Genomic DNA, 227,417 nt, shown 5'->3' with positions numbered 1-227,417 from the left:
GGTCGGTGAGGGTCGCCGCGATCCGGGCGGCGGTGGGGTCCGCGGCGCTGCCGTCGGCAGGGGCGGGGGCGGCGTGCAGCAGGTGCAGCAGCAGCGACGCCGTGATCTCGGCCTCCCGCTCCTGGACGGTCGAGTACGCCGCCCGGCGCAGCATCCCGCGCACGAGGGCCGGGTCCAGGTCCGGGAACAGGTGGGCGGCGGTACCCGCGTCGAGCGGCTCGGCGCTGCGGTGGCCGCAGATGATGTGGCTGAGTTCGTGGGCGATGATGTGCGCCCGGTGGGCGCCGGTGCTGGCCTGGTCGTAGAACACCAGGTCCGTCGTGTCGAGGGCGAGCCACAGGCCGCAGACGGCGCCGTCGGAGGGCATCGGACTCAGGACGATCGGCCGTCCACGCTGCACGCTGAGCCGCCGGCACAGCGCCTCGGTCGAGTCGAGTCCGTGCAGCGGCAGCGCGCGCAGCCGGGCGGCGCAGCGGCGGCGCAGCCGCCGGAAGGAGTCGGGTGAGCGGTCGCCGGCCGCCGCGCTGCTCCACATCGTGCCGCCTACTCCTCGGTGGGGTAGTACCTGCGCGTGTCGCACCCGTGCGGTGCCCGCCGGGCCCGGCCGGCACCGCACGCGGTCGGTGCCGCCCGCGGTCGGCGACACCGCCGGTCCCGCGTCGGCGGCGTCCGTCCGAACAGGACTCCGCCGCGGCGCGGACGGTCGTGATTCTAGTGACGGCGCGGGCGGACCGCTACCGTCCGGGCACCCCGCGTAGGGTCCGGGCTGGCTATGCTCGGCGGACCGTCGTCGCGCGAGGTGGTACATGGACCTGGATCCCGGTGAGCTCGACGGCCCGCGGGCGTACCGGCTGCTGACCGGCGCCGTGGTACCCCGCCCGATCGCCTGGGTGAGCACGGTCGACGCGGCCGGCCGCCCGAACCTCGCGCCGTTCTCCTACTTCGCGCCGGTCTGCGCCCGGCCGATGACACTGCTGTTCTGCCCCGTCCTGGGCCCGCCCGGGCGCCCGAAGAAGGACACGCTGCGCAACATCGAGGCGGTCCCGGAGTTCGTGGTCAACATCGCCGGCTTCGGCCAGGTCGGGGCCGTGGACCGCAGCGCCGCGCCAGTGCCGCCGGGGGAGTCGGAGTTCGCCCTCGCCGGGGTCACGCCCGCGCCCTCGCGCCGGGTGCGGCCGCCCCGCGTCGCCGAGGCGGGCGTCGCCTTCGAGTGCCGCCTGCGCCAGATCGTCGCGGTCGAGGCCGGTGCCGGCCCGCCGGACCTCCGGGCCGGCGCTCCCGACCCCCGGATCGACCAGCCGGACCTCCTGGCCGGCGCACCCGACCCCCGGACCGGCCAGCCGGATCTCCGGGCCGCCGGCGCACCGGACCGGTACGTCGCGGGTGGGGCGGGCCCGGCTGCCGGCGGGCCGGACGCCCGCGCGCCCGGCGGGGGCTGGGTCGTCCTCGGGACGGTCGTGGCCATCACCGTGCGGGACGAACTGGTGGACCCCGACACCCGGGAGGTCGACCTGGCCCGGCTCGACCCGGTCGCGCGCGTCGGCGGCGCCGGCTACCTGCGCGCGGCGGCCGCCCCCGCTGGCTAGGCTGGGGCGGTGACCGACCGCACCAGCGCGCTCCGGCCGGCCGTCCCGGCCGACGCCGCCGCCCTGCACGCGCTGGCCGCGGTGACGTTCCCGCTCGCCTGCCCCGCGCACGTCAGCGCCGCGTCGGCGGCGGCGTTCGTCGCCGCCGAGCTGAGCGCCGCGCGCTTCGCCGGCTACCTCGCCGACCCGGAGCGGGAGCTGTTCGTCGCCGAGGCCGCCGGGGCGCTGGCGGGGTACACGATGCTGGTCCACGGCGAGCCGGCCGACGCCGACGCCGCGGCGGCGCTGACCGTGCGCCCGACCGCCGAGCTGAGCAAGTGCTACGTGCACCCCGACCACTTCGGCACGGGCGTCGCCGCCGACCTGGTCGCGGCGAGCGTCGCCGCCGCGGCGCGCCGCGGCGCCGCGGCGGTCTGGCTGGGGGTCAACCAGCAGAACGCGCGCGCGAACCGGTTCTACGACAGGTGCGGGTTCGCCGTCGTCGGGCACAAGCGGTTCCGGGTGGGGGACAACCTGGAGGAGGACTTCGTCCGGGAGCGGGTGCTGACCGCGGGCTGAGTCCGGCGCCGACCAGAATGGTCACGATTTGTGGCGCATTCGGCTCCGGGGCGGGGCGGGGGTCTTCCCTCCGGCGGCGCGACCGGCCATTGTGGCCTGACGTGTCCGCTGTCGACGGGGAGGCGCCCGGTGGGCGACGACGAATCCATCGCGCGGTTCGGCTACCGCCAGGAGTTGCGCCGCACACTCGGCCTCGGGGACCTGCTCGTCTACGGGCTGATCTTCATGGTGCCGATCGCGCCGTTCGGGATCTTCGGCACGGTGTTCAGCGCCTCGGGCGGGATGGTGGCGCTCGCGTACGGGGTCGGGATGCTCGCGATGATCCTCACCGCGAACTCGTACGCCCAGATGGTCCGCGCGTTCCCCATGGCCGGCTCGGTCTACAGCTACGCCGGCCGCGGCATCGCCGCGCCGGTCGGCTTCCTCGCCGGCTGGGCGGTGCTGCTCGACTACGTCCTCGTGCCCTGCCTGCTCTACCTCGTGGCCGGGGTGGCGATGCACGCCGTGCTGCCGGCCGTGCCCACGGTGCTGTGGCTGGTCGGCTTCGTGCTGCTCAACACCGTTGTCAACAGCTTCGGCATCCGGCTCACCGCGGCGGTGACCCGGGTGTTCCTGGTGGCCGAGGTGGTGGTCCTCGCGCTGTTCCTGGCCGTCGGGCTGTGGGCGCTGTCGGTCGGGCGGGGGCGGGGGTTCGACTGGGGGCCGGTGTACGACGCGGCGACGTTCTCCTGGCCGGTCGTGTTCGCGGCGGTGTCCGTGGCGATGCTGTCGTTCCTCGGCTTCGACGGCATCAGCATGCTGGCGGAGGAGAACCGCGGCGGCGCCCGGCAGATCGGCCGCGCGATGACGGCGGCGCTGCTGCTGGCCGGCGCGCTGTTCATCGTGCAGACGTGGGTGGCCTCGCTGCTGGTGCCGGAGCCGGCCGCCCTGCTGGCGGGCGGCGACCCCGACGGGACGGCCTTCTACGACGCGGCGCGGGTCGCCGGCGGCGCCTGGCTGGCGACGCTGACCGCCGTGGCGACCGCGCTCGCCTGGGGCGTGGCCAACGCGCTGGTCGCCCAGGTGGCCACGTCCCGGCTGCTGTACGCGATGGCGCGGGACCGGCAACTGCCCCGGTTCCTGGCCCGGGTGTCGGTGCGGCACGCGGTGCCGACCAACGCGATCGTCGCCGTGGCCGCGGTGTCGCTGGGGCTGGGCGTGTACATGGCGCGGCGCCCGGACGGCGTCGCGCTGCTCTCCTCACTGATCAACTTCGGCGCCGTGCTGGCCTTCGTCGTGCTGCACGTGTCGGTGGTCTGGCACCACCGGCGCGGCGGGCGCCGCCCGCGGTTCCTCACCCAGGTGCTGCTGCCGCTGCTCGGCGCCGGGGTGCTGGTGGCCGTCGCCGTGCACGCCAACGTCCTCGCCCAGCGGGTCGGGCTGGCCTGGCTCGCCGTCGGCGTCGCGGTGCTCGCCGCCATGTACGCCACGGGCCGCCGGCCGCGCCTGCCGGGCCTGTCCGCCGACCGGGAGTCCCGATGACCGATCTGTACGAGTACGCCCCGGCGCCCGGGGCGCTGGCCTACACCTTCGGCGGCGTCGCGCCCGTGGCCCACCTGCGGCCCGGCCAGGCCGTGCGGATCGCCACCGAGGACTGCTTCGGCGGGCGGGTGCGCACGGTCGACGACCTGCCCTCGCGGGTCTGCCGGTTCCCGTACCTCAACCCCGTGTCGGGTCCGTTCCACGTGGCGGGGGCCGTGCCGGGCGACACCCTCGCCCTGCACGTCGTCTCGATCACGCCGACCCGCGACCACGGGATGTCCTCGACGTTCCCGCACTTCGGGGCGCTGACCGGTACCCACGCCACGGCGACGCTGCAGCCGGCACTGGAGGAGCGGGTGTGGCGGTACGAGATCGACGCCGCCGCCGGGACGGTGCGGTACGCGGCCCGCCGGTCCGCGGTCACCGTCGACCTGCCGCTGGCGCCCATGCTCGGTACCGTCGGCGTCGCCCCCGCCGCCGGCGAGGCCCGGATGACGATCGTCCCCGACACCCACGGCGGAAACCTGGACACGCCGCGGATCAGGCCCGGCGCCACCGTGTACCTGCCGGTGTTCGTCGAGGGCGCGCTGTTCGCCATCGGCGACGGGCATGCCCGCCAGGGCGACGGGGAGGCGTGCGGGGTGGCCGTCGAGGCGGCGATGTCCACGGTCCTCCTCGTCGACCTGATCAAGGGCGTACCGACGCCGACGCCGCGGATCGAGTCCGACGCGGAGCTGATGTCCGCGGGCTCCGCCCGCCCGCTGGAGGACGCGTACCGGATGAGCCAGCGCGACCTCGTCGGCTGGGTCGGCGCCCTGACCGGGCTGGAGACGCTGGACGCCTACCAACTGCTGTCCCAGGCCGGGACCGCGCCCGTCGGCAACGTGGTGGACGCGAACTACACGATGCTCGCCGCGGTCGACAAGCGGTTCGTCCCGGGCGGGCCGGCGTACGACGGCGCCCACGCCCGGCTCCGCGCGGCGGCGGAGGCGTACCGGTGACCGGCCCGGCCGCCGCGGCGCGCGCCGAGGGGGCGACCGCCGCCGAGGCGACGGTCGGCTGGGTGGCGGCGGACTGGGCCGCGGCGGACCCGGAGGCCGCGCCGCGGCCGGTGCGCGAGGAGCTGTTCCTGCTCGCCCACGACGAGCACCGGGGCTTCCGGCCCCGGGTCCACCGGCCGGCCCTGGCCCTCGGGCTGGCCGCCGCGTGGATCGTGGACCTCCTGCGCGCGGGCCGGCTCGCCGCCGACGCGAGCCGGGTCAGCCTCAGCGACCCCCGCGGGCTGCCCCCGGTCCGCGACGCGGAGACCGCCGGGGCGCTCGCGGCGATCCGCGGCCACGGGTGGAGCCTGCCGCACCCCGCCGCCCTCCGGGTGCTGGCGCCGGGCCTGTACGAGGCGGTGCGCGACGCCGCGGTGGCCGCCGGCCACCTCACCCGGGCGGACCGGCGCTGGCGGCGCCCCGCGTACCGGCTCGACCACCCGCGGCTCGCCGTCCGCGCCCGCAGCCGCGCCCGCACCGCCGCGACCGGGGGCGACGCCGACCCGGCGGCCCAGGCGCTGTGCGCGCTGGTCGGCGCGCTCGGCATCCAGGACACGCTGTACTTCCACCTGCCGGCCGCCGAGGTCCGGGCCGCGGTCGACGCGGCGACCCGGCGGCTGGCGGCGGCGGACGAGCCGGCCGTGGCGGCGCTCGCCCACGTGGCGGCCGCGGCCCGCCGGGCGGTCGGCGACCTCGCCACCGCCGTCTACCGCTGAGGCACGTGCGGGCCGGACGGGCGACTGTGGATCGTCGCCCGTCGGCGCCGCCGCCGATCCACTACCCTCGGCCTCAGCCGCACCGACGCCGGCCCACCGTGGAGGGAGGTGACGGTGTCGAGACTCGCCCGCGTGCTGCCGGCACCACTGCGGTGCCCCCTTTCCGGCGCCCTGGTGGCGGCCGCGGCACTGTGCACTGTGGCCTGGTGCGTGGTGATCGGTGCCGGCTGGGGACCGCCGCGGCTGGCCGGCTGGACCGTCGCCGCCCCGTCGGCCTGGCTGACGGCCGCGTACTGCTGGCGGGTCGCCGGGAGCAGCGGCCAGGCGCCGGTCGGCCGGCGGTTCTGGCGGCTGGTGGCCGCGTCGATCGGTCTCCAGGGCGTGGCGAGCCTGCTCAGCGTCCGGGACGACCTGCTGTACGCGGCCACGGACGTGACGCCGGTCACCGCCGGTACCGTCAGCGTCCACCTGGCCGGCGTGGCCACGCTGCTGTGGGCGCTGCTGCGGCTGCCCGCCCGGGCCGCCGTGTCGCGGATCGAGCGCCGCCGGTTCCTCATCGACGCGCTGATCGTGGTGCTGACCGTCGGGATGTTCGCGTGGCGGCTGTCGTTCGGCCGGTTCGACTCGTGGAACGACACCCGCGGCACGCTGACCGTGCTGGCCGTGGTGCTGCTGGCGTTCGTGGCGGTGTTCACCTTCGTGAGGCTCGCGCTCGTCGGGGTGGGCGGCGTCGACCGCGGCGCGCTGTACCTGCTGGCGTCCGCGGTGGGGGTCAGCGCCGCCCTGGGGGCCGCCTCGCCGGTCCTGACCCCGGCGCTGGGCCTGCCCTCGGCGGCGGTGACGATCCCGGTCGTCTCGGCCGGGCTCGTGCTGGCCGCCCGGCGGCAGTCCCGCGCCGGGTGCCCGCCCGCGCGGGGTGCCCGGCGCGGGCGCCGGTTCAGCTACCTGCCGTACGCCGCGGTCGCCGCCCTCGACGCGCTGCTGCTGTGGGCGGCCCGCCGGTTCGACGACCCCGACGACGCGCTCCTCGCCGCCGCCGTGGTGACGCTGACGGCGCTGGTGGTGTACCGGCAGATCACCGCCCTGCGCGACAACGCCCGCCTGCTGGCCCGCGTCGACGCCACCGTCCGGCAGCTCCGCGACGCCCAGGCGCAGCTCAGCCACCAGGCGACCCACGACGCGCTGACCGGCCTGGCCAACCGGCGCCTGCTGGAGACGCGGATGGCCGAGGCGCTGCGCGACGCGGTGCCGTGCAGCATGGTCCTCATCGACCTGGACGACTTCAAGGCCGTCAACGACCGGCTCGGCCACGTCATCGGCGACCAGCTCCTGGTCGCGGTGGCCGAGCGGCTGCGCGGCTGCGTCCGCCCGGAGGACACGGTGGCGCGGCTGGGCGGGGACGAGTTCGCCATCCTGCTGGCGGCGCAGACGGTCACCGCCGGCACGAGCGTGCTGGACCGGATCGGCCAGGCGCTGTCGATGCCCGTGCGGATCGACGGGTACGACCTGCTGGTGCGGTGCAGCACCGGCATCGCCGACGTGGAGCCGGGGCTGGACAGCACGGAGGTGCTGCGGCGCGCGGACCTGGCGATGTACGCGGCGAAGGAGGCCGGCAAGGGCCAGTACGCGAGCTACCACCCCGATCTCGACGAGCGCGCCCACTACGACGCCCAGCTCGGCGCCGAGCTGCGGCTGGCGATGGAGCGGGGGGAGTTCCGGCTGCTGTTCCAGCCGGTCGTGCGGCTGCCGGACCGGCACCCGGTGGGGGCGGAGGCGCTCGTCCGCTGGGACCACCCGAGCCGCGGCGTGGTGTCGCCGGACGAGTTCATCCCGGCCGCCGAGCGGACCGGGCTGATCGTGCCGCTGGGCGCCTGGGTGCTGCAGGAGGCGTGCCGGACGGCGGCGGACTGGCTGCACGGGCACGGTGCCACCGGACCGTGGACGGTCAGCGTGAACATCTCGGCCCGGCAACTGCGGGAGGCCCACTTCTCCCGGCGGGTGTCGGCGGCGCTGGCGGCCTCCCGGCTGCCGGCGGAGCGGCTGATGATCGAGCTGACCGAGACGGCGGTCTTCGACAGCCGCGCCGCGGCCCAGACCCTGCGGGAGATCGCCGACCTGGGCGTGGCGATCGCGCTGGACGACTTCGGTACCGGCCACTCGTCGCTGGGCCTGCTGCGCAACATCCCGGTCAGCGTGCTCAAGGTCGACAAGTCGTTCATCGACCACATCACCGAGAGCCCGGCGGAGGCGACGATCGCCACCGCCGTGGTGAGCCTGGCCAACGGGCTGGACCTCGGCGTGGTCGCCGAGGGCGTGGAGAGCGCCGCGCAGGCCCGGCAACTGCACCTGATGGGGTACCAGCTCTCGCAGGGCTACCACTTCGCCCGGCCGATGGCGCCGGAGCGCGTCCGCGACCTGCTCGTCGCGCTCGACGGCCGCCCGGCGGCGGACGGCCCGCTGCTCGAACGCCAGTAGCCGGCCCGCGCCGGCAGCGGGCGCGTGGGGCGGGCGCGCACCGGGAGCGGTCTGCGGCGGTCCGGGGGCGGCGGCCGTCGGAGGTCAGTCGCCGTCCGGGTGCGGGGTCCAGGCGAAGTTCTCCCACCGGTCCGCCGGGTCGGCCCGCTCGCGCTCCTCGTGCAGGGCCGACTGCCGGCCGCGCTCCTGCGCGACCGCCCGGGCGACGGCGGTGTACGACGGCTGGTACGCCCGGGTGGCGGCGGTGACCCGCCGCCGGTACGCCCCGTCGGCGTGCCGCAGCCGGACCGTCAGCCGGGTGCGCAGGAACGGCAGCCGCCAGTGTGGCTGGCGCTGCCGGCGCCGCACCCGGTCCCAGGCGTCGCCGCAGACGCGCAGCTCGTCGAGGAGGACGTCGGCGGCCGTCCGCCACCGCGCGGCCTGGCCGGGCGGGACGCGGATCAGCCCGCCGCCGGGGCCGCTGCGGCAGTACGAGACGTGCCGGTCGGCCAGCCGCAGGTCAGCGGCGTGGAACGCCCCGCCGGTGGCCCCGTCGAGGATCCAGAACAGCCGGGCGGGCGTCATCCCGGTGACGGCGCCCGTCCAGATGAAGTTCACCGCCGTGAACACGCACCGTTCGTCCATATGAGAATTCTGTCAGGGCGGCGGCGCCGGGAACAGTCGCGCGCGCCCCCGTCCTACCCGTGCGGGGACCGCGGCCGGCCCGACCCGCACCCGGCGTCACGCGTCGGAGATGTTGACCATCCACTGGATACCGAACCGGTCGGCGCAGGCGCCGAACACGTCGCCCCACATCTGCTTCTCCAGCGGTACCGAGACGGTGCCGCCCGCGGTCAGCTTCTCCCAGTAGCCGCGCAGCTCGTCCTCGTCGTCGCCGCTGAGGCTGACCGCGATGTTGGTACCGGGGTCGTACGTCATGCCCGGCGGGGTGTCGGAGGCCATCAGGGTGTACCCGCCGGGGGTCTCCAGCATCGCGTGCATGATCTGGTCGGCGCCCTCGGGACCCGGGTACCCGGACTCGCCGAAGGTGTTCAGTCGCAGGGAGCCGCCGAACACGCCCTGGTAGAACTCCATCGCCTGGCGCGCGTCGCCGGCGAAGCTGATGTAGGGGTTCAGTCGAGAGGCCACGGATCCTCCTGGGTCGTCGTCCTTGGGTCGGCACGGGTCTCGCCTCCGCAGACTAGCGGGGGACCGGCCCGGAATCCGCGCTAAGGAATCCTCCGCGCCGGCCGATCACCCCTGTGCCAGCGTCCAGCGGCCCGGGTGTCCGGGCCCCTCACCGAAGGCGGTACCGGGATGTCGGTCAGTGCGACCGGAGCGAACGGGGCGGCGGCGTTCGACATCGGCAGGGCCGGCCAGGCCCCCGACCCGCAGGCCCGCCAGGCGCAGGTCAACGCCCAGGCGGACCTGCTCCAGGCGCTGCGCGGCGCCGCCCAGGGGTCCGTGGTGTTCTCCCACCTGTCGGGCGGTTTCGACGGCTACGCCTGACCCGGGCTCGGGCCCGGTCCCGGATCGGTCCGGCGCGGCGGGTCAGGCGCAGGGGTGGGCGGTGAGGCCCAGGGCCACCGCGAAGTCGTCGGCGGCGCTCGCCGGCAGGGTCAGCAGCGCGTCGTCGCGGCGCGGATCCGCCACGGTCACGTCGGTGCTCAGGCCGACCAGCAGGTTCTCGGCCGCCGCGCCGCACTGACTGCTGTCGCTCTTCTCCGGTGGGAACAGGCCGACCCAGGCGCGCCGGTACGGGCCGCTGAGGTCGGCCACCTGCACGGTTCCCTCCACGTCGCCGACCTCGGTGGTGAAGACGAACGCGCGTGCCGTCGCCCCCGCCGGCAGCCAGGCCCGGCCCTTGGCCGCGATGCTGTCCAGCCGCCAGCGGTACCCGGCCGGCACGGTCACCGCGACCTGTGCCCGGCAGTCGCGCCGGGCCGTCGCGGTACCGCCGCTGCGCGCGCCGGCCCGCACGGCCGCCGCGGGCAGCCGCAGCAGGAGGGTGCCCGGCGCGTACGACGTCAGCCGCACGGCGCTCCGGCGCGGGCACCCGGTACCGGCGGCCGCGGCCAGCCGGAAGCCGAGGGCGGGCGCGGCGGCGGGCCGCACCCCGGCCGCGGCGCCGCCGCCCGGGCCGGCCGCCGCGGCCGGCCGTGACCCGGCGAGCGCCGGCGGAGCCCCGGCGAGCGCCGGCGGAGACCCGGTGACTACCGGCGGCGACCCGGCGAGCAGGAGCGCGGTACCGGCGAGCGCGCGACGGACGGTGCGGGCCATGGCGGACCTCCGATCAGGCTGACCTGTCCATGGTCGCGCGTGCCGCCACCCGCCGGGCCGGACCTCGCCGGACCGCCGACGCAATCACCCGCTGGACCGCACCGCACCGTCACCCGCCCGCGACTCAGTCGTCGGCGCCGTGCCCGCCGTGCCGGCGCCCGCGGTCGTCGCCGCCGTGCCGGCCGCCGTCGTCCCCCGACCGCTGGGAACCCGACGCGTGGGAACCCGACCGGCGGCCGGAGTCCTTGGCCCGCACCCGGGTCACCGCGCCCGTGGCCGCGGCCACGTCGATGTCGTACCGCACCCCGGCCCGCATGACGCGGACCCGCCAGCCGGCGACGCCGTGCTCCCGTTCGGCCTCGACCGAGACGACGCGGCCGCCGCCGACCCGCGCCAGCGCGGCCCGCGCCGCCGCCGCCCGCGCCGGCCCGGAAGCGCCCGGCTTGGAAGCGTCCGGCCCGATGGTGTCCGCCCCGGAGCCGCTCCCCGCCGCGCCGTCGTCGGTACCGCCGGGGCCGGGCCGCGGGCTGCCGGCGCCGGGGCTGTCGTCGGGCGTCGGGTGGTCGTCGACGCTGCCGTCGCCGCGGGTGTCCGGTGCCTGGGCGGCGACCGGGCGGGCTGCCGGCGCCGCCGACCCGGCGGTGACGCCCGCCAGCGCCGCCGCCGCCGCGACCACGCCCGCCGCCGCGCCGCCGAGGAGAATCCTGGTGTTCATCGCGTTACCTGCTCTCTGTGGAGGGGGTTGACGCGGACCACGATGCCGCCGGCCGCCCTAGCGGCGCGTCTGGCGGGGGATAACGGCGGGCTAAGCCGGCGGGCCGAGGGTCAGGAGCACCGCGGCCCCGCCGCGCGGGCCGCGGCCCAGGCGCAGCGCGCCGCCGGCCGCGGCGGCCGCCTGGCGGGCGATGTCCAGTCCCAGGCCGGTCGAGTCGCCGCCGCTGGCGCCGCGGGCGGCCGCGTCCGCCGGCAGCCCGGGACCGTCGTCGGTGACGGTCAGCGCCGCGCCGCCGCCCGCGCGGGCCGCCAGGGCGACGGCGCAGGCGGCCCGGTTGGGGGTGTGGGCGAAGACGTTGCCGAGCAGGGCGTCCAGCGCCGCGGCCAGCGTGTCCGCGGACAGCGCCACCGGCAGCGGCCCGGCCGCGAGGTCCCGGCGCAGCGGTCGGCCGGTGTCCTCGGCCAGCGCCGACCAGAAGTCCACCCGCGCGGCGACGACGGCGGCCGCGTCGCAGCTCCCCGGCCCGGCGCCGCGTCGCCGGGCGTCCTGGATGAGGCCGGTGACGGCCCGGTCGAGGGCGTCGACGCGGGCGGCCACCGCGTCGCCCAGCTCCGCCGGCAGGGACTCGGCCTCCAGCCGCAGCGCCGTCAGCGGCGTACGCAGCCGGTGCGACAGGTCGGCGACCCGCTCCCGCTCCGCGTCCAGCAGCGCGCGGATCCGGTCGGCGAGCCGGTTCAGCGACGTCGCCACCTCGCGGACCTCCGGCGGGCCGGCGGGCGTCGCGCGGGCCGCGAGGTCGCCTCCGGCCAGGCGGTGGGCGGCCGCCGAGGCCGCCGTCAGCGGCCGGCTCAGGGCGCGGGCGAACCCGTTCGCGGCCAGCACCGCCAGCCCCACCAGCAGCACCCCGAGTACGCCGAGCAGCAGCCAGGCCCGGCCGACACCGCTGGTCAGCTCGGCGGGCGGGACGAGCGTGCGCAGGACCGCGGTACCCGACGGGGTGCCGGCGGCGACCACGACCTCCCGGCCGGCGGACGAGGACACCGTACGGCTGCGCCCGCGCTGGGCGAGCCGGACGGCGGTGGTGACGGGGGCGGGGGCACCGGCCGTCGTGCCGTCGGGCAGGTACAGCGTGACCGGCCGCCCGGTACCGGCCAGGGCCAGCTCCGCCGCGGCCGGCGCGCCGGCCGCCACCACCGGGACCAGCGCCCGGAGCTGGGCGTCGGCGTCGGCCACCGCGCGCTCGGCGGCCAGGGTACGGATCAGCAGGCCGAGCGGCACGACGAGCGCCACCAGCACCGCCACCGCCGTACCGGCCAGCAGCAGGGTCAGCCGCGCCCTCACGGGGCCGGTCCGGCGGGCGGCGCCGCCACCTTCACGCCGACGCCCCGGACCGCGTGCAGGTACACCGGCGCCTGCGCCGACTCGCCGAGCTTGCGCCGCAGCCAGGACAGGTGCACGTCGACGGTCTTGTCCGCCCCGCCGTACGGCACCCGCCAGACCTCGGTGAGCAGCTCCCGCTTGCTGACCACGTGGCCCGGCCGGGCCGCCAGGTAGTGCAGCAGGTCGAACTCGCGCGGTGTCAGGTCCAGCGTGCGCCCGTCCAGGCTGGCGGTCCGGCCGGCGACGTCGAGGCGCAGGCCGCCGACGGTGACGGGCGCGTCCCGGCCGCCGTCGTCGGCGCGGCGCAGGACGGCGCGGATCCGCGCGTCGAGCTGCGCGGCCTGGAACGGCTTGACCAGGTAGTCGTCGGCCCCGGCGTCCAGCGCGCGGACGATGTCCGCCTCGTCGTCGCGGGCGGTGGCGACGATCACCGGCACCCGGCTGACCGCGCGCAGCATCCGCAGCAGCTCCACGCCGTCGCGGTCGGGCAGGCCGAGGTCGAGGACCACCAGGTCCGGCGGGGCGGCCAGCGCCGCGTCCAGCCCGCCCATCGCCGTCGCCGCCGAGGCCACCGCGTGGCCGCGCTCGCGCAGGGCGCGCAGGAGGGCCGTCCGGATCGTCGGGTCGTCCTCGACGAGGAGCAGATTCGCCATCGTCACCACGTTATCCCAGCTCAGGAGCGGCGAGTCCGGCCTTAGCGCGCTGTTAGCGTGGCGTTGGGGAGGCCTTGGCGACGGCGGGGCGATAGTGGAGGCATGTCCACGCGCACACTCCGGCGCGGCGGGGCCTGGCTGCTGGCCGCCGGGCTGGCCGCCGCGACCGTCCTGGTCCTGGTGACGCTCGGGCGGGGGCTGGGCGGCGGCGACCAGACCCTCACCGCCGACCAGGCGGCGCGCGAACTGGCCGCCGCCCCGCCGACCGTCCCGCCCGGCCCGCCGCGGGAGGCGGTCGGCCGGCCGGCCGTCGTGCGGGCGCGCGGCGGCACCGTCACCGGCGCCTGCGCGGGCGGCCGGGCCGTGCTGGTGAGCTGGACGCCCGCGCAGGGGTACGCCGTCGACGAGGTGGAGCGCGACGAGGCCAAGGTGCGCTTCGAGGGGCCGGGCGGCCGGTCGGAGGTCCGCCTGCGGTGCGTCGGCGGCGTCATCCGCCCCGAACTGCGCTGACCCGCCCGCACACGGACGACGCCGCCCCGGATCCCGAGGCGGCGTCGTCCGGCGTGCGGGTGGATCAGTGGACGGTGACCGGGGCCGGGGTGCCCTCGCCCTTGTTCTCGTCGTCGAGCAGGTGCGACTTCTCGCGCCGCCGGGGCAGGAACGCGATCGGGACGAAGGTGGCCAGCACCACCGCGAAGCCGATCCAGTAGGTGCCGGCGAACGCCTCAGCGGCGAAGTCCAGGCCGCGCGCGACGACCGACGCGTCGACCGGGAACTTCTGCAGCAGCGACGGGTCCTGCTGCGCGGCGATCGCCAGGCCGGCTTCGGTGATGGGCTTGCCCGACGGGTCGAGCGCGCCCGGGATGGGCGTGGAGTCGTTCAGTTTGCTGGTCAGGATCACCGACATCACCGCGACGCCGATCGAGCTGCCGATCTGCTGGATGATGTTGAGCAGGGTCGAGCCCCGCGCGACGTCGTGGTTCTTCAGCGACTTCAGCGCCGAGGTCATGATCGGCATCATGGTGCCGCCCATGCCCAGGCCCATGACGAACAGGGCGCCGCACAGCACGAGGTAGGACGTGTCGGCGTCGACCTGGGTGAAGACCACGAAGCCCGAGGCGATCAGGGCCAGCGCGAACGGCACCGTCCGGCCGACCGGCACCTTGTCGGCGAGCATTCCGGCGATCGGCATGGTGATCATCGCGCCGATGCCCTGCGGGGCGATGAGCAGGCCCGCCGCCAGCGTCGACTCGCCGCGCACCTGGAGGAAGTAGCTCGGGTACAGCAGGCCCGCCCCCATGAACGCGACGATGAAGACGAACATCGACAGCGCGGCGACGGTCAGCCCGCGGTTGCGGAACAGCCGCAGGTCGAGCAGCGGGTGCCGGGGCTTGAACGAGTACAGGACGAAGGCGACCACCAGCGCCGCCCCGGCCAGCATCGTCGTCCACACCTTGGTGGCCGTGACGGTGCCCGCCTCGGGGATCGACGACACGCCGTACAGGAACAGCGCCAGGCCCGGCGAGAGCATCAACATGCCGAGGAAATCGAACGACTCGGACGGCTCCGGGGTGTCCTTCGGCAGCGCGAGCCACGCGTACACGAGCGCGACGGCACCGATCGGCACGTTGATCAGGAAGATCCAGTGCCAGGTGTAGGAGTCGATGAGCCAGCCGCCGAGGATCGGCCCACCGATGGGGCCGAGCAGCATCGGGATGCCCAGGATCGCCATCAGGCGGCCGATCCGGTCCGGGCCGGCGGCCCGCGTCATGATCGTCATGCCGAGGGGCATGAGCATTCCGCCGCCGAGGCCCTGGAACACCCGGTAGATGATCAGTTGCTGGATCGAGTCGGCGGTGGCGCACATTCCCGAGCCGGCGACGAACAGCAGCAGCGCCAGCATGTACAGGCGCTTGGTGCCGAACCGGTCCGCCGCCCACCCGGTGAGCGGGATGACGGTGGCCAGGGCCAGGGTGTACGCGGTCATCGTCCAGGCGACCTCGGCGTACGTGGCCTCGAAGACGCTCTGGAACGTCGGCAGGGCGACGGTGACGACGGTGATGTCGAGAATCGACATGATCGCGCCGAGGACGATCACCCCGGCGATCTTGAGGACGGCGCCGTCGATCTTGTTGGCCGTCGCGACTGGTGGGTTGTTCACGGGAGATCTCCTGATCGGAGCCGGACGCGCGGCGCCGACATGCGGCCGTGGCAGCGGCCGTCGCGGGTGGCGCCGGGAGTCAGGTCAGGACGGGGGCGAGACCGCCACCGACCCGGCGACTGTACCAACCTGGGCAGGGGGTTGACGCACCCTCGGTGACCTGCATAAACGCGCCGTTTCTCCGGGTGTTTCCGACTCGTCGGCGCGTCGTGAGATCGGCCACAGCGCGCGCGGCGGCGGGAACGCCGCGTCCGGTGCCGAACCGCCGCGGCGCCGCGGTCGGCGCGGTGGCCGGAGTCACACCGTCCCCGCCGGTCTCGGTCGCCGGGGATGCCGGTCGGGGACGGGGACGTCGGCGGCGCGCCGGTGCCGGAGCGCCTCGCCGCCGACCACCTTGATCATTCCGGCGACCGGGATGGCGAGCAGGGCGCCGAGGATGCCGGCCAGCTCGACGGCGAGCAGGATCGCCACCAGCACCGTCAGCGGGCTCAGCCGGACCGTCCGCGCGAAGATCAGCGGCTGGAGCAGGTGGTCCTCGACCTGCTGGTAGGCCACGAAGAAGACGATCAGCACGACGCCCGCCGTGGTCGACTCGGTGAACCCCACCAGCACCGCCGCGAGCGCCCCCAGCGTCGCCCCGATCAGCGGGATCAGGTCCATGACCGCCACGAACACCGCCAGCAGCGCCGCGTACGGCACGCCCAGGATCAGCAGCACGGCGTAGGTCAGGGCGCCGCAGACGAGGCTGATCAGCAGGTTGCCGGTCAGGTAGCCGGTGACCGTGCGGGCGCACCGCCGCCCCACGTCGGCGAGCCGGGCGGCCGGCCCGGCCGGGAACAGCCGGAGGAAGGCGCGGGTGAGCCGCGGCGCCTCCAGCACCATCGCGTACGTCAGGACGACGATCGTCACCGTCCCGACGACGGCGGTCGCCGCGCCCCGGAGCAGCGCCAGCGTCGGGGCACCGAGCCCGGCGAGGTACTGCCGGACCTGCTCGCCGTGGCTGGCCAGGTACTCCCGCACGTGGAACCGCGCGATCGGCCCGGCCAGCGGCCCCCGCCCTGCCTGGGTGTCGCGCACCAGGTCGGGCAGCCGGGCGGCGAGGTCGCCGGCCTCCCGGACGAGGGGGACGACGAAGGCGGCGAGCAGCCCGGCGACGGCCAGCGTGCCGACCAGGAAGACGACCAGCGTGGCGAGCCAGCGGGGACACCAGCCGACGCGGCGCTCCAGCCAGTCGACCGGGGGCCGGAAGGCGACGGCGAGGAAGGCGGCGACCACCATCCAGACCAGGACCCGCTGGGTGGCGTGGATGACGGCCAGGCCGACGAGCGTGGCCAGGACCAGGCCGATGACCGTGAGCGTGACGCGCGCGGGCGACCGCCGCGCGGCGGAATCCTGCATGGACACCTCCTGCCCTAGGCAAAGACCGACAAACCTGGTGATCCCGGTCGGTACTTCGGACGGGCGCGGACGTCACCCGGGCGACCCCGCGGGCGCCGGCTGAGGCGCGTGGCGCCCGCGGGGGAGTCGGAGCGGCCCCGGGCGGTTGAGGGGCGCCCGTGGCGGGTAGGCGCGTGCCATGCGGATCGTGGTGACCGGGGCGAGCGGCAATGTCGGCAGCGCGGTACTGCGGCGCCTGGCGGAGGAGCCCGGGTACGACGTGACCGGCATCGTGCGCCGGCCGCCGCTGGCCGGTGCCGGCGCGCCGTACGACGGGGTGCGCTGGCGGGCGGCCGACCTCAGCAACCCGGCGTCGGTGCCGCAGGTGGCCGGCTGGCTGGACGGCGCCGACGCGGTCGTCCACCTCGCCTGGCGGATCCAGCCCAGCCACGACCGCACCGCCATGCGCCGGACCAACGTCGACGGCACCCGGCACCTGCTCGACGCCATGGCCACCGCCGGGGTGCCGGCGCTGCTGTACGCGTCGTCCGTCGGCGCCTACGCCCCCGGGCCGAAGACCCGGCTGGTCGACGAGAGCTGGCCCGTCACCGGCGTCGCGGGCTCGGCGTACAGCGAGGACAAGGCCACGGTGGAGGCGCTGCTGGACGACGCCGAGCGCGCCGACGGCGACCTGCGGATCGTCCGGTTCCGGCAGGCGCTGGTGTTCCAGCACCGGGCCGGCGCGGAGATCGTGCGGTACTTCCTGGGCGGGCTCGTCCCCACCGGCCTGCTGCGCCCCGGCCGGCTGCCGGTCGTGCCGACCGACCCGCGGCTGCGGGCGCAGGCGGTGCACGCCGACGACCTGGCCGAGGCGTACGCGCTGGCGCTGCGCAGCGACGTGCGGGGCGCGTTCAACATCGCCGCCGAGCCGGTCCTGGACCCGCAGGTCGTCGCGGAGCTGCTGCACGCCCGGACCGTCCCGGTACCGGCGCTGCTGCTGCGGCTGGCCGCCGCGGCCACCTGGCTCACCCGCCTCCAGCCGACCGACCCCGGCTGGGTGGACATGGCGGTCGCCAGCCCGCTCATGGACCCCGCCCGCGCGCACCTGGAACTCGGCTGGAAGCCGCGCCGCACGGCGACGGAGGCGCTGGCCGAACTCCTGGCCGGCATGGCCGCCCGCTCCGCCGCGCCCACCCCGGCCCTGCACGCCTGACCGGCCGCCCTGCGCGCCCGAGCCCACCCGCCGCCGCGCCCGTCCGCCCGACCCTGCCCGGCCGCGCAGACGGCGCGGGCGCGGGCCGACCGCCCGCGCCCGCGGCACCGGTCACGGCCGCAGCAGGACCTTCACCACGCCGTCGGACTTGGCCTGGAAGTCGGCGTACGCCTGCGGGGCGTCGCCCAGCGGGATTCGGTGCGTGGCGAACGTGTCCACGCCCAGCGGGTCGTCGTCGGTCAGCAGCGGCAGGATCGAGGGGACCCACCGGCGGACGTTGGCCTGGCCCATCCGCAGCGTGACCTGCTTGTCGAACAGGGTCAGCATCGGCAGCGGGTCCGTCTGGCCGCCGTACACCCCGACGATCGACACGGTGCCGCCGCGCCGCACGGCGTCGATCGCCAGCAGCAGGGCGCTCATCCGGTCCACGCCGACCCTGCGCATCAGCGGCTCGGCCATGGCGTCGGGCAGCAGGCCGGTCACCGTCTGGGCCAGGGCGCTCGCGGGCGAGCCGTGCGCCTCCATGCCGACCGCGTCGATGACGCCGTCGGGTCCGCGGCCCTGGGTCCGGTCGCGCAGGACGGCCGCCACGTCGTCGTTGGCGGTGAGGTTGATGACGTCGATGCCCAGGGCGCGGACGCGGGCGAGGCGCTCGGGGACCAGGTCCACGCCGATCACGTCGATGCCCTGGTAGGCGGCGATCCGGGCGGCCATGTCGCCGATCGGGCCCAGCCCGATGACGGCGAGGCTGCCGCCCGGGCGGACCCCGGCGTACTCCACGGCCTGCCACGCGGTGGGCAGCACGTCGGACAGGTACACGTACCGGTCGTCGGGCCCCTCGGCCGGGATCGTGATCGGGTTGTAGTCGGCGTGCAGGACCCGCAGGTACTCGGCCTGCCCCCCGGCGACCTGCCCGTACAGCCTGGTGTAGCCGTACAGCGCCGCGCCCATGCCCTGCTCGCGCACCTGCGTGGTCTCGCACTGGGTCTGGAGGCCGCCCCGGCACATGAGGCAGTGGCCGCACGCGATCTGGAAGGGGATCACCACGCGGTCCCCGATCTTGAGCTGGTGGACGGCCGCGCCGACCTCGACGACCTCGCCCATCGGCTCGTGGCCGAGGATGTCGCCCTCGGTCATGAAGGTCCCCAGGACCTCGTACAGGTGCAGGTCGGAGCCGCAGATGCCGGTGGAGGTGATCCTGATGACGGCGTCCGTCGGCTCCTTGATGAGGGGGTCCGGCACCGTGTCGACCCGGACGTCCCGCTTGCCGTGCCACGTAACCGCTCGCATGCTGCGCTCCTCGCGTCGTGGGGTCCTCCTCCCTGCCCTCATACCCGCGATCCGGCGGGTACAACAGGCGTTGTTTCCCCGGCGGTACCTCGGGTAGCCCAGGGACCATGGACCACACCCTGGACGCACTCGTGGACGGATACGCCTGGCTGCCGGCGCTGCGCCGCCGACAGGGCAGCGACATCGTGGAGACGCGGGTACTCGGCCGGCGCGCCGTGGCGCTCTCCGGGCCCGGCGCGGCGGAGTTCTTCGTCGACGACCGGGACATCGTCCGGGAGGGCGTGGTGCCCGCGCCGGTCCGGGCGACCCTGTTCGGCTTCGACTCGGTACACGGCCTCGACGGGCCCGCGCACCGGCACCGCAAGCGGCTGTTCCTGGCCGTGCTGCCGCCGGAGCGGGTGGACGCCCTGGTCGCCGCCGCCGGCACCGCCTGGGACCGGCGGGTCGCCGCGTGGACCGCCGACCGGACCGTCAGCCTCCACGAGGAGGCCGCCGCCGCCCTGACCGACGCGGTCTGCGACTGGGCGGGGGTCCCGGTGGGCGACCACACCGCCGACGACCTCGTCGCCATGATCGACGGCTTCGCCACGCTCGGCCCGCGGCACTGGCGCGCCCGGCGGGCCCGCCGCCGCCAGGAGGCGCGGCTGGCCGGGCTGGTGGCCGAGGTGCGCGTCGGCGTCCACCAGGCCGCGGCCGGTACCGCGCTCGCCGCCGTCGCCCACCACCGCGAGCCCGACGGCAGCCTGCTGGACCAGCACACCGCGGCGGTCGAGCTGCTCAACGTCCTGCGGCCGACGGTCGCCACCGCGTGGCTGGTCATGTTCGCCGGGCACGCCCTGCACCGCTGGCCGCGCCTGCGCGACCGGCTGGCCGAGGACCCGGGGTACGCGACGGCGTTCGCGCACGAGGTCCGGCGCTTCTACCCGTTCGCCCCGTACGTCGGCGGGCGGGCGGCGCGCGAGCTGCACTGGCACGGCCAGCGGATCCGGCCCGGGACGCTGGTCCTGCTGGACATCTTCGGCCAGAACCACGACCCGGTGCTGTGGCCGGCGCCGTACGAGTTCCGGCCCGAGCGGTTCGCGGCCCGCGGGCCGGGTGACTTCGACCTGGTCGCGCAGGGGGCCGGCGACCCGGAGACGGGGCACCGCTGCCCGGGCGAGCCGGCGGTCGTGCGGCTGCTGGCGATGTTCGCCCGCCGCCTGGCGACCCTGGAGTACGCCGTGCCGGGCAACGACCTGGACATCTCCCTGCGCCGGATCCCGGCCCGGGTGGCCGACGGGATGACGATCCGCCCGGTACCGGCGCGGGTCGCCGCGGCCGGCGTCACCGGGTCCGACGCGACGGCCTGAGGCGGCGGGACGCGACCGCCTGAGGCGCCGGGACGCGACCGCCTGAGGCGGCGGGACGCGACAGCCTCAGGCGCCGGTCTCGCCGTGCGGCGCGGCGACGGCCTTGGACTCGGGGGAGTTGCGTTCGCGCAGGTAGATGCTGGCCACGATGAGGACCCCGACCGCGAGGAACTCCGACTGCCAGTTCTGCATCGACTGGAACCAGAACTCGGGGTGCCCGGCGAACGCGCCCACCCCGATCGGCGGCTCGCCCCGCAGCGCCTGCTCCCCGTTGTACGCCGCCGTACCGCCGAGCAGGTGCCCGACGAAGGAGAGCCCGAACATCCCGAACAGCGCCGCCGACAGGCTGTGCGCGTACAGCCGGCGCCACAGCCCGCCGCGCCGGACCGGCCACGGCGAGTCCGCGCGGACCTCGTGGGCGTCCTCGCGCGGCCGGTCGGGCGGATCGGACTCCGCGGAGCCCCGCTGGACGAGCCAGGCGGTGAGCAGCACGTACGAGCCCATCTGGAGGAACTCCGACTCCCAGTTCTCGAACGTCGCCTCCGCGAACGCCCCCGAGGCCAGGTAGTCCCCCAGCGACTGCGCGGCGCGCCCGTGGTCGAGCAGTTCGGCGTTCTCGGTCTGCCAGCCGAAGTACGCCTGCAGGACCAGGAACGCCGCGAAGGCGCCGAAGGTCACCAGCGATAGGGAGTGGAGCCAGACCCAGCGTCGCATACGTGCCATCCTCCCCGCCCGGCCGCGGTTTCACGCCGCTTCGCCCGGGTACCTTCCCCGCCAGGGAGGTGGTGACACCGTGGCACCCCAGCAGGCGTGGAGCGCCAAGCGCGAGCGGCAGTACGCGCACATCAAGAGCAGTGTGCGCAGGCGCGGCGGGTCGGTGGACACCGCCGAGGAGATCGCCGCGCGCACCGTCAACAAGGAGCGGGCGCGCGCGGGTGAGGCGCAGCGCAGTTCCCCGCTGTCGACGTCGGACATCTCCTCGGGCCGCCGCGGCGGGCTGCGGTCGCACCGGGGCGCGGGCGGCCGGACGAAGGCCCAGCTCTACAACGAGGCGAGGAAGAAGAACATCCGCGGCCGGTCGACGATGACCAAGGCGGAGCTGGAGCGTGCGGTCGGCCGGTGAGCCGCCGCCCGCGCGCCCGGCGTGCCGACCGCGGGCGCCGTCGGGCGCGTGCGCGGTGGGCGGCCGTCCCAGGCCGGTGGCGGCCGGCCAGCGGACCGCTCCGCTGGCCGGCCCGACGGCGACGCGAAGGGGGTTGCGTCGGCGGCCGACCCCGATGGAGTGCCCCCACGGTGGTACGTGCGCCGGGGCTCCATCCCAGCACGGCCGGGCCGCCGGCACACCCGCCGCGCCGTTTCCTTACTCATGTTGGTCAATCTCCTGCGCCGGACAACCGGCCGCGACCTTGACGTCGGCCGGGGCGCGCAGTTAACGTAGCGGTTAATTAGCTAGTTGGTTAAGTGCGGCGGCAGGGTGAGGGCGACGGTGGCGGAGGACAGGTTGAGCCCGGTCTTCTCGGCCCTGGCGGACCCGACGCGCCGGGCGATCCTCGCCCGGCTCGCGGACGGCGACGCCACGGTGGGGGAGCTGGCCGAGCCCTTCGCCATCAGCCTCCCGGCGATCTCCCGGCACCTGAAGGTGCTGGAGCACGCCGGCCTGATCACCCGCAGCCGCAGCGCCCAGTGGCGCACCAGCTCGCTGGAGGCGGCCCCCCTCGCGGAGGCCACCGCCTGGATGGAGCGGTACCGCCGCTTCTGGGACGCCAACCTCGACCGCCTCGACGCCCACCTGCGCCGGGTCCAGCAGGCAGCCCGCGCCCACGAGAACCACGAAGGGAAACCGTCATGAACGAACTTGTCGTCACCCGCCTCTTCGACGCCCCGGTCGCACTGGTCTACCGGGCCTTCGTCGACGCCGACCAGCTTGCGCAGTGGTTCGGCCCGGTCGGCTACTCGGTGCCGCGCGACAGCGTCGAGGTCGACGCCCGCCCCGGCGGCGCGTACCGCTTCACCATGGTCAGCGACGCGGACCCGGCCGAGTCCTCGCCGATCTCGGCCACCTTCACCGAGGTCGAGGAGAACCGGCTGCTCGTCGGCGTCGAGAAGGTCACCGGCCTGCCCGGTACGGAGGGGGAGGTCACGCTGACGATGCGCGTCGAGTTCCACGACGAGGGCGGCAAGACCCGGCTCGTCATCCGGCAGGGGCCGTTCACGCCGGAACTGGCGGAGATGACCCGGCAGGGCTGGGAGAGCTCCTTCACCAAGCTGGACCGGGCACTGGCCGCCGCCTGAGCGCCGCCGCGCCCACCGCCACCCCGCCGCCGGGCGGCGCCCTATGCGCCCGCGCGGTGGGCGCGCAGGGTGTCCGCCCAGCGGGCCAGCGAGTCCAGCATCGCCGCCAGGGAGTCCTCGGCCGGCTCCGGCGCGGTGAACACGCCGTCGGACACCGCCTTGCCGGCGAACGGGATCGACACCATCTCCGGCAGCGGCACCAGGTGCATCCCGCTCAGGACCGGCCGCAGCAGTTGCAGGGCGCGGGTACCGGCGGCGATCCCGCCGTAGCTGAGCAGGCCGACCGGCTTGTTCTGCCACTCCTGCCAGAGGTAGTCCAGCGCGTTCTTCAGCGGCGCGGTGTAGCCGTAGTTGTACTCCGGCATCACGAACACGAACGCCTCGGCCGCGTCGACCTTGGCGCTCCAGTCCCGGGTGTGCTGGTGGGTGTACCGCCGCAGCCGCGGGTGGTGCGGCTCGTCCATCATCGGCAGGTTCCACTGCGCCAGGTCGACGAGTTCGACGTCGAACGCGCCGTGCTTCTCGGCGCGCGCGGCGCACCACTGGCCGATCGGCAGGCCGATCCGGCCGGGTCGGGTACTGGCGACGATGATCTGAAGCGAGGTCATGGATCTCCGTTTCGCATCGGTCCCACCAGTGGGCGGGGAGGGCCGTGACGCTGGGCGACCAGGCGGTCGCACCTTACACTCGAACCGTGGCTGACCAGGCAGAACTACCGCCCGACGCCGGGGAGACCGACCCGCGGGAACCCCGGCCGGGCGCCCCCGCGGCGGTACCCGCGGAGCCCGTTGCGGTACCCGCGGAGTTCACAGCGGCGCCCGCGGCGGCGCCCCCGGATCCCGCGGCGACACCCGCGCTGCCGGAGCCCGCGGGCGCGCCCGCGGAGTCCGTCGCCGCGCCCCCGGCGCCGGCCGCGGCGCCCGCGCCCGTGCGGCACTGGCGCAGCGGCTGGCGGCCGTGGGCGCTCGGCCTCGCGGTCGTGGCGGCGGCCGGCGCCGCCGCCGCAGCCGTCCTGAACGGTACCGCCGCGCCGACGCCGGTGGCGACTCCGCCACTCCCGGCGGCCCCGCCGGTGGCGTTCGAGCCGACCGTCGCCCCCGTCCCGCCGGCCGCCCGGGCGGCCTCGGACCTGCCCACCGTCACCTACCTCGGACGCCTGCCCGCCGGCCTGCCCCGCGACCCCGCACCGATGTCGCCGACGCTGCTCACCACGGTGGTCCGCCCGCAGAAGACGCTGGCCGTCTACGACCGGCCCGGCGGCCGGGCGCGGGTGTTCCTGCCCAGGGCCATCCACGGCGTCCCGGTACACGTGCCCCTGGTCCGCCGGCAGACCGGCTGGATCGGTGTCCTGCTGCCCTCGGGGAACCGGACGATCGGCTGGCTGCCGCCCGGCGGCTGGGACACCACCACGGTCCGCGACCAGCTCGTCATCCGCCGCAAGGCGCACACCCTGACCTGGCTGCGCGACGGGAAGGCCCGCCGGACGTGGACCGTCAGCGTCGGCTCCGGCCAGTCGCCGACCCCGCTGGGCCGCTCCTTCGTCTTCGGCCGCTCCGCGCTGCCCGGCGAGGTGTACGCCGGCCTAGACGTGCTGGCCCTCGGCGCGGTGCCCGACGACCCGGACTCGGTGCCGGCCGGCCTGCGCGGCGCGCACATCGGCATCCATAGCTGGTACCAGAACACGTTCGGCGGCAACACCTCCGACGGCTGCGTCCAGGTGCCGCAGGCCGGGCAGCGGCTCCTGCTGGCCAATGTCACCAAGGGCAGCGGCGTCCTCGTACTACCGTAAGCGTCGATGGGTTGTCCACGGCCGAACAGGCGTGGCTCGATGGCTCGCCGTCCATTAACGTCTGCCCGTGGAGCATCCTTCCGCGCTCCACACGGGAGGATGCGCGACACGAGGAGGACCCCTTTTGCGACGCGCGTTCACGGTGGCCACGGCCGCCGTCCTCACCCTGACCCTCGCCGCCCCGGCGGACGCCCGCGCCGCGGGTGCCGGCCCGGGCAGTGCGGGCATCGGCGACAGCTACTACCCCCTGTACGGCAACGGCGGCTACGACGCCGCCCACTACGACGTCCGCCTGCGCTACCACCACGACCAGGGCCGGCTCACCGGCACGACGACGATGCTGGCCACGGCCACGCAGGACCTCAACCGGTTCAACCTGGACTTCGCGCTCGACGTGCAGTCGGTGCGGGTCAACGACCGCCCGGCGGCCTTTGTCCGGGAGCAGGGGCGGGAGCTGATCGTCACCCCGGCCAAGGAGATCAGGTCCGGCGAGCGGCTCAACGTCGTCGTCACGTACGACGACCGGCCGGCCACGAAGGTCGTCGACGGGCACGTCGGCTGGAAGGCGACCCGCGACGGCGTGACCATGCTCGGCGAGCCCGAGGCCGCCCTGTGGTGGTTCCCGAGCAACGACCACCCGACCGACAAGGCCACGTTCGACGTGTCCGTGCAGGTGCCCGAGCGGCTGGCGGCGCTCAGCAACGGGCTCCAGAACGGCCCGCCGACGCAGCCCATCGCCGGCTGGAAGCGGTGGAGCTGGCGCAACGACCTGCCGACGGCGACGTACCTGCAGTTCCTGATGATCGGGGACTACGAGATCGTCACCGACGAGATCAACGGCCTGCCGTCGATCAACGCGTACCACAAGGACCTCGGCCCGGCGCTGCCCGCGGCGAAGGCCAGCATCGAGCGGACCGCCGAGATCGTGGAGTGGGAGTCGAGCCTGCTGGGTCCGTACCCGTTCCACACCCTCGGCGGGATCGCCGGCCCCTCCGACGGCTTCCGGTCGGCGCTGGAGGTCCAGGGCCGCCCCTACTACGGGCCGGGCTTCTGGTCGCGGGGCAGCAACACGTCCGTGGTCGTGCACGAGCTGGCGCACCAGTGGTTCGGCGACTCGGTCTCGGTCAAGGACTGGCGCGACATCTGGCTGAACGAGGGCTGGGCCACCTACCTGGAGTGGCTGTGGTCGGAGCGCAACGGCGAGGGCACCGCGCAGGAGCTGTCCGACTACGCGTACGTCAAGGAGCCGGTGGACTCGGCGTTCTGGCAGGTCATGCCGGGCGACCCGGGCGCGTCGGACCTGTTCCACCGCGCGGTGTACAACCGCGGCGCCATGACCGTGCACCAGCTCCGGCTGGCGCTGGGGGACGAGAAGTTCTTCCACTTCGTCCAGGAGTGGCAGAAGACGCACAAGTACGGCGTCGGCACGATCACGGAGTTCCAGCAGGCGGCCAGCGTGGCCGCGGGCCGGGACCTCGGGCCGATGTTCCGCACCTGGCTGTTCACCAAGGGCCGGCCGGCCGCGCCGCAGGCGCACCGGGCGACCCCGGCCGAGCCGCGTAGCTGGCAGCGGATCGCCGAGGCGCACGAGCAGGTCCACCAGCACGAGGACCTCGGGCGCACGCACCACGGGCACGACCACCACGGGCACGACCACCACGGCCACGCCCACGGGCACGCGGGTCACCAGCACTGAGTGACGCCGTTCGGGGTGCTCCGCCGGTCCGCCGCCGGAGCACCCCGGGCGGTCAGTCGCGGGCGCGCAGGGCGTCGCGGATGTCGGTGAGGAGCAGGACCTCCTCGCTCGGGGCGTCGGGCTCGGGCTCGACGCCCTTCTTGCGCCGCTCGGCGAGCTTGTTCAGCGGCATCACGACGAAGAAGTACAGCGCGATGGCGGTCAGCAGGAACGTGACCAGCCCGTTGACGAACAGCGTGTACTCGAAGTCGACCCCGCGGACGCTCCAGACCGATTTTTCGATCTTGTCCTTGCCCATGATCAGCAGCGTGAGAAGTCGGATCAGCGGTTCCAGGAAAGCCTTGGTCAGCGAGCCGACCAGGCCGGTGAACGCGGTACCGATGACGACGCCGACGGCCAGGTCGACGACGTTGCCGCGCAGGATGAAATCTTTGAAGCCCTTCAGCATGGGTACAGGCTAGGGCCACCCCCCGGGGGACGCGCCGCAGGTCAGGTGTCGACCCGGCCCGCGGTCAGCGCCTCGTCCACCGTCGGGTACGTGGGCAGCACCTCGGCGAGCCCACTCACCTCCAGGATCCGCTGCACCCCGCGCTGCGGCGCCGCCAGACGGATCTCGCCGCCGGCCGCGTCGCACGCGTTCTTCGCCCGGACGAAGACGGACAGCCCCGTGGAGTCACAGAACGACGTGTCGCCCAGGTCGAAGACGAGCCGGGTACGACCGGCGTCCACGAGCTGGGTGACGTGGTCCTGGAGCTTCGGTGCGGTGGCCATGTCCAACTCGCCCGCCACCGCGATCACCGCGGCATCGTCCCGGACCTCAGACTGCACTGTCAACGACATCATTACCTCCTGCCGAGAGAAACCTACTCCACCCGCGAACCGGCGTCAGGTGGATGTCCCCCCGTCGGCTGTCACCGACCCGACACCCGTCGCCCTTGACCCCTTCTATTCACCGAGTGAATAGTAGGGCCATGTCCACGCCACACGTCCTGCTCGGCCTGCTCAGCGCCGGTCCGCTGCACGGCTACGACCTCAAGCGGGCGCACGACCAGCGCCTGCCCAGGGCCAGGCCGCTCGCGTACGGGCAGGTGTACGCCACCCTCGCCCGCCTGGCCCGCGACGGGCTGGTCACCGCGACCGGCACCGACCGCGCCGCCGGCCCCGACCGCACCGCCTACGCCGTCAGCGACGCCGGCCGGGCGGCGCTGGACGCCTGGCTCGGCGAGATCGAGCCGCCCGCGCCGCACGTGGCCAGCGCCATGCTCGCCAAGGTCGTCATCGCGCTGCTCGCCGCCGACACCGCCCGCGCCCGCGACTACCTCGCCCGCCAGCGCGCCGCGCACGCCGCCCGGCTGCGCGACCTGACCGCCGTCAAGACCGCCCCCGACGCCACCCTCGGCGACCTCGTCGCCGCCGACCACGCGATCCTCCACCTCGACGCGGACCTGCGCTGGATGCAGAACACCGCCGGCCGCGTCGCCGACCTGCACACCGAGGTGCACCGATGAACCCCACCCTCCTGTCCGCCCGCGCCCTCCACCACTCCTACGGCCACACCCCCGCCCTGCGCGGCGTCGACCTCGACATCGCGCAGGGCGAGATCGTCGCGGTGACCGGCCCCAGCGGCTGCGGGAAGTCGACCCTCCTGCACTGCCTGGCAGGCCTCATCCGCCCGGACAGCGGCCAGGTCCGCTACCGCGACACCCGCCTGGACGACCGCTCCGAGGCGGCGCGGTCCCGGCTGCGGCGCACGGAATTCGGCGTGCTGTTCCAGTTCGGGCAGCTCGTCGCCGAACTGCCCGGCGCCGAGAACGTCGCGCTGCCGCTACTGCTGGCCGGCGCGTCCCGCCGGTCGGCCGCCGCGGCGGCACGGTCCTGGCTGGAGCGCCTGGGCGTCGCCGCGGCGGCGGACCGGCTGCCCGGCGAGATGTCCGGCGGCGAGCAGCAGCGGTGCGCCCTCGCCCGCGCGCTGGTGACCGACCCGGCGGTGGTGTTCGCCGACGAGCCGACCGGCGCGCTGGACTCGCTCGCCGGGGAGAAGGTCCTCACCGAGCTGGTGCGGATCGCCCGCGAGCGCGGTACGGCGGTCGTCCTGGTGACCCACGACAGCCAGGTCGCCGCGTACGCCGGCCGGGAGATCGCGCTGCGCGACGGCGCCGCCGACCCGCTGACGCTGCCCGTCGGCGGTGCGGCGTGAGGGCCGGCACCCTGGTGCGGCTGGCGTGCGCCGGTACCCGCGCCGACCGCGCCCGGGTCACCGTGACCGCCCTGAGCGCGGCCCTCGCGGCGGCGGTCCTGCTGGCGGCGGCGAACGTGGCCGCCATCGGCCCGCTGGGCGGCCGGTCCGACAGCGACCGCTGGGCCAGGCACTACGCCACCGAGTTGCTGCGCGAGCCCGGCCTGCGCCCGGGGGTGATCCTCGCGCTGCTGCTGCTCGCGGTTCCCGTCCTCGCCCTGGCCGGGCAGGCCGTGCGACTGGGGGCGCCGGAGCGCGACCGCCGGCTGGCCGGACTGCGGCTGGCCGGCGCCACGCCCGGGGACGTGACCCGCGTAGCGGCCGCCGAGGCAGGGCTGGCCGCCGCCGTCGGCACGCTCCTAGGCGCGGCGGCGTACGGCGTCGCCCACGCGACCGTGGACGCCCGTGCCGAGGTCACCTACCTCCTGCCGCCGGGCGTCGCCGGGACGGTATGGGCGACGACGCCGTCGGGAGGCCGACCGGTAACGATCGTGGCGGGCGAGGTGGTGACCGCCGGATTTCCGCCACCGGAGGTGCTCTGGCTGCCGACGGACGTGTGGCCGGCGTGGTGGGCGGTGTGCGCGGTCGTCGTCGGGGTGCCGCTGGTCGCGTCGGCCGCGACAGCGCTGCTGCTGCGTCGCGTAGCCGCCTCGCCGTGGGGCGTGCGCCGGCGGACCCGCACCGGCCGCCCGCGGCACTGGCCGGTGGCCGGCCTCCTCGGCGCGGTGGCCTTGTTCGGCGGTCTCCTGTCACTCGCTCGCCGGGGAGCGGTCCTCCCGGAGTGGCTGGTCCTGGGTCTGGCGCTGGCGGTGCTGCTCCTGGTGGTCGCCTCGGTCGTCTCCGCCGCGGCGGTGGTGTCGTACCAGCTCGGGCGGTGGTGGAGCCGGTGGGCGCGCCGCCCCGCCGTCCTCCTGGCCGGGCGCCGGCTGCTCGCCGACCCGTGGGCGAACAGCCGCACCTTCACTGCGCTGCTGGCCGCCGGCCTGGTCGCCGGAATCTCGGTCGGGCAGCGGGAGTTGTTCCTCCTGCGCGAACGCGCCGAGATGGCCGACGCCGCCGCCCAGGGGTCCCCGGGCTCGGGGCGGGACACTTTCTACCTGCCGAGCATGGATCTCGTGGACACGACGATCGGCATCGGCGCGGCCATCGCGCTGGCCGGGCTGCTCGTGGCGGTCGTCGAGGACCTGGTGACCCGGCGCCGCGCGCACGCCTGCCTGGTGGCCTCCGGGGTGCCGGCCAGGGTCCTGGGCGCGTCGGTGCTGCTGCGCACGCTCGGCCCGCTGACGCCGGTCGTGGTACTGGCGGTGGCCGCCGGGTTCGGGTTGCAGCGGCCGTTCGCCTCCGGCTACGACATCAACGGTCACGCCGTGGCGGTGCCGGTCCCCTGGTGGGGACTGGCCACGGCGGTGGCCCTGCTCGTGGGGGGCGCGGCCGCGGCCGTCGGCGCCGGGCTGGTGCTGCTCCGCCGGACCACCGGACTGCACGAACTGCGCGTCGGCTGATGGCGGACCGTGGAGGCCACTGCGGATGGGCCGGTGTGGGCTGTCGGCATCGGACGGCCCACGCCGGTCGGGTGACCCGCCGCGCAGAACTGGCGGTCACCCGATGACGATCAGGGGATTTACCGCAGGTAGGCCGGTGCCGTAACGTTGTGAATACCTACCAACTCCGGGGAGTTACTCCACTTTCCCTCAACAGGGGCCGTGCGGCGGCCCCGACGCGGTACGCCCGGCCGGGGACGGCCGCGACGGGAGTGGCGGACCGACGACCCGGTGAGCAGGTCCGGGGGGTGATGGTAATGGCAGTCCTCACCGTGATCCGACTGAGCGAGGCGGCGCTGATCTGGGCCGACCGTCCACTGGGCGGATCCGTGAGTCGTCAGCTCGACACCGCGTTGCAGAACCTGCTCGACGAGGGGGTTTCGCCACTGGTCATCGACCTCGTCCGCGTGCCGGCGATCGACGCCGCCGTGGTCGAGGTCCTGGCGCAGGCCGCGGACGACGCGGGGGAGCTCGACATGGCGCTGCACCTGCGCCTGCCGGGCGGTCGCCGGGCGGTGGTCCGCGACGAGGTCGAACTGCGGCACGCCCTCACCCAGGCCTACCCCCGCGCCGCCTGACCGCCGCGGCGGCCTCCGCGGGTCCGCCGACCGCACCGCCCGCGCCGGCTCGTCCCCGGCGCGGGCGGTGCGGCCGGGGTCAGGCCAGGCCGAGGCGGGAGAGGGTCCACGCGGACATGAACGCCTCCTCGCGCCAGGCGTCGTACCGGCCCGACGGACCGCCGTGTCCGGCGCCCATCTCGGTCTTGAGCAGGTAGTCGCCGCCGGGGGCGGTCGCCCGCAGGCGGGCGATCCACTTGGTGGGCTCGGTGTACAGGACGCGGGTGTCGTTCAGGCCGCTCATCGCCAGGATCGCCGGGTAGCGCTGGGCGGCGACGTTCTCGTACGGCGAGTACGACCTCATGTACGCGTAGACCTCCGGGTCGTCCAGCGGGTTGCCCCACTCCTCCCACTCGGTGACCGTGAGCGGCAGGGTCGGGTCCAGCATCGAGGTCAGCGGGTCGACGAACGGCACCTGCGCGAGGATGCCGGCGAACTCCGCCGGGGCGAGGTTGGCCACGGCGCCCATCAGCAGGCCGCCGGCCGAGCCGCCCCGGGCGACCAGCCGGGCGGCGGACGTCCAGCCCGAGGACGTCAGGTGCCGGGCGCACGCCACGAAGTCGGTGAAGGTGTTCTTCTTCGCCAGCAGCTTGCCCTCGGTGTACCAGTGCCGGCCCATCTCGCCGCCGCCCCGCACGTGCGCCACCGCCCAGACCACCCCGCGGTCGAGCAGCGACAGCCGGGGGATGGAGAACCACGGGTCCATCGACGCCTCGTACGAGCCGTAGCCGTACAGGACCGCGGGGGCCGAGCCGTCGCGCGGGGTGTCCCGGCGGCAGACGAGCGAGATCGGTACCCGGGTGCCGTCGTCGGCGACCGCCCACTCCCGGTGCTGGGTGTACGCCGCCGGGTCGAAGTCGCCCAGGACCGGGGTGCGCTTGCGCAGGACCAGCTCCCGGTCGGCGAGCCGGTAGTCGTACACCGACTGCGGCGTCGTCAGCGAGGCGTAGCTGAGCCGGACGCTGTCGGTGCGGTACTCGGGGTTGCCGCTCAGGTGCACGCTGTACAGCGGCTCGGGGAAGGTGATGTCCCAGCCGTCGTCGGCGCCCGCGGGCAGCACGCGCAGGCCGGTCAGGCCCTCGGCGCGCAGCGAGACGACCAGGTGGTCGTGGAAGGCGTCGACCGCCTCCAGCCGCACGCCGGGGGTGTGCGGGAGGAGGGTGGTCCACGGGCCGGGGGCGGCGGCCGGGGTGGCGGCCAGCGCGAAGTCCTCGGCGCCGTCGTTGTGCAGGAGCAGGAACCGGTCGCCGTGGTGCTCGACCGTGTACTCCACGCCGTGCCGGCGGGGCGCCACGACGACCGGCGGCGCGGCCGGGGCGTGCGCGGGGACGGCCAGCACCTCGCTGGTCAGCTTGCTGTGCAGGTCGATGAGGACGTACTCGTGGGACCGGGTGAGGCTGACGCCGGCCCAGAACCGCTCGTCGGACTCCTCGTGCACGAGCACGTCGCGGTCCTGTGTGGTGCCGATCTCGTGCCGCCACACCCGGTACGGGCGCCACTGCGCGTCCACGGTCAGGTAGAACAGGGTGCCGCCGTCGGCCGACCACGCCGAGCCGTACGCGGCGTCGGGGATCTCGTCGGGGAGCATCTCGCCGGTGTCCAGGTCCTTGACCCGCAGGGTGAACCGCTCGTTGCCGACGTGGTCGGTGGAGTAGGCGAGCCGGCGGCCGTCGGGGCTGACGTCGTACGTGCCGAGGGCGAAGAACTCGTGGCCGGCGGCGAGCGCGTTGCCGTCGAGCAGGACCTCCTCGCCGTCGAGCGGGCCGCCGTCGGTGGCGGGCGGGTCCGCCTCGCCGGCCCGGACCACGCGTCGGCAGTGGATGCCGTACTGCCGGCCCTCCTCGGTGCGGCTGTAGTACCACCAGGCGCCGATGCGGGTGGGCACCGACAGGTCGGTCTCCCGGGTGCGGTCCTTGATCTCCTGGAACAGGGTCTCGGCCAGCGGCGCCAGGTGGGCGGTCGCCGCCTCGGTGTGGGCGTTCTCCGCCTCCAGGTACGCCCGGGTCTCGGGGCGGTCCCTGGCCGCGAGCCAGGCGTAGTCGTCGGTCACCGTGTCGCCGTGGTGGGTGCGGGTGGCGGGTTCGCGGTGCGCGACCGGCGGCGCGGCGGCGTCTCGTGTGGTGGTCACCCTGTGCACGTTACCCGCTACCGCGGCGGCGTCGGGAGCCGTCGCGGGCGGGTGGCCGGGGGCGGCCGCGGCATCGGCGCCCCCGGCCGGACCTCAGCGGACGGACAGCGAGTCGCCCGCGAAGCCGACGCAGCGGTACTCGCCCCAGACGCCGTTGCCGACGCCGGTGGCGCCGATGGTCTCGCAGCGGTCGCCGAAGTCCAGCGTCGTCAGGTACACCCAGTTGGTGCGGGGCTGGTAGGGCCTGGGGGCGACCAGCAGGTCGTCGCCGGTGAAGCCGCTGCGGACCTCGTACGTGCGCCAGAAGTTGGCCGTCCGGCCGTTGGCCCCGGCCTCGGCGGCCTTGCCGAAGTCGAAGGTGCCGAGCGGGTCGAGCGGGCGCGGGCCGGCGTGGGCGCCCGCGGCCGGGGCCACGGCGGCCGCGGCGGCGAGGGCGGCGGCGGCGAGGCCGCGCGCGAGGGTGGCGGTCATGTGGGTCCCCTTTGGTGTGCGACGGCGCCCGGCCGTTCCCCTTCGGGACCGGGCGTGCCGTGACCGTACGGTGCTCCTGAGTGGACTCTGCGTGACCTGGGTCACTCGTGAGGATGTCTCGGCTCTTTGGTGGATCGGGACCTCGGCCGTCCGTCCGACGTATACCCTGGGCGCATGCGGCGAGTCGAGTTCGCGGAGTACGGCCCACCCGGGGTGCTGACCGTCGTGGCCCGCCCCACCCCGGTGCCCGGCCCCGGCGAGGTGCTGGTGGCGGTGCGGTCGGCGGGGCTGCAGCCGTACGACGTGAAACTGCGCCGCGGCGACCTGCGCGGCCAGGTGGACCTCGCCCTGCCCTACTGCGGCGGCAGCGAGCTGGCCGGCGTGGTGGTCGCCGCCGGTCCCGGGGTCGCCGCCTTCGCGGCCGGCGACGAGGTCCTCGGCTTCGTCGCCGACGGCGCCCTGGCCACCCACTCCGTGGTGCCGGCCGACCGGCTGGTCCGCCGCCCGCCGGAGCTGGCGTGGGCCGCCGCCGGGGCGCTGTCCGCCTCGGGCCAGACCGCGGACCTCGCCCTGGCGGCGCTCGCGGTCGCGGCCGGCGAGACGGTCCTGGTGCACGCCGCGGCCGGCGGCGTGGGCAGCATGGCGGTCCAGCTCGCGGCGGCCCGCGGCGCCCGGGTGGTCGGGACGGCGAGCCCGCGCAACCACGACTACCTGCGCGGGCTCGGCGCGACGCCGGTGACGTACGGGCCGGGGCTGGTCGACCGGGTGCGCGCCGCGGCGCCCGCCGGGGTCGACGCCGCGCTGGACGCCGCCGGGCGCGACGCCCTGGTGCCGTCGCTGGAGCTGGTCGCGGACCCGGCCCGGGTGCTGACGATCGCCGACTGGGCGGGCGCGGCCGCGCTCGGCGTGCGGACCCTGCAGGGCACCCGCACCGCCGGCCGGCTGGCCGACCTCGTCGGCCTCTGCGTCGCCGGCCGGCTGCGGGTCGAGGTCGCCCGCACCTTCCCGCTGGCCGAGGCCGTCGCCGCGCACGCCCTGCTGGAAACGGGCCACGTGCGCGGAAAAGTGGTGCTTGTCTGATTACCGGCAGGTAATCCCGGCGCCACTTTCCTGCTACGCCCCGCCGGCCGGCCGATGAGATGGCCGACTTGTCTTATGAGGGGGAGTGCCAGCTTGCGCGCGGGTCAGGGCCGAGCTGCCGTCGCGGACGGCGGATTCACGCTGATCGAGGTCCTGGTGGCCCTCGGTCTCATCGGCGTGGTCATGGCCTCCGTCGCCGTGTTCCTCACCGGCGCCATGAGCACCACCCACCGCCAGGCCGGCCGGCAGGCCGCCGCCCAGGTGGCCGCCGGGGCCGTCGAGGCCGCCCAGGCCGCGGGCGGTGCCGCGATGGTCGCCAACCGGCCCGCGCCGCGGCCCCATCTCGTCAACGACGTGCCGTACACCGTCACCTACGGGACCCCCGCCCCGTGCTGGCAGACGACGGCCAGCGGCGCCTGCGCGGCCGCCAGCCCCGCCGCGGGCGTGCGGGCCGCCCAGCTCGTCAGCCTCACCGTCACCGTCACCTGGCCGAGCACCGAGTGCGGCACCGGGGGTACCTGCACCGAGACCGCCACCGCGCTGCTCGGCGCGACCCCCAGCGACCCGGAGTTCCCGTCGTGACCGCGCTCCCGCCCGACCGGCGCGACGACGCCGGGGTCACCCTGGTCGAGGTGCTCGTCGGCCTGGGCCTGATGGCCGTCGTGATGGTCGTCTTCACCAGCGGCATCGTCGCGGCGATGCGGGTCGCCCGCGGCAACGAGGCGATCGCCGACGCGCAGGCCCAGGTCAGCCGGGCCTTCACCCGGTTGGACACCGAGCTGCGGTACGCGGCGCAGGCCAAGAGCCCCAACGCCGAGGTCGACGGGGTGCAGCGGCCGCGGCTGGAGTACGTGGTGAACGCCGCCGGCACCGGCCAGTGCTACCGCGTGTGGCTCGACGGCGGCACCCTGTACCGGCAGAGCTGGTCGGCCTCCGGCACGCCGCCGCCCCCGGCCCCGCAGGTGCTGGCGGTCAACGTGGGGCGGATCGAGGACGAACCGGTGTTCGAGGTCGTCGAGTCCGAGACCGAGGGAATGCCGGCGACGGTCCGGCTGGCGCTGGCGGTGACGGCCGGCGGGGCCGCGCACCAGAGCGTGCGGCAACTCCGCCAGGACTTCTACCTGCCCAACACCCTCACCCAGGCCCCGGCCGCCGAGGACGGCGCGCCGGGCCGCGCGAACCTGGACACCTGCGAAGACCTCCTGGGGTTCTCATGATGCGGATGCTGCGGACCCTGCGGTGGCGCGACGACGCCGGCTCGATGCCGATGGCGCTGCTGCTCACGCTGGTGGCCACCTCACTCAGTACGGTCGCGCTGCCGACCGTGGTCACCCAGACGGTGTCGACCCGGACGACGATCAACCGCGCGCACGCCCTCCAGGCCGCCCGGACCGGGCTGGAGGTCGGCATCGCGCATGTGCGCGCCGCCCGGACCGGGGAGGTCGGCGTGCGCGCGGCGCTGCCCTGCAACGAGATCGCCGGCCAGCCCGGGGGCGAGGCGCGGACCAGCTACGCGGTGCGCTTCCGGTACTACCTCACCGAGCCGACCGCCTCGCCCGCGCCCGCCGCCGTGGGCTGCACGCAGGGCTCCGGCCCGGTCGGCGCGGCGACGCCGCCGTACGTCGAGCTTACCGCCACCGGCAGCACCCTGGAGGCGACGCCGACCCAGCGCCGGCTGCGCGCTGTGTACGACCTGCGGCTGGCGCCGGCCGCGCCCACCGCCGCCCCGACCACGGCCGCGCCGACCACCACCGCGCCGGCCCCGACCACCGGCCCGACCTACGGCCCGGAGGGCGAGACCACCCCGCACGCCCGCAAGATCCACTCCTGGGCCGCCAGCTCGAACTCCAGCGTCTGCATCGACGCCGGCTCGTCCTCGCCGCCCGTCGGCACCCTGGTCAAGTTCCGCACCTGCGACTTCGTGGCGACCAAGGACCGGGCCTTCAAGCAGTTCTTCTTCTACCGGCAGAACCTCCAGATCGCGACGGTCGGCTCGATCCTGGCCAACAGGCCGCTCTGCCTCGACGCCGGGGCCAGCCCGGCCGTCAACACGGCGCTCACCCTCCAGACCTGCGTGACGCCGACGCCGGCCCGCCAGCGGTGGTACCACAACAACGTCTACAACATCGAGATGGGCAGCGACAGCGGCAGCGGCCTGAGCGGCCTGTGCGTCAACGTGCAGAGCCCCGGCACCTCCGGCACCGGCGTCGTCCTGGGCGGCGGGTCCAACTGCAACAGCGCGACGTACAACACGAGGCAGACGTTCGGCATCTCGCCGTCGGTCGGGCCGGGCCAGGCCGGCGCGCGGCCCGTCGACTGCACCGACGAGGCCGGGTACCCCTGCGACATCACCCAGGTGTTCCTGCACGCCGGCCCCGGCCGGTGCCTGGACAAGTACACCTCGATCATGGGCAACATGGAGTGCGTGCAGCACCCGGACCCGGCCAAGCTGCGCTGGAACCAGCTCTGGCGCTTCCCGCGCGCCCCCGACGGCACGGCGGGCTTCGCGGCGCCGATCTACACCGTCGACACCTCGGGCAGGAAGTGGTGCCTGACCTCGGCCGGCTCCAGCAGGTTCCCGACACAGGCGGCCTGCGACCCGCGGAACCCGGCCGCGAACCAGCGGTTCACCCGGTACACCAACACCGGCAACTACAACACCATGTACCGCGTCGTGGACTCCAGCGGCCGCTGCATGACCCACCCGACCGACTACACCGGCAGTTCGGACACGAGCATGGTGTTCATCTGGTCCGGGGCGGTCTACAACTACAAGATCCGGTTCGACTCGTGCCTGAGCAAGTCGCAGGACCCGTACGACAGGGAGACGTACAACCAGCCGTCGTGGGTCAAGTGCCAGAAGTGGAACGCCCCGGCCGTCCTGCCGACCAGCCTGCCCACCGCGGCCCCCTCGACGCCGGCCACCACGGGCGCGCCGGCCACCACCGCGCCGACCACGGCGGCGCCGACGGCCCCGGGCGGGTCGGACGGCACCGCGCCGGGGGCGTACCCCACGGCGCCGCTGCGCGACCTCATCGAGGTCCCGGCCACCGACTAGCGCGGGCGGCCCGGGTCAGTGGATCGTCAGCAGGGCCCGCAGGCCGGTGATGTCCAGCGTGCGCAGCAGGCTGTCCCCGACGTTCGTCAGGACCAGCACCGACCGGGCGGCGGCGGCCTCCCGGTTGAGCAGCATCAGCGTGCCCAGCCCGAGCGAGTCGCAGAACGTCACGCCGCCCAGGTCCAGGACCACCCGGTGCGGCGCGTCGGCGAGCGCGGCCCTGACGGCGTCGGACAGCTCGCCGGTCGACAGCATGTCGATCTCCCCGGCCACGGTCAGCTCCGGCGCGCCGGAGGCGTCGCGCCGGACGTCGATCCGCAGGCGGGAACCGTTCATCCCCCCACGGTAGCCGGGGCGCCGGCTTCCCGCCGGGCGGCGGTTCCCGGCCGGGCCGCTGCGACGGTCCTCAGGTAGCGCTGTCAGAATGGCCCAACTGTGAGTGAGACCGCTGCCGCGGGGCGGCCGTACCCGGCTGACGCGCCCGCCTCCCAGGAACTGTTCGACCGCGCCCGCGCCCTGGTGCCGGGCGGGGTCAACTCGCCGGTGCGCGCCTTCGCGGCCGTCGGCGGGACGCCCCGCTTCATGGTGCGCGGGGCCGGCCCGTGGCTGTACGACGCGGACGGGCGTCGATATGTCGACTTCGTGAACTCGTGGGGGCCGCTGCTGCACGGCCACGCCCACCCCGAGGTCGTCGCCGCCGTCCAGGCCGCCGCCGCCGCGGGGACCAGCTTCGGTACGCCCACGGCCGGCGAGGTCGCGCTCGCGGCCGAGATCGTCGACCGGACGCCGGTCGACCGGGTGCGGCTGGTGTCCTCGGGTACCGAGGCGACGATGTCGGCGATCCGGCTCGCCCGCGGCTGCACGGGGCGGACCAGGATCGTGAAGTTCGCTGGCTGCTACCACGGGCACGTGGACGCGCTGCTGGCCGCGGCCGGCTCCGGCGTCGCCACGCTCGGGCTCCCCGACACCCCCGGCGTCACCGGGGCGGCGGCCGCGGAGACGGTCGTGCTGCCCTACAACGACCTCGCGGCGGTGGCCGAGGCGTTCGCCGCTCACGGCGAGACCATCGCGGCCGTGATCACCGAGGCCGCCCCCGGCAACATGGGCGTCGTGGCACCCGCCGCCGGCTTCAACGAGGGCCTGGCCCGGATCGCCCACGCCCACGGCGCACTGCTCGTCGTCGACGAGGTGATGACCGGCTTCCGGGTCGCCCGCGGCGGCTGGAGCGAGCGGGAACCGGTCGACGCCGACCTGTGGACGTTCGGCAAGGTCATGGGCGGGGGCCTGCCCGCGGCGGCGTTCGGCGGGCGGGCGGAGCTGATGGACCGGCTCGCCCCCGCCGGCCCGGTCTACCAGGCCGGCACCCTGTCCGGGAACCCGGTGGCCTGCGCCGCCGGCCTGGCGACGCTGCGGCTGGCCGACGCCGCCTGCTACGCGACGCTGGACCGGCTCGCCGCCCACGTCGGCGGCCGGGTCGCCGAGGAGCTGGCCAGGGCGGGCGTGCCGCACCGGATCTCCACCGCCGGCAACATGTTCTCCGTCTTCTTCACCGAGGAACCCGTCACCGACTACGCCGGGGCCAGGCGGCAGCGGGCCGACGCGTACGCCGCCTTCTTCCACGCCATGCTCGCCCGCGGCGTGTACCTGCCGCCGAGCGCCTTCGAGGCGTGGTTCGTCTCCACCGCGCTCGCCGCCCCCGGCGCGCTGGACGTCCTCGACGCGGCGCTGCCGCACGCCGCCCGGGCCGCCGCGGAGGTGTGCGCGTGAACACCCTGGTGCACGTCCTGCGACACGGCGAGGTGTACAACCCGGACAAGGTCCTGTACGGCCGGCTGCCCGGGTACCACCTGTCGGAGCTGGGCGTCCAGATGGCCAAGGCGGCGGCGGAGTACCTGGGCGGGCGCGACGTCACCCACGTCGTGGCCAGCCCCCTGGAGCGCGCCCAGCAGACCGCCGCGCCGTTCGCCGCCGCGTTCGGCAGCGAGGTCGGCGCCGACGAGCGGCTGATCGAGAGCGCGAACTGGTTCGAGGGCAAGCGCGTCTCGGTCGGCGACGGCGCGCTGCGCGACCCGCGCAACTGGTGGGTGCTGCGCAACCCCCGGACGCCGAGCTGGGGCGAGCCGTACACCCAGATCGCGGCCCGGATGCGGCGGGCGCTGCTGGCCGCCCGCGACGCCGCGCGCGGCCACGAGGCCGTCTGCGTCTCGCACCAGCTCCCCATCGAGATCCTGCGCCGCGCCATGCAGCGGCGGCGCCTGTGGCACGACCCGCGCCGCCGGCAGTGCGGCCTGGCGTCGCTGACCACGTTCCACTTCGCCGGGGACCGGCTGGTCGACGTCTCGTACGCCGAGCCGGCCGCGCACCTCGTCGCGATGTCGGCGGCGCCCTCGGCCAAGGGCGCCTGACGTGCCGCGCCCGGCGGCCCTCGCCCTCGCGCTCGCGCTGGGGGCGGCCGCCGGGCTGGTCGGCTGCGGCCGGGCGGCCGAGGCCCGCTGCGCGACCGACCAGGCGGGCTGGGTGCGCTGCCCGGCCGCCGCCCGCGCGGCGGCCCCCTCGCCCGGCGGGACGCTGCTCGACGGCCGGCCCGTCGACGCCGCCGCGTGGGCCGGCCGGGTCGTCGTCGTCAACTTCTGGGGCTCCTGGTGCGCGCCCTGCCGGGCGGAGGCCGACGACCTGGAGTCGACGTACCGGGCCGTCAGGGCCGACGGCGCGGCGTTCCTCGGCGTCAACACCCGCGACGAGCGGGACAAGGCGGTCGCGTTCGAGCGGGGCCGCGCCAGCTACCCGAGCGTGTTCGACCCGGCCGGCCGGGTGGCGCTGGGCTACGACCTCCCCCCCAACGCCGTCCCCGCCACCGTCGTCCTGGACCGGCGCGGCCGGATCGCCCGGGTGATCCGCAAGGCGGTCCAGCGCGCGACCCTGGAGCCGGTCGTCCGCGAGGTCCTCGCCGAACCGGACGCCGCCTGATGGGGGAGCGCTTCGCCGCCGCGGTCCAGGGCGGGCCGGTCCTGCTGGCCGTCGCCGCGGCGGCGCTCGCCGGCCTGGTCAGCTTCCTGTCGCCCTGCATCCTGCCGCTGGTCCCCGGCTACCTGTCGTACGTGACCGGGCTGGCCGGCGCCGACCTCGACGCGGCGCCGCGCCGCGGCCGGGTCCTGCTCGGCACCAGCCTGTTCGTGGTGGGCTTCGCGGCGGTCTTCGTACCGCTGGCGGTCCTGTTCAGCACGCTCGGGCGGCTGCTGGCCGACCACCAGCGGGCCCTGGAGGCCGGCGTCGGCCTGCTGGTCATCGGCCTCGGCCTCGCCTTCCTCGGGCTCGTGCCGGGGCTCGGCGGGCAGCGGCGGCTGCGGCTGCCGGCGGCGGGCCTGCTCGGCGCGCCGGTGTTCGGCGCCGTCTTCGCGCTGTCCTGGACCCCGTGCGTCGGGCCGACCCTCGGCGCGGTCCTCGGCCTGGCGGCGACCTCCGGCCAGGCGGGGCGGGCGGTCGTGCTGGCCGTCGCGTACACCCTCGGGCTCGGCCTGCCGTTCGTGGTCTTCGGGCTCGGGTTCCGCCGGCTGCTCGGCCTGGTCGCCGGGGTCCGCCGGCACTCCCGCTGGGTCACCCGGGTCGGCGGGGCGCTGCTGGTGGCCGTCGGGCTGGCGCTGGTCAGCGGCGGCTGGGCGGCGTTCGTGATCTGGCTGCGCGGGGCGGTCGGCGTCGGCCAGGTGGGCCTGTGACCGCCTTCCTGCGCAACTCCTGGCGCCAGCTCACCAGTATGCGGACCGCCCTGGTCCTGCTGTTCCTGCTCGCCGTGGCCGCCGTGCCCGGGTCGGTGCTGCCGCAGAAGGGCGTCAAGGTCGAGGACGTCGAGGCGTACGCCCGCGCGCACCCGGACCTGGCGCCCTGGGTGGACCGCCTCTGGGGCTTCGAGGTGTTCACCTCGCCGTGGTTCGCCGCGATCTACCTGCTGCTGTTCACCTCCCTGGTCGGCTGCATCCTGCCGCGGGCGCGGGCGCACTGGCGCGCGGTGTGGGCCCGGCCGCCCGCGGTACCGCGGAACCTGGACCGGCTGCCGCAGCACGCCGCGCCCGCCGACGCGGCCGGGGACGCCGCGGCCGCGGCGGCGGCGGCCGCCGCGCGGCTGCGCCGCGGGCGCTGGCGGGTGGCCGCCCGCGCGGAGGGCGAGGGCGCCTGGGGCGTGAGCGCCGAGAAGGGCCACCTGAAGGAGACCGGGAACCTGCTGTTCCACACGGCCCTCATCGCGGTGCTCCTCGGCGTCGCGGTCGGCTCCTGGTACGGCTGGTCCGGCAACCGGCTCGTCGTCGCCGGGCCGGACTACGCGTTCTGCAACACCGTGCAGCAGTACGACGAGTTCACGGCCGGCCCGCGGGTCGACCCGGCCGCCCTGCCGCCGTTCTGCATCGAACTGACCGACTTCCACGCCCGCTTCCTGCCCAGCGGACAGCCGGCCGCCTTCCGCGCCCGGGTCGCCGTCGACGGCGACGGCCGGCCGCGCCGGGAGGTACCGGTGGCGGTCAACAACCCGCTGCGACTGGACGGCGCCAACGCCTACCTGCTCGGGCACGGCTTCGCGCCGGTCCTGCGGTACACCGACCGGTTCGGGCGCGCGCAGACCACGGCGGTGCCGTTCCTGCCCGTCGACGACCTGTCCACCGGCGAGGGCGCGGCGAAGTTCCCCGACGCCAACGTCGACCCGCGCACCGGGGCCCGCGACCCGCGGCTCCAGGTCGCCTTCGAGGGCCTGTTCCTGCCGACCGTGCCCGACGCGCCGCCGTTCACCCGGTCGGCGTTCCCGGAGGAGCGGGCGCCGGGCGTGCTGCTGTGGGCGTACCGGGGGAACCTCGGCGAGGACGCCGGCATCCCCGGCTCGGTGTACCGGCTGGACCAGGCGGCGGTCGCCGCGGGTGCCCTGAAGCAGGTGGGCGAGCCGAAGCTGCTGCGGCGGGGCGAGACGTGGACCCTCGACGACCGGACGACGGTCGAGTTCCTCGGCACCCGGCGCTGGGTGACGGTCTCGGTGCGGCACGACCCCGGCCAGGTGCCGGTGCTGGCCGGCGTGGCGGTGGTGCTGGTGGGCCTGACCGGGTCGCTGTTCGGCCGGCGGCGGCGGGTGTTCCTGCGGTTCACGCCGGCCGCGGGCGGCGGCTGCCAGGTGCGCGCGGGCGGCCTGCCCCGCACGGACTACCCTGGCTTCGCCGACGAGTTCTCGCAGGTCGTCGCGGGTGCGGTCGGCGCGCCCGCGCAGGTGCGTGACCGGGGAGGTACCGACTGATGGCCGCACTGTCCGACCAACTGCTGGTGGCGACGATTCTCGCCTACCTGGCGGCGATGATCGCCCACGCGACGGAGTACGCGTTCGGCCACCGCAGCGTGGTGGGCCGCGCGGCGACCCGCGTGCCGCAGCTCGCCGCGGTCGGCGGCGGCGCGCCGCCCGCCCCGGAGTCCACGCCGGACCACCCGCCCGTCCCGGCGACCGCCGGGTCCGGCGGCGGGTCGGCAGGCGGCGGGGCGCCCGCGGGGTCGGGCGCGATTCCCGCCGCCCAGGCGGAGCGGTGGGCCGGCCACGCCGCCGTGCTGGCCACGGTCCTCGGCGCGCTCGCCCACCTCGGGGTGCTGGTCACCCGCGGCCTGGCGGCCGGGCGGATGCCGTGGGGCAACATGTACGAGTTCGCCGTCGCGATCACCTTCGTCGGCGTCGTCGCCTGGCTGGTGACGCTGGCCCGCCGGCCCGAGCTGCGGCACCTGGGGCTGTTCGTCGCGCTCGCCGACGTGCTCCTGCTCGGCGCCACCGGCATGACCGCGTACACCGAGGCCAAGCCGCTGGTGCCGGCGCTGCAGTCCGCCTGGTACCTGGTGCACGTGTCCAGCATCATCGTCGCCTCCGGGCTGCTGCTGCTCGGCGTGGTACCGGCGGCGATGTACCTGATCCGCGACGGGTACGAGGCGGGCCGCCGCTCCTTCCCGTACAGCCTCGGCGCCCGGGTCCCCGCCGCGGCGGCGCTGGAGCGGCTGACGTTCCGGCTGCACGCCTTCGCGTTCCCGCTGTGGACCTTCGCCGTCGCCGCGGGCGCGATCTGGGCCGAGTCGGCGTGGGGCCGGTACTGGGGCTGGGACCCGAAGGAGACCTGGGCCTTCATCTCCTGGGTCGTCTACGCCGGGTACCTGCACGCCCGCGCCACCCCGTACGTGCGCCGCCGCACCGCGGCGTGGATCGCCGTGATCGGCTTCGCCACCATGCTGTTCAACCTCTACGGCGTCAACCTGTTCTTCGACGGCCTGCACTCCTACGCCGACGCCGACTGACCGCGGCCGCTCCCCGGGGGCCGGCCCGCCGCGCGGACGGGCGGACCGCGGTGACAACCGGCGGCCGTCGCGCGCGCGTCCTACTGGGTACGCGGGATCACGGCCGCGGGCGCGGGTGTCAGGACCACGGGGGAGGTCGTCGGGTGAAGCCGGCCGAGGAGTTGCGGTTCCGACAACTGGTGCTGGGCCGCTCGGAGGCGCTGCTGCGCAGCGCGTACCTGCTGGTCGGCGACCGGGGCCGCGCCGAGGACCTGGTGCAGACCGCGCTCGCCAAGACCTACGCGGCCTGGCCGCGGATCCGCGACGCCGGGGCGCTGGAGGCGTACGTGCGCCGGGTCATGGTCACCACGGCGACGTCGTGGTGGCGCGGCCTGCGGTTCCGGGAGCACCCGGTGGCCGAGGCGCCGGCCCGGCCGGTACCCGACGCCGCGGACGCCGTCGCCGAGCGCGACGCGATGTGGCGGCAGCTCGCGGCGCTGCCCGTCAAGCAGCGGGCGGTGCTGGTGCTGCGGTACTACGAGGGACTGTCCGAAGCGGAGATCGCCGAGGTGCTGGAGGTGTCGCGGGGCACCGTCAAGAGCCACACGTCGCGCGCGATGTCCGCGCTGCGCCGCCGGATGACCGAGCCCTGCCCGGAGGTGGCGGCGTGAGCGTCTTCGGGGGGCCGCGCCGCCCGCGGCCGGCGGGCGCGGGCCTGCCCGGCGACGAGCCGTGGGTGGCCGGCGCGGTGGCCGTGGCACTGGCGGAGCGGGCCGCCCGCTGGCGCGGGCCGCTGCCGGTGGAGGCGGTCGTCGGCGCGGGCCGGCGGCGGGTCCGGCGCCGGCGCCTGCTCCGGGGCGGGGTGCTCCTGCTCTGCGCGGCGGCGGCGGCCGCCCTCTGCCTGACCACCCGCTGAGCCCGACCACCCGCGGAGGACGCGGCGGGCGTGCGGGAGGATGGCGTCATGGCCCGTGGTTTCCCGTACGCCGACCTGCCCGAGTTCCTGCGCGCCCTGGAGCGGGCCGGCGAACTGCACCGGGTCCGGGTCCCGGTCGACCCGACGCTGGAGATGAGCGAGATCGTCACCCGCACCGTCCGGGCGGGCGGGCCGGCGCTGCTGTTCGAGCAGCCCACCCGCGGCGACATGCCGGTGGCGGTCAACCTGTTCGGCACCGCGCGGCGGACGGCGCTGGCGCTGGGCGTGGAGTCGCTGGACGAGATCGGCGCGCGGATCGGCGCCCTGGTCCGCCCGGAGCTGCCCGTCGGCTGGTCCGGGATCCGCGAGGGCCTCGGCAAGGTCCTGCAACTCAAGGCCGTACCCCCGCGCAGGGTCAAGACCGCGGCCTGCCAGGAGGTCGTGTACCGCGGCGACGACGTCGACCTGGGCCGCCTGCCCGGCCTCCAGGTGTGGCCCGGCGACGGCGGCATCTTCCACAACTTCGGCCTGACCCACACCAAGCACCCGGAGACCGGTAAGCGGAACCTGGGCCTGTACCGCCTCCAGCAGCACTCCCGCACCACCCTCGGGATGCACTGGCAGATCCACAAGGACTCCACCGCGCACCACGCCGTCGCCGAGCGGCTCGGCCAGCGGCTGCCCGTCGCCGTCGCCATCGGCGCCGACCCGGTCGTCTCGTACGCGGCCACGGCGCCGCTGCCGGGCGACATCGACGAGTACCTGTTCGCCGGTTTCCTGCGCGGCGAGCGCGTCGAGATGGTCGACTGCCTGACCGTGCCGCTGCAGGTGCCGGCGTCGGCGCAGATCGTCCTGGAGGGGTACCTGGAGCCGGGCGAGCGGCAGCCGGAGGGGCCGTTCGGCGACCACACCGGCTTCTACACGCCGGTCGAGCCGTTCCCGGTGCTGCACGTGCAGGCGATGACCACCCGCCGCCGGCCGATCTACCACTCGATCGTCACCTCGGCCCCGCCGCAGGAGGACCACGGCCTCGGCAAGGCCACCGAGCGGATCTTCCTGCCGTTGCTCAAGCTCCTCATCCCGGACATCGTGGACTACGACCTGCCGGCCGCGGGGGTGTTCCACAACTGCGTGATCGTGTCGATCCGCAAGCGGTACCCCAAGCACGCGCAGAAGGTGATGAACGCGATCTGGGGCGCGCACCTGCTGTCGCTGTCGAAGCTGGTCGTCGTGGTCGACGAGGACTGCGACGTGCACGACTACGCGCAGGTCGCCTTCCGCGCCTTCGGCAACGTCGACTACGCCCGCGACCTGCTGCTCACCGAGGGGCCGGTGGACCACCTCGACCACGCCTCGTACCAGCAGTTCTGGGGCGGCAAGGCCGGCGTGGACGCCACCCGCAAGCTGCCCGCCGAGGGGTACCACCGGGGCTGGCCGGAGGAGATGAGCATGTCGCCCGAGGTGGTCTCGCTGGTCGACAAGCGCTGGCGGGAGTACGGCCTGTAGCGCCCCGGCGTCGGCGGCCACCCCGCGGGCGCCCGCGCGCCGCCACCGGGGAAGACTGGCGGAGTGACAGCGGTGAAGGCGTTCCTGCGGCTGGTGGCCATCGAGCACTCGGTGTTCGCGCTGCCGTTCGCGTACCTGGCGGCCCTGACCGCCATGCGGCCCGGCGTGCGCTGGGGGGTGTTGGTGCTGGTCACGGCGGCGATGGTGGGCGGGCGTACGTTCGCCATGGCGGCGAACCGGATCATCGACCGGCACGTGGACGCCCGCAACCCGCGGACCGCCGGCCGAGAGCTGGTGACCGGGGCGGTCAGCGTCCGCACCGCCTGGACGGGGGCCGCGGTGTCGCTGGCGGTGCTGCTCGGCGCCGCGGCCGCGCTGAACCCGCTGTGCCTGGCGCTGGCGCCGCTGGCCGTCGCGCCGCTGGTCGTCTACCCGTACGGCAAGCGGTTCACCGACTGGCCGCACGCCATCCTGGCGCTGGCGCAGTTCGTGGCGCCGGTCGGCGCGTGGCTGGCGGTCACCGGCACGTTCGCGGGCACCGGCCCGGCGTGGGTGCTGGGGGCGGCCGTCGGGCTGTGGATCGGCGGCTTCGACCTGATCTACGCCTGCCAGGACGCCGAGGTCGACCGCCGGATCGGGGTCCGCAGCGTCCCGGCCCGGTACGGCGTGCCGTTCGCGCTGCGCGCCTCCGCCGCGGTCCACGTGCTGACCTTCGGGCTGTTCGTCTGGTTCGGGGCGCTGGCCGGTCTCGGCCGGGTCTGGTGGATCGGGCTGGTCCTGGCGGCGGGCGCGTTCGTGTACCAGCACGTCGTCGTCACGCCCGCGGACCTGTCCCGGGTCAACCGCGCCTTCTTCACCGCCAATGGTTTTGTCGGTATCGCCCTGTTTTTGTGCGCCCTGTTGGACATGCTGATCCGGCGCTGACTCAGCGCGCTCAGGAGCCCGACAGCCGCGCCGATCCCTCCCTCGCTGCGACGGACGAGGGCGGGGGACCGATGACTGCGGTACGGATCTGCGGGGTCGTCGGCACGGCCGTTCTCGCCGTACTGGCCGCCGCGCCGCCGGCCGCGGCGGCGGCCGCCGAGGTCACCGCCCGCGGGCCGCTGCAGGTCACCGTCGGCGACGCGTTCGACGGCGGCCACGCACGGGAGCAGGCCACCGTGCGGATCGACGGCGCGGACGTGCCGGTACCCCGGTCGGCGGTCGCGGGCGTGCCCGGCCGCAGCCTCGTGGAGGTCACGGTCCGCACCGGCGGCGGGCGGACCGGCGCGGCGCTGGCCGGGGCGCTCGCCGCCGGTGCGGCGCGGGTCACCGGCGTCCGGGTCGTGCGGGCCGCCGCCGCGGCGGCGGCCCCCGGCGCCCACCAGATCACCCTCGTGCCGATGTACTGGGCGACCGCCGCGGTCCCGGCCGGCGAGCCGACGTCCGCGGAGCTGGCGGCCGCGGTCGGCGACGTCGATGCCTACTACGACGAGGTCACCGACGGGGCCCTGCGGGTCAACGCGTACCGCACCCTGCCCTGGACGAAGATCACCATGCCGGACGGCGCCACCTGCAACACCCAGACCGGCCGCGCCCAGACCGAGGCGCTGCGGCTGGCCGGCACGATGACGCAGAGCCCGGCGCACCACCTCGTGGCGTACTTCCCGCCCGCGGCCGGGTGCGGGTGGGCCGGCCTGGCCACCGTCGGCGCCGGCTGGGGCTCGTACGGGATGATCTGGCTGAACAGCTACGCCGACGTCCGGGTCTTCGCCCACGAACTGGGCCACAACCTCGGTCTGCACCACTCCGGCGGGCTGCGCTGCACCGCCGGGGGCCTACCCGTCACGCAGTCGGACTCGTGCACCGTCGCCGCCTACGACGACCCGTGGGACATCATGGGCAGCTCGCCGTACGGCCGGGTCGGCCACCTGTCCACGGCCCGGCTCGCCCAGCTCGGCGTGCTGCCGCCGGCCGCGCAGGAGTACGTGACGGCCGGCGCGCAGGTGCGGCTGGCGCCGGTCGGCGCCGCGACGGGCGTCCGCCACGTGGTCGTGCCGGTCGGCGACCTGACCTACCACCTGGAGTACCGCACCCCGACCGGCCTCGACGACTGGACCGACGACCGCCAGTACCTGGGCGGGGGCGGCGGCCACGGCGCGGCGTACCCCGGCGGCGGGCTGGTGGTGCGCCGGACCGACGCCGCGCTGCCCAGCCCGGAGGACGAGATGTACGCCGTCCTCGACTTCCACCCGCTGTGGAGCGCCGACGTGCGCGGACTGGGCGCCGGGGAGTTCTGGGTGTCCGCCGACGGCGCCGTCGGCTTCCGCGTCGACGCCGCCGACCCCACGGGCGCGACCATCTCCGTGCTCCGTCCGCAGGACGTGAGCGCGCCGACCGCCACCGTCCTCCACCCGAGCGCGAACGCGCAGCTCAGCAGCGACTTCACCGTCTCCTGGGCCGCCTCGGACGCCGGCTCGGGCATCGCCCGGGTGGCCGTCGAGATCGACGGGGTGGCCGCCGCGGCGGTCGTGCGCAGCGGCGCGGCGATCGCCTCGTCCCTCGACCTTGTCGACGTCGCCCACGGCGCCCACACCCTGCGGCTGCGGGTCCGCGACGGCGCCGGCAACGAGACCCTCGGCGCGGCGGTGCCGATCGTGGTGGACAGCACCCCGCCGACACTCACGCCCGCACCCCTGCCGGGCCTGGCCCGCGGCCCGGTGACGACCACCGCGGTACCGGTCGCGGTCGGCTGGGGGGTCACCGACAGCGGCGGCATCTGCCAGCAGACCCTGACCCGGATCCCCGGCGTCAGCTCGTGGCCGGCCACGACCGCGCGGTCGGTCGGCGGCACCGTGCGGCCCGGCGAGGCGACCCGCTGGTCGCTGGCCGCGTACGACTGCCGCTGGAACGTCAACGTCGTCGCCGGCCCCGCCGCGACCGCGACGCTGGACGCCCAGCACACCCGCGACAGCCGGTACTCCCGGGGCTGGACCACGGCGGCCGGCTCCGGCTACGTCGGCGGGGGCGAGCAGCTCAGCCGCACGGTCGGCGCGGCGTTCAGCTACCCGGTCAGCACCCGCTCGGTGGGCTGGGTCGCGGCGAAGGGGCCGACCCGCGGCAGAGCGGCCGTCTACGTCGACGGCGTGAAGGCCGCGACGGTGGACCTGTACGCGGCCCGCCTCACCCCGCGCCAGCAGGTCTTCGTCCACACCTGGCCGGCCGCCGGCAGGCACACCGTCCGCATCGTCAACGTCTCCCCGGCCGGCCGCCCGCTGGTGGGCGTGGACGCCGTCGCGCGCCTGTCCTGAGCCGCGCCCGCGGCGGGTGCGAGGATGGGCGGGTGGATCAACGGCGGCCGTGGGTGGTCGGCGTCTCCGGGGCCTCCGGGACGCCGTACGCCGCCGCGGTGCTGCGCGGCCTGCTCGACGCGGGCGCGCCCGTGGACCTGGTGGTCTCGCGGGCGGCGCGCCTGACGATCCTCGACGAGACCGGTGCCGCCTTCCGCGACGCCCACTGGGCCGGGGACCTGGCCGCGTGGCTGGGCCGGCCGGCGGGCGGCGACCTGCGGTACTGGCCGGCGGGCGACCTGGCGGCCGGCCCGAGCAGCGGTTCGTACCCGGCCCGCGGGATGATCGTCGTACCGGCGAGCACCGCCGCCTGCGCGGGCATCGCCATCGGGCTGTCCAAGGACCTGCTCCAGCGCGCGGCGGAGGTCAACCTCAAGGAGCGGCGCCCGGTGGTCGTGGTACCGCGCGAGACGCCGGTGACGCGGGGGCACCTGGAGCACCTGATCACCCTGCACGACGCGGGCGCGGTGGTGCTGCCGGCCAGCCCCGGCTTCTACGGCGCGGGTGCGCAGGCCACGGCGGCGCAGCTCGTCGACTTCGTGGCGGGGAAGGTGCTCGACGCGGCCGGCGTCCCGCACGACCTGTTCCGGCGCTGGTCCGGCACGCTGGGTGCGGCACGGGACTAGCGGCCGGACACCGCGTCCGTGCGGGGGGCGTGTGGGTCGGCAGAGTGCTCAGTAGGTGCTGTTGGCGCTGAAGTCGCCGTCCAGCGCGTCGAAGTCGGCCTCGCCCTCCAGGAGCGCGCGCACCTCGGATTCCCGGAACCGGCGGTGTCCGCCCGGTGTGCGGATGCTGCCGATCCTGCCGGCGGCCGCCCACCGCGTCACCGTCTTCGGGTCGACGCGGAACAACGCGGCCACTTCGCCAGGCGTCAGCAGACGATCTCCCGTGTCCACGGTCCCCTCCTCGCGTCGATGAGGTCTGCTCAGGTGAGTTACGCCCGTTCGGGTGATGACACGGGCCGTCCATAGGGATGTACGCCCATTAGAGCACCGGGATTAGGCAATGTCCGACAAACGAGGAAAACGACTATCTTGTACTATCGATGTGTAAGATTTGCGAGCATTATTCGGCTATGTATCGGCGACGGGTCCGCCGCGCCCGCCCGCTAGGGTCTCGTCCGTGGACGCCATCGACCGGACGCTCATCGAGCTCCTCCGCGACAACGCCCGGCTCTCCTACGCCGAACTCGCCCGCCAGGTCGGCCTCTCGCCGCCCTCGGTCCACGACCGCCTCGGCAAGCTGGAGTCCACCGGCGTCATCAAGGCGTACCGCGCGGACGTCGACCCCGAGGCGATCGGCCTGGGCGTCACCGCCATGATCATGATTGTCCAGGAGCCGGGGCACGAGATCGAGGACATGACGATCCGGTTCCGCCAGCAGCCCGAGATCGAGTCCTGCTACTTCATGGCTGGGCACGAGAGCTTCCTGCTCATCGCACGACTGGGCACGATCGCCGAGCTGGAGCAGTTGATCGGCCGGATCAACCGGGTGCCGGGGGTCGCCTCGACCCGCACGACGATCGCGCTGTCCACGAAGTGGGAGCAGCGCCCCCAGCCGCACCGCAAGCCGCCGGCCGCCGCCACTCCCGGCTGAGGCCCGCGGCTGCGGCTGCGGCTGCGGGGTGCGCTCAGGCGGCGTACTGGCTGCGGCGGCGCGCCGGCAGGTCCGTGCGGGCGCCCGTGATGTCGACCAGCGCCTGGTCGCCCGGGCGGACCTTCGTCTCGGTCGGCGCCACGCCCGCCGTCGACAGCATCTTCATGGTCTGGTGGCGCTGCTTGGGCAGGACCAGCGTCGCCACGGCCCCCGACTCGCCCGCCCGCGCGGTGCGGCCCGCCCGGTGCAGGTAGTCCTTGGAGTCCCGCGGCGGGTCCACGTGCAGGACCAGGGAGACGCCGTCGACGTGGATGCCGCGGGCGGCGACGTCGGTGGCCACCAGCACGCTCGTGCGGCCCTCCCGGAACTCGGCGAGCGTCCGGGTGCGGACCCGCTGGGTCTTGCCGCCGTGCAGCGCGCCGGCCGAGACGCCGACCTCGCCGAGCTGCTCCACCAGCCGGTCGACGCCGGCCTGGGTGCGCGCGAACAGGATCGTCCGCCCGGGCCGGGCCGCGATCGACGCGGTGATCGTGAACTTCTCCCGGGGCGGGATCACGAGCACGTGGTGGTCCATGGTGTCGACGGCCGCGGTGGACGGGTCCACCGAATGCGTCACCGGGTCGACGAGGAAGCGGTTGACGAGGGCGTCCACGTCCTTGTCCAGCGTCGCCGAGAACAGCAGCCGCTGGCCGACCGCCGGGGTCTTCTCCAGCAGCGCCGTCACCTCGGGCAGGAAGCCCATGTCGGCCATCTGGTCTGCCTCGTCCAGGACGGTGACCTCGATCCGGTCGAGGTGGCAGGCGCCGCGCTCGACCAGGTCGCCGAGGCGGCCGGGCGTGGCGACCATCAGGTGTACGCCGTGCTCCAGCGCCTCAAGCTGCCGGTCGTAGGGCACCCCGCCGATGGCCGTGCTCAGGTAGACCCCGAGCTGCCGGGCCAGCGGCCGCAGCGCGTCGGCGACCTGGAAGGCCAGCTCGCGGGTCGGTACGAGGACCAGGCCGAACGGCCGGTTCGGCAGCGAGCGCCCGAACCTCGCCATGCGCGCCAGCAGCGGCAGCCCGAAGGCCATCGTCTTGCCGGAGCCGGTCTGCCCGCGGCCGAGCACGTCGCGGCCGACGAGCGCGTCGGGGATGGTCGCCGCCTGGATCGGGAAGGGCGTGTCGATGCCCTCCGCGGCCAGCGCGCGGACCAGGCGGGCGGGCAGGCCCAGGGCGGCGAAGTCGGCCGGGACCTCGGCGGGGGCGCGGGTGGCCGCGTCACCGCACTGGGTCTCGGTCGGCTCCAGGAGAGTAGGGAACGCGCGGGCGGCAGCGAACGACGACAAGGGAACCTCTCGGAGGTGGGCGCGCCCGGCGCTGGTCGGCGGCAGCCGCCGCGAGCGGGGCGCGGGCAGCCGCCTCCCGGTCGGCGGCCCGCGCGCCGCGGCGCCGGGTGGGCGACCGTGGCGCGGCCACCAGAGACGGTTCCGCACACGAACAACCTGTCGAGTGTACGGGCCGAACCCGCCGTCCGCCTAACCGTTGATCACGGCGTGCACCAGGGCCGACACCTGGCTGCCGGCCACCAGGCCGACAATCAGCCCAACGACGATCATCGCGCCCAGCATGGAGAGGCCCACGACGACGACCTTGCGGGTCTCCTTCTCCGGCGTCGGCAGGTCGAGCTGGCCGTGGGCGAGGATGTGGCCGGTCAGCGAGCCGGTGTTCTCCACCGCGGGGTTGCCGAAGACCGGCAGGCGCGGGTTCACGCCGGTACTGCCGCCGTACATCGTGCCGCGGCCGCGCGGGCGCGGCGGCGGGGGCGGTCCCATCGTGGGCAGCGGCGGCGGGAACGGCGGCGCCGGCATCGGGCCGGGACCCGGCGGCACCGGCGCGGGGCCGGGCGGGATCGGCGAGGGCGGGGGCGCCGGGATCGGCGAGGGCGGCGGCGCCGGGATCGGACCGGGCGGTGGCGCCGGTACCGGCCGGGGAGTCGGCGCGGGACCCGGCGGCACCGGCTTCGGCGGGGTCGGCGACGGGGCCGGGCCGGGATCGGGGACGGGCTCCGGGTGCACCGGCTCGGGCCGCTCGGGCCGCTCGGGCGGCCCGGTGGGCTCTGGCTCGGCGGGCGTCGGCGGCTGCGCCGGCTCGGGCGGTCCGACGGGCTTGCGGGGTTCGGCGGGCTTGCGCGGTTCCGCCGGCTTGCGTGGTTCGGCGGGCTTGGGTGGTTCGGCGGGCTTGGGGGGTACTACAGCCCTGGGCGGTTCCGCGGGCTCGGCCGCGGCCGTGGCCCGGCCCGGCGCGGCCTTCCCGGCCGCCTTGCGCTTTCCGGCGGCGCGGCGCGCCGCGGCGGCCGGTGGCGGCGCGGCGGCCGGGGCCGGCGCGGGAGACCCGGCGGACTGACGGGGCGCGCCCGCCTTGCGGGACCGGGCGGCCTTGCCGGACTTGGCGGTCTTGCGGGTGTCCGTGGCGCCGCCTGCCTCGGCGGCCCGGCCGCGGGGCGCGTCGGTCCCCGGCCGGACCGGGTCCGTCGGGTGTGGCGGGACCTTCGACGCGGGCGGCGTGGCGAGGGTCGTCGCGCCCCCCTGCCCGGTGCCGTCCTGCTGCTCCATGCGCCCTCCCAAGGCCGCCGGCCATCCGGCGTGGACCGCCGGGTGTCTGGTCATTCTTACCGTGTCACGCCGACCGGCCGGCGTGACGGGTCAAGGCCGGATATTCGCTCCTGCGGACCCCGGGGCGGCCGGCGTGCCGCCTCCTCCGGCGTGCGGAACGGGCGTCCGGCTCCCGACCGGTGTCGGCGTGCCGCCCGGGTTGGTGCCGCCACCGGGACTACCGGGGTTGCCGCCCCCGGGGTTACCGGTGCCGCCCCCCGGTTTGTCGCCGCCCGGCTTGCCGGGGCCGCCCCCGCCGGGTTTGTCGCCGTCCGGCGACGGGGTGGGCTTGGCCGTCGGCGCGGCGGTGGGCGGCCTGGGCTTCCACGGCCGGGGCCGCCCGGCGGCGGCGGTCGGCACCCCGGCGAAGATCCGCGTCGCGGCGAAGAACGAGGACCACGACACGGGCGCGACCGACACCTGCTGACCCGGCTGCGGAGCGTGGATCATGAGGCCGCCGCCGAGGTACAGGGCGACGTGGTGGATCGCCGCCGGATCGGTCGTCAGGTTGAAGAACAGCAGGTCGCCGGGGAGCAGGGCCATGGGGTCGGCGCGCTTGCCGGCCGTGGCGGCGTACTGCTGGGCGGCCACCCGGGGCAGGCCGTAGCCGGCGGCGCGGTACGCCATCATGATCAGCCCCGAGCAGTCGAAGGTGTCGGGTCCCTCGCTGTTGAGCAGGTACGGCTTGCCGAGCTGCCGGCGCGCGTACGCCAGCGCCACCCGCGCCTGCCGGTGGGCCACCAGGCCGCGCGCGTCCCGGTGCCGGTCCCGGCCGATGACCTCGTTGCGGCGCGCGCGTTCCCGTTCGACCGGGACGAGCTGGCGCGCGTGGGTGCGGCGCAGCGCCGCCAGGGCGGCTCCGGCGCGCGCGAGGCCGGCGGTCAGCGCCCGGTGGCGCCCGGTCGCGTCCCGCAGGCGGGTGCGGGCGCCGGTGAGCGCGGCCTCGGCCGCCGCCGCGGTGCGCACCGTCCGGGCGAGCTGGCCGCTGGCGGCGAGCGACTCCGGCGCCTGGCCGCGCGGTCCACTCAGGGCGGTCACCCGGGCCAGGTCGGAGCCGAGGATGCGGGAGGGCAGGCCGGCGGCGCTGCGGTACGCCTCGTAGGCGGCGAGCTGGCCCGTGCGGCGGGCCTCCTCGCGGGCGTGCCGCGCCTCGCGGACGGTGGTGGTGAGGGTGGCCACCTCCTGGGCCGCCTGGTCCCGGTCGACGGCGGCCTGGGTGAGCTGCTGGCCGTAGCGCTGCACCGCGGCCTCGGCCGCCGCCAGCCTGCCGGCCAGCGCGCCGAGCGCGCCCGGCGCGCTGGTTCCGGCGCCGATACCGCCGGCGGCGGGGCCCAGCGGCGCGGCGGCGACCGGCCGGCTCCCGGTGTCGGGGATGCGGTCCGGCGGGGTGACCGGCGCGGCGGCGGCCGGCGCGGCGAGCAGGACGCCGACGAGCGCGACCGCGCCGACCAGCTCCGGCCAGTTGCGCGGCCCCAGTCGCCGTGCCGCCCTCGGCGTACCCACTGCGCGTCTCCCTCCGTGGAGCGTCCGGCACCGCTGCGCTGTGACCGCTGGGGCCACGCCGTCGCGTGCCGGTTTCCTGTCCGCCTGTACCCCGTGTCGCGCCGCCGTCCACGCGGGCGCCGCCGAACGGCGGATTTGTGCACCAGCGTCCCAGGCCGCCCGGTCTCCCGGGCTCACCCGCGGCGGACGGTGCCCGAGCAGGCAGACCCGTGTCGGATATTGACACTATGGGGAAAAAGCAGGTCCCCCGTCCACAGCCGACGCCTCTTTGTCCGGAATCCACAGGCATTTTCCGGCCCCGAACGGCGCAGCGGCCCGCCCGGGACGGCGCGGCGGCCCCGTCGTACCCGGGACGTAGGCTCGTACCCGGCGGTCCCGGCGACCGCTCCGCCGGGCCGCCCGCCCCGCGGCAGGGACGGACCCCGGAGGCGACCGATGACGGCCACGACCGCGCGCAGCACCGGCATCGACCCCGGCCGGCGGCGGGAGATCGAGGCGAAGGTGTACGCCGGGGAGCGCCTCGACCGCGCCGACGGCGAGGCCCTCTACGCCTCCGACGACCTGGCCTGGCTCGGCCGCCTCGCCCACCACAAGCGGGTGGCCGACAACGGCGAGCGGGTGGTGTTCAACGTCAACCGCCACCTGAACCTCACCAACGTCTGCGCGGCGAGCTGCGCCTACTGCTCCTTCCAGCGCAAGCCGGGGGAGAAGGACGCGTACACCATGCGCATCGCGCAGGCCGTCGAGAAGGCCCGCGAGATGGAGGGCGAGGGCCTGACCGAGCTGCACATCGTCAACGGCCTGCACCCCACCCTGCCGTGGCGGTACTACCCGAAGGTGCTGCGGGAGCTGAAGGCCGTCCTGCCGGACGTGACCCTCAAGGCGTTCACCGCCACCGAGGTCCAGTGGTTCGAGAAGATCAGCGGCCTGTCGGCGGACGAGATCCTCGACGAGTTGATCGACGCCGGCCTCGGCTCGCTCACCGGCGGCGGCGCCGAGATCTTCGACTGGGAGGTCCGGCAGCACATCGTCGACCACGCCTGCCACTGGGAGGACTGGTCCCGGATCCACCGGCTGGCGCACGGCAAGGGCCTGCGCACCCCCGCGACCATGCTGTACGGGCACATCGAGGAGCCGCGGCACCGCGTCGACCACGTCATGCGCCTGCGCGAGCTGCAGGACGAGACCGGGGGCTTCGTCACCTTCATCCCGCTGCGGTACCAGCACGACTTCCACGACGCCCGCGACGGCAAGGTCCGCAACCGGATCCAGGCCCGCACGACGATGGCCTCGCCGGCCGAGTCGCTGAAGACGTTCGCCGTCTCCCGGCTGATGTTCGACAACGTGCCGCACGTCAAGTGCTTCTGGGTCATGCACGGCCTGTCGGTGGCCCAGCTCTCGCTGAACTTCGGCGTCGACGACCTGGACGGCTCGGTGGTGGAGTACAAGATCACGCACGACGCGGACGAGTACGGCACCCCGGCGACCATGCACCGCGACGACCTGCTGACCCTCATCTGGGACGCCGGCTTCCAGCCGGTCGAGCGCAACACCCGCTACGAGGTGGTCCGGGAGTACGACCGACCGGTACCGCTGGCGCAGCGCCGGGCCGAGCCGCAGCAGGTGTGGGAGTGACCGAGTCCTTCCCGCGGCGCGACGCCCACCGGCGGATCGTCGCGCTGACCGACCTGTTGGGGATGCAGCTCGCCGGGGTCGTCGCCGGGGCGGCCGCGCTGGCGCTGTTCGATGGGCTGTTCGCCGTGGCCGGGCTGGGCGAGTTCGGGCGGGTCAACGGCTGGTTGGCGGTGATCCTGCCGGTGATGCTGGCGGTCGAGGAGTTCCGCGCGTGGTACGGCTGGGGTCGGGTGTGGGCCGCCGCGGGGGCGGTGGTCGCCGCCGGCGCCGCGGGGCTGCTCGCCGCCGGCCTGGTCGCCTGGCCGCCGCTGGCCGGCGGGGTGCTGGGCGCGACGGTCACGACGGCGCTGTTCGCGCCGCTGTGGTTCTACGGCGTGCGGGCCGCGAGCGCCCGCGCAGAACGGAGCGCGGATCGATGAAGGCCCCCGTCACGTACACGCTGGCCCGCCTCGGCCTGCTCGTCGCGGTCACCGCGGCGCTGCTGCCGCTGGGGCTGAACCTGTTCGTCACGCTGCTGATCGCGGTCGCGGTCTCGGCGGTCCTGTCGTACTTCCTGCTCCGCAGGCTGCGCGACCGCGTGGCCGCCGACCTGGCCGCGGGCGTCGAGCGGCGGCGGGCGCAGAAGGCGCAGTTGCGCGCGGCGCTCGCGGGCGAGGACGAGCCGGCACGGCCGCGGACCTGATCAGGACGGGTGTCGCGGGCCGTTGGCAATCTAGCGACGCACATCTATATTGAGGCTCCTAGACTCAGGGAGTGAGTTCGCTCACAGTGCCGCCCTGACCACCCCAGGAGGTACCACCTCATGCCCACGCCCGCCCGTACCTGGCGTCGCGCCGGTCTCGCGCTGACGCTCGCCCTCGGCGGTCTGGCGGCCGGCGTCGCACCGGTCTCCGCCGGACCGGTCCACGTCCCCCGCTCCGCGCAGTCCTACGTCGTCGGCGGCGCGCAGACCCTCGCCGACCGCGACGCCGTCGCCGCCACCGGCGCCGCGATCGACTCCATCGAGCACGGCCAGATCTACGTCTCCGCCACGCTGACCGAGGCGGCCGCCATCCGGCGCCTCGGCCTGGCCGTCAGCCCGGTCGCCCCGCCCGCCGAGCAGGGCCTGGACGCGCTCCTGGCCGGCTTCCCGGCGAACATGCAGAAGTACCACGACTACGACGAGATGACGAAGGAGATCAACGACCTCGTCGCCGCGCACCCGCAGATCGCCGCCAAGTCCAGCATCGGCAAGTCGCACGAGGGCCGGGACCTACCGCTGATCAAGATCTCGGACAAGGTCGCCGACGACGAGGCCGAGCCGGAGGTGCTGATCACCTCGCACCACCACGCGCGCGAGCACCTGACCGTCGAGATGGCGCTGTACCTGATGCACCTGCTCGTCGACAACTACGGCAAGGACGAGCGGGTCACCCGGATCGTCGACTCCCGCGAGATCTGGGTCGTCCCGAACATCAACCCCGACGGCGGCGCCCACGACATCGCCGGCTCCCGCCTCGCGATGTGGCGCAAGACGCGCCAGCCGAACAGCGACAAGACGTACGGCATCGACCCCAACCGCAACTACGGCTACAAGTGGGGCTGCTGCAACGGCTCGTCCGGCACCCCCAGCTCGGACACGTACCGCGGTACCGCCGCGTTCTCCTCCACCGAGGTCAGCCGGGTCCGCGACTTCGTCAACAGCCGGGTGGTCGGCGGCAAGCAGCAGATCAAGGCGAACCTCGACTGGCACTCGTACAGCGAGCTGATCCTCTGGCCCTACGGGTACACGAACAAGGCCGTCGAGCCGGGGCTCACCCAGGACGACGCCAGCACGTTCCAGACCTGGGGCAAGAAGATGGCCGAGAGCAACGGCTACACGCCGAAGCAGGCCTCGGGGCTGTACATCACCGACGGGTCGAGCCTGGACTGGCTGTGGGCCGAGCACAAGATCTTCGGCTACACCTTCGAGATGTACCCCAAGGGCGCCAGCCCCGGCTTCTACCCGCCGGACACCGTGATCGAGAAGGAGACGACGCGGAACAAGGAGGCGTCGCTGTTCTTCATGGAGACCGCGGACTGCCCGTACAAGCTGATCGGCAAGCAGGACCAGTACTGCAAGTGACGCCCGCGACGCGGCGGCGGCCGGTGGACGGCGCCGCCGCCGCGTGCGGTCGGTCGGGCGACCCGGCTCAGGCCGGCGGCTGGTCCATGTGGACGACGGCGAACGCGCCGCCCTGCGGGTCGGCCAGGATCGCGAACCGGCCGCCCGGGAAGTCGGTGCCCGGCACGATCACGGAGGCGCCCACCGCGGTGGCCCGCGCCGCGGTGCCGTCCACGTCCCGGGCGGCGAAGTGCACCAGCCAGTGCGGCGGCGCGGCCGGCCCGCCCTGCTGGTCCATGAGGCCGGCGACGGAGGTGTCGGCCGCCTTGAACTCGACGTAGGTGCCGTCGGGCTGGGCGTGCTCGTGCGCGGTCCAGCCGAAGACGTCCCGGTAGAACGTCCTCGCGCCGGCCGGGTCGGTGGTGGTCAGCTCGGTCCAGCAGTAGGCGCCCTCGGACTCCGCCAGCTCGAAGCCCCGGTGCTCCGCCGGCTGCCAGACGCCGAACACGGCGCCCGCCGGGTCGCCGTAGAAGGCCATCCGGCCGTGGGGCGCGACATCCATCGGCGCCATGATGACAGTGCCGCCCGCGGCCTCGACCCGCTTGGAGACGGCGTCGGCGTCGTCGGTGCCGATGTACGTCGACCAGGCGACCGGCTGGTCCTCCTGCTCGATCTGCATGGCGCCGGCCACCCGCTTGCCGTCCTTGCGGAACGTCGTGTAGCCCATCACCGGGTCGGTCTCGGCCTCCCAGCCGAACACCTGGCCGTAGAAGCGGGTGGCCGCCTCGATGTCCGAGGTGCCCAGGTCGGTCCAGATCGGCTTCGTGGGGGTACTGCTCATCGGTGGTGACTCCTGTCCCGTGTCGGTGCCGGCGTCCGCGCCTGCTGCTCGGCGCGTGCCGGCCGGTGGGCGTGCGTCGTCTCGGTACGTGCGTTACTTCGGTGGCGCGGGTCGTGTGGTGGCGCGGGTCGTGTGGTGGCGCGGGTCGTCGTCTGGACCCTTCCGCATCGTGGCATCCTCCTGTGACACCCGTCCCCGGATCCGCCCCGCGTCAGCCCGCGCCGACGTCCGTCTCGCCCGCCCGCGTCGCCCCGGCCGTCGCCGACATGACCTGGGGAAGTGCCCCGAGTGGGGCCCCGCGCTCATCCCCGCAGGGCCGCGGGCAGGGGTGTCGTGTGCAGGACGGACAGGCGGGACACGGCGCGGGTGAGCACGACGTAGAGGCGGTGCAGGCCGCGGGGCTCCGCGGCGACGATGGCGGCGGGCTCGGCGACGATCACGTGGTCGTACTCCAGCCCCTTGGCGACCGTGGCCGGGACCACCGCCAGCGGCCCGTCGGCCGCGCCGGCCGCGACGCTCTCCCCGGCGTCGGCCAGCGCCGCCCGCAGCGCGGCGACGAGGGTGTCCGGGGCGATCACCCCGATCGACCCCGGCTGCCGGCCCGCGCGCCGGACCTCGGCGACGACCGCGGCGGCCAGGTCCTCGACGGCCGTGATCGTCAGCTCGCCGTCGCGGCGCAGCGACACCCCCGCCGGTACGTCGACGTCCAGGGCGGGCAGAAGGCGGTTGGCGAGCGCGACCACCACCTCGGGCACCCGGAAGCCGGTGGTCAGCGGTACCACCCGGGCGCCGGGCCTGCCGAGGTGCGCCATCGTGTCGGCCCAGGTGCGGGCGGCCCACGGCGTGGTGCCCTGGGCGAGGTCGCCGAGGACGGTGACCGAGCCGTGCGGGGTGCGCCGGGCGATCGCCCGGCACTGCATCGGGGAGAGGTCCTGCGCCTCGTCGAGGATGACGTGGCCGAGCGTGGGCGGGCGCGTGACCAGGCCGGCGACCTCGTCCAGCAGGACGGCGTCGGCGCTGCTCCAGCGGGCGGACTTCGGCGTCCGCGGCGGCTTCGACCAGGTGAGGGCCGCCTGCTCCGACCCGGTCAGGATCCCGTCAGCGGCCGCCGCGAGAGCCGCCGGGTCGGACAGGAGCCGGTGCAGCACGGCCTCCGGGGTCAGCGGCGGCCAGCAGTGGTCCAGGAACGCGGTGACCGGCGCGGTCCGGCCCATCCGGCGCTGCCACGGCTCGCCCGGCGACTCGCCGCTGCGGGACTCGGCCTGCCGCTGCAGGAGCGCCACCACTCGGGCGCGGACCCGCTCGCGGCCCAGGGCGTACGGCAGGTCCTCGCGGCGGACCTCGGCGACGACGCGGGCCAGGACGCCCTCGTCGACGCGCCAGCGGTAGGCGCCGTCGGAGACCTGGATCGGCCCCGCGGGCGGGGCCACGCCCGCCCACACGGCCCGGCGCAGGACCTGCGCCATCCGCGCGTCGTGCTTGATCACCTGCACCTCGGCGGGGTCGGTGCCGCGGACCGGTACGCGGGTGAGGAGGTCGTCGGCGGTCGCCTGGGTGACCTCCAGTTCGCCCAGCGCGGGCAGGACGGCCGCGATGTAGCCGAGGAACGCGTCGTTCGGCCCGACGATCAGGACACCCGCGCGGCGCAGGCGCTCGCGGTGGGCGTACAGCAGGTACGCGGCCCGGTGCAGGCCGACGGCGGTCTTGCCGGTGCCCGGCGCGCCCTGGACGCAGATGCTGGTCTCCAGCGGGGCGCGGACCAGCTCGTCCTGCTCGGGCTGGATGGTGGCGACGATGTCCCGCATCGGCCCGACCCGCGGCCGCTCGATCTCCTCGGTCAACAGCCGACTGGCGGTGCCCAGCTCCTCACCGCGGTCCAGCCGCTCGTCCTCGAACCCGGTCAACTCCCCCTCGTGGAAACCAAACCGCCGACGCACGGTGACACCCTGCCGCTCGGCGGCGCTGGCCCGGTAGAAGGCGCGGGACAACGGCGCCCGCCAGTCCAGCACCATCGGCTCGCCGGCCTCGTCGCTGACGTGCCGCCGGCCGATGTGGAACCGGCCGGCCACGGTCTCGCCGTGGTCGGTGCCGGCGTCGTCGACCACGGCGGCGCCGTCGAGGTCCAGGCGTCCGAAGAACAGCGGGGTGCGGGGGTCGTCGGCGAGTTCGGCGACGCGCCGGGCCAGGGCGATGCCGAGGGTCTCGGCGGCGAACGGGTCGCCGGCGATGAGGTGGCCGGCGTCGTACATCTGCTCGGCCCGCCCGCGCATGGCGTGCAGGGCGGCGCGGGCGGCGGCGAGGTGGGCGCGCTCGGCAGCCAGTTCGGTATCGAGGTCGGCTGGGCTGGCGGCCGATTCAGTCATGTGGGCGCTCCCGGTCGGTGTGTCCTGACCCGGGCCGCCCGGCCACCTGATGGCGGTACCGGCAGTGCCCGGCGCGGGCGTCCCACGCCCACGCACAGCTGACCAGCCTAGATGCCGCACGCGGGAGCAGGCCACCGATATTCGCAGCCGCGACGGTGCGGATCTGGCGGTCAGCGTGCGGTTCGGCAGGCGTCCTGCGCTGCCTCGGGAAACTGCCGGCCAGGGCTTGACACGTGACCAAATGGTCACCTATTTTGTGGGAGATGGACGATGACCGTGTCTTCAAGGCGCTGGCCGACCGGACGCGGCGTTTCCTGCTGGACCTGCTGTACGCCCGCGACGGCCGCACCCTCACCGAGCTGGAGTCCGAGGTCTCGATGACCAGGTTCGGCGTCGCCAAGCACCTGAAGGTCCTGGAGGAGGCCGACCTGGTCGTCGTGCGGCGGTCCGGGCGGGAGAAGTTGCACTACCTCAACCCGGTACCGATCCGGCTGATCCACGACAGGTGGATCGACAAGTACGCGGCGCCCCGGCTGGCGGCGCTGACCGAGCTGAAACGCGAACTGGAGCAGCGAGATGACCACTGACGTGCAGGTACACCGCATCTACATCAAGGCCGAGGCCGCCCGCATCTGGGAGGCGATCACCTCTCCGGACTGGACGGTCCGGTACGGCTACGGCGGCTACGCCGACTACGCGCTGTCCGCCGGCGGCGCCTACCGGCACCGCGCGGACGAGAAGATGCAGCAGGAGGGCAGGGCCGCCGGCTACGACATCCCCGAGGTGATCGTCGACGGCGAGGTGCTGGAGTGCGACCCGCCCCGCCGCCTGGTCCAGACGTGGCGGATGTTGATGGACCCGGGAACGGCCGCCGAGCCGTACACCACTCTGACGTACGAGATCCAGGAGCAGGGCGACGGCCTGTGCCGGCTCACCCTGACCCACGAGGCCACCGGCGCGCCGGCCACCGCGGCGATGACGCTCGGCGACGGCGACGCCCAGGCGGGCGGCGGCGGCTGGCCGTGGGTGCTCAGCGACCTCAAGTCGCTGCTGGAGACCGGTCACGCGTTCAGCCGCTGACCGCCCGGTCCGGCGCGCCGCGGGCGACGGGGCGACCGACCGCCGCGCCAGGGAAGCCGGCGCGGCGGTCGGCGCCCGGTCAGCCGTGCCGGCCGGCCGGCGGCGGGGCGGGCGCGTCGGCCGCGACGCCGCCCGGGGCCAGGCCGCCGCAGACCACGGCGGCCAGGGCCACGCCCAGCGCGTACGTCTCGCGCCGGGTCAGGTCCGGGTGGCCGGGGTGGTCGCGCCGGCCGGTGAACAGCGACGTGTACGCCCGCAGCACCGTCACCCCGGCCAGGCTCACCGCCCCCGCCAGCGGAAGCGTCCACCACGGCGAGACCGCGGTGCCGGCGTGCACCGCCAGCTCCGCGCCGACGAAGCCGGCCAGCGCCGGGAAGCCGGCCCCGGCCAGTCCGCACACGAGGAACGCCCAGGCCAGGCGCGGGGTCCGGGCCAGATTGCCCAGCGGCGTACCCAGGTGCAGCGGGCCGCGGCGGGCCTCCAGCGCCGCCGTCGTCATCAGCAGGCCGGCGCCGCCCAGCATGGTCGCCCCCCAGCCCAGGGCCACCCCGGCGGCTCCGGCGGTACCCCAGGCGGCGACCTCCAGGGCCGCCTGCGCGGCGAGCAGGTACGCCAGGCAGCGCCAGACGGAGCGCTGGACGACCGCCAGCAGCCCCGCGCCGAGCGCGCCGCAGGCGCCGACGGCGGCGGCCGCCCCGGCCGGCACGGGGGCGCGCGCCAGCAGCGACAGCCCGACCGGGACCGTGGTCAGGAACGCGACCAGCAGCCCGGGCGGGGTGCGGCCGACGCACACCGGCAGCCACGCGTGGGCCGGCGGCGCGCCCACCCGGACCAGGACGCCCGCGGCGAGCAGGACGGCGCCCGCCCGGGGCGCCCCGACCGCGGTGACCAGGGCGCCCAGCGCGACGGCGGCGACGCTCAACCCGTGGTACAGGCCGAACAGGCGCCGTCGGCCCGCCGCCCCCGGCGGCGTGTCGAGCCACGACCACAGCAGCCCCGCGCCGGCCGCCCACAGGGCGACGGCGAGGCCCGGCTGGTCGGTGGCGGTACCGGCCGCCGCCGTCGCCGCCAGCAGCAGGATCCGGCGCTGGACCGGCGGCGGGTGGGTGGCGACCGGGGCGAGGGCGGTGGCGAGCAGGGTGCCGACGGCGGCCGTCAGCGCCCACGCCGGGCCGGGGCCGCCGGGCGCGGCGAGTACCGTCACCGGGCCGGCGCGGCCCAGCGGGTCGAGCAGGGCCAGTGGCCAGCCGACGGCGGCGACGACCGTCGCCGCCGTGGCCGCGGCGACCGCGACGGCGCGGGCCGCCGCCGGGGCGGCGGTGCGGCCGGCGTGGCGCGCGCCGACCAGCAGCAGCGCGGCGCCGAGGCAGGGCGTCAGGGCGAGGATCATCGCGTACCTCCCGAACCGGCGTGGACCCGGGGCGCCGCCGGGGCGGGGGGACCGGCGAGGCGGGCGGCCCAGCGGTCCTCGCAGGCGTCCCACGCGCGCACGGCGCGCGCCACCGGGGCCAGGACGCGGGCCGCGAGCAGCCCGTCCAGGTGTCCGCGTTCGAGCGCGTGCCGGTACAGCCAGCGCTGCGCGCCCGGCGGGACGAGCCGGGCCAGGTGGTCCCCGGTGGCCGGCAGCGGGCGGCCCAGGGCGCGCTCGCGGTGCTGGTGGTCGTGCAGCAGGCTCGGCGCCCGCAGGATCTGGCCGCTGCGCAGCAGCGCGTGCGCGACCAGGTGCAGGACCGCGAGCCGGTGCAGGCCGAGGCCGACCTCGGCGACGACGAGGCCGAGCTGCGCCATCGAGGCGTACGCGAGGCTGGACTTGACGTCGGTCTGCGCGCGGCCGACGAGGGTGGCGTGGGCCGCGGTGAGCAGTCCGACGAGGACCGTCGCGGCGGCCAGCCACGCGTGGCCGGGCCAGCCGGCGCAGGTGCGCAGCAGCAGGTACGGGCCGAGGCTCACCGAGAGCGCGCCGTAGCAGATCGCGCTGGAGGGCGTAGGCCCCTCCATCGCCCGGGGGAGCCAGCCGCCCAGGGGGAACAGGGCGCTCTTGCCCAGCGCGGCCCACAGCAGCGCGGCGCCGACCACCGCGGCCGCCGCCCCCGGCGGCGCCGGGAGGGTGGCGACGCGGCCGGCCCCGCCGGTGAACGCCGTACCGGTGCCGGCGTGGTGCAGCCAGGCCAGCGCGCAGAGCAGGCCCACGTCGCACAGCCGGTAGGTGGCGAAGGCGCGCAGGCCGTTCGCGGGCGGCGCCGGCCGTTCGTGGAAGAAGCCGATGAGCAGCGCGGAGGCCAGGCCGGCCAGCTCCCACCCGGCGATCGCGGTCTCCAGCGTGCCGGCCAGGAACACCGTCTGCACGCCGCCGCCGAACAGCGCCAGCAGCAGGTAGAAGCGCCGGTGGCCCGGTTCGGCGTGCAGGTACCGCCGGGAGAACGCCGACACCAGCGCCAGCAGCGCCGGGGCGAGGACGGCGAACGGCGCGGCCAGCGCGTCGTCGACCAGCCCGCCGCGCAGCGTGAGCCCGTCCAGGCGCAGCCAGGTCGCGGCCGTGCCGGCCGGGCCGCGCAGCGCGGCCGGCAGCAGGAGCGTCGCCGCGAGGGCCGAGCCGGCGAACGCCGCCGTCACCACGCCCGCGCTGACCCGCTCGGACCACCGGGCCCCGCACCACGCCGGTACGGCCAGCGCGCCGCACGCGGCCAGCGGCAGGAGGGCGGCGGCCAGCAGCAGGAGCGCGGTCACCGGAGCACCTCCGCGGGTGCGTCGGGGCAGCCGGCGAGGACGTGGGCGCAGCCCAGGTGGTCGCGCCGCCCGGTGTACACCTCGACGGAGCGGCCGGCCAGCGGCAGCGGGGCCGCCGGTGGCCGGTGCGGCGCGAACCGGCCGCCGTCGTACCAGGACAGCGCGTCGCCGTCCGGCTGCCAGGCGGCGAGCTGGATCCACCGGTGCCGGACGAGCCGGTCCAGGGCCGGGTTGGCGGCGATCACCGCGGCGAGCGCGGCCGGGGCCGCCTCCACGACGAGCAGCAGCCGGACGGGCTCGTGGATCTCGACCATCTGCCACGGCAGGCCGGTGCGCAAGTCGGAGGCGTGGCCGTCCATCACCCCCAGCAGTCCGGTGATGTTGTGCGGCAGCTTGGTGCCGCAGCCGTAGCCGACCGGGTCGACGTGGCTGAAGTAGTACTCCAGGTTGATGCCGGCGCAGACCGGGCCGACGGCGGCGAGCAGGCCGGCCAGGATCTCGGCGCCGGGGTCGGCGGTGGGGTCGTAGGAGACGAGGAACGCGCGCCGGTCCAGGTACAGGCCGCGGGTGCGCCAGCGCCGGCCGACGACGCAGACCGCGTTGGTGGCGTGCCCGTACTCGGGCCGGGGCTGGCCGAGGTCGACGGTGTGCGTCTCCACGTGCGCGAGCGCCCGGTCGACGGGCAGGTCCGGCGGCGCCGTGGCGAACCGGCGGCAGCGCTCGTGCGCCGCGAGCCGGCAGGCCTGCGCGAGCGCGGCCTGCGCCGCGCGCAGGGCGGGCCTGGTGCGCGCCGGCACCAGGTCCTCGTCGTAGTAGGTGACCGAGTCGTCGCAGGTGTTGTGGTACGCGCCGACGAACCAGACGTGCGCCGGCAGCGCGGTGCCGCGCGCGGCGAGCGCCGCCCGGACCTCGGGGTCGTTGGCCATGGCGGCCAGGGCGCGGGCGTTGGGGCCGCCGCGGCCGCCGCCGGTGGCGCCGCAGTCGTGCGCGGCCTCGTGCGGGTTGTTCAGGCTCGCCGAGCCGTGTCCGACGAGCAGGACCACCGGGGCCGGTCCGGCGCCGAGGCCCGTGGTGCGCAGCGCGGCGGCGACGATGTCGGTCATCTCGGCGACGGTGAAGCCGCGGCGCAGCCCGGCGTCCTCGGCCGGCCGGTGGTGCAGGTCCAGCCGGGTCGGCGGCCCGCCGGGGTGGTCCAGGCGGCGCAGCCAGCGGTCGAAGCGGCGCGGGAACAGGGTGCGCCCGACCCACGGTACGGCGTGGGCCAGGCCGAGGCCGAGGCTCAGCGCCGCGCCGCGGGCCAGGGTCCGGGTCCCGACGTCGTACCCGCGCCGCGCCGCGCCCCCGCGGTGGCGCTTCGCCCGCGGGGCGCGCGCCTCCTCGACCACCAGGTGGCGGGGCGTGAGGACGACCGGGCACAGCGGCCGCGGGCGGACGTCGTCGACGCCCTGGTAGGACATCGGCACGCCGAAGAAGCCCGCGTACCCGAACGTCTCCACCGACGGGCAGTGCTCCTCCAGGTGCCGGCGCAGCGACTCCTCCCGCTCGTCGATGCAGAACACCACCTGGAAGGCAGGCGGCCGCGACAGCGGGGCGGCGTACCGGCCGTGGGCGTGCAGCCCGTCGAGGACACCCACCCGGTGCCGGCGCTCGTAGGCCAGGTGCAGCAGGCGGCGCCGGAGCACCTCGTCGGCGGCGGCGACGGTCCTCAGCCACGCGGCCGCGGGCGCGGGCGCGCAGAGGGCGTCCACGTCGACGGGCAGGAGCTGGGCCAGCCGGTACGCCTCGTAGGCCAGTTCCCGGCGCGCGGCGCGGGCGGGCGGCGGCCCGGCGTCCAGCAGGTCCAGGTCGGCGACGGTCGCCGCCGGGCCGAGGTGCGCGCGGACGGCGGCGCGGGTGGCCAGCAGGTCCAGCGTGAGCTGGACGGCGAGGTGGTCGGCCAGCCGGGCGGGCGGCGCGGCCACGGGCGCCCGGTGCGGCGCGTGCTCCAGGTGGTGGACCATGCCGGCCCAGCCGCGCAGGGACAGCAGCGTCGCCTCGATCGCCGCCCCCCAGGCCGGCTCGGGTACCCGCAGCGCGGTCAGCGCCCATGCGACGGTGCGCGCCGCCGACCAGCCCGCCTGCGCGGCCAGGACCGCCGGCAGGTCGCGCAGCCACGGCTCGGGCGGGCCGCCGCGCCGGCCGTACAGGCTGCGGAACGCCGCCAGGATGCCCTCCTCCCGGCCGGGCATCGCCCAGTAGGCGACGCCCTGGTCGAGGTACGCCGCCGCGAACCGGATGAGCAGCGGGTGCGTGTCGGTGTCGGTGTCGTGGCCGGTCCGGGCCAGTAGCAGGTCGCGGGGCCGGGCGGCGGGCGGCGGGGCCGCGGGACCGGCCGGGGCGGCCCTGCGCAGCGCCGTCCACAGGTCGGCCAGCAGGTGGCGGACGGCGTCCGCCCCGGCCTGCGGGCGGCGCCGCGCGGCGGCGGCGCGCAGGTACCGCGCGCGCTCCGGCGGCAGGTCCGCGGGCAGGGCGGCCAGGGCCGGGGTCTCGGCGAGCAGCCAGTCCAGCGCCGCGCCGCGCGGGATGTCCAGGTGCGTCCCCAGCCGGGCCCGCAGGTACGCCCGCCAGGTGGGGCCGCCGGGCGGCGCCGGTGGCCCGGCGGGGGCGTCGGCGACGACGGCGTCGAGGTCAGCGGGGGTGATCCGGCCCTCGGCGAGCAGCGCGGCGTAGGCGGACTCGGCGAGGTACGGCTCGGTGCCGAACAGCCGGGCCGCGTGCTCGACGGCCTCCTCGAACGGCCGGTCCTCGAAGGCGTGCAGGGTGTTGTGGTGGACGAACGCCGACAGCGGCGCCTGGGCGGGCAGCAGCCGCGCCGCCCGCGCGATCAGCGCCGGCACCCCCTCCCCGGGGCCGGCGGCGGTACCCGGCTGGGCCGGCGCGGCGGTCACCGCCGGCTCCGGCGGTGGGTCGCCTCGGGGTGGTCGGAGACCGGGCGCAGGGTGTCCAACCCCTGCACCGTGAGCGTCGTGTGCGGCCACTCCTGGGCCATGGTCGACAGTCGGGACAGGAACGTGTGGTCCACCACCGCCGCGTCCCGGACGTCGATCACCAGCTCGTCGATCTTCGGTCCGGTCGCGTCGCCCTGGGCGCTGCGGACCGCCGCGCGGACCGGCAGCAGGCTGGCGAACGTCGCCGCCGCCGGCAGCGCCACCCGCAGCCGGTTCTCCTCGCGGACGGCCTGCGGGCGGGGCCGCAGCAGCGCCCGGACCGGTACGCCGCGCACGAGGTGCAGGACCAGCTTCAGCGCCAGGCCGGCGGCCACGCCGATCAGCAGGTCCGTGGCGAGGGTGACCACCAGCGTGGTCAGGAACAGGGCGAGCTGGTCCGGTCCGACCTTGCTGACGTGCCGGAACTCCCGGGGCGAGGCCAGCCGGCTGCCCGTGTAGATGAGCATCGCCGCCAGGGCGGCCAGGGGGATGGTCTGGAGCAGGCCGGGCGCCAGCGCGACGAACGCCAGCAGCAGCGCGCCGTGGAAGAAGTTCGCCCACCGGGACGTCGCCCCGGCGTCGATGTTGGCCCGGCTCCGGACGATCTCCGAGATCATCGGCAGGCCGCCGATCAGCGAGGACACCAGGTTGCCGCCGCCGAGGGCGACCAGGTCGCGGTCGTAGTTGGAGGTCCGCTTGTGCGGGTCCATCGCGTCGACCGCCAGCACCGTCAGGGTCGACTCGATGCTGCCGATGAGGGCGAACATGATCACGTACTTGATCGAGGTGAGGCTGGTGACCACCGAGAAGTCCGGGAACGCGACGGCGTCCACGATGCTGCCGGGCAGCCGCACCAGGTACTCGGGGCCGAGGTGGTGGACCCCGCCGAGCATCCGGTAGTCGTGCGGCGCGGACAGGTGCAGCCACAGCCCGACCGGTACCGCGACCGCCAGGACGACCAGCGGCGCCGGGACCCTGCGCACCCAGCGGGCGCGGACCAGCGGCAGCCCGAACAGGATCGCCAGCGACAGCAGCCCCAGCAGCAGGATCTGCGGGTTGGCGCGGGCGACGCTGGACGGGATCTCGGCGAGCAGCTCCAGCGGCTCGGTACCGTGCGGCTTCACGCCGAGCAGCACGTGGGCCTGCTTGGCGATGATGATGACGCCGATCGCGGCGAGCATCCCGTGGACGACCGACGGGGACATGGCCACGCCGACGCTGGCGGTCCGCAGCAGCCCGAGCAGGATCTGGAGTACGGCGGCGACGACGCCCACGGCCAGGGCCCGGCGGTACCCGACGGCGAGGTCGCCGCCGCCGAGTTCGGTGACCGCCCCGACCGCGATGACGATGAGGCCGGCGGCGGGTCCCTTGATGGTGAGGCGGGCGCTGCCCAGCAGGGTGACCAGGACGCCGCCGACGATGGCGGTCAGCACCCCGGCGACCGGCGGGAACCCGCTGGCCATGGCGATGCCCAGGCACAGCGGCAGGGCGATGAGGAAGACGAGGAAGCCCGCCCGCAGGTCGGCGGCCAGGGAGGTCGGCGCGGGCGTGGGCGTGGCGGGGGACGGGGGCGCGGACGGGCGCGGAAGCGGCACGGCAGGTCCTTCGGCGGTGGGGGATCCGCCCCGCGCGGTGGTTGCGGCGCGCGGGTGCGGTGCGGATGGCGGGGTGCGGGCTAGCGCCCGCCTCGCTCCCGCGGCGGGGCGCGCGCGCCCCGGATCTCCCGGTCCGTGTGGTCCCCCCGGGCGTACGCCGACGGCGCGGGGGTGGAGGCGGGCGCGCGCCGGCCGGACTGGTCGGCGGGGCACCAGCAGTCGTCGACGGCGTCGGCGAGGTGGGTGCACCGGTCGCCGGCCTGCGTCGTCGGGGCGGCCGCGGTGTCGCAGGTGCGGGCGGGTGCGCGGGCCGCGGTGTGGCCGCCCTGTCCGGCGGCGGCGGCGACCGCGGCGGCGGTGTGGCCGGCGGCGGTGTGGTGGTGGGCCGCGCAGGGCGGGAGGCCGCCGAAGACCAGCGTGGCGAGCAGGCACGCGAGCGTGGCGATGTGCGGCACGCGTCCCTCCCCCGTCACGGTGGGTGCGCGGGGCAGCGACGGTCCGTGCACGCCCCGTTGACCGCACTTCGATGTGTGTCGATACGCTAGCGACGGGTGCGGGCCGTGTCCATAGTAGATAGCCGTGGCGGAGTGTTCACCCTCCGCACAGGCGGACCGCTAGAGCATGGACATGTGGACGTGGTCGGTGTGGTCGCTGTCGCCGCTGTAGCCGGCCCAGCCGGTGGCCGGGAACCAGATCTGGCGGTACCAGATCACGTAGAGGATCCCCAGGCGGTCGGCGTTGCGGACGAGGAACGCGGTCAGGTTGTTGCCGTACATCTTCTCGTCCTGGTTGGCGGCCGGCCGGAAGCCGCGGCGCAGCAGCGACCAGTCGCAGGCGCGGCCCTTCGGGTGCTCGAACGGACCGCCGGGGCGGTAGCAGCCGACGAAGCGGTTGAACCCCGCCCGCTTGGTCTCCCGGTACGCGTGCAGTGTCCGGGCCGTCACGCAGCCGCCGGTCGTCGGGTCGTCCAGGTCGCAGGACTGGGGCGGGAAGGTACCGTCCGCGGCCCGCGGGGCCGCCTTGGCGACGGGCGAGCGCGCGCTGACCAGGCCGCCGGTCAGGCCGCGGCCGCCGACCAGCGCCAGGGCCTTCTCCGCCTCGCGCTTCTGCTTGTCCATGATCGTGAGCTGCCGCTGCTCCTCCTGGGCCTCGGCGGCCAGCGCCTGGTGGGCGCGGTTCAGCTCGGTGATGGCCTGGTTCAGCTCGTGCAGCTTGGTGTCGTTGATCGTGTTCAGCTCGCCGAGGCGGGTGGCCCGGCTGACGAACGTGCCGGCGTCCGCGTTCTCCAGCAGCGTCGCGGCCATCCCCAGCCGGCCGATCCGGTACGAGCCGGCGGCCATCTTCGAGACCTGCGGCAGGAGCGCGTCGTGGCGCTTCTGGGCCGCCGCCACCTGCGCCGCCAGCGCCTCCTGCCGGCGCTTCGAGGACTCGGCGTTGGCCTTGGCGACCGACCAGCCCCGGCCGACCTGGTCCAGGACGTCGCGCAGCAGGGGGGAGTTCTCCTCGCCGCTGGGCTTGGGCGCCGTCGCCGTCGGGGTCGCCTTCGGCGTGGGCGAGGGCGGGGGAGCGGCCGCGGCCGGCGCCCCGGCGACGACGGTCAGGAGCGCGGCGAGGCCGGCGGACAGGCGGGTGCGGACCAACGAAGTACCTTCCCGGGACAAGGCGAGGCAGTGGTGCGTCGGGCTGCGGCGGTGGGGCGGGGGACGATCGCCGATCGGTGACCGTACCGCAACCCGGCTACCGACCGGTCGGGTGCATTCTGTCAGGCGTGTCGCCCCCGGGCGAACCGCCACCGCGACCGGTGGGCGCGGCACCCCCCCGGCGCGCCACTGTCGGTGGACAACCGGCCGCCCGGGACTCCCGATCGGCGCCGGAACGCGCTAGGTTCCGCCCCGACGGTTGTGACGCATCGGAAGGGATCACTATGACAACCCTGCGGCTGGGCGACAAGGCCCCGGACTTCAGCGCATCGAGCACCGAGGGCACGATCGACTTCCACGACTGGAAGGGCGACGCCTGGGCCGTGCTGTTCTCACACCCGAGGGACTTCACGCCCGTGTGTACGACGGAACTGGGCCGGGTGGCCGGGCTCAAGCCCGAATTCGACCGGCGCGGGGTCAAGGTGGCCGGCGTCTCGGTGGACTCGCTGGAGGAGCACCGCGCCTGGGCGGGGGACATCGAGGACGTCACCGGGCACGCCCTGAACTTCCCGCTGATCGCCGACCCGGACCGGAAGGTCGCGCACCTGTACGACATGATCCACCCGAACGCCGACGACACGCTGACGGTGCGCTCGGTGTTCGTGATCGGGCCGGACAACACGATCAAGCTGACGCTGACCTACCCGGCCTCGACCGGCCGCAACTTCGACGAGGTCCTCCGCGTGATCGACTCGCTCCAGCTCACGGCCGGGTACGCCGTGGCCACCCCGGCGGACTGGCGCGACGGCGAGGACTGCATCGTCGTGCCGGCGCTGTCCGACGAGGAGGCGCGGGCGCGCTTCCCGAAGGGTTTCGAGGCCCGCAAGCCCTACCTGCGGGTGACGCCCCAGCCGAACCGCTGACCGTCCGCGGCGGACCGTCGCCGGCCCGCCGCGCGGCCCGCCAGCGCGCCGGGCCGGCCCGCCCGGTCAGCGGGCGGTGTCGGCCAGGCCGGCGTCGCGGGCCAGGAGGGCGGCCTGCACCCGGTCGGCCACGCCCAGCTTGGCGAACACCGCCGAGAGCTGGTTGCGGACCGTCTTCTCGCTCAGGCCCAGCGCGTGCGCGATGCGGGCGTTGGACGCCCCGGCGGCCAGCCGCCGGAGGATGTCGCGCTCCCGGGACGTCAGCCGGTCGAACGGCGCGGGCGGCCCGGCCGGCCCGGTCAGCAGCGCCGGCCCCAGCCCCGGACCCAGGACGCTGCCGCCGGCCGCGACCGTCCGCAGGGCCTCGACCACCAGGTCCGGGTCGGCGTCCTTGACGACGTACCCGTGCACGCCCGTCCGCAGGGCCCGCGCGGCCACCCCGGCGTCGCGGGTCATCGTCAGGATCAGCACCCGCACCCCGGGGACCAGCTTCAGCAGCCGGCCCGCGGCCTCGATCCCGTCGCCGTCGGGCAGCGCCAGGTCCATCGCCACCACGTGCGGCCGGCAGCCGGTGGCCTCGCGCAGCGCGTCGGCGACCGTGGACGCCTCCGCGACCTGCGCCACCCACGGCTCCAGGTGCAGCAGCGCACCCAGCCCCCGGCGGAACACCGGGTGGTCGTCAACCACCAGGACGCGCAGGTCGCTCAGCACAGCTCCGCCCCTCCCACGCCGACCGCCGCCCGGGCGACCGGCAGCGTCGGCGCCGGGCCGGCCGCGGTCGCCCCGCCCGGCAGCCGGACGGTGATCGTGGTGCCCCCGGGGCCGGTGGCCACCGTGCAGTCCCCGCCCAGCTCCACCGCCCGCTCCCGCATCGACCCGAGCCCGACCCCCGACCCCTGCGCCGCGCGGGCGCCCGCGGCGCCCTCGACCGCCACGCCGGCCGGGATGCCGACGCCGTCGTCGGCCACCGTCAGCTCCAGCATCCGCCCCCGCCGGACCGCGACGCGGCAGGTCCGCGCGCGGGCGTGTCTGGCCACGTTGTGCAGTGCCTCGGCGACGATCCGGTAGGCGGCCACCTCGATCGCGGCCGGCAGCTCGCCCTCGGCGCCCGAGACGTCCAGCGACACCCCGAGGGCAGGCGAGTCGAAGCGCGCGACCTGGTCGCGCAGCGCCGCCGCCAGGCCCCGGTCCAGGGCCGGCGGGCGCAGCCCGTCCACCAGTTGCCGGACCTCGGCGCTGGCCAGCCGCAGGTCGTCGGCGAGCGCCGCCAGCAGTCCGGCCACCCGGTCCGGGTCGGCGGTCAGCCGGCTCGCCGCCCGCACCTGCATGGCCATGCCGGTCAGGGTCGGGCCGAGGCCGTCGTGCAGCTCGCGCCGCAGGCGCCGCCGCTCCTCCTCGCGGGCGGCGATCAGGCGCTCGCGGGAGCGCTGCAGGTCGCGGGTGAGCCGGGTGGACTCCGCGGCCACCGCCGCCTGCGTCGCCACGTCGGCGAGCAGGCGCCGCTCCCGCCGCCCGAACCGGGCGCCCGGGCTGCGGGTGGCCACCAGCAGCCGGCCGACGTACTCGCCGTGGGCCACCATCGGGAACGCCTCGACGTGCGGGCAGCAGGTGCCGTACTCGACCGGGGCGGCGGTCCCGGTCAGCTCGACGGCGACGTAGCCGACCTGCAGCGACCGGCCGATCGCGTCGGTGAGCATCGGCAGCAGGGCGGTCGGCTCGACGGTCCGGCCCAGGACGTCGCCGAGGCAGGCGATCACGCGGTACGGGTCGTCGCGGTCGCCGTAGACGAGCCGGTCGACGCCGTGCTGGACCCGCCGCCGCACCGGTCCGAAGCAGATCGCCACCGCCACGGTCGCCAGCAGGTTGGACTGGCCGGCGGCGGCCGGCGACCACGCGCGCAGGAGCAGTTCGCGCAGGACGTACACCAGCGCCAGGAAGCCGGTCACCACCAGGAAGCTCATGATCAGCCAGACCAGGGTCCGGTTGATCGCCTGGTCGAGCGCGTACAGCCGGTACCGCAGCACCGCCACGGTCATCGCCAGCGGCAGCGCGACCGCCGCGCAGACGCCGGCCCACCGCACGGTGGCGATGTTCAGCGCGATCCCGGCGAGCAGGACCAGCCCGCCGGCCAGCAGGCAGGCGAGCTGCCGGCGGCGCTCGTCGCGCGCGCCCCGCCAGCGCAGGCCGATGCTCGCGACGGCCACCAGCAGCAGCGCCAGGCAGGCGGCGGTGGCGTACCGGGCGACGGCCAGCGCGGCCCGCGCCCGGTCGGTGAGCACCGGCTCGTCGCCGGTCAGCAGGTCGAACGGGTGGTCCAGCGCGGCCACCGCGAGCGCGGCCGCCGACACCGCGGCCGCGCCGGCCAGCAGCGGCGGCAGCGCCCGCCAGCGCGGCGAGGGCAGCCGGCCGGCGGGGAACACGAGCAGGGTCAGGCCGATCGCCGCGTACGGCGGGAACCACAGCCACTGGCTCAGCCAGGCCGCGGGCGCCCACGCGTTGCCGCACAGGGCGACGACCTCGGCGCCGGCCAGCGCGCCGGTGGCGACCATGCCGCGGCCGACGCGGTGGCCGGGGTGCCGCCGCACGACGACGAGGCCGAACGGCAGGAACGCCAGTGCCAGCGCCGTCCACTGCCAGATGTCCTCGGGCACCCCGCGCCCGCCGCCGCCAGCCAACCCGGCCGCGACGAGACCGGCGGCCAGGACGCCGCCGGCCGCCGCCCGCACCCCGAGGGCCATGGCCGTCAGTGCCGGAACAGGCGGCAGAAGAAGTTGCAGCGGTGGCCGGCGGCCAGCGCCAGGACGGGACCGCCCCCGGGCACCGCCGTCGGCGCGGTCGGCGGTTCGGGTTCGGCGAACAGGCCGATCAGGTCGGGCACCTCGGCCCGCTGGATCCCGGCGCCGAGCACCCCGCTGATCCGGCGCCGCAGGGCGGCCGGGTGCCCCGCGTACCGCCGGTCCGGGACCAGCAGGTCCCCGCCGGCACCCACCCGGGCCCGCGTCGCCCGGGCGTCGTAGAAGTCCACCCGCCCGCGCAGCTCGGGCCGGGCGGTCATCGCCACGCGCAGGTCGTCCTCGCTGCTGAACGTGCGCGCCCAGCGGTCGTTGCCGCTGATCGCGATCACTGGCCACTCCAGGCTCATGGCTACCTCCTGATGTCCCCGGCGGCGGGCCGCCGGCCGGGAGATGTCCCCTGCCCTCAGCTTGCCGCCGCGCGGCGGCCCGGCGCAGCCGCTCGGGCGGACCTCCCGCCCGGCCGGGACAGGTGTCCCTGTCGGCCGGGGCGCCCGCGGCGGGAACGTGGGTGCATCGACAGCACGAGAGGCAGGGGGGTGAGCCGGATGAACGCCACCGAGATGTTCACCGCGGCGCGGGTCGAGGCGCTGTTCGCCAGCAGCCTGGGGACGGGCGTGCCGGCCAGCCGGCGGCAGGCCGACGACGCGATCCGCGCCGCGGTCCGGGTGCACGGCGGGCTGCGCGGCTGCCTGGCCGAGATGGCCACGTCGTACGGCGAGCACCCCGAGACGGCCGCGCGCCGCTCGGCGTGGGCCCGCAGCCTGGTCGAGCGCCTGTACGCGGACCGGCCCCTCCCCGTGCACTGCACCCGCGGCGCAGGCCGCCCGTAGACGCGGCGCAGCCCTGTGCTGTGCTGGTGAAATGTCCGGTTCCATCAGGGGGGATGGGGATGTCCATGAAGCACATCAGTTCACGGCGGGCCGGGGTACGCCTGGTCGCCGTCGTCGCCGCCGCCGCCGTGTCGGCGTTCGGCGGTGTGGCCGCTGCCGAGGCCGCGCCGCGCAAGTCGACCCGGACGGCGACGATGGCGGACGTGGCGGGGGCGCCGCCGGCCGGGTTCGCGTCGTGGGCGGCCCTGGCCGCCGCGCAGACGGACCTGTACCGCCAGGCGACCAGGCTGCAGCGGGCCACCGGCGGCCAGGCCGGCTTCACCGGCATCGAGCTGGCCGTCAGCGAGCGCCGGATCAACCTGTTCTGGCACGGCGGCATGTCCCGGTCCACGGCGGCGAAGGTGGCCGCGCTGGCGCCGCGCGCCGAGGTGCGGTCGGCCCGGTACTCGGCCCGGCAGCTCCGGGCCGCGGCCACGAAGCTGACCCGGGCGGGCACCGTGGACGGTGCCCGCGTCGTCCGGCTGGCCGCGGCGACCGACGGCTCCGCCCTGGAGGTCGGCGTCAGCGGCGCCGTCACCGGGGCCCGGGCCGCCAGCGCGACCCGCACCGCCGGGGTGGCCCTGCGGGTCGGCACCGGCAGGGCCGCCGACCCCGCGTACCACCGCCTCGACGACTCGCCGCCGTTCTGGGGCGGTTCGCGGGTGCACAACGCCACCCGCGGCGGCCGCTGCACCGCCGGCTTCGGCATCCGCAGCCGCTCCAGCGGGGCCACGGGCCTGCTGTTCGCCGCGCACTGCGGGGAGAACGGCGACCGGTTCACCACGCCCACCGGGCGGCACATCGGCTACGCCACCGCGAAGGTGGCCAGCGCCGACACGATGGTGATCCCGGTCAGCGCGGGCGGCCGGATCTACGTCGGCGGCACGACGTCGTCCGCGTCGTTCCCGGTCACCGGCGCCGGCTACAGCTTCGCGGGGCAGTGGATCTGCACGTCGGGTTCGTTCTCGGGCACCCGCTGCGCCATCCAGGTGGTGCGGACCAACGAGTGGGTCAACATCACCGGGATCGGCTGGGTGTACCCGCTGGTCCGGGCGGAGCAGTACTACCGCCAGAACGCGGTCGGGCAGGGCGACAGCGGCGGCCCGGCGTTCGCCGACGAGGGCAACCGGGCGCGCGCGCTCGGTACCAACACGGCGATCGACGGCGGCACCCAGGTCGCCTGCACCGGCGAGGGGAACCGGATCTGCGCCTGGCGGATGTGGTACGCCGACGTGCCCAACGCGCTCGTCCGGCACAACTCCACCATCATCACCGGCTAGTACCGGCACCGGTGTGCCGCGGGCGGCGGATCCCTGACCGGGATCCGCCGCCCGCGCGCGTCCGGCCCGCACCGGCCGGCGGCGCGTGCGTCGGGGGCGGCGCGGGGCTACCCGGGCCGCGGGGCGGCTAGGCCGGGCGCAGTGCCGTGATCCGGCGGGGACCCACGCTGTACAGCGCACCGGCGTCGGCGGTCAGCGCGCCCAGCGGGCCGGGCAGGGCAGGGGCCGCCGGGCCGCCGTCGGCGGCGCGCAGGGACACCAGCTCGTCGGGTCCGCTGCCGTCGAGGCGGGTGGCGTGCAGGTGGGCGGCGGTCGCCAGCAGGCCCGTGACCCGCCCGCCGCCGTCCCACCGCCAGCACACCGCGCCGCGGGCCAGGTCCACCGCCAGGACCCCGGCCTCGGTGGCCAGGTACCCCGTGCTCCCCCGGCGGGCGGTGCCGACGACCACCACCTCGCCCAGCGGCAGCTCCCAGCCGGCGGCGCCCGTGCCGGCGTCGAGGCGGACCAGGGTCCGGGTGAAGTCCGGGTCGTGCCGCAGCGCCACCAGGTACCCGCCCAGGTCCCAGCCCGGGACCGGGGCGAACGCGCCGGGGTGCCGCCAGCGCGCGGCGCCGGTGGCCAGGTCCCGCAGGGAAAGCTGCGGCACGTCGTCGGTGGACTGGTACAGCAGCCGGGCCGGGCCGTCGGGGTCCACCGCGGCGACCGGGTAGTGGTCCGGCACCAGCCGCGAATCGCCGCCGTCGGCCAGACGGCACGTCCACGCCTCGTGGTAGTTCGCCTTGAGGGTCATGAGGTGGACCGCGACCCGGTCGCCGCGGACGCCCAGCGCGCCGGTGTGCCTGTCGGCCGGCAGCCGCCACCGCTGCGCGCCGTCGGCCCCCGCCAGCGATCGCAGGGCGACGTTGCGCGCCCCGGCGGGGCCGACCGGGCGCCGCTGGTGCAGGGCGAGCACGCCGTCGGCGGTCGCGGCGAGGTCGGTGGAGTGCAGGTCGTCGACCGGGTGCCGCCACAGGTCCGCCCCGGTGTCGGCGCGCAGGGCGCGGACCGCGGTGCCCTGGGCCAGGTACAGCCGGCCGCCGCCGACCACCGGCGCCGACCGGACCGGGTCCGGGCCGCGCGCCACGGACCAGAGCTGCCGGTCCGACCACGCGCGGTCGCGGTCCGCGACCGGCCGGCCTCCGCCCCGGCCGGCACGGGCGCTGCCGCCGGGCACCGCCCACGCCGCGCGGGGGCCGGCCGCGCCGAGCGCCCAGGCCGCGGCCGCGCCCGCCAGGACGGCCCGGCGGCCGAACGGTCCGGGGCCGGGCGGACCGGCGGTGCGGGGGCCGGGCGGTTCACGGTCGGTCATCTGCGGCTCCCGCCTGCCGGTGGCGCGCCGCGGCGGCGCACCATGGTGGACACCCGCGATGGTGTCGTGACCCGGCGGTGGTCACAACCCCCCACTTTCCGTCCCCGCGGTCCCGCCCCGGCCGCCCGCGCCCGCGCCGGGCGACCGGTACCGCCGCCGACCTGCGGAAACCGGCGTCAATGCGGCGCAAAGGCCCTCGATCACCCTGGCGGCGGCGCCCGCCGCGGGCCGGTTACCGTGGGGGAATGGGTGGGGTGCGACGGCCGCGGGTGGGGCACATTCAGTTTCTCAACTGCCTGCCGCTGTACTGGGGGCTGATGCGCTCGGGCGCGCTGCTCGACGTGGAGCTGTCCAAGGACAGCCCGGACCGGCTCAACGCCGCGCTCGTCGCCGGTGACCTCGACATCGGCCCGATCTCGCTGGTCGAGTACCTGCGCCACGCCGACGACCTGCTGCTGCTGCCCGACCTCGCGGTGGGCAGCGACGGGCCGGTGCAGTCGGTGAACCTGGTCACCACCAGGCCGCTGGCCGCGCTGGACGGCGGGCGGGTCGCGCTGGGCTCCACGTCGCGCACCGGTGTCCTGCTGGCCCGGATGGTCCTCGGCCAGCGGTACGGCGTGACCCCGCGCTACTTCCGCTGCCCGCCGGCCCTGACCCAGATGATGCTGGAGGCCGACGCGGGCGTCCTGATCGGCGACGTGGCGCTGCGCGCCCGGCTGCACCCCCCGGCGGGCCTGGAGGTCGTCGACCTCGGCGCCCAGTGGCGCGACTGGACCGGCCTGCCCATGGTCTTCGCGGTGTGGGCGGTGCGGCGGGAGTTCGCGCAGGCGCACCCGGGGATGGTCAAGGAGGTGCACGAGGCGTTCCTGCGCTCGCGCGACCTGTGCCTGGCCGAACTGGACACCGTCGCCGCCGCCGCGGCGCGCTGGGAGGAGCTGTCGCCCGCGACGCTGGCGGCGTACTTCCGGGTGATCGACTTCGCGCTCGGCCCGCGGCAGGTCGCCGGCCTGTGCGAGTTCGCCCGCCGCGCCGCCGCGCTGGGCGAGGCGCCGCCGCTGCCGCCCGAGGGCCCGTCCTTCTTCGCCGGCTGAGCCGACCCGGCGCGCCCCGGACCGACCCGGCGCGACCCGGACCGGCGCGGTCCCGGCCGGTACCCGGTCCCGGCCGGCGGGGCGGTCAGGCGCGCAGGGCGGCGCCGACCTTCTTGCAGAGGCCGGCGCCGTAGTCGTGACCCAGCTCGGCCGGGTAGCGGGTGACGACGCCGACGCTCCAGCGGTCGCCGATGGCCAGGCAGTTGACCTCGTACAGGCCGGTGTCCTCCCGGACCACCCAGCCGTTCTTGATCGCGATGCCGGCGCGGGTGCGCCCGGTGAACGCGTCCCGGACGCCGAAGTCGCCCACGCCGCGGACCGCGCGCATCTCGTCGAGCAGCCACCCGGTCCACGTCGGGCCGGCCGCGCGCCCCCCGGCGATGCAGCCGCCCAGCCGGGCGATGTCCCGGGCGGAGAGCTGCACCACGCTCCAGTCGCCGCTGGGCTCCCCGTCGGTCAGGCCGCACAGGCGCATCATCCGCCGGCCGGACTCCAGGTTGCCGACGGCCTCGTACAGCGCGATCGCGGCCTCGTTGTCGCTGTCGCGGATCATCCGGCTGAGCTGTTCCATCCGGGCCGCGGTCGGCGTCTCGCCCGCGGCGGCGCGGCGCCGCAGGTAGTCGGCGGCGATCCACGCCTTCATCAGGGAGGCGGTGCGGTTCGTCGTGGACAGGCCCGTCGAGCCGAACACCCGCCCGCTGCGGCGGTCGAGCATGGCCCACTCGGCGACCCCGGCGGACCGCAGCGCCAGCCGCACCGGCCGGACCGCCAGCGGCGCCGCGGCGCGGCTGGGTTTCGGCGCCGGGGTGCCGGCGGGGGCGCTGACGCCGGTGCCGGCGCCGGCACCGACCCACGCCGGCCTGCCGGCCACGGCCGACGGCCGCAGGTAGCTGACGGCTACGCCGCCGGCCACGGCCAGCGCGAGCAGGACGGCGCCGATGCGCAGCACCCGGGGCTTCCGGGTGGCCGCCGACGCCTGGGGGAGGCGCGTCATGGGGGCTGTTCTCCGAGGGGGACGTGCGTCGCGGCGGGGTATGCCGCGCGAGGGGTGGTGCGGGGGTGTGCGAAGTCTAGAGCCGCCGTCGATGAGTTGGCCGGGGGCCCGGCAGGGTTCGGGCGGTCGGCCGGCGAGGTCCGACCGAGTGGCCCCCCGGGGTACCCGACTGTGACACCGCTTGGCGCCCGTGGCCCGTAGCTGTAACACTGGGGGGGTGTACGGGAATGATTTCGGGCCGCCCGACGAGGGCGTTGATCAGGTCAAAGACCCTGATCGGGACACCGCGCACGCCGACGCCGCCGCCGCGGCGCTGGGCGAGGGCCTGCTGGGCGAGGTGGCGGCCGCCGAGGCGGCGCTGGCCGAGGCCGCCGGCCGTACCGTCGGGCGGGCCGCCGCCGACGCCGACGAGGCCGCGCTCCAGGCGTACTTCGACGCCGTCATCGCCGCCGACCAGAAGATCGAACCCCGTGACTGGATGCCGGAGAAGTACCGGCGGACCCTGATCCGGCAGATCGCCCAGCACGCGCACTCCGAGATCATCGGGATGCAGCCGGAGGGCAACTGGATCTCCCGGGCGCCCTCGCTCCAGCGCAAGGCGATCCTGCTGGCCAAGGTCCAGGACGAGGCCGGCCACGGGCTGTACCTGTACGCCGCCGCCGAGACGCTGGGCATCACCCGCGAGGAGCTGGTGGAGATGCTGGTCAGCGGCCGGCAGAAGTACAGCTCGATCTTCAACTACCCGACCCTGACCTGGGCCGACGTCGGCGCGGTCGGCTGGCTGGTGGACGGCGCCGCCATCGTCAACCAGGTGCCGCTGTGCCGCTGCTCGTACGGCCCGTACGCCCGGGCGATGATCCGGGTGTGCAAGGAGGAGTCGTTCCACCAGCGGCAGGGGTACGAGGTCCTGCACGTCCTCGGCCACGGCACGCCGGGGCAGCGGGCGATGGCCCAGGACGCGGTGGACCGCTGGTGGTACCCGTCGCTGGCGATGTTCGGGCCGCCGGACGCCGACTCCACCCACTCGGCCCAGTCCATGGCCTGGAAGATCAAGCGGTTCAGCAACGACGAACTGCGCCAGCGCTTCGTCGACATGTGCGTCGACCAGGCGCGGTCGCTGAACCTGACCCTGCCCGACCCCGACCTGCGGTGGAACGCGCAGCGCCGGGCGTACGACTACACCCAGCCCGACTACGACGAGCTGATGCGGGTCATCTCGGGCGACGGACCGTGCAACCGGCAGCGGATGGCGTTCCGGCGGCAGGCGCACGCCGACGGCGCGTGGGTCCGGGAGGCGGCCGCGGCCTACGCGGCGAAGCGGGCCAGCGACAGAGAGGCGGTACCGGCGTGACCGGCCAGACCCCCACCCCGGCCGAGCCGCTGTGGGAGGTGTTCGTGCGGCCCCGCCGCGGGCTGTCGCACGGGCACGTCGGCAGCCTGCACGCCCCCGACGCGGAGCTGGCCCTGCGGCACGCCCGCGACCTGTACACCCGCCGGCAGGAGGGGGTCTCCATCTGGGTCGTGCCCGCCGCGGCGCTCACCGCCTCCAGCCCGGACGAGAAGGACGCCTTCTTCGACCCGGCGGCCGACAAGGTGTACCGGCACCCCACCTTCTACGACGTGCCCGAGGGGGTGGCCCACCTGTGAGCCGCCCCGGCCTGTTCGACTACCTGCTCGCCCTCGGCGACGACGCCCTGGTCACCGCCCAGCGGCTGGGCGAGTGGTACGCGTCCTCGCCGGCCATGGAGGAGGACATCGCGCTGGCCAACATCGCGTTGGACCAGCTCGGCGCCGCCCGGCTGCTGCTGTCCTACGCCGCCGAGGTGCCCGACACGGCCCTGCCAGCGCGGACCGGCGGCCCCCTGCCGGTCGCCGCGCGGCCGCTGGACGAGGACGCGCTGGCGTACCGGCGCGACGACCGCCAGTTCCGCAACGCGCTGCTGACCGAGCTGCCGCACGGCGACTTCGCCCACGTCGTCACCCGGCTGCTGTTGCTGGCCGCGTACCAGGTGCCGCTGTACGACCGGCTCGCCGCCGCCGACGACCCGCGACTGGCGGCCATCGCGGCCAAGACCCGCAAGGAGGTGGCGTACCACCTCGACCACGCCGCCACCTGGGTGCGCCGGCTCGGCGACGGCACGGCCGAGTCGCACGGCCGCGCGCAGGCGGCGGTGGACGCGCTGTGGCCGTACACGCACGAGCTGTTCGCGCCGCTGGCCGGCGGCCCGATCGACCCGGCGACGCTGCGGGCGGACTGGGAGCGCACGGTCACCGCCGTCCTCGCCGAGGCGACCCTCGCCCGCCCCGCCGACGGCTGGGCGCCGGGCGGCGGGCGCGACGGCCTGCACACCGAGCACCTGAGCTACCTGCTCGCCGAGATGCAGTCCCTGCACCGCGCGCACCCGGGCGCCCGCTGGTGACCGCGGCGACGGCGGCGGCGACGCAGCGGGCGTGGGCGGCGGCGGGCGCCGTCGCCGACCCCGAGCTGCGCGTGGTCACCATCGCCGACCTCGGCATCCTGCGCCACGTCGCCGTGGACGCCGACGGCGTCACGGTGACGATCACCCCGACGTACACCGGCTGCCCGGCGATGGACGCGATCCGCGCCGACATCCGGCGGGCGCTCGCCGCCGCCGGCTACCCGCGGGCGCGGGTCGAGACGGTGCTCGACCCCGCCTGGTCCACCGACGACATGACGGCCGCGGCGCGGGACAAGCTCGCCGCCGCGGGCGTCGCGCCGCCGGCCGCCCGGGGCGCCGGCCCGGTGCCGCTGACGCTGGCCGCCCGCTGCCCGCGCTGCGGCTCGCCGGACACCGAGGTGCTGAGCCGCTTCGGCTCGACCGCCTGCAAGGCGCTGCACCGGTGCCGGGCGTGCGCCGAGCCGTTCGACCACTTCAAGCCCCTGTGAGCACCCGCGAAGCCCCTGTGACCACCCGCGACCGAGGAGGCTGGCGTTGTCCAGCGTGACCGTCCGCAAGCCGACCCGCCGCCGGCCGGTCTTCCACGCGCTGCCGGTGACGGCGATCGACCAGCTCACCGACGAGGCACTGGCGATCACCATGGCCGTACCGGCGGAGCTGCGCGGGGACTTCGCGTTCACCGCGGGGCAGCACCTGACGGTCCGCCGGGTGGACGAGTCCGGCGAGGAGGTGCGGCGGTCGTACTCGATCTGCTCGACGCCGCGCGCGCTCGCCGCCGGGGGGACGGTGCGGATCGGCGTGAAGGCGATCCCCGGGGGCTCGTTCTCGGCCTGGGCCGCCGCCCACCTGCGGGTCGGCCAGACGATCGACGTGCTGCCGCCGCTGGGCCACTTCACCACCGAGTTCGACCCGGGCCGGGCCCGCCGGTACGCCGGGATCGTCGCCGGGTCCGGGATCACGCCGGTCCTGTCGCTGGCCGCCACCGCCCTGGAGACCGAGCCGGACAGCACGGTGACGCTGCTGTACGGCAACCGGTACGCGCGCAGCGTGATGTTCGCCGAGGAGCTGGCCGACCTCAAGGACCGGTACCCGGCCCGCCTGCACGTGCTGCACGTGCTCTCCCGGGAGGCGCAGGAGGCCGCCCTGCTCTCGGGCCGGCTGGACCGCGACCGGCTGGCCCGGCTGTTCGCCACGCTGGTGCCGCCCGCCGGGATCGACGAGTGGTTCCTGTGCGGGCCGTTCGAGATGGTCGAGACGGCGCACGCGCTGCTGCGGGAGCGAGGCGTGCCGGCCGAGCGGGTGCACAGCGAACTGTTCTTCGTCGCCTCCGCGTCCGCCGCCCCGGCCCCGGTCGTGGACGCGGCGGCCGGCGACACCGAGGTGACCCTGCTGCTGGACGGGCGCGCGTCGACGTTCCCGATGGCGCGCGGCGAGCGGGTGCTGGACGCGGCGCTGCGGGTGCGCGCCGAGCTGCCGTACGCCTGCAAGGGCGGCGTGTGCTCCACCTGCCGCGCCAAGGTCACCGTCGGGAAGGTGGAGATGGCGCACAACTACGCGCTGGAGCCCGACGAGCTGGCCCGCGGGTACGTCCTGACCTGCCAGTCGACGCCGCTGACCGACGCGCTGACGGTCGACTTCGACGCCTGAGGCGCGCCCTGACCGGTATCCACCGACACCTCGTGTCCGCCTGGCCCGGAACGTCCTGACCTGCTACGCGTCGACCCCGGCGGCGAGGGCGGCCGGGGCCGAACGGCCGCTGGACGGCGCCGATGATCTCATCGAATATGGTGCACGGACGGCCGGTGATCCTGGGGGTGGAGCGTTGCGTGACCGCATGTCCGGCGCCGTGGCGCCCGAGCACGCGCCGCCGCCGGTCCAGCCGACCCGGTCGGGTCGCGCCTGGCGCCGGCAGACCGGCCGGGCGCCGGACGGCGCCGTCGTCGCCGTCAGCGGGGTCGGCGCGCTGTCCGGGGACTGGTTCTGGTCGCTGCGGGCGACCTCCCCGCGGGCGTCGGTCGGCCTCACCGTCGGCGCCGCCGGCTACCTGGGCCTGCGGGCGGCCGAGTTCCCCACCCCGGTCGAGGCGGTCACCTACCGGGGGCGGGAGCTGGCGCTGCGCTCCGGCGGTACCGCCGCCGAACCGCGCTGGCTCGCCGGCCTGCGCGGCGCCCGGCACGACCTCATGTGCGCCGGCCCGGGCGCGCCGCCGCGGCTGGCCGACCTCGTCGCGCTGCTCGCCGACCTGGACCCCGCCGACGCCCCGGGCGGGCTGGTCCTGCGGACGCGCGGCGACACCCGGCTCTGGGGGGTGTGCGGCCGGCAGTACGTGGCCGGCGTCGGCACGCTCACCGTCTACCCGCGCGCCGAGGCCGCGGGACTCGTGCCCGCGACGCCCGGCAAGGCGGTCGCGCACGGGCGCCTCTGGACCACGACCGCCGGCTTCGCGCCCGGTACCGGCGGCTACTTCGTGCACGCCGGGCCGACAGCCGTGGCGATGGTCCGCGACGAGCGCGGGATCGAGGCCGACGCCTCCGATGCCAGCGTCGCCGACCTGCTCGAATCCCTGCGCGTGGACTGGGCCGGGGCGCCGTCGTGACCGGCGTCCTGACCGCGGCGCTCGCGCTGTCCTGGGTGGCCATCGGGCTGCTGGCCGCCGGCTACGCCGCGCTCACGGTCCAGGTGCGGGAGCTGCGCGGGCCGGGCGGCCCCGCCGGGCTGGCCGGCCCGGCGCGGGTCCACGAACTGGCCGCCCCGCGGGCGCGGACCGTGGTCCTCGTGGTGGCGCAGAGCTGCGGCACCTGCCGCACCGTGTTCCCCGCGTGGGGCAACGCCGCCCGGCTGCTGCGCGCCCGCGGCCTGCACACCGCGGTCCTCAGCGCCGACGGGTCCGCGCACTGGGAGCTGGACCCCGAGGACCGGCTGGTCCTCCAGTCCCAGTTGTCGGCGCCGCTGCTGCTGGCCTACCAGCCGGCGCTGGCCGTGGTCGACCACCACGGCGCGGTCCGGTCGACCGAGCCCGTCGGGTCCGTCCGGCGGCTGGAGGAGCTGTGTGCGGCGCTCGCCGCGGACGGGACGGCGGTACCCGGTGAGCGCTGACTTCTTCGTCGACATCCCGACCTTCACCCCGGGCCAGCTCGGCGCCGGGCCGGCCGCCGGGCGGCCCCCCTCCGCCGGCCCGCCCGACTCCGCCGGCCCGCCCGACTCCGGCGGTCCGGCCGGGACCGGCGGGCGGCCCGAGCCCGGGGGGTGGCCGCGGGCGGGCGGGTTCGCGCGGCGGACGTTCCTGCGGACCGCCCTGGCCGGCGTCGGGGCGCTGGCGCTGTCCGGGCTGACCTGGCTCGGGGAGCGGCTGCCGGCGTCGGCCGCGCCGCCGGCCCGCGACTCGCTGCACCCCCAGCGCTGCATGGACGTCGACGTCCCCGGCGACACCCCGTGCTGGGGCCGGGAGCTGATCTCGGCCAGCTACTGCGCCGAGGACGGCCAGCACCGCACCGACACCGTGCGGACCGCCGGGGCGACGTACGCGCACGGGTGGGAGCCGACGTGCGGCGGGTACGCCGGCTGGTTCTGGCGCAGCCAGGGCCGGACGATCAACTGCTGGGACGGGTACGTCCGGGTGCGCGACGCGCACAGCGGCCGGGCGCACTACGCGACGACGAGCTGCCGGCAGGAGCTGGCGTGAGGGGGTACCGCCCGCTGCCGGTGACGCTGGCCGTGGCCGGCGCGGCCGGCGGGGCGGCGGCCGCCGCACTCGGCGCGGGCGGGCCGGCTGCCGCGGTCGTGGCCGCCGTGGGCCTCTGCGTCGTCGCCGGGCACTCGGTGTCCGGGTCGGTGTGAAGCCACAACTCAGCCGCGTTGCTGGCCTCGTCGGTCTGGCGGGGTGACCGGAGTGCCGCGTACTTCCGCCGCGGGCTGGTCCTCGGCGGGGCCGCGACCGGGGTGCTCGCCCTGCTGCCCGCCGCGGTGGCGCAGGCGGTGCTGCCGGCCGGGTGGCGGTGGGCGCTGTACGCGCTGCTGGTCCTCGTGTGCGCGGCCTGCGACGGCGGCCTGGTGCGCTGGCGGCTGCCGCAGAACGCCCGGCAGGTACCCAGCTCGATCATCGTGGACGCCGGTGGGGCGGGGGCGCTGCGGTTCGGCTTCGAGATGGGTACCGGGCTGCGGACGTACCTGCCCGGCCACCTGCCGTACGTGGCGCTCGGCGGCGCGCTGCTCGTGGCGCCCTGGTGGCTCGCGCCGGTGCTCGGGGCGGCCTTCGGCGCCGCCCGCACCGTGATGGTGTGGGCCGTGCTGGCCGGCGGCGACGCGACCGCCTGGGACGCCGCCCACCGGCGCCGCCGGCACCTGCTGGCGGCCGTGGGCTGGGCGGCCGCGGCGGTGTGCCTGGCGGTCGCCGCCGCGGCGACGCCGTGCTGAGCCGCTCGGGGACCCCACCAGCAGCTCACCGGCGAGTCCACCGCGTCGCCCGAAACTGAACCGCCACTCCGGCACCCCGCGCCCGCGGGAGCTGCGCCCGGCGCGCGGGGACCGTCGATCCTCACCTGGCCGAAGTCCGTTCAGGCGGTGCTGCCCCGGACGAGAGCCTCCGCTGCGAGGTGGCAGGCGGCGGGGTGGCGGCGTGCGCCCGGGGGGAGCATGATGGCGGCGCGGGCCGCGGGGCGGCCTGCGTGATCCTGTCCACGGGGGTGGCACATGGCGAGTCCTTTCACGACCTTGTCCCGGCGCGCGTTGCTGGGGGGCGCCGCGCTGGGCGCCTTCAGCGTCGTCGGCGCCCCGCCCGCGCGGGCGCGCCGTCGCCGCGCGGGTGAGCTGCCGGCGGTCCGGTGGCGCGCTCCGCTCCCCGGCGCCTTCGACGTGCACGCCGGCACGGTCTACCGCAGCACCCCGGGCAAGCTCCACGCCCACGCGGCCGCCGACGGCGCGGTGCGGTGGGAGGTGCCGTCGCACGTACAGGCGAAGGAGGCCGCCCACCTCGTCGCGGCCGGGCCGCGGGCCGTCGCCGCCGTCGCCCGGTACCGCAAGGCCGGGTCACCGGCGTACGACGCGCACGCGGAGACCGTCGACGGCGGCGGCCGGCCCCTGGGCGCCGTGCGCTCGTGCAGCGGTGTGCCCTACTGGTTCGACTCGACCCTGGTCCGGGCGGTGCAGGCCAGCAACTCCAGCTACCACTGGGTGGCGGCGCACGCCGAGGACGGCAGCCCGCTGTGGTCCACCTCGGACGGCGGCAGCCGTCGGGCGTGGTTGGCGACCCGGCCGCTGGCCGGACAGGTCTCCGCCCGCGCACTGCTCGTCCGCGACCGCACCGAGGACCGGCCCGCCAGCGCGTCGCTGGTGGACGTCCGGACCTGTGCCCCTTCCTGGACGCTGGAGGGAGTCCTGAGCGGGGGGGAGTGGGGGTACGACTCGGGCGGCCACCTCGTCCTGCCTACCGAGGCGGACGGTGCCGGGGTCGGGGCCGGGGTGCGCCGCCTGGACGCCGCCACGGGGGGCACGGTCTGGAGCGTGCCGGCGGACCTGCTCCAGGAGGCGGTGCCCTACCGCGACTCGGTCCTGGTCGGCGGCGCCGTCGGCACGGTCCGCAGCCTCGACGCGGCGACCGGCGCGCCGCGCTGGCAGGTGGACGTCGCCCGGGGCTTCGAGCGGATGCGGCTGGCGGTCAGCGGCGGCACCCTGCTCGTCAGGTACAACGCGACCGTGTACCCGCTGGACGCGGCGACCGGCGCGCCGCGCGGCGGGGCGTGGCCCGGGTACGTCACGCGGCTGACGGCCGACGCCACCGGCGTGTACGCGGCGGTGGACGACGAGCTGCTCGCCTTCGACCCGCTGCCCTAGGCGCCGGCGGCGAGGCGGCGGCGGGCGGTGTCGACCCGGACGGTGACCCCCGCGGCGTCCAGGTGCTCCAGCAGCGGGATCGCCACCCGGCGGGTCGTGCCCCAGGCGCGACGGGCGTCGCTGGCCGTGAACGCGGCGGGCAGCCCGGCCAGCGCCGCCGCCGCGCGGCCGGCGGCGTCCGGCCCCAGCACCACGTTGCCGGGCAGCCGCAGGAGCAGGCCGGCGCGGGCGGCGGCGGCGAGTTCCCGGCTGCCCAGGCCCAGCGCGGCGAGGCGGTCGTTGTCCGGCGCCGCGAACGGCGTCGCCGCCAGGGGCGCCAGCAGGGTCGCCACGGCCTCCCGCACGCGCGGCGGCAGCGCGGTGCCGGGCGCGGTGATCCGCCCCTCGCGCAGCGCCAGCGGCGGCGCCACGAGCGCGGCCGCCAGCGCCGGGTCGGGTAGGGCCAGGGCGGTCGTCGCCGCCTCGACCGGCATCGCCGGGTGCAGCGGGTGCGCGGCGGCGTAGGCGGCGACGGCGGCGGCGAGCCGGTCGCGCAGGCCGGCCCAGGTGCCGGCGTCGGCGTGCCAGTCGGCGGCGACCGGCGTACCGGGCGGAGCCACCCCCATCGCCCGCATGGTCGGGGCGCGCAGGAGGCCGTGCAGCGCGAGCAGCGCCGCGCCGTCCGGCGGGCTGCCGGCGGCCCCGAGCGCCGCGGCCCGGTCGGCGGCCCGGTGCCGGCGGTCCAGGGCGCGCGGCCGGACGTCCAGGACCGTCACGCCGACGACCGCGCCGGTGCCCGGGTCCCGCCACAGCGCCCGGTCCCCGGTGCGCAGCGGCAGGGGCCGGGAGAGCCGCAGCCGCGCGAGGCCGTCGCCAACGGGCCGCCAGCGCGCCGGTACCGCGGCGGCGCCGATGTGCAGCACCCCCTCCCGCGGCGGCGCCCCGGCCGGGTCGTGTCGCACGTCGACCTCGGCGGTGGGCAGCCAGGCGCCGGGGGTGAGCAGGGCCGCGCCGCGGTGCACGTCGGCGCGGTCCACGCCGCGCAGGTTGACGGCGACCCGGGCGGTACCCGCGACCTCCTCGCGCGCGCGGCCGAGGGCGTGCAGGCCGCGGACCCGCACGGGGGTGCCGTCGTCGCGCAGCAGCACGTCGCCCACCCGCAGCCGGCCGGCCTGGAGGGTGCCGGTGACGACGGTGCCGGCCCCGTCGATCGTGAAGCCGCGGTCCACCCAGAGCCGGACGTCGGCGCCGGGGTCGGCGGGCGGCAGGGCCGCGGTCGCGCGGTGCAGGGCCGCGCGCAGCTCGGGCAGGCCGGTACCGGTCCGGGCGCTGACCGGTACCGCCTCGATGCCGGCCAGGGTCGTTTCGGCGAGCGCCCGGCGCGCCTCGGCCAGCGCCGCCGTCGGGTCGGCGAGGTCGGCGCGGGTCACGGCGAGCAGGCCGTGCTGGACGCGCAGCGCGTCCAGGGCGCGTAGGTGCTCGTACGACTGGGCGCGCATCCCCTCGTCGGCGGCGACGACGAACAGGACGGCCGGGACCGGGCCGACGCCCGCGAGCATCGTGGCGACGAAGCGCCGGTGTCCGGGTACGTCCACGAAGGCGGTCGGCGGGCCGGCGGCCGGCGCGGTCCAGGCGAAGCCGAGGTCGATGGTGAGCCCGCGGCGCCGCTCCTCGGCGAGCCGGTCGGGGTGGGTACCGGTCAGCGCCTCGACCAGCGTCGACTTGCCGTGGTCGACGTGGCCGGCGGTGGCGACGAGGTACATCAGCGGGCGGCCAGCCGCGCGGCCAGCGCCGCGTCGTCGGCGGGGTCGACGGTGCGCAGGTCCAGCAGCAGCCGCCCGCCGGCCACCCGCCCGAGTACCGCCGGGGTGCCGGTGCGCAGGCCGGCGGCCGCGGCGGCGGGCAGCGCGAGCGCCACGCTGGGCAGGTCGACGCCGGGCGCCCCGCCCCCGCCGACCGTGGCGGTGCTGTCCACGACGGCCGGCGCGCCGCCGGCCGCGCGGGCGACGGCCTCCGCCCGGCGGCGCAGCCCGGCCAGGTCGGCGCGGAGGGCGGCGGTGACCGGCGGCTCCGGCCCGGTGAGCGTCGCCTCCAGGGCCGCGGCGGTGAGCTTGTCGATCCGCAGCGCGCGGGCCAGGGGGTGCCGGCGCAGCGCGCCGACCAGCTCCGGGTCCCCGAGCAGCAGGCCACACTGCGGGCCGCCGAGCAGCTTGTCGCCGCTGGCCGTCACCAGGGCGGCGCCCGCGCGCAGGGACGTGCGGGCGTCGGGCTCGTCGGGCAGCAGCGGCTCGGGTACCAGCAGGCCGGACCCGATGTCGTGGACCACCGGCGGGCCGAGCGTGGCCAGCGCCGCCACCGGCGCCTCGGCGACGAACCCGGTGAGCCGGAAGTTGGACGGGTGGACCTTGAGGATCAGCGCGGTGTCCGGGCCGACCGCCTCGGCGTAGTCGGCGAGGTGGGTGCGGTTGGTGGTACCGACCTCGCGCAGGCGCGCGCCCGCCGCGGCCAGCAGCGCCGGCAGCCGGAAGCCGTCGCCGATCTCGACCAGCTCGCCGCGGCTGACCAGGATCTCCCGGCCGCCGGCCAGGGCGGCGGCGACCAGCGTCAGCGCCGCCGCGTTGTTGTTCACCACGTGGGCGCCGACGGCGCCGCCGACGGCCGCGGCGAGCGCGTCGACCGCCGTGCGGGCGCGGGGGGCGCGGCGGCCGTCAACCAGGTCCAGCTCGATGTCGACGGTCCTGCCCGCCAGCCGCACCGCGTCGAGGGCGGCGGGGGACAGCGGCGCCCGGCCGAGGTTGGTGTGGACCAGGACGCCGGTCGCGTTGATCACCGCTCGCAGGCCGGTGGCGGCCGGCGGCAGCGCGGCCAGCGCGGCGTCGGCCAGGTCACCGGGGTCGAGCCGGCCGGCGCGGGCGAGCGCCGCCGCCGCGGCCACGGCGTCCTTGACCCGGTGCCGGCCGAGGCGGACCGCCGCGGCCACCAGCCGCGGGTCGGCCAGGACCGTGTCGGTGCGGGGGATCCGGCGTCGCCTGTCCACTCTTGCCTCCCGTGCGGCGGAACCGTCCGTGCGGCGGCTCCCGTGCGGGCGGACCCCCGGATGGCGGAGGTGGACGGGAATCGAACCCGCCGACGACGCGTCGCGCCGCCCACTGGTGTTGAAGACCAGGAGGGCCACCAGGCACCCACACACCTCCGCGCACACCCTAACCCGGCCGCCGCCCGCCGGGGGCGCCATGGGTCGGCGTCGATGGCGGTCCGTGGCTAGGCTGGGCGGATGGTGCGACTGACGGGGTACGCGGCCGGTGGCGGGTGCAGTTGCAAGCTGCCGGCGGGCGAGTTGGAGGCGATGCTCGCCGGGCTCGCCGGCCAGACCGACGAGCGGCTGCTGGTGGGGCTGGCGCACGGGGACGACGCGGCCGTGGTCCAGCCGCCCGGCGGCGGTCCGGCCGTGGTCGCCACCGCGGACTTCTTCGCGCCGGTGGTCGACGACCCGTACGACTTCGGGCGGATCGCCGCGACCAACGCGATCTCCGACGTGTACGCCGTCGGCGGGGAGCCGCTGGTGGCGCTGAACCTGCTGAGCTGGCCGCGGGAGCTGCTGCCGATGGACGTGGCGGCCGAGGTCCTGCGCGGGGGCGCGGCCGTGGCGGCGGCGGCCGGGTGCCTGCTGGCGGGCGGGCACAGCATCGACGACCGGGAGCCCAAGTACGGCCTCGCCGTCACCGGCACCGCCGACCCGGCCCAGCTCATCACGCTGGACGCCGGCCGCGCCGGGCTCCCGCTGTCGCTGACCAAGCCGCTGGGCGTCGGCGTGCTGAACTCGCGCCACAAGGCGACCGGCGAGGTGTTCCCGGCGGCGGTCGAGGCGATGACCACGCTGAACCGCGACGCCGCCCGGGCCGCCCGCGCCGCCGGCATCCGGTGCGGCACCGACGTGACCGGGTTCGGCCTCCTGGGGCACCTGTACAAGCTGTGCCGGGCCAGCGGGCTCGGCGCCGACCTGGACGTCGCCGCGGTACCGCTGCTGGCGGGGGCCGCCGAGGCGGTCCGCGACGGGTACGTCTCCGGGGGGACCCGGCGGAACCTCGACTGGGTGGCGCCGCACCTGGACGCCGGTACCGCCGCCGAGGACGCCGTGCTGCTGCTCGCCGACGCGCAGACCTCCGGCGGGCTCCTCGTCGCCGGGGAGGTCCCCGGCGCGCCGGTCGTCGGCGTCCTGCGGGCGGCCACGGCGGACGCGGCGACCCTGCGCCTCCGCTGACGAGCGGACGACCACGCAGGACGCCGTACGCGATCACCAGGACCTTCGGCCCTTCCGGCAGTCGTCCGGGTGACCACGGCGCGGGCCGTCCGGCGCCGGCGGCCCGCGCTCCCTACGCTGCGGTCAGTCGAGCTTTCGGAGGTGGCGTGGTGCGGTGGCGCAGGCGGTTCGGTGTGGCGGGGCTGGTCCTGGGGGTGGTCGCCGCGCTCGGCGGGCCGGCACCGGCGTCGGCGAGCGTGGACCGGGCGCGGCTGCGCGCGCTGATGGGCGCCGAGCGCGACGCCGGGATGCCCGGCCTGTTCGCCGAGGCGGCCGACGGCGGGGACCGGGCGGCGCTCGCCGTGGGCGTCGCCGACCTGGCCCGCCGCACCCCGATGCGCCCGGACCTGCGCCACCGGGTCGGCAGCATCACCAAGACCTTCGTCGCGGTGGCCGTGCTCCAGCTCGTGGCCGAGGGCCGGATCGGGCTGGACACGCCGGTCGGCCGCTACCTGGACGCGGACGTGTTCCCGCCCGTCGGCCCCGACGGCCTGCCGGACTCCCGGCGGGAGCGGATCACGGTCCGGCACCTGCTCCAGCACACCAGCGGGCTGGGCGAGTACGGGGCGCTGCTGGCCACCGCCGCCGTGGGGGACTGGGCGCGCCGGACCACGTTCGCCCCGGCCGCGCTGTTCGGGCTGGGGCTGGCGCTGCCGGTCACGCACGCGCCGGGTGCGCGCTGGTCGTACTCCAACACCAACTACATCGGCCTGGGCCTGATCGTGGAGAAAGTCACCGGGCGCACCCTGGAGCGGGAGATCCAGCGGCGGATCATCGACCGGCTCGGACTGCGCGACACCTACCGCCCGGGGACCGAGACCGTCATCCGCGGGCCGCACGCGCGGGCCTACGAGCCGGACGCCCGGGGCGTGCCGCGGGACGTGAGCCGGTCCAACGTCACGATCGCGGGCGCCGCCGGGGACCTGGTCTCCACCGCCGCCGACCTGAACCGGTTCTTCCGGGCGCTGTTCGACGGGCGGCTGCTGGCCCCGGCGCAGTGGACGGCGATGCGCACGACGGTACCGGTGCCCGGCGCGCCCGGCGTCGCCTACGGGCTGGGGCTGATGCACCTGCGGCTGCCGTGCGGGACGGCCGTGCTGGACGTGTGGGGCCACAACGGCTACGTGATCGGCTACGCCACCCACTCGTACCACGTGGCGGGCACCGACCGGCAGCTCACCGTCGGCGAGAACGCGCCGGTGCTGACCGAGGCGCTGGCCCGGGCGCAGGCGAACGTGCTGTACGGCGGCCTGTGCCCGACGGCCCCGACCGCGCGCGCCGGGGTCGGCGGCTTTCCCGCCCTCCCGCCGACCCTGCGGTAGCCCGAGTCAGCCCGGCGGCGGGATCGCGCGGTACGCCGGGCGCAGGATGTCCACCAGCGGGATGTGCCGGACGCGGACCGGCGGCGCCTCCAGGACGCGCAGCAGCAGCTCCGGGGGCGCCGCCGACGCGACCGTCACCCGCTCGCGCAGCCGGGCGACCGACACCGGGCCGCCATAGAAGGCGTCCACGTCGACCGGCGGCTCCGGCACGGCGGCGCCGGCCGGCCCCGGGCCGGGGTCGCCCGGGTGGGGGCCGGCCGGGTCGGTCCCGCCGGGGGCCGGCTCGCCGCGGAGCGCGGCCAGCAGCGTGTCCCGGTCCCGGCCGCGCCAGGCGAGGACGAGGAACGGGTCGTCGTCGAAGGCTTCGGCGAGCAGGTACAGGACCGCCGACAGGTGCTTGCACGGCCACCCGGGGTCGGGGCAGGAGCAGGCCATCTCCAGCGCGTCGGGGAACAGCGGCGCCCCGGCCGCGGCGAAGACGTCGACGATCTCGTGCGGCATCTCGCCGGCCAGCAGGGCGGCCCGGTACCCGGCGCGGGCGGCCAGCGCGTCGCGCAGCGCCGCCCACACCCGGTCGCCGTACGCCTCGATGCGGATCGCCACGTGGTAGGGCTGCGGCCGGGAGCCCTGCACCCGCCCCTCGACCAGTCCGGGGCCGACGGTGAAGTCGCGCACCTGGCCCTGCCGCGCGTACGCCCGCCCGCGGGCCAGCCGACCCCCGTCGCACAGCGACTCCAGCAGGTCCACGAACCGCCGCGACCACCACTGCGCGCCGAGCGACCCGCGCTGCCCGCGCGCCCGGATCCCGCCGTCCACCTTGATCGGCCGCCCCGCCGCGAACCACCCGTCCGGCCCGACCGGCATCACGCCACCGCCGCCGGGTCCAGGCGCAGCAGGTCGCGCAGGTCGTCGGTGGACAGTTCGGTCAGCCAGTCCTCGCCCGCCCCGACGACCCGCTCGGCCAGCGCGCGCTTCGACCGGATCAGCGCGTCGACGCGCTCCTCCAGCGTGCCCACGCAGACGAACTTGCGGACCTGCACGTTGCGCCGCTGGCCGATGCGGAACGCCCGGTCGGTGGCCTGGTCCTCGACGGCCGGGTTCCACCAGCGGTCGACGTGCAGGACGTGGTTGGCGGCGGTCAGGTTGAGCCCGGTACCGGCGGCCTTCAGCGACAGCAGGAAGATCATCGGCTCGTCGTCGGTCTGGAACCGGTGCACCAGTGCGTCCCGCTGCGCCTTGGGCAGCCCGCCGTGCAGCCAGAGGACGGGCCGGCCGAGCTGCGCCTCCAGGTACGGCCGCAGCATCGTGCCGAACGCCGCGTACTGCGTGAAGACCAGCGCCTTGTCGCCCTCGGCGACGATCTCGGCCGCCAACTCCTCCAGCCGGGCCAGCTTGCCCGAGCGCCCCGGCAGCCGGGAGCCGTCGCCGAGCAGGTGGGCGGGGTGGTTGCACACCTGCTTGAGCTTGGTCATCGCGGCCAGTACGTTGCCCCGGCGCTCCATGCCCGCCGACGCCGCGATCACGCCCATCATGTCGTTGACCACCGCCTGGTACAGCGTCGCCTGCTCCGGGGTGAGCCGGCACCACTCGGTCACCTCGACCTTCTCCGGCAGGTCGGTGATGATCGTCCGGTCGGTCTTGAGCCGGCGCAGCATGAGCGGGCCGGTGGCGCGGCGCAGCGCCGCGGCGGCGTCGTCGGCGTCGGCGGCCCCGGTCTCGATCGGCCGCTGGTACCGCTCGCGGAACGACGCGGCCGGCCCGAGCAGGCCGGGGTTGCAGAACTCCATCAGCGACCACAGCTCGGCCAGGTGGTTCTCCACCGGCGTGCCGGTGAGCGCCAGCCGGGTCCGGGCCGGGATCGCCCGCACCGCGCGCGCCTGCCGGGTGCCGCTGTTCTTGATCGCCTGGGCCTCGTCGCAGACCACCCGGTCCCACGGCTGCGCGCGCAGCTCGTCCAGGTCGCGCAGCGCCGTGCCGTACGTCGTGATCACCAGGTCGTGGTCGGCGACGGCGGCGGCCAGCGCGTCGCCGCGCAGCCGCCCGCCGCCGTGGTGCACGTGCACCCGCAGGTCCGGGGCGAACCGCGCCGCCTCCCGCTCCCAGTTGCTGACCAGCGACATCGGGCACACCATCAGCGTCGGGCCGGCCCGGCCGGCCTCCCGCTGGTGCAGCAGCAGCGCCAGCGTGGTGACCGTCTTGCCCAGGCCCATGTCGTCGGCGAGGATCCCGCCCAGTCCGGCGCGGGCGAGGAAGGCCAGCCAGGACAGCCCCCGCTGCTGGTACGGCCGCAGCGACCCGGCCAGGGCGGCCGGCGTCGGGGTGGGCCGCAGGCGCTGGTCGGCGGCGCCGGAGAGCAGGTCGCCGAGGACGCCGTCGGCGTCCACGTGGGTGATCGGCAGGATGTCCTCGCCGCCGGCCACCTCGCGCAGCGCCTCGGCCACGGTCAGCGTCCCGGACCGGCGGCGGCGCAGCAGCGCCAGGGCCGCCGAGAGCTGCCGGTCGTCCAGCTCGACCCACTGCCCGCGGACCCGGATCAGCGGCACCTTCTGCGCCGCCAGGGCCGTCAGCGCCGCCTCGTCGACCGCGGCGTCGCCGATCGCCAGGGACAGCGAGAAGTCCACCAGCTCGGTCCGGCCGACCCCGGCCGACCCGACCGCGCCGGGGCCGTCGGGGCGGCTGCGCGCGGTCAGCCGCACGCCCAGGCTCGTCCGCCCGGCCCACGCCGGGAGCTGGACGCCGAACCCGGCCGCCCGCAGCAGCGGGGCGCTGTCGCGCAGGAACTCGTGCGCGCCCGCGGTGTCGGTGCTCCACGACTGCGGCGCGGCGTCGCGCAGGGCCGCGTGCAGCGCGGGGAACAGCCGGCTCGCCCGGCCCAGGCCGGCCAGCAGGACCTCGTCCGGGCGCTCCGGCAGGCCGGGCGGCCGGGCGCCGGCCCACACGTCACCGGCCGGGACGTACAGGCTCGGGTCGTCCACCGACTGCAACGCCCACTCGACCCGCCAGATCTCCTGGTCGGAAGAGTTGTCCACAGGGTTGTCCACAGGCTCGACGGCCGTCGGCCCCAGGGGTTCGACCAGCCGGAAGCAGACCCGGGTGCCCGTCTCCGAGGCGTGCGCGGCGTCGTACCAGCGGCGCAGCGGCCGGGCCAGCGCGTCCGCCTCGGCGGCGGTCAGCGCCACCGTCGCGTCGGCGGCGGTCAGGGCCCACAGCCAGCGGTCGGCGGCGTCGGTCCGCGGGCCGGGCCGGGCGCCGCGCAGCAGCCGGTCGGGCAGGAGCCGCCGGGCGGCGGCGTCGACGAGCGCCGCCAGCACCCCGTCCAGCGCCTCACCCACCCCCGGAGGGGCGCCGTCGGGGGCGGCGAGCGCGCGGCAGGCGGCGGGCATGGCGGCGAGCAGTTCGGTGTGCGCCTCGACGTCGGCGCCGGTGCGGACCGGGCGCCAGCGCGCGGCGCGGCCGTCCCCCTCCGCGACGAGTTGGGGCAGCAGGCGGCCGCGGTGGACGAGGGCGCAGGCGTAGCCGGCGACGACGGCCAGGTACCGCACCGACCCCCCGGGCCGCCACGGCGCCGCGGACCCGTCGGCGCCGGCCTCGTCGAGGTCGGCGAGCAGGCGCAGGGCCTCGTCGGCGGTGAGGGCGACGGTGGGCACCTGCCACCTCGCCAGCCGCGGGCGCCGGCCGACGGGCGGGCGGCCGCTGTCCGGGGAGGGGGCCGGGGCGCTCCGGTGGCCGGGGAGCAGGGCGAGGTGGTGGCCGGGCTCGCCGCGGCCGAGGGCGGCGGCGAGCGCGGGGGCCGCCACGGCGTACGGGTGGGGCCGGGGACCGCGGCGGCGCGCCGCCGACCGGGCGGCGGGCGGCCCGGAGTTCCGCGGACTGGAGTCCGGCGGCCCGGAGTCGGGCGGCCCGGAGTCCGGCCGGGCGGGGTCCGGGGGCGGCGGGGCCTCGGCCCACAGCGTGAGGCGGTCGTCGACCCACGCGCCGTGCACCGTCAGCACCCGTAGCCCTCCCGCCCCGCGCCCGCCGGGATTCTACCGAGCGGGCGGGGCGGTCAGCGTTCGGTGATGTCGTCCAGGGCGCGCAGGTCGGCGGGGGTCGGGATCCACGCCCCGGCGGCGACGTTCGCGCGCACCTGCGCCGGGGTCGTCGCGCCCGCGATCACGGAGGTCACGGCCGGCTGGGCGGCCAGCCAGCCGATGGCGACGTCGAGCAGGCTCAGGTCGCGCGCGGCGGCGAACTTCTCCAGCGCCTCGATCACGTCCCACGGCGCGGCGGCGAACCGGGCCGCGTACCGCGGGCGGCCCAGCCGGCTGCCGGGCGGCGGCGCCTCGTACCGCTGGTACTTGCCGGTGAGCAGCCCGCTGGCCAGCGGGAAGTACGGCAGGAAGCCGAGCCCGTGGTGCGTGCAGGCCGGGATCAGCTCGGCCTCGACGTCGCGGCGCAGCAGGTTGTAGTGGTCCTGGGCGCTGACGAAGGGGGTGCTGCCGCGGGTCCGGGCGGTCCAGGCGGCGTCGGCGACCTGCCAGGCGGCGAAGTTGGAGTGCCCGACGTACCGGACCTTGCCGGCGCGCACGAGGTCGTCGAGGGCCGCCAGCGTCTCCTCGACCGGCGTCGCCTGGTCCGGTTCGTGGAGCTGGTACAGGTCGAGGTGCTCCACGCCCAGCCGGCGCAGCGAACCCTCCACCGCCCGCAGCACGTAGCCCCGCGCCCCGCGGGCGCCCCGGTCGGCGCCGTTGAGGCCGCCCACGTTCATGCCGAACTTCGTGGCGATCACCACGTCGTCCCGGTGCCCGCGCAGCGCGGCGCCGAGCAGCTCCTCCGACCGGCCGGGCGGGTCGCCGTACAGGTCCGCGGTGTCGAAGAAGGTGATGCCGGCGTCGAGGGCGGCGTGCACCACCTCGGTCACCCCGGCCTGGTCGAGCCCGGCGCCGAAGGCGTTGCAGCCGACGCCGACGACGGACACCACCAGCCCGGACCGGCCCAGCCGGCGGTACCGCATGTCGCCGCCGGCCGGCCGCGGCAGGTCGGGGGAGGGGTGCTGCCGGCTCTCCGCGGCGAGCTGGTCGCCGATGCTGCTCGTCACTCCGCCACCTCCAGGCTCACCGGTGAGCATAGGCGCCCCGGCGGCGGCGCCGGCCGTTTCCGGGACCGGCCAACGGCCGTCGGGAGGGCCCGGTCCGGGTCTATCGTCTTTGGTGGCGAAAGGGATGAGACGTGCTGAGGCTGTCGGACATCGGGGTGGGGCGCCGGATCGGACTGATCTTCGGCGCGGCGGCGCTGACCGTGGCCGGCGTCGCGCTGATCGGAATGCAGAGCCGGAACGCGCTGGTCGGGACGGCCGACCGCCTGCACACCCTGGAGCAGGCCAGGGGTCTGCTCAACCACCTGGACACCCGCGAGGCCGAGCTGAAGGTCAACGCGTACCGCGCGGCGCTGGAGTCCGACCTGGGCGACATCGCCGCCGACATGCCCGACGACGTGGCCAGCGTCGAGGAGACGCTCGCCGCGCTGGACGCCCTGCCGCTGCCGGCCGCGCTGCGCGCGCAGGTCGACGGCGTCCGGCCGGCCGTGGCGGCGTTCAGCGACTTCGTCCGCGGGTTCGTCGCGACGGCGCAGCGGGACCAGGCCGCGGCCCGGCGGCTGGAGCCCGAGGTGGCCGCGCGCAACGACGTGGTCGACGGCGAGCTGGAGAAGATCCACGAGTGGGTGGACGGCGCGGTGGCGCAGGCTCAGGCGGAGATGGCGCGGACGGTCTCCGGTACCCGCACGGTCACCGTCGTGGCCATCCTGCTGGGGGCGGCGCTGCTGCTGGCGCTGTGCGTACCGACGGGCCGGTCGCTGCTGCGCGGGCTGCGCCGGGTCGGCGACGTCCTGGAGGCGGTGGCCGACGGCGACCTGACCCGCCGCGCCGACCTGGACACCCGCGACGAACTGGGCCGGATGGCCCGCTCGCTGGACCGCGCGACGGCCAGCATCCGCGAGTCGCTGCGGACCGTCGCCGGCACCGCGGACACCGTCGTCGGCGCCGCCGCCCGGCTCTCGGAGGTCAACGCCGGCATGGCGGACGCCGCGCGCGGCACGACGGCCCAGACGGAGGCGTCCTCGGCCGACGCCGAGGACATCTCGCGCAGCGTGCAGACGGTCGCGGCGGGCGCGGAGGAGATGGGGCTGTCGATCCGCGAGATCTCCCGCAACACCGCCGAGGCGGTGGACGTCGCCGGCATCGCGGTCACCGAGGCGTCCCGGGCCGTGTCGACCGTCGAGCAGCTCGGCACCTCCTCGGCCGAGATCGGCAACGTGGTCAAGCTGATCAACTCGATCGCCGAGCAGACGAACCTGCTGGCGCTGAACGCGACGATCGAGGCGGCCCGGGCGGGCGAGGCGGGCAAGGGGTTCGCGGTGGTGGCCGGGGAGGTCAAGGACCTGGCCCAGGAGACGGCCAAGGCGACCGGCGACATCGGCGGCCGGATCACCGCGATCCAGGCGGACGCGGCCGGCGCGGCCGAGGTCATCGGCCGGATCACCGAGGTCATCGCCAAGATCAACGACTACCAGACCACGATCGCCTCCGCCGTGGAGGAGCAGACCGCCACGACGGGCGAGATGTCGCGCGGGATCGGCGCGGTGGCCGACGGGGTGGGCCGGATCGCCGGTGGCCTCGGCGAGGTAGCCGGCCGGGCGGCCAGCGCCGCCGACGGCCTGTCCGAGGCCGAGCGGGTCAGCGGCGACCTGGAGGGGAGCGCCGCCGCGCTCCAGGCGAACCTGGCCCGGTTCCGCGTCTGAGCCGCGGGTGCGTCCGCCCGCTTCCGGGTGTTTCGCGCTCCGGTGCGCGGGGGCGTCCGCGCCGGTCGCGCCGCCCGCGCGGGCAGGTCCGGGCCGCGGCGTCGTAGGCTCGGGGGGTGAGCGTGACGGCGGGCAGCACCGCGGCATCGGCCGCGACAGGGGCGGGTACGGCGCCGGGCGCCGGGCGGACCGGGGGCGCGCGGCGGGAGATCGACGCGATCCTCCAGCGCGGGGCCGACGGCGGGCGGATCAGCGCCGACGAGGCCCTGCTGCTCTACACCGACGCCCCCCTGCACCCGCTGGGCGAGGCGGCGGACGCCGTGCGGCGGCGGCGGTACCCCGACAACGTCGTGACGTACCTGATCGACCGCAACATCAACTACACGAACGTCTGCGTCACCGCCTGCAAGTTCTGCGCGTTCTACCGGGCGCCGAAGCACCGCGAGGGCTGGTCGCACCCCACCGGGGAGATCCTGCGCCGCTGCGGCGAGGCGGTCGCGCTGGGCGCCACGCAGGTGATGCTCCAGGGCGGCCACCACCCGGAGTACGGGGTCGAGTACTACGAGGACCTGTTCCGCGCGGTGAAGCAGGCCTACCCGCAGCTCGCGATCCACTCGATCGGCCCGAGCGAGATCCTGCACATGGCCAAGGTGTCGGGCGCCTCGATCGAGGAGGCGGTCCTGCGGATCAAGGCGGCCGGGCTCGACTCGATCGCCGGTGCCGGCGCCGAGATGCTGCCCGACCGGCCGCGCCGGGCGATCGCCCCGCTGAAGGAGTCCGGCGCCCGCTGGCTGGAGGTCATGGAGGTCGCGCACACCCACGGCCTGGAGTCCACCGCGACGATGATGATGGGTACCGGCGAGACCAACGCCGAGCGCATCGCGCACCTGCGGATGATCCGCGAGGTGCAGGACCGCACCGGGGGCTTCCGGGCGTTCATCCCGTGGACGTACCAGCCGGAGAACAACCACCTCAAGGGCCGCACCCAGGCCACCGGCCTGGAGTACCTGCGGATGATCGCCGTGGCCCGGCTGTTCTTCCACAACGTGGCCCACCTTCAGGCGTCCTGGCTGACCACCGGCAAGGACGTCGGCCAGCTCGCCCTGCACATGGGCGTGGACGACCTCGGCTCGATCATGCTGGAGGAGAACGTCATCTCCTCGGCGGGCGCCCGCCACCGCTCCAACCTGCGGGAACTGGTCTGGATGATCCGGTCCGCCGACCGGGTCCCGGCCCAGCGCGACACCCTGTACCGCCGCCTGGCCGTGCACCACACCCCGGCCGACGACCCGGACGACAGCCGGATCGTCTCGCACTTCTCGTCGACCGCGCTGCCCGGCGGCGGCGTCGGGGCGGGCGTGCCGGTCGCCGCCCCGGCCGGCGCGGCGACCCTGCCGGTGCTCCCGGCGGCCCCGCCCGAGTGACCCGGACGTCCGTCCACCCGCGACACAATCGCGGGTAAATCAGCTCTGTATCGGACATTCCATATCGCTTAGTGCGCGATTGGATGCTTTGCCTCGTTACGCCTCATGGCACCGCGCCTCTCCGTCGCGCGGAGCCCCGAGCACCGCGGGCCGAGCACTCAGGAGTGTCATGAACTTCCTATCCCGGGCGGGCGCCGCCGCGCTGAGCGCCGCCGCCGCGGCCACCCTCGCCGCGGGTGCCCCCGCGGCGGCCGCGGGCGGGGTCGACCTCGCGATCACCGTCGCCGGCACCACGCTGGCGGCGGGCGCCCGCAGCAAGGTCACCGACGTCACCCTGGTCAACCACAGCCGGCGGACGGCGACCGGGGTGACCGTCGCCTTCGACCTGGGCCGGCTCGACCAGCGCCGGGTCGCCGTCCGGGTACCCGCGGCCGACGCGTGCCGCCGCCGGGCCGGCTACCTGTACTGCCGGGTGGCCGACGTCCGGCCCGGCAGCGCCGTCGACCTCGCGGTGACCCTGCGCCACCTCGCCGGGGGCGGGACCGCCGGGCGGCTGCGGGTCGGCGTCACCCACGACGGGCGGGACCCGCGCCGGCGCAACAACGTCGCCAGCGCCCCCGTCCGGGTCGGCGGGCCGGGCGCGGACCTGTACGCGTACGCGCCCGACGCGCCGTTCGACCCGGCCCGCGGCGCCACGGGCGGGACCCGCCCCGGCGGGCAGGCGACCCTGCACTACGCGGTCGGCAACGCCGGCAGCGCCCGCGCGACCGGCTTCATCGTGCGGATCGTCCTGCCGCGCGGCGCGACGTTCGCCCGGCTGTACAAGGCGTGCACCTACGACGCCGCCCGCCGCGCCGCCTTCTGCGTGTACCCCGCGCTGGCGCTGGCGCCCGAGGGGGAGCGCGGGAAGGCCCCGTCCCGGCTGCGCTTCCGGGAGGTCGTCGCCGTCTCGCCGCGGCTGTCCGCGCCGCGCCCGCTCGTCGGCGGCCGCCTGTCGGTCACGCCCCTGGGCGCGGCGCGGGCGGCCACCGACGACAACCGCGTGCGCAGCGCCCGCCGCCTGGCCGACGCCGACCCGACCGACAACATCGACGAACTGGTCGTCCAGGTCGGCGCCGCCGCGCCCGGCGGCCACGGCGCGGCCCTCGCCGCCCGCGAGCTGCCGCTGACCGGCCGCGACGACGCCCCGCCGTTCGCGCTGACCGGCCTGGGCCTGCTGCTGATCGGCGCGGGGCTGCTGCTGTCGATCCGCCGCCACCAGCCCCGCTGACCGGTGGCCCCGGCGCCGGGCGCGCCGCCGCCGCCCGCGCGCGGGCGCATAGAGTGGCCGCATGACGGGTGTGGGGGGACGGGCGCGGCTGGACAAGCGGCCGGCCGCGGTCGCCGAGATGTTCGACGGCGTCGCGCGGCGGTACGACCGGACCAACACGCTGCTGTCCTTCGGGCAGGACGCCGGCTGGCGGCGGGCGACCCGGGCGGCGGTCGACCCCCGCCCCGGGCAGCGCGTCCTCGACGTCGGCGCCGGTACCGGCGTCTCGACCGCCGAGCTGCGGCGCGGCGGCGCGTACGCCGTCGGGGCCGACCTCTCCCTGGGGATGCTGCGCGTCGGCCGCCGGACCCGGCCCGAGGTGCCGCTGCTGGCCAGCGACGCCCTCCGGTTGCCCTTCGCCGACGCGACCTTCGACGCCGTGACCATCTCCTTCGCCCTGCGCAACGTCGTGGACGTCGACGCCGCCCTCGCCGAGCTGCGCCGGGTGACCCGGCCGGGCGGGCGGCTGGTGGTCTGCGAGTTCAGCCACCCGACCTGGGCGCCGTGGCGGACCGTCTACCTGTCGTACCTGATGCGCTCGCTGCCTGCGGCCGCCCGCGCGGTGGCCAGCAACCCCGAGGCGTACGTCTACCTGGCCGAGTCGATCCGCGCCTGGCCGGACCAGCGCGCGCTGGCCGCGCGCATCGCCGCCGCCGGCTGGGACGCGGTCGGCTGGCGCAACCTCAGCGGGGGCATCGCCGCCCTGCACCGCGGCACCCGCCCGTAGTGCCGACCCCGGGCGGCGCCGCCGCGGGCGGGGACCGGGGCGCGGCGCTGGCCGACTGCGTGCGGGAGGCGTTCGGCTGGGACGCGGACGTCACCGCCGCGCCCGGGCCGCGCGGCGCTCGCGGGCAGGTCTGGCGGCTCGCGGTCGGGCCGGACCGGTACGCGCTCAAGGAGATGTTCGGCGCGCCGCCCGCCGCCGTGCTGGTCGAGGCGGAGCTGGGGTTCGCCCGGCGGGCGCGGGCGGCCGGGGTGCGGCTGCCGGCCAGCCACCCCGACCGCGCCGGCCGGTACCTGGTGCCGGCGGTCGGGGGCGGGTGGCTGCGGCTGTACGACTGGGTGGACCTGCGCCCGTCGGGTGCCGACCCGGCGGCGCTCGGGACGCTGCTGGCCCGCCTGCACCGGTGTGCGCCGCCGCTGGCGGCCGAGTGCGGCGGCGGGCCGCCGGACCCCTGGTACGACACGCCGCCGGAGGCCGCCCGGTGGGCGGCGGCGACCGGTTCGCCGGCGGCGTGGGCCGCGCGGCTCGCCGACCGCGTGGCGACCCTGCCGCGCCTGTGCGCCGCCGTGACCCCGGCCGACCCCGCCGGCCTCGTCCTGTGCCACCGCGACCTGCACCCGGAGAACATCCTCGCCGACGCCGACGCCGACGCCGACGCCGACGCCGACGCCGACGCCGACGCCGCGGGTGCGGACGGCCTGACCGTGGTCGACTGGGACGACCTCGGGCCGGCGGACCCCGCCCGCGAGCTGGCCCGGTTCTTCTTCGACTGGTTCTGCGACCGCCGCCGCGCCGACCTCGACGCGGTCCGCGCGGTGTACGCCGCGTACCTGCGGGCGGGCGGGCCGGGCCGGCTCACCGGGCCGGCCGACTTCTCGATGCTGCTGGCGACCCGGCTCAACTTCCTGCTCGGCCAGGCGCGCGTCGCGCGGGACCCGGCGGCGGAGCCCCGGCACCGGGAGTGGGCCGAGGCCGAGATCGCCGAGGCCCTGGACACCCTGCCCACGTCCGACCAGCTCGCGGACGTCCTGGCGGCGACCCGCACCGCCTGAGTAGCCCGCCGCCCGGGCGGCGATTGGCGGACCGGCCCGGCGGGAACTGTCGGGGTGCCGGCGGTCCGCGACGGGCGAGGCTGACCGGCAGGATTCTTTGGGCGAAACCCGGATATAACGCAGGGCGCGGTTCTAAGGTGACGGTGGCCTGGGGGACCTGAGCGAGGGGGCCGGAATGGGCGACGGTACGGATCAGGTGGCGACGTTGGCGGACCAGCTACGCCTGCTCTCGGCGCAGCGGCCGGAGTTGGCCCAGCAGCTCCTCGCGGACCTGCTGCAGGCGGTGGACCGGACGACCGGGGGTGCGCTGAGTGAGCGGCTGGATGCCGGGGTGTTACAGGGACTGGGCCTGGCGACGACTTAGGTTCCCCTAACACCTGAGCGGGTCAGGGGTCGGTTTTAGACTGCCCTCCGAATGCGCTTGTGAATTGTTTCACGAGCCCCGGAACGCGGCACCGGGCCGACCTCACGGCCCGGACGGCGCCCGGCAGACGAGGCGGAGGTGCAGTGACCCCGACTGTCCCCACACCGCGGTCCGAGGTGGGCGGTGCCGCCGCGGCGTACGACGCCGACGTCATCGTGGTCGGCGCGGGCCCGGGCGGCTCCGCGGCGGCGTACCACCTGGCGGTCCACGGCGCGAAGGTCCTCCTGCTGGAGAAGACGCACTTCCCGCGCGAGAAGGTCTGCGGCGACGGCCTGACGCCCCGCTCGGTCCAGCAACTGATCAGGATGGGCATCGACACCCGGGCCGAGGGCTGGGTCCCCAACCGCGGCCTGCGCGTCATCGGCGGCGGCCTGCGCCTGGAACTGGACTGGCCGGAGCTGGCCAGCTACCCCGACTACGGCCTGTGCCGCACGCGGATGGACTTCGACGACATCCTGGCCCGGCAGGCGGTGGCCGCGGGCGCGACCCTGCGCACCGGAATCAACGTCCAGGCGCCGCTGCTGGACGGCGACGGCCGCGTGGTCGGCGTGACGGCCGACGGCGACGGCGCCGAGCCGCTGACCTTCCGGGCGCCGCTGGTGATCGCGGCCGACGGCGTCTCCGGCAGGCTCGCGCTCGCGCTCGGCCTGGACAAGCGCGACGACCGGCCGATCGGCGTGGCCGTGCGGCAGTACATCCGCAGCGCGGCCCGCACCCACGACGACTACCTGGAGTCGTGGCTGGAGCTGCGCAGCGGCGAGGCGGGCGAGGGCGTCCTGCTGCCGGGGTACGGCTGGCTGTTCGGGCTCGGCGACGGCCGGGTCAACGTCGGCCTGGGCGTCCTCAACAGCAGCACCGCCTTCGGCAAGACCAACTACCGGCACCTGCTGCGCGACTGGCTGGCCGGCACGCCGCAGGAGTGGGGGCTGGCCGACCCGGCGAACGCCGACGGCAAGGTGCTGGGCGCCGCCCTGCCGATGGGCTTCAACCGCACGCCCCATTACACCCGCGGGATGCTGCTGGTCGGCGATTCCGGCGGAATGGTCAACCCGTTCAACGGCGAGGGCATCGCCTACGCGATGGAGTCCGGCGAGGTGGCGGCCGAGATGGCGCTCACCGCGCTCGCCCGGCCGGCGGGGCCGGCCCGGGAGCGGGCGCTGCGGGCGTACCCGGCGGAGTTGAAGGCGCGCTTTGGCGGGTACTACCGACTGGGTGGCACCTTCGTGAAGCTCATCGGCAACCCGGAGATCATGCGGATCTGCACCCAACACGGCCTCCCGCATCCGACACTGATGCGGTTCGTGCTCAAACTCCTGGCGAACCTGACCGACGTCCGGGGCGGGGACGCGATGGACCGGATCATCAACGGGCTCACCCGGCTCGCGCCGGCGGCCTGAGGCGAGGAAGGACGAGCAGGAGACACGATGTCGCTATCCGCGTACGTACCGATCCTGGGGCTGTTCGCCCTCGCGGCCGGGTTCGCGCTGTTCTCCGTCGCCACCTCGCTGGTGGTCGGGCCCAAGCGCTACAACCGGGCCAAGCTCGCCGCCTACGAGTGCGGCATCGAGCCCTCGCCCACGCCCACCGGCGGCGGCCGCTTCCCGATCAAGTTCTACCTGACCGCGATGCTGTTCATCATCTTCGACATCGAGATCATCTTCCTGTACCCCTGGGCGGTCAGCTTCAACGCGCTGGGCCTGTTCGGGTTCGTCGAGATGATCCTCTTCATTGCGACCGTCTTCGTGGCCTACGCCTACGTGTGGCGCCGCGGCGGACTGGACTGGGACTGACACATGGGTATCGAGGAGAAGCTGCCGAGCGGCATCCTGCTCACCAGCGTCGAGCGGGTCATCAACTACGCGCGCAAGTCCTCCACCTGGGGCGCCACGTTCGGCCTCGCCTGCTGCGCGATCGAGATGATGGCCTCCGGCGCCCCCCACTACGACCTCGGGCGCTGGGGCATGGAGGTCTTCCGGGCCTCGCCGCGGCAGGCCGACCTGATGATCGTGGCCGGCCGGGTGAGCCAGAAGATGGCCCCGGTCCTGCGCCAGATCTACGACCAGATGACCGCGCCCAAGTGGGTGCTGTCGATGGGCGTCTGCGCGTCCTCCGGCGGCATGTTCAACAACTACGCGATCGTCCAGGGCGTGGACCACGTCGTGCCGGTGGACATGTACCTGCCCGGCTGCCCGCCGCGGCCGGAGATGCTGATCGACGCGATCCTCAAGCTGCGGGAGAAGATCCTGTACGAGCCCATGGGCGAGGGCGGCCGGAAGACGGCCGCCCGGCGGGAGGCCGAGGGGAAGGTACCGGTCGTGCGGCCGGGCGCCATGCCCTCCTCGTACCGCAGCGACAAGGGCCGGGCGCGCGAGTGGGAGGCGGCGGTGCGCGAGGGCCGCGAGGAGCAACTGCGCATCCTCAAGTGGATGGAGCAGGAGCGGCACCTGACCGACGCCGGCCGGTGGACCGACGGCACGGCCGTGGCCGCGGGGGAGGGGCACCGGTGACCGACGACCAGAACACCCGGCCCGGCCCGGTGCCGGTGTGGGCGCCGCCCGTCGGCGCGACCTCCGGGGCGCCGGCCGAGCTGCCGCCGGCCACGCCCGCCGGGCGCGGCATGTTCGGCGTCCAGGGCTCGGGCGACACCTCCGGCTTCGGCGGCCTGCGGCCGCGGCGGCTCCTGCCGCAGGCCACCCCCCGGCCGTACGGCGGGCCGACCGCGGGCTCGCGGGAGTTCGACGAGGTGTACGACAGCCTCGCCGAGGCGTTCCCGCAGCTCGACGACGCCGTCGAGGCGGTGGTCGTCGACCGCGGCGAGCTGACCCTGCACATCGTCCCCGAGCGGATCGCCCAGGTCTGCCAGGTGCTGCGCGACGACGAGGCGCTGCGCTTCGAGCTGTGCAGCTCGGTGTCGGCGGTGGACTACCTGGACGCCGGGGAGGACCGGCGCTACCACGTGGTCTACCACCTGATGTCGTTGACGTACCGGCGCCGGCTGCGACTGGAGGCCGCCGTCGGCGGCGAGCACCCCGCCCTGCCCAGCGTCTGCGGCGTCTACCCGACCGCCGACTGGCAGGAGCGGGAGACGTACGACATGTTCGGGGTGGTGTTCGAGGGCCACCCCCACCTGACCCGGATCCTCATGCCCGACGACTGGGAGGGCCACCCCCAGCGCAAGGACTACCCCCTCGGCGGCGTCCCGGTCGAGTACAAGGGCGCCGAGATTCCGCCGCCGGACACCCGGAGGTCCTACCAGTGACGTACGCGACCGAGCACGAGACCGACGAGGGCCGGGTCTTCACCGTCACCGGTGGCGACTGGGACACCGTCGTCAAGGGCATCGACCCGCTGCACGACGAGAAGATCATCGTCAACATGGGCCCGCAGCACCCCTCGACGCACGGCGTGCTCCGGCTCGTCTGCGAGCTGGAGGGCGAGACCGTCACCGAGGTCCGCCCCATCGTCGGCTACCTGCACACCGGCATCGAGAAGAGCCTGGAGTTCCGCAACTGGACCCAGGGCACGACGTTCGTGACCCGGATGGACTACCTGGCGCCGATCTTCAACGAGACCGGCTACTGCCTGGCGGTCGAGAAGCTGCTCGGGATCACCGACGACATCCCGGAGCGGGCCACCACGATCCGGGTCTTGATGATGGAGCTGAACCGGATCGCCAGCCACCTGGTGTGGCTGGGCACGACCGGCATGGAGCTGGGCGCCATCTCGGTGATGCTGTACTGCTTCCGCGAGCGGGAGTACGTGCTGGAGATCTTCGAGATGGTCTCCGGGCTGCGGATGAACATGGCGTACGTACGGCCGGGCGGCGTCGCCCAGGACGTGCCGGACGCCGCGATCGGCAAGATCCGCGACTTCCTCGACCTGCTGCCCAAGCGGATGAAGGAGTACGAGGACCTGCTCTCGGGCCAGCCGATCTGGACGGAGCGGACCCAGGGCGTGGCCGTGCTGGACGTGTCGGCCTGCCTGGCGCTGGGCACGACCGGTCCGGTGCTGCGCTCGGCCGGGCTGCCGTGGGACCTGCGCAAGACGGACCCGTACTGCGGCTACGAGACGTACGAGTTCGACGTCCCGACCGCGGAGACCGGCGACGTCTGGGGTCGGTACCTGGTGCGGATGGCCGAGATGCGCGAGTCGATGAAGATCATTGAGCAGTGCCTGGAGCGGCTGCGGCCCGGCCCCGTGATGGTCGCCGACAAGAAGATCGCCTGGCCGGCGCAGCTCGCCATGGGCGCGGACGGCATGGGCAACTCGCTGGAGCACGTCGCCAAGATCATGGGCGAGTCGATGGAGTCCCTGATCCACCACTTCAAGCTGGTGACCGAGGGCTTCCGGGTGCCGGCGGGCCAGGTGTACGTGGCCATCGAGCACCCCCGCGGCGAGCTGGGCGTGCACGCGGTGTCCGACGGCGGCACCCGGCCGTACCGGGTGCACTACCGGGAGCCCAGCTTCATCAACCTCCAGGCGCTCCCGGCGATGTCCGAGGGCGGCCTGATCGCCGACGTGATCGCGGGCGGCGCCTCGCTGGACCCCGTCATGGGTGGGTGTGACCGATGAGCAACAACTCCGTGACCACGCGGCCGCAGGTCCTCGTCTCGATCGACGGCGCCCCGCCGAAGCTGGACCGGCTCTCGCCGGCCGCCGCGGCGCTGCGCGACCAGCTCGACAAGCAGACCGCCGAGATCCTGGCCCGGTACCCCGACGGCCCGCGCTCGGCCCTGCTGCCGCTGCTGCACCTGGTGCAGTCGGTGGACGGCCGGGTGACCCCGCACGGCGTCGAGTACTGCGCCGCCGTCCTCGGCCTCCAGAAGGCCCAGGTCGCCGCGGTGGCCACCTTCTACACGATGTACAAGCGCAAGCCCACCGGCGAGTACCTGGTCAGCGTGTGCACCAACACGATGTGCAACGTGCTCGGCGGCCAGGAGGTGTACGACACCCTCAGCGCGCTGCTGGGCGTAGGCCACGACGAGACCACCGCCGACGGCCGGATCACGCTGGAGCACGCCGAGTGCCTGGCGGCCTGCGACTACGGCCCGGTCCTCACCGTCAACTACGACTTCTACGACGAGGTCACCCCCGAGAGCGCCGTGGACGTGGTCGACCGGCTGCGCGCGGGCGAGCGCCCGGCCCCCACCCGGGGCGCCCGGCTGTGCTCGCTGAAGGAGATGGCGGTCCAACTCGCGGGCTTCGCCGACGAGCGCGACGGCGCGGTCGCCGGCCCCGGCGCCGGCCCGGCCACCCTGCGCGGCAACCTGCTCGCCGACCGGCACGGCATCGCGGTGCCGGGCTTCGACCCGCAGACCCCGATCAAGGTCGGCGAGGGCCGCCCGCCGGTGACGCGGGTGCCGGCGGCGAACAAGCCCGCCAGCGACGGCAAGCCGGCCGGCGACTCGCCGCTGCCCCAGCGGGAGCACCTCAAGGACGCCAAGGGAGGCGACGCATGAGCGAGCCGGGGCGCGAGGTCCTCGCGAAGCTCACCCCCGTTCTGACCAAGCGCTGGCTGTCGCCGGACGCCTGGAAGCTCGACGTGTACGAGCGGCTGGACGGCTACCTGGCGCTGCGCAAGGCGCTGGCGGTCCACCCCGACGACCTGATCCAGCTCGTCAAGGACTCGGGTCTGCGCGGCCGCGGCGGCGCGGGCTTCCCCACGGGCCTGAAGTGGGGCTTCATCCCGCAGAACGACGGCAAGCCGCACTACCTCGTCGTCAACGCCGACGAGGGCGAGCCGGGCACCTGCAAGGACCTGCCGCTGATGACGTGCGACCCGCACTCGCTGATCGAGGGCGTCATCATCGCCTCGTACGCGATCCGGGCCAGCCGCGCGTACATCTACATCCGCGGCGAGGCCGTGCACGCCGCCCGGCGGCTGCGCCAGGCCGTCAACGACGCGTACAAGGCCGGCTACCTGGGGCGCAACATCCTCGGTACCGGCTTCGACCTGGACCTGGCGATCCACTCCGGGGCGGGCGCGTACATCTGCGGTGAGGAGACGGCGCTGCTGGACTCGCTGGAGGGGCGGCGCGGGCAGCCGCGGCTGCGCCCGCCGTTCCCGGCCACGCACGGGCTGTACGCCTGCCCGACGGTGGTCAACAACGTCGGCACCATCGCCAGCGTCCCGTACATCGTGCTCGGCGGCGCGGACTGGTGGAAGTCGATGGGCACGGAGAAGTCGTCCGGCCCGATGATCTACTCGCTGTCCGGGCGGGTGAACAACCCGGGCCAGTACGAGTGCGGGCTGGGCATCACCCTCAACGAGCTGATCGAGCTGGCCGGCGGCATGAGGCCCGGCCACCGGCTGCGGTTCTGGACCCCGGGCGGGTCCTCGACGCCGCTGCTGGCCGCCGAGCACGCGGACGTGCCGCTGGACTTCGAGTCGGTGGCCGCGGCGGGGTCCATCCTGGGCACCACGGCGACGCAGATCTTCTCCGACCAGGACTGCCCGGTGTACTGCACGTACCGGTGGATCGAGTTCTACCACCACGAGTCGTGCGGCAAGTGCACCCCGTGCCGGGAGGGCAACTTCTGGATGACCCGGATCTACCGGCGCATCCTGTCCGGCCAGGGTTCGCACGAGGACCTGGACACCCTCCTGGACGTCTGCGACAACATCCTCGGCCGCTCCTTCTGCGGCCTCGGCGACGGCGCCACCAGCCCGGTGACCTCCTCGCTGAAGTTCTTCAAGCAGGACTACCTGGACTACATCGAGGGCCGCACGGCCCCGCGCCTGAGCGCGAAGGTCCTGGCGGGAGCACACTGATGACAGAGGTAGGCAAGCCGACCGAGACGGTCACGCTCACCATCGACGGCGTGCAGATCACGGCGCCCAAGGGCGAGCTGGTGATCCGCACCGCGGAGCGGATGGGCATCGAGATCCCCCGCTTCTGCGACCACCCGCTGCTGGCCCCGGCCGGCGCCTGCCGGCAGTGCCTGGTCGAGGTGGAGGGCCAGCGCAAGCCGGTGGCCTCCTGCACCCAGGCGGTCGCCGACGGGATGGTCGTGCAGACCCAGATGACCTCGGAGGTCGCCGAGAGGGCGCAGCGGGGGCAGATGGAGTTCCTGCTGATCAACCACCCGCTCGACTGCCCGATGTGCGACAAGGGCGGCGAGTGCCCGCTGCAGAACCAGGCGATGTCGACCGGCCGCACGGACACGCGCTTCCACGAGCACAAGCGCGAGTACGTCAAGCCGATGCCGATCTCCTCGCAGGTGCTGCTGGACCGCGAGCGCTGCGTGCTCTGCCAGCGCTGCACCCGGTTCTCCGAGCAGATCGCGGGCGACAAGTTCATCGACCTGATGGACCGCGGCGCCGCCGAGCAGATCAACATCTACCGGGACGACTACTTCGGCGGCGACGGCGACGGGTCCACCCCGGGCGCGGCCGACGCGCCGTTCCAGTCGTACTTCTCCGGCAACACCGTGCAGATCTGCCCGGTGGGCGCGCTGACCGGCACCCAGTACCGCTTCCGGGCGCGGCCGTTCGACCTGGTCTCCACCCCGAGCGTGTGCGAGCACTGCTCGTCGGGCTGCGCCCAGCGCACCGACCACCGGCGCAACAAGGTCCTGCGCCGGCTCGCCGGCAACGACCCGTCGGTGAACGAGGAGTGGAACTGCGACAAGGGCCGCTGGGGCTTCCAGTACGCCCAGGCGTTCGACCGGCTCACCTACCCGATGGTCCGCGACGCCGCCACGGGCGAGCTGCGCCAGGCGTCGTGGAGCGAGGCGCTGGCGCGCGCCGCCGAGGGGCTGGCGGCGGCGCGCGACGGCCGCGGGGCGGCGGTGCTCACCGGCGGCCGGCTGACCATCGAGGACGCGTACGCGTACGCCAAGTTCGCCCGGCTCGCGCTGCGCACCAACGACATCGACTTCCGCGCGCGGCCCACCGGCGGCGACGAGGAGGCCGAGTTCCTGGCCGCCTGCGTCGCCGGCCGCGGCGACGTCCGGTTCACCGACGTGGACAGCGCGCCCGCGGTGGTGCTGGCCGGCCTGGAGCCGGAGGAGGAGGCGGGGATGCTGTTCCTGCGCCTCCGCAAGAACGTGCTGGGCCGCAGGCTGCCGGTGGTGGCGCTGGCGCCGTACGCCAGCCACGGGCTGGCCAAGGTCTCGGCGACCGTCGTGCCGACCGCGCCGGGTGACGAGGCCCGGGTGCTGGCTGGGGACCCGACGGTCGCGCAGGCGCTGTCCCGGCCCGGCGCCCTGCTGTTCGTCGGCGAGCGGCTGGCCGCCACGCCGGGGGCCCTGTCGGCGGCCGCCGCCCTGGCCGCCCGCACCGGCGCGAAGCTGGCCTGGCTGCCGCGCCGGGCCGGCGACCGCGGCGCGGTCGACACAGGCTGCCTGCCCAATGTCCTGCCCGGCGGCCGGTCGGTGACCGACGCCGCCGCCCGCGCCGAGATGGCCGCGGCCTGGGGCGCGCCGGCCACCGCGCTGCCGGCCGCCGCCGGCCGGGACACCGAGGCGATCCTGGCCGCGGCCGCGGCCGGCGGGCTCGACGCGCTGGTGGTGGCGGGCGTCGACCCCGCCGACCTGGCCGACCCGCGGGCCGCGGAGGCGGCCCTGGACGCCGTCGGCTTCCTGGTCTCGGTCGAGCTGCGGCTCAGCGCCGTCGCCCGCCGCGCCGACGTGGTGCTGCCGGTCGCGCCGGTGGTGGAGAAGCCGGGCACCTTCCTGAACTGGGAGGGGCGCCTGCGGCCGTTCACCCAGGTCCTCCAGTCCTCCGCGATGCCCGACGCGCGGGTGCTCGACGCGGTCGCCGCGCAGCTCGGGGTGGTCCTCGGGGCCGGCGACGTCGACGCGGTCCGCCGCGAGCTGGGCGGCCTGCCCGCCGCCAACGGCTCCCGGCCCGCGCCGCCGCGGACGGACCCGGTCGCGCAGGCCGAGCTGGGCCGCGGCCAGGCGTACCTGGCCACCTGGCACCAGCTCATCGACCTGGCCAGCGCGCTGGACGGCGACGAGCACCTCGGCGGCACCGCCCGCCCGGCGGTGGTCCGCCTCAGCCCGGCCCGCGCGGCGGCGCTGGGCATCGCCGACGGCGACCCGGTCACCGTCGGCACCGCCCGCGGCGCCCTGACCCTCCCAGGGGTGATCACCGACATGCCCGACACGGTGGTCTGGGTGCCGACCAACTCGCCCGGCTCCACCGTGCACCGTACGCTCGGCGCGACCTCGGGCTCCGTCGTCACGGTGGGCGTGCCCGCCGCCGGCAGGCCCGACCAGGTGCGGGTAGCCGCCCACGCGGGAGGTAACTGATGTTCACGGCGGCGGATCCCGCGCTGACCGACTTCGGCCGTGATCCCTGGTGGATCGTGTTGATCAAGCTGCTGTTCGCCTTCGTCGTCGGCATGGGCCTGACCGTGCTGGGCGTGTGGTTCGAGCGGCGGGTCGTGGCCTACATGGCGCAGCGGCCCGGCCCGAACCAGGTCGGCCCGTTCGGCCTGCTCCAGACGCTGATGGACGGCATCAAGGGCATGTTGAAGGAGGACATCCTCCCGAAGAAGGCCGACAAGGTGGTGTTCTTCTTCGCGCCGACGATCTGCGCGATCTTCGCGCTCACCTCGCTGTCGGTGATCCCGTTCGCGGGCAAGGTCAGCATGTTCGGCCACGTGACCCCGATGCAGGTCACCGACCTGCCGGTGGGCGCGCTCGTCGTGCTGGCCTGCTCGTCGATGGCGGTGTACGGCATCGTGCTGGGCGGCTGGGCGTCGGGTTCGACGTACCCGCTGCTGGGCGGCCTGCGGTCGTCGGCGCAGATGATCTCGTACGAGGTCGCGCTGGGTCTGTCGCTGGTGGCGGTGTTCATGACGGCCGGGACGATGTCCACCTCGGGCATCGTGGCCGCGCAGGCGCACGGCTCCGCGTACACCGTGCTGGGTGTGACGCTGCACGCGCCGAGCTGGTACGCGCTGCTGCTGATCCCGAGCTTCCTGGTGTTCCTGGTGTCGGCGTTCGGCGAGACGAACCGGGCGCCGTTCGACCTGCCCGAGGCCGAGAGCGAGCTGGTCGCCGGCTACATGACCGAGTACAGCTCGATCAAGTTCATGCTCTACATGCTCGCCGAGTACGTCGCCATGGTCAGCATGTCGGCGATGATCACGACGCTGTTCCTCGGCGGCTGGCGGGCGCCCTGGCCGATCACGCTGTGGTCGGGGGCCAACGACGGCTGGTTCGGGCTGCTGTGGTTCTTCGCCAAGGTGACGCTGATCCTGTTCCTGTTCGTCTGGGTCCGGGCGACGCTGCCGCGGCTGCGGTACGACCAGTTCATGCGCTTCGGCTGGAAGGTCCTCCTCCCGGTCAACCTGCTGTGGATCGTGGTCCTCGCGGGCATCAAGACCATGCAGACCGAGTCGATGGAGGCCCGGACGAAGTGGGTCGTGATCATCGGCGTGGTCGTCGTCCTCGGCGTCGTCGCCCTGCTGTGGCCGAACAGCCGCAAGGAGCCCGACCCGGCGGTGCAGGAGCGGCGCGCGGCCCGGTCGGCCGGCGGCTTCCCCGTGCCGCCGATGGACCTCCAGGTGCCGCCGAGCCCGCGGGCGAAGCGGGCCGTCGCCGAGCGCCGGCCGGCCAACGTCCCCGGCGCTTCCACCCCCGACTCCGAGGAGGTGTGACGTGGGTGCGGTAACCGACGCGGTCAAGGGCTTCGGCGTCACCTTCGCGCACATGTTCCGCAAGGTCGTCACGACCGACTACCCGTTCGAGCACCCGAAGACGGCGCCGCGGTACCACGGCCGGCACATCCTGAACCGGCACCCGGACGGCCTGGAGAAGTGCATCGGCTGCGAGCTGTGCGCCTGGGCCTGCCCGGCGGACGCGATCTACGTCGAGGGCGGCGACAACACCGAGGAGAACCGCTTCTCCCCGGGCGAGCGGTACGCCAGCGTGTACCAGATCAACTACGCGCGCTGCATCTTCTGCGGCCTGTGCATCGAGGCCTGCCCGACCCGCTCGCTGACGATGAGCAACGAGTACGAGCTGGCCCGGGACAGCCGCAAGGACCTGATCTTCACCAAGGAGCAGCTCCTCGCACCGCTGCTGGAGGGCATGGAGCGCCCCCCGCACGCGATGCGCCTGGGCGACTCCGAGAAGGACTACTACGTCGGCGCGCTGACCAACCCGGGCACCTCGGCAGGCGCCGAGCACTCGACCATGGGTCCGGGCCGCGGCCACCTGCACGACACCGCCGGGGTGCAGTTCCCCGGCGCCGAACAGCAGGCCGACCGCGCGGCGCACCACGGTCCGCAGGCGGGCGTCGCCGACGCCGCGACCGGGAAGGGGCAGGCATGACCAGCGGGGTCGTCCTCGCGGCCGCCGGGCAGATGTCGGGCGGCGAGCTGGCCGCGTTCTGGGTGCTGGCGCCGCTGGCCCTACTCGGCGCGATCGGCATGGTCACCTCCCGCAACGCCGTGCACTCGGCGCTGTGGCTGGTGCTGACCATGCTCTGCCTCGGCGTCTTCTACGTGATCCAGGCGGGGCCGTTCATCGGCGTCGCCCAGGTGATCGTGTACACCGGCGCGATCATGATGCTGTTCCTGTTCGTGCTGATGCTGATCGGCCGGGACGCCTCCGACTCGCTGATCGAGACGCTGCGCGGCCAGCGCACCGCCGCGCTGATCCTGGGCATCGGCTTCGCCGGCCTGGTCGGCACCGGGGTGTACCGGGCGCTCAAGGGCGGCCCGGAGGCGGTGAACTTCACCCAGGAGGCCACGAACACCAACGTGCAGGCCGTCGCCCGGGAGATCTTCACCAAGTACGTCTTCGCCTTCGAGGCCACCTCGGCCCTGCTGATCACCGCCGCGATCGGCGCGATGGTCCTGGCGCACGTCGAGCGCGCCAAGGAGGACAAGCCGAACCAGCCGGACCTGATGCGGGCGCGGTTCCGCCTCGGCGCCGGCCACCCCGGCGCCAAGGCCGGCCCGGGCGTCTACGCCACCTCCGACTCGGTCGCCACCCCGGCCCGGCTGCCCGACGGCACGCTGACCGACGCGAGCGTGCCGGAGATCATGCCGATCCGCGAGCTGACCGCCGCCGAGTCGGCGCCGAAGGGGACGGACGAGAAATGACGCCATCGGCCTACATCGTGCTGGCCTCGGTGCTGTTCACCATCGGCGCCGGGGGCGTGCTGGTGCGGCGCAACGCCATCGTGCTGTTCATGTGCGTCGAGCTGATGCTGAACGCGGCCAACCTCGCGCTGGTCACGTTCAGCCGGATGAACGGCGGCCTGGACGGCCAGATCATGGCGTTCTTCGTGATGGTCGTGGCCGCGGCCGAGGTCGTGGTCGGCCTCGCGATCATCATGACGATCTTCCGAACCCGGCGCTCCGCCAGCGTCGACGACGCCAACCTCCTGAAGTACTGAGGTGCCCAGCGTGGAAACGACGACCCTGTACGCCGAGGCGACCGGCCTGCTCTCGCAGACCTGGATGCTCGTCGGCCTGCCGCTGTTCGGCGCGGCGCTGCTGCTGCTGCTCGGCCGGCGCGCCGACCGCTGGGGCCACTGGCTGGGCTGCGCCACGGTCGGCGCGACCTTCGTCCTCGGGCTGTCGATGTTCTTCGCCCTGGCCGGGCTGGAGAACAAGTCGGTCCAGCGCAGCCTGTGGGACTTCATCGCCGTGGGCGACCTGAAGGTCGACTTCGGGCTGCTGTACGACCCGCTGGCCGCCGTCTTCGTGCTGCTGATCACGGGCGTGGGCTTCCTGATCCACGTGTACGCGGTCGGGTACATGGCGCACGACCCGGGCCGGCGCCGGTTCTTCGCCTACTTCAACCTGTTCGTCGCCGCGATGCTGCTGCTGGTGTTGGGCAACAACTTCGTGATGCTGTACTTCGGCTGGGAGGGCGTCGGCCTGGCGTCGTACCTGCTGATCTCCTTCTGGTACACGAAGCCGGCCGCGGCGACCGCCGGCAAGAAGGCGTTCCTGATGAACCGCGTCGGCGACGCGGGCTTCGCGGTGGCGATCTTCCTGATGCTCGCCACGCTCGGGACCACCCAGTACGACAAGGTGTTCGCCAACGTCGGCGCGCTGGCCGGCGGCACGGTGCTGGCGATGGGCCTGCTCCTGCTGCTCGGGGCGTGCGGCAAGTCCGGCCAGTTCCCGCTCCAGGCGTGGCTGCCCGACGCGATGGAGGGCCCGACCCCGGTCTCGGCCCTGATCCACGCCGCCACCATGGTCACCGCGGGCGTGTACCTGATCGCCCGGTCCAACCCGATCTTCTCTGCCAACGAGACGCTCCAGTTGATCGTGGTCCTGGTCGGCGCGGTGACGCTGCTGATGGGCTGCGTCATCGGCAGCGCCAAGGACGGCATCAAGCGGGTGCTGGCCTGGTCGACGGTCTCCCAGATCGGCTACATGTTCGTCGGCGTGGGCCTGGGCGGCGCCGCGTACGCGCTGGCGATCGTCCACCTGCTGGCGCACGGCTTCTTCAAGGCCAACATGTTCCTCGGCGCTGGCTCGGTCATGCACGGCATGGACGACGAGGAGGACATCCGCCGGTACGGCGGCCTGGCCAGGCACATGAAGGTCACCTGGATCACCTTCGCCACCGGGTGGCTGGCGATCCTGGGCCTGTTCCCGTTCTCCGGCTTCTTCTCCAAGGAGCCGATCATCGTGGCCGCGTACACCGGGCACGGCTGGCGGCCGTGGGTGATCGGCACCGCGACCCTGCTCGGCGCGGGCCTGACCGCCTTCTACATGACGCGCCTGTTCGTCCTCACCTTCCACGGGCCCGCCCGGTGGAAGGAGGGCACGCACCCGCACGAGTCCCCGAAGATCATGACGATCCCGCTGGTCCTGCTGTCCATCGGCTCGGTGGCCGCGGGCGGCCTGATGGCCTCCAGCGTGCCGCAGTGGCTGGAGCCGACGCTGGGCCGGCACGAGGAGGGCCACGCGGTCCTCGGCCACTGGACGCTGACGATCCTGGCCACGCTGGTCACGCTGCTGGGCGCCGGCCTGGCCTGGGCGCTGTTCCGCAACGGCACCGCCACGCAGGAGCAGCCGGCCGGCCCGCTGGTGACCGCGGCCCGCAAGAACCTCTACACGGACGCCTTCAACGAGGTGGTCTTCGAGAAGCCCGGCGTGTTCCTCACCCGGGCGCTGGTCTGGCTGGACAACCGCGGCATCGACGGCGTGGTCAACGGGCTGGCCGCCGCGGTCGGGGGCGGGTCCGGGCGCCTGCGCCGGCTCCAGAACGGCTTCGTGCGCTCGTACGCCACCTCCATGCTCACCGGGGCGCTGCTGGTCGTCGGCGCGTTCCTCGCGATCCAGATGGGATGGCTTTCGTGACGTCCTTCCCGTACCTGTCGGTACTCACCCTGCTGCCGCTGGTCGGCGCGCTGGTCGTGGCGTGCGTGCCGCGGGCGAAGGCGCAGTTCGCCAAGTCGCTGGCGCTGACCTGGTCGGTGCTGGTGCTGCTGCTGGCCGCGCTCATGTGGTCGGCGTTCGACGCGGGCGGGGCGCGGATGCAGCTCCGCGAGTCGTACCCGTGGATCCCCGCGTGGGGGGTGAAGTTCACCTTCGCCACCGACGGCATCGGGCTGGTCATGCTGCTGCTCATCGCCGTGCTGGTGCCGGTCGTGCTGCTGGCGAGCTGGCACGACGCGGAGAAGTCGAAGCGGTCGGTGCCCGCGTACTTCGCGCTGCTGCTGGCGCTGGAGTCGATGATGATCGGCGTCTTCGCCGCGGCCGACGTCTTCCTGTTCTACGTCTTCTTCGAGGCGATGCTCATCCCGATGTACTTCCTCATCGGGTCCTACGGCACCGCCGGGGCGGCGGGCGCGGCGGACGGCAAGCGGCAGTACGCGGCCGTGAAGTTCTTCCTGTACTCGCTGGTCGGCGGCCTGTTCATGCTGGCCGCGGTCGTCGGGCTGTGGGTGGCCGGGGGGCACACCTTCGACTGGCAGGCGCTGGTCGGGATGGACCTGAACGAGGGCACCGCGCGCTGGCTGTTCCTGGGCTTTTTCATCGCGTTCGCGGTCAAGGCGCCGTTCTTCCCCTTCCACACCTGGCTGCCCGACGCCGGTGGCGCGGCCCCGGCCGGTGCCGCGGCACTGCTGGTCGGCGTGATGGACAAGGTCGGCACGTTCGGGATCCTGCGGTACTGCCTGCCGCTGTTCCCGGAGGCGTCGCGCTGGTTCGCCCCGTACGCGATCGCGCTGGCCCTGATCGGCGTCATCTACGCGGCGCTGGTGGCGATCGGCCAGTCGGACATGAAGCGGCTGGTGTCGTACACCTCCATCGCCCACTTCGGCTTCATCGGCGTCGGCATCTTCGTCTTCACCACGCAGGCCGGCAGCGGCGCGGTGCTGTACATGGTCAACCACGGGCTGGCCACCGGCCTGCTGTTCCTCGTGGTGGGGATGCTGGTGGTGCGCCGCGGCTCGGCGCAGATCGGCGACTTCGGCGGCGCGGGCAAGCAGCTCCCGCTGCTGGCGGCGATGCTGTTCTTCGCCGGCCTGGCCTCGCTGGCCCTGCCCGGCACGGCGCCGTTCGTCTCCGAGTTCCTGGTGCTGGTCGGCACGTTCACGGTCAACAAGGCCGTGGCGGTGATCGCCACCCTCGGCATCGTCCTCGCCGCGGCGTACGTGCTGTGGATGGTGCAGCGCACCGTGCAGGGCACGCCCAACCCCGCGCTGGCCGACCTGGCGCCGATGCGCCGGGACCTGAGCGTGCGGGAGAAGGTCGTGATCGCGCCGCTGGTGGCGCTGATCCTGCTCCTCGGCTTCTACCCGAAGCCGCTCACCGACGTGATCAACCCGGCAGTCCAGGCAACCCTGGCGGACGTGGGCGCCAAGGACCCGGCGCCGACGGCCGTGCGGGCGGAGGTTTCCCGATGACGTTGCAGCTCCCGCCGATCGCCTACGGCGCGATCGCCCCGCTGCTGGTGATGTTCGGCGCGGCGTGCCTCGGCGTGCTCGTCGAGGCGTTCGTGCCGCGCCGGCTGCGCTACGCGTTCCAGCTCATGCTGGCCATGGGTAGCCTGCTGGCCGCCCTGGTGCTGATCGTGGTCCGGTCGCAGGGCGCCGACTACGCGGTCGTGACGGCCGGCCGGGCACTGTCGATCGACGGCCCGACGCTGTTCCTCCAGGGCGGCATCGTCGTGCTGGGGATGGTGGCGCTGCTGCTGATCTCCGAGCGGTCGCTGGAGACCGGGGGGCCGTTCGTGGCCCAGGCCGCCGTCACCGCCGGCTCGGACATCGACCGGCGGCAGGCGGCGCACGCCGCGGGCGGCACCGAGGTGTACCCGCTGGTCAGCTTTGCGATCTTCGGCATGGCGATGTTCGTGGCCGCCAACGACCTGCTGACGATGTTCATCGCGCTGGAGGTCTTCTCGCTGCCGCTGTACCTGCTCTGCGCGCTGGCCCGCCGCCGGCGGCTGCTGTCGCAGGAGGCCGCGGTCAAGTACTTCCTGCTCGGCGCGTACGCCTCGGCGTTCTTCCTGTTCGGCATGGCGCTGGTCTACGGCTTCGTGGGCAGCGCGGGCACCGACGGCTCCGTGGGGGTCACCTTCGCCGAGATCAACGCGGCGGCGCTGAGCCCGACGCGGGGCACCGGCCTGCTGTACGCCGGCCTGGCGATGATCGCGGTCGGGCTGCTGTTCAAGGCCGCCGCGGCGCCGTTCCACGTGTGGACGCCCGACGTGTACCAGGGGGCGCCGACGCCGGTGACGGCGTTCATGGCCGCGTGCACGAAGGTCGCCGCGTTCGGGGCGCTGCTGCGGGTCTTCCACGCCGGCTTCTCCGCCAACTCGTGGGAGTACCGGCCTGTCCTGGGCGGCATCGCGGTCCTGACGATGCTGGTGGGCGCGATCCTGGCGGTCACCCAGACCGACATCAAGCGGCTGCTGGCGTACTCGTCGATCGCCAACGCCGGGTACCTGCTCGTCGGCGTGCTGGCGTTCAACAAGTCGGGCCTGGCGAGCACGATGTTCTACGTCGTGGCGTACGGCTTCTCGGTGCTGGCCGCGTTCGCCGTGGTGTCGATCGTCCGCGACGGCGACGGCGAGGCGACGCACCTGTCGCGCTGGGCCGGGCTGGGCAAGCGCTCCCCGGGGTACGCCGCGGTCTTCACGTTCCTCCTGCTCGCCTTCGCCGGCCTGCCGCTGACCAGCGGCTTCACCGCGAAGTTCGCGGTCTTCGGGGCGGCGGTCGAGGGCGACCAGGCGTGGCTGGTGGTGGCCGGCGTGGTCACCAGCATGGTCCTGGCCTTCCCGTACCTGCGGGTGGTCGTGCTGATGTGGCTGTCCGAGCCGGGGGAGCAGACGCCGTCGGTGTCCATCCCCGGCCTGGCGACGTCGATGGCCCTGGCCGTCGGCGTCCTGGCGACGGCGCTGCTGGGCGTCGCGCCGCAGCCGGTCCTGGACCTGACGGACACCGCGGCGCAGTTCCTGCGCTGAGCCCGCACCCCCGCGGCGCGGACTCTTGGCGATTCCCGCACCTCTGTCCGATTTGGTGGAGAAACCACCGTCATTGGGCGGGCGAGTGGCCGGGGTGGCGGGGCGGCGGCGTGCGGGCGTGTGGAAGGGTGGAGGCGTGGTGAGGACCCCTCAGGAGTTGCGGGCGGGCGCGGTCCGGGCGGGCGCGGCGCACCCGCCGGGCGCCGCGCAGCGGCGGGTGGCCGAGCACAACCCACTCGGCGCCATCGGCGTGCAGTTCGGCGACGCCGAGCTGGACCGCCGGGTCGGCGCCGTTCTGGGCGAGATCGAGACCGCGCTGCGCGCGCGTGTCGACAGCGGCGACCCGCTGGTCGCCGAGGCCGCCGCGCACCTGCTGTCGGCCGGCGGCAAGCGGTTCCGGCCGCTGCTGGTGGCGCTCGCGGCGAGCTTCGGCGACGCCGGGGCGCCGGCCGTGGTGTCCGCGGCGCTCGTCGTCGAGCTGACGCACCTGGCCACGCTGTACCACGACGACGTGATGGACGAGGCCCCCGTCCGCCGGGGCGCCCCGAGCGCCAACGCGCGCTGGTCGAACTCGCTGGCGATCCTGGTCGGCGACTTCCTGTTCGCCCGCGCCGCGCAGGTCGCCGCCGAGCTGGGCACCGACGCGGTGCGCATCCAGGCCGAGACGTTCTCCCGGCTCGTACACGGCCAGATCGCCGAGACGGTCGGCCCGCGCGACGCCGACCCGGTCGCCCACTACCTGCACGTGGTGGCGGAGAAGACCGGCTCGCTGATCGCGACCTCGGCGCGGTTCGGCGGCATGTTCGGGGGGCTGCCCGCCGACCAGGTGGTGGCGCTGGCGGCGTACGGGGAGACGATCGGCGTCGCCTTCCAGCTCTCCGACGACCTGCTCGACATCGCCAGCGACTCCGGCGAGTCCGGCAAGACGCCGGGCACGGACCTGCGCGAGGGCGTGCCGACGCTGCCGGTGCTGTACGCGCTGGCCTCCGACGACGCCGACGCGGGCGCCCGCCGGCTGCGCGAGCTGCTCTCGGACGGCCCGCTCACCGACGACGCCCGGCACGCCGAGGCGCTCGCGCTGCTGCGCGACTCGGCTGCCCTCAAGCGCGCCCGGGAGACCGTGCGGGGGTACGCCGACCGGGCCCGCGCCGACCTGGTGACGCTGCCCGAGGGGCCGACCCGCGCGGCGCTGACGGCGCTGTGCGACGTCATCGCCGACCGCACCGGCTGACCCGCGCGCCCGGCTCCGCGCCCCGGCCGGGGCGCGGTTCGTCACCCTGCGTTCGGCCGGTCGATATGCGGCAATGACGATCGGAGTGTTCACACTGGTCGGTCGCCGGGGCGGCCGGCATTTTCACGTTAGTACGGGACTGCCGACGGTAATCGATGTCCGTCTTTAGGTGCACATCGGATACATCGTGAGTGGCAGTTCGGGGGTCGGCGTTACCGCACCGGTACCCGCGAGGCGGAAATATGGCCTAACGAGTACTGGACACCGCCGGTGGCGCTCGCCACACTCGCCTGTGGTCTAACTCACCCGTTCGATTGATCCGAACGGGCATTTCCTGGTGCGAGCCAATTTCATATGGTGTAGCTCCCCGGCGGCGGAGGTGGTCTGTGCGTGACCCCCTAGCGGAACCTTCCGACCTCATCCGCAGCGTCTCTCGTGCGCTGCGGGTACTTGAGGCGGTCGGCCGCGCGCCTAGAGGGCTGACCGTGAAGCAGATCGCCCGCCGCTGCGAGCTGACCGTCGCCACGACGTACCACCTCGTCCGCACCCTCGCCTACGAAGGGTACGTCTCCCGGCGGGAGGACGGCACCTACGTCGTCGGCCTGGAGATCGCCGACCGGTTCCGCGAACTCGTCGTCGCCTTCCGCGGCCCGTCCGCGGTCGGCGAGGTCCTGCACCGCGCCGCCGCCGACAGCGGGCACAGCCACCTCCTGGGTCGGTTCGTCGGCGGCCGGGTGGCCCTGACCGCCGTCGCCGAGGGCGTCCGCTCGCCCCGGCTGGACGAGTTCGTGCCCGGCTTCGACGACGGGGCGCACGCCACCGCGTTCGGCAAGGCACTGCTGGCGACCCTGACGTCGGACCAGCGGCTGCGGTACCTCAAGGACTGGGGGATGCGACCCTTCACCCCCTCCACGTTGACGACGCCGGAAACGTTCGAAGCCGATATCGCGGCCGGCGAGCGGCGCGGTCTCCAGATGGAGATCGGGCAGTTCCGCGGCGGCGTGGCGACGGCGGCGGTCGTGGTCACCGCCGAGCGGGACCTGGAGCGGCGCCTGGCCGTCGCCTGCGCCCTGCCGGCGGCCGACATGATGCCCGCCGCGCGCCTGGTCCGCTCCCGGCTCCAGGCCGTCGCCCGGGCGGTCACCGAGGCCATGGTCGCCGACGCGGCCTGAGGTGCCGCTGTCGGCCGTCCGGCCGGATCCCGGGCGACAAACCGCCCACCTCCCGCGCCGCCGCCGCACCGCACCACGTTCGCCCCGCCCGCCGGTGAACCGGAGCGGGGGTCCTCCCGTACGTAGGGGTGGGAGACGTGGAGGGGGCCGTGAACGTACGCGTGGAAACGGAGATGCGCCGGTGACCGGCGGGAGCGACGCGCGCCTGCGCGCCGTGCAGGTCGAGCACGGCGACGCGCTGTTCGCGCATGCCCTGCGCCTCACCCGCGGCGACCGCCAGGGCGCCGAGGACCTCATGCAGGAGACGTACCTGCGCGCCTGGCGCCACCCGGAGTCCCTCGACCCCGACCGGGGGTCGGTCCGGGCCTGGCTGTTCACCACCGCCCGGAACCTGGCCATCGACGGGTGGCGCCGCCGGTCCGCCCGCGTCGGCGAGGTGTACCCCGAGACACTGCCCGAACCGCCGCCCGCCGTCGACGAGACCGAACGCGCCGTCGAGGCGTGGACGGTCGCCGAGGCGCTGCGCCGGCTGTCCCCCGTCCACCGGGAGGTACTGCTCGAATGCTTCTACCACGGACGCTCGGTGGCTGACACCGCCGCGCGGCTCGGCGTCCCGCCGGGCACGATCAAATCCCGCACGCACTACGCTCTGCGCTCCCTGAAGGTCGCACTGGACGAGATGGGGGTGACCCGATGAGCTGTCCGCACGCACACAGCGACGCCTCGTACGTCCTCGGCGCACTGGGGCCGGCGGAGCGGACGGAGTACGAACAGCACCTGGAGACCTGTCCCGACTGCCGGGAGGCGGTCGCGGAGATCGCCGTCCTGCCCGGCCTGCTGGCCCGCCTCGACCCGGGTACCGCCGAGGACCTGCTCGCCCGCGAGCCCGGCCTGCTGCCCGGACCCCGCGACGGCGGCGGCCGGGCCACGGCGCTGCCGCCCGCGCCGTCGGCGCTGCGCTCCTCGCCGCGGCCGCTGGCCGCGCTCCGACCGGCCCCGCACGCGACCGCCCGGACCGGCGGCCCCCGGCGGCCGGGGCGGCTGCGGCGCCACCGCCGCGCGTTCGTCGGCGGCGGCCTGGCCGCCGCGGCGCTCGCGGCGGTCGTCGGCGTCGCGGCGCTGCTGCCGGGAGGGGCCGGCAAGGGCCCCAGCGACGCCGACGCGGCCCGGACGACCGTTCCGACGACCCGGTCGGGCGCCGCCAGCGCGCCGCGCCTGGTGGCGATGGTGCCGGTCTCGCGGGACATCCCGCTGACGGCCGAGCTGGGGCTGACCCGGCAGGGGTACGGCACGGCGGTGCGGATGCTGTGCCGGTACGCCGACACGGGCCCGGACGCGCCGACGTGGACGGTGAGCCTGCTGGCCTACGGTCCCGACGACTCCCGCGAACAGGTCGGCTCCTGGGTCGCCGAGCCGGGGGGGCCGGTCGTCGCGTTCGACGGCGTGACCCGCTTCTCGGGCGACCAGCTCACCCGGCTGGAGGTCGTCCGGGCCGACAACGGGCAGCGGCTCGTCACGTACGAGGTGCCGCGGTAGCCGGTGGCGTCCCGTCCGCGGGCGCCGCGGCGTCCGCCCGCGGCGGCCCCGCGCCGGTCGGCGCGGGGTCCGGCGTCCGGCGCGCCTGGCGGACCGCGTCGGCGGTCAGCAGGGCCAGCGCGACCCAGACCAGCGCGAAGCCGGCCAGCCGCGCGGGCGGCATGGGCTCGCCGAGGACCAGGACGCCGCAGACCAGGTGCAGCACCGGCACCAGGTACTGCAGGGGGCCGAGCACGACCAGCGGCAGCCGGTTGGCCGCCCCGGCGAACAGCAGCAGCGGCACCGCCGTCGCCGCGCCGGAGAGCACCAGCAGCGCGGTGTGGCCGGGCGACACCTGCCCGAAGGCTGCCCGCCCGCCGGCCAGCAGCCAGGCCAGGTAGGCGGCGCAGGGCAGCACCAGGACCAGCGACTCCGCGCACAGCCCCGGCGCGGCGGGCAGCGCGAGCCGCTTCTTCACCAGCCCGTACGCGGCGAACGTGACCGCCAGCCCGAGCGCCAGGTAGGGCACCCGCCCGTAGTCGACGGTGAGGACCGCGACCGCCGCCGCGCCGACGCCCACCGCCGCCCACTGGACGTCGCGCAGGCGCTCGCCGAGGACGGCGACGCCGAACAGCACGGTCACCAGCGGGTTGACGAAGTAGCCCAGCGCCACCTCGACGACCTGGGCGGTGGTGGCGCCGTAGGCGAACAGGGCCCAGTTGACGGCGATCAGCGCGGCGCCGAGCGCCACGCCGGCCAGGGTGCGCGGGCGGCGCAGCAGGGCGCCGACGTACCGGCCGTCGCGGGTGAGGGCGACGACGGCGATGAGGAGCGGCACGGCCCAGACGACCCGGTGCGCGAGGATCTCCAGCGCCGTGGCCGGGGCGAGCAGGTGGAAGTACAGCGGGAAGCCGCCCCAGGCCGCGTACGCGCCGACGGCGTAGAGGTATCCGCGCCGGAGGTCCGCCTGTGCCATGTCACCGACCGTAACGAGCGGGGCGGGGCGCGTCGCAGGCCAATCGGTAAGGAGTGGCCTCCGGAGCGGCCCCTGTCAGTCGCGGTCGCTGCCGTCGGGGACGAACAGGTTGAGCAGCCAGCTCACGACGCCGACGATCAGGGCGCCGAGGACGGCGTCCGGCCAGAACCCGGCGACCTCGAACGGCAGGCCGAGCCGGTCGGCGATCCAGCCGGTCAGCAGGAACAGCGCGCCGTTGACCACCAGCGCGATCAGGCCGAGGGTGAGCAGGTAGAACGCGCAGCCCACGAGCTTGATCAGCGGCCGGAGGACGGCGTTCACGACGCCGAAGATCGCGGCCACGAGCAGCAGGGTGCCGACCTGCTGCGGTACGGAGTCGGTGGTGACCCGGATGCCGTCGACGACGACGGTGGCGATCCACAGCGCCAGTGCGCTGATGCCGAGGCGAAGCACGATGCCCATGCCCGTGATCGTGGCACAGCCGCGCCAGGTCCGCGGACTTCCGGGTCAGCGCGGCGGGGCGAGCGCGGTGAGCCGCCGTTCGGTAGCGGTCAGTGACCACGCGGCCCAGCGCAGGGTCCGCCGGCTCACCACGGCCACCATGTCGGGCCGGATCCGGGTCAGCCAGTCGGCGGCCCCCGCCGAGGTCGAGCACGCCGCCCACGAGCGCCGCCTCGGCGGCCGGCAGCGGCGTGAGGACGACGAGGTCGGCCAGGGCCAGCGTCGCGCTGTCCGCGGCGGCGACCGTGTCCCGGACGACGAGCTGGGCGTGCCAGGCGGCGTCCGCCGGCAGGTCGTGGCCGGCGGGCCCCGCGTCGCGCACGGCGAGCACCGGCCGCAGCGGCCCCGCCGCGCCGTCGCCGTCGGCGGCGGGGGCACCCGGCAGCCGGACGACCACCTCGGCGCCGGGCGAGCCGGCCGCCCGGGCGAACGGCTCCCAGGCGCCGGGGCGGGTGGTCTCGACGACGACGCGGGCGCCGAGCGCCAGCGCGCGGACCGCGACGACCTGCGCCGCGGACACCCCGCCGACGAGCAGCGCCCGGGTCGCGGCGGCGCGGAACAGCCGCACCAGCACCGGCGCGCCGTCCCGGTCGGCGCCCAGCACGAGACCGGCCGGCGGCAGGCCCAGCGGCCACGGCGCCCCCGGACCACGCCCGGCGCCCGGGCCGCCCGCGGCGCCGCGGCCGGTCGGTTTCCCCGGGCGGGGCGGCCGGTCGGCGGCGCCCAGCGGCAGGGTCGCCGCCAGGGCCTGCCGCTGCCGGCCGGCGCGCGGCAGCACCCGGGCGCCCCCGGCGGCGGCCAGCGCCCGCAGCGCCCGGTGCGCGGCGGCGAGCGCGGCCGGGTCCGGAGCCGCCAGGCGCACGGTGGTGGGCCGACCCGCGGTCACGGCGGCGGTCACCGCCGCGGCCGGCAGGGCACACAGCCCGTCCAGCGGGCCGGCGCCGTCGGGCGGGCCGACACCGGTCGGCCGGCGGGCGTCCGGCGAGAGGCGGTAGCCGGCCTGGACGAGCGGCCCCAGGCGCAGTGCGGACCAGCTCTCCCGGCCGCGGCGGCCCGGGTCGTGGTGGGCGAGCGCGGCGAGCGCGCGGCGCAGCGCCGCCGGCCCGAGCGCACGGGCGGCCAGCTCCGGATGGTGGCGGCGGAGCCGGCGGACGGCCGCGCCGAGCGCCCGGCGCAGGTCCGCGTCGGTACCGCGGTCGGCCGGCGCGCGCAGTGCGAGCAGGGCCCGCGCACCGGCGGCGGCCCGGCCGCCGGTGAGCTGGCGGTACGAGGCGGCCACCGGCCCGTCGCCCAGGTGCGCGGCCGGGGCCGGCCGGATGTCGCACACCCACTGCGCGGTCACCGGGAGGCCGTCGGCGGTGTGGCCCAGCGCGGCCGGGTCGGGCAGCGCCACCGGGTCCGGGGCGAGGACCTCGTCGGACCCGCCGACCTCCAGGACCGCGGTGAGCCCGTACCCGTCGGCCAGTACCGCCGCCTCGTCGCCGGCCAGCGTCGCGGGCAGGACGCGGGTCCCGGGCGCGACGAAGGCCAGCAGCCCGTCCGGCCCCGGTGCCGGGGTGCGGCGGCGGACCGCGAAGTCCAGCCACACGCCCAGCCACTGGTACAGCCAGCGGTGCCGCGGCCGGGCCCAGGCCAGGCCCAGCACCGCCGCGGCGGCGACCGCGGCCCCGGCGACGGCGCCCGCACCGTGGGGCGCCAGCGCGACCGGCAGGGCGACGGCTGCCTGCGCCGCCGCGATCTGGCCGGCGCGGACGCGGCGCCGGCCGGCCGGCGCGCGGTCGGCGGTCGGCGTGGTCACGCCGGCCATCGTAGGGGGACCGATGTGGACGCCGGGTGCGCCCGCCCGCGGCGGGCCGCGCGGACGGGCCGCTAGGTTGTCCGGCGGGGAGGGGGCACATGGCGACGCGGCAGGACCAGTTGCACTCGTACCAGTTCGCCGTCCAGCGGGTGGTGTCGGCGCTGGTGACCCGCGAGCCGGACCCCGTGCACGCCCCGTTCCGCCGGGCGGCGGGCGCGACCCTGGCCGGCGTGCTGGTCGCCGCCATCGGCGTTGGCGCGGCCGCGGCGTGGGGGGCGCTGGCCGGGGGCGGCCGGGAGGGCTGGCGGCGGCCCGACGCCGTCCTCGTGGTGCGGGAGACCGGCGCCCGGTACGTCTACCGGGAGGGCCGGCTGCATCCGGTCGCCAACCTGGCCTCCGCGCTGCTGCTGGGCGGCGGGAGCGCGCCGCGGCGCGTCGGCCGGGCCGCCCTGGCCGGCGCGCCGCGCGGCCTGCCGGTCGGCATCCGGGGGGCGCCCGACGCCGTACCGGCCCGCCGCGACCTGGCCGCCGGCCCGTGGTCGGTGTGCTCCGCGGAGCGGGCGGCGGGGCCGGTCGCCACTCTCCACGTCGGCCGCACCCCGGGCGGCGGGGCGCCGCTGGGCGACGGGGGCCTGCTGGTCGGCGCCGCGGGGGCGGAGTACCTGGTCTGGCACCAGCGCCGGTACCAGTTGCGCCGCCCGGTCGCCGTCCGCCGGGCCCTGGGCTGGTCGCGGCACCCGGCGACGCCCGTCGCGGCGGCGCTGGTGAACAGCCTGCCGCCGGGGGCCGACCTGGACGCGGCTCCGCCGCCCGGGCGCGGCCGCGCGGTCCGGGAACTGCCCGGCGCGCGCGTCGGGGACGTCTACGTGGTCCGCGGGCAGGCCGGCGCCGCGGACCAGTACGCCGTCGCCGTGGCCGGCGGACTCGCGCCCCTGTCGCCGCTGGAGGCGGTCCTGCTGCTCGCCGCCGACCCGCGGGGCGACGGCACGGCCCGGCCGCTGGGCGTCGCCGCCTTCGCCCGGGTACCGCAGCGGCCGGTCCGGACGGCGCCCGCGGCGGCGCCGCCGCCCACCGCGCCGCCGCTGGTCGCCGAGCCCGGGGGCCTGTGTGCGGTCGTCGGCGACGACGGCGTTGCCGAGGTGCGGCTGCGGGTCCCGGCCGGCGATCCGGCAGCGGCTGTCCCGACCGGCCGGCCGGCGCCGGGCGGGGTGGACCTCGTGGCGGTGCCGCCCGGCGGCGGCGCGCTGGTGCAGGCCACCGACGCGGGGGTACCGGTCGGGGCGGTGTCGCTGGTGACCGATGTCGGGCGGCGGTACGCGCTGGGCGGCGACGAGGCGGTCCGGGCGCTCGGCTACGCGGGCGTGGTGCCGCGGCGGCTGCCGGCCGCCGTCCTCGGCCTGCTGCCGGCCGGGCCCGGCCTCGACCCCGCCGCGGCCGCCGTCCACGACCCGGCCGGCTGAAACCGGTACCGGGTGCAAGTGACAGATTGCCGACAGTCGGCGCGGCGGGCCTGTCGCCGGCCGGCGCCAGCGGACTAGCGTCGGCGGCACGTGTGCGGGGGTGGCCGCGGTCACCTCCCCGGCAGGCGGCGCCGCGCGGCCCGCCCCACCCGAGATCGAGGTGAACCGGACCCGTGTCCGAAACCCAGGCCGAGGCCGCCGTCATGGCGGCGACGGCCGCCAGGTTCGACGCCGCCAACGACTCCCTCCAGGGGATGCTGCGCCGCCTCATGGGCGAGCTGGAGGCCCTGCACTCCGCCTGGCGCGGCGCCGGCGGCCGCTCCTTCCACCAGGTCAAGGAGGCGTGGGCCGCCGACCAGGCCGCGCTGGGGACGGCCCTGGCCGGCACCGCCGAGGCGATCCGCACGTCCGGGGGCCGGTACGCGGCCGCCGACTCCGACGCCGCGCAGCGGATGGGCACCACCCACCGCGGCGTGGACCTACCGCTGTAGCCCGGGGGAGCAGCCTTGTCCGAAGTACTCGTCGTCCAGTTCGGCGCCCTCCAGCAGGCGTCGGCGCACATCCAGACCGCGCTGCACGCGCTGACCGCCCAGCTCGACCAGGTGGAGAGCGACGCCGCGCCGCTCGTGGCGACCTGGTCCGGCGAGGCCCGGGCGGCGTACGAGCAGCGCCAGCAGGGGTGGCGCCGGGCCGGCGCGGACCTCGCGGCGATCCTCCGCGACATCCAGGCCGCCGTGGACGACTCCGCCGCCGACTACCTGGCTACGGAGCAGCGCAATCGCGCGCTGTTCGAGTGAGCCGTCCCCGCCGCCGGGGGCGGACCAGCGCCGCCACGCCGGCCGCCGCCAGGACGGCGGCGCCGGCCGCGGCGACGGTGCGGGCCAGGGCGGCGCGGTCCGCCCGGCGCCGCGCGGTCGCCGCGTGCGCCGGATCCCGCCGGCGGGTGGCCAGCCGCGTCGGCCCCGCCGCCGCGGGGGACATCGTCATCGTCAGGGCGCGGTGCGGGTTCAGCAGGCCCGCGCCGGCCGCCGCCCCCGGCGCCGGGTCGGCCGCCGCCCGCAGGCGCGCGCCCACCTCCGCCGCGGTCAGGTGCGGGTGGCGCTGCCGGAGCAGCGCCGCCGCGGCCGCGACGGCCGGTGCCGCGAAGCTGCTGCCGGTCACCTGGGCGTACCCGCCCGGCCACGGCACCAGCACCTCCTGGCCGGGGGCCAGCAGGTCCACGTGCGGGCCGGCCGGCGCGCCCGGCACCGGCGCCCCCCGCGGGCCGGCCGGGCCCACGCCCAGTACCTGCGGGTAGGCGGCGGGGTACGGCGTCCGGTCGCGGTGGCCCGCCCGGCCGGCCGCGGCCACCACCACGATGTCGGCGCGGACCGCCTCGGCGACCGCCGCGCGCACGGCGGGCACGTCCTCGTCGAGCACCAGCGACAGGTTCAGCACCCGGGCACCCCGTCGGACGGCCCACCGGACCGCCTCGGCCAGCCGCCCCGGCGGCGCGGCCCGCCCCGTGACCCGCCCGCCGACCGTCCGCTGCTCGCTGACCCGCACCGGCAGGATCCGCGCCCCCGGAGCCAGCCCCCGGACCGTCACCCCGGCGCGCGGCGCCGCCGCGATCAGCCCGGCCACCGCCGTACCGTGGCCGACACAGTCCGCGGCCGCGCTGCCCCCGCCCAGGAAGTCGGCGCCCGGGAGCACCGCGTCGCGCAGCTGCGGGTGGCGCCGGTCCACGCCAGAGTCGAGGACGGCGACCACGACGCCGGTCCCGTCGGCGAAGGGCGCGACCCGGTCCGGCCCGATCGCCTCCAGCGCCCAGGAGCGCGCGTCCGCGCGGATCCCCGCGGCCGAGTCGGGCCGGCAGGCGGCGTGGGCGGGCGCCGCCGGCAGCACCACCGCGACCCCCGGCAGCCCGACCGCGGACAGTGCCAGCGCGAACACGGCCGACGCCCGCATCGTCTCCCTTTCCGCTGCGTTGTGCTAGCGGGGCCGCCAGCCGCACGCGCGCGTCTGGCGCGGGCCCGCCGCATCCGACAGGATTGCATGCGGCGCCCGCGGCGGCAGGCCGTGCCGCGGCACCGCGCCCACCTGCCCGCGCGTCGGCGGCGGCACGCGCCCCGGGATTGCATGTGGACGAAACGACTGGATAGTTTCGGGCGCCGGTAAGGTGTCCGGGCCGCGTGCGCGGTCGCGCGGCGGCGCGACCGGAGGTGGAGAGGAGGGTCGCCGTGACGGTGTGGCAGCCGGCCACCGAGCCGGAGATCGCCATGCGGGACGCCCTCCGGGCCACCGACCAGGAGCGGTACTTCCGAGTACTGGCCGCCACCGAGCTGCTACTGCCGGTGTCCGCCGGGGACGCCGTCGGCTGGGGGACCTGGACCACGGGCGGGCGTACCCACATCCTGGCCTTCACGTCCGAGGCCGCGCTGCGCGAGTGCCTCGGCGACCACGGCGTCGAGGTCCGCCGGATGCCGTACGCCGCGCTCGCCGACGAGTGGCCGCACGTCGAGTGGTGGCTCGCCGTCAACCCGGGGCTGCCGATCGAGGGGTACCTGCCGGCGTGGTTCGTCGCCCAGGTCGCCCGCGGCGACGTCCGCCTGCCGGGCGACGCCGAGCACGCCGCCGGCCAGGCGGCCCGGCCGGCGCGCGCCAGTGCCCGGGTACCGGCCGCGGCCCGCCGCGCCGTCGCGGCCCTGCCGGCGCCCGCACCGATCGGCGCGGCGGCGGCACCGGTGCCGACCGACGCCCACGGCGACCCCCGCACCCTCGACCCCGCGCCGGCCGACCTCAGCCCGGCCGGCCCCGGACCTGGTGACCTCGGCCCCGCCGACCTTGGCCCCGCCGGCCCCGGGCCTGCCGGCCCCGGGCCTGCTGACCTTGGGCCTGCTGGTCCGGGGGCCGACGACCGCGGGGCCGCGGCGACGTACGGTCCCGAGGTCGCCACCGCCCCCACCGCGGTCGCCGCTGCCGGGCTGGCGGCGTCGGCCGGCGCCGCACCGGCCCAGCGGTCGACGGGCGCACCGCAGGACCACCCCGAGCCACGGGACGCCGACGAGACGGCCCGCCTCGACCTCCCGCCCGCGCCGTCCTCGCTGGGTCCCGCGACCGCGCCGGGCGCGGTTACCCGAAGCTCCGCGTCGCAGACGCTGCCTGACCGCACGCCGTCCGGCCCGCCGCTGCCCGAGCGGACCCCGCCTGACCGGACGGCGCCTGACCGGACCCCGCCTGACCGGACGGCGCCTGAGCGGATCCTGCCCGACCGGGCGGTGCCTGAGCGGATCGTGCCTGAGCGGGCGCTGCCTGAGCGGACGGCGTCCGCCGCGCCGTCGCCCGGCAGGGGTGCGGGCGGCGACGCGGCGAGTCGCTTGTCGCCGACCTCCGGCGCGCCGCTCTCGCGCCGTCAGGCGCTGCTGGCGGGGGAGAAGGCGCGGCTGGTCCGGCCGGTCAGCCCCGCCGCCGCGCCCGACCTCGCGGGCGCGGCCGAGCGCCCGAGCTGGTGGAGCCGGCAGCAGCGGCTCGCCGCGGCCGGCGAGTCCGCTCCGCCGCGTCCGCCCGGCGCCCGCCCGCCCAGCGACCGTCCGCCCGGCGCCTACGCGCCCGGACCGGCAGGGACGCCGGGCGCCGACCCCGCCGCGGCGCGCCACCTCGGTACCGACCACGCCTTCGCGCCGGCCAACGATGTCGAGCAGGCGCTGGCGGCCGCGCTGGCGGACGGGGACACCGACCGGTACGTCGCCGCGTTGCTGTCCGCGACTGTGTGGCTGCCCGGGTCGCCGTTCACCCCGGCGGGCGTGGCGCCGGGCCAGCCCGGTTTCCGGTGGCCGACCGTGCGCACCGGTGACGCGGACGCCATCGCCGTGTACACCGCACCGCACCGCGCGGCCGGGGAGGCGCTGCCGGTGCAGGTGCGCTTCTTGAACCTGCTAGCCGCCTGGCCCAGCCCGGAGCAGTCCTGCGCCGTCGACCCCGGTACCCCGCTGGCGTCGACGATCCCCGGCGGCAACCTGATCACCATGGCGACCCGCGCGCTCACGGCGGCACTGGACGCTCCACCCCGACGGCAGCACGGGCCGGCCGGACCCGTACCGTCCGCGCCCGACATCGACCCACCGCCGGAGCCTGCCGCCGGGAGAGCCGACCCGCACGCCGTGTCCCCGGCCGCGGACGACGACCCCACCGCGCTCCTGTCCCCGGCGCCTGTGCCCGCAGACACGGGGACCTCGGGAGCGGAGCGGTCGGCGACGAGCCCACCGCGAGGAAGTAGAGCACCGACAGGCGCCGCGCGAGCTGCGCAGGCAGCGCCGCGAAAGCTGCCGCCCCGGGATCACGCGCCTCAGGAGGCCACACTGCGGGGGGCCGTGCTCCGGGAGGCCGTGCTTTCCGAAGCTGCGCCCCGGGAAGCTGCGCCCCGGGAAGCTGCGCCCCGGGAAACGGTGGCTGCGGACGCGCCGGTGTCGCGTCCCGACTCGCTGCTCTCACCTGGCACCGCGGGCGCGGGACCGGCCGAGGTGGCCGGCACTCTCCCGTCCGCCGCTTCCCCGCTGGCCTCGTCGTCCCTGGCCGCGTCACCCCCGAACCGGCCGCGCGCCGCCGCCGCTGGTGACCTGGCGGACGTCGGCACGATGACCGGTGACGCGATGACCGGCGGCATGACGGCCGGTGACGCGAGGGGCGGTGACGTGACAGGCGGTGACGTGACAGGCGGTGAGGCGAGGGGCGGTGACGCGACGCCGACCGCTGTCCTGCCGGGGGCCGCGCCGGAGGCGGTACCGCCGACCTCCGCGCCGCTGACGCCCCCGACCGCGCCGCCGACGCCTCCGCCGCACCTGACCGCGGCGCGGCAGCCCGCTCCGCCCGCCGTCGACCCGCCGCCGGCCGCGGACTCCGCCGCCGGCCCGCCGACCACGCCGGACTCCGAGGCGGACACACTGACGCTGCTCGCGCTCGACAAGGGCATGGTGACGGCGTCGGTACCCGATCCGTCCGCGACGGTGCCCCGCGCGGACGCTGCGGCGGTGCCGCCCGCGCCAGCTCCCGTGACGCGCACCCCCGCGGCACCCGGCGCCGCACCCGCCACCGCGCCGGCCGACGCCGCACCCGCCACCGCGGCATCAGTCACGGCGCCGGCCGGCGCGGCACCGGCGCCGCCCGGCCCCGAGCCCGTACCCCGGCCCCGGCAGGCCGCACGCGTGCCCGAGAGCGGCGGCCTCGCACTCGACCCGCCACCCCGCCGCCCGGTGCTCCAGAAGGTCATCCGCCCCGACCAGCTCGACTACTACCTGGACCGCGGCTACGACCGCGTCTCCGGCTTCGTCCAGCGGGCCGACGAGGTGGCGCACCTCCAGACCCCCGGTTCGCTGATCTTCGCGCTCGGCCTCGGCTACCCCGGCAGCCCCTTCACCGGCGACTCGTCGGTGCTGCACGTCCTGCGGTGGGCGGCGCACTGCCCGGACCTCTACCGGGTCCCGTACGGCGGCCAGGACGAGGACGGCCGCCGCGAGGTGCACGGCTGGGTCATCGAACGCCCCCCGTTCCGCGGCAACGGCTTCGCCCCGGGCGCGAGCCGGGAGAGCATCGGCGAGCTGAAGGTCGACAGCGTCCGGCTGCCGCACGGCGCGCAGCTCTGGCGGGTCAGCGCCGACGGCACCCAGTTGCTCGTCGCCGTCCTGGACGCCGACCGCGCCCGGTGGCGCCGGGTGGAGGAGGTGTGATGCGCGACGGCTACCTGGCCCGGTGGTCCGGCGCCGAGTACGAGGCCAGCCCCGACGGCAGCGAGGTGCGGATCTACCGCGGCGACGCGGCCGACGGCTTCGCCGAGATCAGCCCGGGGCGGTTCCGGCGGGTCGTGCCGGCGGGCGAGATCACCGAGCTGACGTACGTCCGCACCGTCTGCACCTGGCGCGAGGCGCCGTTCCTGGTGCTCGGCGCCCACGAGGAGTGGCTGCGGGTCGAGTACACCGGCGGCCTGCGCCCGGTCGCCGAGCGGCTCGGGCTGGAGGAGTTCGACTTCGGCGTGTACCAGGGCTGGGTGCCCGCGCACGAGGTCGTCGACCTGCGCGAGTCCCGGGTCTGACTCACCCCGGGTAGGTGTACCGGGCGCGGTGGTCCAGCACCTCGTCGGGCGTGATCGGCCACGGCCCGATGGCGTCGTAGCGGCCGCGGTTGCGCCCGCTGCCGCGCGCCGGGTACGCGTCGGCGCCGTACCGGTCCTGCCACCGCGACCACAGCCGGTCCAGGAAGCAGTGGTGCAGCCAGAAGACCGGGTCGTTGGGTGACGCCCCGGAGGCCATGTGCCCGCCGAGCGCGACGTGCACCGCGTTGTGCGGCCCCTCCTCCAGCGCCTCGGTGAATTCGGCGAATTCGGCCAAGTCGTCGGCCACGCGCCGCGGCAGCGCGGCGGGCCGCAGCCGGCGCCGCAGCGTGGCGCTGCCGAGCTGCCCCGGTACCGCGATCGGCCAGGTGGCGGCGGCGAACAGCGGGCTGTCGTGCGGGTCGCGGTCGTCGGCCGGGCCGAGGAAGTCGTCGGCGAACAGTCCGGCGTCCCCGCGGCGCCAGTCCCACCACGGGACGCTGACCTGCGGGTCCACGGCGCGCAGCGCGTCCTCGAAGTCGAGCAGGAAGCGCCGGTGCCACGGCAGGAACGACCACGCCCCGTGCGCGTGGGTGGCGACGGCACCGGCGACGCCGCGGAAGTACCGGTCGTGGGTGCGGACGAACCCGTCGTACACGCTCAGCTCCGCGCCGGCCGGCCGCTGCCGCTTGAGGGCGAGCAGGGCCGCCAGGAACGCCCGTCGCCGGGCGGGGTCGAGCGTGGCCTGGTCCTGCCGGACGACGGTCATCGCGTCCTCTCGTGGGGGTGTCGGAATGGCGGGGCGATGCTCTGTGGCGGGTGTCCGGGTGGCGGGACGACGCTCCGTATTGGATGTCGGGGGTGGCGGGGCGCTGCTCCGGTGGTGGGTGTCGGGGGGCGGAGCGACGGTCAGTGGTGGTGGTCGGGGGGCAGCAGCGCCAGCCCGTCGAGGCGGACGGCGGCGAGCGCGGCGGCCTCGGCGAAGGTCCCGCGGCGCTCGTAGTGGGCGACGGCGCTGACGTAGCCGCCGCGCGGATGCGCCATGACGTGCAGCTCCACGCCGTCGATGAACGCCTTGGCGACGGTGGCGCCCCCGGCGTCGGCGTACCGGGCGACCGTGACCAGGCGGCCGACGTGCCGGGCGGCCGTACCGCCCAGCGCCCGCAGCCCCCGCGCCGTCAGGTCGGGTACGGCGGCCGTCGCCGCCTCGCCGCGGGTGGCCCGCTCCACACCCAGCGCGGCCGTGCCGAGCGCGCAGGCACCGGCGGCGCCGTAGCGCAGCAGTCGTCGTCGTGTCAGCACCGTCGCGTCCTCCGTCCCGCCCGGCAGCGTACGGAGTCGAGAGTGGACCTCGGTCGGTCCGACGCGGCCGGGTCCCCCGCCCGGGGGCCCGGATCCAGGCGTTAGGGGAGGGTTACTTGACCCAACGGAGGATTTCGCCGAGTACGTACTCCGGGGTCTCCCGGTGCGGGAAGTGCCCGATGCCGTCGAGGAGCCGCCACTCGTACGGCCCGCTGACGTAGCGGCCCGAGCCCTGGGCGGTGCGGGCCAGGATCGCCCGGTCCGCCCCGCCGTGCAGTTGCAGCGTCGGCACCGGCGTCGGCCGCTGCATCAGCTTCACGAACCGGTACCCGTGCAGCCGCAGCACCGAGCGGAACGACCACCGGTACCCCTCCATCGCGCAGAACGCGGCCTGCGGGATCTGCATCGCCTCCCGGCAGCGCGCCGCGTACGGCGCGAAGTCCGGCCCGGCCACCCACGCGTCGCCGCCCCAGCGGGTCAGCAGGTCACCCACGAGCGCCGCGTCGTGCCGGGTCAGCACGTGCTCGTACCGGGGGACCTGGAAGCGCAGGGTCGGCGTCGCGGCGGCGCCCTGCCCGCGCGGGTCCACGACGAGCGCGGTGCGCAGGCGCAGCGGGTGCGCCGCGCCGAGCACGACGAGCCGGCGGACCATGGCCGGGTGGAACGCCGCCGCCGTCCAGCCGACCATGCCGCCGGACCCGGCGCCGACGATGGCGGCCGTCCGCTCGCCGAGCGCGCGGATGAGGCCGGTCACGTCGGCCGCGAGGGTGTAGCCGTCGTACCCCCGCGGCGGCTTGTCGCTGGCGCCGTACCCGCGCATGTCGACCGCGACGGCCCGGTACCCGGCATCGGCCAGGGCCGGCAGCAGGTCGTTCCAGGCCCACCAGAACTCGGGGAAGCCGTGCAGGAGCAGGACCAGCGGCCCGGTGCCGGCCTCCACGACGTGGAAGCGGCTGCCGTTGGCGCTGACGAACCGGTGCGTCCACGGCCCGTCCACGAGGACGCACGACTCCTCCGCCGGACCGCGCATGGCCGACAGCCTACGCCGTGCGCGCCCGGACCCGCCCGCGCAGGAGCAGCGCGGAGACGGCGGCTGCGGCGACCGAGCCGGTCAGCACGGCCAGCTTGAGCCGGTCGGCCCGGGCGTCCGTACCGAACGCCAGCTCCGTGACGAGCAGGCTGACGGTGAAGCCGCACCCGGTGAGCACGCTGACCGCCGCCAGGTCCCGCCACCCGACGTCGCGCGGCAGCGTGGCCACCCCCCACCGGACCGCGAGCGCGCAGGCCCCGAGCACGCCCACCGTCTTGCCCAGCAGCAGCCCGGCGACGACGCCCAGCGCCAGCCGGTCGGTGACCATGCCCGCGAGCGCGTCGCCGCCGACGCCCACCCCGGCCGCGAACAGGGCGAACAGCGGTACCGCGACGCCGGCCGACAGCGGCTGGATCCGGTGCACGAGTCGCTCCACCGGCGGCGCGCCCTCGCCGCGGTCCCGGGTCGCCCGGGTCGCCAGGCCCAGGAGGACGCCGGCCACCGTGGCGTGCACCCCGGAGGCGTGGACGCAGCCCCAGGCCACGAGCCCGATCGGGAGGTACGCCCACCAGGCGCGCACCCGCAGGTGCTGCAGGGCCGCCCACCCCGCCACCGCCGCGAGTCCGGCCAGCAGCGGCAGGGGCGCGACGTGGTCGGTGTAGAGGCCGGCGATCAGCGCGATGGCGCCGAGGTCGTCGACGATGGCCAGGGTCAGCAGGAACAGCCGCAGGTTCGCCGGCAGGCGCCGGGCCGCCAGCGCGAGGACCGCCAGCGCGAAGGCGATGTCCGTGGCGGTGGGGATGGCCCAGCCGGCGGCGGCGCCGGGCCGCCCGGCCGCCACGGCGAGGAACACCAGTGCCGGGGCCACCATCCCGCCGAGCGCGGCGACGACCGGCAGCGCGGCGGTCCGCGGGTCGCGCAGGTCGCCGGTGACCAGCTCCTTCTTCAGCTCCAGGCCGGCGACGAGGAAGAACAGCGTGAGCAGGCCGTCGGTGGCCCAGGCGTGGACGGTGAGATCCAGGTGCAGCGCCGCGGGGCCGAACCGGGTGCCGGCGACCGCGTCGTAGGCGGCCGCCCACGGCGAGTTGGCCAGGACGAGGGCCAGGGCCGCCGCGGCGAGCAGGATCAGCCCGCCGATCTGTTCGGTACGCAGGTAGCGGGCCAGTTCGCCGGCTGCCCGGGCGGCGCGGCGGTGCAGCCGCCGCCGGTCCCGGCGCTCGCGGGCGGCGCGGGAGTGGCGCTCGCCGGTGGCCTGCGCGAGGGGCTCGTCGGCCACCCGCGGGCGGCGCTCGCCGGTGGTCCGGGGGCGGCGCTCGTCGGTGGCCGGTGAGCGGCGTGTGCGGGCGGCCGGTGAGCGGCGGCGGTGTGGTGCGGGCAAAGCTGCCTCCGAGGCCGGCGACCGCCGCGGGCACGGCGGATCACGGAAGCTCGACCGGCGGCACCGGCCGAGCGCCGACCAGACTTCCCGGCACGCCGACGATCACGATACCGACCGGGCGTGTACCGCGCGCGGCGTCCGGCCGAGGCCGGCGACTCCGAGCCGCACCGGCCGACAACGCGGCCCCGAGTGGGGCGGGTCGCTGGCCGCCGACGGCGCTACCCCGCCGACGGCCGCCGCCGGCCGGGCGAGGTGGTGCTGCCGCTGGGGTCGTTCGGTGTGCCCGCCGCCCGGCGCCCGACCGGGGCGAAGTCGCGCCCGGTGCGGAAGGCCACGGACGGCTCGCGCGCGCGGCGGCCGCTCGCGGAACCGCGGGGTGACCCGCCGCGTCGGAGGGGGTAGGCAGCGACGCGCCACCCCGGATGGATCGGGCCCGGTGAGGGGGCCAGGATCCGGTGGGGGTGGCGCGTCGGTGGTGCCGCGGTGCTAGGAGATCTGGATCTTGACGCTCGTGCCCTTCTCCTCCAGCACCTTGATCTTCACGCCGGCCTTGCGGAGCTTGAGCCCGTGGTTGGGCAGCTCCGCGAACCAGTACTGCTGAGTGTCGTCGAACAGCGGCTGCGCGGGCTTGCTGCGCAGCAGGCTCGGCAGCCCGTTGACGTGCAGGGTGTGCGAGGCCACGCGGCGCAGGCCGAACGGCGCGTCGTAGAGCTGCACGCGGGCCCGCCACGGCGCGCCGGTGAGGTTCAGCATCGGCTCCGGGTGCGCGTCGACGTAGCCGAAACGCGCCTCGCCCGGGTGGGCCGAGACATTGTTGTCCTCGACGGAGGTGTCCATGTAGCCGATGAGCAGACCCTCCTCGTAGGCGTAGTGGTCCACGTAGTCCGGCTTCTTCGGGTAGCCGTAGAAGTACGGACCCCACTTGAGGTACTTGTCGTACTTGACGTAGGTCCGGTTACCCGCGATGTAGAAGTTGTCGAACGTCTCCGTGACCTTGTCCGCCACCGCGGAGAACCCGGCCAGCGTCCACGAGCTGGCGCCGCCCTCGGCGCCGTCGGCGTGGACGACCGCGCCGTCGGCGGTCACCTGGATCTCGTCCACGAACAGGCCGCCCTCGTTGAGGCCGCCGTCGCTGCGGGCGTGGATGCGGACCTGCACGACCTGACCGGCGTAGGCGTCCAGCGGCACGACCAGGTCGGTCCAGGTGGCGCTCACGCCGCTGAACCGCGGCCGGCCGAGGCTGTCGCGGGTGAAGGGCTTGCCGCCGACGGTGCCGTCGAGGGCCGCCCAGTCCTTGCCGTTGGTCGAGGCCTCGACGTAGGCGAAGTCGCAGCACTCCTCGATGGCGAAGCGGGCCTTGGCCGCCAGCGTCGCCTTGGTCTTCCCGCCGAGGTCCAGGATGCGCGTCATCGTGGTGTCGAGGTCGTTGGCGTTGCCGGACCAGTACTGCCTGGCGCCCGCGGCCGGCTGGCCGAACTGGCGGGTGACCTCCTTCTTCGGCAGGACGACGATCGCGGCCTGGGGCTTGTCCGACTGGTACTCCTGCGGGCCCAGCTCCAGGGTCCTGTTCTGCCCGGCGCGGACGATCTCGTAGTCGAGCCAGCCGAGCTGGAGCTTCTGCCACGAGCCGAGGTCGCCGGGCTTGGTGCCGACGATGCCGCCCTTCTCGTTGAGCCGGCTCTGCGCCATCAGGGTCCAGTGCTCGCTGCTGTTGTCACCGGCGCCGGTGGTGTCGTAGTCGTCGGGCAGGCCGAGGTCGTGGCCGTACTCGTGGGCGAACACACTGAGGCCGCCGTTCTCCGGCTGCATGGTGTAGTCGCCGACCCACAGGCCGGTGTCGCCGATCTGGGCGCCGCCGCGCTTGTTGTTCGCGGGGCCGCCGACGTCCACCTGGTCGTTGAACGCGTACCAGCGGTGGCTCCAGATGGCGTCCTCGCCCTGCTGCGGGTCGCCGTCGGCCTCGTCGCCACCGGCGTGGACGATCTGGAAGTGGTCCATGTACCCGTCGGGCTCGTTGAAGTCGCCGTCGCGGTCGTGGTCGTACCGGTCCCACGTGTCGAAGGAGGCCAGCTCCCGCTTGATCTCGTCGGTCGTCTTGCCCTTGGCCTTCTGGTCGGCGACCCACTGGTTGGCGGCGTCGCGGATCAGCTCCCACGTCGTGTCGCAGATGTGGTCGTTGCAGACCTTCGGGTTGTCGCCGTTGGCGTCCGCGGGGTCGTCGGACGAGCGGCCGTAGCGGGCCTCGTTGTACCTGACCTTGACCCAGTCGGTGACCGTGCCGTCGACGCTGTACCGGCCCGAGGACTGCGACTCGTAGTAGGTGCGGACCGACTCGGCTCCCTGGCCCTTGCCGAAGTAGAGCTGGCGGAAGTGGTCGGCGGAGTAGTCCTTCTGCCAGATCGTGCTGTTGTCCTTGACCCGGTCGGGCTGCGGGATCTGGTTGACCCGCGGGCCCTCGAAGGTCGCCGGGCCCGGTACGGCCGGGACCTCGTCCACATCGGGGAAGTCGGGGTGCCGCTCGTTGCCGAACTCCGCCAGGATCACGAAGATCTTGTCGTTCTTCTCCCGCTGGAGCTCCACGTACTGGTCGCGGTGCGCCGCGCGCCCCCGGGCCAGGCCCGGGCTGCCGTCGTCGGTGGCGCCGACCTTGGCGACCACGCTGCCGTTGATGTTCTGGGGCTTGAGTTTCCCGGTCAGGACCTTCGTCAGCGCGGCCTGGCGCAGCGCGCGACGCTTCTCCTCGAAGGGGTTGTCCAGTTCGTGCTGCGCGTCGTGGTGGTCGACGTGGGCTGCGGGCGCACCTGCGGGTGCGGCGACCGCCGCCATCGGGCTGAGAATGACGCCCAGGCCGCTGACGAGGGTCACACCCAGCAGCCCGGTAAGGGCCTTACGCACGGAAATTACCTCCGGTGTGAGGGAGTCCGGCCGGTCGCGCGCACAGTGAACCTGGCCGACCCGGATTGACGGACCTCATGAAGCTCCGTCCTGCAAGGTAGACCGACGATCACGATCTGTGAAGGTGCGAGGTGAAGGATTTTCTGTATCCGCGCGGCCACTTCCTCACCCCTCGTCGGCTGCCGGTGCCGACATACCCGCGGCGATGAGATCCATGACGGTGGAATCCTGCAATGTGGTGACATCACCCAGGCTGCGGCGCTCCGCGACATCCCGGAGCAGCCGGCGCATGATCTTGCCTGACCGGGTTTTGGGCAGCTCCTGGACGAGCATGATCTGCCGCGGCCGGGCGATCGGGCCGAGGGTCCGGGCCACGTGCTCGCGGAGCTGCGCGAGCAGCTCCGGTCCGCCGTCGACCCCGCCGCGCGGAATGGCGAACGCGACGATGCCCTGACCCGTGACGGGGTCGGTCGCCCCGACGACGGCCGCCTCCGCCACCGCCGGGTGCGCCACCAGCGCCGACTCGACCTCCGTGGTGGAGATGTTGTGGCCGGACACCAGCATGACGTCGTCCACCCGGCCCAGCAGCCACAGGTCGCCGTCGTCGTCGCGCTTGGCGCCGTCACCGGCGAAGTAGACCCAGTCCCCGCCACTGCCGGCGCCCGCGCCGAAGCGGGACCAGTACGTGTCGAGGAAGCGCTGGTCGTCGCCCCAGATGGTGCGCAGCATCGAGGGCCACGGCTCGCGCAGTACGAGGAACCCCCCGCCGCCGGCCGGTACCGACGCACCGGTGTCGTCCACGATGTCGGCGCCGATCCCGGGCAGCGGGCGCATCGCCGAACCGGGCTTGGCGGCCGTCACTCCCGGCAGCGGCGAGATCATCATCGCCCCGGTCTCCGTCTGCCACCAGGTGTCGACCACCGGAGCGCGGTTGCCGCCGATGTGCTCCCGGTACCACATCCACGCCTCGGGGTTGATCGGCTCGCCGACGCTGCCGAGCAGCCGCAGCGAGGTCAGGTCGAACTGCGCCGGCACGTCGTCGCCCCACTTGGCGAAGGTGCGGATCGCCGTGGGTGCCGTGTAGAGCAGGGTGACGCGGTACTTCTCCACCAGCTCCCAGAATCGGCCGCGGTGCGGGGTGTCCGGCGTGCCCTCGTACATGAGCTGGGTGGCGCCGTTGGCCAGGGGGCCGTAGACGATATAGCTGTGCCCGGTGACCCAGCCGATGTCGGCGGTGCACCAGTAGACGTCGGTGTCGGGTTTCAGGTCGAACACCGCGTGGTGGGTGTAGGCGGCCTGGGTCAGGTAGCCGCCGGTGGTGTGCAGGATGCCCTTCGGCTTGGCGGTCGTCCCGCTGGTGTACAGGATGAACAGTGGGTGCTCGGCGTCGAACGCCGCCGCCCGGTGGCTGTCCGACGCCGTCTCGACGGTGTCGTGCCACCACAGGTCGCGGCCGTCGACCCAGTCGACGCGCTGGCCGGTACGCCGGACGACGAGGGTGTGGCGCACCGAGGCGCAGCCGGCCAGCGCCTCGTCGACGATGGCCTTGAGCCCGCTCGGCTTCCCCCGCCGGTACCCGCCGTCGGCGGTGATCACCACACTGGCCCCGGCGTCGTCGATCCGGCCGCGCAGCGACTCGGCGGAGAAGCCGCCGAACACCACCGAATGGGTGGCACCGATGCGCGCGCAGGCCAGCATCGCCACGGCCGCCTCGGGAATCATGGGCAGGTAGATCGCCACCCGGTCGCCCGCGGCAACGCCCAGGTCGGTCAGCGCGTTGGCGGCCCGGCAGACGGCGCGGTGCAGGTCGGCGTAGGTCAGCGTGCGGGTGTCGCCCGGCTCGCCCTCCCAGTGGATCGCCACCCGGTCGCCGTGACCGGCCTCCACGTGCCGGTCGAGACAGTTGTAGGCCACATTGAGCTGTCCGCCGACGAACCACCGCGCGAACGGCGGCCGGCTCCAGTCCAGGGCCTGCGTCCACGGCCGGTGCCAGTGCAGGCGGCGCGCCTGCCGCTCCCAGAAGGCCGGCCCGTCCGCCGACGCCTCCGCGTACGCCGAAGCGTCGACGTTGGCCGCGGCCGCGAGCGCCGCCGGCGGCGGGAACCGCCGCTCCTCGTGCAGCAGGTTCGCCAGAGTCTCACTCATCGCCAGCCTCACTCATCTCGCCAGCCTCACTCATCGCCGACCCACCATTTCCGATTCCGGTTGTGCCCATCCTCGCCGCTGCTCCACTGCGGAGCCTAGTGAAACTTCGTGATCAGGCGATCGAGTGCGCTGCCCGCGGTGTGTCGGCCTCCGCAACGCCGTAGTCGCCGCGGCGGCTAGCGTGGCGGCATGGGTGACGTGCTGGAGCCGCTGGAGCGGCTCGCCGGGGTGGCCGACGAACTGCGCGCCGCGCGGGAGGCGGTCGACGCCGCGCAGCGGCACCGGGCGCTGCGCCGCTCCGGCGGCGCCGTGGCCGCCGAGGTCTCCCTGCACGCGGCCGCCGCCAGCGCCGCGCTGGAGGGGGCGGCGTACGACGTCGAGGACGTCCGCGGCGGCGCGGTCACCGATCCGGTCGTGCAGGGGGCGCTGCGGGTCGCCCGGGCGGTGGACGGGCTCCGGGACCAGTGGCCGCGCGCACCCCGCCAGGTACTGGCCCGCCTGCACGTCCTCGCCGCGCGCGGTGCCGTCCCCGACGCCGACCTCGGCCGCCCCGTCGACGACCTGCGGGTCGCGCCGCGCCTGGACGCGCTCGCGGCCCTGGTGGTCGACGGCGCCGGCCCCCCGCTGCTGCGGGCGGCGGTGGTCCACGGCGAACTGCTCGCCCTGCGCCCCTTCGCCGGACCCTCGGGCGTCGTCGCCCGCGCGGCGGCCCGGCTCACCCTGGTCGCCGGCGGCTTCGACGTGCGGGGTCTGCTGCCCGTGGAGTGCGGCCACCTCGACCGCGGACCGGAGTACCTGGGTGCGGCCAACGCCTTCGCCACCGGAACACCGGACGGTCTGCGGTCCTGGCTGCGGCACTGCGCGACGGCGACGACCCTGGCGGCGCACCGGCTGACGGCGCTCGCCGACGCGGTCCTCGACCGGGCCTGACCGCGCGGTCCCGCGGCGTGGTGCGGTCCCGCGATCTCGGGGCCGGCGGACGACCCCCGCTACGCGTGGACGGCGCTCCCGGACCGGGAGCGCCGTCTCCACACGTCCGGCCGGGCTACCAAGCGTGCATCAATCCGTTGTCGGCGGGCTCCGGGGAGCCGGCCGCAACGGCGCCATATCGTGGCGGCTCGCGCGTGGGTACCTGGTGGCCGTGCGCGGATCCCCGACCGACGAACCTGGAGCCATCGCCCCCGTTCACCATCGTTGTGCTGGGTTGCCGGTGATCCGTACGTCCAGTGTCGCCGCGATCACACCCGGCCGGCCACTGTTTCACCGAACTTGTGACGGGCGCGCCCAATGAGGTGCGCGGGCCCGCCGGTGCCTTCCGTACCAGGCCAGCCCGAGCGCCACGCCCACGCCGACTCCGACGGCGGCGGCCGCGACCGGCACGGCGGGGCGCTCGCGCAGCCGCCGTCCCAGCGGTACCGGGTGGCGGAACTCCAGGATCGGCCAGCCGTGCTCCGCCGCCGCCCGGCGCAGCCCGCGGTCGGGGTTGACCGCCGTGGGCAGGCCGACGCAGCCGAGCAGCGGCAGGTCGCTGATCGAGTCGGAGTACGCGTAACAGTCGGCCAGGTCGTACCCGCGCGCCGCGGCCAGCTCCCGCACGGCGGTGACCTTGTGCGCACCGGCGGCGTAGAACTCGACCTCGCCCGTGTACCGCCCGTCCTCGACGGCCATCCGGGTCGCGATCACATCGGTGACCCCGAGCTGCGCGCCGATCGGCCGGACCATCTCCTCGCCCGAGGCGGAGACCAGGACGACCTCACGGCCGGCGAGCTGGTGCTCCTCGATCAGCGCCGCCGCCTCGGCGTAGACGTACGGCTTGATCAGCTCGTGGAGCGTCTCGGCGACGATCTGGCGCACCTGGTCGACCTGCCAGCCCGCGCACAGCCGGGCCAGGTAGTCGCGCGTGCGGGCCATGGTCTGGTCGTCGGCGCCGCCCAGGCGGAACATGAGCTGGCTGTACGCGGCCTGCACGACATCGCGGCGGCTGATCAGCCCGTCGCGGAAGAACGGCCGTCCGAAGGCCAGCGCACTGGACTTGGCGATGACGGTCTTGTCGAGATCGAAAAAGGCGGCGCTTCGGCCCACGGCCGCAGAGTCTAGCCGGCGTGCCCGCCCGTGGTGCAGAGGCGACGGGACGCCGCGGGGCGGCGAAAGTTCCGGTGAAAAATCTCGCACGCTCTGTGTAGGAGCCGCCACTCGACGTGAACCGGACTCTGCGTCATGCTTGATAGCACGAAGGCATCGCCCAGGACAAACCCCCGTCCGCGTCCGTCGCCCCGTTCACTTTCCGGTCGCGCCGGCGTCGCCACCCCCGGCGACGTCCGGGCGCTGCCCGCGGGCAACGCCCCCGCTGCCCGCGGGCGACCGACGGCCCCACCCCCGGAGGCCGCCGGTCGGCGGCTCGACACGCGCCGAGCCGCCGCTCGGAGACGACCCCCGCCGCCCCCGGCGGGGGTCGTCTCATGCGCGGATGAACTCAGCAGCGTCACGCGGGTGCCGATACGTCATCCGTCCGGCGTCGGTGGAGGGGGTTGACATGCAGTGGTTCGCCCGCGCCTCGGCGTCCCTGCGCCCCATGCCCGCCGCGCTGCTCGTCGCCGCCGTGGCGACCGTGTTCAGCGCTGCCTGGCTGGTGATCATGAGTATCGGCCTGCGACCGCCGAGCATGATCGGCTGGACCCTCACCGCGCCGACGGCGGTCCTCGCCGCCGCCTACTGCTGGCGCGTGGCCGGCGCCGCCGCCCACGCGGCCGCCCGCCGCTTCTGGCAACTGGCGGCGACCGCCGTCGCCCTCATCGGCGTCGCGGCGGTGCTGAACTTCCGCGATGACCTGCTCCACACGGCCGACGGCGTCACCCCGGTCACCACGACGACCGTCCTCGTGTACATGTCCGGCGTCGTGGTGATGATGTGGGCGCTGCTGCGCCTGCCGGGGCGCACGCAGCTCTCGTTGACCGAGCGCCGACGGTTCCTGATCGACGCCACGATCGTCGTGCTGACCGTGGGCACCCTGGCCTGGCGGTACTCCTTCAGCCAGGTCCAGGACTGGAAGGACATCGGCGGTTCGATCTCGGTCCTGGCCGTCATCCTGCTGGCGTTCGTCGCCGTCTTCACGTTCATCAAGCTCGCGCTCGTCGGCGTCAGCGTCGTCGACCGCGGTGCGCTGCACCTGCTCTCGGGTGCGGTCGCCGCCGGTGCCGGGCTGGGGGCGCTGGCGCCGTTCATGGCCTCGCACGCGCAGATCGACTCCGCGGCCATCTGCATCCCGCCGGTCGCGCTGGGATTCATCCTCGCCGCCCGCCGACAGGCCTGCTCCGACCCCCACGCCGTACCGCCGCCGCGCCGCCGCCGCCCGTTCAGCTACCTGCCGTACGTCGCTGTCGCCGGCATCGACGGGATGCTGCTGTGGGCCGCCCGCGGGTTCGACGACGCCAACGACACGCTTCTGGCCGTCGCCGCCGTGGCGCTGACCGCCCTGGTCGTGTACCGGCAGATCACGGCCCTCACCGACAACGGCCGCCTGCTGCACCGCGTCGACGCGACCGTCCGCCAGCTCCAGCAGGCGCAGGAGCAGCTCAGTCACCAGGCGTCGCACGACGCGCTGACCGGTCTGGCCAACCGGCGGCTGTTCGAGCGCCGGATGCAGGAGGCGCTGGACGCCGACCGCCCGGCCAGCGTGGTCCTGATCGACCTGGACGACTTCAAGACCGTCAACGACCGGCTCGGCCACGTGATCGGCGATGAGCTGCTCGTCACGGTCGCCGAGCGGCTGCGCGGCTGCGTCCGCCCCGACGACACCGTCGCGCGCCTGGGCGGCGACGAGTTCGCCATGCTGCTGCCCGGTATGCCGGCCGCCGCCGGCCTCGGCGTCCTGGACCGGCTCAACGCCGCGCTGTCGACGCCGGTGCGGATCGCCGGACACGACCTGCTCGTGCGGTGCAGCACCGGCATCGCCGACGTCGTGCCGGGCCTCGACACCACCGAGGTGCTGCGCCGCGCGGACCTGGCCATGTACGCGGCCAAGGACGCCGGCAAGGGCCAGTACGCCACCTATGACCCGGAGCTGGACGAGCGCGCCAACTACGACGCCCAGCTCGGCGCCGAGCTGCGGCTGGCGATGGACCGCGGCGACTTCCGGCTGGTGTTCCAGCCCGTCGTGCGGCTGCCCGACGGGGTGACCGTCGGCGCGGAGGCGCTGATCCGGTGGCACCACCCGCAGCGCGGCGTCATCCCGCCGGACGAGTTCATCCCCGCCGCCGAGCGGACCGGGCTGATCGTGCCGCTGGGCGCCTGGGTGCTGGACGAGGCGTGCCGGACCGCCGCGGGCTGGCTGCACGAGCAGGGCGCGACCAGGTCGTGGATGGTCAGCGTCAACATCTCGGCGCGCCAGTTGCGGGAGAGCGGGTTCGCCCGCCGCGTCGCCGCGGCGCTGCACACGTCGGGCCTGCCGGCCGCGCGCCTCATGATCGAGGTGACCGAGACGGCCGTGTTCGACAGCCGCGCCGCGACGGAGTCGCTGAACGAGATCGCCGCCCTCGGCGTCGCGATCGCGCTGGACGACTTCGGTACCGGCCACTCGTCGCTGGGCCTGCTGCGCAACATCCCGGTCAGCGTGCTCAAGGTCGACAAGTCCTTCATCGACCACATCACCCACAGCACGGCCGAGGCCACCATCGCCACGGCGATGGTGAGCCTGGCCAACGGGCTGGACCTCGGCGTGGTCGCCGAGGGCGTGGAGAGCGCCGCGCAGGCCCGGCAACTGCACCTGATGGGGTACCGGCTCTCCCAGGGCTACCACTTCGCCCGGCCGATGCCGGCCGCGGAGGTCGGCGAACTGCTCGCCGCCCAGTCCCCGGAGTCCGCCGACAGCAACCTGGCGGCCTGACCGCGGCCGTCCCGGCGTCAGCTCCAGCCGTACCCGTCGCGCAGTGCCCCCGCCACGGCGTCGAAGCGCGCCCGGTCCAGGGCGGTGCCCTCCCGGCGGATGCCGGACTCCGGCAGGACGAGAACCCGGTCCAGCCGCGCCCAGCTCGGCCGGCCGGCGGCGTCCCAGCGGCCGGCGCCCAGTGCGTGCCAGTGCGGCTGGCCGTCGCGCGCCTCGTTGCTGGACAGCATCAACCCCAGTACCGCCGCACCGTCGCGCCCCACGACGAGGACGGGCCGGTCCTTGCCCTGGCGGGGGTCGTCCTCGTACGCCACCCAGGCCCACACGATCTCGCCCGGGTCGGCGGCGCCGTCCGGTTGCGGCGCGTAGGAGATCCGGCGGGCGGCGACGGTGGAGGGTATGGACCGCGGGGTGGCCGCCGGTGTCGGTCGCAGGACCCGCAGGACGACCTCCCGCAGGCCGGCCAGCAGGCGTCGGGTGTGCTGTCTCATCGGGGCACCCTACCCAGGCACCCTTCCGCCATGCCGACGTCGGTATCGACAGGGCGGGCGACCCTGTCCGGGTGATCGTGCGCACCCTGTCCTCCTTGTCATATTTCGTCTTTGGTCCGTGATGGCACCATGGGCCACCGTGGCACGCGCGGCGCGTCCACACGGGACGATGAATCGGCCCGCGACAGCGCCTCCTTCCTGGCGACGAGGAGTACCGATGCCCATGGTGCGGCCCGGCCAGGTGATCCGTATCGAGGAGGAGGACTACGCCTACGGCGTCGGCGCACTCACGCTCCGGGTCACCGGCCTTGCCCCGCACGACGACCCGGCGTGGATCCGGGTCACCGGCGTCGAGATCCACTGGACCGGAGGCGACGGCCCCCGCCGGGAGGTCCTGGTGCGGTCGTCGGCGCAGGTCAGCTCGGCTGCGGACCGGGCCGGCCCCTGAGCGGTACCGGTGGTGGAGTCCCGGCTCCGATCTCCGGGAGAGCAGTCGCGTCGTCCGGCCGGCCCTGGTAGCCGGACGACGCCCGTGAACGCGGCGGTCGCGGCGGGCCTGTCGACTGTCTAGCACGGCGCGTCGGGGCAGCGGCCGTTGTCCACAGGGCGGGCGTTGTCCACAGGAGGGCGGCCCGGCGGCGGCGCGGAGGGCGGATCCACGCCGATGGTGTGCGGGTCGGATCCCCCACCGATGGAGGCCGCGATGCCGCCCCGTCCCCGTACCGCCACCCCGCCGCGTCCCGCCCGCCCCCTGGTCGTCACCGCCGACCGGGAGCTGCTGGACGACCTGCTGCGCCTGGCCGCCGCTGCGGACACCGAACTGCAGGTAGCCGTCGATCCGGCCGGAGCGCGCCGCGACTTCGCCGCCGCGCCGCTCGTGCTCATCGGCGTCGACCAGGCGGCCGCCTGGGCCGCCGCGAACTTCCCGCCGCGCCGCGACGTGGTGCTGCTGGCCCGCGACCACAGTCCGGCGGCATCGCTGGCCGCGGCCGTCGGTGCGTCGCACGTCGCCTTGCTGCCCGACGCCGACCACTGGCTCGTGGCGCGGCTGGGCGAGCCCGCCCCGGCCCTGCCGGCGCGCCGCGGCCGGACCGTGGCGGTGCTGGGCGGCCGTGGGGGCGCCGGCGGCAGCGTCCTGGCCGCGGCTCTCGCCCACACCGCCGCGCAGTCGTCCCTGCGCACCCTGCTGGTCGACGCGGACCCCCTCGGCGGCGGACTGGACCTCCTGCTGGGCTGGGAGGAGCTGGACGGGCTGCGCTGGCCGGAACTGGCCGCCGCGCGGGGCCGCGTCGCCGCACCGGCCCTGGTCCGCGCGCTGCCGGGCCGCGGCGGCCTGTCGCTGCTGTCCTGGGACCGCGGCGTGCCGGCCACGATCCCGGTCGAGGCGATGGCGGCCGCGCTGGATGCCGGTCGCCGCGGCCGGGACCTCGTGGTCGTGGACCTGCCGCGGCACCTGCCGGCCGCCGCCGCCCACGCCCTCGCGGCGGCGGAGCGGGCACTGGTGGTCGTTCCGGCCGAGCTGCGCGCCACCGCGGCCGCCGCGCGGGTCGTCGCCGCCGCGGCGGTACACCAGGAGCGGATCGAGGCGGTCGTCCGCGGGCCGGCGCCGGGCCACCTGCGGGCGCTGGAGGTGGTGACCGCCCTCGGCGTACCGCTGGCCGGCACCCTCCGCCCCGAGCCGGGACTGGCGGCGGCGCTGGAGCGCGGCCAGCCGCCCACCCGCCACCGCCGTGGACCGCTGGCCACCCTCTGCCGGCAGCTTCTGGCCGACCTGCTCGGCCCCTCCCGGTCGGTGGCGGCGTGAGCCCGTCGGCCGAAGGCCTCACCGTCCGGGTGCGCCGCCGGCTCACCGACGACTCTGCGCCGGCCTCCCGGGCGGCCGTCGTGAGCGCCGTCCGGGCCGAGCCGCGGGCCGCGGTCCTCGGCGACGCCCAGTTGCTACGGCTGGCCGACCGCGTGCACGACGACCTCGTCGGCGCTGGCCCGCTGGCACCGCTGCTCGCCGACCCGACCGTGACCGACGTGCTCGTCAACGGCGTCGAGGTCTGGGTCGACCGGGGCGCCGGCCTGCGGCCCGCGGCGGTCCGGTTCGCCGACACCGGCGAGGTGCGGACGCTCGCCCAGCGCCTCGCGGCCGCCTGCGGCCGGCGACTGGACGACGGCTGCCCGTACGCCGACGCGCGGCTGCCCGACGGTACCCGCGTCCACGCCGTGCTCCCGCCCATCGCCGTGGACGGTCCGTACCTGTCGCTGCGGACCTTCCGCAGCCGGCCGCTGACCCTGCCGGAGCTCGTCGCCTGCGGCACTCTCACCGCCCCGGCCGCCGACCTGCTGCGGGCGGTGGTCGCCGGACGGCTGGCGTTCCTCGTCGTCGGCGGCACCGGCTCCGGCAAGACCACCCTGCTGAACTCGCTGCTCGGTCTCGTCCCGCACGACGAACGCCTCGTGCTGGTCGAGGACGCCGCCGAGCTGCGCCCCGCTCACCCGCACGTCCTCGCCCTCCAGACCCGCACCGCCAACGTCGAGGGCGCCGGGGCGATCACGCTGCGCGACCTGGTGCGCCAGGCGCTGCGGATGCGGCCGGACCGGCTGGTCGTGGGGGAGTGCCGGGGCGCCGAGGTGGCAGAGATGCTGGCTGCCCTCAACACCGGCCACGACGGCGGCGCCGGCACCCTGCACGCCAACGCGCCCGCCGACGTACCGGCCCGGCTCGCCGCCCTGGGCCTGCTGGGCGGGCTGGACGCGGCGGCGCTGTTCGCCCAGGCGACGGCGGCGCTGCACGTGGTGATCCACGTACGTCGGCACGCCGGCCGCCGCGTCGTGCAGTCGGTCGGCGTGCTGGCCGGCGACGGCCGCGCCGGAGCGGTGGTCCGCACCGCCTGGGACCTCGCCCGCGGACCCGGCCCGGCAGCCGATGACCTGGCCAGGTTGCTGCGGACACGCGATGTAGCGCCACCGCCGATTCTGCGGAGCGGACCGTGATCGAGGCGCGGGTCCTCGCCCTGTTGGGGACGACCGCGCTGGTGCTCGTGGTCGGGTCTGTGCTCCTTGAGGGGCGGCTGCGGCGCCGACGGGTCCTGCGGCGCCTCAACCGCCTCCGGCCGCCCGCGGAGGTACGGCAGGGGTTCGACACCACCGTCGGTCCCGCCACCGACCATGCCGCCCCCGATCTCGGGGTCCGCCGACCTGCGGAACCCCGCCAGTGGGAGGCCTTGGCCCGAGCGGAGCACGGGGAACATCCACCAGCGGTGCCCAGCCCGGCGCCGCCGTCTGCTGACCCACCGGCCGTCGCGCTGGCGGCGGACGCCCCGGCGCCTGACGCAGAGTCGGGGACGGCCAGAACGCTGGCGCTCCGCGTCGCGCGGGCGGCCAGCGACGGCATCGGCCTCTGGCTCTGTCCGGTGGCCGTCGGTGGAGTCGCCCTCGCTGTCGCCGGCCCGGTGGCGGCCGTGACGGCGGCGGCCTACACCTCGGGCGGCCTGCGGGCGCTGCGCCGGCAGCGGCGCGCGGTCGCCGGCCGCGAGCGGGAGCGTCGAGCCCTGGACCGGCTCTCGGACGCCGCGTCGGCGCTGCGCGCAGGCCACCCGCCGCTCGGTCTGGGAGCGGCCGACGACACCCGCCTCGGTGTCGCCATCCGCCTCGCCGAGCGGACCGGCGCACCAGTCGTCGAGCTGGTCGAACGCATCGAGGCCGACCTTCGCGCCACCGCGCGGCTGCGGGCCGCGGCCGGCGCCCAGAGTGCCGGCGCGCGGGCGACCGCCCTGCTGCTCGCCGCTCTCCCGGCCGGCGGCATCGCGCTCGGCTACGGGATGGGCGTGGATCCCGCCGCCGTGCTGCTGCACACGCCGCTGGGCGCCGCCTGCGCGGCCGGTGCCCTGCTGCTCCAGTTGAGCGGCCTGGCGTGGTCGCGCCGCATCGTGGAGACCGCGGCGGTGCCGCGGTGAGACCGCACGTCCGCTGGTCCGCCGCTACCGGGGCGGGAGTGACCCTGGCCGTCGTCATCGGAGCCTGGTGGGGGGTGCTCCCGGGCGCCGTCGCGATACCCCTGGCTGCGCGCCTCCTGCGCGACCTGCCGTCGGCCGCAGTGCGCGCCGAACAGGCCCGGCTCGCCGCCGACCTTCCTCTCGCCGCCGACCTCCTGGCCGCCGCGCTGCGGGCCGGTGCGCCGGTGGCGCACGCCGCCGATGCGGTCGCCGACGCGCTCGACGGCCCGCTGGCCCTACCGCTGCGGCGGGTCGCCCGCGCCCTGGGCTGGGGTGCCGGGCCGGCCGAGGCGTGGGGACATCTCGCCGTCGCCCCGGGAGCGCAGCGGCTGATCGACGCCGCCGTCCGGGCCAGCGCCAACGGCGGCGCCCTGGCGGGCGTGCTGGCCCGGATCGCCGACGACCTGCGGGCGGACCGCCGAATTGCGGTCGAATCCGCCGGCCAGCGGGCCGGCGTCCTCATCGTCCTGCCACTCGGGCTGTGTTTCCTGCCCGCTTTCGTACTCGCCGGTCTGGTGCCGGTGGTGGCCGCCGTCCTGTCGACGTCGGCGTTGCTGTCCTGAGAGGAGATCTGAGTGATGCGCAGAATGCTGGCCCGGTGGCGCGCCGACGACCGGGGAATGACGACCGCCGAGTACGCGGTCGGGATCATGGCGGCGGTGGCGTTCGCGGGCCTGTTGATGAAGGTCCTCACGAGCCAGAAGGTGCAGGCCGCCCTGACGGCCCTCGTCGACCGGGCGCTGGCGTGAGCCACCCGGCCGGGTCGTCCGACACGGGCGGCCCGGTCCGGGGTCGAAGAGGCGCGGGTCGAGCCCGACCACAGGATGCCGCCGCGCCCCACGGATCCACCGGTGGAATGGCCCAGCCCCACTCAGCAGCCGATCTGTTGCGGCTAGAAGCCGACGGGGCGGAGCGGGCACCGGGCCGCGAGCGTCGGGTACGCAGCGGCACCCGGCGAGCGAATGGGCGCCCACGGCGGCTCAGCGCACGGCTGCCGACGGCGGCGCGCCTCCTGCCGGCAGCGGTCCGTCTGCGGCGGGTGGGTACGCGTCTGCGCAAGGTGGCGGCGCGCGAGGACGGCATGTTCACCGCCGAACTGGCCGCGGGCCTGCCCGCCCTGGTGCTCCTGCTCGGCGTGGGCCTGACGGCCGTGGACGCGGTGCGGCTGCGGGTCTGGTGCCTGCATGCGGCACGCGAGTCGGCGCTGGCCCAGTCCCGGGGCCGCACGGCACCGCCCTGGACCGATCCACCTGTCGGCGCCGCCCTCAGCGCGACAGCGGACGACCGGACGGTGCGGATCCGGGTCCAGGCTCCGGTGCGCGTGTTCGGCGCCTCCGTGCCCCGCGTCAGGGTCGCCGCCACGGCTGTCGCGTCCTGGGAACCGGGTGTTGCTCCCCGGGTCGTCCCGGCCGCTGCGGGCAGGCTCGGCATGGTCCGGGACCGCGGATGAGGTCAGCACGGGCATCCGGCTGGGCCGTGAGGTCGGCTCGGCGGCCGTCGGCGTCTCCGCGTACCGCACCTCTGCGTCGCTGGACGCGGCCGTGAGATCGATCCGGCTACTGGACCCGGCCGCGAGGCCCGCCACCGCATCGGACGTGGCGCGGGCCGCTACGGCTGCCCGTCCACCGGGTGGCCTGGGGCAGCGCTCCCGATCTGGCAAACCGTACGGACGCGGCGCGGGTCGCGCAGCCGTCGCGGACGACCGGGGATCCGCCTCGCTGTGGCTGCTCATGGTGGGTCTGGTGGTGATTGCGGCCGCCGCCGCGGCCGTGGCCGTCGGCGGCGTCCGGGTGGCCGCCGCCCGGGCCAGGACGGCCGCGGACCTGGCCGCACTCGCCGGTGCCCGCTGGGTGCTGGCCGATCCCGCGCGGAGCTGCGCCCAGGCTGCGGCCGTCGCCGCGGCCAACGGCGCGGGGATCGACCACTGCGCCGTCGGTACCGCCGAGGTGGTCGTGCGGGCGGGCGTGGATGTCACGCCGCTGCCCGGTGTGAGCAGGCGGGTCGCCGCCACGGCCCGGGCCGGCCCGCTCAGCACCCCGGCGCGACCGGCGGACGTCCACGGCGTGAGCCTTTCGAACGGGGTCGCGGCGGTCCGTGCCCCGAGCGCCCGGGACCGGACCGCCTCCTGCGGCCCGACCGCTGCGGAGCGCGGCGGTCCCACCCGGTGCGGGCCGGGCCGGTGTCCACCCGGTGGTCGACCCGGCGCCCTACGCCCCGGGTCGCGCTTCGGGCGAGGGCCCGCACAGTGCGGCCAGGACGACATCGAGGACGGCGACCGCGGCGCGCTTGGCCAGCGGCTGGTTGCCGTTGCCGCACTTGGGCGACTGCACGCACGACGGGCAGCCGGTCGCGCACCCGCACTGGGCGACGGCCGTGCGGGTGGCGTCGAGCCAGGTGGCGGCCGCCTCGTAGGCCCGTTCGGCGAACCCGGCGCCGCCGGGGTGTCCGTCGTAGACGAAGACGGTCGGGGCGGCGGTGTCGGGATGGGCGGCCGTCGAGAGTCCGCCGATGTCCCACCGGTCGCATGTCGCTACCAGGGGGAGCAGGCCGATGGCCGCGTGCTCCGCGGCATGCAGGGCACCGGGCACGTCGGCGGGGTCGACACCGGCCGCCGCCAGCGCCCCCGCCGACACGGTGTACCAGACGGCGACGGTACGGAGCTGCCGCGGCGGCAGGTCCAGCGGCCGGGTGTCCATCACCTCGCCGGAGCCGAGGCGCCGCCGCTGGTACGACACGACCTGGTGGGTGACCTCGACATCGCCGAGGAACAGCCCGACGGATCCGGCGTCGCGGTACCGGCGGACCCCGACGACCGACAGCGCGGTCGTGTCCCGCGCGTGGGTGGTCCAGGCGGGCTCCTCGGCGGTCACCAGTGCGACGCCGTCGTCGAGGTCCAGCGAGTCCACTACGTAGGTCTCGCCCTGGTGCAGGTGGACCGCGCCGGGGTGCACCTGGTGGTGGGCGGCGGCGGCGTCGACCGAACCGAGCAGCCGGCCGGTGTCCCGCTCCACCACGGACACCGCCGGGCCGCCGGGGCCGCGCAGGTCGACATCGGGGCGTCCCGTGTGCGTCCAGTACAGCCCGTGCGGCCGGCGGCGCAGTGCCCCGGAGGCGACGAGCCCGTCCGCGGCCGCCCGTGCCGGGGCCCCGCCGAACAGCTCCAGGTCGGCCGGGGTCAGGGGGCTCTCGGCCGCGGCGCAGCACAGTTGCGGACCCAGTACGTACGGGTTGTCGGGGTCGAGCACGGTCGCCTCCACCGGGGCGCCGAACAGGGCCTGCGGATGGTGTACCAGGTAGCTGTCCAGCGGATCGTCCCTGGCCACCAGGACCGCCGTCGCGTCGGCGCCCCGACGGCCGGCGCGGCCGGCCTGCTGCCACACCGACGCGCGGGTCCCCGGGTATCCGCAGATGAGGACGGCGTCCAAGCCGCTCACGTCGATCCCGAGTTCCAGCGCGTTGGTGCTGGCCAGTCCGGTCAGCGTGCCCTCGCGGAGCTGTCGCTCAAGCCGGCGCCGGTCCTCGGGCAGGTAGCCGGACCGGTAGGCGGCGATCTGCGCACCGAGGCCGGGGACGGCCTCGTCCGCGCTCCGCCGGGCCATGCTCGCCACCACCTCGGCGCCGCGCCGCGACCGGACGAACGCGAGGGTCCGCACACCGGCGACCACGGCGTCCGCCAGCAGGTCGGCGGTCTCGGCGACCGCGGAGCGGCGGACAGGGCGCAGGTCCCCGCGCCCGTCATCGCCGGCCGGCAGGGGCACCGCGCCGGACCCACCCGGCTGGGCGAGCCCGGGAGGGCGCGGCAGGGCAGATCCGGAAGAACCCAGCGGTGCAGATCCGGAAGGTCGCGGCAGGACGGATCCGGGAGGTCGCGGCGTCTCGGGCGGGGCTGCCCCGGGCAGAAGCGGCGGCTCGCACAGGGCGAAGGTCGTGCGGCCCCGGGGGGAGGCGTCGCGCGTGACGGCCGTCACCGGTGCGCCGATGAGGCGCGCCGCCGCGCGGGCGGGGTCGCCGGTCGTGGCCGAGGCGAGGATGAAGGTCGGCACGGTCCGCGCGCGCCGCCGCAGGCGGCGCACCACGTGCGCGACGTGGGAGCCGAACACGCCCCGGTAGGCGTGGCACTCGTCGAGCACCACGTACCGCAGGTGGCGGAGGAACGTGGCCCAGGCTCCGTGGGCCGGCAGGATGCCGCGGTGCAGCATGTTCGGGTTGGTCAGGACGAGCCGGGCGTGCCGGCGTACCCACTCCCGCTCGGCACGCGGCGTGTCGCCGTCGTACCCGGCCGCCCGGAAGCCGGGCAGGTCCAGCGACGTCAGGAGGTGGAGCTGGTCGGCGCCCAGCGCCTTGGTCGGGGCGACGTACAGCGCCGTCGCGCGCCGGTCGGTGAGCAGCGCGGTGAGGACGGGCAGGTGGTAGGCCAGCGACTTGCCCGAGGCCGTACCGGTGGCGATGACCGTGTGCGTACCGGCGTGGGCCAGCGCCGCCGCCTCGGCCTGGTGCCGCCACGGGGCGGGTACGGCCAGCGCCTCGCGCAGCGGCGGCGGGACCCAGGCCGGCCAGTCGACGGTCTCGCCCGCGCGGGCGGGCAGGGTCTCGATGTGCGGAGCGACGTCCGTCCGGGCAGTCAACCGGGCGAGGACGGCGTGACCACGGTCGGGTGACGATCGGGGTGCCGGAAAGGGAACGCGTTCCGTCGCGATGCTGGTCACGCATTGCACTGTGGCACCTGCGGGCGGGGATCGGCCAGCCACCCGCCGGGCGGAAACTCCCCATCGGGATGCGTGGCACCATCCGTCGATGGTTAGATTCGTGGGGCCGATGCCGTAGGCGAGGGGGTGCACCGCATGGAGCTGGCGCTGACGAGCCGCACCGTCGGGGAACACACGGTGCTTGAGGTCGGCGGCGAGGTCGACGTCTACACGGCACCCCGGCTGCGGGAGGAGCTGCTGGCGTTGATCGACGGCGGCACCCGCAGGATCGTGGTGGACCTGCAACGGGTCGACTTCCTCGACTCCACGGGGCTCGGCGTCCTGGTCGGCGCCATGAAGAAGCTGCGCGGCGTGGACGGCACCTTCGGCCTGGTCTGCGCGAAGGAACCGCTTCTGAAGATTTTCCGCATCACGGCGCTGGACCAGGTGTTCCCGCTGTACGAGTCCGTCGACGCCGCGATCGCCGCGGGCGCCTGACCGGCTGGCGCGTGATGGCTGACGTACGGCTGTGTTTCTCCCCGGCCCCCGTGCACGTGCGCACCGCCCGCCTCGTCGGGGTGGCGGTGGCCCGGCGGGCGGGCCTGCGCGAGGAGTTGCTCGACGAGGTGCGCCTGGCGGTCGGTGAGGCGTGCGCCCGCGCGGTCGCGCTGCACCGCCAGTACGGGCTGCGCGACCAGGTCGAGGTGACCATCTCCGACGACGAGCCGTACACCGTCCGGGTGGTCGACCGCGCTCCGGTCGAGGCCGGCCTGGGCCTGAGCGCGCTGCCGCCCGACGAGCTGGCGGACGAGTCGCTGACCGACGAGGCGCTGACGGTAGGCGTGGGCTTCGCCCTGCTGGCCGGCCTCGTGGAGGACCTCCAGGTCCGCCCGGTCGCCGAGGGGATCGGCACCGAGGTCCGCATGTCCTGGCCCCTGCACCGCCGCTGACCGCTCCTCACGGACCATCCCTCACGGGAACCCTTTCGCACGGACCGTTCGCCACGGGCCGGCCTCGCCGCCGCACCCCGCATCGGGCGCCCCGGACACCGGTCACGCTGCGGTCGGGCAGCGAGGCCGCCAGGGCCGCCGAGGCCGCCGAAGCCGCCGAGGGCCGGCCGGGCCGCAGCGGCCCGGCCGACCTCCGGTGGCGGTCAGACCTCCAGGTCGCTCTCGATCCGGCGTACCTGGTGGCGGGCCATCGCCAGGTTCGCCCGGTCCTTGCGCAGGGCCAGGTACAGGAACAGCCCCTTCCCGGACCGCGCCGTCAGCGGCCGGATCAGGTGGTACTGGGTGTCCAGCGTGATGAGGATGTCCTCGATCTGCTCGTTGAGGTTCAGCATCTCGATCGTGCGCATCTTGGCGCGGACGACGTCAGTGTTGCCGGCCGCGGCGACCGTCAGGTCGAGGTCCTTGCCGCCGCCGGTGGTACCGAGCGCCATGCCGCTGGTGTGGTCCACCACCGCGACCCCGACCGCGCCGTCGATCTGCATCATTTCCTTGAGGGCGCTATCCATGTCCATGGCTGTACTCCGTGTGTGAGAGGGATCGTGCGGGGGTCCGTGGCCGCGGAGGCGGCCGCGGGTCAGCCGGCGTTCTTCTGCCGGGCGTTGCGGGGCAGGGACGCCATCGGCTTGCGCCGGGCCAGGCCGCCGGGGACGTCCTTGCGTGACGGCCGCGCGGACCGTCGGGGGTCGGCCGCCGTCGGCGCGCTGGGCGCGATCTGGGCCAGTCGTTCGAGGGTGCGCCGGGCCTCCAGGTGGACCCGGGCCAGGTTCGCCAGCCGGCCGGTGACCACCGTCAGCAGCGCGTCCCGCCCGGCGGCGTACGTGGTGATGTAGCCGCCCGCGCAGGCCACCACCGTCTCCCGGAGCGTCCCGTGGTCGACCGCCACCGCGAACCGCCGGGCCAGCCCCAGGCTCGCCGCGGACATGGCGGCCAGTGTCTCCGGGTCCAGGTCGTGCGCGTCGTGGGCGACGACCATCCCGTCGGTGGTGGCGAGCACGCTGCCGGTCAGTTCGGGCAGGCGTTCGCGGAGCCGGGCGAGTTCGGTCAGCACCGCGGGTTCCACTGTCACGTCGCGCTCCATTCATCGGTTCGTCGCCAGGTCGGGGGTGGGGGCGCCCGGGTCACGCCATGCCCCACAGCGCGCTGCGCAGCCGCAGCAGCAGGGCTTCGTCGGGCGGCGCGACGGGCGGTGCGGCGTCGCCGGGCGGGCGGGGTGCCGGCTGCCGCCGGGGCAGCCCGGACCCGCCGGGGCTCCGCCCGGGGCCGGCCGCCGCGTCGCCGCCCGGGGGAGCTCCGGCACGCGGGGAGCCCGGTACCCCGTCGGCGGACGGGGTACCGGCCGCCGGACCTGCCGCCCCGGCTGATGCGCCGGTCTGCGTCGGAGCGGCCGGGCCCGCGCCGGTCGGCGCCTCGGCGCGGGGTGGGCCGGCCGGCGCCGCCTCCGCCACGTGCCGGCCCACCGCAGGACCCGCCCCGGGGGCGGGCGACAGCCGCGCGCCTCGCTGTGCGGGCACCTCGACGGTGTGGGCCTCCCGCCGCCCGGCCGACGGGAGGCCTGCCGCGGCCGCCGGCAGCGCGTACCCGGCCCCCGCCCCGACCCGGTTGGCCGGCGGCATCCGGACGAGGCCCTCGGCGGCGAGCCGGCGGGTCTCCTGGAGGCAGGCGTAGGAGGCCCGGCCGAGCCGGCGGGCCAGGCCGGTGGGGGTGCGCTGGCCGTCCGCGTGCACGATCAGCTCCCACTGGAGGCCGCTGAGCCGGATCCGGTCGCGGCGCAGCCGCGGTACGGGCACCACCGGCGTGCTGTCCACCTCGGGCCGGTCGAGGATCTCGGTCAGCGCCCGGCGGCGGCGGGCGGTCTCGCCGACGAGCGCGGGCACGGGTACGGCGGCGACCGCGCCGAGCCAGTGCGGCCGGTCGGGCTCGAACCGGACGGGCACCGCCCGCGGCACGAGGACGAAGTACGTCGCGTCGTAGATCACGCCCAGCACGCACAGTTCCAGCTCGCCGCGCGTGAGGTGGCCCTGCTCGACCAGGAGCGGGCCGACCCGGTGCTCGGGCGTGCCCGCGTCCACCGCGAGCCGCCACACCTCGCCGGACAGCCGGCCCCCGATCGTGAGCAGCTCGCCGACGCCCGGAGCCAGGGGCGACGAGGCGTGGGTCACCGCGCCGCCGACCAGGTGCAGGACGCCGGGCGGGTCGCTGCCGATGTGCAGGGCGCCGCTGGCCCGGGTGTCGGCGAGCGCGGCGAGGACGCGGTGGGGCTCGGCCGGGCTGGTCGCGGTCATCGCCGGCACCGGCGGGCGGGGGCGGGCATCGGCGCCGTCCTCAGGCGCCGACGAGGTGGCCGCCGAGCTCCTGGAGGCTGCGGCGGGCGACGGCGAGGTTGCCGCGCTCCCGGTCCAGCCACAGGTAGAGCACGAGGCGGGCGTCGAACTCGGTGGGGATCCGCCGGATGAGGTGGTATCCCGACTGACTGGTGATGATCAGGTCCTCCAGGTCGTCGTCGGGGGTGGCGGAAGAGAACGGCCCGCCGCGGGTCACCGCGGCCATCACCCGCGCGGCGCCGGCGGCGAGGGCGCGGTCGTCCTCCGGTGTACCGCCGGTGGTGCCGAGCGGGGTGCCGGTGCCGTAGTCGACGATGCCCGCCCCGATGGCGCCGGGGATCGCCATGGCGTGGTCGAGGTACGCGTCAACACCGGGCACATCCACTCCTCAGCCCGGGTCGCCGTGTCCACGGTCGGCCTGGACGCGGCGGGCCGGGCGGTTCGGCCGACGGGGACCCGGACCGCCCCGGCCTGGACCTGCGGTTCCCCTCACTCACCGCCATCATTCGGTGACTTCCGCGGGGTACGTCGCACAAAAAGTCCGACACGGGCGGGTGACGCGGCGGGTTCACCGGGACCGGGAAGCCGGCACAGATGAGCGCCAACACGCTTCGATGATCATGAAGGCGGCACACCACTACGTAACGTGCTGATATAGCAGGATGGGTGCCACCAAGACACAGGGTGCAAGATCTCTTATTTCCGGCAAAAGCCCAGCTAAGGTACCCGAGTCATATCCCCGCATCCACGACGGCCGTACGGTGATCGTGAGCTGGGTCACCCGACGAGCCTCGCGGGCTTCCGCGCTTCATGGACGCCCTAACCGCGATCGACGCTCCCCCCGGACGACGTCGTCGCCGTGCGCTCACGGCGCACGGGTCCACGCAACGGGCGGCGATGTGGACGCGCGACGTCGGTGCGACCACCGGCGCGGTGCGCGTACTACAGGAGGACTCGATTGTCCGGCATGGTCCACGCCGCTGACGGCGGCACCACATCCCTCACCGGCGGCAACGTCACCTATATCGTCGTAGCGGCCGCGATCGCCCTGGTGGCGCTCGGCTTCGCGGGCGCCCTGACCCGGACGGTACTCGCCGCCGGTAAGGGTACCGACCGTATGCAGGAGATCGCCGGGGCGGTCCAGGAAGGCGCGAGCGCCTACCTGTTCCGGCAGTTCAAGACCCTCGCCATCTTCGTGGTCGTCGCGGTCGTCCTGCTGTTCATCCTCCCGGTGCACGACGTCGAGGGCGACGAACTGGCGGTCAAGCTCGGCCGCTCCGGCTTCTTCATCGTCGGGGCGCTGTTCAGCGCGTTCATCGGCGGCGCCGGCATGGCGCTGGCGACCCGGGCGAACCTGCGGGTCGCCGCCGCCGCGCGGGCGGCCGAGGGCGGCCGCGAGCACGCGATGAAGATCGCGTTCCGCACCGGCGGCGTCGTCGGCTTCCTCACGGTCGGCCTCGGCCTCCTCGGGGCGTCGCTGGTCGTGCTGTTCTACGAGGGCGACGCGCCCACCGTCCTGGAGGGCTTCGGCTTCGGCGCCGCCCTGCTGGCGATGTTCATGCGGGTCGGCGGCGGCATCTTCACCAAGGCCGCCGACGTCGGCGCGGACCTGGTCGGCAAGGTCGAGCAGGGCATCCCGGAGGACGACGCGCGCAACCCCGCCACCATCGCCGACAACGTGGGCGACAACGTCGGCGACTGCGCCGGCATGGCCGCGGACCTGTTCGAGTCGTACGCCGTCACGCTGGTGGCCAGCCTGATCCTCGGCCGCGCCGCCTTCGGCGAATCCGGTCTGGTGTTCCCGCTGATCGTCAGCGCGATCGGCGCCCTCATCGCGATCGTCGGCGTCTTCCTGACCCGGCTGCGCAAGTCCGACCGCAACGGCCTCACGGCCATCAACCGCGCCTTCTACCTCTCCGCCGTGCTCAGCGCCGCGGCCGTGGCCGTCGTGGCGTACGGGTACCTGAAGCCGACCTGGGAGGGGCTGCTCGGCGTCGAGTGGCGGGAGAAGCTGGGCGTGGACGGCGAACTGCCGCTCGGCCCGCGCGGGGTGGCGATCAGCGCCGTCGTCATCGGCATCGTGATCGCCGCCGCGATCCAGGCCCTGACCGGCTACTTCACCGAGACCGAGAAGCGGCCCGTCCAGGACATCGGCCGCAGTTCGCTGACCGGCGCCGCCACGGTGATCCTCGCCGGCATCAGCGTCGGCCTGGAGTCGGCGGTGTACTCGGCCCTGCTGATCGGCGCGGGCGTCTTCGGCGCCTTCCTGCTCGGCGGCGGTTCGATCACCCTATCGCTGTTCGCCGTGGCCCTGGCCGGCATCGGCCTGCTCACCACCGTCGGCGTCATCGTGGCGATGGACACCTTCGGCCCGATCTCGGACAACGCCCAGGGCATCGCCGAGATGTCCGGCGACATCGACGAGCGCGGCGCGCGCACGCTCACCGAGCTGGACGCGGTCGGCAACACGACCAAGGCCATCACCAAGGGCATCGCGATCGCCACGGCGGTCCTGGCCGCCACCGCGCTGTTCGGCTCGTACACCAAGACGATGCTGTCCTCGCTCACCGAGGCCGGCGTGCAGGACGCGGCCACCGAGGTCCTCAACCTGCTCAACGTCTCCAACCCGCGCAACCTGGTCGGCCTGCTGGTCGGCGCGGCGGTCGTGTTCCTGTTCTCCGGGCTTGCGATCAACGCGGTGTCCCGCTCCGCCGGTGCCGTGGTGATGGAGGTACGCCGCCAGTTCCGCGAGTTCCCGGGCATCATGGACCGCACCCAGCGGCCCGAGTACGGCCGCGTCGTCGACATCTGCACCCGCGACGCCCAGCGCGAGCTGATCACCCCGGGCCTGCTGGCGATCCTGGCGCCGATCGCCGTCGGCTTCGGCCTCGGCGCGGGCGCTCTGGCGGCGTACCTGGCCGGCGCGATCGGCACCGGCACGCTGATGGCGGTGTTCCTGGCCAACTCCGGCGGCGCCTGGGACAACGCGAAGAAGCTGGTCGAGGACGGCGCCCACGGCGGCAAGGGGTCCGAGGCGCACGCGGCCACGGTCATCGGCGACACCGTCGGCGACCCGTTCAAGGACACGGCCGGCCCGGCCATCAACCCGCTGCTCAAGGTGATGAACCTGGTCTCGCTGCTGATCGCCCCCGCCGTGGTGGCGTACAGCGTCGGCGCCGAGGAGAACACCGCGGTCCGGGTCAGCATCGCCGCGGCGGCGACGCTGGTGATCGTCGTGGCGGTCCTGTTCAGCAAGCGCAAGTCCATCGCGATGGACGAGGCGCCCGGGGGGACGACCGGCAACGACACGCCCGGCCAGCGCCAGGCCCCGGTCAAGGTCTGACCCGGCCGCGCCCGCCCGTCCGGGCGGACGACGCCCACCTAGTGGAACGCAGGTTCCGCCCGGGACCGGAAGGCCCCGCACCGCTCCGGCGGTGCGGGGCCTTCCGCCTGCGCGGCCGAGGCGCCTCCCCGGGCACAAGGGGGGACACACGTCTACATAGGAGTCAAGTGGGGCTCACCCGCCCGCGGGCCGTACCCTCGGGGGGTGCGTGCAGTGGGCGGGCGGTGGCTCGTGGCGGCGGTGGTGGCCGGGTGGTGCGCGGCGCTGAGCGGCTGCGCCGGGGACCCCTCGGCGACGGCGTGGGCGGCGTCGGTGTGCCAGGCGCTCGCGCCGTGGCGCACCGAGATCGGTGCACTGACCCAGCGCGCGCAGGAGCAGATGAAGGCGGCGACCACGCCGGCGCAGGCCAAGGAGAACCTGGTCCGCATGTTCAGCGAGGCCAGCGCGGCCAGCGAGCGCGCGCGGGCGGCCGTCACCCGGGCCGGCGTCCCCGATGTCGACCAGGGGCAGGCGGTCGCGCTGCGCTTCGACCGCACACTCCTGCGGATGCGCGACGCCTACGACGCCGCGCGGCGCGAGATCGACGGGCTGAACACCGCCGCCGCGGACCCGTTCTACGACGGGGTGGCCGTGGCCGTCAGCACGCTGCGCCGGGAGTACGACGCGGGCGCCATGCTCACCGCCCGGGTCGAGTCGCCCGAACTGAAGGAGGCGTTCGACACGGCGCCGCAGTGCCGGTGAACCCGGCCGCGCCGGCCCGTCCGCGGGCGCCGCGGACCCCGCCAGCTACTGCCGGTGACGGGCGCCGCCCCGCCGCCGTCGGAGCGCGCCCGCTGGCCTGCGCCGCGCCGGTGCTGTCACCGGCCGTGGGTACGGTGTACCGTCCGTGGTCAGGGGGCAGGTCGGAGGTCCGGCGCGGTCGGCCCCGGGCGGGGCTCCCCGATCAGGTGTCGGCACCGCCTCCGCGGTCGGGGGACACCGCCGCGCGATACCGTGGGGCTTTCGTCGCCGCCCGTCACCCGTCGACGACGGCGGCAGTCAGGCTGGCGGCGGTCGAGTCGAGGCGGCGTTCAGGGTCGACGTAGCGGTCAGTACGGGTTCAGGTCAGCGCGGTTGAGGGTCAGGGAGTGTCGTGCCGAGTAGCAGCACCCGCCTGGTGATCGTCGAGTCACCGGCGAAGGCAAAGACGATCTCGGGCTACCTCGGCCCCGGCTACGTGGTCGAGGCGAGCCTGGGCCACATCCGGGACCTGCCGCGCAACGCCGCCGACGTGCCGGCCAAGTACAAGGGCGAGTCGTGGGCGCGCCTCGGGGTCGACGTCGACAACGGCTTCGCCGCCCTCTACGTCGTGTCCCCGGACCGCAAGCAGCACATCAGCAAGCTGAAGTCGCTGGCGGCCGACGCCGACGAGATCCTGCTCGCCACCGATGAGGACCGCGAGGGCGAGGCGATCGCCTGGCACCTCGTGGAGACCCTCAAGCCCAAGGTCCCCGTCCGCCGGATGGTCTTCCACGAGATCACCAAGCCGGCGATCCAGGCCGCCGTCGCCAACCCCCGCGAGATCGACCGCAGTCTGGTCGACGCGCAGGAGGCCCGCCGCATCCTCGACCGGCTGTACGGCTACGAGGTCTCGCCGGTGCTGTGGAAGAAGGTCATGCCGAAGCTGTCGGCGGGCCGGGTGCAGTCGGTGGCCACCCGGATCGTCGTCGAGCGCGAGCGGCAGCGGATGGCCTTCCGTAGCGCGGAGTACTGGGACATCACCGCCACCCTCGCCGTCCGCGACGCGGGCGAGGGGCCGCGCACCTTCCAGGCCACCCTCGTCGCCCTGGGCGGCGACCGGATCGCCACCGGCAAGGACTTCGCGCCGACCACCGGCCAGCTCCGGCCCCAGGCGGGCGCGGTCCACCTGGACGGCGACGGCGCGCGCGGGCTCGCCGCCCGGCTCGACGGGCGGCCGTTCGCGGTCACCCGGGTCGAGGAGAAGCCGTACCGGCGGCGGCCGTACGCGCCGTTCATCACCTCCACGCTCCAGCAGGAGGCGTCGCGCAAGCTGCGGTACTCGGCGCAGCAGACGATGCGGACCGCGCAGCGGCTGTACGAGAACGGCTACATCACCTACATGCGTACCGACTCGGTGAACCTCTCCGAGACAGCGCTGGCCGCGGCCCGCACCCAGATCGCCGAACTGTACGGCGACCGCTGCGTGCCGACCGAGGTCCGCCGGTACCAGTCCAAGGCCAAGAACGCCCAGGAGGCGCACGAGGCGATCCGCCCCGCGGGCGACGCGTTCCGCACCCCCGGCGAGGTGGCCGGCGAGCTGTCCGCTGAGGAGCTGCGGCTGTACGAGCTGATCTGGCGCCGCACCATCGCCTCGCAGATGATCGACGCGGTGGGCTCGTCGGTGTCGGTGCGGATCCGCGCCACGACCGCCGCGGGCGAGGAGGCCGACTTCGGCGCGACCGGCAAGACGATCACGGAGCCGGGCTTCCTGCGCGCGTACGTCGAGTCCTCCGACGACGAGAACGCCGAGGCCGAGGACGCCGAGCGCCGCCTGCCGAACCTGGCCAAGGACCAGCCGCTGTCCGCCGACGCGCTGGAGGCCGTCGGCCACACGACCTCGCCGCCGGCCCGGTACACCGAGGCGTCGCTGGTCAAGGCCCTGGAGGAGCGGGGCATCGGCCGACCGTCGACGTACGAGTCGATCATGCGGACGATCCAGGACCGCGGGTACGTGGCCAAGCGCGGCCAGGCGCTGATCCCCTCGTTCACGGCCTTCGCGGTGATCGGCCTGCTGGAGGGCTACTACCCGCGGCTGGTCGACTACGACTTCACCGCCGAGATGGAGAACGAGCTCGACGACATCGCCGGGGGCAACGCCGCCGCCGTCGACTTCCTCACCGCGTTCTACTTCGGCGCCGCGGCCGGCTCGGAGGACTCCGTGGCCCGGGCGGGTGGCCTGAAGAAGATGGTCACCGAGAACCTCGCCGAGATCGACGCGCGCTCGGTGAACTCGATCCCGCTGTACACCGACGAGGAGCGGCGGCACGTCGTCGTCCGCGTCGGCCGCTACGGCCCGTACCTGCAGCGCACCCCCGACGCGCCGCCGCCGGCCGACGGCGAAGCGCCGCCGGAGGGCGACCGCGCCGCGATCCCCGAGGGCGTGGCGCCCGACGAACTGACGCCCGAGAAGGTCAACGAGCTGTTCGTCGGCGGCAACGGCGAGCGCGAACTCGGGGACCACCCGGAGACCGGCGAGCCGGTGGTGCTGAAGTCCGGCCGGTTCGGCCCGTACGTCTCCACCGGCGACCGCAACGCCTCCCTGTTGCGCAGCCAGTCGCCGGAGGAGTTGACGCTGGAGCAGGCGCTGCAACTGCTCGCCCTGCCCCGGGTCCTCGGCAAGGCCGCCGACGGCCTGGAGGTCGTGTCGGCGGCAGGCCGCTACGGGCCGTACGTGAAGAAGGGCGAGGAGTACCGCTCGCTGGAGTCCGAGCACCAGATCTTCACCGTGACCCTGGACGAGGCCGTGGCCCTGCTCGCCGCGCCGAAGACGCGGCAGCGCCGCGAGGCCAAGCCCCCGCTGCGCGAGATGGGCAGCGACCCGCTGACCGAGAAGCCGCTGGTCATCAAGGACGGCCGGTTCGGCCCGTACGTCACCGACGGCGAGTACAACGCGTCGCTGCGCCGCGGCCAGACGCCGGAGGAGCTCACGGTCGCCCAGGCGTCGGAGATGCTCGCCGAGAAGCGCGCCAAGGGTCCCGCGAAGCCGGCGAAGAAGGCCGCGAAGAAGGCGACCAAGGCCGTCGACGGCGACGCGAAGCCGGCGAAGAAGGCCGCAGCCAAGAAGCCGGCAGCCAAGAAGACGGCAGCCGCCAAGACCGCCGGCACCAAGGCCGCCGGGGCGAAGGCCACTGGCGCCAAGGCCGCCGCGAAGAAGACCGCCGCGAAGAAGCCGGCGGCCAAGAAGGCGGCACCTTCGAAGGCGGGCGCCACCCAGGCGACGGATTGACATCGACCGCCGTACCCTGTCGTGAATCCGACTCTGTTCGGCTACGGTCGATGTCTCTGTGAGAGAATGACGTTCGCCTATCTCTGTCTGGACCTCGATCTCGCATGACCTGCGGTCTCCCGGCCCCCGCGCGGCTCCTCTGGTCCTGCGCGCCCCGGCTCGCAGGTTGTCGGGCGCGCCCGCCGGCCGAATCACCGACCCGATTCGCCCCGACCAGCGAGCGAACTGCCCACCCCGATCGTTAGGGACAGGGGAGCGGCGAGGTGTCGCTGCGGGCGCGTCGGGTGCGCGTCGAGCTGTACGAGAGGGGGTGACGGCGCGTGTCGACTTCGGTCGCGAGCGGGCCGTTGCGCCGGGTACCGGTCCAGGGCCGCAGCGTGGCCCGCGTGAAGCGGATGCTCGACGCGTGTGCCGAACTGGTCGACGAGGTGGGGTACGAGGCGCTCACCACCACCCTGCTCGCCGAGCGGGCCAGCGTCGCCATCGGCTCGGTGTACCAGTTCTTCCCGGACAAGCGGGCCATCGTCCAGGCGCTCACGGTCCGCAACATGGAGGCGTACCTGGAGCGGCTCGCGGCCCGCCTCGGCGCCGAGGAGTTCGCCGACTGGCGCGACGGCGTCGACGCCGCGATCGACGAGTACGTCGAGATGCACCGCAGCGTGCCAGGCTTCCGCACACTGCACTTCGGCGACGTGGTGGACGTCCACCTGCTCGACGCGGAGCGGGACAACAACGGGGTGATCGCCGACCAGCTCGCGGCGGCCCTGGCGGCGAAGTTCCCGCTGCCCGACGACGTGCGCCTGCGCTTCGCCCTGGAAATCGCCGTCCAGTCGGCCGACGCACTGATCAAGATGGCGTTCCGGCGCGACCCGGTCGGCGACCCGGCCGTGCTGGCCGAGGCTCGCCGACTCATCCGCGACTACCTCGAACGCCACCCCGTCTGACCCAGCGAGGCAATCATCCCTGCCGGTCGGGCGCCGGCTTCAGCGTCGACTGCCTACCACGCGCGACGTCCCTCGGGGCCGCCGCGGGCCGGTCCGCCGCGCAGCCCGCGCGTGCGTAGGCGCTGTCAGGGCACTGTGGCGTCCTCCTCTGCCTAACTTGATCGGGTTCGACCGGCGGTGCCGGGCTGAGCGGGGGCACGGTGATCACCACGCGGAGCGACTGTCGGATTGCCGACAATCGGCAGACCAAATAGGACACGACAGTGTCGTGCGATCGATGGTTCTCGCTACACTCGGACGAAGCACTAACCGAGCAGAACGGGGCAAAAGGTCGCCCGATCGGCCTGTCGTGCCGTGTTTACGGGCGCGCCCCGCTGCTGTCACGAGGGGACTCACCATGCGGGCTTTCAGCCATCCTGCCGTTGCTGTCGCTGCTGCCACGGCGTTGGCCGTCTTCGCCGGACCCGCTGTCGCAGCGCCCGTCCCCGGCTCGGCGCCGCCGCCCGGGGTGACCATGGAGTTCGGCGGCGCCAGCGGCACAGGCTGTCCCCGAGGCAGCGTGCAGTCGGCGGTGTCGAACGGGGGAAAGGCCATCACTGTGCTGTACAGCGAGTTCGAGGCCTCGACCGACGCCGGGCAGGGCAACAAGAGGTGTCTGACCAAGCTCAAACTGAAGTACCCGGACGGTTGGACCTACGCGGTGATCAAAGTTGACCATCGCGGATTCGGAGACCTTCCGAAGGGCTCCACGGGCTCCTTGTCGGCCGGACACTTCTTCAGCGGTGAGCCGGGCGAGGCCGGCAAGACCCACCAGTTCGCGAGTGGCCATACGGGCAACTGGCAGCGTACGCACTCCATCGAGAGCAGGGTCTACGCTCCCTGCGGCTCCGAGGTGACATTCAACATGAACACGGGCCTGACGGTCGACAAGGGCAGCATGTCGCCGACGGAGCGGGCGATCCTCACCCTCGACACGACCGACGGCGCCATCTCCGAGGAGTATCTCCTCGACTGGAAGGAGTGCTGAGCCAGCACTTCTCCCCGCCCACGGTGCGGGTGCGCCGACACCCTGCGCCGGTCGCCACCTTGGTTCAAGGACACAGTGATGCCTACCATAGTTCACGCATTTCTCAGCGTCATGACCACCGCCTCACTCGTGACGGCCGGGTCGCCCCCGGCGGCAGCCGGCGACCCCGACGATATTCTGACCATCGAAAGTATTAAGACCAGCGGTACCGGCTGCCCCACACCCGACTCCGTCACTTCTGAAATCCAGGACCACGGCAAGGTCTTCGTGGTGGGTTTCTACTCCTACGAGGTCCGGGCGCCGAAGGCCGTATCGACCGACCTGGCGGTCAAGACGTGCAGGTTGTCGCTGAAAATGAAACAGAAGCCCGGCTACACGTACGCGTTGGTTTCGGTGAACTTCCGTGGGGGCGCCAGCCGCGGGAAAGACGCACGCGCTCGTTTTGTCGGCAACTACGCATTTACGTCGGGAACAGGAAATCCGCCTGTCGTGTACGACGACATTGCTCCGAAGGACGACAGCGTCGCCTACGAGTGGGCGCGGAGGCAGGAAACAAAAGAATTCGTCTGGATGCCGTGTGACCAGGCCGCCTATCTCAACATCCAGACGCAGCTCGACGTGCGGCCGGGGCTCAACAACACGTCCGCGTGGGCCGACCTGAGTAGCACCGATGGCCGCTTCACCACACTGGAATTTCGTCATAAGCAATGCGATAAGTGAGTAGGAGGCTAACGATGGCGAGACTGGTAGCGGCGATCGCTACGGGTGTGCTGCTGTGCAGCACGGCCCAGCCTGCACTGGCGGATGCTGGGTCGACTGCTGCTGTTCGTTTCGTCTTCGGTGGCGCGAGTGGGACCGGTTGCGCACCGGATACGGTCGATGTCACGGAGTTGCCGAACGGCGGCCTGCGGGTGTACACGTCCGGGATCAAGGTGAAGGCGGACGTTCCCCAGGTCCGATGTGTCATGAGGATCCGGACAGAGGCGCCGGCCGGCTGGAGCTACAGCCTCCCGGTGGTGCGCTACCGGGGCGACATGATGCTGTACAAGGACGTCAGTGCCCGGATCAGCACCACCATTTCGTTCAGCGGCTCGGCCGAGCAGACGAGCACGGGATTCACCCTCGCGGATGCCCGCGGCGACTTCGACATCACGCATCAGGCTCCGCCGGACGCGCTTGTCTTCAAACCGTGTGGCGCCGACGTGACGATGAACATCTCCACGATGGCCGCACTCGCCGACCGGCCGGCCAAGACGCCGAGCCGCCTGGCCGTCCGGTCATTGGAGATCTCACCCGACGATCTGGTCTGGCGCGAATGTCCGCCAGTCTGAGAACCGCGGTCTCGCCGTCCTCCGCTCGTGGCCTGGTACGCGTCGCGGCGACGATCGTGGTTGGGATCGTATTCTCGGTAGGCACGACGCCGTGTGTCGCGGCGGCCGCTCCCGCCGCGAGCGGACTGACGGTCGGCCAGGTCAGCGCCAACGGACCAGGCTGCCGGAAAGGTAGCGCCGTCGTGCAGGTCACTGACGACGGACTCGGCTTCGACATCGGGTACAGCGCGTTTCGGGTGCAGGCACCCGCCGCAGTGGACGCGCCGAGTACGGTCAACTGCACGGTCACGCTGGAGATCATCCCAGCAGTGCGCAAGGAGTACGCACTGTCGTCGATCGTGCAGACCGGCCTCACCCGGCGCACCCCGGGCGCCAGCGCGGCGCTGCGATCGTCCGTCTACTTCAACGGGACGCGTGAACCGGAGCCGATCGAGAACGTGGACTTCGGGCCCGACGATGACAACTACAACCGTTTCGAGTTCGAGGAGAACCGCATCGATCTGGTGTGGTCGAAGTGCAACCAGCACAAGCTTCTCAACTACAGTCTGATCGCCGCCGTTTCGGCCCCGGCTAACGGCTCGGCAGAGGCGCAGCTCGATTCCACGCACGGAGGCATCCTGCGGTTCGCGGTACGCGACTGCGGGAAGGCGTGAAGAACGGACGCAATACCGGTGATTGATGGGGAACTCATGAGTGTGTGGGCTAGGTCGGGGGGCGTGGGCGGCTGCGCGATTCTCGTGGCGGCAGCAGTCACAGCCGCCCCAGCAGCCGCAGCGTCGTCTGGCGGGACCGATTCTGGCGCGAAGCTCGTCTCAGTCACCGCGAACGGTCCGGGGTGTGACAAGGACTCGGTGGTCGCCACCATCACCAAGGACGGCAGAGCCGTCAGCGTCACGTTCGCCGACTACCAGGTCGGGCGGAACTGGGAGCAGCAGAAACTGAAGCTGTCCGCCAATTGCACAGTGACGGTCGGCATCGACGTGAGCGACAACGTGCAGTTCGCCCTGTGGCGGGTCACGACACGCGGCTACACCAGTATCCCCAGAGGGGCGAAGGCGAGCTGGACCGTCGGCTACTACTACAACGGCCTTCCCGAGCCGGACCCGGTTGAGTATGGCGACCAGATCAGAGCGGACGGCAGTTGGCGTTCGTTCTTCACGGACTACGTCGTTCGGGAGGACGAGCTGTCGTGGTCTCGCTGCGGTCAGACCCGATACCTGAACGTAGCCTCGCGCCTGAGCGTGGCCGATGTGGCGCCCGCGGCGACCGCCTACCTCCAGATGGCCAAGAACGAGGTCGAGCCGGCCGTACTCGAAGTCCACACCCGACCCTGTGGCGAATCGAAGGGAAGGTCCGATGAGGCGACTCGCGTATAGCGTGGGTGTGCTCGCAGCACTTCTGGCGAGTGAGACCGGCGTGGGCCGAGCGGCACAGGCGGCCGGCGCGGAACCGGTGGTCACGATGCAGGTGGCCGAGGTGTCCGGCAGCGGATGCGACCGGGGCAACACGACGATCTCGACACTGCCCGACCGGACCGAGGTGGTGGTGGGGTTCAGTGCCCTGAGCATCAGACCCGCGAGCCGGTGGCGCACCCTGGACTGTGCGGTGCGGGGCTCCATCAGCGTTCCCGCGGGCTACCGGGCGACGTTCGTGTTCTTCAACGCGGCCGCCGGCTACGCCGCCGGGAGTGCCACGCTGCGCCAGACGCGCACGTTCGCGGCGGCGCCCCCGACGGCGGGTACCAGAATCTTCGGCCCCACGTTTGATGACATCTTCCGGGTGCACAACTCAGACACACCAGGAGGTTTGATCCCCTGTGGCGGCACAATTCCGTTCGTTAACAAGATCGACCTCGCAGCCGAGGCGGGAGCGACATTGTCCGTCGATTCCTTCGACATCGCGACCAGTCCCGACACGGTGGTACTGACCAAGTGCTGATTGTGGATACCATTCACCCGCACCAGGTGGGCGGGTGACCTCCCTCCGCGCATCACTCGTGGGGACTCCAGTGAAGGAGTGGCAGTGAGACACAGGCTGACGCGCGCCGTGACGGCAGTAGCCGTCATCACTCTGCCGGCAACCGTCGGGGCATACCCGGCGTCGGCGGGGACGATGGCGCAGGAACCGAGCAACGTGGCGGCTCTCGTCCATCTCGGCTCGGCGGGCACGGGCTGCAAGAAGGACAGCGTGCAGGCGACGGAGTTACCTGACGGGTCGCTTGGTCTCACCTATCCGGACCTGGCGCTCAAGGCGGCCGGTCACCGCACGTGCGGGTCCATCTTCGAACTGGACCCGCCGGAGGGGTGGACGGCCGCTGTGCCGGGCGTGCGGCTGGCCGGCACCGGACATCTGGTGGGGTCGGCGAAGGCCACGCTCACCACATCGACATACTTCGGCGGCGCCTCGCCGGACGAGGTAGCGGAGACCGGGACGACGATGTCGTCGCTGCGCGGCACCTACCGCGTCAGAAACGACTTTCCGGTGGAGAGACTGGCGTTTCAACCGTGCGGCCGGAAGACCTTCCTCAACATCGACGTGGTCATCGGGTTGGAGACGGACAAGGTGCCGAGCACGTTCGCACTCCGCCAACTCGTCGTCTCGCCGGCCGACTTCGTCTACCGCCAGTGCCCTCGGTGATCCGTCCCCGCCCGGCGACGCTCGGCGGACGGCGGGTGAGCCGTCCGACCCGCCGCTGCGCGGGCTCGGCCGTCCTCGCGGCGGCCGTCGTGCTCGCCGGGCAGACGCCGGTCGCGGCAGTTCGAGAATCCGGCAGCGCAGCGGACAGCTTCGCACCGGTCACCGGCCTCAGGGTCACCGCGCACAGCGGAGCCGGCTGTCCGGCCGGTAGCGTCACCTCGACCACAGGCCCCGACGATTCACTGCGCGTCGCTTTCTCGGCCATGAAGCTCCGCGCAGCAGGCAGGACTGTCCTGAGTTGCCGGCTGACGCTCGACGCCGAGCGCCCGGCTGGCTGGACCTGGGCCGTGCGCCAGCTGCGGTACGAGGGCGAGGCGGCGCTTGTGGATCCGGTGCGGCTTCAGGTTCGGGCGGCGGTGGGCGTCACCTCAGAGCTGAGTACCACGGCGACAGCGACTCTGGGCTCTCTAAACGGCACGTTCGCACTGGACACCGCCTTCCCGCCGGAGTCGCTGACGTACCTACCGTGCGGTATGAAGGCGTTCGTCCATACCCAGATGGATCTCGTTCTGGCTGGTGTGGCGGACGCTCCGAGCACGGTCGGCGTGCAGGCAGTCGCCTTCTCACCGGCGCAGTTCGCCTACCGCGAGTGCCCGCCGGCAGTAGCGTCCCGGCAGCGCGGTCCGGACCAGGGTGGCGGTCGCTCGGGGTAGGTCCGGCTCGTGCCGGCCCGCCTCCGGGAGGTCAGCGGTCAGCCACGGGCATCAGTGGTCGGCTCTGCCGTCCGTTCCGGATGTCGCAGGGTCAGCCAGCGTTCGAACGCCAGCGTCGTCAGCGGCGGAATCGATGCGGCCAGCGCCACCGCAGCGCGTCCCCACGGCCACCGCTCCGTGCGCGCGACCCAGACGGTCGCAATCAGGTACCCGACGAACAGCGCCCCGTGCAGTCGGCCGAAGAGCCACACCCCGGCGGTCGTCGTCCCGCTGACGTACTTCAGGTACATGCCGACGAGCAGACCGGCCCAGGTGAACGCCTCTGCCGCCGCGGCCCACCGGAAAATTCGGCGCGGATTCACGCCACCACCTCCTCCGAGATGCGCTCACGCTATCCGCACCGCCAGTTTCGTGGGACCACGCCCCCGGAGGGCTGGGTCGACCGTGGCGACTGTCGACTTCCGGACAGTGATGGATCTACAGCAGTACCGTTTCCGCTGCTAGCGTCGGCACCGTCATGCACGAGTACACGGTCGACGTCTGTGACATGTCTTACGTCCTATGTGGATCACATCCACGTCTGCACGTTCGGGATGGTCGCTACGATCATGCCGCGACAGCACGGACCTCGCCCGTGCTGCGACCTGTCGTCCGGTGGACGTCACCCCTCAGGAAGGACAAGCATCAATGTATACGGGGAAGCGTTGGGCGACCGTGGCACTCGGCATGGCGATGGGCGTCGCTGGCGTGGCCACGCCAGCGACCGCGAACGTAGTCAATCCCGAGGTGACCATGTCCTTCGAGGGCGCCAGCGGCACCGGATGCCCTCACGACTCGGTGACGTCCAGCCTTTCGGACGGCGGGCGGGCGATCACGCTGATGTACAGCCGGTTCGAAGCCACCACCGACCGCGCCGCGGAGATGATCAAACGGTGCACGTCGAAGTTGAAGCTGCACTACCCGGACGGCTACACCTACGCGGTGGTGGCGGTGGATCACCGTGGATTCCACGACCTCCCGGCGGGGGCCGTCGGCCAGCTCGGCGCGCAGTACTACTTCACGGGGTTGGAGGGCGAGGTCGCCGCCCGCCACCGGTTCGAGGGTCCGCGGTCAACGACCTTCCACCAGCGCCACGAGGTGGCGACCGAGGTGTGGGCACCCTGCGGGGCCGACCTGACCTTCAACATCAACACATCGGTTGCGGTGAGCAGGGGTTCCGGGGCCACCAGTCGGGCCACCATGGCCATCGACTCGCAGGACGGCTCCGTCTCCGAACAGCTCAACCTGAAGTGGAAGCGCTGCACCTCCTAGCGGCCGACAGCCCCGCCCTCCGCCCGTCGGCGACGCCGTCGGCGGCCTCCCTCCCGTTCTCTGGACCTGGAGAAGAAGACATGTCTGTACGTAGTGGTCGGCGCGTGCGCGCCGGTGCGATGATCGGCATCTGTGCCGCGTCACTTCTGGCGGCGCCTGCCCAGGCGGCACCGCCACCGGAGTACTTGAAGATCACCAAGGTGTCCGGTGCGGGCAGCGGCTGCCGTCAGGGCACCTACGAAGGCGCCGCCCAGGATCGCGGCAAGCGGTTCATCATGGAGTTCAACGACTACGTCGTCCGTACTCCGAGGGAGTCGCCGGCCGACGAGGTGCAGCGCAACTGCACCATCAAACTGGACATCCAAACCGTGCCTGGCTGGACATACGCGCTCGTCAGTGTTACCTACCGCGGAGTCGCGTTGCGGGAGAGGGGCGCCAAGGCGAGCCTCACCGCCCGGTACTACTTCGAGGGCGGGACGGGTAACCGGGAGCAGTCGTACCCCGATATCGCGAAGGTCGACGACGGCGTCCTCAACGAATTCAAGGTGTTGCAGCAGAGTCAGGAGACGGTCTACATGCCGTGCGACTCGAAGCGTTCGCTCGTCATTCCGACCCGGCTGGACGTCGAAGGCCAGAGCAACGCGCGGGCAGAGGTCCAACTGGGCGGCACCGACGGAATGACGACCGTCGTGGACTTCGAACCCATCAGCTGCCCCCAACCCTGACCCCGACCCTGAGAGGACCGAGCCATGTGGAAGTACGCACCTGTAGTCGTGTCGGTGGCGACGCTGGCGGCTGCGACGCTTGCCGGATCAGCCGTGATGGCGGCCGAGCCACGGCGCGCAGCCGAAACGACCTTTTCGCTCGACGGCAGCGGCGGGCCGGGATGCCCGCGCCCCACGGTGGAAGCGCAGCCCGAATCTGACGGGAGTCTCACGCTGCGCACCTCCAAGCTGCGTGTGTCGGCGGGCAACACCATGGCGATCTGTACGCTGCGCATCAAGGTTGACGGGCCGAAGGGCTGGTCGTTCGCGCTGCCGACCTATCGGTACCGCGGTACCGCTCACCTCTACAAGGACCTGACGGCCAGGGTCAACACCAGCGTGTTCTTCACCGGTGAGACCGGCCAGCCGACCACCGGCTTCGGGCTGCTGGAGATGCGCGGCAGCTTTGACATGTCTCATTCGGCGGCGCGCGAGACGCTGGCGTACCTCCCGTGCGGCGCGGACGTGACCATGAACGTCACCACCACGCTGGCGCTGAGCGCCAACACGACCCCCAGCAAGTTGGACATCGACTCGGTCCGGCTCTCGCCGGACGACCTGGTGTGGCGCGAGTGCCCGAGCCGCTGAGCGCCGGGAGGGGCGTTGTCCGGCGTGCCTGGAGCCTGGTGCTCTGTGCGGGGCTGGTGCTTCTCCCCTCGGGGGCAACGGCGGCACCCGGCGCGGACCGGCTCCGAATCGTCAGCGCGACCGGGGCCGGTCCGGGCTGCCGCCAGGGAGCGTACCTGGCATCGGTGTCCGAGGACGCCCAGGCATTCCTGATCCTCTACGACGACTTTCGTGCCGAGGTCCCGAGCGGGGGACGCTACGGCGACTTCACCAACTGCTCCCTCCTGCTCAACGTCGACGTGCCCGAGCGCATGTCCTACAGCTTGACCAAAGTCGTGCATGAGGGATCGGGCCGCATGACGCGGCACGCCCGGATCGCGCTGATGTCGAACGTCTTCTTCGTGGGGCAGGCACAGCCGGTGCCCACCGTCAACGATCGGCTGGTGGCGGACGACGACAAGCACCACGGCTTCCTCAGCGTGGAGGAGATCGGTGCGCCGCAGTGGTCGGAGTGCGGGCGGGACAGTCTCCTGCGGGTGTTCTCGGGATTGCGGGCCGAGGCGCCCGCCGGGGGCCGTGCCGAGGCTTACTTCGGCGGTACCACCAGTGAGACGTTGCATTTCCGGACGCGGAGCTGCTGACCTGTGCGGCGGCGCGGTATACGAACCTGGCGGGTGGCTGCCCGCGGAGAGCAGAGACGCGAATGACCAGATGTGTGACGGCCGCGGCGGTGCTGGGAGCGGCACTTCCGATCATCCTGGTGGCAGGAGTCGCGGATGCTGTAGCTTCGCCGGCACCGCGCCCGACCGAGACGATCACCTACTCGGGATCCGCTGGTCCGGGCTGTGTGAAGAACGGCGTGACGCCGAGCGAACTGGGGGACGGGTCCCTCCGCCTGCGGTATCCGGCGATGACTGTCAAAGCGCCGGCCTCCACCGGGGTGAACTGTACGGTGCGGTTCACGGTCGACACCCCGGCCGGCTGGACCTTCGCCGTACCGCGGGCGACCTACACGGGTGCCGCCAAGCTCACGGGCGGTGCCAGGGCGACGCTGAGCACCAAGTTCGTGTTCTCCGGTCAACCGGGCCAGGTCGCCTCGGCGGGTTTCGAGTCCCTCCACGGAGGTTACGTAGTACCGACCGTATTCCGCGACGACCAGCTCACGTTCATGCCGTGTGGCGCCAAGCCGTTCCTCAGCATGACGGCGCACATCGGCATCGATGCGGCTGTACCCGGGGTGCCGGCTGGTGTGTCCGTGGAGAGCGTGCTGCTGACGCCGTCGGACTTCGTCTGGCGGCAGTGCGCCGCCTCCGCGTCCGGGTCGGCTCAGCGATGAGGCCGCGTAGGCGCGCGCTCCGCTGGGCGAGCGTCGCGGCGGTGGTCGCGGTCGTCACCGGGGGCGCACCGCCCGCGGCGCAGGCCGGGGAAGCGCGGGAGGATCCCGGTGTGACGTTGGAGAAGTTCACCCATGCCGGTCCTGGCTGCCCGGCCGGCTCGGCCGACGCCGCCATCGCCGACGACAAGCGGTCCTTCGCCATCACCTACGACCAGTTCATTGTGGGACGCAACTTGACCCCGCCGCGGGCGGAGGAACTCAACTGCACGTTGCGGCTGCACATCAAGGCGCCGCCGAGAGCCCGTTTCGCACTGTGGAAAGTGTGGACCCACGGTCTGGGTCGGCTCAGCGCCGGCGGCAAGGGCGCGCTCCGGGTGTCGTACTTCTACACCGGCAGCCGGATGCCGGAGCCGATCGACTACGGCAGCCCGGTGTCGAGCGACGGGCGCGACCAGCTCTTCTCCAAGGAGTACACCGTCCCGGACAGCGAACTTGCGTGGTCCGAGTGCGGCGTCACCCGGTTCCTCAACGTGGTGACCTTCCTGGACGTCGCGCAGGGCGCCGACCCAAACGCCCGGGCGATGCTCCAGCTGATCGGCAACGATGTGGTACCGGGTGACCCCGAGCCGAGTGGGGTCGAGTTACGGACCAAAACCTGCTGACCGCCCGGCCGATGGTCGGGCCGGGCGGAACGCCCAGTCACCTAACTTCGGAGGTGCGTGCACGATGACCAGAATCCGTCGCAGGTCCGCCTACGCGGTGCCGCTGTCCGCCATCCTGACGGCCGCCGTGGCACTGCACCCCGCGGGCATCGCGGCCGCTGCCGCCGACCCCGTGGTCAGTCTTCGGCTTTCGCGGGCCGACGGCACCGCCTGCCAACCCCAGGACACGGTGCTCACCCACACCCAGGACGGCTCCGCCTCCGCGGCGACCTTCAGCAAGTTCGTCCTGGAGGGGGACCAGGGTCCCCGGGCACTGGACTGCACGCTGAGTGGCGCGATGCAGGTGCCGGCCGGTTGGCGCGCCCAGTTCGTCGTTGTCATGAGTAGCTTCGGGTACGCCGAGCGCGCATCCCGACTCCAGATGACCACGACGATCGGCGATGCGGAGCCGACGGTCGAGATGAAGGAGTTCCCGCCTGCCCACGCCACCGTGTACCAGATGCTGGTGGAGCAGAAGGTCGCCCTGAAATGTGGCCAGGTCCTGCCGTTCAAGATGCGGATCGCCGGTAGCGGCGTCGCGCCGCGTGGCTCGCAGGCGGTCGACGGGGCGGACGTGGGTACCTCGCTGAACTCGGTGGAGTACACCAGGTGCTGAGCAGAACCCGATCGAGGATGCTGGCAGCCGCCCTCGGCATCGCGGCAGTCGTACCCGCTCTGGGGGGCTCGGCGTCAGCGGCCGCGGCACCGGCCGTCACGCTGGTGGGTGCCACCGGGTCGGGTTGTCCGCGCACCTCGGTCACCGCGAGCGGGGACGAGAACGGCGCGATCGTGGTGCGTTACCAGCAGCTCGCCGTGGCGGGTACGAGGCAGACGCAGTGCACCACGCTGCTGCGGGTTGGGGTGCCGGAAGGCTGGACCTACGCTGTACCAGGCACCGTGTGGGGCGGGCACGCAGTGCTGTCGGCTGACACGACGGCCCGACTCACCACACGCACCTACTACGCCGGAGGCGCTGGGCCGCCCGCTGTCCGCACCGGCGTCACCGGCCTGGTCGGCCCGTTTCGCTGGGAGCCGCAGTTCGCGCCCGACACCCTCACCTTCCACCCGTGCGATGCGAAGCGGGATCTCGCTGTCGCGGTGGGACTGGAAATCCTCGGCGCCGCGGAGTCCCGGATCTCCGTGGCGACGCTGGAGTTGTCGCCACACGATCTTCTGTGGAAGCGGTGCCCGACGCGCTAGACCGCCGCGGGCCAGGACGGCGTCTGGTCACGCGCGGCGCAGCGTGTACCGCAGAGGGAGGTCGGCGGCGGTGACGTCGCCGGCTCCCTCTGACATGTCGCTCGCCAGTACGGCTTCGGCAATCTCCGCGGCGTGTGCGCGAACTGCCTCGGCCAGCTCGGTCTCGGCGGCGGACCAGGTGAGGACGATCCGGTCCGTGATATCGAGGCCGGCCTGCTTGCGGGCCTCCTGGAGGGTGCGGATGACCTCGCGGGCCAGTCCCGCCCGGCGCAGTTCCGGGGTGATCTCGGTGTCGAGCGCGATCGTGACGTCGCGCGCCGCGTGGACCGCCCATCCCCTGCGGGGTGCCTGGGTCACGAACACGTCGTCGGCCGTCAGCGCGACCTCCCCGCCGTCCACCGTGACCGTCGCCGTACCCCCGTCGGCGACCGCCGTCGCCAGCGCCGCCGCGTCCGCCGCGGCGACCGCCCGCGCGACCACCTGGGTGCGTCCGCCGAACCGCCTGCCCAGGGCGCGGAAGTTGGCCTTCACCGTGATGTCGACGACCTCGTCGGCGCCGTGCAGCGGTGCCAGTTCGCGGACGTTCAGCTCCTCGGCGACGTAGGCCAGCAGCTCCGGTGCGGGCATCGCGCCCGCCGGCACGCCGAGCAGGGCGCGGCCCAGCGGCTGGCGGACCCGCAGGCTGTTGGCCTTGCGGGCGGCCCGGCCGGCGTCGACCAGCGCGCGGACGGTGGCCATCTGCGCGCGCAGCCCGTCGTCCAGGGCGGCGGTGTCGCAGGCGGGCCACGTGGACAGGTGGACCGACTCGGCGGCGGCCGGCGTACCGGGGCGGACCGCGCGCTGCCAGACGTGTTCGGCGACGAACGGCACGAGCGGGGCCAGCAGCCGGGTCAGCACGTCGATCGTCTCGTACAGCGTCGCCAGCGCCGCCGGCTCGCCGGCCCAGAACCGGGCCCGGGACAGCCGCACGTACCAGTTGGAGACGTCGTCGATGAAGTCCGCCAGCGCCCGCCCGGCCCCGGCGGTGTCGAACCCGTCCAGGGCCTCGCCCACGACCCGGACCACGTGGTGCAGCTCGGCCCGCAGCCAGCGGTCCAGCGGCGTCAGCGGCAGGGCGGCCGGCTCGTCGGCCGGGCGCCAGGCACTGGTCGAGGCGTACAGGGTGAAGAAGGACACGGTGTTCCAGTATGTGAGCAGCGTCCGCCGGACGATCTCCTCCAGCGGCGCGTCGCCGACCCGGCGCGAGCCCCACGGGGAGCCGGCGCACAGCATGAACCAGCGCAGCGCGTCGGCGCCGTGCTTGTCCATCAGCGGCACCGGGGCGATGACGTTGCCGAGGTGCTTGGACATCTTGCGCCCGTCCTCGGCGACGATGTGGCCGAGGCAGAGGACGTTCTCGTAGGAGGACCTGTCGAAGACCAGGGTGCCGATGGCCATCAGCGTGTAGAACCAGCCGCGGGTCTGGTCGATCGCCTCGGCGATGAACTGCGCGGGGTACGCCTCCGCGAACCGCTCCGCCGACCCGGGCGCGTGCGGGTAGCCGAGCTGGGCGAACGGCATGGAGCCGGAGTCGAACCAGGCGTCGACGACCTCGGGCACCCGGTGCGCGCGGGTGCCGCACCGGGGGCAGTCGAAGCTGATGTCGTCGATGTAGGGGCGGTGCGGGTCCAGGTCGGACAGGTCGCCGTGGGTGAGCCGGCCCAGCTCGGCGCGGGACTCCACGCAGGTCAGGTGGCCCTCGCCGCAGCGCCACAGCGGCAGGGGGGTACCCCAGTACCGGTTGCGGGACAGCGCCCAGTCGACGTTGTTGTGCAGCCAGTCGCCGTACCGGCCGTCGCGGATGTGCGCGGGGTGCCAGCCGGTGGCGGCGTTCTCCCGCAGCAGCGCGTCGCGGATCTGGGTGGTGCGGATGTACCAGGAGAGCTGCGCGTAGTACATCAGCGGCGTGTGGCAGCGCCAGCAGTGCGGGTAGCTGTGCGCGTACATGGTGGCCCGGAACAGGACGCCGCGGGCGCGCAGCTCCTCGGTCAGCGGCGCGTCGGCGTCCTTGAAGAACACCCCGCCGACCAGGGGCACGTCGGCGCCGAACCGGCCGTCGGGGCCGATCGGGTTGACCACCGGCAGCCCGTACGCGCGGCAGGAGATCAGGTCGTCGGCGCCGAAGGCGGGCGCCTGGTGGACCAGGCCGGTGCCGTCGCTGGTGGTGACGTAGTCGGCGAGGATCACGTAGTGCGCGTCGGGGACCTCGACCAGGTCGAGCGGGCGCCGGTACCGGACCCGCTCCAGGTCCCGGCCCGACAGGCTCGCCACCACGGCGGCGTCCTCGCCGAGGACGGACTTGACCAGCGGCTCGGCGACGACGAACAGGCCCTGCTCGGTGCGCGCCAGCACGTAGGTGACGTCGGGGTGCACGGCGACGGCGGTGTTCGAGACCAGCGTCCACGGGGTGGTGGTCCAGACGAGCAGTTCGGCGCCCTCGTGCCCGGCCAGCGGCCCGTCGACCGGCAGCCGGACGTACACCGACGGGTCGGTGATGGTCTCGTACCCCTGCGCCACCTCGTGGTCGGACAGGCCGGTGCCGCAGCGCGGGCAGTACGGCGCGACCCGGTGGTCCTCGACCAGCAGTCCCTTGTCGAAGATCTGCTTGAGCGCCCACCAGACGCTCTCGACGTACCCGGCGTCCATCGTCCGGTACGGGCGCTCCATGTCCACCCAGTAGCCGCAGCGGGTGGTCATCTCCTCGAAGTCGGCGACGTGCCGCTGGACGGACTCGCGGCAGCGGGCGTTGAACTCGGCCACGCCGATCCGCTCGATGTCCTGCTTGCCCGAGATGCCGAGCTCCTTCTCCACGGCGATCTCGACGGGCAGGCCGTGGCAGTCCCAGCCGGCGACCCGGGGCACGTGGTACCCCTTCATCGTCCGGTACCGCGGGAAGACGTCCTTGAAAACCCGCGACTCGACGTGGTGGGCGCCCGGGCGGCCGTTGGCCGTCGGCGGCCCCTCGTAGAACACCCAGCGCGGGCCGTCGGCGGTCTGGGCCAGCGAGCGCCCGAAGATGTCCTTCTCCCGCCAGAACGCCAGGATCTCGTGGTCCACCGCCGGCAGGTCGACGCGTGGCGGCAGGGCGGAGAACGGCGACTGGGACACCCGGGTGCTCCTAGCGGACTCGGCGCTCCTGGCGAGCGGCCGGCGGACGACGCCCCATGGTATCGCCGGCCGCCTGTACACCGCGCCCGAGATCACTGCGCCCGATGAGGCCGCCTGTCCGAGATGTCCGGATGAGGGTGATCGGCTGGGCGCCGCTACAGTGAGTCCGGCGGCACCGCGTCGGTACGGCGGCGCCGGTGCCTGGATGCGGCGCGGCCGAGGGGGCGGACATCACCAGCACGGGAACGGACGCAACGGACGGGCGGCCGGGCGGCGGCGCGGCCGCCGGCCCGCCGCCGCCGGCCGCCGCCCAGGTCGACCTCGGCGGGCTGGCCGCGCTGCGCGCCGTCCTGCGGATCCGCCCGTTCCGGCGGCTCTGGCTGGTCCTCGGCGTCGCGTCGCTCGGCGACTGGCTCGGCCTGCTGGCCACCGCGGCCTTCGCCTCCGCCCAGGTCAGCGGCAGCGTGCAGCAGGGGCTGGCGTTCAGCTCCGTGATCGCCGTACGGCTGCTGCCCGCGCTCCTGCTCGGCCCCGCGGCCGGCGTGCTGGCCGACCGGTGGGACCGCCGGTACACGATGGTCATCTGCGACCTGCTCCGGTTCGTCCTGTTCGCCTCGATCCCGCTCGGCGCGCTGGTGATCGACCGGGGGACGACGGTGGTCGCCTGGGCGGCGGTCGCCACGTTCTTCATCGAGAGCGTGACCCTGGTGTGGCTGCCCGCCAAGGAGGCCGCGGTCCCGAACCTGATCCCGCGCAGCCGCCTGGAGATCTCCAACCAGCTCACGCTCATCACCACGTACGGCGTCACCCCCGTGCTCGCCGCGGCGAGCCTGTCGGTGCTGGACCGGAGCCTGCGCGCGGCCGTGCGCACCCCGCCGGAGTGGGCCGAGCCGGCCAACCTCGCCCTGTACTTCAACTCCGTGTCGCGGCTCGCGCTCGCGGTCGTCGTCTTCTTCGGCATCCGCGAGATCAGCGGCCGGACCGCGGTCGGGCCGGACGGGGGTGCCGGCGGCATGGTGCGCCAGTTCGTCGACGGCTGGAAGTACATCGGCCAGACCCGGATGGTGCGGGGCCTGGTCCTGGGCATCCTCGGCGCGTTCGCCTGCGGCGGCGTGGTGATCGGCGTCGCCAAGTTCTTCGCCGTCTCCCTCGGCGCCGGTGACGCCGCGTTCTACATGCTGTTCGGCGCGCTGTTCGTCGGGCTGGCGGCCGGGATCGGGGCGGGGCCGGCGCTGGTCCGGGCGCTGTCGCGGCGCCGCTGGTTCGGCATGAGCATCGTGCTGGCGGGCGCGTCGGTGTTCATCCTCGCCGTGTCGGTGCACCTGGCGCTCGCGCTGGCCGGGGCGGTCCTGGTCGGCACCGGCGCCGGGATGGCGTTCCTGTCCGGTACGACGCTGCTCGGCGGCGAGGTCGGCGACGACGTGCGCGGCCGGGTGTTCGCCTTCGTCCAGACGGCCACGCGGGTGGTGCTGATCCTGGCCATCGGCCTGTCCGGCGCGTTCGTCGGCATCGGCGGCTCGCACGAGTTCCGGCTCGGGGAGGCGGCGTTCTCGGTGTCGGCGACGCGCGCGCTGCTGTTCGTCGCGGGGCTGCTGAGCATCTTCGCCGGCATCAGCGCCTTCCGCCAGATGGACGACAAGCCGGGCGTACCGGTGCTGCGCGACCTGTGGTGGTCGATCCGCGGCCGGCCGCTGTCGGCCGCCCACCCCGTCGCCGGGCCGGGCCTGTTCGTCGTGTTCGAGGGCGGCGAGGGCACCGGCAAGTCGACCCAGCTCGCCAAGCTGGCCACGACGCTGATCGACGCCGGGCACCGGGTCGCGGTCACCCGCGAGCCCGGCGCCACCCCGGTGGGCCGGCGGATCCGGGAGCTGCTGCTGGAGCGCGCCGAGGACGCGGTCACCGCGCGCGCCGAGGCGCTGCTGTACGCGGCCGACCGGGCCCAGCACGTCGCCACGGTCGTCCGGCCCGCGCTGGAGCGCGGGGAGGTGGTGGTCAGCGACCGCTTCGTGGACTCCTCGCTGGCCTACCAGGGGGCCGGCCGGACGCTGCCCGACGGCGATGTCGCCTGGCTGTCCGACTGGGCCACCGGGGGGCTGCGGCCCGACCTGGTGATCCTGCTCGACCTGGACCCCGCGCTGGGCCTGCGCCGGGCCGCCGACCGCGGTACCCCGGACCGGCTGGAGCGGGAGTCGCTGGCGTTCCACGGCCGGGTGCGGCAGGCGTTCCTCGACCTGGCGGCGACCGAGCCGGCCCGGTACCTGGTGCTGGACGCCGGGCTGCCGATCGAGATCCTCGCCGACCGGATCCGCGAGCGCGTCACCGAACTCGTCGAGGCGTCCGGCGTGCGGCTGGCGCCGGCCGGGGGTCTCCGGTGAGCGCCCCGGTCTTCGCCGACGTGGTCGGCCAGCCCGCCGCCGTGGCGACCCTCGCCGCCGCCGCCGCGGCGGCGGCCGCCCAGGTCCGCGGCGAGGCCGGCGACCCGGGCGCGATGACCCATGCGTGGATCTTCACCGGGCCGCCGGGCAGCGGCCGGTCGGTGGCGGCGCGGGCCTTCGCCGCGGCCCTCCAGTGCGCCGCGGGCGAGGGCTGCGGCGGCTGCGCCGGCTGCCACACCACGCTGGCCGGCACGCACGCCGACGTCCGCACGGTCGCGCCCGAGGGCCTGTCGATCAGCGTCCACGAGATGCGCGCCCTCGTCCTGCGCGCGGCCAGCGCGCCCTCCGGCGGCCGCTGGCAGGTGGTCCTCATCGAGGACGCCGACCGGCTCACCGAGGCGGCCGGCAACGCGCTGCTCAAGGCGGTCGAGGAGCCGCCGCCGCGGACCGTGTTCCTGCTGTGCGCCCCGAGCACCCACCCCGACGACATTTCGGTGACCCTCCGGTCCCGCTGCCGCCTGGTGCCGCTGCGGCAGCCGTCCGCCCCGGCGGTCGCGGCGCTGCTGGAGCAGCGCGACGGCGTCCACGCCACCCTCGCCGGGTGGGCCGCCGCCGCGGCGCAGGGCCACGTCGGGCGGGCCCGCCGCCTGGCCCGCGACGGGCAGGCGCGGGAGCGGCGCGAGGCGGTGCTCGGGGTGCCCCGGCAGCTCCGGTCGGTCGGCGCGTGCTTCACCGCCGCCGCGGCGCTGATCGCCGCCGCCGAGGCGGAGGCCGCCGCGGTGGTCGCCGACGCCGACGAGCGGGAGCGCAGCGCGCTGGCGACCGCCCTCGGCGCCGGCGGTACCGGCCGGGGCGCCGCCGGTGCCGGGCGCGGCGCCGCGGGGCAGCTCAAGGAGCTGGAGCGGCGGCAGAAGTCCCGGGCCACCCGCGCGCAGCGCGACGCCCTGGACCGGGCGCTGATCGACCTGGCCGGTTTCTACCGCGACGTGCTGGTGGCGCAGTGGCGCGCCCCGGTGCCGGCGGTGCACACCGACGCGGCCGAGGCCGTCGCGGGCGCCGCCCGCGCGTGGGAGCCGGAGAGCACCCTGCGCCGGCTGGAGGCGGTACTCGCGTGCCGGACGGCGATCGAGGCGAATGTCAAGCCCCGGATCGCCGTCGAGGCCATGGTGCTCGATATCTGGCGCGGTTGATCCGATACCCGACAGTTCCCCTCACCCGCTGGTGCGTCACCGGTAGCGTCGTGCCGTGACGTTGACCGGTGCGACGAGAGACGGTGCTGCCTGGGACGGCGCGGGGGACGGTGGGGCCCGGGGCGGCGCGGCCCACGGCGGGGACGTGGACGAGGCGTGGCTGGAGGAGGCGGCCGCGCGGTACCGGCGGATCGGCCAGTTGCGGGCACGACTCGACCGGGCGGCCCACGAAATCGAGGTGACGGTGCGGTCACCCGATGAGTTGGTGGAGGTGCGGGTTACCGCCGCGGGGGCCATAGTGGACGTATGTCTGGCTGCGGGAGCGTGCGCTCGGCCCGTCACCGAGCTGGCCACATCGATCAAGGTAGCGGTCGGCTCCGCCATCGACGGTGCACAATGGGCCAGACGCAAGATCGAGCGGGACCTGTTCGTCGACTACGAGACCCTGACGCCGCACCCGACCGCTTCGAGGGATCCCAGGTGAACGATCTGACAACCGTGGCGCACGCCCTCGAAGACGCCGCCCGCCAGCTCGCGGCGAGCGCCGACCTGCTCCACGAGGCCGCCAGCGACGCGACCAGCTTCGGCGGGGACGCCGCCGGCTACACCGGCGAACTGGGCCGGGCGCTGCACGCGCGCTGGGTCGCGGCCCTCGACGCCCGCCGCCGCGAGGTGGACGAGGCCCGGGACGAGATCGCCGCCCTGCGCGCCGCGGTGGCCGACGCCGCCTCGGCGTACACCGACGTCGACGCCGCGGCCGCCGCCCGATGGAGGAGTGAGGAGCGCTGATGGACGCGCTCGACATCGTGCTGGATCCCGCGCGCCCGCTGCTGGCGCGGGTCGACGACGTGCTGCGCGGGCAGGGGATCCCGGGCGGTCACGCCGTCCAGGGGCTGCTGCGCGAGCTGGGCGCACTGCCCGGGGCGGCCGTCGACTCCGTCGCCGCGCTGCGACCTGGCCCACTCGTCCTCGCCCAGCGCCAGTTGGCGCCGCTGGCCGAGGCGTACGCCCAGGCGGCCCAGGTCGCCGCCCGCCCGGTGGCGTGGAGCGGCGCCGCTGCCCAGTCGTACGCGCACCGGGCCGGGGCGCTCCAGTCCCGCCTGCACGGCGACGGGGGAGCCCGCCGCCTCGCCGACACCATCCGGTACGCCGAGGCGCTGGCCACCTGGATGGTCACCGCCCGGACCGGCGTCGCCCGCGCCCTGGGCCGCGTCCTGGGCTCGGCCGAGGCCGTCGCGCTGACCGGGGAGGTCCGGCCCGACCAGGGCCTCGCCCGCGCCGCGGCCGACCTCGCCGCCGAGGTCCTGAGCGCCGTCGTCGCCGCCACGGACGACGCCCAGCGCCTGGCGGCGACCTGGGACGAGCGGATCGCGTACGCCCCGTTCTTCCGGCCGCTCGGCGCCGGCCCCGCGTCGGTCGCCGACGCGCTCCGCATCGGCTGAGCCGGTCCACATCGGCCGCGCCGACACCTGGCCGGCGGGTCGCGCGGTGCCTACGCTTGCGCGATGGGCATGCTGTGCGCGGTCAGCTTCCACCGGTACGGGCGCCTCTACTACTTCGATCCCGGCCCGCTGAGCCCGCGGGTCGGCGACGCGGTGCTGGTCCCGACCGACGAGGGGCCGGAGGTCGCCGAGTGCGTCTGGGCGGCGCAGTGGGTCAGCGAGGACACCAGCGGCTTCCCGCGGCTCGCCGGCCTGGCCGACGCCGGGGCCCTGGACCGGGACGCCCGCCTCCGCCGCCGCCGCGCCGACGCCAAGGTCGCCGCCAAGAAGCTGATCCGCGCCCACGACCTGCCCATGCGGGTCCTGGCCGTCGACTGCCTCGACCCGTCCGGGACCGAACCGGAGCGGGTGACCCTGTACTTCACCGCCCCGCACCGCGTCGACTTCCGCTCGCTGGTCCGCGACCTCGGCGCCACGCTGCACTGCCGGGTCTCGCTCCGGCAGCTCAGCGCCCGCGACTCCGCCCGCGTGCAGGGCGGCATCGGCTCCTGCGGGCGGGACCTGTGCTGCGCCACGTTCCTCACCGACTTCGAGCCGGTCACGGTACGGATGGCCCGGGACCAGGACCTGCCGCTGAACCCGATGCGGATCTCCGGCGCCTGCGGCCGCCTGATGTGCTGCCTGAAGTACGAACACCCGCTCTACGCCGGGAGCAGCACCTACCCCTCGACCGGTCAGCAGGTGGACACGCCGGAGGGCGAGGGCCGGGTCGTGGCGCGGCATCCGCCCAGCGAGACGGTGGTGGTTCGGCGCTCCTCGGACGGGGGGCTCAGGCGATGCGCCCTGTCTGAGGTGTGCGGGTCCCGTCAGGCGTATGAGGAACGACCCTTGAGCTAGCCGTTCGGGCGGGCGTGGGCCAGTGTGGCGAGGGCACCCCCCACGTGGCGACCCAGGATGTGGTACGCATCGAACTGGTCGGCATCGAACCACTGGTCCGCCGTGGAGTCATTGGGGAAGGCGGGATTACCGCTCGCGTACGCCAGCACCGACCATGGCGAGTCCTCCGTCAGGAGCGCGCGACCAAAGTACAGGACCCCCGTCGCGGGTGCCTGGGGCGGCCGGTCGTCGGGGTAGGTGATTGTGGCGCGCAGAACCGCGCTCGTCATGATGCGGGAAGGGTTGGTTCGGTCTGCCGAGTATTCTTCGCCGGCCTGCCCGTCCTCCTTATGTGGGGACGGTTGCTCCAGCGACGTGGGGTCGTCGACGCGATTCGCCGACCCTGCGTCGAAGGTGATGTCGACGCCCAGTTCCTGCCGTGCCAACGCGATCGCCGGACCGAGCGCCGCTCGCGAGAGCGTCGCGCCGCCGCTCGCGTCGATGCAGAACAGCTTCGCCGGCGCATGCCGCAGCGCCTCGACGAGTCCGAGGTTCTCGTTGTGGCCGCCGTCGGTGACGAAGAGAAGCCGTCTATCGGTCGGGTACAGGCCCAGTATCTCGGCCAGGAGCAGCTTCATGGTCCGCGATCGGGGCAGCCGGCAGAGGGGGCACGGTTGGGGGTGGGAGCAGTATCTCGGGTTGGGCAGCCATGCGCCGAGCCGGGCGTTGGTCAGCGCGAAAAGGAGCGTGAACGGGCTGCGTACCGCGCCCATCGCCGACGCGAACGCCGCGCCGGACACCGCCATCGCGGACTCCACGGTGAGATCCCACTGCAGCGGCCTGCCCTTCGCCCGCTCACACAGCGGTGCGGTCTCCAACCAGCCGAGCTGCGGGCTGCCGACGAAGTCGTGCGACATCGAGTACGACACCGTCCGTCGTCCGGGCGGCGCGTACTCCGGTCCCGAGATGTGCGCCGCGCCGATCCAGATCGGTTGCGGGCCTCCCGCCGTGGGCTTGCCGAATGTGTCGAGCCGCGTGCAGACGCCAAAGTCTATTTCGCGTGCGACCCCGTCGGACCGGCGCACCGCGAACGCCCTGGCCAGCCGTCGCTTGTAGAAGAGATGTAGGCCCCACCGCGTCTGGTCGATCCACCAGATGAGCACCAGCAGTCCGGTCACCCCGGCCACGAGCCGCCAGTCCGGCCACGGCGGCATGGTGAACTCGCAGGGCTCCGTCCGCGGGTGGACGTGCGACCTGCATCCGGTACTGCCGACCACCGCGATTAGGTAGAGGAACCAGACGAGGTGCCAGCCGACGAGCGCCACCACCCCCACCAGCACCATGACCCAACGCAGGACGGTCACGGGCAGCCGCTTCGCGACCTGCGCGAGCCGGTCGCGCTTCTGTATTGCCCGCGCAGTCGGTTTGCCCACGGCAGTAAGGATTGCCGCCAGAGTGGCGACGTAGCCCGTCGCGGCCGTTCCCGAGCTGACCAGAAGCGGATCGGGCAGCAGTTCGTCGATCGGACCCTTCTGGACGCCCGCGGGTAGTTTCCAGAGCAATTCGGCGAGTCGCGGCAGGGCGATGACGAGAACTGTGTAGGCGACGAACGCCCCACCGGCGCCGAGGTAGCCCACCCGTAGCCAGGCGCGAACGCGGTGCAGGCGTCCAGGCCAGTTCTCCAGAAGAAACGTCGCCAGCGAGAAGTACAACCAGAGGCCGGCCAGGACTATCGACCAGCGCCAGGCCGCAGTGGCGTGCAGGACCGTCCCCAGTTCGCCGGCGGGCACCGAGTGGTGTGCGACGCGAACGCCCCGATAGCCGAGCGCGATCAGGTAGGCCGCCACGGTGGTGAGCAAGAACAGTGCGAACTGCGCCGCCAGGAGTCCCCGCAGGATTACTCCGAGCGCCTTCAGCCACCCCAGGAACCCGTCCGCGAGGTATTTGCTGTTCCGCCGGAAATGGTCGAATTCCGGACTTCCGGGAGCGAACGCGTCCGACGCCGTCGCCGCGCTTGCGCCCGCTTCAGCCGCTCCCGTCGTGGCGAGCTGGATCCCGCCTGCGGCGTAGCCGCCGCCCGAAACGCAGAAGAGGTACCGCGCCTCTGCCCAGAAGCCCTTGCTCCGCAGGGCGTCGATGGCGCCGAGACTGAAAGCGGCCGATCGGATACCGCCGCCGGAGAGCGCGATCGCCGTGCCGCCGAAGTGTCGACCAGGCGCGACGTTCCAACTCCGGCGCCACGCTGTCCCGGCCTCGTCACCGACGCATGGAATTGGCGGACGCCGCCGAAGGAAATCCGCCAGCCTTCCCTTCCATCCGGAACCGGAATCCGAACGCAGGCGACGCCAGGAGTACATGAGTTCACCATGCACCCGCGACCTTCACCGTGCACGCCATTTGGCGGCCGGCGCGCTCGATCGTGGTTCGATCCGGTCCCCTGGTAGCCCCGGACACCGCGCTGCGGCGCACGGCTCAAGTATCGGACCGTCACTGGTCACGCGGCCCCTATGACGAGCGGTCGTTTAGGCGGTTACGGCAGCCCAGCGAAATCGGATATGATCGGCGGTGCCGCTTTCCGCCAAGCGGCATCTAACTGCATTTTGATTTGCGGAAGACCTGGCTTGTCGAGGTCGTCAGTCCTCAACACTCTCTACATACGAGCGATCTCCGTTCACCGGCGCTCGGCCGGGACCGCCCGGCTACGGGCGGATGACCACCGGTTCCTCGGCCCGCGCCACGACCAGCGGCCGCTCGGGCTCCAGCCACGGCGCGTCCGGCGCCGCCGAGGGCGCCGCCCGCCAGCGGTGCGCCGCCTTCGGTACCGCGATCGGGTGGATCGTCAGGGTGCCGTCGGCGGCGAGGTGCATCCGCAGGAACACCTTGGAGTCCTCGATCCCCTGACCCGCGAACAGCTCGTTGAGGTTCACCCGGAACTGGCTGGCCACCAGCAGGTACGCGGCCACCAGGAGCCCGGACACCAGCCCGGCCACCGGCGCGTAGAGCACCGCCGCCGACAGCAGGGGCAGCGGCCAGACCCAGTCCACGAACGGCAGCCGCGCCCACAGCAGGGCGCCTCCCAGCGCCAGTACCGCGTGCGCCGCCCCGTGCGACAGCCCCACCACCGTGTGGGTCACCCGGCGCGCCCCGTCGTTGCCCGGCGGCGCCGCGAAGAACATCCAGCCGAGCAGGGTCAACGTCAACATGATCCCCAGCGGGATGCTGAACAGCCGCTGCTCGCTGCCGTCCGGCCGGTGCACCAGCAGCTCGGCGACGCTGAGCATGAGCAGCGTCTGGGCGAGCGCGAGCAGCCACAGGAACCCCGGGTTCCGCCACGGCAGCCGCGCGAACACGCCCGCCGCGTACGCCCGCGACCGGGCGGCGGTCGGGTACCGCGCCGTCAGCCGGAACCGCCGCGCCGCGCTGTGCCGCGGCGCCGTGGCGCCCACCGGCGGCACCGCCAGCTCCTCGGGCAGCTCGTGCGTCGAGGCCAGGTAGGCCCCGCCGCCGCCGCACGTGATCAGCTCCCGCCCCGGCGCGCTGTACCGCGCGTAGTGGTGCAGGTCGCCGGCCAGGATGACCCGCACCTGCGCGCCCGTCGGCTCGATGACCGTCCGCAGGAAGAAGTCGACCGTCTCGTACGCCTTGGGCTGGTCCACGGTCTTCACCCAGCCCGGCGCCGGCACCGCCAGGACCACCCGCGACCCGGCCGTCAGCGCCGTCGCCGCCGCCGTGAAGTACCGCAACTGCGGATCGTCGAGGTAGGCGCCGAACTGCTCGTCGATTCCGAACACCCACCAGTCGTGCGGCAGCCGCAGCGCGAAGTACGACCGGGCCTGCCGCGTCCGCCAGCCGCCCACGTTGCCGGCCGGCTGCCGCGCGAAGACCCGCAGGAACGCGGTCAACCCGTCGTACCAGTCGTGGTTGCCCGGCACGGCGTAGATCGTGGGCTGCGGGCCGGTGCGGGGCGCGGTGGGCAGCGCCGCGCGGTACGGCCCCCGGAACCTGTCCTCGTAGGCGTCCGCGCTGGCCGTCGGGTACACCTGGTCCCCGCCCATCAGCAGGACCCGGCCGCGCGGCAGCTCCTCGCCGGCGACGGTGAGCGCCGGCTGCGCCAGCAGGTAGGCGACCGAGTAGGTCGCGTCGAACCCGTCCCCGAGGTCGGCCACGTAGTCCAGCCACAGCTCCCCGTCGGCGCCCATCTCGTCGTACACGTCGGCCGGCAGGGCACTCTGGAGTTCCCGCTTGTCCAGGTAGGCGCCGAACAGGGTCGCCAGGAGGGTGCGCAGGCCGGTGCTCAGCAGCAGGATGGGGGCCAGCCAGGGGACCGGCCGGCGGGGGGTGAAGCCGAGCAGCCAGGGATCGGTGGACGTCGGTCGGACAGGCACGGTGGGGTGGTCGTCGACCCGTGGGGTGGCGTCGCCGGTCATGACGGCAGCGTATCGGCGCGGGCGGCGCCGGGGCAGCACTCCTGGGTGCTTTGAGGTACCCGGGGGACCGGAGCGGGGGGTGATCGCGTATGCTGCGGTGCGTTGCCGCCTTAGCTCAGTCGGCTAGAGCGACGCACTCGTAATGCGTAGGTCGACGGTTCGATTCCGTCAGGCGGCTCCAGGCAAAACCCCAGGTCAGCGGCCTGGGGTTTGCTTTTTTCCTCGATCTTCCCCATTCGGCGCGCGTCCAGGTCGTCACCGAAACAGACGTGGATCGAGGTACACCGGCACCTGTCCGCCTGGCGCAGCCTCGCCGTCATTGTGCCCGGTGTGTTGCGTCTCCCACCGGGCCGACATCGAGTCGGGCACCGACCCGGACGCCGGCCGACCACACCGTCCGGCAGATCGCCGACATGTTCCACGTCCCCCTGCACCGGCTACGGGCACCTCGACGAGACCAGCATCGGCCACCCACCCGCGCCCCGCCGGTAAGGGGGTTGAGGAGGATCGGTACAGGATCCTCCTCAACCCCCTTCTGGTGCTGCGGCCGGTCGCTGTCCGGACCAGTGCGGTCAGAACATCCGCTGGAAGGAACTGATCCGGTCGTTGAGTTCCGCGCCGACGTTGGGGTTCGCGCCGCCGCCGTCGAGGCAGAGCAGCTCGCCCTGGTAGTTGACGTGGTCGTAGAAGCAGACCCTGCTTCCGGTGCGGTTCCAGATCGACGTGGTCCGGTCGTTCATGGCGGAGCCGATCCACGAGACGAAGGCGTCGTGCTCCGGCTGGAAGCGGTACCGGCCCGCGTAGTTGCCGTCGTCCCAGAGGCAGACGTAGCTGTCGGGGCAGTCCCTCCACTCCTTCCCGTCCGCCTGGGCGGCGCCGGTTGTGGTGGCTTGCAGGGCGGTGCCGGCGAGGATGGTGACGAGGGCCGCCATGGCAGCCTTGACGTTCGTGCGCATCAGAATCTCCGTACTGTCGAGTGTGGTGTGCGGCATTTCACTGTTCGGCATTCCGCCGTTGATCTTCGATATGGTGAATCGGCGGGAGAGAACGCGGCGGCCTCATGTGCGGTGGACCGGGCCTACCGTCTGGGTCGAGGCGTCCCGCACCTCGCCTGAACTGCCAATACGTCAGGATGAAAACGGCTCAGTGGCAAAGCTTTATGGCGGACTCCCTGTGTGGGGAAAGCGAGGCGATCGGTCAGGTGGGTGCTCGGCGATGGGGCCACCGCAGTACCGCAACCGCCCCCGGTTCGGGCGGCGCTGCAATGGCCTGCGCCGCTTGCCCCGACAACGTTCGTGGGTCGGCCAGGGGAAGCACAAGCAGGTGGGACGCTTGCGGGACGCCCGGGACGCCAGCACCCGCACTGCCCAGGACCGGGCTGCGGCGTCCCGGGACGCGCCGCTGAGGCGGGTACGCGGCCTTTGATTCTCTTCTCTACTACCTGGGCCTGCGGGTGGCCGAGCTGGTCAGCCTCGACGGCGCCGCCGAGAGGGAGGGAGTAGGCCCTCCTACCTCCGACAGGGCGTCCCGCGCTGGTGGCCGGTGAACGCCGCCGCCGGCACCCCGCCGGCCAGTCGGCGCCGTTTCGCTGACGGCCGGCGGTGCGCGCCGGGTAGCCGCAACCTCGCTGCCGTGGCGAATGATGGTCGACGATGTCGGGTGGGCTAACGCAGCATCGACGCCAGTCGGTTGACCACCTGTGCGTCGAACAGCGACGCGCCCGCCATCCAGTCGTCGTTGAAGACCGTGTCCAGGTACTTCTCGCCGCCGTCGCAGACCAGCACGACGATGGTCGTCTGCGGGCCGACGGCCTCCGCCCGCTCCAGGGCCTTGAAGATCACGCCGCCGGCCGAGCCGCCGACCAGGATTCCGTAGCGGCGCGCCAGGTAGCGGCAGGTCTCGAACGCCTCGGCGTCGGTGACTGTGACGCCGTCGTCGATCAGGTCGTAGTCGATCAGGTCGCCGATCTCGGCGCCTTCGGGCGTACCCGTACCGGACTGGTGGTAGGGGGCGCCCGCTCCGCCGAAGACGACCGAGCCCAGCGGCTCGACGCCGATGATGGCCAGGTCGGGGATGCGTTCGCGCAGGACCCGGCCGGTGCCGCACAGCGAGCCGCCGGTGCCGACCGCCCCGTACAGGTAGTGGATCTCGTCGCCCAGCGCGTCGAGGAGTTCGCGGGCCAGCGGCTTGTAGCCGTTGGGGTTGCCGCGGTTGCGGTGCTGCGCGGTCCAGTAGGCGCCGTGGTCGGCGGCCAGCCGCTCGGCCGTGGCGTCCCGCTCGGCCGTGGCCAGCGCGTCGTCGTCGCCGCCGACGTTGACCAGTTCGGCGCCGTACGCCTGCATGGACCGCTGCTTGTCGCTGCACGAGTGGTTGTCCACCACGGCGCTGAACTTGTACCCGCGTTCGGCGGCGATGAGCGCCAGGCCGACTCCGGTGTTGCCGGACGTGGACTCGACCAGCCACCCGCCGGGTTGGAGCAGTCCCTGCTCCTCGGCCTCGTCCACCATGGTGCGCGCCATGCGGATCTTCGCCGTGCCGGTCGGGTTGTACTGCTCCATCTTCAGCAGTACCGTCCCCATTCCTTCGTTCACCGCGAGTCGGAGCAGGGGGGTGTTGCCGATGAGGTCGGAAATCCTGTCCTTGATCACTGTGCGCGCCTTCCGCAGATGTCGAGCAGTCGTTCGATGAAGACGTCGTTCTGTTCGGGGGCCGCCAGGGAGGCGCGGACGAAGCTTTCGTATCCGGGCTCCCGCCACGCCTTGACGATGATTCCGCGGCGGTGCAGTTGCAGGGCGACCTCGTGCGCGCTGCGCCCGGTGTCGATGAACAGGAAGTTGGTGGAGGACGGCGCCACGCGCAGCCCGGCGGCGCGCAGCCGGCCCGCGACCCGGGCGATCTCCAGCCCGGTCCGGCGCACGGTCTCGGCCAGGTGCGCCTGGTCCCCCAGCGCGGCGACCGCGGCCTCCTGGCCCAACCGGTTGACGTTGTACGGGGTGCGTACGCGGTCGAGTGCCCGGACGAGCGCGGTGCTGGAGGCGACGCCGTAGCCCACCCGGAGCCCGGCGAGGCCGTAGGCCTTCGAGAAGGTGCGCAGCACGATCCAGGGTCGGTCGATGTCGCGCAGCATCTCCAGACCGTCGGGGTATTCGGGGTTGGGGCGGGCGAATTCGTGGTACGCCTCGTCCAGCACCAGCAGGGTGGACGGCGGGGTGTCCGCGACGATCTGTGCCAGCTCCGCCCTGGCGAACATCGCCCCGGTGGGGTTGCAGGGATTGGCGAGGAAGACGAGTTTCGGACAGGCGGCCAGGGCCTGCTTCCAGGCGGTGGCGTCGAAGCCGAACTCCGGGGTGACCGGCACCTTCTCCACCCGTGCGCCCATCATGCTGGGGAATATGTCGTGCAGGCTGAAGCCGGGTGCCTGGGTGACGACGAGGTCGCCCGGGTCGAGCACCGCCTGGCACAGCAACTCCAGGATGTTCTCCGAGCCGTTGCCCAGGACGATGCGTTCGGGTGGGACCGCGAGGGCGCGTCCGAGGGCTCCGGCCAGTCGCTTCCCGGTGGGGTCCGGGTACCGGAAGATGTCGGCGAGGTGCCCGGACACCGCCGCGGTGACGGTGGGGGAGACCCCGAAGGGGCTCTCGTTGTTGGAGAGCTTGATGACCGGGGTGACGCCGCTGGCGCGCGCCACCTCGTCCGGGTCGGCGCCGGGGTCGTAGGCGGGCAGGCCCTCCACTTCCCGGCGCAGCAGGGTTCCTGCCGTGGGTGTACGCACTTCGGTCATGACGGAATCGCCTCCAGAGGAAGGTGGCCGGTCGCCGACTTCCGCAGCCGGTCGACACGGCGCAGGAACGCGTACACGAGAATCGCGGCGGTGGCCGCGAGGCCGACGGTCTGCCCGATCCAGACCCCCTGTACGCCCCAGTCCGCGGCCACCCCCAGCAGGTAGCCCATCGGTAGGCCGATGAGCCAGTAGCCGACCAGGGAGATGCGGAACGGCCCGGCGGTGTCGCCGATGCCGCGCAGGATGCCGTTGCCGATGTTCTGGCCGGCGTCGAAGACCTGCATCGCGGCGGCGATCAGCAGGCCCGAAACGGTCAGGGCGATGACGCCCCGGTCCGCCGTGTGCGCCGAGGCGACGAACAGGGACACGATCGACTCGGGGATCACCAGGTACGGGACGGCGATGACGAGCGTCGCGGCGCCGCCCCAGGCCAGGCTCAGCAGGCCCAGGCGGCGGGCCCTGCCGTGGTCGCCGCTCCCACTGGCCTCGCTGATGTGCACGGATGCCGCGTGGGAGAGCCCGGCGGACACCATGAAGACGATGTAGACGATCTGGTTGAGGACGGTCTGCGCGGCCAGCGCCCCGACGCCCAGCGTGCCGACCAGCAGCGTGAGGACGCTGAAGAATCCGGCCTCCGAGGCGTAGGTGCCCGCGATCGGCAGCCCCAGCCGCCACACGGCCGCGACCGCGTCCCGCGACCAGCGCCGCGACCCGGACCAGCGCAGGTGCCGGCGGATGGTGCGGTCGCGCAGGACCAGCGCCGCGAACACCAGGAACGACAGCAGGAACACCGCGACGGTGGCGATGGCGACGCCGACGAAGCCGAGTGCGGGCAGCCCGAGCCCGCCGTAGATCAGGACGTAGTTGAGGCCGATCGTCAGGCCGACCGACCCGAGCGTGATGCCCAGCAGGGGACCCGGCTTCTTCAGGCCGGTCGTGACGTGGCGCAGGTTCTGGAACCACAGGCACGGCAGCATTCCCGGCGCCAGGATCATCAGGAAGTCGCCGGCCCTGCCGACCACGGCCGGGTCCTGGCCCAGCCGGACCAGCAGCGGACCGACGCAGAGCAGCGCCGCGCAGAACACGCCGCCGCTGACGGTCGCCCAGAAGAACCCGGCGAACAGCAGTTCACGGATCCGCGCGTGGTCGCCGCGGACGTGGGCCTCGGCGACCAGGTTGCTGACCCCGGTGACGAGCCCCGTGCCGGTGGTGCGCAACTGGTTGAACAGGGCGATGGCCAGGCCGGCGGCGGCGATGTCCAGTGCGCCCAGCCGGCCGAGCATCACGATGTCCACGGTGGTGAGCGCGACGTAGGCGAAATTGGTCAGGATGAGCGGGAGCGCGAGGGTGAGCAGGGCACGCGAGTCCGCGCGCCACCACCGGTCGGCTCTCTGCGTCGTGGTGTTCACCAGAACGCGACCCTTTCCCCGCGTCCGTCGGCCAGCGCGAGGTCGGCGACGTAGCGGCCCAGCGCGGCGTCGGTCACCGCCATTCCGCTGTTGTAGGCGAACACCACGTCGCGCGGGTCGCGGCGGGCGGGCGCCCGGCCGAGCAGGATGTCCGGCAGTTCGGCGTCCACTGTCGGTCGGCTGCCGTCCGGGGCCCGCAGGTCGTCGCTGGTCGCCATCATCTGTGCGGTGTCGGTGGCGATGCGGTAGTCCGCGCCGTGGCAGACGTCCGGGTGCACGCCGTAGCCCAGCAGCACGGCGACGGCGCCCGGCTTCATCGACTCCCGGCGGACCTCCTGCCGGGCGGACAGGCCGGCGGCGCCGATCACGATGTCCGCCCCGCCGGCCGCCTCCTGGAGGTTCTCGACGATCTCCACGTCGATGCCCCCGACGCTGTCCTGCACCGCGCGCAGGCCCTCGGCGTACGTGCCGAAGACCTGCAGGCGGTCGAGCTTCGGCAGCGCCGCGAGCAGCATCGGCAGTGCCATCTGGCCCTGTACCCCGGTGCCCACCACCAGGGCGGTCCGGGCGTCCGGGCAGGCCGCGCGGGCGAACAGCGCGGTGGTGGCCGACGAGCGCAGGGGGCCGAGCCGGACCACGTCCATCAGCGCGATCGGCGCCCCGGTCGTGTCGTCGCAGAGGAACACGAACGCGTGGAAGCGGTAGCTGTCGCGGGTGCGCTGCGGGTCGAACTCGTAGACGGCCTTGAAGCACACGGTGTCGCTGCCGGCGTCCCGGGCGACCATCGAGTAGCTCAGGGAGTGGTGGTCCGGCGGCTCCACGATGGTCTTGACCGGGTTGTCCGACCCCGCCTCGCGCAGCGCCCGGTAGGCCCCCTCCACGACCTTGATCACCTGCGGGTAGTCGACATCCAGGCCCTCCAGTTGGGACTGCGGAAGCAGCCACAACTGTCCGGGCGGGGCATAGGGCGGTAGCGGCATCGGATCTCCTTCGTGCGGTGGGGGCGTCAGATTCGGTCGAGCTGCCAGCGCGGTGCGGTTCCCGCGGCGCCGAGGCGCAGGACGACCTTCAACGGCAGCGGGGCGTCGTGGAACGGGGATTCGTTGGAGTCCATCTGGTAGCCGGCGGTGTTGAGATAGACAAGGTGGTCGCCGCGGTACACGGGCCGGGGAAAGCCGACCTTCCGCCACGTCACGAGGTCGTTCTCCAGACAGGTCGAGCCCGCGACGCAGGCGGGGAAGAGCGCGTCCGCGTCGGGCCGGACCGACAGCGGTACCGGATCGGGGAGGTAGTCGCTGTTGAACCACTGCTCGGACAGGCTGAAACTGCTGCCGGCGACGGTGACAATGGCGTAGCCGTCGGTGTCCCGCCGGTCGTCGACCTGCTGGACGCGGTAGAGGGTGAAGCCCGCCTGGTCCAGCGCCGCCCGGCCCGGTTCGATGATGAATCGGATATCCTCGCGGGCGGCCCGCGCCGACAGGCTCTCCCGCCCGTTCACCGGCTGCGTGAACACGGCGCGCAGTGCCTCGTTCGCCGACTGGCCGCCGTAGGGGTAGAAGCCTTCGAACGTCTTGTCCGCGTGATAGTGGGTCGGCTCGTTCTGGCGGACGAATGCGTCCCAGAGCGGCGGATCGACATAGCGCACCGGCAGTCCGCCGCCGATGTCGACCAGCGCGGCGGAGGGTGCGCCGCGCCGCCGGGCGTCCAGACACTGGTCGATCAGTTCGTCGGCCGCCACCGCGCGCTCCGCCGCGCAGTACCCGGTGAGATGGAACGAGAATCCGCGAAGCTCGACGAATTCGGCGCCGGCGGCGCACAGGACCGCGGCGTGGCGCTCCTCGGCGGCCATGCCGAAGCGGCTCCGGGGCTGGCTGGCCACCCTCGACCGCAGCAGGACCCGGACCCGGGTGCGGGCCCGGGTCGCGGTCCGCGCGAGTCGACGCAGTTCGCCCAGGGAGTCCACGGCGACCAGGCAGCCGTGCTGGACGGCGAGAGCGTGCAGCGTGTCGTCCTTCTCCGGCCCGGACACGCCGATGCGGTCTCCGGGGACGCCGCCGGACAGCGCCCTGATCAGCTCGGGTGCGCTGGCGACGTCGATCCCGATACCGAGCGAGGCGGCCGACCTGGCATAGCAGTCGGCTTTGTTCGCCTTCTTGGCGAACAGGATGTCGGCGTCGACGCCCACGTCGTGCAGCGTCGCCTGCAATGCGGCGACGTTCTCCTCGAAGATTTCCGGCAGCACCACGTGCAGCGGTGAACCGAGCCCGTCGACCAGACTCTCCAGCAATGCGCGTTCCGCGTCCAGCAGTGCGGAGACGGCGGGGTGTTGAAGCGCTGTTAGCGCAAAGGGTACCGACGTCGTCATCGGGAGGCCGGGCTCTCGGTTGAAAACAGTACCGGGGACGAGTGGGACGCACCGATTCCCGGGCGTGTGTCCTTCATCGATACCTCCACAGGGTGGCTTGATGCCTGTCTTCCTACCTGCATCGGAAAATGCTCCGCAAGTACCTGTGCGATGTGGAACGACGAAATTCGGAGAGCGCGGGATTGGGTATGGCGACGGACACCAGGAATCGAGGAACGTCTACCTCTCGATTAACCTGGTGTCCTGGGTGTTCCGTGGCCCGGGTGCCGCTGGCGGTGGGCGCCGCGCGGCCCGTCGCCGACCTGACCCGCCCGGGCTACGACGCCATCAGTGGGATCTTGACGATCACGGCGGGCGCCGCCGGGTCCTCGGTGCCGCGCGGCCTCGCCCGCGGTTCCCCCGACCGGCCCGCCTCGTCGCCGCGCAGCCGGATCAGGGCGTGCTGGACGCTGCTCCTGGTCCACGTGCCGCCGCCCGAGGGGGTGGGAACCCGCTCGCAGTTGAGTGCGTGGGCGATCTCGCCCAGCGACCGGCCCTCGGCGCGCAACTGGCCGGCGCGCAGCGCGCCGGCCGACACCGGCTTCGGTGGTCGCCCCGGCCCCGCCCCGCCGTGCCGGCTCGCCGTACCTGCGGGAACCCCTGGTCGTGAAGTCATGCACGTATTGTCATATCGACATACGTATATGAGTACTGCCATATATGCATGGGAGCCTATGCCTTGGGAGATCCGCGCCGGCCGGAAGGGCGTCCGCCGCTCCCGCCGGCCGACCGCCGCCGGCCCGACATCGCCCCGTCCACTGCCGCGTCTCCACGCAGTCGCGCACAAGGAGTCCCCCGGCCGAAGGTGCGGGCCGGGGGACTCCCCGCGTGTGGCGCCGACTCGTCGTCGGACGGGTGGGTCAGGTCCGGCTGGGCACGGGCTCCGGCTGGCCGCTCGTGGCCGGCGTCGGGCTGGTGCCCGGGTCGTAGCTCTCCCGCGCACCGGTGAACGGCTTGGCCACCGCGGTGAAGGACATGGTCTTGCCGTCGGCGAAGGTCAGGGTGAACGAGAGCTGCTCGCCGGCCGGGATCGGCCGCTTGAGCTTCATCAGCATCAGGTGGTCGCTGCCGGGCTCCAGCTTGTGGCTGGTCTTCGCCTTCACCACCAGCCCGCCCTGCAGCGTCTGCATGACCATCTTTCCGTCCTTCATCACCATCCCGTGCAGCTCCATCGGTGAGACCTCGGTACTCGCGGCCGTGATGGTGACGTCCGTGTCGGTGTCGTTGACCAGCGTGCCGAACGCGGCGGTCATGTCCTTGTCGCTCGCCTTGACCCAGGGGTCCTGGATGCGGACCGGCTCGACCGGGGTCGGGGTGGGCGCGGCCTGGGGCTCGGTCGCCTTCGAGGAGCCGCAGCCCGTCACGGTGACCGCGAGGGCCGCGGTGGACAGCAGTACGGCGGCGCGGGACGCGCGGGTGAGCAGGGGATGGGTGCGCATGAATGATCCTCCTATGATCAATTGCTACCTGGTTGGTCGTTCCCGCCTGTCGGCGAGTTCCCGCGCGCGCCACCGCCGCGCAGCCCCGGGCGGTGCCGCCGGGCAGCGGCCGCTGTGGACGTCTCCTTATAGATAGAAGGTGGCGGTCGCCCGTGCGGCACCGCGATCCGGCGCAGGGGGTCGGGGCGGTGGGCCGGCGCGGGCGGCAGGGTGCCGCGGCCGGCCCGCCCGTCCGTGATCGCCTGGTCAGTGCCATCGACGGGCGCCACGACGGTCCACCATGGCGTAAGGTCTCACGGGAGGTCGGCAGGTTACGGTCGATCCCAGCGGTCACCGTCAATTTCAGCCCCCGCGGCCTGCCTCTTGGCTAGTCCCGCGGGAAATCCTCTCACGATCGACCAAGGTCAATATCTGCGGGCGGCTGGTCCGGCCGGGCCGCCCGCGCAAACCAAGATCGAAACTGGCGTTCCGGTCCGGCTCGCACCGGCCCCACGCTGGGCCGGAGCCCGTCCGGACCGCGCCCGGTGCCGGGTGGGCCATGGGTTATGCGGCCAAGGTATACCCCGCTGGCATTACCGGCCCGATGTGTCGCCGCCCACACTCCATATCGAACCGCGATAACGAATGGAGGCTGTCATGGCGGTCTATGCGATGGAACCGCTGTCCGGCGAATGCGCAACCGTGCTGCGACACAACGAGCACGTGTGCATCGGGGTCAGCCCCTTTAACAGTTACTTCAGCCCGGAGCGCCTGGCGAGCCTTGCCAAGTGGGCGTACGGCACGTTCGCCAGTTTCCACTTCTTCGTCCCGGACGAGATCACCTCCTACACGTTCGAGGCGCTCGGGTACCCGGCCAGCCGCGCCCGGCAGAAGGCGCACCGGCAGGCCCGGTACACGCACAACAAGATCCACGCGGCGCTGGCGGCGCTGTCGGTGCCGAACCCCGGTGACCACGTGCTCGGCATGGCCCAGCTCAACGCCAACCCGCGCTACGTGGAGCTCTACGACCGGGTGAACGAGCTGTTCGTCGAGAGCGAGGCGTTCCGCGACGCCTGTCTGGACGCGACCCGCTGGGTGCTGGACGGGAAGCTGGCGGACGGCTGTCCGGCCACCCCGGAGCAGCTCAACCTCGGGGTCCGCTACTTCCTGGCGGAGCTTCCGCTGTTCGCCGGTTCCGGCTACGTCGTCGGCGCGCGCCACTCGCTGTTCGCGTACCACCAGCGGGTGCGCTTCCTGGAGAGATTCTTCAACCGCGAGCTTGAGTGGGCACCCCGGTCCGGTCAGGGGTTCCTGGTCGTCCGCGACACCGTTTCAGAAGAGAGCCGCGGCCGTGAGTTGACCGCGCTCGGAATTGCGAGTTAAGCAAAAATCATGAACACCCAAACCGATTCCCGTGCCCTGACCGTCGGGCACGATGACTACTCCCTCGTCCGCGTCCCGGAGTCCGAGCGCCGCTCGTGGATCTCCGTCGCGGTCCAGCGTTTCGGCCAAGTCTCCTCCTTCCAGCAGTTCATGGTGGGCGCGATTCTCGGCTACGGCATGACGTTCTGGAACGCGGTTATCGCCATCACGATCGGCTCCGCGCTCCTGGAGGTCATCACCATTCTGCTCGGTATCGCCGGGGTTCGGGAAGGGCTTTCCACGTCCGTTCTCTCCCGCTGGGCCGGGTTCGGAAAGCGCGGCTCCGCGCTCGTCGGAATGCTTGTCGCGGTCAGCCTCGCCGGCTGGTTCGGCGTCCAGAACGGCGTCTTCGCGCAGGGTATGCACGACCTGACCGGCTGGTCGTCGGAGTGGGTGTGGGCGCTGCTCGGCGGCGCCGCGATCACCGCCGTCACCACCTACGGCTTCCGCACCATGGCCTGGGTCGGCTACCTGGCCGTCCCCGCCTTCCTGGTGCTCGCCCTGATCTCCATTGCGGACGCGCTGCGCAGCCACTCGATCGGCGACCTCATCGCCTCCCCGCCGCCCGGCCCCACACTGTCGCTCGGCGCGGGCATCACGCTGGTCTCCGGCGCGTTCATCCTCGGCGCGATCATGACGCCGGACATGACCCGGTTCAACCGGCGGCCCTCCGATGTCGTCAAGCAGACACTGACCTCGGTGACGCTGGGCCAGTACGGGATCGGCCTGATCGGCGTCCTGCTGGCGCACGCCGCCCGCACCGACGACGTGGTCGGCATCGTGGTCTCGTCCTCGGGCGTGCTCGGCACGCTGGTGCTGGCCACCTCGATCCTGAAGATCAACGACTGGAACCTGTACTCGTCCTCGCTCGGCCTGGTCAACTCGGTCCACGTGCTCACCGGGCGGCGGGTCAGCCGCGTCCCGGTCACGATCGCCCTCGGCGTGCTCGGCACGCTGCTGTCCGCGGTCGGCATCGTGCACAGCTTCGCCGGGTTCCTCACCGCCATCGGGATGCTCGCGCCGCCGGTCGCCGGAATCATCATCGCCGAGTACTACCTGGTGCGGACGTACCGGACGGCGCTGGAGGACGCCCGCCTCGCCGGGACCCTGCCCGCCGACCCGCCGGACTGGGCGCCCCGCGCCCTCATCAGTTGGGTCGCCGGCACCGCCGCCGCCGTCGCGGGACTGGGCAGCGCCGCCATCACCTCGATCGTGGTCGCCTTCGTCGTGCACACCGTCCTCGGCCGGATGAGCGCGGCCCGCGGTGGCCGCGCCGCCAAGCCGACAACCCCCATTCCCGCCACCGGTACGAAAGGACCCTGACGTGCTACCGCTGATCACCCGTGACGAACTCGCCGCCGAAATGGAGGCCGGCACGGTCGTCGTGGTCGACACGATGCCCGTCACCTACTACGAACAGGAACACATTCCCGGCGCCCGCAACATTCCGGGCTTCCCGTACGAGCAGGCCGCCGCGTTCACCGACGAGTACGCGCCCACCGTGCTCCCCGACAAGTCGGTGCCGGTCGTCGTGTACTGCGCGAACATTCCCTGCCGCAACAGCGGCCTGGTCGGCGAGCGGCTGCTCAAGCTCGGCTACCAGAACGTCCGCAAGTACCGCGAGGGCATCGAGGACTGGTCGGCCGCGGGCCTTCCCACCGAATCGTCCGAGGCCGTCAAGCCCGGATAACCCCACCCCACAAGGAAGGAAGTAACACCATGAAACGCACTATCGCAATCCTCACGGGGGCACTGTCCCTGGCCGGTGCGCTCGCGGTGTCGGCTCCCGTCAACGCCGCCCCTGCCGCCCCCGCTGCCGCGTCTGCCCCGCTCGGCGATGAGACCATCATCGATGTCACCGCGGCGAATTACCAGCAGGTCATGGAGATGTCCAACACGAAGCCCGTCGTGCTGGACTTCACCGCGAGCTGGTGCCACTGGTGTCAGGTGCAGTACCCGCACCTGAAGAAGTTCAACGAGGCCGACAAGGGCGCCTGGATCCTCGCCAAGGTCGACGTCGACCGCAACAAGGACATCAGCAGCAAGTACAGCGTCCGGGGTATCCCGGCGCTGGTCAGCGTCGGCAAGGGCAAGGAGTACGGCAGCCGCTCCGTCGGCTTCGACTCGGCCGAGGCGCTGCGTGCCTGGCTGACCAACGTCGTCAAGAAGTACCCCGCCAAGAGCTGACCAGCTCGCGGCACCCGAGACGACTGATCCGGGTCGCCCGGCAGGCTTTGCCGACGCCGGGCGACCCGATTTCGTATGTCCCCCGCTCCACGTGCCGGGGCTCCTGGGCTCCGCGAGCCCCGGCACCTCCCCCGTTCTGAGAGGAACGTCATGCACACCCAGCACTGGAGAACGGCGGCGCTAGTGGCCGTCTCGCTAGCCATCCCGCTCGCCCAGCCTGGCCCGGCCACCGCCTCGTCGGCGCGGGTCACCGCCCAGCAGGACGAGACCAAGGTCTACATCGTGGCGCTGCGCGGCATCGCGGGCGACCCCACCCAGGTGGCCGCCACCGCCAAGGAGATGACCGCGAAGTACGGCGGACAGCTTCGGCGCATCTACTACTCCGCCATGCAGGGGTTCTCCGTCGACCTCACGATGGACCAGTACATCGAGTACCTGTCCGACGGCCGCATCGAGTCGGTCACCTCGGACAAGACGTTCCGCGTCGCCGGGACGCAGCCGGGGCCGCCGTCGTGGGGCCTGGACCGCATCGACCAGCCGGCGCTGCCGCTGGACCGGGTGTACAAGTACCCGAACGACGCCGCGAACGTGCGCGTGTACGTCCTGGACACGGGGGTCAGGACCAGCCACGTCGAGTTCGACGGGCGGGCGCGCGCCGCGTTCGACGCGATCAACCCGTCCGCGCCGGCCGGTCGCGGCGGCGGGGACTGCAACGGGCACGGCACCCAGGTCGCGGCGACGATCGGCGGGCGCTACGCCGGGGTCGCCAAGGGCGTCCAGATCGAGTCGGTGCGCGCCCTCGGCTGCGACGGCACCGGGACCGGCGAGCACATCCTGACCGCGGTCGACTGGGTGGACGCCCACGCCCGGCGCCCCGCGCTGCTCAACCTCAGCTTCTCGGGGCCGGCGCAGTCCGTGATCGACCTGGCCCTGTACGCGATGACCGAGAAGGGTCTCGCCTACACCGCCGCGGCCGGGAACGACAACGTCGACAGCTGCTACACCACGCCCGGACGGCAGACGACCGCGATCACCGCGTCGGCGATCGACCGCGCCGACCGCCGCCTCGGCTCCGCGAACTTCGGCACCTGCGTCCACGTCTTCGCGCCCGGCATCGACATCCTGACCGCGACCGCGAAGCGCGACACGTCCTACGCCAAGGCCAGCGGCACGTCCATGGCGGCCGCGCACGCCGCGGGAGTCGCCGCCATGTACCTCTCCAGCCACCCGGGGGCGACCCCCGTGGAGCTGGACCGGGCGATGAAGGACGCCGCGGCCAAGGACAAGGTGGAGGACGCCGGCGAGCACAGCCCGAACCTGCTGCTGCAGACAGGCTGACGGGGCGCTACCAGCCGGTATTCTGTGCCAGAATAGCCGCGACCGAGCGGCCGGCCCGGGCGGAACCCCCACCGCTTCCGCGCGCGAGGCGAGTCCCACGCAACGCGCTGTGCTCCCCTGGGCCCGTCCCGACCCCTTGGGAGGGAACATGCAGCTGGAATTGCATCACCTCAGAAACCTTCGGGCCGTGGCCGCCGCCGGCAGTTTGAACCGGGCCGCCGAACAGCTCAACCTGCCCCAACCCGCGCTGAGTCGACAGTTGCGGCGGCTGGAGGACCTGTTCGGCGGCTCGCTGTTCGACCGGCACCACTGTGGCGTCCGGCCGACCGCACTCGGCCGCGTCGTCCTGCACCACGCCACCGAGATCCTGGACGACTGCGCCGCGATCCACGACGACATCGCCCGGCACCGCGACCGGCAGGCCGCCACGATCCGGCTCGGCTGGACCGGGAGCTGCGTCGCCGACCTGCTGCTGGACGAGCTGCGCCGCCGGTTCCCCGGCACCGCCATCGAGGTGACCGTCGCCGAGTCGCTCCGGCAGGTGACGAACCGGCTGCTCAGCGGCGAGATCGACGTGGCGCTGGTGCACGAGCTGACCGTCATGCCGTTCCCGCGGCCGGCCGGTCTCGCCGTCCAGCACATCATCGACGAGCGCCCGCACATCATGCTCAGCGACGACCACGCGCTGGCCCGGCGACCCACCGTCACGGTCCCGGCCCTGCGCGACGAGCGGTGGATCGCGATCTCCGGGTCGGATAGCTGCGTCGCGTTCCTGCACCGCGTGTGCCGGCCGTTCGGGTTCACCCCCGAGATCGTCCACCACCTGCCGCTGTACGGGCCGCACGCCGACGTCGTCCGGCACGACGGCAGCGTGGTGCTGACGCAGGGGTGGCTGCCGTCCGCGGCGGGCACCACCCGCCGCCCCATCTCCGGGCTGCCCTGGGTGTCCCGGCACTCCATCATGTACCGACCCGACGGCTTCTGGGCGCCGCAGGTCCCGCACTTCGCCCGCGCGGTGGGGGAGGCCCGCCAGGCGCGGCTCGACGCGGGCCTGCGGGCCTAGCGATGGACATCGAACTCCAGCAGCTCCGCATCCTGCACACGGTCGCGGAGACCGGCAGCATCAACAGCGCGGCCGAGGAACTGGGCATGAGCCAGAGCGGCGTCAGCCGCGTCGTCCAGCGCCTGGAGCGCGCCGCCGGGCTGCCGGTGCTGCACCGCCAGCCGTCCGGGATCACGCTGACCACCGCGGGCGCGATCCTGCTCGAACACGCCGACACGGTGCTGCCCGCGGTGAACCGCATGTTCACCGACGTCCGCCGCTGCCTGGCCACCGACGACGGCAAGCTGTCGGCCCGGCTGGGCGCCGCGCCCGCGCCGACCCTGACCCCGTTCGTGCGCTGCGCGGAGGACCTGGGCATCGCGCCCATGTCCCTGCTGGTCGACGAGTCCGGGCAGCGGCTCGTCCAGCTCCTCGGCAACGAGGAGATCGACGTGGCGATGTTCCACCACTTCCCGGAGCTGGACCCGGCGCCGCCGGAGCCGGTGCGGCACGAGCAGATCGCCGCCCAGAACCCGTACCTGTGCCTGCCGGACACCCACCCGTTCGCGGCCCGCGCCGCCGTCGGGCTCGCCGACCTGAGGGACGAGCACGTCGTCCTCCCCTACCCGGAGTGCCAGCCGCTGACCGGCCACTTCCACACGGCGTGCGCGGCGGCGGGCATCCGGCCGCGCGTCAGCTCCGCGAACAGCGCGTCCGCGGCCGTCGCGCTCGGCCACGCGCTCGGCGCGATCACGTTCACGTACTGGCCCGACATCCACCGGGAGGCCCGGATGGCGCACGTGGCGCTCCGGGACACGCCGCTGCACACGGTCCTGCTGCTGGCCTGGCGGCAGGACGGGCCGCTCGACGACGAACTCGGCGGGCAGTTGGTGGCGTCGGTGCGGGCGATGCACTCCGAGTTCGTCGCCACCGCCTGCGGTACCCGGCGGCCCGGCGCCTGACCCGGCGCGGGAGGGCCGGCCGCGACAGGTCGTCGCAGCCGGCCCTGATGCCTGCCTCCACCGCTGGGGAACGAGATCGCTACGCCGTGCTGCGCGACAATTCCCGATCGGCGGTACTCCCTGGGCGGGATCAATTCCGCCCAGGGGTCATCGCACTTCGGCGTGCCGGGGTTCGGTCTCGGAGGCCGCCTGCGGAAGCGGGCGGAGGATGCGGTAGCTCTTGTGGAGGAGGACGACGACCACGATGAAGTTCGCGGCGACCAGCGGGGCGTTGTCGAGCATGAGCGCCTGCACGGCCCACAAGGTGATGCCGGGCGTGAACAGCGCGAACCACAGCCACGAGAACCCGCCCGGTGGTGTCGGCGCGAGGTAGTCGAGGAGGAACGCGCTCGTGCAGAGGATGCACGCCGCCCAGCCGATGAACTGTGGAACGGACACGGTGTCTCCCGTCGAGCGATCCGGCGTGTCAATGTGTGCGGGATGTCGATGTGGTGCGGGTGACAATGTGGTGCGGGTGTCAACGGGTGCGACTCTAGGCACACCGCTGCCGTACCTCGCGTGCATGGGTGTCTATGTCTAATGACTCTAACCGCATCCCGGTTTCACGTCACGTGCCTGTAACCCGTACGCCGTCCCAGAATCCACATTGCTACCGCGGCGACGCGGGGCCGGCCGGTGGTGCCGTCGCGGACGCGGGAGGTCAGCGGGCGGGGGCGGGCTCGGCGAGCGCCTTGACGCCGGCCAGGGTCTGCGCGATGCCCTCGCGCAGCGACGCCGCCCGCCACCGCACGATCTCCTCCGTCCGCTCGGGCGCCGCGGCGACCGCCGCGTGCAGCCCGGAGTACCCACCGGTCAGCCGCATCCCGTGGCGCAGCCGCACGGCGGAGCCTTCCGGCGCCAGGTCGAAGTGCCAGATCACCAGCGGCTCGCCGGTCGGCGCGCCGCGCTTGACGAACGGGCCTTCGAAGTCCAGCACCGCCCAGCCGAAGTACCGCGGCTCCCGCGACTCGACCACCTGACAGGTCGTGCGCCACTCGCCGATGCGCGGGTTCCGGTTGAGCCCGGTGAACCGCGCGCCGGGTACCGGCTCCGGGGCCGCGCCGTCGAGCCACGCCACCGACTGAAGTTCCGGGCTGAACCGCGCCGGCAGCGCGATGTCGGTCACCAGCGCCCAGAGCCGGTCGGGCGTGGTGTGGATGAGCGCGTCGCACTCCACGGCGAACCCCGTCAGGTCACGCATGTCCCTCGTCCCCCAAGGTCGGTCGGATGGTCGGTACCCAGTATCGCCGGTCGGGCGGGCCGCTCCCTTGTGGCGCGTGCGGGCTAGGGTCTCGTCCATGGGAGCACTGAGACCTTGGCATCTGATCGTCTTCACCCTGGCGTGTCTGATCCTCACGGCCGCCGCGGTCCGGGCCATCCGCCGCCGCGACCGCAAACGGTAGCTGGCACCCGACGTCGTCGGGCGGACGAGAGCCGGGCGTACACATACTGGACCCGCGGGGTCGGGAGGTTTGGTGGGCGAGCGAACGTGGGCCAGCAGCGCTGGCCGAGTCCCGCCGGGTCCGGGGCGGCGCGGCGACCGTGCTGGCGGAGCGCGGCCATGGTCCTCGTCCAGCGGCGGGTCAGTCGGGGAGCCGCCGGTGTCCCGTTCGAGTACGCCGTCATGGTGATGCGCGCGGACCGGCGCCGGCTGACGTACGAAAGCGTGGCCTGAGACCCTGGCGAGTCCGCGGCGCGGGTCAGTCCTGACAGGCGCTGCCGAGGCTCACGCGGTCGGCGGGTCGGCCGGTGCCGGGGTCGACGGGGACCGGGTGCTCCCTGCCGTCGCCCGTCTCCAGGATCACCTCGGCGGGTCCGTTCCAGCGGGCCGAGACCAGCGCGTCCATCGGCGAGTCCGCGTCGAAGCAGCCCAGTTGGCCCAGCCGCCTCGCCGCGAGGCCGGTCGACTCGACGTACACCAGGTGCAGCGGGTCCAGCGAGCCGACCTCGGCGACCTCCAGGCGGTACGGGCGGTGCTCCGGCGCGTCGACGTACCGGGAGTCGCCGCCGAACGTGAGCCACAGCAGCAGGCCGACGCTGGCGAGCAGCAGTGCCAGGAGGCCGGTCAGGCCGCCGACCACCCACCGTGCGCCCGTCCCGGGCACTCCGAGGACCACGGCCGCGGCCGTGAGCGCCGCGGCGAAGCTGGCGAACCCCCACGGGTGGTGCAGGAGCCGTTCGACGTACAGGTAGTCGCCCGGGTTCCAGAAGCCCCACAGGCCGGCCGCGGCGGCGGCCAGTGCCCCGCCGCCGGCCGCCGCGGCCCAGGTCAGCTCGCGTCGGCTGCGGGTCGCGGGCGGGCGGGGGCCGGTGTCCGGCTCCGTCGTGATGATCATTTACGAACCGTAGGGTGCCGGAGGCGCGGCCGGGGCCGGATGCGCGGTGAATGTGCCGTCCGTGGTGAGGTTACGGGTAACACGCTGATTCAGACTGAAACGGTGGGATGGTCCGACTTTTCAGGTTGTGGGGTCGGGCCCCGGGGCGGAGTCGCGGACCTTCGTTCGCGCGCATCCTCGAAGGTATGGCCAGACGCGCGCGTGACTCCTCGGGGAACCCGATTCTCGTCGTGGCAGTGGCGCTCGGGCTGTGCGTGGTCGGGTTCGTGGGAGTGATCACCCAGGCGGTCCGGGAGCAGTTGTCGGCGGACGCGGCCCCCCAACCCGTCGCCGCCGCGGCGGCGCCCTCCTCCGCCGCGCCCGCCCCGTCCGCCGCGGCGTCGCCCGCGGGGCTCGTGCCCGGCGCGTCGCCGCGGGCCGGCGCCACCCGGAGCGCGACGCCGCGCCCGGGTCGCCCGCGCGCCGGTGCCCCGCGGACGCCGTTCTACTCGACGTGTGCGCAGGTCCGGGCGGCGGGCAAGGCCCCGCTGCGCCGGACCGACCCCGGCTACCGGGCGCGCCTGGACACCGACGGGGACGGTGTGGCGTGCGAGGCGAAACAGGGTGCCGGCCGGTCACCGACGCCCCGCTGACGTCCCGCCGCCGGCGGTTTCCGGGGAGGGCGGCCCCGGGTACGCGGAGGGAAACCGACTTTTTCTGGGGGTTTCTCATGGCTGACGGAGCCGCGGCGGGACGCCGGGTGGCGTTCCTGCTGACCGACGGCGTCGAGGAGAGCGAGTACGTGCGGCCGCGCGAGGCGGTCGAGCGGGCCGGGGCCCGCGCCGCGCTGGTCTCGCTGCGCGACGGCGAGATCCAGGCGATGCGGCACACCGACAAGGGCGGCCGGCACCGGGTCGACACGACCGTCGCGCAGGCGGATCCGGCCGACTACGACGCGCTGGTGCTGCCCGGCGGCGTGCTGAACCCGGACCTGCTGCGGATGGACGCGGGCGCCGTCGAGTTCGTGCGGGCGTTCGTGCGGTCAGGGCGTCCGGTGGCGGCGATCTGCCACGGTCCGTGGACGCTGGTCGAGGCGGACGCGGTCCGCGGCCGGACGGTCACCTCGTGGCCGAGCCTGCGCACGGACCTGACCAACGCCGGCGCGACCTGGGTGGACGAGGAGGTCCGCGTCGACGGCAACCTGATCACCAGCCGGAAACCGGACGACCTGCCCGCGTTCTGCGCCGCCCTGCTCCAGGAGTTGGGCAGCCGCGAACCCGCCCACGCCTGACGGCCGCAGGCCGCCCTGGCGCCAGGGGGTCATCCCGCCCCGGCGGCCCGGGCGGCCTCCGCCGCCTGCTTGTGGGCCAGGCCCTCCCGCGCGTCGTACCGCCGGAAGCCGGGCAGGGCCACGGCCAGCGCGGCGGTACCGGCCACGCACAGCACGCCGCCCCAGGCGATCGCCCCGCCGACGCCGGTCCAGCGGGCCATCAGACCCGAGCGGACGTGGCCCAGCAGCGGGCCGGAGGTGTACGAGATCATCTCGATGCCGGCCAGGCGGCCGCGCAGGTGGTCGGGGATCGTCTGGTTCCAGATGGACATGCGGAACAGCCCGGAGATCATGTCCGCGGCGCCCGCGAACGCCAGGCAGCCGACCGTCAGCCACAGCGCCGTGGCCAGGCCGGCGCCGATGATGCCGACGCCCCAGGCGCCCGCGGCGACGAGCACCATGAGGCCGTGCCGGTGGACCCGGCCGGTCCAGCCCGACGTCAGGGTGGCCAGCAGGGAGCCGATGGCGGGGGCGGCGTAGAGCAGGCCGAGGACCTTCGGCCCGCCCATCCGGTCGGCGAGGAACGGGTACAGCGCCGAGGGCATCCCGAAGAACATGGCGTTGATGTCCACCAGGTACGAGCCGAGCAGTTCGGGGCGGCTGCGGGCATACCGCAGGCCCTCGACGACCGTGCGCAGGGACGGCCGGTCGGCGTCCGGCGGCGGCGGCACGGCGCGCATGAGCGCCAGCAGCAGCAGCGACACCGCGAACGTGGCCAGGTCCACCGCGTACACCCAGCCCAGGTCGACCGACGCGATCAGCAGGCCGGCGACGCCGGGGCCGACCAGCGAGGCGGTCTGCATCCGCAGGGACTGCAGCGCGCTCGCCGCGGGGATCAGGTCCGCGCCGACCACCCGGGGGACGAGGCCCTCCATCGCGGGGCGCTGGATGCCGTCGACGGCGGCGCTCAGGCCGGCCACGACGTACAGCAGCCACAGGTGCGGGGTGTCGCTGAGCGCGTTGGCGAGCAGGACGCCCGTCAGGGCCGTGAGCGCCAGCTCGCCGCCGAGGACGAGGCGGCGCCGGTCCAGGTAGTCGGCGAGGGCGCCGCCGACGAAGCCCATGACCAGGATCGGTACCAGCTCGCAGACGCCGAGGAGGCCGACGAGCAGCGGGTCCTTGGTGATCGCGGCCACCTGGTACGGGATCGTCACGTAGGTGATGAAGGAGCCCAGGCTGGAGATCGACGAGGCGCCGAAGAGCAGCCGGAACTCGCGGCTGCGCCGCAGCGGGGTCACGTCGAGGGCCAGCCGACGCCAGCGGGATGCGCTCACGTACGGTGAGTTTGCTGGACGGACCACCCGCCGTCGATCACATTTCGCACCGATCGTTGGCGGCCGCCCCGCCCGACGAACGGACGTGCCATGACCGCGGTCGCCCCGCACCCGCCCCGGACGGCCCTCAGCCACCGCCAGATCCTCCTGCTCATGACCGGCCTCATGCTGGGGATGCTGCTGGCGGCCCTGGACCAGACGATCGTGGGTACGGCCCTGCCGACCATCGTCGGCCAGCTCGGCGGCATGGCGCACTACTCGTGGGTGGTGACCGCGTACCTGCTCGCCTCGACGGCCTCGACGCCGCTGTACGGCAAGGTGTCCGACCTGTACGGCCGGCGGCCGGTGTTCCTGTTCGCGATCGGCACGTTCCTGGTGGGGTCGCTGCTGGCCGGCGCGGCGCAGGACATGACCCAGTTGATCGTGACCCGCGGGGTGCAGGGGCTGGGCGCGGGCGGGTTGATGACGCTGGCCTTCACGGTGGTCTCCGACGTGGTGCCGCCGCGGGACCGGGGCCGGTACCAGGGGTTCTTCGGGGCGGTGTTCGGGCTGTCCTCGATCGCCGGGCCGCTGCTGGGCGGGTGGTTCGCGGCGCACGACTGGCGCTGGATCTTCTACGTGAACCTGCCGCTGGGCGTCGCGGCCATGGTCGTCTGCCACCGGGTGCTGCGGCTGGTGCCGTTCACCCCGCGCCCGCGCCGGGTCGACTGGGCCGGGGCGGCGCTGCTGGTCGGCGGCGTGAGCTGCCTGCTGCTGGCGTCGAGCTGGGGCGGCGACGCGTACGCCTGGGGCTCGCCGCCGATTCTGGGGCTGCTGCTGGCGGGCCTGGCGCTGGGCGCGCTCTTCCTGCGGCAGGAGCGCCGGGCGGCCGAGCCGATCCTGCCGCCGGCGCTGTTCCGGCGGCGGACGTTCGCGCTCGGTGTGGCCGCCGGGTGCGCCTTCGGCGTGGTGATGCTCGGCGCGGTCGTGTACCTGCCGCTGTACCTCCAGGTCGTCCAGGGGGTGCCGCCGGCCCGCAGCGGGCTGCTGATGCTGCCGATGATGGCCGGCGTGATCGTGGCGTCCGTGCTGTCGGGGCGGTGGATCAGCCGGGTGGGGCGGTACAAGTGGTTCCCGGTGGCCGGGTCGGCGGCGATGGCGGCCGGGCTGGCGCTGTGCGCGCGGCTGGACGGCGCGTCGCCGCCGGCCGCCGCCGGGACGGCGATGACGGTCGTCGGCGTGGGTACGGGGCTGTGTATGCAGGCGCTGATCCTCGCGGTGCAGAACGCGGTGCCCCGCGCGGACCTGGGCGCCGGCACCTCCGCGGCGACGTTCTTCCGCACGCTGGGCGGGGCCTTCGGCGTCGCCGTCCTCGGCGCGGTGCTGGCCGGGCGGCTCGGCGCGGAGCTGGCCGCGCGCCTGGCCGCGTCGGCGGCGGCGCTGCCCGGCGACGCGCGCGCGGGGCTGCGGGAGCTGCCGGTGGGCGACCCGGCGGCGATCCGCGCGCTGCCGGACCCGCTGCGTGAGCTGGTCCGGTCCGCCTTCGCGGAGTCGCTCCAGACGGTGTTCGCGGTCGCCGCCGCCGTCGCCGCGGTGGCGCTGGTCCTGACGCTGCTGATGCCCGACGAGGAGCTGCGCGGCCCGGACCCCGCCGCCTCGCCCTAGCCGGGTCGGCCGGCGGGGCTCAGGCGGTCTTGCGCGGGCGGGCGGCCTTCTTCGCCGGCTTGGTCGCCTTCGCCGTCCCCGCCGCGGTCTTCTTGGCCGCCTTCGCGGCGCCGGCCTTCTTCGCCGGCTCGGCCGGGGGATCGGCCACGCGCAGGTGGCTGGCCTTCACCCCGGCCTTCTTCGCCCCGGCCTTCTGCGGCCCGGTCTTCGCACCGGCGCGCGGGTGGGGCGCGCGGCCGGGCTCCTCGCCGCGGGCGGCCTGGGCCCGCTCGACCGACGCCCGCAGCGCCGCCATGAGGTCGATGGCGGGCGCCGGGGCAGCCTCGGGCTCCTCGGCCTGGACGACCTCCCGGCCGGCCAGCTTGGCGTCGATGACCTCCTGGAGCGCCGCGCGGTAGTCGTCGGTGTACTCGGCCGGGGCGAACTCGCCGACCATCGAGTCCACCAGCGACGAGGCCATCGCCAGCTCCTGCGGCCGGACCCGGAGGTCCTCGTCCAGGAAGCCGAACGCCGGGCTGCGCACCTCGTCGGGCCACAGCATCGTGTTCAGCACCAGCACGCCCTCGCGGACCCGCAGCGTGGCCAACTGCTCGCGCTGGCGCAGCGCCACCTTCACGATCGCGACCCGCTCGGAGTCCAGCAGCGCCTCGCGCAGCAGCACGTACGGCTTGGCGGCGGCGCCCTCGGGCTCCAGGTAGTACGCCTTGGCGTACAGGATCGGGTCGACCTGGTCGGCCGGTACGAACTGGAGGACGTCGATCGCCCGGGACGTGCTCAGCGGCAGGTCGGCGAAGTCGTCGTCGGTGAGGATGACCAGCTCGCCGCCACCGGCGTCGTACCCCTTGGCGATCTCGTCGTACGAGACCTCCGCGCCGCACACCTGGCAGGTCCTTTTGTACCGGATCCGGCCGCCGTCGGCGGCGTGCACCTGGTGGAAGCGGATGTCCTTCTCCTCGGTGGCGGAGTAGAGCTTCACCCCGATCGAGACCAGCCCGAACGAGACCGCACCCTTCCAGACAGCGCGCATGGCGCACCCCTCACCGAGAACCCGTCGCCACCCGTCCCCGATGTCTAGCATGATCAGGGTGTCCGGGGGTCCGTTTCGTCCGATGCTGGCCACTACCGGGTCTATGCCGGTAGGCGCGCAGTGGGCGTACGAGTTCAAGTGGGACGGCGTGCGGGCCATCGCCCACGCCGCCGAGGGGCGGCTGCGCCTGTACGCCCGCGGCGGCGCGGAGATCACCGCGGCGTACCCGGAGCTGGCGCCGCTGGCCGCCGCGCTGCCGCCGGACACCGTCCTGGACGGGGAGGTGGTGGCCCTGGACACCGCGGGCGTGCCGAGCTTCGTGGCGCTGGCCGAGCGGATGCACGTGCGCGACCCCGCCCGGGCGGCGGCGCTGGCCGCCACCCGGCCCGTCACGTACATGATCTTCGACGTGCCGCGGCTGGCAGGCGAGGACGTGTCCGGGCGCCCCTACGACGCCCGGCGCGCGCTGCTGGACGCACTGGCCCCGGCCGGGCCGCACTGGGTGGCGCCGCCGTCCTTCGGCGACGGCGCGGCCACCGCCGCGGCCGCCCGCGCGCACGGGCTGGAGGGGCTGGTGGCCAAGCGGCGGGACGCGCCGTACCGGCCGGGCGGCCGCACCGGCGACTGGGTCAAGCTCAAGTGGCACACCTCGGACGACTTCGTCGTCGGCGGCTGGCGCCCCGGCGCCCGGCGCATCGGCGCGCTGCTGCTCGGCGCCCCGGGCGCCGGCGGCCTGAGCTACCGGGGCCGCTGCGGGGGCGGGATCAGCGCCGCCGCCGAGCGGGACCTGCTGGCCCACCTCGTCCCCGGCGGGGCCGACCCGTTCGCGGACCTGCCGGCCGCCGACGCCCGGGGGGCCCGGTGGGCGGTGCCGTCGGTGGTGGTGGAGGTCCGCTACGCGCACCGCACCCCGGACGGGCGCCTGCGCTTCCCCTGCTTCCTGCGCCGCCGCCCGGACCGGACCCCGGCCGACCTGGCCGCGGGGGAGGCGGGGTGAGCCCGGCCGGCGGCCCGCGGGTGCGGGTGACGGTCGAGGGCCGGGAGCTGGAGCTGTCGAACCTGGACAAGGTGCTCTACCCGGAGGCCGGCTTCACCAAGGGTGAGGTGATCCACTACTACACCGCGGTGGCGCCGGTCCTGCTGCCGCACCTGGCCGACCGGGCGCTGACCCGGATCCGGTACCCCGACGGGGTGGCCGCGGGGTCGTTCTTCGAGAAGAACGCGCCGGCCGCGACGCCCGCGTGGGTGCGGACGCACACCCTGCCGGTACCGGGCTCCAGTCGTGGGCGGGAGACGCTGGACTACGTCGTCGCCGACGACCTGCCGACGCTGGTCTGGCTGGCCAACCTCGCCGCCATCGAGCTGCACACCCCGCAGTGGCGGATCGGCGCCGACCCCGACCTGCTCGTCGTCGACCTGGACCCCGGGCCGCCGGCCGGCCTCCCCGACTGCGCGCGGACCGCCCTGGCCGTCGCCGACCTGATGGCCGCCGACGGCCTCGCCCCGCTGCCGAAGACCTCCGGGCGCAAGGGGATGCAGCTCGCCGCGGCCGTGTCGGGCCGGCAGTCGGCGGAGGTCGTGTCGGGGTACGTGCGGCGGATCGCGCAGCGGCTCGCGCGGGAGCGGCCGGCCGAGGTCACTGCCACGATGGCCAGGCGGCTGCGGACGGGGAAGGTGTTCCTGGACTGGAGCCAGAACAACGCGGCCAAGACGACCGTGGCCCCGTACTCCCTGCGGGGTGGCCCGTCGCCGACGGTGTCGACGCCGCTGACGTGGGATGAGGTCCGGGCGCTCGCCGACGGCGCCGCCCCGGCGCGGATGGCGTCGCCGGCCGAGGCGCTCGCGCGCGCCGCCGCGGGCGACCTGTGGGCGCCGCTGCTGGCTGCCGGCCCGTCGGTGCCGACCGGCTGAGCCGGCGGAATTACCGTTGCCGCGGGCGCCGGATTCCACGTATGCGCGTGTTCTGTGACCGGGCGTGCCCGTTCCGGCGATATGCGGGCCGCCGCCGCGCGGACCGGGCTGTTCCGGCAGGGTGGGCGAGCCGTTCGCGGATTTACTCCGGTCGATAGACCGTGCTACCAATGACCGTCGATCCGGGGAGCGGGTCGCCCTGGGGAGGGGACGAGCATGAGACTGCGTACAACCGTGACGGCGACCGGCGTCATCGCCACGCTGCTGACCGGTGTGGCCGCGGCCGGCGCGTCGGCGAGTGCCCGTCCCGGACCGGGATTCGGCATCGAGGTGCAGAACCTGCACGGTTCGGGGTGCCGGAAGAAGGACACCGACGCCGTCCTGTCGAACGACAATATGGCGCTGACGATCATCTATTCCGGGTTCGTGGCCGAACTGGGCCGGAAGGCCAAGGACGCCCGCAAGGAGTGCCGCCTGACGCTGCGTGTCAAGGCCCCGAAGGGCAACCGGTACACCGTCACCGGAATACAGCAGCGCGGATACGCCGACATCGCCCAGGGCGCCACGGGCACCTTCACCGCGGTGTACAACTACCCGGGCAAGAACCCGCTGTACACGGTCACCAGGGACTTCGGCCCGACCGTCGGCGCCTGGCAGGACAACACGCCGGCCGCGGCGGAGTGGTCGCCGTGCGACGCCCACAAGCCCTTCAAGGTCGACACCGACCTGATCATCAAGGGCAAGGGCGATCAGGCCGCCGGCAGCTCGCTGACGATCGACTCGACCGACGTCGACGCCGCCAGCACCACCCTCCGGCTGCGCTGGGAGAAGTGCTGAGGTAACGGGCCTTCCGCCCGCTGTCGCATTTTCCGGTATACCGGCGCGGTGCCCCTTAGGTGCCCGCCGGTTTTCCGGCGCTGCCCCGCCGCGTGCCCGGTCCGCCGGCATTTGGGGAGGTCCCGCCGGCTGCGGGCCGGGCATCCGCGGCCGATCCGGCCGGGCCGCCGACGCTGTTACGAACTGTTCTTCCGTCCTTACTGAGGGAGAACAGACATGCAGTTCGGTACCCGCGCCGCGGGCGCACTGGGCGCCACGGCGGCCCTGCTGGCCGCCGGCGCACCCGCCTCGGCGGGCCCGCCGAGGCACCACCTCCAGCCCCCGCCCGGCGTGGCCGCGCCGGCCCCGCCGCCGCCCCCGGCGTACGGCATCGTGGTGGACCGGATCACCGGCTCGGGCTGCGCCCCCGACACCGCCGCGGTCACCCTCTCCGCCGACAACACCGCGCTGACCGTCACCTACGGCGACTACTCGGTCGAGCTGGCCGCCGGTCAGCGCAAGGCCCGCAAGGACTGCCGCGTCACGGTGCGGGTCCGGTCGCCCCGGGGCAGCCAGTACGCGGTCACCGCGGTACAGCAGCGCGGTTTCGCTGATATCGGCGCCCATGTCCGCGGTACCTTCGCCGCGGACTACCGGTATGCGCGCGGGCGCTCGGTCTACGAGGCCGAGAAGCGATTCGCCGCCGGTACTTCGGGCGTGTGGCAGGACAACGCCGCGGACCTGCGTTGGTCGCGCTGCGCCGAGGACCGGCCACTCCATATCGACTCGTCCATCACACTCCGGGGCCGGGGTTCGGACGAGTCCACATCGTTCCTGGCTGTCGACTCCACGGACGCCGACGCGGCGGGCACCACCCTCCGGCTGAATTGGCGGAATTGCCGTTTCTGGTAGACACGCCACGTTCGCGGTTCATTTCGGATGGTGCCGATATCCAATTTCTACTCTCGCGTAGCATCGACATCCCCCACGACGTCATGAATGATTGCCCGCGTTTGCCATCACGTGACATCGAGAGGAATCCAGATGCGAGTGAGTGGAACGACGGCGCGCGTGCTGACCGTGGCCGGTGGCCTGCTGCTGGCCGGCACCCTGCCCGCCGCCCCGGCCCGGGCGGACGGGTCGCTGAAGGTCGACCTCGTCAGCGCGACGGGCACGGGCTGCGCCAGGGACGCCGTCTCCATGACCCCGGACTTCCAGCAGACCCGGTTCGCCATCAAGGGTCTCCAGGCGAACGCGGCCAGCCCGGCCGTGACCTGCGTGCTCACGCTCGACCTCACGGCGCCGAAGAAGCGGAGGTACACGGTCAGCGCCGCGACGATCGGCGGCCGGCGGGTCGTCGAGGCCGGCTCCACCGGCGTGGCCCGGGGCCTCGCCGGGCACGAGAAGGACCGCGTGGAGTTCAGCCAGGCGATCACCGGCGGGACCGGCGCGTGGATCAAGAGCGCCGACCTGGAGCAGCGCAGCAGCGGCTGCGCCAGGACCTACCGCTACACCGTGGACCTGGGCCTCAAGCTGGACCCGGCCAAGGGCGGCGACTCGTTCACCGTCGAGGACCTCGGCCTGAAGTACCTGCTCGAAGACTGCTGATCACTCGCTGGTAGGCAGGGGTGGGCCGAGCACGTCGTCCCCGTCGACGATCGTGTAGGCGTACCCCTGCTCCGCCAGGAACCGCTGCCGGTGCGCCGCGTACTCCACGTCGAGGGTGTCCCGGGCGACCACGCTGTAGAAGTGCGCCTGGCGGCCGTCGGCCTTGGGCCGCAGCACCCGGCCGAGGCGCTGGGCCTCCTCCTGCCGGGAGCCGAAGGTCCCCGACACCTGGATCGCCACGGCCGCCTCGGGCAGGTCGATCGAGAAGTTGCCGACCCGGGAGAGCACCAGCGTCGTCAGCTCGCCCCGCCGGAACGCGTCGAACAGCCGCTCCCGCTCCTTGTTCGTCGTCGAGCCCTGCACCACCGGGGCGTCGAGGAACTCGCCGAGCTGCGCCAACTGCTCCAGGTACGCGCCGATGACCAGGACCTGGTCGGCGGCGTGCCGGTCGCGCAGGGCGCGGACCACCGGCAGCTTCGTGCGGGCGGTGGCCGCCAGCCGGTACCGGTCCTCGGCCTCCGCGGTCGCGTACGCCATCCGCTCCGCGTCGGTCAGCGTCACCCGCACCTCGGTGCAGTCGGCCGGCGCGATCCAGCCCTGCGCCTCGACGTCCTTCCACGGCGCGTCGTACCGCTTCGGGCCGATCAGCGAGAACACGTCGCCCTCGCGGCCGTCCTCGCGCACCAGCGTCGCGGTCAGCCCCAGCCGGCGGCGCGCCTGGAGGTCGGCGGTGAACCGGAAGATCGGCGCCGGCAGCAGGTGCACCTCGTCGTAGACGACCAGCCCCCAGTCTCGGGCGCCGAACAGGTCCAGGTGGGTGAAGACGCCGCCGCGCCGGGCCGTGAGCACCTGGTACGTGGCGATGGTGACCGGCCGGATCTCCTTGCGCTCGCCGCTGTACTCGCCGATCTCGTCCTCGGTCAGCGTCGTCCGGGCCACCAGTTCGCGCTTCCACTGCCGGCCGGCGACGGTGTTGGTGACCAGGATCAGCGTGGTCGCCTCCGCCCGGGCCATCGCCGCCGCCCCGACCAGGGTCTTGCCGGCGCCGCAGGGCAGCACCACCACGCCCGAGCCGCCCAGCCAGAAGTGCTCCACCGCCTCCGCCTGGTACCGCCGCAGCTCCCAGCCGTCGGGGTCCAGCGCGATCGGGTGCGCCTCCCCGTCGACGTAGCCG

General features: G+C 74.7%; 215 protein-coding genes, 2 tRNA genes and 1 pseudogene (2 of these 218 running past the window's edge). 144 read left to right on the top strand and 74 right to left on the bottom strand.

All coding sequences use genetic code 11. The features are described 5' to 3' along the window. On the bottom strand, window positions 1-535 hold the 5' portion of the coding sequence (locus tag IEY75_RS06495) for a toxin (protein ID WP_189113277.1). The gene continues 29 nt to the left of window position 1, outside the view; 535 of the gene's 564 nt are visible here — the first part of the coding sequence; it begins with the start codon at window positions 533-535; its stop codon lies beyond the left edge, outside the window. 271 nt (window positions 536-806) lie between these two features. On the opposite strand from IEY75_RS06495, the gene IEY75_RS06490 reads away from it, so the two are divergent. From IEY75_RS06490 to IEY75_RS06465, 6 genes are all read left to right on the top strand, one after another. Further along, entirely contained in the window at window positions 807-1,586 is a 780-nt protein-coding gene (locus tag IEY75_RS06490; RefSeq protein ID WP_189113276.1) for a flavin reductase family protein, read from the top strand. Between the two features lie 9 nt (window positions 1,587-1,595). Continuing rightward, window positions 1,596-2,144: a GNAT family N-acetyltransferase gene (locus tag IEY75_RS06485; protein ID WP_189113275.1), complete on the top strand. Its 549-nt coding sequence runs from the start codon at window positions 1,596-1,598 to the stop codon at window positions 2,142-2,144. A gap of 129 nt (window positions 2,145-2,273) precedes the next feature. Beyond that, a complete protein-coding gene (locus IEY75_RS06480; protein WP_229789394.1) occupies window positions 2,274-3,665 on the top strand; it encodes an APC family permease in 1,392 nt (463 codons plus the stop codon). Continuing rightward, window positions 3,662-4,666 carry an acetamidase/formamidase family protein gene (locus tag IEY75_RS06475; protein WP_189113274.1) on the top strand — a complete coding sequence of 335 codons (1,005 nt, stop codon included), beginning with the start codon at window positions 3,662-3,664 and terminating at the stop codon, window positions 4,664-4,666. The genes IEY75_RS06480 and IEY75_RS06475 overlap by 4 nt, the downstream gene beginning before the upstream one ends. Continuing rightward, on the top strand, window positions 4,663-5,421 hold the full coding sequence (locus IEY75_RS06470; RefSeq protein ID WP_189113273.1) for a GPP34 family phosphoprotein: 759 nt from the start codon (window positions 4,663-4,665) through the stop codon (window positions 5,419-5,421). Before IEY75_RS06475 ends, IEY75_RS06470 begins: the two co-directional genes overlap by 4 nt. A gap of 114 nt (window positions 5,422-5,535) precedes the next feature. Continuing rightward, a complete protein-coding gene (locus tag IEY75_RS06465; RefSeq protein WP_189113272.1) occupies window positions 5,536-7,896 on the top strand; it encodes a putative bifunctional diguanylate cyclase/phosphodiesterase in 2,361 nt (786 codons plus the stop codon). 84 nt (window positions 7,897-7,980) lie between these two features. On the opposite strand, the gene IEY75_RS06460 is transcribed toward IEY75_RS06465, so the two are convergent. Next, on the bottom strand, window positions 7,981-8,520 hold the full coding sequence (locus IEY75_RS06460; protein ID WP_189113271.1) for a hypothetical protein: 540 nt from the start codon (window positions 8,518-8,520) through the stop codon (window positions 7,981-7,983). A 96-nt stretch (window positions 8,521-8,616) separates the two neighbouring features. Further along, the gene (locus tag IEY75_RS06455; RefSeq protein ID WP_189113270.1) at window positions 8,617-9,024 is read right to left on the bottom strand and encodes a VOC family protein; all 408 of its coding nucleotides are present in this window, start codon (window positions 9,022-9,024) and stop codon (window positions 8,617-8,619) included. Between the two features lie 168 nt (window positions 9,025-9,192). Here IEY75_RS06455 and IEY75_RS06450 point away from each other — a divergent pair, with 168 nt between their 5' ends. Beyond that, on the top strand, window positions 9,193-9,384 hold the full coding sequence (locus IEY75_RS06450) for a hypothetical protein (RefSeq protein ID WP_189113269.1): 192 nt from the start codon (window positions 9,193-9,195) through the stop codon (window positions 9,382-9,384). A 42-nt stretch (window positions 9,385-9,426) separates the two neighbouring features. Here the strand turns inward: IEY75_RS06450 and IEY75_RS06445 are convergent, their stop codons facing one another. From IEY75_RS06445 to IEY75_RS06430, 4 genes are all read right to left on the bottom strand, one after another. Beyond that, the gene (locus IEY75_RS06445) at window positions 9,427-10,155 is read right to left on the bottom strand and encodes a DUF4360 domain-containing protein (RefSeq protein WP_189113268.1); all 729 of its coding nucleotides are present in this window, start codon (window positions 10,153-10,155) and stop codon (window positions 9,427-9,429) included. A gap of 124 nt (window positions 10,156-10,279) precedes the next feature. Continuing rightward, window positions 10,280-10,870 carry a PepSY domain-containing protein gene (locus tag IEY75_RS06440; protein ID WP_189113267.1) on the bottom strand — a complete coding sequence of 197 codons (591 nt, stop codon included), beginning with the start codon at window positions 10,868-10,870 and terminating at the stop codon, window positions 10,280-10,282. A 90-nt stretch (window positions 10,871-10,960) separates the two neighbouring features. After that, complete coding sequence (locus IEY75_RS06435) at window positions 10,961-12,211, bottom strand: HAMP domain-containing protein (RefSeq protein ID WP_189113266.1); 1,251 nt, start codon at window positions 12,209-12,211, stop codon at window positions 10,961-10,963. Then, entirely contained in the window at window positions 12,208-12,903 is a 696-nt protein-coding gene (locus tag IEY75_RS06430) for a response regulator transcription factor (protein WP_189113265.1), read from the bottom strand. Before IEY75_RS06430 ends, IEY75_RS06435 begins: the two co-directional genes overlap by 4 nt. Before the next feature lie 102 nt (window positions 12,904-13,005). Between IEY75_RS06430 and IEY75_RS06425 the strand changes: the two genes are divergently transcribed. Further along, window positions 13,006-13,413: a hypothetical protein gene (locus tag IEY75_RS06425; protein WP_189113264.1), complete on the top strand. Its 408-nt coding sequence runs from the start codon at window positions 13,006-13,008 to the stop codon at window positions 13,411-13,413. Between the two features lie 64 nt (window positions 13,414-13,477). Here IEY75_RS06425 and IEY75_RS06420 read toward each other — a convergent pair whose 3' ends face one another. Both IEY75_RS06420 and IEY75_RS06415 read right to left on the bottom strand, forming a co-directional pair. Next, window positions 13,478-15,064 carry a DHA2 family efflux MFS transporter permease subunit gene (locus IEY75_RS06420; RefSeq protein WP_373290218.1) on the bottom strand — a complete coding sequence of 529 codons (1,587 nt, stop codon included), beginning with the start codon at window positions 15,062-15,064 and terminating at the stop codon, window positions 13,478-13,480. Between the two features lie 297 nt (window positions 15,065-15,361). Further along, entirely contained in the window at window positions 15,362-16,462 is a 1,101-nt protein-coding gene (locus IEY75_RS06415; protein WP_189113263.1) for an AI-2E family transporter, read from the bottom strand. 178 nt (window positions 16,463-16,640) lie between these two features. Here IEY75_RS06415 and IEY75_RS06410 point away from each other — a divergent pair, with 178 nt between their 5' ends. After that, the gene (locus IEY75_RS06410) at window positions 16,641-17,654 is read left to right on the top strand and encodes an NAD-dependent epimerase/dehydratase family protein (protein WP_189113262.1); all 1,014 of its coding nucleotides are present in this window, start codon (window positions 16,641-16,643) and stop codon (window positions 17,652-17,654) included. Between the two features lie 111 nt (window positions 17,655-17,765). On the opposite strand, the gene IEY75_RS06405 is transcribed toward IEY75_RS06410, so the two are convergent. Then, window positions 17,766-18,944: a zinc-dependent alcohol dehydrogenase gene (locus IEY75_RS06405; RefSeq protein WP_189113261.1), complete on the bottom strand. Its 1,179-nt coding sequence runs from the start codon at window positions 18,942-18,944 to the stop codon at window positions 17,766-17,768. Between the two features lie 107 nt (window positions 18,945-19,051). Between IEY75_RS06405 and IEY75_RS06400 the strand changes: the two genes are divergently transcribed. Further along, complete coding sequence (locus IEY75_RS06400) at window positions 19,052-20,293, top strand: cytochrome P450 (RefSeq protein WP_189113260.1); 1,242 nt, start codon at window positions 19,052-19,054, stop codon at window positions 20,291-20,293. A gap of 66 nt (window positions 20,294-20,359) precedes the next feature. On the opposite strand, the gene IEY75_RS06395 is transcribed toward IEY75_RS06400, so the two are convergent. After that, complete coding sequence (locus IEY75_RS06395) at window positions 20,360-21,007, bottom strand: DUF6766 family protein (RefSeq protein WP_189113259.1); 648 nt, start codon at window positions 21,005-21,007, stop codon at window positions 20,360-20,362. Between the two features lie 79 nt (window positions 21,008-21,086). On the opposite strand from IEY75_RS06395, the gene IEY75_RS06390 reads away from it, so the two are divergent. From IEY75_RS06390 to IEY75_RS06380, 3 genes are all read left to right on the top strand, one after another. Next, a complete protein-coding gene (locus IEY75_RS06390) occupies window positions 21,087-21,416 on the top strand; it encodes a plasmid stabilization protein (RefSeq protein WP_189113258.1) in 330 nt (109 codons plus the stop codon). A 363-nt stretch (window positions 21,417-21,779) separates the two neighbouring features. Further along, on the top strand, window positions 21,780-22,142 hold the full coding sequence (locus IEY75_RS06385) for an ArsR/SmtB family transcription factor (RefSeq protein WP_189113257.1): 363 nt from the start codon (window positions 21,780-21,782) through the stop codon (window positions 22,140-22,142). Continuing rightward, window positions 22,139-22,585 (top strand): SRPBCC family protein, encoded by a 447-nt coding sequence (locus IEY75_RS06380; protein ID WP_189113256.1) that lies wholly within the window; start codon window positions 22,139-22,141, stop codon window positions 22,583-22,585. Before IEY75_RS06385 ends, IEY75_RS06380 begins: the two co-directional genes overlap by 4 nt. Before the next feature lie 41 nt (window positions 22,586-22,626). On the opposite strand, the gene IEY75_RS06375 is transcribed toward IEY75_RS06380, so the two are convergent. Continuing rightward, the gene (locus IEY75_RS06375) at window positions 22,627-23,193 is read right to left on the bottom strand and encodes an NADPH-dependent FMN reductase (protein WP_189113255.1); all 567 of its coding nucleotides are present in this window, start codon (window positions 23,191-23,193) and stop codon (window positions 22,627-22,629) included. An 86-nt stretch (window positions 23,194-23,279) separates the two neighbouring features. Here IEY75_RS06375 and IEY75_RS06370 point away from each other — a divergent pair, with 86 nt between their 5' ends. Both IEY75_RS06370 and IEY75_RS06365 read left to right on the top strand, forming a co-directional pair. Beyond that, window positions 23,280-24,374, top strand: coding sequence for a L,D-transpeptidase (locus IEY75_RS06370; RefSeq protein ID WP_229789391.1), 1,095 nt, complete (start codon window positions 23,280-23,282; stop codon window positions 24,372-24,374). A 124-nt stretch (window positions 24,375-24,498) separates the two neighbouring features. Next, the gene (locus IEY75_RS06365; RefSeq protein ID WP_189113254.1) at window positions 24,499-26,070 is read left to right on the top strand and encodes a M1 family metallopeptidase; all 1,572 of its coding nucleotides are present in this window, start codon (window positions 24,499-24,501) and stop codon (window positions 26,068-26,070) included. Window positions 26,071-26,122: 52 nt separating this feature from the next. Here the strand turns inward: IEY75_RS06365 and mscL are convergent, their stop codons facing one another. Both mscL and IEY75_RS06355 read right to left on the bottom strand, forming a co-directional pair. Next, complete coding sequence (gene mscL, locus IEY75_RS06360; RefSeq protein ID WP_189113253.1) at window positions 26,123-26,518, bottom strand: large conductance mechanosensitive channel protein MscL; 396 nt, start codon at window positions 26,516-26,518, stop codon at window positions 26,123-26,125. A gap of 41 nt (window positions 26,519-26,559) precedes the next feature. Next, window positions 26,560-26,910, bottom strand: coding sequence for an STAS domain-containing protein (locus tag IEY75_RS06355; RefSeq protein ID WP_189113252.1), 351 nt, complete (start codon window positions 26,908-26,910; stop codon window positions 26,560-26,562). 131 nt (window positions 26,911-27,041) lie between these two features. Between IEY75_RS06355 and IEY75_RS06350 the strand changes: the two genes are divergently transcribed. The 4 genes from IEY75_RS06350 (at window position 27,042) to IEY75_RS06335 (ending at window position 30,425) form a co-directional block, all read left to right on the top strand. Then, window positions 27,042-27,578 carry a PadR family transcriptional regulator gene (locus IEY75_RS06350; RefSeq protein WP_189113251.1) on the top strand — a complete coding sequence of 179 codons (537 nt, stop codon included), beginning with the start codon at window positions 27,042-27,044 and terminating at the stop codon, window positions 27,576-27,578. Next, window positions 27,575-28,267: an ABC transporter ATP-binding protein gene (locus tag IEY75_RS06345; RefSeq protein WP_189113250.1), complete on the top strand. Its 693-nt coding sequence runs from the start codon at window positions 27,575-27,577 to the stop codon at window positions 28,265-28,267. Before IEY75_RS06350 ends, IEY75_RS06345 begins: the two co-directional genes overlap by 4 nt. Then, window positions 28,264-29,808: an ABC transporter permease gene (locus IEY75_RS06340; protein WP_189113249.1), complete on the top strand. Its 1,545-nt coding sequence runs from the start codon at window positions 28,264-28,266 to the stop codon at window positions 29,806-29,808. Before IEY75_RS06345 ends, IEY75_RS06340 begins: the two co-directional genes overlap by 4 nt. 296 nt (window positions 29,809-30,104) lie before the next feature. Beyond that, window positions 30,105-30,425, top strand: a complete 321-nt coding sequence (locus IEY75_RS06335) for an STAS domain-containing protein (RefSeq protein WP_189113248.1) — start codon at window positions 30,105-30,107, stop codon at window positions 30,423-30,425. 79 nt (window positions 30,426-30,504) lie between these two features. Here IEY75_RS06335 and IEY75_RS06330 read toward each other — a convergent pair whose 3' ends face one another. Then, a complete protein-coding gene (locus IEY75_RS06330; protein ID WP_189113247.1) occupies window positions 30,505-32,592 on the bottom strand; it encodes a S9 family peptidase in 2,088 nt (695 codons plus the stop codon). A 93-nt stretch (window positions 32,593-32,685) separates the two neighbouring features. Continuing rightward, entirely contained in the window at window positions 32,686-33,063 is a 378-nt protein-coding gene (locus IEY75_RS06325) for a hypothetical protein (protein ID WP_189113246.1), read from the bottom strand. A gap of 174 nt (window positions 33,064-33,237) precedes the next feature. Here IEY75_RS06325 and IEY75_RS06320 point away from each other — a divergent pair, with 174 nt between their 5' ends. The 4 genes from IEY75_RS06320 (at window position 33,238) to IEY75_RS06305 (ending at window position 37,201) form a co-directional block, all read left to right on the top strand. Further along, window positions 33,238-34,143 (top strand): NADP-dependent oxidoreductase, encoded by a 906-nt coding sequence (locus IEY75_RS06320; protein WP_189113245.1) that lies wholly within the window; start codon window positions 33,238-33,240, stop codon window positions 34,141-34,143. 93 nt (window positions 34,144-34,236) lie between these two features. Further along, window positions 34,237-34,725 (top strand): type II secretion system protein, encoded by a 489-nt coding sequence (locus tag IEY75_RS06315; RefSeq protein ID WP_229789390.1) that lies wholly within the window; start codon window positions 34,237-34,239, stop codon window positions 34,723-34,725. Further along, complete coding sequence (locus tag IEY75_RS06310) at window positions 34,722-35,360, top strand: PulJ/GspJ family protein (RefSeq protein WP_189113243.1); 639 nt, start codon at window positions 34,722-34,724, stop codon at window positions 35,358-35,360. The genes IEY75_RS06315 and IEY75_RS06310 overlap by 4 nt, the downstream gene beginning before the upstream one ends. Continuing rightward, on the top strand, window positions 35,360-37,201 hold the full coding sequence (locus tag IEY75_RS06305) for an RICIN domain-containing protein (RefSeq protein ID WP_189113242.1): 1,842 nt from the start codon (window positions 35,360-35,362) through the stop codon (window positions 37,199-37,201). Before IEY75_RS06310 ends, IEY75_RS06305 begins: the two co-directional genes overlap by 1 nt. A 15-nt stretch (window positions 37,202-37,216) precedes the next feature. On the opposite strand, the gene IEY75_RS06300 is transcribed toward IEY75_RS06305, so the two are convergent. Further along, the gene (locus IEY75_RS06300) at window positions 37,217-37,537 is read right to left on the bottom strand and encodes an STAS domain-containing protein (RefSeq protein ID WP_189113241.1); all 321 of its coding nucleotides are present in this window, start codon (window positions 37,535-37,537) and stop codon (window positions 37,217-37,219) included. A gap of 99 nt (window positions 37,538-37,636) precedes the next feature. Here IEY75_RS06300 and hemL point away from each other — a divergent pair, with 99 nt between their 5' ends. The 12 genes from hemL to IEY75_RS06240 all read left to right on the top strand — a co-directional run bounded on the left by hemL (window position 37,637) and on the right by IEY75_RS06240 (window position 49,857). Beyond that, complete coding sequence (hemL, locus tag IEY75_RS06295; RefSeq protein WP_189113240.1) at window positions 37,637-38,968, top strand: glutamate-1-semialdehyde 2,1-aminomutase; 1,332 nt, start codon at window positions 37,637-37,639, stop codon at window positions 38,966-38,968. A gap of 5 nt (window positions 38,969-38,973) precedes the next feature. Then, window positions 38,974-39,606 (top strand): histidine phosphatase family protein, encoded by a 633-nt coding sequence (locus IEY75_RS06290; protein ID WP_373290224.1) that lies wholly within the window; start codon window positions 38,974-38,976, stop codon window positions 39,604-39,606. A 1-nt stretch (window position 39,607) separates the two neighbouring features. Beyond that, complete coding sequence (locus IEY75_RS06285) at window positions 39,608-40,168, top strand: TlpA family protein disulfide reductase (RefSeq protein ID WP_189113238.1); 561 nt, start codon at window positions 39,608-39,610, stop codon at window positions 40,166-40,168. Beyond that, entirely contained in the window at window positions 40,168-40,914 is a 747-nt protein-coding gene (locus IEY75_RS06280) for a cytochrome c biogenesis CcdA family protein (protein WP_189113237.1), read from the top strand. The genes IEY75_RS06285 and IEY75_RS06280 overlap by 1 nt, the downstream gene beginning before the upstream one ends. Window positions 40,915-40,952: 38 nt before the next feature. Then, the gene (resB, locus tag IEY75_RS06275) at window positions 40,953-42,470 is read left to right on the top strand and encodes a cytochrome c biogenesis protein ResB (RefSeq protein ID WP_189113399.1); all 1,518 of its coding nucleotides are present in this window, start codon (window positions 40,953-40,955) and stop codon (window positions 42,468-42,470) included. Further along, the gene (ccsB, locus tag IEY75_RS06270; protein ID WP_189113236.1) at window positions 42,470-43,501 is read left to right on the top strand and encodes a c-type cytochrome biogenesis protein CcsB; all 1,032 of its coding nucleotides are present in this window, start codon (window positions 42,470-42,472) and stop codon (window positions 43,499-43,501) included. Before resB ends, ccsB begins: the two co-directional genes overlap by 1 nt. Before the next feature lie 143 nt (window positions 43,502-43,644). After that, window positions 43,645-44,151: a SigE family RNA polymerase sigma factor gene (locus tag IEY75_RS06265; protein WP_229789389.1), complete on the top strand. Its 507-nt coding sequence runs from the start codon at window positions 43,645-43,647 to the stop codon at window positions 44,149-44,151. Further along, entirely contained in the window at window positions 44,148-44,396 is a 249-nt protein-coding gene (locus tag IEY75_RS06260; protein ID WP_189113235.1) for a hypothetical protein, read from the top strand. Before IEY75_RS06265 ends, IEY75_RS06260 begins: the two co-directional genes overlap by 4 nt. 48 nt (window positions 44,397-44,444) lie before the next feature. Beyond that, window positions 44,445-45,902 (top strand): menaquinone biosynthesis decarboxylase, encoded by a 1,458-nt coding sequence (locus IEY75_RS06255; protein ID WP_189113234.1) that lies wholly within the window; start codon window positions 44,445-44,447, stop codon window positions 45,900-45,902. 63 nt (window positions 45,903-45,965) lie between these two features. Continuing rightward, window positions 45,966-46,826 (top strand): menaquinone biosynthesis prenyltransferase MqnP, encoded by an 861-nt coding sequence (gene mqnP / locus IEY75_RS06250; RefSeq protein ID WP_229789388.1) that lies wholly within the window; start codon window positions 45,966-45,968, stop codon window positions 46,824-46,826. A 71-nt stretch (window positions 46,827-46,897) separates the two neighbouring features. Further along, window positions 46,898-49,192, top strand: a complete 2,295-nt coding sequence (locus IEY75_RS06245) for a zinc-dependent metalloprotease family protein (protein WP_189113233.1) — start codon at window positions 46,898-46,900, stop codon at window positions 49,190-49,192. 32 nt (window positions 49,193-49,224) lie between these two features. Next, entirely contained in the window at window positions 49,225-49,857 is a 633-nt protein-coding gene (locus tag IEY75_RS06240) for a UbiX family flavin prenyltransferase (RefSeq protein WP_189113232.1), read from the top strand. A gap of 48 nt (window positions 49,858-49,905) precedes the next feature. Here IEY75_RS06240 and IEY75_RS06235 read toward each other — a convergent pair whose 3' ends face one another. Next, window positions 49,906-50,127 (bottom strand): BldC family transcriptional regulator, encoded by a 222-nt coding sequence (locus IEY75_RS06235; protein ID WP_189113231.1) that lies wholly within the window; start codon window positions 50,125-50,127, stop codon window positions 49,906-49,908. Window positions 50,128-50,353: 226 nt separating this feature from the next. Between IEY75_RS06235 and IEY75_RS06230 the strand changes: the two genes are divergently transcribed. Continuing rightward, window positions 50,354-50,827, top strand: coding sequence for an Lrp/AsnC family transcriptional regulator (locus tag IEY75_RS06230; RefSeq protein ID WP_189113230.1), 474 nt, complete (start codon window positions 50,354-50,356; stop codon window positions 50,825-50,827). 34 nt (window positions 50,828-50,861) lie between these two features. Here the strand turns inward: IEY75_RS06230 and IEY75_RS06225 are convergent, their stop codons facing one another. From IEY75_RS06225 to IEY75_RS21245, 3 genes are all read right to left on the bottom strand, one after another. Beyond that, entirely contained in the window at window positions 50,862-52,151 is a 1,290-nt protein-coding gene (locus IEY75_RS06225; protein WP_189113229.1) for a DEAD/DEAH box helicase, read from the bottom strand. A 189-nt stretch (window positions 52,152-52,340) separates the two neighbouring features. After that, entirely contained in the window at window positions 52,341-53,417 is a 1,077-nt protein-coding gene (locus IEY75_RS06220; RefSeq protein ID WP_189113228.1) for a hypothetical protein, read from the bottom strand. Window positions 53,418-53,507: 90 nt separating this feature from the next. Beyond that, on the bottom strand, window positions 53,508-54,959 hold the full coding sequence (locus IEY75_RS21245; protein ID WP_189113227.1) for a C40 family peptidase: 1,452 nt from the start codon (window positions 54,957-54,959) through the stop codon (window positions 53,508-53,510). A gap of 465 nt (window positions 54,960-55,424) precedes the next feature. Between IEY75_RS21245 and mqnE the strand changes: the two genes are divergently transcribed. The 4 genes from mqnE to IEY75_RS06195 all read left to right on the top strand — a co-directional run bounded on the left by mqnE (window position 55,425) and on the right by IEY75_RS06195 (window position 58,698). Further along, window positions 55,425-56,594 (top strand): aminofutalosine synthase MqnE, encoded by a 1,170-nt coding sequence (gene mqnE, locus IEY75_RS06210; protein WP_189113396.1) that lies wholly within the window; start codon window positions 55,425-55,427, stop codon window positions 56,592-56,594. Further along, entirely contained in the window at window positions 56,591-57,013 is a 423-nt protein-coding gene (locus IEY75_RS06205) for a hypothetical protein (protein ID WP_189113226.1), read from the top strand. The genes mqnE and IEY75_RS06205 overlap by 4 nt, the downstream gene beginning before the upstream one ends. Further along, entirely contained in the window at window positions 57,010-57,276 is a 267-nt protein-coding gene (locus tag IEY75_RS06200) for a DUF4229 domain-containing protein (protein ID WP_189113225.1), read from the top strand. The genes IEY75_RS06205 and IEY75_RS06200 overlap by 4 nt, the downstream gene beginning before the upstream one ends. A gap of 120 nt (window positions 57,277-57,396) precedes the next feature. Then, complete coding sequence (locus IEY75_RS06195) at window positions 57,397-58,698, top strand: M14 family metallopeptidase (protein ID WP_189113224.1); 1,302 nt, start codon at window positions 57,397-57,399, stop codon at window positions 58,696-58,698. Window positions 58,699-58,765: 67 nt separating this feature from the next. Here IEY75_RS06195 and IEY75_RS06190 read toward each other — a convergent pair whose 3' ends face one another. Further along, on the bottom strand, window positions 58,766-59,518 hold the full coding sequence (locus IEY75_RS06190; protein WP_189113223.1) for a VOC family protein: 753 nt from the start codon (window positions 59,516-59,518) through the stop codon (window positions 58,766-58,768). 302 nt (window positions 59,519-59,820) lie between these two features. Further along, entirely contained in the window at window positions 59,821-61,881 is a 2,061-nt protein-coding gene (locus tag IEY75_RS06185) for a HelD family protein (RefSeq protein ID WP_189113222.1), read from the bottom strand. A 263-nt stretch (window positions 61,882-62,144) separates the two neighbouring features. Here IEY75_RS06185 and IEY75_RS06180 point away from each other — a divergent pair, with 263 nt between their 5' ends. Both IEY75_RS06180 and IEY75_RS06175 read left to right on the top strand, forming a co-directional pair. Beyond that, the gene (locus IEY75_RS06180; protein ID WP_189113221.1) at window positions 62,145-62,468 is read left to right on the top strand and encodes an ArsR/SmtB family transcription factor; all 324 of its coding nucleotides are present in this window, start codon (window positions 62,145-62,147) and stop codon (window positions 62,466-62,468) included. After that, the gene (locus tag IEY75_RS06175; protein WP_189113220.1) at window positions 62,458-62,961 is read left to right on the top strand and encodes an SRPBCC domain-containing protein; all 504 of its coding nucleotides are present in this window, start codon (window positions 62,458-62,460) and stop codon (window positions 62,959-62,961) included. Before IEY75_RS06180 ends, IEY75_RS06175 begins: the two co-directional genes overlap by 11 nt. Before the next feature lie 79 nt (window positions 62,962-63,040). On the opposite strand, the gene IEY75_RS06170 is transcribed toward IEY75_RS06175, so the two are convergent. From IEY75_RS06170 to IEY75_RS06145, 6 genes are all read right to left on the bottom strand, one after another. Next, window positions 63,041-64,351: a proton-conducting transporter transmembrane domain-containing protein gene (locus IEY75_RS06170; RefSeq protein ID WP_189113219.1), complete on the bottom strand. Its 1,311-nt coding sequence runs from the start codon at window positions 64,349-64,351 to the stop codon at window positions 63,041-63,043. Further along, complete coding sequence (locus IEY75_RS06165) at window positions 64,348-65,688, bottom strand: proton-conducting transporter transmembrane domain-containing protein (RefSeq protein ID WP_229789387.1); 1,341 nt, start codon at window positions 65,686-65,688, stop codon at window positions 64,348-64,350. Before IEY75_RS06165 ends, IEY75_RS06170 begins: the two co-directional genes overlap by 4 nt. Next, window positions 65,685-68,615, bottom strand: a complete 2,931-nt coding sequence (locus tag IEY75_RS06160; RefSeq protein ID WP_189113218.1) for a DUF2309 domain-containing protein — start codon at window positions 68,613-68,615, stop codon at window positions 65,685-65,687. Before IEY75_RS06160 ends, IEY75_RS06165 begins: the two co-directional genes overlap by 4 nt. After that, entirely contained in the window at window positions 68,612-70,249 is a 1,638-nt protein-coding gene (locus IEY75_RS06155) for a SulP family inorganic anion transporter (RefSeq protein ID WP_189113217.1), read from the bottom strand. Before IEY75_RS06155 ends, IEY75_RS06160 begins: the two co-directional genes overlap by 4 nt. An 80-nt stretch (window positions 70,250-70,329) precedes the next feature. Beyond that, window positions 70,330-70,704 carry a hypothetical protein gene (locus IEY75_RS06150; protein ID WP_189113216.1) on the bottom strand — a complete coding sequence of 125 codons (375 nt, stop codon included), beginning with the start codon at window positions 70,702-70,704 and terminating at the stop codon, window positions 70,330-70,332. Window positions 70,705-70,863: 159 nt separating this feature from the next. Continuing rightward, window positions 70,864-71,889, bottom strand: a complete 1,026-nt coding sequence (locus IEY75_RS06145) for a coiled-coil domain-containing protein (RefSeq protein WP_229789386.1) — start codon at window positions 71,887-71,889, stop codon at window positions 70,864-70,866. 284 nt (window positions 71,890-72,173) lie between these two features. Here IEY75_RS06145 and IEY75_RS06140 point away from each other — a divergent pair, with 284 nt between their 5' ends. After that, window positions 72,174-72,812, top strand: coding sequence for a peroxiredoxin (locus IEY75_RS06140; protein ID WP_189113215.1), 639 nt, complete (start codon window positions 72,174-72,176; stop codon window positions 72,810-72,812). 66 nt (window positions 72,813-72,878) lie between these two features. Here the strand turns inward: IEY75_RS06140 and IEY75_RS06135 are convergent, their stop codons facing one another. The 3 genes from IEY75_RS06135 to IEY75_RS06125 are packed head-to-tail and all read right to left on the bottom strand — an operon-like array spanning window position 72,879 to window position 75,954. Beyond that, window positions 72,879-73,523: a response regulator gene (locus IEY75_RS06135; protein ID WP_229789385.1), complete on the bottom strand. Its 645-nt coding sequence runs from the start codon at window positions 73,521-73,523 to the stop codon at window positions 72,879-72,881. Further along, a complete protein-coding gene (locus tag IEY75_RS06130; protein ID WP_189113214.1) occupies window positions 73,517-75,550 on the bottom strand; it encodes a sensor histidine kinase in 2,034 nt (677 codons plus the stop codon). Before IEY75_RS06130 ends, IEY75_RS06135 begins: the two co-directional genes overlap by 7 nt. A gap of 5 nt (window positions 75,551-75,555) precedes the next feature. Then, window positions 75,556-75,954: a hypothetical protein gene (locus IEY75_RS06125; protein ID WP_189113213.1), complete on the bottom strand. Its 399-nt coding sequence runs from the start codon at window positions 75,952-75,954 to the stop codon at window positions 75,556-75,558. A gap of 198 nt (window positions 75,955-76,152) precedes the next feature. On the opposite strand from IEY75_RS06125, the gene IEY75_RS06120 reads away from it, so the two are divergent. Both IEY75_RS06120 and IEY75_RS06115 read left to right on the top strand, forming a co-directional pair. Then, window positions 76,153-76,437 carry a hypothetical protein gene (locus IEY75_RS06120; protein WP_189113212.1) on the top strand — a complete coding sequence of 95 codons (285 nt, stop codon included), beginning with the start codon at window positions 76,153-76,155 and terminating at the stop codon, window positions 76,435-76,437. 65 nt (window positions 76,438-76,502) lie between these two features. Next, window positions 76,503-77,756 carry a chymotrypsin family serine protease gene (locus IEY75_RS06115; protein ID WP_189113211.1) on the top strand — a complete coding sequence of 418 codons (1,254 nt, stop codon included), beginning with the start codon at window positions 76,503-76,505 and terminating at the stop codon, window positions 77,754-77,756. A gap of 127 nt (window positions 77,757-77,883) precedes the next feature. On the opposite strand, the gene IEY75_RS06110 is transcribed toward IEY75_RS06115, so the two are convergent. Further along, window positions 77,884-79,104 (bottom strand): outer membrane protein assembly factor BamB family protein, encoded by a 1,221-nt coding sequence (locus IEY75_RS06110; RefSeq protein WP_189113210.1) that lies wholly within the window; start codon window positions 79,102-79,104, stop codon window positions 77,884-77,886. Window positions 79,105-79,349: 245 nt separating this feature from the next. Between IEY75_RS06110 and IEY75_RS06105 the strand changes: the two genes are divergently transcribed. After that, a complete protein-coding gene (locus IEY75_RS06105; RefSeq protein WP_229789384.1) occupies window positions 79,350-80,195 on the top strand; it encodes a menaquinone biosynthetic enzyme MqnA/MqnD family protein in 846 nt (281 codons plus the stop codon). A gap of 85 nt (window positions 80,196-80,280) precedes the next feature. Here the strand turns inward: IEY75_RS06105 and IEY75_RS06100 are convergent, their stop codons facing one another. Next, window positions 80,281-81,189 carry a serine hydrolase gene (locus tag IEY75_RS06100; protein ID WP_189113208.1) on the bottom strand — a complete coding sequence of 303 codons (909 nt, stop codon included), beginning with the start codon at window positions 81,187-81,189 and terminating at the stop codon, window positions 80,281-80,283. Between the two features lie 217 nt (window positions 81,190-81,406). Here IEY75_RS06100 and paaA point away from each other — a divergent pair, with 217 nt between their 5' ends. The 11 genes from paaA to IEY75_RS06045 all read left to right on the top strand — a co-directional run bounded on the left by paaA (window position 81,407) and on the right by IEY75_RS06045 (window position 89,438). Next, entirely contained in the window at window positions 81,407-82,540 is a 1,134-nt protein-coding gene (gene paaA, locus IEY75_RS06095; RefSeq protein ID WP_373290216.1) for a 1,2-phenylacetyl-CoA epoxidase subunit PaaA, read from the top strand. After that, window positions 82,537-82,836: a 1,2-phenylacetyl-CoA epoxidase subunit PaaB gene (paaB, locus tag IEY75_RS06090; RefSeq protein WP_189113207.1), complete on the top strand. Its 300-nt coding sequence runs from the start codon at window positions 82,537-82,539 to the stop codon at window positions 82,834-82,836. Before paaA ends, paaB begins: the two co-directional genes overlap by 4 nt. Then, the gene (paaC, locus tag IEY75_RS06085) at window positions 82,833-83,609 is read left to right on the top strand and encodes a 1,2-phenylacetyl-CoA epoxidase subunit PaaC (protein ID WP_189113206.1); all 777 of its coding nucleotides are present in this window, start codon (window positions 82,833-82,835) and stop codon (window positions 83,607-83,609) included. The genes paaB and paaC overlap by 4 nt, the downstream gene beginning before the upstream one ends. Continuing rightward, the gene (paaD, locus tag IEY75_RS06080; RefSeq protein WP_444544004.1) at window positions 83,603-84,097 is read left to right on the top strand and encodes a 1,2-phenylacetyl-CoA epoxidase subunit PaaD; all 495 of its coding nucleotides are present in this window, start codon (window positions 83,603-83,605) and stop codon (window positions 84,095-84,097) included. The genes paaC and paaD overlap by 7 nt, the downstream gene beginning before the upstream one ends. Before the next feature lie 46 nt (window positions 84,098-84,143). Next, the gene (gene paaE / locus IEY75_RS06075) at window positions 84,144-85,256 is read left to right on the top strand and encodes a 1,2-phenylacetyl-CoA epoxidase subunit PaaE (RefSeq protein WP_229789383.1); all 1,113 of its coding nucleotides are present in this window, start codon (window positions 84,144-84,146) and stop codon (window positions 85,254-85,256) included. A 175-nt stretch (window positions 85,257-85,431) separates the two neighbouring features. After that, complete coding sequence (locus IEY75_RS06070; protein WP_189113204.1) at window positions 85,432-86,205, top strand: hypothetical protein; 774 nt, start codon at window positions 85,432-85,434, stop codon at window positions 86,203-86,205. Then, window positions 86,202-86,705, top strand: coding sequence for a hypothetical protein (locus IEY75_RS06065; RefSeq protein WP_189113203.1), 504 nt, complete (start codon window positions 86,202-86,204; stop codon window positions 86,703-86,705). The genes IEY75_RS06070 and IEY75_RS06065 overlap by 4 nt, the downstream gene beginning before the upstream one ends. After that, window positions 86,695-87,291, top strand: a complete 597-nt coding sequence (locus IEY75_RS06060) for a hypothetical protein (RefSeq protein WP_189113202.1) — start codon at window positions 86,695-86,697, stop codon at window positions 87,289-87,291. The genes IEY75_RS06065 and IEY75_RS06060 overlap by 11 nt, the downstream gene beginning before the upstream one ends. Beyond that, entirely contained in the window at window positions 87,288-87,446 is a 159-nt protein-coding gene (locus IEY75_RS06055) for a hypothetical protein (protein ID WP_189113201.1), read from the top strand. Before IEY75_RS06060 ends, IEY75_RS06055 begins: the two co-directional genes overlap by 4 nt. Before the next feature lie 18 nt (window positions 87,447-87,464). Further along, the gene (locus IEY75_RS06050) at window positions 87,465-88,022 is read left to right on the top strand and encodes a hypothetical protein (protein WP_189113200.1); all 558 of its coding nucleotides are present in this window, start codon (window positions 87,465-87,467) and stop codon (window positions 88,020-88,022) included. 276 nt (window positions 88,023-88,298) lie between these two features. Further along, window positions 88,299-89,438: an outer membrane protein assembly factor BamB family protein gene (locus IEY75_RS06045; protein WP_189113199.1), complete on the top strand. Its 1,140-nt coding sequence runs from the start codon at window positions 88,299-88,301 to the stop codon at window positions 89,436-89,438. On the opposite strand, the gene IEY75_RS06040 is transcribed toward IEY75_RS06045, so the two are convergent. The 3 genes from IEY75_RS06040 to IEY75_RS06030 all read right to left on the bottom strand — a co-directional run bounded on the left by IEY75_RS06040 (window position 89,435) and on the right by IEY75_RS06030 (window position 92,611). Next, on the bottom strand, window positions 89,435-91,180 hold the full coding sequence (locus tag IEY75_RS06040; protein WP_189113198.1) for a selenocysteine-specific translation elongation factor: 1,746 nt from the start codon (window positions 91,178-91,180) through the stop codon (window positions 89,435-89,437). The genes IEY75_RS06045 and IEY75_RS06040 overlap by 4 nt on opposite strands. After that, window positions 91,180-92,454, bottom strand: a complete 1,275-nt coding sequence (gene selA / locus IEY75_RS06035) for an L-seryl-tRNA(Sec) selenium transferase (RefSeq protein WP_189113197.1) — start codon at window positions 92,452-92,454, stop codon at window positions 91,180-91,182. Before selA ends, IEY75_RS06040 begins: the two co-directional genes overlap by 1 nt. 61 nt (window positions 92,455-92,515) lie before the next feature. Next, window positions 92,516-92,611 (bottom strand) — tRNA-Sec (locus IEY75_RS06030). Between the two features lie 80 nt (window positions 92,612-92,691). Between IEY75_RS06030 and selD the strand changes: the two genes are divergently transcribed. Continuing rightward, window positions 92,692-93,678 carry a selenide, water dikinase SelD gene (gene selD / locus IEY75_RS06025; protein ID WP_189113196.1) on the top strand — a complete coding sequence of 329 codons (987 nt, stop codon included), beginning with the start codon at window positions 92,692-92,694 and terminating at the stop codon, window positions 93,676-93,678. Window positions 93,679-93,827: 149 nt separating this feature from the next. Next, window positions 93,828-95,039 (top strand): serine hydrolase domain-containing protein, encoded by a 1,212-nt coding sequence (locus IEY75_RS06020; RefSeq protein WP_189113195.1) that lies wholly within the window; start codon window positions 93,828-93,830, stop codon window positions 95,037-95,039. Window positions 95,040-95,045: 6 nt separating this feature from the next. Here IEY75_RS06020 and IEY75_RS06015 read toward each other — a convergent pair whose 3' ends face one another. From IEY75_RS06015 to IEY75_RS06005, 3 genes are read right to left on the bottom strand one after another with little or no spacing between them, the layout of a single operon-like run. Further along, window positions 95,046-95,903, bottom strand: a complete 858-nt coding sequence (locus IEY75_RS06015; protein ID WP_189113194.1) for an SWIM zinc finger family protein — start codon at window positions 95,901-95,903, stop codon at window positions 95,046-95,048. Further along, window positions 95,903-99,031 (bottom strand): DEAD/DEAH box helicase, encoded by a 3,129-nt coding sequence (locus tag IEY75_RS06010; RefSeq protein ID WP_189113193.1) that lies wholly within the window; start codon window positions 99,029-99,031, stop codon window positions 95,903-95,905. The genes IEY75_RS06015 and IEY75_RS06010 overlap by 1 nt, the downstream gene beginning before the upstream one ends. A 53-nt stretch (window positions 99,032-99,084) precedes the next feature. Further along, on the bottom strand, window positions 99,085-100,032 hold the full coding sequence (locus IEY75_RS06005; protein ID WP_189113390.1) for an aldo/keto reductase: 948 nt from the start codon (window positions 100,030-100,032) through the stop codon (window positions 99,085-99,087). A gap of 215 nt (window positions 100,033-100,247) precedes the next feature. On the opposite strand from IEY75_RS06005, the gene IEY75_RS06000 reads away from it, so the two are divergent. From IEY75_RS06000 to IEY75_RS05880, 25 genes are all read left to right on the top strand, one after another. Beyond that, window positions 100,248-101,816, top strand: coding sequence for a methyl-accepting chemotaxis protein (locus IEY75_RS06000; RefSeq protein ID WP_189113192.1), 1,569 nt, complete (start codon window positions 100,248-100,250; stop codon window positions 101,814-101,816). 209 nt (window positions 101,817-102,025) lie between these two features. Then, window positions 102,026-103,240 carry a cyclic dehypoxanthinyl futalosine synthase gene (gene mqnC, locus IEY75_RS05995; RefSeq protein ID WP_229789418.1) on the top strand — a complete coding sequence of 405 codons (1,215 nt, stop codon included), beginning with the start codon at window positions 102,026-102,028 and terminating at the stop codon, window positions 103,238-103,240. 169 nt (window positions 103,241-103,409) lie between these two features. Continuing rightward, window positions 103,410-104,510 carry an LPXTG cell wall anchor domain-containing protein gene (locus IEY75_RS05990; RefSeq protein WP_189113191.1) on the top strand — a complete coding sequence of 367 codons (1,101 nt, stop codon included), beginning with the start codon at window positions 103,410-103,412 and terminating at the stop codon, window positions 104,508-104,510. Between the two features lie 61 nt (window positions 104,511-104,571). Further along, window positions 104,572-105,276 carry a demethylmenaquinone methyltransferase gene (locus IEY75_RS05985; protein ID WP_189113190.1) on the top strand — a complete coding sequence of 235 codons (705 nt, stop codon included), beginning with the start codon at window positions 104,572-104,574 and terminating at the stop codon, window positions 105,274-105,276. Then, window positions 105,276-106,325 carry a phosphotransferase gene (locus IEY75_RS05980; RefSeq protein WP_189113189.1) on the top strand — a complete coding sequence of 350 codons (1,050 nt, stop codon included), beginning with the start codon at window positions 105,276-105,278 and terminating at the stop codon, window positions 106,323-106,325. The genes IEY75_RS05985 and IEY75_RS05980 overlap by 1 nt, the downstream gene beginning before the upstream one ends. A 175-nt stretch (window positions 106,326-106,500) precedes the next feature. Then, a complete protein-coding gene (locus IEY75_RS05975) occupies window positions 106,501-106,689 on the top strand; it encodes a hypothetical protein (protein ID WP_189113188.1) in 189 nt (62 codons plus the stop codon). A gap of 176 nt (window positions 106,690-106,865) precedes the next feature. Further along, window positions 106,866-108,146 (top strand): geranylgeranyl reductase family protein, encoded by a 1,281-nt coding sequence (locus IEY75_RS05970; protein ID WP_189113388.1) that lies wholly within the window; start codon window positions 106,866-106,868, stop codon window positions 108,144-108,146. Between the two features lie 27 nt (window positions 108,147-108,173). Continuing rightward, the gene (locus IEY75_RS05965) at window positions 108,174-108,539 is read left to right on the top strand and encodes an NADH-quinone oxidoreductase subunit A (protein ID WP_189113187.1); all 366 of its coding nucleotides are present in this window, start codon (window positions 108,174-108,176) and stop codon (window positions 108,537-108,539) included. Window positions 108,540-108,542: 3 nt separating this feature from the next. After that, window positions 108,543-109,256, top strand: a complete 714-nt coding sequence (locus IEY75_RS05960) for a NuoB/complex I 20 kDa subunit family protein (protein WP_189113186.1) — start codon at window positions 108,543-108,545, stop codon at window positions 109,254-109,256. Continuing rightward, the gene (locus IEY75_RS05955; protein ID WP_189113185.1) at window positions 109,253-110,008 is read left to right on the top strand and encodes an NADH-quinone oxidoreductase subunit C; all 756 of its coding nucleotides are present in this window, start codon (window positions 109,253-109,255) and stop codon (window positions 110,006-110,008) included. Before IEY75_RS05960 ends, IEY75_RS05955 begins: the two co-directional genes overlap by 4 nt. Next, window positions 110,005-111,321: an NADH-quinone oxidoreductase subunit D gene (locus tag IEY75_RS05950; RefSeq protein ID WP_189113184.1), complete on the top strand. Its 1,317-nt coding sequence runs from the start codon at window positions 110,005-110,007 to the stop codon at window positions 111,319-111,321. The genes IEY75_RS05955 and IEY75_RS05950 overlap by 4 nt, the downstream gene beginning before the upstream one ends. Beyond that, window positions 111,318-112,208: an NADH-quinone oxidoreductase subunit NuoE gene (gene nuoE, locus IEY75_RS05945; RefSeq protein WP_189113183.1), complete on the top strand. Its 891-nt coding sequence runs from the start codon at window positions 111,318-111,320 to the stop codon at window positions 112,206-112,208. The genes IEY75_RS05950 and nuoE overlap by 4 nt, the downstream gene beginning before the upstream one ends. Next, window positions 112,205-113,521, top strand: a complete 1,317-nt coding sequence (gene nuoF / locus IEY75_RS05940; protein WP_189113182.1) for an NADH-quinone oxidoreductase subunit NuoF — start codon at window positions 112,205-112,207, stop codon at window positions 113,519-113,521. The genes nuoE and nuoF overlap by 4 nt, the downstream gene beginning before the upstream one ends. Further along, window positions 113,521-116,007, top strand: coding sequence for an NADH-quinone oxidoreductase subunit G (locus tag IEY75_RS05935; RefSeq protein WP_189113181.1), 2,487 nt, complete (start codon window positions 113,521-113,523; stop codon window positions 116,005-116,007). The genes nuoF and IEY75_RS05935 overlap by 1 nt, the downstream gene beginning before the upstream one ends. Continuing rightward, window positions 116,004-117,362, top strand: a complete 1,359-nt coding sequence (gene nuoH / locus IEY75_RS05930; RefSeq protein WP_189113387.1) for an NADH-quinone oxidoreductase subunit NuoH — start codon at window positions 116,004-116,006, stop codon at window positions 117,360-117,362. Before IEY75_RS05935 ends, nuoH begins: the two co-directional genes overlap by 4 nt. 1 nt (window position 117,363) lies before the next feature. Continuing rightward, window positions 117,364-118,038 carry an NADH-quinone oxidoreductase subunit NuoI gene (gene nuoI / locus IEY75_RS05925; RefSeq protein WP_189113180.1) on the top strand — a complete coding sequence of 225 codons (675 nt, stop codon included), beginning with the start codon at window positions 117,364-117,366 and terminating at the stop codon, window positions 118,036-118,038. Continuing rightward, window positions 118,035-118,814: an NADH-quinone oxidoreductase subunit J gene (locus IEY75_RS05920; protein ID WP_189113179.1), complete on the top strand. Its 780-nt coding sequence runs from the start codon at window positions 118,035-118,037 to the stop codon at window positions 118,812-118,814. Before nuoI ends, IEY75_RS05920 begins: the two co-directional genes overlap by 4 nt. After that, the gene (gene nuoK / locus IEY75_RS05915; protein WP_189113178.1) at window positions 118,811-119,110 is read left to right on the top strand and encodes an NADH-quinone oxidoreductase subunit NuoK; all 300 of its coding nucleotides are present in this window, start codon (window positions 118,811-118,813) and stop codon (window positions 119,108-119,110) included. Before IEY75_RS05920 ends, nuoK begins: the two co-directional genes overlap by 4 nt. A gap of 64 nt (window positions 119,111-119,174) precedes the next feature. Next, the gene (nuoL, locus tag IEY75_RS05910) at window positions 119,175-121,034 is read left to right on the top strand and encodes an NADH-quinone oxidoreductase subunit L (protein ID WP_189113386.1); all 1,860 of its coding nucleotides are present in this window, start codon (window positions 119,175-119,177) and stop codon (window positions 121,032-121,034) included. After that, a complete protein-coding gene (locus tag IEY75_RS05905; protein WP_189113385.1) occupies window positions 121,031-122,584 on the top strand; it encodes an NADH-quinone oxidoreductase subunit M in 1,554 nt (517 codons plus the stop codon). Before nuoL ends, IEY75_RS05905 begins: the two co-directional genes overlap by 4 nt. Further along, window positions 122,581-124,143, top strand: a complete 1,563-nt coding sequence (gene nuoN / locus IEY75_RS05900; RefSeq protein ID WP_189113177.1) for an NADH-quinone oxidoreductase subunit NuoN — start codon at window positions 122,581-122,583, stop codon at window positions 124,141-124,143. The genes IEY75_RS05905 and nuoN overlap by 4 nt, the downstream gene beginning before the upstream one ends. 136 nt (window positions 124,144-124,279) lie before the next feature. Next, window positions 124,280-125,374, top strand: coding sequence for a polyprenyl synthetase family protein (locus IEY75_RS05895; protein WP_373290215.1), 1,095 nt, complete (start codon window positions 124,280-124,282; stop codon window positions 125,372-125,374). Between the two features lie 386 nt (window positions 125,375-125,760). Continuing rightward, complete coding sequence (locus IEY75_RS05890) at window positions 125,761-126,546, top strand: IclR family transcriptional regulator (RefSeq protein ID WP_189113176.1); 786 nt, start codon at window positions 125,761-125,763, stop codon at window positions 126,544-126,546. A 181-nt stretch (window positions 126,547-126,727) separates the two neighbouring features. After that, window positions 126,728-127,243 (top strand): sigma-70 family RNA polymerase sigma factor, encoded by a 516-nt coding sequence (locus IEY75_RS05885; protein ID WP_189113175.1) that lies wholly within the window; start codon window positions 126,728-126,730, stop codon window positions 127,241-127,243. Then, entirely contained in the window at window positions 127,240-128,082 is an 843-nt protein-coding gene (locus tag IEY75_RS05880; RefSeq protein ID WP_189113174.1) for an anti-sigma factor family protein, read from the top strand. Before IEY75_RS05885 ends, IEY75_RS05880 begins: the two co-directional genes overlap by 4 nt. Here IEY75_RS05880 and rarD read toward each other — a convergent pair. Together rarD and IEY75_RS05870 are read right to left on the bottom strand one after the other, a co-directional pair. Then, complete coding sequence (gene rarD / locus IEY75_RS05875) at window positions 128,060-129,037, bottom strand: EamA family transporter RarD (protein ID WP_189113173.1); 978 nt, start codon at window positions 129,035-129,037, stop codon at window positions 128,060-128,062. The two genes, IEY75_RS05880 and rarD, sit on opposite strands and share 23 nt — an antisense overlap. Window positions 129,038-129,112: 75 nt before the next feature. Next, window positions 129,113-129,499, bottom strand: coding sequence for a phage holin family protein (locus IEY75_RS05870; RefSeq protein WP_189113172.1), 387 nt, complete (start codon window positions 129,497-129,499; stop codon window positions 129,113-129,115). Between the two features lie 67 nt (window positions 129,500-129,566). Here IEY75_RS05870 and IEY75_RS05865 point away from each other — a divergent pair, with 67 nt between their 5' ends. The 4 genes from IEY75_RS05865 (at window position 129,567) to IEY75_RS05850 (ending at window position 133,593) form a co-directional block, all read left to right on the top strand. Next, on the top strand, window positions 129,567-131,411 hold the full coding sequence (locus tag IEY75_RS05865; RefSeq protein ID WP_189113171.1) for a hypothetical protein: 1,845 nt from the start codon (window positions 129,567-129,569) through the stop codon (window positions 131,409-131,411). A 23-nt stretch (window positions 131,412-131,434) separates the two neighbouring features. Further along, window positions 131,435-132,796, top strand: coding sequence for a type VII secretion protein EccB (gene eccB / locus IEY75_RS05860; RefSeq protein WP_189113170.1), 1,362 nt, complete (start codon window positions 131,435-131,437; stop codon window positions 132,794-132,796). Window positions 132,797-132,969: 173 nt separating this feature from the next. Further along, window positions 132,970-133,287, top strand: coding sequence for a WXG100 family type VII secretion target (locus IEY75_RS05855; protein ID WP_189113169.1), 318 nt, complete (start codon window positions 132,970-132,972; stop codon window positions 133,285-133,287). A gap of 15 nt (window positions 133,288-133,302) precedes the next feature. Beyond that, window positions 133,303-133,593, top strand: coding sequence for a WXG100 family type VII secretion target (locus IEY75_RS05850; RefSeq protein ID WP_189113168.1), 291 nt, complete (start codon window positions 133,303-133,305; stop codon window positions 133,591-133,593). Here the strand turns inward: IEY75_RS05850 and IEY75_RS05845 are convergent. Beyond that, complete coding sequence (locus tag IEY75_RS05845) at window positions 133,559-134,743, bottom strand: S8 family serine peptidase (RefSeq protein ID WP_189113167.1); 1,185 nt, start codon at window positions 134,741-134,743, stop codon at window positions 133,559-133,561. The genes IEY75_RS05850 and IEY75_RS05845 overlap by 35 nt on opposite strands. Before the next feature lie 272 nt (window positions 134,744-135,015). Here IEY75_RS05845 and IEY75_RS05840 point away from each other — a divergent pair, with 272 nt between their 5' ends. Then, the gene (locus tag IEY75_RS05840) at window positions 135,016-138,498 is read left to right on the top strand and encodes an SseB family protein (protein WP_189113166.1); all 3,483 of its coding nucleotides are present in this window, start codon (window positions 135,016-135,018) and stop codon (window positions 138,496-138,498) included. Continuing rightward, entirely contained in the window at window positions 138,498-138,860 is a 363-nt protein-coding gene (locus IEY75_RS05835) for a UCP033725 family protein (protein WP_373290214.1), read from the top strand. The genes IEY75_RS05840 and IEY75_RS05835 overlap by 1 nt, the downstream gene beginning before the upstream one ends. Before the next feature lies 1 nt (window position 138,861). On the opposite strand, the gene IEY75_RS05830 is transcribed toward IEY75_RS05835, so the two are convergent. The 6 genes from IEY75_RS05830 to acs all read right to left on the bottom strand — a co-directional run bounded on the left by IEY75_RS05830 (window position 138,862) and on the right by acs (window position 147,607). Further along, window positions 138,862-139,626, bottom strand: a complete 765-nt coding sequence (locus IEY75_RS05830; protein ID WP_189113164.1) for a tyrosinase family protein — start codon at window positions 139,624-139,626, stop codon at window positions 138,862-138,864. Window positions 139,627-139,766: 140 nt separating this feature from the next. Beyond that, window positions 139,767-140,159, bottom strand: a complete 393-nt coding sequence (locus IEY75_RS05825; protein WP_189113163.1) for a tyrosinase family oxidase copper chaperone — start codon at window positions 140,157-140,159, stop codon at window positions 139,767-139,769. 112 nt (window positions 140,160-140,271) lie between these two features. After that, complete coding sequence (locus IEY75_RS05820) at window positions 140,272-141,189, bottom strand: alpha/beta fold hydrolase (protein ID WP_189113162.1); 918 nt, start codon at window positions 141,187-141,189, stop codon at window positions 140,272-140,274. Between the two features lie 10 nt (window positions 141,190-141,199). Next, window positions 141,200-142,567: a Na+/H+ antiporter NhaA gene (gene nhaA, locus IEY75_RS05815; protein WP_229789382.1), complete on the bottom strand. Its 1,368-nt coding sequence runs from the start codon at window positions 142,565-142,567 to the stop codon at window positions 141,200-141,202. Between the two features lie 486 nt (window positions 142,568-143,053). After that, the gene (locus tag IEY75_RS05810) at window positions 143,054-145,393 is read right to left on the bottom strand and encodes an immune inhibitor A domain-containing protein (protein WP_189113382.1); all 2,340 of its coding nucleotides are present in this window, start codon (window positions 145,391-145,393) and stop codon (window positions 143,054-143,056) included. A 234-nt stretch (window positions 145,394-145,627) separates the two neighbouring features. After that, entirely contained in the window at window positions 145,628-147,607 is a 1,980-nt protein-coding gene (gene acs / locus IEY75_RS05805) for an acetate--CoA ligase (protein WP_189113161.1), read from the bottom strand. Window positions 147,608-147,796: 189 nt separating this feature from the next. Here acs and IEY75_RS05800 point away from each other — a divergent pair, with 189 nt between their 5' ends. Next, entirely contained in the window at window positions 147,797-148,537 is a 741-nt protein-coding gene (locus tag IEY75_RS05800) for a Fic family protein (protein WP_189113160.1), read from the top strand. Between the two features lie 330 nt (window positions 148,538-148,867). Here the strand turns inward: IEY75_RS05800 and IEY75_RS05795 are convergent, their stop codons facing one another. Further along, the gene (locus tag IEY75_RS05795; RefSeq protein WP_189113159.1) at window positions 148,868-149,689 is read right to left on the bottom strand and encodes an HAD family hydrolase; all 822 of its coding nucleotides are present in this window, start codon (window positions 149,687-149,689) and stop codon (window positions 148,868-148,870) included. A gap of 451 nt (window positions 149,690-150,140) precedes the next feature. Between IEY75_RS05795 and IEY75_RS05790 the strand changes: the two genes are divergently transcribed. Continuing rightward, window positions 150,141-152,489 (top strand): putative bifunctional diguanylate cyclase/phosphodiesterase, encoded by a 2,349-nt coding sequence (locus tag IEY75_RS05790; RefSeq protein WP_189113158.1) that lies wholly within the window; start codon window positions 150,141-150,143, stop codon window positions 152,487-152,489. Between the two features lie 17 nt (window positions 152,490-152,506). On the opposite strand, the gene IEY75_RS05785 is transcribed toward IEY75_RS05790, so the two are convergent. After that, window positions 152,507-152,980: a type II toxin-antitoxin system PemK/MazF family toxin gene (locus IEY75_RS05785; protein WP_189113157.1), complete on the bottom strand. Its 474-nt coding sequence runs from the start codon at window positions 152,978-152,980 to the stop codon at window positions 152,507-152,509. Between the two features lie 217 nt (window positions 152,981-153,197). Here IEY75_RS05785 and IEY75_RS05780 point away from each other — a divergent pair, with 217 nt between their 5' ends. From IEY75_RS05780 to IEY75_RS21240, 8 genes and pseudogenes are all read left to right on the top strand, one after another. Next, entirely contained in the window at window positions 153,198-153,428 is a 231-nt protein-coding gene (locus IEY75_RS05780; RefSeq protein WP_189113156.1) for a hypothetical protein, read from the top strand. Between the two features lie 255 nt (window positions 153,429-153,683). Further along, complete coding sequence (ssd, locus tag IEY75_RS05775; protein WP_189113155.1) at window positions 153,684-154,784, top strand: septum site-determining protein Ssd; 1,101 nt, start codon at window positions 153,684-153,686, stop codon at window positions 154,782-154,784. Further along, window positions 154,781-155,962: a TadA family conjugal transfer-associated ATPase gene (locus IEY75_RS05770; protein ID WP_189113154.1), complete on the top strand. Its 1,182-nt coding sequence runs from the start codon at window positions 154,781-154,783 to the stop codon at window positions 155,960-155,962. The genes ssd and IEY75_RS05770 overlap by 4 nt, the downstream gene beginning before the upstream one ends. Then, on the top strand, window positions 155,959-156,924 hold the full coding sequence (locus IEY75_RS05765; RefSeq protein WP_189113153.1) for a hypothetical protein: 966 nt from the start codon (window positions 155,959-155,961) through the stop codon (window positions 156,922-156,924). Before IEY75_RS05770 ends, IEY75_RS05765 begins: the two co-directional genes overlap by 4 nt. Then, entirely contained in the window at window positions 156,840-157,526 is a 687-nt protein-coding gene (locus tag IEY75_RS05760; protein ID WP_189113381.1) for a type II secretion system F family protein, read from the top strand. The genes IEY75_RS05765 and IEY75_RS05760 overlap by 85 nt, the downstream gene beginning before the upstream one ends. Window positions 157,527-157,541: 15 nt before the next feature. Next, window positions 157,542-157,712, top strand: a complete 171-nt coding sequence (locus tag IEY75_RS05755; protein WP_189113380.1) for a DUF4244 domain-containing protein — start codon at window positions 157,542-157,544, stop codon at window positions 157,710-157,712. 332 nt (window positions 157,713-158,044) lie between these two features. Then, entirely contained in the window at window positions 158,045-158,413 is a 369-nt protein-coding gene (locus tag IEY75_RS05750) for a TadE family type IV pilus minor pilin (protein WP_308425679.1), read from the top strand. After that, window positions 158,349-158,978: pseudogene (locus tag IEY75_RS21240) on the top strand (Rv3654c family TadE-like protein); the annotation flags it as partial. The gene IEY75_RS05750 and the pseudogene IEY75_RS21240, both read left to right, overlap by 65 nt. Before the next feature lie 192 nt (window positions 158,979-159,170). On the opposite strand, the gene sftH reads toward IEY75_RS21240, so the two are convergent. Continuing rightward, entirely contained in the window at window positions 159,171-161,669 is a 2,499-nt protein-coding gene (gene sftH / locus IEY75_RS05740) for a DEAD/DEAH box helicase (RefSeq protein ID WP_373290213.1), read from the bottom strand. A 135-nt stretch (window positions 161,670-161,804) separates the two neighbouring features. Here sftH and IEY75_RS05735 point away from each other — a divergent pair, with 135 nt between their 5' ends. Both IEY75_RS05735 and IEY75_RS05730 read left to right on the top strand, forming a co-directional pair. Beyond that, window positions 161,805-162,146, top strand: a complete 342-nt coding sequence (locus tag IEY75_RS05735; protein ID WP_189113151.1) for an STAS domain-containing protein — start codon at window positions 161,805-161,807, stop codon at window positions 162,144-162,146. 11 nt (window positions 162,147-162,157) lie between these two features. Beyond that, entirely contained in the window at window positions 162,158-162,598 is a 441-nt protein-coding gene (locus tag IEY75_RS05730; RefSeq protein ID WP_189113150.1) for an ATP-binding protein, read from the top strand. A 203-nt stretch (window positions 162,599-162,801) separates the two neighbouring features. On the opposite strand, the gene IEY75_RS05725 is transcribed toward IEY75_RS05730, so the two are convergent. The 4 genes from IEY75_RS05725 to IEY75_RS05710 form a co-directional block, all read right to left on the bottom strand. Continuing rightward, the gene (locus IEY75_RS05725; protein WP_189113149.1) at window positions 162,802-163,170 is read right to left on the bottom strand and encodes a hypothetical protein; all 369 of its coding nucleotides are present in this window, start codon (window positions 163,168-163,170) and stop codon (window positions 162,802-162,804) included. Window positions 163,171-163,232: 62 nt separating this feature from the next. Then, the gene (locus IEY75_RS05720) at window positions 163,233-163,724 is read right to left on the bottom strand and encodes a roadblock/LC7 domain-containing protein (protein ID WP_189113148.1); all 492 of its coding nucleotides are present in this window, start codon (window positions 163,722-163,724) and stop codon (window positions 163,233-163,235) included. Between the two features lie 52 nt (window positions 163,725-163,776). Next, window positions 163,777-164,940, bottom strand: a complete 1,164-nt coding sequence (locus IEY75_RS05715) for a DUF4388 domain-containing protein (protein ID WP_189113147.1) — start codon at window positions 164,938-164,940, stop codon at window positions 163,777-163,779. Window positions 164,941-164,980: 40 nt separating this feature from the next. Then, window positions 164,981-165,358 (bottom strand): hypothetical protein, encoded by a 378-nt coding sequence (locus IEY75_RS05710; RefSeq protein ID WP_189113146.1) that lies wholly within the window; start codon window positions 165,356-165,358, stop codon window positions 164,981-164,983. A gap of 588 nt (window positions 165,359-165,946) precedes the next feature. Here IEY75_RS05710 and IEY75_RS05705 point away from each other — a divergent pair. From IEY75_RS05705 to IEY75_RS05650, 12 genes are all read left to right on the top strand, one after another. Further along, entirely contained in the window at window positions 165,947-168,322 is a 2,376-nt protein-coding gene (locus IEY75_RS05705; protein WP_373290222.1) for a sodium-translocating pyrophosphatase, read from the top strand. Window positions 168,323-168,526: 204 nt separating this feature from the next. Continuing rightward, window positions 168,527-169,063 carry a hypothetical protein gene (locus IEY75_RS05700; protein ID WP_229789378.1) on the top strand — a complete coding sequence of 179 codons (537 nt, stop codon included), beginning with the start codon at window positions 168,527-168,529 and terminating at the stop codon, window positions 169,061-169,063. A gap of 391 nt (window positions 169,064-169,454) precedes the next feature. Then, on the top strand, window positions 169,455-172,328 hold the full coding sequence (topA, locus tag IEY75_RS05695; RefSeq protein WP_189113144.1) for a type I DNA topoisomerase: 2,874 nt from the start codon (window positions 169,455-169,457) through the stop codon (window positions 172,326-172,328). A gap of 320 nt (window positions 172,329-172,648) precedes the next feature. Next, a complete protein-coding gene (locus IEY75_RS05690) occupies window positions 172,649-173,272 on the top strand; it encodes a TetR/AcrR family transcriptional regulator (RefSeq protein WP_229789377.1) in 624 nt (207 codons plus the stop codon). A 397-nt stretch (window positions 173,273-173,669) separates the two neighbouring features. Continuing rightward, window positions 173,670-174,299: a DUF4360 domain-containing protein gene (locus IEY75_RS05685; protein ID WP_189113143.1), complete on the top strand. Its 630-nt coding sequence runs from the start codon at window positions 173,670-173,672 to the stop codon at window positions 174,297-174,299. 111 nt (window positions 174,300-174,410) lie between these two features. After that, window positions 174,411-175,019 (top strand): DUF4360 domain-containing protein, encoded by a 609-nt coding sequence (locus IEY75_RS05680; RefSeq protein WP_189113142.1) that lies wholly within the window; start codon window positions 174,411-174,413, stop codon window positions 175,017-175,019. Between the two features lie 14 nt (window positions 175,020-175,033). After that, window positions 175,034-175,630 (top strand): DUF4360 domain-containing protein, encoded by a 597-nt coding sequence (locus IEY75_RS05675; RefSeq protein ID WP_189113141.1) that lies wholly within the window; start codon window positions 175,034-175,036, stop codon window positions 175,628-175,630. Further along, window positions 175,615-176,283, top strand: a complete 669-nt coding sequence (locus IEY75_RS05670; RefSeq protein ID WP_189113140.1) for a DUF4360 domain-containing protein — start codon at window positions 175,615-175,617, stop codon at window positions 176,281-176,283. The genes IEY75_RS05675 and IEY75_RS05670 overlap by 16 nt, the downstream gene beginning before the upstream one ends. Window positions 176,284-176,319: 36 nt before the next feature. After that, a complete protein-coding gene (locus IEY75_RS05665) occupies window positions 176,320-177,006 on the top strand; it encodes a DUF4360 domain-containing protein (RefSeq protein ID WP_268244330.1) in 687 nt (228 codons plus the stop codon). A gap of 7 nt (window positions 177,007-177,013) precedes the next feature. Then, the gene (locus IEY75_RS05660; RefSeq protein ID WP_189113138.1) at window positions 177,014-177,568 is read left to right on the top strand and encodes a DUF4360 domain-containing protein; all 555 of its coding nucleotides are present in this window, start codon (window positions 177,014-177,016) and stop codon (window positions 177,566-177,568) included. 84 nt (window positions 177,569-177,652) lie between these two features. Continuing rightward, window positions 177,653-178,267 (top strand): DUF4360 domain-containing protein, encoded by a 615-nt coding sequence (locus IEY75_RS05655; RefSeq protein WP_189113137.1) that lies wholly within the window; start codon window positions 177,653-177,655, stop codon window positions 178,265-178,267. Window positions 178,268-178,302: 35 nt separating this feature from the next. Continuing rightward, entirely contained in the window at window positions 178,303-178,980 is a 678-nt protein-coding gene (locus tag IEY75_RS05650; protein ID WP_189113136.1) for a DUF4360 domain-containing protein, read from the top strand. 38 nt (window positions 178,981-179,018) lie between these two features. On the opposite strand, the gene IEY75_RS05645 is transcribed toward IEY75_RS05650, so the two are convergent. Further along, window positions 179,019-179,342 (bottom strand): DUF3817 domain-containing protein, encoded by a 324-nt coding sequence (locus tag IEY75_RS05645; protein ID WP_189113135.1) that lies wholly within the window; start codon window positions 179,340-179,342, stop codon window positions 179,019-179,021. 430 nt (window positions 179,343-179,772) lie between these two features. On the opposite strand from IEY75_RS05645, the gene IEY75_RS05640 reads away from it, so the two are divergent. The 8 genes from IEY75_RS05640 to IEY75_RS05605 all read left to right on the top strand — a co-directional run bounded on the left by IEY75_RS05640 (window position 179,773) and on the right by IEY75_RS05605 (window position 184,859). Then, on the top strand, window positions 179,773-180,291 hold the full coding sequence (locus IEY75_RS05640; protein ID WP_229789414.1) for a DUF4360 domain-containing protein: 519 nt from the start codon (window positions 179,773-179,775) through the stop codon (window positions 180,289-180,291). 80 nt (window positions 180,292-180,371) lie between these two features. Continuing rightward, window positions 180,372-181,016, top strand: coding sequence for a DUF4360 domain-containing protein (locus IEY75_RS05635; RefSeq protein WP_189113133.1), 645 nt, complete (start codon window positions 180,372-180,374; stop codon window positions 181,014-181,016). Window positions 181,017-181,040: 24 nt separating this feature from the next. Next, the gene (locus tag IEY75_RS05630) at window positions 181,041-181,643 is read left to right on the top strand and encodes a DUF4360 domain-containing protein (RefSeq protein WP_189113132.1); all 603 of its coding nucleotides are present in this window, start codon (window positions 181,041-181,043) and stop codon (window positions 181,641-181,643) included. After that, window positions 181,619-182,263 (top strand): DUF4360 domain-containing protein, encoded by a 645-nt coding sequence (locus IEY75_RS05625; protein ID WP_308425672.1) that lies wholly within the window; start codon window positions 181,619-181,621, stop codon window positions 182,261-182,263. Before IEY75_RS05630 ends, IEY75_RS05625 begins: the two co-directional genes overlap by 25 nt. Before the next feature lie 74 nt (window positions 182,264-182,337). Next, a complete protein-coding gene (locus IEY75_RS05620) occupies window positions 182,338-182,958 on the top strand; it encodes a DUF4360 domain-containing protein (RefSeq protein ID WP_189113130.1) in 621 nt (206 codons plus the stop codon). A gap of 41 nt (window positions 182,959-182,999) precedes the next feature. After that, window positions 183,000-183,620 carry a DUF4360 domain-containing protein gene (locus IEY75_RS05615; RefSeq protein WP_189113129.1) on the top strand — a complete coding sequence of 207 codons (621 nt, stop codon included), beginning with the start codon at window positions 183,000-183,002 and terminating at the stop codon, window positions 183,618-183,620. 64 nt (window positions 183,621-183,684) lie between these two features. After that, window positions 183,685-184,275, top strand: a complete 591-nt coding sequence (locus IEY75_RS05610) for a hypothetical protein (protein WP_189113128.1) — start codon at window positions 183,685-183,687, stop codon at window positions 184,273-184,275. Next, entirely contained in the window at window positions 184,269-184,859 is a 591-nt protein-coding gene (locus tag IEY75_RS05605) for a DUF4360 domain-containing protein (protein ID WP_189113127.1), read from the top strand. The genes IEY75_RS05610 and IEY75_RS05605 overlap by 7 nt, the downstream gene beginning before the upstream one ends. Window positions 184,860-184,886: 27 nt before the next feature. On the opposite strand, the gene ileS is transcribed toward IEY75_RS05605, so the two are convergent. Further along, complete coding sequence (gene ileS, locus IEY75_RS05600) at window positions 184,887-188,006, bottom strand: isoleucine--tRNA ligase (RefSeq protein ID WP_189113126.1); 3,120 nt, start codon at window positions 188,004-188,006, stop codon at window positions 184,887-184,889. 197 nt (window positions 188,007-188,203) lie between these two features. On the opposite strand from ileS, the gene tmk reads away from it, so the two are divergent. The 6 genes from tmk (at window position 188,204) to IEY75_RS05570 (ending at window position 193,910) form a co-directional block, all read left to right on the top strand. Next, on the top strand, window positions 188,204-190,381 hold the full coding sequence (gene tmk, locus IEY75_RS05595; protein ID WP_373290212.1) for a dTMP kinase: 2,178 nt from the start codon (window positions 188,204-188,206) through the stop codon (window positions 190,379-190,381). Further along, window positions 190,378-191,571 carry a DNA polymerase III subunit delta' gene (locus IEY75_RS05590; RefSeq protein ID WP_189113125.1) on the top strand — a complete coding sequence of 398 codons (1,194 nt, stop codon included), beginning with the start codon at window positions 190,378-190,380 and terminating at the stop codon, window positions 191,569-191,571. Before tmk ends, IEY75_RS05590 begins: the two co-directional genes overlap by 4 nt. A gap of 55 nt (window positions 191,572-191,626) precedes the next feature. Beyond that, entirely contained in the window at window positions 191,627-192,055 is a 429-nt protein-coding gene (locus IEY75_RS20780) for a YbaB/EbfC family nucleoid-associated protein (RefSeq protein ID WP_229789375.1), read from the top strand. Further along, window positions 192,052-192,360: a hypothetical protein gene (locus IEY75_RS05580; RefSeq protein ID WP_189113124.1), complete on the top strand. Its 309-nt coding sequence runs from the start codon at window positions 192,052-192,054 to the stop codon at window positions 192,358-192,360. The genes IEY75_RS20780 and IEY75_RS05580 overlap by 4 nt, the downstream gene beginning before the upstream one ends. After that, the gene (locus IEY75_RS05575; RefSeq protein WP_189113123.1) at window positions 192,360-193,013 is read left to right on the top strand and encodes a hypothetical protein; all 654 of its coding nucleotides are present in this window, start codon (window positions 192,360-192,362) and stop codon (window positions 193,011-193,013) included. The genes IEY75_RS05580 and IEY75_RS05575 overlap by 1 nt, the downstream gene beginning before the upstream one ends. A 63-nt stretch (window positions 193,014-193,076) precedes the next feature. Next, window positions 193,077-193,910, top strand: coding sequence for a PSP1 domain-containing protein (locus tag IEY75_RS05570; RefSeq protein ID WP_189113122.1), 834 nt, complete (start codon window positions 193,077-193,079; stop codon window positions 193,908-193,910). On the opposite strand, the gene IEY75_RS05565 is transcribed toward IEY75_RS05570, so the two are convergent. Then, entirely contained in the window at window positions 193,907-196,246 is a 2,340-nt protein-coding gene (locus IEY75_RS05565) for a patatin-like phospholipase domain-containing protein (RefSeq protein ID WP_189113121.1), read from the bottom strand. The two genes, IEY75_RS05570 and IEY75_RS05565, sit on opposite strands and share 4 nt — an antisense overlap. A gap of 342 nt (window positions 196,247-196,588) precedes the next feature. Beyond that, window positions 196,589-198,316 carry a metallophosphoesterase gene (locus IEY75_RS05560; protein ID WP_189113120.1) on the bottom strand — a complete coding sequence of 576 codons (1,728 nt, stop codon included), beginning with the start codon at window positions 198,314-198,316 and terminating at the stop codon, window positions 196,589-196,591. A 104-nt stretch (window positions 198,317-198,420) separates the two neighbouring features. Here IEY75_RS05560 and IEY75_RS05555 point away from each other — a divergent pair. Then, a tRNA-Thr gene (locus tag IEY75_RS05555) sits at window positions 198,421-198,497 on the top strand. Window positions 198,498-198,888: 391 nt separating this feature from the next. Here IEY75_RS05555 and IEY75_RS05550 read toward each other — a convergent pair. From IEY75_RS05550 to IEY75_RS05515, 8 genes are all read right to left on the bottom strand, one after another. Further along, window positions 198,889-199,272, bottom strand: a complete 384-nt coding sequence (locus tag IEY75_RS05550) for a peptidase inhibitor family I36 protein (protein ID WP_189113119.1) — start codon at window positions 199,270-199,272, stop codon at window positions 198,889-198,891. 708 nt (window positions 199,273-199,980) lie between these two features. Continuing rightward, complete coding sequence (locus tag IEY75_RS05545; RefSeq protein ID WP_189113118.1) at window positions 199,981-200,964, bottom strand: PLP-dependent cysteine synthase family protein; 984 nt, start codon at window positions 200,962-200,964, stop codon at window positions 199,981-199,983. Next, window positions 200,961-202,097 carry a histidinol-phosphate transaminase gene (gene hisC / locus IEY75_RS05540; protein WP_189113117.1) on the bottom strand — a complete coding sequence of 379 codons (1,137 nt, stop codon included), beginning with the start codon at window positions 202,095-202,097 and terminating at the stop codon, window positions 200,961-200,963. Before hisC ends, IEY75_RS05545 begins: the two co-directional genes overlap by 4 nt. Next, window positions 202,094-203,506 (bottom strand): MATE family efflux transporter, encoded by a 1,413-nt coding sequence (locus IEY75_RS05535; RefSeq protein ID WP_229789374.1) that lies wholly within the window; start codon window positions 203,504-203,506, stop codon window positions 202,094-202,096. Before IEY75_RS05535 ends, hisC begins: the two co-directional genes overlap by 4 nt. Next, entirely contained in the window at window positions 203,503-204,486 is a 984-nt protein-coding gene (locus IEY75_RS05530; RefSeq protein WP_189113116.1) for an ornithine cyclodeaminase, read from the bottom strand. The genes IEY75_RS05535 and IEY75_RS05530 overlap by 4 nt, the downstream gene beginning before the upstream one ends. 26 nt (window positions 204,487-204,512) lie before the next feature. Beyond that, entirely contained in the window at window positions 204,513-205,871 is a 1,359-nt protein-coding gene (locus tag IEY75_RS05525) for an alanine racemase (RefSeq protein ID WP_189113115.1), read from the bottom strand. A 316-nt stretch (window positions 205,872-206,187) separates the two neighbouring features. Beyond that, window positions 206,188-206,526, bottom strand: coding sequence for a recombinase family protein (locus IEY75_RS05520; RefSeq protein ID WP_189113114.1), 339 nt, complete (start codon window positions 206,524-206,526; stop codon window positions 206,188-206,190). Between the two features lie 244 nt (window positions 206,527-206,770). Next, a complete protein-coding gene (locus IEY75_RS05515; protein ID WP_189113113.1) occupies window positions 206,771-207,349 on the bottom strand; it encodes a copper chaperone PCu(A)C in 579 nt (192 codons plus the stop codon). A gap of 624 nt (window positions 207,350-207,973) precedes the next feature. Here IEY75_RS05515 and IEY75_RS05510 point away from each other — a divergent pair. The 7 genes from IEY75_RS05510 (at window position 207,974) to IEY75_RS05480 (ending at window position 214,279) form a co-directional block, all read left to right on the top strand. Next, window positions 207,974-208,711, top strand: coding sequence for a tRNA-dependent cyclodipeptide synthase (locus tag IEY75_RS05510; RefSeq protein WP_308425671.1), 738 nt, complete (start codon window positions 207,974-207,976; stop codon window positions 208,709-208,711). 9 nt (window positions 208,712-208,720) lie between these two features. After that, window positions 208,721-210,073, top strand: a complete 1,353-nt coding sequence (locus IEY75_RS05505) for a purine-cytosine permease family protein (RefSeq protein ID WP_189113112.1) — start codon at window positions 208,721-208,723, stop codon at window positions 210,071-210,073. A gap of 1 nt (window position 210,074) precedes the next feature. Next, window positions 210,075-210,440: a rhodanese-like domain-containing protein gene (locus tag IEY75_RS05500; RefSeq protein ID WP_189113111.1), complete on the top strand. Its 366-nt coding sequence runs from the start codon at window positions 210,075-210,077 to the stop codon at window positions 210,438-210,440. A 29-nt stretch (window positions 210,441-210,469) separates the two neighbouring features. Continuing rightward, on the top strand, window positions 210,470-210,937 hold the full coding sequence (locus tag IEY75_RS05495; protein ID WP_189113110.1) for a thioredoxin family protein: 468 nt from the start codon (window positions 210,470-210,472) through the stop codon (window positions 210,935-210,937). 150 nt (window positions 210,938-211,087) lie between these two features. Further along, complete coding sequence (locus IEY75_RS05490) at window positions 211,088-212,275, top strand: S8 family peptidase (protein WP_189113109.1); 1,188 nt, start codon at window positions 211,088-211,090, stop codon at window positions 212,273-212,275. A 148-nt stretch (window positions 212,276-212,423) separates the two neighbouring features. Beyond that, window positions 212,424-213,338: a LysR family transcriptional regulator gene (locus IEY75_RS05485; RefSeq protein WP_268244328.1), complete on the top strand. Its 915-nt coding sequence runs from the start codon at window positions 212,424-212,426 to the stop codon at window positions 213,336-213,338. A gap of 2 nt (window positions 213,339-213,340) precedes the next feature. After that, window positions 213,341-214,279 carry a LysR family transcriptional regulator gene (locus tag IEY75_RS05480; protein WP_189113107.1) on the top strand — a complete coding sequence of 313 codons (939 nt, stop codon included), beginning with the start codon at window positions 213,341-213,343 and terminating at the stop codon, window positions 214,277-214,279. A 147-nt stretch (window positions 214,280-214,426) separates the two neighbouring features. On the opposite strand, the gene IEY75_RS05475 is transcribed toward IEY75_RS05480, so the two are convergent. The 3 genes from IEY75_RS05475 to IEY75_RS05465 all read right to left on the bottom strand — a co-directional run bounded on the left by IEY75_RS05475 (window position 214,427) and on the right by IEY75_RS05465 (window position 216,654). Further along, window positions 214,427-214,717, bottom strand: coding sequence for a hypothetical protein (locus IEY75_RS05475; protein ID WP_189113106.1), 291 nt, complete (start codon window positions 214,715-214,717; stop codon window positions 214,427-214,429). Between the two features lie 262 nt (window positions 214,718-214,979). Further along, window positions 214,980-215,519: an SRPBCC family protein gene (locus IEY75_RS05470; RefSeq protein WP_189113105.1), complete on the bottom strand. Its 540-nt coding sequence runs from the start codon at window positions 215,517-215,519 to the stop codon at window positions 214,980-214,982. A 499-nt stretch (window positions 215,520-216,018) separates the two neighbouring features. Further along, window positions 216,019-216,654, bottom strand: coding sequence for a hypothetical protein (locus IEY75_RS05465; RefSeq protein ID WP_189113104.1), 636 nt, complete (start codon window positions 216,652-216,654; stop codon window positions 216,019-216,021). A gap of 185 nt (window positions 216,655-216,839) precedes the next feature. Here IEY75_RS05465 and IEY75_RS05460 point away from each other — a divergent pair, with 185 nt between their 5' ends. Beyond that, window positions 216,840-217,286, top strand: coding sequence for an excalibur calcium-binding domain-containing protein (locus tag IEY75_RS05460; protein ID WP_189113103.1), 447 nt, complete (start codon window positions 216,840-216,842; stop codon window positions 217,284-217,286). Window positions 217,287-217,363: 77 nt separating this feature from the next. Next, entirely contained in the window at window positions 217,364-217,924 is a 561-nt protein-coding gene (locus IEY75_RS05455) for a type 1 glutamine amidotransferase domain-containing protein (RefSeq protein ID WP_189113102.1), read from the top strand. A gap of 29 nt (window positions 217,925-217,953) precedes the next feature. Here IEY75_RS05455 and IEY75_RS05450 read toward each other — a convergent pair whose 3' ends face one another. Then, complete coding sequence (locus IEY75_RS05450) at window positions 217,954-219,237, bottom strand: MFS transporter (protein ID WP_189113101.1); 1,284 nt, start codon at window positions 219,235-219,237, stop codon at window positions 217,954-217,956. 90 nt (window positions 219,238-219,327) lie between these two features. On the opposite strand from IEY75_RS05450, the gene IEY75_RS05445 reads away from it, so the two are divergent. Next, the gene (locus IEY75_RS05445) at window positions 219,328-220,881 is read left to right on the top strand and encodes an MDR family MFS transporter (RefSeq protein WP_189113100.1); all 1,554 of its coding nucleotides are present in this window, start codon (window positions 219,328-219,330) and stop codon (window positions 220,879-220,881) included. A 19-nt stretch (window positions 220,882-220,900) separates the two neighbouring features. Here the strand turns inward: IEY75_RS05445 and ku are convergent, their stop codons facing one another. Next, window positions 220,901-221,908: a non-homologous end joining protein Ku gene (ku, locus tag IEY75_RS05440; RefSeq protein ID WP_189113099.1), complete on the bottom strand. Its 1,008-nt coding sequence runs from the start codon at window positions 221,906-221,908 to the stop codon at window positions 220,901-220,903. 58 nt (window positions 221,909-221,966) lie between these two features. On the opposite strand from ku, the gene ligD (IEY75_RS05435) reads away from it, so the two are divergent. The 5 genes from ligD (IEY75_RS05435) (at window position 221,967) to IEY75_RS05415 (ending at window position 226,243) form a co-directional block, all read left to right on the top strand. Then, window positions 221,967-222,905, top strand: a complete 939-nt coding sequence (gene ligD, locus IEY75_RS05435; protein ID WP_189113098.1) for a non-homologous end-joining DNA ligase — start codon at window positions 221,967-221,969, stop codon at window positions 222,903-222,905. Further along, complete coding sequence (gene ligD, locus IEY75_RS05430) at window positions 222,902-223,819, top strand: non-homologous end-joining DNA ligase (RefSeq protein WP_189113097.1); 918 nt, start codon at window positions 222,902-222,904, stop codon at window positions 223,817-223,819. Before ligD (IEY75_RS05435) ends, ligD (IEY75_RS05430) begins: the two co-directional genes overlap by 4 nt. Before the next feature lie 216 nt (window positions 223,820-224,035). Then, entirely contained in the window at window positions 224,036-224,656 is a 621-nt protein-coding gene (locus IEY75_RS05425) for a DUF4360 domain-containing protein (protein ID WP_189113096.1), read from the top strand. A gap of 216 nt (window positions 224,657-224,872) precedes the next feature. Beyond that, the gene (locus IEY75_RS05420) at window positions 224,873-225,547 is read left to right on the top strand and encodes a DUF4360 domain-containing protein (protein ID WP_189113095.1); all 675 of its coding nucleotides are present in this window, start codon (window positions 224,873-224,875) and stop codon (window positions 225,545-225,547) included. Between the two features lie 132 nt (window positions 225,548-225,679). Further along, the gene (locus tag IEY75_RS05415) at window positions 225,680-226,243 is read left to right on the top strand and encodes a DUF4360 domain-containing protein (RefSeq protein ID WP_189113094.1); all 564 of its coding nucleotides are present in this window, start codon (window positions 225,680-225,682) and stop codon (window positions 226,241-226,243) included. On the opposite strand, the gene IEY75_RS05410 is transcribed toward IEY75_RS05415, so the two are convergent. Next, on the bottom strand, window positions 226,244-227,417 hold the 3' portion of the coding sequence (locus IEY75_RS05410; RefSeq protein WP_189113093.1) for a DNA repair helicase XPB. Its footprint extends 488 nt past the window's final position; 1,174 of the gene's 1,662 nt are visible here — the last part of the coding sequence; its start codon lies off the right edge, out of view; the stop codon is at window positions 226,244-226,246.

The sequence above is a fragment of the Pilimelia terevasa genome, from assembly GCF_014647915.1.
Lineage (GTDB): Bacteria > Actinomycetota > Actinomycetes > Mycobacteriales > Micromonosporaceae > Pilimelia > Pilimelia terevasa.
This window is presented reverse-complemented; position numbering and strand designations above follow the sequence as displayed.

Coding starts and splice junctions, on each gene's coding strand:
- IEY75_RS06490 (WP_189113276.1), top strand. CDS start 807: ATGGACCTGGATCCCGGTGAGCTCGACGGCCCGCGGGCGTACCGGCTG.
- IEY75_RS06475 (WP_189113274.1), top strand. CDS start 3,662: ATGACCGATCTGTACGAGTACGCCCCGGCGCCCGGGGCGCTGGCCTAC.
- IEY75_RS06460 (WP_189113271.1), bottom strand. CDS start 8,520: ATGGACGAACGGTGCGTGTTCACGGCGGTGAACTTCATCTGGACGGGC.
- IEY75_RS06450 (WP_189113269.1), top strand. CDS start 9,193: ATGTCGGTCAGTGCGACCGGAGCGAACGGGGCGGCGGCGTTCGACATC.
- IEY75_RS06445 (WP_189113268.1), bottom strand. CDS start 10,155: ATGGCCCGCACCGTCCGTCGCGCGCTCGCCGGTACCGCGCTCCTGCTC.
- IEY75_RS06440 (WP_189113267.1), bottom strand. CDS start 10,870: ATGAACACCAGGATTCTCCTCGGCGGCGCGGCGGCGGGCGTGGTCGCG.
- IEY75_RS06430 (WP_189113265.1), bottom strand. CDS start 12,903: ATGGCGAATCTGCTCCTCGTCGAGGACGACCCGACGATCCGGACGGCC.
- IEY75_RS06425 (WP_189113264.1), top strand. CDS start 13,006: ATGTCCACGCGCACACTCCGGCGCGGCGGGGCCTGGCTGCTGGCCGCC.
- IEY75_RS06415 (WP_189113263.1), bottom strand. CDS start 16,462: ATGCAGGATTCCGCCGCGCGGCGGTCGCCCGCGCGCGTCACGCTCACG.
- IEY75_RS06410 (WP_189113262.1), top strand. CDS start 16,641: ATGCGGATCGTGGTGACCGGGGCGAGCGGCAATGTCGGCAGCGCGGTA.
- IEY75_RS06405 (WP_189113261.1), bottom strand. CDS start 18,944: ATGCGAGCGGTTACGTGGCACGGCAAGCGGGACGTCCGGGTCGACACG.
- IEY75_RS06400 (WP_189113260.1), top strand. CDS start 19,052: ATGGACCACACCCTGGACGCACTCGTGGACGGATACGCCTGGCTGCCG.
- IEY75_RS06395 (WP_189113259.1), bottom strand. CDS start 21,007: ATGCGACGCTGGGTCTGGCTCCACTCCCTATCGCTGGTGACCTTCGGC.
- IEY75_RS06380 (WP_189113256.1), top strand. CDS start 22,139: ATGAACGAACTTGTCGTCACCCGCCTCTTCGACGCCCCGGTCGCACTG.
- IEY75_RS06375 (WP_189113255.1), bottom strand. CDS start 23,193: ATGACCTCGCTTCAGATCATCGTCGCCAGTACCCGACCCGGCCGGATC.
- mscL (WP_189113253.1), bottom strand. CDS start 26,518: ATGCTGAAGGGCTTCAAAGATTTCATCCTGCGCGGCAACGTCGTCGAC.
- IEY75_RS06355 (WP_189113252.1), bottom strand. CDS start 26,910: ATGTCGTTGACAGTGCAGTCTGAGGTCCGGGACGATGCCGCGGTGATC.
- IEY75_RS06350 (WP_189113251.1), top strand. CDS start 27,042: ATGTCCACGCCACACGTCCTGCTCGGCCTGCTCAGCGCCGGTCCGCTG.
- IEY75_RS06345 (WP_189113250.1), top strand. CDS start 27,575: ATGAACCCCACCCTCCTGTCCGCCCGCGCCCTCCACCACTCCTACGGC.
- IEY75_RS06335 (WP_189113248.1), top strand. CDS start 30,105: ATGGCAGTCCTCACCGTGATCCGACTGAGCGAGGCGGCGCTGATCTGG.
- IEY75_RS06325 (WP_189113246.1), bottom strand. CDS start 33,063: ATGACCGCCACCCTCGCGCGCGGCCTCGCCGCCGCCGCCCTCGCCGCC.
- IEY75_RS06320 (WP_189113245.1), top strand. CDS start 33,238: ATGCGGCGAGTCGAGTTCGCGGAGTACGGCCCACCCGGGGTGCTGACC.
- IEY75_RS06305 (WP_189113242.1), top strand. CDS start 35,360: ATGCGGATGCTGCGGACCCTGCGGTGGCGCGACGACGCCGGCTCGATG.
- IEY75_RS06300 (WP_189113241.1), bottom strand. CDS start 37,537: ATGAACGGTTCCCGCCTGCGGATCGACGTCCGGCGCGACGCCTCCGGC.
- IEY75_RS06280 (WP_189113237.1), top strand. CDS start 40,168: ATGGGGGAGCGCTTCGCCGCCGCGGTCCAGGGCGGGCCGGTCCTGCTG.
- resB (WP_189113399.1), top strand. CDS start 40,953: ATGCGGACCGCCCTGGTCCTGCTGTTCCTGCTCGCCGTGGCCGCCGTG.
- ccsB (WP_189113236.1), top strand. CDS start 42,470: ATGGCCGCACTGTCCGACCAACTGCTGGTGGCGACGATTCTCGCCTAC.
- IEY75_RS06255 (WP_189113234.1), top strand. CDS start 44,445: ATGGCCCGTGGTTTCCCGTACGCCGACCTGCCCGAGTTCCTGCGCGCC.
- IEY75_RS06245 (WP_189113233.1), top strand. CDS start 46,898: ATGACTGCGGTACGGATCTGCGGGGTCGTCGGCACGGCCGTTCTCGCC.
- IEY75_RS06220 (WP_189113228.1), bottom strand. CDS start 53,417: ATGGAGCAGCAGGACGGCACCGGGCAGGGGGGCGCGACGACCCTCGCC.
- IEY75_RS06200 (WP_189113225.1), top strand. CDS start 57,010: ATGAAGGCCCCCGTCACGTACACGCTGGCCCGCCTCGGCCTGCTCGTC.
- IEY75_RS06195 (WP_189113224.1), top strand. CDS start 57,397: ATGCCCACGCCCGCCCGTACCTGGCGTCGCGCCGGTCTCGCGCTGACG.
- IEY75_RS06190 (WP_189113223.1), bottom strand. CDS start 59,518: ATGAGCAGTACCCCCACGAAGCCGATCTGGACCGACCTGGGCACCTCG.
- IEY75_RS06185 (WP_189113222.1), bottom strand. CDS start 61,881: ATGACTGAATCGGCCGCCAGCCCAGCCGACCTCGATACCGAACTGGCT.
- IEY75_RS06180 (WP_189113221.1), top strand. CDS start 62,145: ATGGACGATGACCGTGTCTTCAAGGCGCTGGCCGACCGGACGCGGCGT.
- IEY75_RS06175 (WP_189113220.1), top strand. CDS start 62,458: ATGACCACTGACGTGCAGGTACACCGCATCTACATCAAGGCCGAGGCC.
- IEY75_RS06170 (WP_189113219.1), bottom strand. CDS start 64,351: ATGATCCTCGCCCTGACGCCCTGCCTCGGCGCCGCGCTGCTGCTGGTC.
- IEY75_RS06140 (WP_189113215.1), top strand. CDS start 72,174: ATGACAACCCTGCGGCTGGGCGACAAGGCCCCGGACTTCAGCGCATCG.
- IEY75_RS06130 (WP_189113214.1), bottom strand. CDS start 75,550: ATGGCCCTCGGGGTGCGGGCGGCGGCCGGCGGCGTCCTGGCCGCCGGT.
- IEY75_RS06125 (WP_189113213.1), bottom strand. CDS start 75,954: ATGAGCCTGGAGTGGCCAGTGATCGCGATCAGCGGCAACGACCGCTGG.
- IEY75_RS06120 (WP_189113212.1), top strand. CDS start 76,153: ATGAACGCCACCGAGATGTTCACCGCGGCGCGGGTCGAGGCGCTGTTC.
- IEY75_RS06115 (WP_189113211.1), top strand. CDS start 76,503: ATGAAGCACATCAGTTCACGGCGGGCCGGGGTACGCCTGGTCGCCGTC.
- IEY75_RS06110 (WP_189113210.1), bottom strand. CDS start 79,104: ATGACCGACCGTGAACCGCCCGGCCCCCGCACCGCCGGTCCGCCCGGC.
- IEY75_RS06105 (WP_229789384.1), top strand. CDS start 79,350: ATGGGTGGGGTGCGACGGCCGCGGGTGGGGCACATTCAGTTTCTCAAC.
- IEY75_RS06100 (WP_189113208.1), bottom strand. CDS start 81,189: ATGACGCGCCTCCCCCAGGCGTCGGCGGCCACCCGGAAGCCCCGGGTG.
- IEY75_RS06045 (WP_189113199.1), top strand. CDS start 88,299: ATGGCGAGTCCTTTCACGACCTTGTCCCGGCGCGCGTTGCTGGGGGGC.
- IEY75_RS06040 (WP_189113198.1), bottom strand. CDS start 91,180: ATGTACCTCGTCGCCACCGCCGGCCACGTCGACCACGGCAAGTCGACG.
- selD (WP_189113196.1), top strand. CDS start 92,692: ATGGTGCGACTGACGGGGTACGCGGCCGGTGGCGGGTGCAGTTGCAAG.
- IEY75_RS06015 (WP_189113194.1), bottom strand. CDS start 95,903: ATGCCGGTCGGGCCGGACGGGTGGTTCGCGGCGGGGCGGCCGATCAAG.
- IEY75_RS06005 (WP_189113390.1), bottom strand. CDS start 100,032: ATGCGGTACCGCCGGCTGGGCCGGTCCGGGCTGGTGGTGTCCGTCGTC.
- IEY75_RS05990 (WP_189113191.1), top strand. CDS start 103,410: ATGAACTTCCTATCCCGGGCGGGCGCCGCCGCGCTGAGCGCCGCCGCC.
- IEY75_RS05985 (WP_189113190.1), top strand. CDS start 104,572: ATGACGGGTGTGGGGGGACGGGCGCGGCTGGACAAGCGGCCGGCCGCG.
- IEY75_RS05975 (WP_189113188.1), top strand. CDS start 106,501: ATGGGCGACGGTACGGATCAGGTGGCGACGTTGGCGGACCAGCTACGC.
- IEY75_RS05965 (WP_189113187.1), top strand. CDS start 108,174: ATGTCGCTATCCGCGTACGTACCGATCCTGGGGCTGTTCGCCCTCGCG.
- IEY75_RS05960 (WP_189113186.1), top strand. CDS start 108,543: ATGGGTATCGAGGAGAAGCTGCCGAGCGGCATCCTGCTCACCAGCGTC.
- nuoE (WP_189113183.1), top strand. CDS start 111,318: ATGAGCAACAACTCCGTGACCACGCGGCCGCAGGTCCTCGTCTCGATC.
- nuoF (WP_189113182.1), top strand. CDS start 112,205: ATGAGCGAGCCGGGGCGCGAGGTCCTCGCGAAGCTCACCCCCGTTCTG.
- IEY75_RS05935 (WP_189113181.1), top strand. CDS start 113,521: ATGACAGAGGTAGGCAAGCCGACCGAGACGGTCACGCTCACCATCGAC.
- IEY75_RS05920 (WP_189113179.1), top strand. CDS start 118,035: ATGACCAGCGGGGTCGTCCTCGCGGCCGCCGGGCAGATGTCGGGCGGC.
- nuoK (WP_189113178.1), top strand. CDS start 118,811: ATGACGCCATCGGCCTACATCGTGCTGGCCTCGGTGCTGTTCACCATC.
- nuoL (WP_189113386.1), top strand. CDS start 119,175: ATGCTCGTCGGCCTGCCGCTGTTCGGCGCGGCGCTGCTGCTGCTGCTC.
- nuoN (WP_189113177.1), top strand. CDS start 122,581: ATGACGTTGCAGCTCCCGCCGATCGCCTACGGCGCGATCGCCCCGCTG.
- IEY75_RS05880 (WP_189113174.1), top strand. CDS start 127,240: ATGAGCTGTCCGCACGCACACAGCGACGCCTCGTACGTCCTCGGCGCA.
- rarD (WP_189113173.1), bottom strand. CDS start 129,037: ATGGCACAGGCGGACCTCCGGCGCGGATACCTCTACGCCGTCGGCGCG.
- IEY75_RS05870 (WP_189113172.1), bottom strand. CDS start 129,499: ATGGGCATCGTGCTTCGCCTCGGCATCAGCGCACTGGCGCTGTGGATC.
- eccB (WP_189113170.1), top strand. CDS start 131,435: ATGGCGACGCGGCAGGACCAGTTGCACTCGTACCAGTTCGCCGTCCAG.
- IEY75_RS05845 (WP_189113167.1), bottom strand. CDS start 134,743: ATGCGGGCGTCGGCCGTGTTCGCGCTGGCACTGTCCGCGGTCGGGCTG.
- IEY75_RS05835 (WP_373290214.1), top strand. CDS start 138,498: ATGCGCGACGGCTACCTGGCCCGGTGGTCCGGCGCCGAGTACGAGGCC.
- IEY75_RS05830 (WP_189113164.1), bottom strand. CDS start 139,626: ATGACCGTCGTCCGGCAGGACCAGGCCACGCTCGACCCCGCCCGGCGA.
- IEY75_RS05820 (WP_189113162.1), bottom strand. CDS start 141,189: ATGCGCGGTCCGGCGGAGGAGTCGTGCGTCCTCGTGGACGGGCCGTGG.
- IEY75_RS05810 (WP_189113382.1), bottom strand. CDS start 145,393: ATGGCGGCGGTCGCCGCACCCGCAGGTGCGCCCGCAGCCCACGTCGAC.
- acs (WP_189113161.1), bottom strand. CDS start 147,607: ATGAGTGAGACTCTGGCGAACCTGCTGCACGAGGAGCGGCGGTTCCCG.
- IEY75_RS05800 (WP_189113160.1), top strand. CDS start 147,797: ATGGGTGACGTGCTGGAGCCGCTGGAGCGGCTCGCCGGGGTGGCCGAC.
- IEY75_RS05790 (WP_189113158.1), top strand. CDS start 150,141: ATGCAGTGGTTCGCCCGCGCCTCGGCGTCCCTGCGCCCCATGCCCGCC.
- IEY75_RS05785 (WP_189113157.1), bottom strand. CDS start 152,980: ATGAGACAGCACACCCGACGCCTGCTGGCCGGCCTGCGGGAGGTCGTC.
- IEY75_RS05780 (WP_189113156.1), top strand. CDS start 153,198: ATGCCCATGGTGCGGCCCGGCCAGGTGATCCGTATCGAGGAGGAGGAC.
- ssd (WP_189113155.1), top strand. CDS start 153,684: ATGCCGCCCCGTCCCCGTACCGCCACCCCGCCGCGTCCCGCCCGCCCC.
- IEY75_RS05755 (WP_189113380.1), top strand. CDS start 157,542: ATGCGCAGAATGCTGGCCCGGTGGCGCGCCGACGACCGGGGAATGACG.
- IEY75_RS05750 (WP_308425679.1), top strand. CDS start 158,045: ATGTTCACCGCCGAACTGGCCGCGGGCCTGCCCGCCCTGGTGCTCCTG.
- IEY75_RS05735 (WP_189113151.1), top strand. CDS start 161,805: ATGGAGCTGGCGCTGACGAGCCGCACCGTCGGGGAACACACGGTGCTT.
- IEY75_RS05725 (WP_189113149.1), bottom strand. CDS start 163,170: ATGGACATGGATAGCGCCCTCAAGGAAATGATGCAGATCGACGGCGCG.
- IEY75_RS05715 (WP_189113147.1), bottom strand. CDS start 164,940: ATGACCGCGACCAGCCCGGCCGAGCCCCACCGCGTCCTCGCCGCGCTC.
- IEY75_RS05705 (WP_373290222.1), top strand. CDS start 165,947: ATGGTCCACGCCGCTGACGGCGGCACCACATCCCTCACCGGCGGCAAC.
- IEY75_RS05685 (WP_189113143.1), top strand. CDS start 173,670: ATGCGGGCTTTCAGCCATCCTGCCGTTGCTGTCGCTGCTGCCACGGCG.
- IEY75_RS05680 (WP_189113142.1), top strand. CDS start 174,411: ATGACCACCGCCTCACTCGTGACGGCCGGGTCGCCCCCGGCGGCAGCC.
- IEY75_RS05675 (WP_189113141.1), top strand. CDS start 175,034: ATGGCGAGACTGGTAGCGGCGATCGCTACGGGTGTGCTGCTGTGCAGC.
- IEY75_RS05670 (WP_189113140.1), top strand. CDS start 175,615: ATGTCCGCCAGTCTGAGAACCGCGGTCTCGCCGTCCTCCGCTCGTGGC.
- IEY75_RS05665 (WP_268244330.1), top strand. CDS start 176,320: ATGAGTGTGTGGGCTAGGTCGGGGGGCGTGGGCGGCTGCGCGATTCTC.
- IEY75_RS05640 (WP_229789414.1), top strand. CDS start 179,773: ATGTCCTTCGAGGGCGCCAGCGGCACCGGATGCCCTCACGACTCGGTG.
- IEY75_RS05635 (WP_189113133.1), top strand. CDS start 180,372: ATGTCTGTACGTAGTGGTCGGCGCGTGCGCGCCGGTGCGATGATCGGC.
- IEY75_RS05630 (WP_189113132.1), top strand. CDS start 181,041: ATGTGGAAGTACGCACCTGTAGTCGTGTCGGTGGCGACGCTGGCGGCT.
- IEY75_RS05610 (WP_189113128.1), top strand. CDS start 183,685: ATGACCAGAATCCGTCGCAGGTCCGCCTACGCGGTGCCGCTGTCCGCC.
- IEY75_RS05575 (WP_189113123.1), top strand. CDS start 192,360: ATGGACGCGCTCGACATCGTGCTGGATCCCGCGCGCCCGCTGCTGGCG.
- IEY75_RS05570 (WP_189113122.1), top strand. CDS start 193,077: ATGGGCATGCTGTGCGCGGTCAGCTTCCACCGGTACGGGCGCCTCTAC.
- IEY75_RS05565 (WP_189113121.1), bottom strand. CDS start 196,246: ATGTACTCCTGGCGTCGCCTGCGTTCGGATTCCGGTTCCGGATGGAAG.
- IEY75_RS05560 (WP_189113120.1), bottom strand. CDS start 198,316: ATGACCGGCGACGCCACCCCACGGGTCGACGACCACCCCACCGTGCCT.
- IEY75_RS05550 (WP_189113119.1), bottom strand. CDS start 199,272: ATGCGCACGAACGTCAAGGCTGCCATGGCGGCCCTCGTCACCATCCTC.
- hisC (WP_189113117.1), bottom strand. CDS start 202,097: ATGACCGAAGTGCGTACACCCACGGCAGGAACCCTGCTGCGCCGGGAA.
- IEY75_RS05530 (WP_189113116.1), bottom strand. CDS start 204,486: ATGCCGCTACCGCCCTATGCCCCGCCCGGACAGTTGTGGCTGCTTCCG.
- IEY75_RS05525 (WP_189113115.1), bottom strand. CDS start 205,871: ATGACGACGTCGGTACCCTTTGCGCTAACAGCGCTTCAACACCCCGCC.
- IEY75_RS05520 (WP_189113114.1), bottom strand. CDS start 206,526: ATGACTTCACGACCAGGGGTTCCCGCAGGTACGGCGAGCCGGCACGGC.
- IEY75_RS05515 (WP_189113113.1), bottom strand. CDS start 207,349: ATGCGCACCCATCCCCTGCTCACCCGCGCGTCCCGCGCCGCCGTACTG.
- IEY75_RS05510 (WP_308425671.1), top strand. CDS start 207,974: ATGGAGGCTGTCATGGCGGTCTATGCGATGGAACCGCTGTCCGGCGAA.
- IEY75_RS05505 (WP_189113112.1), top strand. CDS start 208,721: ATGAACACCCAAACCGATTCCCGTGCCCTGACCGTCGGGCACGATGAC.
- IEY75_RS05495 (WP_189113110.1), top strand. CDS start 210,470: ATGAAACGCACTATCGCAATCCTCACGGGGGCACTGTCCCTGGCCGGT.
- IEY75_RS05490 (WP_189113109.1), top strand. CDS start 211,088: ATGCACACCCAGCACTGGAGAACGGCGGCGCTAGTGGCCGTCTCGCTA.
- IEY75_RS05485 (WP_268244328.1), top strand. CDS start 212,424: ATGCAGCTGGAATTGCATCACCTCAGAAACCTTCGGGCCGTGGCCGCC.
- IEY75_RS05480 (WP_189113107.1), top strand. CDS start 213,341: ATGGACATCGAACTCCAGCAGCTCCGCATCCTGCACACGGTCGCGGAG.
- IEY75_RS05470 (WP_189113105.1), bottom strand. CDS start 215,519: ATGCGTGACCTGACGGGGTTCGCCGTGGAGTGCGACGCGCTCATCCAC.
- IEY75_RS05465 (WP_189113104.1), bottom strand. CDS start 216,654: ATGATCATCACGACGGAGCCGGACACCGGCCCCCGCCCGCCCGCGACC.
- IEY75_RS05460 (WP_189113103.1), top strand. CDS start 216,840: ATGGCCAGACGCGCGCGTGACTCCTCGGGGAACCCGATTCTCGTCGTG.
- IEY75_RS05455 (WP_189113102.1), top strand. CDS start 217,364: ATGGCTGACGGAGCCGCGGCGGGACGCCGGGTGGCGTTCCTGCTGACC.
- IEY75_RS05445 (WP_189113100.1), top strand. CDS start 219,328: ATGACCGCGGTCGCCCCGCACCCGCCCCGGACGGCCCTCAGCCACCGC.
- ku (WP_189113099.1), bottom strand. CDS start 221,908: ATGCGCGCTGTCTGGAAGGGTGCGGTCTCGTTCGGGCTGGTCTCGATC.
- IEY75_RS05425 (WP_189113096.1), top strand. CDS start 224,036: ATGAGACTGCGTACAACCGTGACGGCGACCGGCGTCATCGCCACGCTG.
- IEY75_RS05420 (WP_189113095.1), top strand. CDS start 224,873: ATGCAGTTCGGTACCCGCGCCGCGGGCGCACTGGGCGCCACGGCGGCC.
- IEY75_RS05415 (WP_189113094.1), top strand. CDS start 225,680: ATGCGAGTGAGTGGAACGACGGCGCGCGTGCTGACCGTGGCCGGTGGC.